169 protein-coding genes, 9 tRNA genes and 1 other RNA gene (1 of these 179 only partly in view) are annotated in these 186,094 nt (G+C 45.9%); 36 read left to right on the forward strand and 143 right to left on the reverse strand.

Going from position 1 to position 186,094, the window contains the following annotated elements:
- Both G9U52_RS21545 and G9U52_RS21550 read right to left on the reverse strand, forming a co-directional pair.
- Window positions 1–1,587, reverse strand: partial view of an ATP-binding protein gene (locus G9U52_RS21545; protein WP_243767482.1) — the 5' portion only. It extends 750 nt beyond the left edge of the window; only the first 1,587 of its 2,337 coding nucleotides appear in the window; its start codon is at window positions 1,585–1,587; its stop codon lies off the left edge, out of view.
- Window positions 1,588–1,762: 175 nt separating this feature from the next.
- Window positions 1,763–2,659 (reverse strand): LysR family transcriptional regulator, encoded by an 897-nt coding sequence (locus tag G9U52_RS21550; protein ID WP_166152718.1) that lies wholly within the window; start codon window positions 2,657–2,659, stop codon window positions 1,763–1,765.
- A 124-nt stretch (window positions 2,660–2,783) separates the two neighbouring features.
- Here G9U52_RS21550 and G9U52_RS21555 point away from each other — a divergent pair, with 124 nt between their 5' ends.
- A complete protein-coding gene (locus tag G9U52_RS21555; RefSeq protein WP_166152719.1) occupies window positions 2,784–3,902 on the forward strand; it encodes a branched-chain amino acid aminotransferase in 1,119 nt (372 codons plus the stop codon).
- Window positions 3,903–4,061: 159 nt separating this feature from the next.
- On the opposite strand, the gene G9U52_RS21560 is transcribed toward G9U52_RS21555, so the two are convergent.
- Genes G9U52_RS21560 through G9U52_RS41735 form a run of 3 tightly spaced genes read right to left on the reverse strand, consistent with a single transcriptional unit; the run spans window position 4,062 to window position 5,003 of the window.
- A complete protein-coding gene (locus tag G9U52_RS21560; RefSeq protein ID WP_166152720.1) occupies window positions 4,062–4,385 on the reverse strand; it encodes a hypothetical protein in 324 nt (107 codons plus the stop codon).
- Between the two features lie 32 nt (window positions 4,386–4,417).
- The gene (locus tag G9U52_RS21565) at window positions 4,418–4,915 is read right to left on the reverse strand and encodes a glycoside hydrolase family protein (protein ID WP_207953114.1); all 498 of its coding nucleotides are present in this window, start codon (window positions 4,913–4,915) and stop codon (window positions 4,418–4,420) included.
- A complete protein-coding gene (locus tag G9U52_RS41735) occupies window positions 4,869–5,003 on the reverse strand; it encodes an RbsD/FucU family protein (RefSeq protein WP_207953115.1) in 135 nt (44 codons plus the stop codon). Before G9U52_RS41735 ends, G9U52_RS21565 begins: the two co-directional genes overlap by 47 nt.
- A gap of 288 nt (window positions 5,004–5,291) precedes the next feature.
- On the opposite strand from G9U52_RS41735, the gene G9U52_RS21575 reads away from it, so the two are divergent.
- The 4 genes from G9U52_RS21575 to G9U52_RS21590 all read left to right on the forward strand — a co-directional run bounded on the left by G9U52_RS21575 (window position 5,292) and on the right by G9U52_RS21590 (window position 7,583).
- On the forward strand, window positions 5,292–5,768 hold the full coding sequence (locus G9U52_RS21575) for a MarR family winged helix-turn-helix transcriptional regulator (protein ID WP_166152723.1): 477 nt from the start codon (window positions 5,292–5,294) through the stop codon (window positions 5,766–5,768).
- A gap of 266 nt (window positions 5,769–6,034) precedes the next feature.
- Entirely contained in the window at window positions 6,035–6,235 is a 201-nt protein-coding gene (cspD, locus tag G9U52_RS21580; RefSeq protein ID WP_166152724.1) for a cold-shock protein CspD, read from the forward strand.
- 114 nt (window positions 6,236–6,349) lie between these two features.
- On the forward strand, window positions 6,350–6,550 hold the full coding sequence (locus G9U52_RS21585; RefSeq protein ID WP_166152725.1) for a cold-shock protein: 201 nt from the start codon (window positions 6,350–6,352) through the stop codon (window positions 6,548–6,550).
- Between the two features lie 226 nt (window positions 6,551–6,776).
- Window positions 6,777–7,583: a YwmB family TATA-box binding protein gene (locus G9U52_RS21590; RefSeq protein ID WP_207953116.1), complete on the forward strand. Its 807-nt coding sequence runs from the start codon at window positions 6,777–6,779 to the stop codon at window positions 7,581–7,583.
- A gap of 26 nt (window positions 7,584–7,609) precedes the next feature.
- On the opposite strand, the gene G9U52_RS21595 is transcribed toward G9U52_RS21590, so the two are convergent.
- A complete protein-coding gene (locus G9U52_RS21595; protein ID WP_166152727.1) occupies window positions 7,610–8,029 on the reverse strand; it encodes an HIT family protein in 420 nt (139 codons plus the stop codon).
- Window positions 8,030–8,198: 169 nt separating this feature from the next.
- Window positions 8,199–8,399 carry a cold-shock protein gene (locus G9U52_RS21600; RefSeq protein WP_040951936.1) on the reverse strand — a complete coding sequence of 67 codons (201 nt, stop codon included), beginning with the start codon at window positions 8,397–8,399 and terminating at the stop codon, window positions 8,199–8,201.
- 407 nt (window positions 8,400–8,806) lie between these two features.
- On the opposite strand from G9U52_RS21600, the gene G9U52_RS21605 reads away from it, so the two are divergent.
- Window positions 8,807–10,282 carry a glycosyl hydrolase gene (locus G9U52_RS21605; RefSeq protein ID WP_166152728.1) on the forward strand — a complete coding sequence of 492 codons (1,476 nt, stop codon included), beginning with the start codon at window positions 8,807–8,809 and terminating at the stop codon, window positions 10,280–10,282.
- Window positions 10,283–10,294: 12 nt separating this feature from the next.
- On the opposite strand, the gene G9U52_RS21610 is transcribed toward G9U52_RS21605, so the two are convergent.
- Complete coding sequence (locus G9U52_RS21610; protein WP_166152729.1) at window positions 10,295–11,479, reverse strand: ROK family transcriptional regulator; 1,185 nt, start codon at window positions 11,477–11,479, stop codon at window positions 10,295–10,297.
- A gap of 182 nt (window positions 11,480–11,661) precedes the next feature.
- Between G9U52_RS21610 and xylA the strand changes: the two genes are divergently transcribed.
- Both xylA and G9U52_RS21620 read left to right on the forward strand, forming a co-directional pair.
- On the forward strand, window positions 11,662–12,978 hold the full coding sequence (gene xylA / locus G9U52_RS21615; RefSeq protein ID WP_166152730.1) for a xylose isomerase: 1,317 nt from the start codon (window positions 11,662–11,664) through the stop codon (window positions 12,976–12,978).
- Between the two features lie 238 nt (window positions 12,979–13,216).
- Window positions 13,217–13,591: a VOC family protein gene (locus G9U52_RS21620; RefSeq protein WP_166152731.1), complete on the forward strand. Its 375-nt coding sequence runs from the start codon at window positions 13,217–13,219 to the stop codon at window positions 13,589–13,591.
- Window positions 13,592–13,649: 58 nt separating this feature from the next.
- On the opposite strand, the gene G9U52_RS21625 is transcribed toward G9U52_RS21620, so the two are convergent.
- From G9U52_RS21625 to corA, 3 genes are all read right to left on the reverse strand, one after another.
- Window positions 13,650–14,459 (reverse strand): NAD-dependent epimerase/dehydratase family protein, encoded by an 810-nt coding sequence (locus tag G9U52_RS21625; protein WP_166152732.1) that lies wholly within the window; start codon window positions 14,457–14,459, stop codon window positions 13,650–13,652.
- Between the two features lie 129 nt (window positions 14,460–14,588).
- Entirely contained in the window at window positions 14,589–15,848 is a 1,260-nt protein-coding gene (locus G9U52_RS40140) for a GIY-YIG nuclease family protein (protein WP_243767483.1), read from the reverse strand.
- Window positions 15,849–15,995: 147 nt separating this feature from the next.
- Complete coding sequence (gene corA / locus G9U52_RS21640; RefSeq protein ID WP_166152733.1) at window positions 15,996–16,946, reverse strand: magnesium/cobalt transporter CorA; 951 nt, start codon at window positions 16,944–16,946, stop codon at window positions 15,996–15,998.
- A 215-nt stretch (window positions 16,947–17,161) separates the two neighbouring features.
- Here corA and G9U52_RS21645 point away from each other — a divergent pair, with 215 nt between their 5' ends.
- The gene (locus G9U52_RS21645; RefSeq protein ID WP_166152734.1) at window positions 17,162–18,028 is read left to right on the forward strand and encodes an ABC transporter ATP-binding protein; all 867 of its coding nucleotides are present in this window, start codon (window positions 17,162–17,164) and stop codon (window positions 18,026–18,028) included.
- 56 nt (window positions 18,029–18,084) lie between these two features.
- On the opposite strand, the gene G9U52_RS21650 is transcribed toward G9U52_RS21645, so the two are convergent.
- The 3 genes from G9U52_RS21650 to G9U52_RS21660 all read right to left on the reverse strand — a co-directional run bounded on the left by G9U52_RS21650 (window position 18,085) and on the right by G9U52_RS21660 (window position 21,112).
- Window positions 18,085–19,542, reverse strand: coding sequence for an HD-GYP domain-containing protein (locus G9U52_RS21650; RefSeq protein WP_166152735.1), 1,458 nt, complete (start codon window positions 19,540–19,542; stop codon window positions 18,085–18,087).
- Window positions 19,543–19,725: 183 nt separating this feature from the next.
- A complete protein-coding gene (locus tag G9U52_RS21655) occupies window positions 19,726–20,115 on the reverse strand; it encodes a YkvA family protein (RefSeq protein ID WP_166152736.1) in 390 nt (129 codons plus the stop codon).
- Between the two features lie 139 nt (window positions 20,116–20,254).
- Window positions 20,255–21,112, reverse strand: a complete 858-nt coding sequence (locus G9U52_RS21660) for an SDR family oxidoreductase (protein ID WP_207953118.1) — start codon at window positions 21,110–21,112, stop codon at window positions 20,255–20,257.
- A 130-nt stretch (window positions 21,113–21,242) separates the two neighbouring features.
- On the opposite strand from G9U52_RS21660, the gene G9U52_RS21665 reads away from it, so the two are divergent.
- The 3 genes from G9U52_RS21665 to G9U52_RS21675 all read left to right on the forward strand — a co-directional run bounded on the left by G9U52_RS21665 (window position 21,243) and on the right by G9U52_RS21675 (window position 22,991).
- Window positions 21,243–21,659 carry a BlaI/MecI/CopY family transcriptional regulator gene (locus G9U52_RS21665; protein WP_166152737.1) on the forward strand — a complete coding sequence of 139 codons (417 nt, stop codon included), beginning with the start codon at window positions 21,243–21,245 and terminating at the stop codon, window positions 21,657–21,659.
- 2 nt (window positions 21,660–21,661) lie between these two features.
- Window positions 21,662–22,510: a M56 family metallopeptidase gene (locus G9U52_RS21670; protein WP_166152738.1), complete on the forward strand. Its 849-nt coding sequence runs from the start codon at window positions 21,662–21,664 to the stop codon at window positions 22,508–22,510.
- A gap of 76 nt (window positions 22,511–22,586) precedes the next feature.
- Window positions 22,587–22,991 (forward strand): DoxX family protein, encoded by a 405-nt coding sequence (locus G9U52_RS21675; protein WP_166152739.1) that lies wholly within the window; start codon window positions 22,587–22,589, stop codon window positions 22,989–22,991.
- A 54-nt stretch (window positions 22,992–23,045) separates the two neighbouring features.
- Here the strand turns inward: G9U52_RS21675 and G9U52_RS21680 are convergent, their stop codons facing one another.
- The 7 genes from G9U52_RS21680 to G9U52_RS21710 all read right to left on the reverse strand — a co-directional run bounded on the left by G9U52_RS21680 (window position 23,046) and on the right by G9U52_RS21710 (window position 32,228).
- Entirely contained in the window at window positions 23,046–23,900 is an 855-nt protein-coding gene (locus G9U52_RS21680) for a carbohydrate ABC transporter permease (RefSeq protein WP_166152740.1), read from the reverse strand.
- 3 nt (window positions 23,901–23,903) lie between these two features.
- Window positions 23,904–24,815 carry a carbohydrate ABC transporter permease gene (locus tag G9U52_RS21685; RefSeq protein WP_243767484.1) on the reverse strand — a complete coding sequence of 304 codons (912 nt, stop codon included), beginning with the start codon at window positions 24,813–24,815 and terminating at the stop codon, window positions 23,904–23,906.
- A gap of 126 nt (window positions 24,816–24,941) precedes the next feature.
- Window positions 24,942–26,291: an ABC transporter substrate-binding protein gene (locus tag G9U52_RS21690; protein WP_166152741.1), complete on the reverse strand. Its 1,350-nt coding sequence runs from the start codon at window positions 26,289–26,291 to the stop codon at window positions 24,942–24,944.
- A 52-nt stretch (window positions 26,292–26,343) separates the two neighbouring features.
- Window positions 26,344–27,531, reverse strand: coding sequence for an acyl-CoA dehydrogenase family protein (locus G9U52_RS21695; protein ID WP_166152742.1), 1,188 nt, complete (start codon window positions 27,529–27,531; stop codon window positions 26,344–26,346).
- A 155-nt stretch (window positions 27,532–27,686) separates the two neighbouring features.
- Entirely contained in the window at window positions 27,687–29,246 is a 1,560-nt protein-coding gene (locus G9U52_RS21700; protein WP_166152743.1) for a response regulator transcription factor, read from the reverse strand.
- Between the two features lie 54 nt (window positions 29,247–29,300).
- Entirely contained in the window at window positions 29,301–31,025 is a 1,725-nt protein-coding gene (locus tag G9U52_RS21705; protein WP_166152744.1) for a sensor histidine kinase, read from the reverse strand.
- 75 nt (window positions 31,026–31,100) lie between these two features.
- Window positions 31,101–32,228 (reverse strand): Gfo/Idh/MocA family protein, encoded by a 1,128-nt coding sequence (locus G9U52_RS21710; RefSeq protein ID WP_166152745.1) that lies wholly within the window; start codon window positions 32,226–32,228, stop codon window positions 31,101–31,103.
- A gap of 208 nt (window positions 32,229–32,436) precedes the next feature.
- Here G9U52_RS21710 and G9U52_RS21715 point away from each other — a divergent pair, with 208 nt between their 5' ends.
- Window positions 32,437–33,351 (forward strand): AraC family transcriptional regulator, encoded by a 915-nt coding sequence (locus G9U52_RS21715; RefSeq protein WP_166152746.1) that lies wholly within the window; start codon window positions 32,437–32,439, stop codon window positions 33,349–33,351.
- Between the two features lie 49 nt (window positions 33,352–33,400).
- On the opposite strand, the gene G9U52_RS21720 is transcribed toward G9U52_RS21715, so the two are convergent.
- Together G9U52_RS21720 and G9U52_RS21725 are read right to left on the reverse strand one after the other, a co-directional pair.
- Window positions 33,401–33,970: a xanthine phosphoribosyltransferase gene (locus tag G9U52_RS21720; protein WP_166152747.1), complete on the reverse strand. Its 570-nt coding sequence runs from the start codon at window positions 33,968–33,970 to the stop codon at window positions 33,401–33,403.
- Window positions 33,971–34,234: 264 nt separating this feature from the next.
- A complete protein-coding gene (locus G9U52_RS21725) occupies window positions 34,235–37,270 on the reverse strand; it encodes a glycoside hydrolase family 2 TIM barrel-domain containing protein (protein ID WP_166152748.1) in 3,036 nt (1,011 codons plus the stop codon).
- A 227-nt stretch (window positions 37,271–37,497) separates the two neighbouring features.
- Between G9U52_RS21725 and G9U52_RS21730 the strand changes: the two genes are divergently transcribed.
- Complete coding sequence (locus tag G9U52_RS21730; protein WP_166152749.1) at window positions 37,498–38,172, forward strand: hypothetical protein; 675 nt, start codon at window positions 37,498–37,500, stop codon at window positions 38,170–38,172.
- Window positions 38,173–38,325: 153 nt separating this feature from the next.
- Here G9U52_RS21730 and G9U52_RS21735 read toward each other — a convergent pair whose 3' ends face one another.
- Window positions 38,326–41,976, reverse strand: coding sequence for an Npt1/Npt2 family nucleotide transporter (locus G9U52_RS21735; RefSeq protein ID WP_166152750.1), 3,651 nt, complete (start codon window positions 41,974–41,976; stop codon window positions 38,326–38,328).
- Window positions 41,977–42,161: 185 nt separating this feature from the next.
- Here G9U52_RS21735 and G9U52_RS21740 point away from each other — a divergent pair, with 185 nt between their 5' ends.
- The gene (locus G9U52_RS21740; RefSeq protein WP_166152751.1) at window positions 42,162–43,247 is read left to right on the forward strand and encodes a hypothetical protein; all 1,086 of its coding nucleotides are present in this window, start codon (window positions 42,162–42,164) and stop codon (window positions 43,245–43,247) included.
- Window positions 43,248–43,461: 214 nt separating this feature from the next.
- On the opposite strand, the gene G9U52_RS21745 is transcribed toward G9U52_RS21740, so the two are convergent.
- The 8 genes from G9U52_RS21745 to G9U52_RS21780 form a co-directional block, all read right to left on the reverse strand.
- On the reverse strand, window positions 43,462–44,169 hold the full coding sequence (locus tag G9U52_RS21745) for a GGDEF domain-containing protein (RefSeq protein WP_166152752.1): 708 nt from the start codon (window positions 44,167–44,169) through the stop codon (window positions 43,462–43,464).
- Window positions 44,170–44,310: 141 nt separating this feature from the next.
- A complete protein-coding gene (locus G9U52_RS21750; protein WP_166152753.1) occupies window positions 44,311–45,165 on the reverse strand; it encodes a DUF3473 domain-containing protein in 855 nt (284 codons plus the stop codon).
- Complete coding sequence (locus tag G9U52_RS21755; protein ID WP_166152754.1) at window positions 45,162–45,824, reverse strand: class I SAM-dependent methyltransferase; 663 nt, start codon at window positions 45,822–45,824, stop codon at window positions 45,162–45,164. Before G9U52_RS21755 ends, G9U52_RS21750 begins: the two co-directional genes overlap by 4 nt.
- Before the next feature lie 236 nt (window positions 45,825–46,060).
- Window positions 46,061–47,104, reverse strand: a complete 1,044-nt coding sequence (locus G9U52_RS21760; protein WP_166152755.1) for a GNAT family N-acetyltransferase — start codon at window positions 47,102–47,104, stop codon at window positions 46,061–46,063.
- A 10-nt stretch (window positions 47,105–47,114) separates the two neighbouring features.
- Window positions 47,115–47,432, reverse strand: coding sequence for a DMT family transporter (locus G9U52_RS21765; protein ID WP_166152756.1), 318 nt, complete (start codon window positions 47,430–47,432; stop codon window positions 47,115–47,117).
- A 20-nt stretch (window positions 47,433–47,452) separates the two neighbouring features.
- Window positions 47,453–47,812 carry a DUF2304 domain-containing protein gene (locus G9U52_RS21770; protein ID WP_166152757.1) on the reverse strand — a complete coding sequence of 120 codons (360 nt, stop codon included), beginning with the start codon at window positions 47,810–47,812 and terminating at the stop codon, window positions 47,453–47,455.
- Window positions 47,813–47,851: 39 nt separating this feature from the next.
- On the reverse strand, window positions 47,852–48,559 hold the full coding sequence (locus G9U52_RS21775) for a glycosyltransferase family 2 protein (protein WP_166152758.1): 708 nt from the start codon (window positions 48,557–48,559) through the stop codon (window positions 47,852–47,854).
- Window positions 48,532–49,623 (reverse strand): glycosyltransferase family 39 protein, encoded by a 1,092-nt coding sequence (locus G9U52_RS21780; protein ID WP_207953119.1) that lies wholly within the window; start codon window positions 49,621–49,623, stop codon window positions 48,532–48,534. Before G9U52_RS21780 ends, G9U52_RS21775 begins: the two co-directional genes overlap by 28 nt.
- 359 nt (window positions 49,624–49,982) lie before the next feature.
- Here G9U52_RS21780 and G9U52_RS21785 point away from each other — a divergent pair, with 359 nt between their 5' ends.
- On the forward strand, window positions 49,983–50,522 hold the full coding sequence (locus G9U52_RS21785; protein WP_166152760.1) for a DinB family protein: 540 nt from the start codon (window positions 49,983–49,985) through the stop codon (window positions 50,520–50,522).
- 95 nt (window positions 50,523–50,617) lie between these two features.
- Here G9U52_RS21785 and G9U52_RS21790 read toward each other — a convergent pair whose 3' ends face one another.
- From G9U52_RS21790 to G9U52_RS21830, 9 genes are all read right to left on the reverse strand, one after another.
- Window positions 50,618–51,571 carry an ABC transporter permease gene (locus G9U52_RS21790; RefSeq protein ID WP_166152761.1) on the reverse strand — a complete coding sequence of 318 codons (954 nt, stop codon included), beginning with the start codon at window positions 51,569–51,571 and terminating at the stop codon, window positions 50,618–50,620.
- A 4-nt stretch (window positions 51,572–51,575) separates the two neighbouring features.
- Entirely contained in the window at window positions 51,576–52,631 is a 1,056-nt protein-coding gene (locus G9U52_RS21795; protein WP_166152762.1) for an ABC transporter permease, read from the reverse strand.
- Complete coding sequence (locus G9U52_RS21800) at window positions 52,628–54,151, reverse strand: ABC transporter ATP-binding protein (RefSeq protein WP_166152763.1); 1,524 nt, start codon at window positions 54,149–54,151, stop codon at window positions 52,628–52,630. Before G9U52_RS21800 ends, G9U52_RS21795 begins: the two co-directional genes overlap by 4 nt.
- A gap of 159 nt (window positions 54,152–54,310) precedes the next feature.
- Complete coding sequence (locus tag G9U52_RS21805; protein ID WP_166152764.1) at window positions 54,311–55,405, reverse strand: BMP family lipoprotein; 1,095 nt, start codon at window positions 55,403–55,405, stop codon at window positions 54,311–54,313.
- Window positions 55,406–55,696: 291 nt separating this feature from the next.
- Complete coding sequence (locus G9U52_RS21810) at window positions 55,697–56,077, reverse strand: GNAT family N-acetyltransferase (protein WP_166152765.1); 381 nt, start codon at window positions 56,075–56,077, stop codon at window positions 55,697–55,699.
- Between the two features lie 210 nt (window positions 56,078–56,287).
- Entirely contained in the window at window positions 56,288–56,716 is a 429-nt protein-coding gene (locus G9U52_RS21815; RefSeq protein WP_166152766.1) for a carboxymuconolactone decarboxylase family protein, read from the reverse strand.
- A gap of 18 nt (window positions 56,717–56,734) precedes the next feature.
- Window positions 56,735–58,357, reverse strand: coding sequence for a thiamine pyrophosphate-binding protein (locus tag G9U52_RS21820; RefSeq protein WP_166152767.1), 1,623 nt, complete (start codon window positions 58,355–58,357; stop codon window positions 56,735–56,737).
- A gap of 30 nt (window positions 58,358–58,387) precedes the next feature.
- Complete coding sequence (locus G9U52_RS21825; protein ID WP_166152768.1) at window positions 58,388–60,631, reverse strand: EAL domain-containing protein; 2,244 nt, start codon at window positions 60,629–60,631, stop codon at window positions 58,388–58,390.
- A 179-nt stretch (window positions 60,632–60,810) separates the two neighbouring features.
- Complete coding sequence (locus G9U52_RS21830) at window positions 60,811–61,485, reverse strand: peptide-methionine (S)-S-oxide reductase MsrA (RefSeq protein ID WP_311764906.1); 675 nt, start codon at window positions 61,483–61,485, stop codon at window positions 60,811–60,813.
- Window positions 61,486–61,669: 184 nt separating this feature from the next.
- On the opposite strand from G9U52_RS21830, the gene G9U52_RS21835 reads away from it, so the two are divergent.
- Complete coding sequence (locus G9U52_RS21835) at window positions 61,670–62,236, forward strand: guanylate kinase (protein ID WP_166152770.1); 567 nt, start codon at window positions 61,670–61,672, stop codon at window positions 62,234–62,236.
- 178 nt (window positions 62,237–62,414) lie between these two features.
- Here the strand turns inward: G9U52_RS21835 and G9U52_RS21840 are convergent, their stop codons facing one another.
- The 3 genes from G9U52_RS21840 to G9U52_RS21850 form a co-directional block, all read right to left on the reverse strand.
- Window positions 62,415–63,839, reverse strand: coding sequence for an FAD/NAD(P)-binding protein (locus G9U52_RS21840; protein WP_166152771.1), 1,425 nt, complete (start codon window positions 63,837–63,839; stop codon window positions 62,415–62,417).
- A 331-nt stretch (window positions 63,840–64,170) separates the two neighbouring features.
- The gene (locus G9U52_RS21845; RefSeq protein WP_166152772.1) at window positions 64,171–64,713 is read right to left on the reverse strand and encodes a guanylate kinase; all 543 of its coding nucleotides are present in this window, start codon (window positions 64,711–64,713) and stop codon (window positions 64,171–64,173) included.
- Between the two features lie 144 nt (window positions 64,714–64,857).
- On the reverse strand, window positions 64,858–66,261 hold the full coding sequence (locus G9U52_RS21850; RefSeq protein ID WP_166152773.1) for an MATE family efflux transporter: 1,404 nt from the start codon (window positions 66,259–66,261) through the stop codon (window positions 64,858–64,860).
- A 388-nt stretch (window positions 66,262–66,649) separates the two neighbouring features.
- Here G9U52_RS21850 and G9U52_RS21855 point away from each other — a divergent pair, with 388 nt between their 5' ends.
- From G9U52_RS21855 to G9U52_RS21865, 3 genes are all read left to right on the forward strand, one after another.
- On the forward strand, window positions 66,650–67,567 hold the full coding sequence (locus G9U52_RS21855; RefSeq protein WP_166152774.1) for an aldo/keto reductase: 918 nt from the start codon (window positions 66,650–66,652) through the stop codon (window positions 67,565–67,567).
- A 93-nt stretch (window positions 67,568–67,660) separates the two neighbouring features.
- Complete coding sequence (locus G9U52_RS21860) at window positions 67,661–67,807, forward strand: hypothetical protein (protein ID WP_166152775.1); 147 nt, start codon at window positions 67,661–67,663, stop codon at window positions 67,805–67,807.
- Between the two features lie 387 nt (window positions 67,808–68,194).
- The gene (locus G9U52_RS21865; RefSeq protein ID WP_311764907.1) at window positions 68,195–69,808 is read left to right on the forward strand and encodes a catalase; all 1,614 of its coding nucleotides are present in this window, start codon (window positions 68,195–68,197) and stop codon (window positions 69,806–69,808) included.
- Window positions 69,809–70,182: 374 nt separating this feature from the next.
- On the opposite strand, the gene G9U52_RS21870 is transcribed toward G9U52_RS21865, so the two are convergent.
- Window positions 70,183–70,944 carry a hypothetical protein gene (locus G9U52_RS21870; RefSeq protein WP_166152776.1) on the reverse strand — a complete coding sequence of 254 codons (762 nt, stop codon included), beginning with the start codon at window positions 70,942–70,944 and terminating at the stop codon, window positions 70,183–70,185.
- A 263-nt stretch (window positions 70,945–71,207) separates the two neighbouring features.
- Between G9U52_RS21870 and G9U52_RS21875 the strand changes: the two genes are divergently transcribed.
- Genes G9U52_RS21875 through G9U52_RS21885 form a run of 3 tightly spaced genes read left to right on the forward strand, consistent with a single transcriptional unit; the run spans window position 71,208 to window position 73,379 of the window.
- Window positions 71,208–71,990, forward strand: a complete 783-nt coding sequence (locus G9U52_RS21875; protein ID WP_166152777.1) for a transporter substrate-binding domain-containing protein — start codon at window positions 71,208–71,210, stop codon at window positions 71,988–71,990.
- A 14-nt stretch (window positions 71,991–72,004) separates the two neighbouring features.
- Window positions 72,005–72,664: an amino acid ABC transporter permease gene (locus G9U52_RS21880; protein WP_166152778.1), complete on the forward strand. Its 660-nt coding sequence runs from the start codon at window positions 72,005–72,007 to the stop codon at window positions 72,662–72,664.
- Window positions 72,657–73,379: an amino acid ABC transporter ATP-binding protein gene (locus G9U52_RS21885; protein WP_166152779.1), complete on the forward strand. Its 723-nt coding sequence runs from the start codon at window positions 72,657–72,659 to the stop codon at window positions 73,377–73,379. Before G9U52_RS21880 ends, G9U52_RS21885 begins: the two co-directional genes overlap by 8 nt.
- 200 nt (window positions 73,380–73,579) lie before the next feature.
- Here G9U52_RS21885 and G9U52_RS21890 read toward each other — a convergent pair whose 3' ends face one another.
- The 20 genes from G9U52_RS21890 to G9U52_RS21985 all read right to left on the reverse strand — a co-directional run bounded on the left by G9U52_RS21890 (window position 73,580) and on the right by G9U52_RS21985 (window position 97,819).
- On the reverse strand, window positions 73,580–74,425 hold the full coding sequence (locus tag G9U52_RS21890) for an ABC transporter permease (protein WP_166152780.1): 846 nt from the start codon (window positions 74,423–74,425) through the stop codon (window positions 73,580–73,582).
- A 3-nt stretch (window positions 74,426–74,428) separates the two neighbouring features.
- The gene (locus G9U52_RS21895) at window positions 74,429–75,205 is read right to left on the reverse strand and encodes an ABC transporter ATP-binding protein (RefSeq protein WP_166152781.1); all 777 of its coding nucleotides are present in this window, start codon (window positions 75,203–75,205) and stop codon (window positions 74,429–74,431) included.
- A 4-nt stretch (window positions 75,206–75,209) separates the two neighbouring features.
- Window positions 75,210–76,271 (reverse strand): ABC transporter substrate-binding protein, encoded by a 1,062-nt coding sequence (locus G9U52_RS21900; protein ID WP_166152782.1) that lies wholly within the window; start codon window positions 76,269–76,271, stop codon window positions 75,210–75,212.
- A gap of 130 nt (window positions 76,272–76,401) precedes the next feature.
- On the reverse strand, window positions 76,402–76,896 hold the full coding sequence (locus G9U52_RS21905; protein WP_166152783.1) for a DinB family protein: 495 nt from the start codon (window positions 76,894–76,896) through the stop codon (window positions 76,402–76,404).
- A 253-nt stretch (window positions 76,897–77,149) separates the two neighbouring features.
- The gene (locus G9U52_RS21910; protein ID WP_166152784.1) at window positions 77,150–77,323 is read right to left on the reverse strand and encodes a hypothetical protein; all 174 of its coding nucleotides are present in this window, start codon (window positions 77,321–77,323) and stop codon (window positions 77,150–77,152) included.
- A 134-nt stretch (window positions 77,324–77,457) separates the two neighbouring features.
- Window positions 77,458–77,598 carry a hypothetical protein gene (locus G9U52_RS21915; RefSeq protein ID WP_166152590.1) on the reverse strand — a complete coding sequence of 47 codons (141 nt, stop codon included), beginning with the start codon at window positions 77,596–77,598 and terminating at the stop codon, window positions 77,458–77,460.
- 272 nt (window positions 77,599–77,870) lie between these two features.
- Window positions 77,871–79,220, reverse strand: coding sequence for a sulfatase-like hydrolase/transferase (locus G9U52_RS21920; RefSeq protein WP_166152785.1), 1,350 nt, complete (start codon window positions 79,218–79,220; stop codon window positions 77,871–77,873).
- Between the two features lie 32 nt (window positions 79,221–79,252).
- On the reverse strand, window positions 79,253–80,767 hold the full coding sequence (locus G9U52_RS21925; RefSeq protein WP_243767485.1) for an extracellular solute-binding protein: 1,515 nt from the start codon (window positions 80,765–80,767) through the stop codon (window positions 79,253–79,255).
- Window positions 80,768–80,798: 31 nt separating this feature from the next.
- Window positions 80,799–81,671, reverse strand: coding sequence for a carbohydrate ABC transporter permease (locus G9U52_RS21930; protein ID WP_166152786.1), 873 nt, complete (start codon window positions 81,669–81,671; stop codon window positions 80,799–80,801).
- 2 nt (window positions 81,672–81,673) lie between these two features.
- On the reverse strand, window positions 81,674–82,570 hold the full coding sequence (locus G9U52_RS21935; protein ID WP_166152787.1) for an ABC transporter permease: 897 nt from the start codon (window positions 82,568–82,570) through the stop codon (window positions 81,674–81,676).
- A gap of 26 nt (window positions 82,571–82,596) precedes the next feature.
- Window positions 82,597–84,951: an AraC family transcriptional regulator gene (locus G9U52_RS21940; protein WP_166152788.1), complete on the reverse strand. Its 2,355-nt coding sequence runs from the start codon at window positions 84,949–84,951 to the stop codon at window positions 82,597–82,599.
- Window positions 84,952–85,447: 496 nt separating this feature from the next.
- Window positions 85,448–88,543: an S-layer homology domain-containing protein gene (locus G9U52_RS21945; protein ID WP_207953121.1), complete on the reverse strand. Its 3,096-nt coding sequence runs from the start codon at window positions 88,541–88,543 to the stop codon at window positions 85,448–85,450.
- Between the two features lie 542 nt (window positions 88,544–89,085).
- Window positions 89,086–89,571: a TM2 domain-containing protein gene (locus G9U52_RS41740; protein ID WP_166152790.1), complete on the reverse strand. Its 486-nt coding sequence runs from the start codon at window positions 89,569–89,571 to the stop codon at window positions 89,086–89,088.
- 24 nt (window positions 89,572–89,595) lie between these two features.
- The gene (locus G9U52_RS21955; RefSeq protein ID WP_166152791.1) at window positions 89,596–90,336 is read right to left on the reverse strand and encodes a hypothetical protein; all 741 of its coding nucleotides are present in this window, start codon (window positions 90,334–90,336) and stop codon (window positions 89,596–89,598) included.
- Between the two features lie 2 nt (window positions 90,337–90,338).
- The gene (locus G9U52_RS21960; protein WP_166152792.1) at window positions 90,339–91,484 is read right to left on the reverse strand and encodes an SPFH domain-containing protein; all 1,146 of its coding nucleotides are present in this window, start codon (window positions 91,482–91,484) and stop codon (window positions 90,339–90,341) included.
- Window positions 91,485–91,741: 257 nt separating this feature from the next.
- Window positions 91,742–92,605 (reverse strand): NAD(P)-dependent oxidoreductase, encoded by an 864-nt coding sequence (locus G9U52_RS21965; protein ID WP_166152793.1) that lies wholly within the window; start codon window positions 92,603–92,605, stop codon window positions 91,742–91,744.
- Between the two features lie 25 nt (window positions 92,606–92,630).
- A complete protein-coding gene (locus tag G9U52_RS21970; RefSeq protein ID WP_166152794.1) occupies window positions 92,631–94,628 on the reverse strand; it encodes an alpha-amylase family protein in 1,998 nt (665 codons plus the stop codon).
- Window positions 94,629–94,652: 24 nt separating this feature from the next.
- Window positions 94,653–95,516 (reverse strand): carbohydrate ABC transporter permease, encoded by an 864-nt coding sequence (locus G9U52_RS21975; RefSeq protein WP_166152795.1) that lies wholly within the window; start codon window positions 95,514–95,516, stop codon window positions 94,653–94,655.
- Window positions 95,509–96,393 carry a carbohydrate ABC transporter permease gene (locus G9U52_RS21980; protein ID WP_166152796.1) on the reverse strand — a complete coding sequence of 295 codons (885 nt, stop codon included), beginning with the start codon at window positions 96,391–96,393 and terminating at the stop codon, window positions 95,509–95,511. Before G9U52_RS21980 ends, G9U52_RS21975 begins: the two co-directional genes overlap by 8 nt.
- Before the next feature lie 70 nt (window positions 96,394–96,463).
- Window positions 96,464–97,819, reverse strand: coding sequence for an ABC transporter substrate-binding protein (locus G9U52_RS21985; protein ID WP_166152797.1), 1,356 nt, complete (start codon window positions 97,817–97,819; stop codon window positions 96,464–96,466).
- Between the two features lie 602 nt (window positions 97,820–98,421).
- Between G9U52_RS21985 and G9U52_RS21990 the strand changes: the two genes are divergently transcribed.
- From G9U52_RS21990 to G9U52_RS22015, 6 genes are all read left to right on the forward strand, one after another.
- The gene (locus G9U52_RS21990) at window positions 98,422–100,758 is read left to right on the forward strand and encodes a helix-turn-helix domain-containing protein (protein ID WP_166152798.1); all 2,337 of its coding nucleotides are present in this window, start codon (window positions 98,422–98,424) and stop codon (window positions 100,756–100,758) included.
- A gap of 250 nt (window positions 100,759–101,008) precedes the next feature.
- On the forward strand, window positions 101,009–102,574 hold the full coding sequence (locus G9U52_RS21995; protein WP_166152799.1) for an extracellular solute-binding protein: 1,566 nt from the start codon (window positions 101,009–101,011) through the stop codon (window positions 102,572–102,574).
- Window positions 102,575–102,607: 33 nt separating this feature from the next.
- Window positions 102,608–103,564: an ABC transporter permease gene (locus G9U52_RS22000; RefSeq protein WP_166152800.1), complete on the forward strand. Its 957-nt coding sequence runs from the start codon at window positions 102,608–102,610 to the stop codon at window positions 103,562–103,564.
- Between the two features lie 14 nt (window positions 103,565–103,578).
- Window positions 103,579–104,451, forward strand: coding sequence for a carbohydrate ABC transporter permease (locus G9U52_RS22005; protein ID WP_166152801.1), 873 nt, complete (start codon window positions 103,579–103,581; stop codon window positions 104,449–104,451).
- A 35-nt stretch (window positions 104,452–104,486) separates the two neighbouring features.
- A complete protein-coding gene (locus G9U52_RS22010; protein ID WP_166152802.1) occupies window positions 104,487–105,497 on the forward strand; it encodes a sialidase family protein in 1,011 nt (336 codons plus the stop codon).
- 138 nt (window positions 105,498–105,635) lie between these two features.
- Window positions 105,636–106,514 (forward strand): NAD(P)-dependent oxidoreductase, encoded by an 879-nt coding sequence (locus tag G9U52_RS22015; protein ID WP_166152803.1) that lies wholly within the window; start codon window positions 105,636–105,638, stop codon window positions 106,512–106,514.
- A gap of 241 nt (window positions 106,515–106,755) precedes the next feature.
- On the opposite strand, the gene G9U52_RS22020 is transcribed toward G9U52_RS22015, so the two are convergent.
- The 11 genes from G9U52_RS22020 to G9U52_RS22065 form a co-directional block, all read right to left on the reverse strand.
- Window positions 106,756–108,918, reverse strand: a complete 2,163-nt coding sequence (locus tag G9U52_RS22020; protein WP_166152804.1) for an AraC family transcriptional regulator — start codon at window positions 108,916–108,918, stop codon at window positions 106,756–106,758.
- A gap of 51 nt (window positions 108,919–108,969) precedes the next feature.
- Window positions 108,970–109,863: an L-serine ammonia-lyase, iron-sulfur-dependent, subunit alpha gene (sdaAA, locus tag G9U52_RS22025; RefSeq protein WP_166152805.1), complete on the reverse strand. Its 894-nt coding sequence runs from the start codon at window positions 109,861–109,863 to the stop codon at window positions 108,970–108,972.
- Window position 109,864: 1 nt separating this feature from the next.
- A complete protein-coding gene (gene sdaAB, locus G9U52_RS22030) occupies window positions 109,865–110,539 on the reverse strand; it encodes an L-serine ammonia-lyase, iron-sulfur-dependent subunit beta (RefSeq protein WP_166152806.1) in 675 nt (224 codons plus the stop codon).
- Between the two features lie 13 nt (window positions 110,540–110,552).
- Entirely contained in the window at window positions 110,553–110,762 is a 210-nt protein-coding gene (locus tag G9U52_RS39300; RefSeq protein ID WP_207953122.1) for a hypothetical protein, read from the reverse strand.
- A 595-nt stretch (window positions 110,763–111,357) separates the two neighbouring features.
- Window positions 111,358–112,113 (reverse strand): ABC transporter ATP-binding protein, encoded by a 756-nt coding sequence (locus tag G9U52_RS22035; protein WP_375790270.1) that lies wholly within the window; start codon window positions 112,111–112,113, stop codon window positions 111,358–111,360.
- 18 nt (window positions 112,114–112,131) lie between these two features.
- On the reverse strand, window positions 112,132–113,787 hold the full coding sequence (locus tag G9U52_RS22040; RefSeq protein ID WP_166152808.1) for an ATP-binding cassette domain-containing protein: 1,656 nt from the start codon (window positions 113,785–113,787) through the stop codon (window positions 112,132–112,134).
- On the reverse strand, window positions 113,784–114,785 hold the full coding sequence (locus G9U52_RS22045) for an ABC transporter permease (RefSeq protein WP_166152809.1): 1,002 nt from the start codon (window positions 114,783–114,785) through the stop codon (window positions 113,784–113,786). The genes G9U52_RS22040 and G9U52_RS22045 overlap by 4 nt, the downstream gene beginning before the upstream one ends.
- Entirely contained in the window at window positions 114,769–116,430 is a 1,662-nt protein-coding gene (locus G9U52_RS22050) for an ABC transporter substrate-binding protein (RefSeq protein ID WP_243767486.1), read from the reverse strand. Before G9U52_RS22050 ends, G9U52_RS22045 begins: the two co-directional genes overlap by 17 nt.
- Before the next feature lie 57 nt (window positions 116,431–116,487).
- On the reverse strand, window positions 116,488–117,093 hold the full coding sequence (locus G9U52_RS22055) for a hypothetical protein (protein WP_166152810.1): 606 nt from the start codon (window positions 117,091–117,093) through the stop codon (window positions 116,488–116,490).
- On the reverse strand, window positions 117,090–117,740 hold the full coding sequence (locus G9U52_RS22060; protein ID WP_166152811.1) for a phosphate starvation-inducible protein PhoH: 651 nt from the start codon (window positions 117,738–117,740) through the stop codon (window positions 117,090–117,092). Before G9U52_RS22060 ends, G9U52_RS22055 begins: the two co-directional genes overlap by 4 nt.
- A complete protein-coding gene (locus G9U52_RS22065) occupies window positions 117,737–118,264 on the reverse strand; it encodes a hypothetical protein (RefSeq protein WP_243767487.1) in 528 nt (175 codons plus the stop codon). Before G9U52_RS22065 ends, G9U52_RS22060 begins: the two co-directional genes overlap by 4 nt.
- Before the next feature lie 407 nt (window positions 118,265–118,671).
- On the opposite strand from G9U52_RS22065, the gene G9U52_RS22070 reads away from it, so the two are divergent.
- Entirely contained in the window at window positions 118,672–118,878 is a 207-nt protein-coding gene (locus G9U52_RS22070; protein WP_207953123.1) for a hypothetical protein, read from the forward strand.
- Window positions 118,879–119,080: 202 nt separating this feature from the next.
- Here the strand turns inward: G9U52_RS22070 and G9U52_RS22075 are convergent, their stop codons facing one another.
- The 19 genes from G9U52_RS22075 to G9U52_RS22165 all read right to left on the reverse strand — a co-directional run bounded on the left by G9U52_RS22075 (window position 119,081) and on the right by G9U52_RS22165 (window position 137,061).
- Window positions 119,081–119,686, reverse strand: a complete 606-nt coding sequence (locus G9U52_RS22075) for a hypothetical protein (protein ID WP_166152813.1) — start codon at window positions 119,684–119,686, stop codon at window positions 119,081–119,083.
- The gene (locus G9U52_RS22080; protein ID WP_166152814.1) at window positions 119,683–120,318 is read right to left on the reverse strand and encodes a phosphate starvation-inducible protein PhoH; all 636 of its coding nucleotides are present in this window, start codon (window positions 120,316–120,318) and stop codon (window positions 119,683–119,685) included. Before G9U52_RS22080 ends, G9U52_RS22075 begins: the two co-directional genes overlap by 4 nt.
- The gene (locus tag G9U52_RS22085; RefSeq protein ID WP_166152815.1) at window positions 120,315–120,923 is read right to left on the reverse strand and encodes a hypothetical protein; all 609 of its coding nucleotides are present in this window, start codon (window positions 120,921–120,923) and stop codon (window positions 120,315–120,317) included. Before G9U52_RS22085 ends, G9U52_RS22080 begins: the two co-directional genes overlap by 4 nt.
- A complete protein-coding gene (locus G9U52_RS22090) occupies window positions 120,920–121,543 on the reverse strand; it encodes a phosphate starvation-inducible protein PhoH (protein ID WP_166152816.1) in 624 nt (207 codons plus the stop codon). The genes G9U52_RS22085 and G9U52_RS22090 overlap by 4 nt, the downstream gene beginning before the upstream one ends.
- Before the next feature lie 31 nt (window positions 121,544–121,574).
- Window positions 121,575–122,552, reverse strand: a complete 978-nt coding sequence (locus G9U52_RS22095) for a hypothetical protein (RefSeq protein WP_166152817.1) — start codon at window positions 122,550–122,552, stop codon at window positions 121,575–121,577.
- The gene (locus G9U52_RS22100) at window positions 122,545–123,414 is read right to left on the reverse strand and encodes a cell division protein FtsX (protein ID WP_166152818.1); all 870 of its coding nucleotides are present in this window, start codon (window positions 123,412–123,414) and stop codon (window positions 122,545–122,547) included. The genes G9U52_RS22095 and G9U52_RS22100 overlap by 8 nt, the downstream gene beginning before the upstream one ends.
- Entirely contained in the window at window positions 123,401–124,057 is a 657-nt protein-coding gene (locus G9U52_RS22105) for a cell division ATP-binding protein FtsE (protein ID WP_166152819.1), read from the reverse strand. The genes G9U52_RS22100 and G9U52_RS22105 overlap by 14 nt, the downstream gene beginning before the upstream one ends.
- A 54-nt stretch (window positions 124,058–124,111) precedes the next feature.
- On the reverse strand, window positions 124,112–124,909 hold the full coding sequence (locus G9U52_RS22110; RefSeq protein WP_166152820.1) for an ABC transporter ATP-binding protein: 798 nt from the start codon (window positions 124,907–124,909) through the stop codon (window positions 124,112–124,114).
- Window positions 124,906–126,666 (reverse strand): dipeptide/oligopeptide/nickel ABC transporter permease/ATP-binding protein, encoded by a 1,761-nt coding sequence (locus tag G9U52_RS22115; protein ID WP_207953124.1) that lies wholly within the window; start codon window positions 126,664–126,666, stop codon window positions 124,906–124,908. The genes G9U52_RS22110 and G9U52_RS22115 overlap by 4 nt, the downstream gene beginning before the upstream one ends.
- On the reverse strand, window positions 126,663–127,694 hold the full coding sequence (locus tag G9U52_RS22120; RefSeq protein ID WP_166152821.1) for an ABC transporter permease: 1,032 nt from the start codon (window positions 127,692–127,694) through the stop codon (window positions 126,663–126,665). The genes G9U52_RS22115 and G9U52_RS22120 overlap by 4 nt, the downstream gene beginning before the upstream one ends.
- 33 nt (window positions 127,695–127,727) lie before the next feature.
- Entirely contained in the window at window positions 127,728–129,374 is a 1,647-nt protein-coding gene (locus G9U52_RS22125) for an ABC transporter substrate-binding protein (RefSeq protein WP_166152822.1), read from the reverse strand.
- A 704-nt stretch (window positions 129,375–130,078) separates the two neighbouring features.
- Window positions 130,079–130,798 carry an amino acid ABC transporter permease gene (locus tag G9U52_RS22130; protein WP_166152823.1) on the reverse strand — a complete coding sequence of 240 codons (720 nt, stop codon included), beginning with the start codon at window positions 130,796–130,798 and terminating at the stop codon, window positions 130,079–130,081.
- A gap of 12 nt (window positions 130,799–130,810) precedes the next feature.
- Entirely contained in the window at window positions 130,811–131,512 is a 702-nt protein-coding gene (locus tag G9U52_RS22135) for an amino acid ABC transporter permease (protein ID WP_166152824.1), read from the reverse strand.
- Window positions 131,513–131,539: 27 nt separating this feature from the next.
- On the reverse strand, window positions 131,540–132,403 hold the full coding sequence (locus G9U52_RS22140; RefSeq protein ID WP_166152825.1) for a transporter substrate-binding domain-containing protein: 864 nt from the start codon (window positions 132,401–132,403) through the stop codon (window positions 131,540–131,542).
- Between the two features lie 28 nt (window positions 132,404–132,431).
- Window positions 132,432–133,184 carry an amino acid ABC transporter ATP-binding protein gene (locus tag G9U52_RS22145; RefSeq protein WP_166152826.1) on the reverse strand — a complete coding sequence of 251 codons (753 nt, stop codon included), beginning with the start codon at window positions 133,182–133,184 and terminating at the stop codon, window positions 132,432–132,434.
- A 51-nt stretch (window positions 133,185–133,235) separates the two neighbouring features.
- Window positions 133,236–134,558 (reverse strand): LLM class flavin-dependent oxidoreductase, encoded by a 1,323-nt coding sequence (locus G9U52_RS22150; RefSeq protein WP_166152827.1) that lies wholly within the window; start codon window positions 134,556–134,558, stop codon window positions 133,236–133,238.
- Between the two features lie 27 nt (window positions 134,559–134,585).
- Window positions 134,586–135,563: an MBL fold metallo-hydrolase gene (locus G9U52_RS22155; protein WP_166152828.1), complete on the reverse strand. Its 978-nt coding sequence runs from the start codon at window positions 135,561–135,563 to the stop codon at window positions 134,586–134,588.
- Between the two features lie 27 nt (window positions 135,564–135,590).
- On the reverse strand, window positions 135,591–136,775 hold the full coding sequence (locus G9U52_RS22160; protein ID WP_166152829.1) for an aminotransferase-like domain-containing protein: 1,185 nt from the start codon (window positions 136,773–136,775) through the stop codon (window positions 135,591–135,593).
- Window positions 136,776–136,788: 13 nt separating this feature from the next.
- Window positions 136,789–137,061: a YciI family protein gene (locus G9U52_RS22165; RefSeq protein ID WP_166152830.1), complete on the reverse strand. Its 273-nt coding sequence runs from the start codon at window positions 137,059–137,061 to the stop codon at window positions 136,789–136,791.
- A gap of 139 nt (window positions 137,062–137,200) precedes the next feature.
- Between G9U52_RS22165 and G9U52_RS39305 the strand changes: the two genes are divergently transcribed.
- Window positions 137,201–137,506: a hypothetical protein gene (locus G9U52_RS39305; RefSeq protein WP_207953125.1), complete on the forward strand. Its 306-nt coding sequence runs from the start codon at window positions 137,201–137,203 to the stop codon at window positions 137,504–137,506.
- A 275-nt stretch (window positions 137,507–137,781) separates the two neighbouring features.
- On the opposite strand, the gene G9U52_RS22170 is transcribed toward G9U52_RS39305, so the two are convergent.
- The 4 genes from G9U52_RS22170 to G9U52_RS22190 form a co-directional block, all read right to left on the reverse strand.
- Complete coding sequence (locus G9U52_RS22170; RefSeq protein ID WP_166152831.1) at window positions 137,782–138,936, reverse strand: YecA family protein; 1,155 nt, start codon at window positions 138,934–138,936, stop codon at window positions 137,782–137,784.
- Between the two features lie 265 nt (window positions 138,937–139,201).
- Entirely contained in the window at window positions 139,202–139,738 is a 537-nt protein-coding gene (locus tag G9U52_RS22175; RefSeq protein WP_207953126.1) for a hypothetical protein, read from the reverse strand.
- Window positions 139,739–140,081: 343 nt separating this feature from the next.
- Window positions 140,082–140,393, reverse strand: a complete 312-nt coding sequence (locus tag G9U52_RS22185; RefSeq protein WP_375790271.1) for a retropepsin-like aspartic protease — start codon at window positions 140,391–140,393, stop codon at window positions 140,082–140,084.
- 67 nt (window positions 140,394–140,460) lie between these two features.
- A complete protein-coding gene (locus tag G9U52_RS22190; protein ID WP_166152833.1) occupies window positions 140,461–140,718 on the reverse strand; it encodes a hypothetical protein in 258 nt (85 codons plus the stop codon).
- A gap of 262 nt (window positions 140,719–140,980) precedes the next feature.
- Here G9U52_RS22190 and G9U52_RS22195 point away from each other — a divergent pair, with 262 nt between their 5' ends.
- Complete coding sequence (locus tag G9U52_RS22195; protein WP_166152834.1) at window positions 140,981–141,625, forward strand: SGNH/GDSL hydrolase family protein; 645 nt, start codon at window positions 140,981–140,983, stop codon at window positions 141,623–141,625.
- 283 nt (window positions 141,626–141,908) lie between these two features.
- On the opposite strand, the gene ssrA is transcribed toward G9U52_RS22195, so the two are convergent.
- The 12 genes from ssrA to G9U52_RS22255 form a co-directional block, all read right to left on the reverse strand.
- Window positions 141,909–142,273, reverse strand: a transfer-messenger RNA (tmRNA) gene (gene ssrA, locus G9U52_RS22200).
- Between the two features lie 235 nt (window positions 142,274–142,508).
- On the reverse strand, window positions 142,509–142,988 hold the full coding sequence (smpB, locus tag G9U52_RS22205) for an SsrA-binding protein SmpB (RefSeq protein WP_166152891.1): 480 nt from the start codon (window positions 142,986–142,988) through the stop codon (window positions 142,509–142,511).
- 93 nt (window positions 142,989–143,081) lie between these two features.
- Window positions 143,082–146,123, reverse strand: a complete 3,042-nt coding sequence (gene rnr / locus G9U52_RS22210; RefSeq protein WP_207953127.1) for a ribonuclease R — start codon at window positions 146,121–146,123, stop codon at window positions 143,082–143,084.
- Window positions 146,124–146,394: 271 nt separating this feature from the next.
- Window positions 146,395–146,634 carry a preprotein translocase subunit SecG gene (gene secG, locus G9U52_RS22215; RefSeq protein ID WP_166152836.1) on the reverse strand — a complete coding sequence of 80 codons (240 nt, stop codon included), beginning with the start codon at window positions 146,632–146,634 and terminating at the stop codon, window positions 146,395–146,397.
- A gap of 147 nt (window positions 146,635–146,781) precedes the next feature.
- Window positions 146,782–148,929, reverse strand: a complete 2,148-nt coding sequence (locus G9U52_RS22220; protein ID WP_166152837.1) for an ATP-binding protein — start codon at window positions 148,927–148,929, stop codon at window positions 146,782–146,784.
- Between the two features lie 492 nt (window positions 148,930–149,421).
- Window positions 149,422–150,126 (reverse strand): M50 family metallopeptidase, encoded by a 705-nt coding sequence (locus G9U52_RS22225; RefSeq protein ID WP_166152838.1) that lies wholly within the window; start codon window positions 150,124–150,126, stop codon window positions 149,422–149,424.
- A 73-nt stretch (window positions 150,127–150,199) separates the two neighbouring features.
- On the reverse strand, window positions 150,200–151,492 hold the full coding sequence (gene eno, locus G9U52_RS22230) for a phosphopyruvate hydratase (protein ID WP_166152839.1): 1,293 nt from the start codon (window positions 151,490–151,492) through the stop codon (window positions 150,200–150,202).
- Between the two features lie 57 nt (window positions 151,493–151,549).
- Complete coding sequence (gene gpmI / locus G9U52_RS22235) at window positions 151,550–153,082, reverse strand: 2,3-bisphosphoglycerate-independent phosphoglycerate mutase (protein ID WP_166152840.1); 1,533 nt, start codon at window positions 153,080–153,082, stop codon at window positions 151,550–151,552.
- 1 nt (window position 153,083) lies between these two features.
- Entirely contained in the window at window positions 153,084–153,836 is a 753-nt protein-coding gene (gene tpiA / locus G9U52_RS22240; protein WP_166152841.1) for a triose-phosphate isomerase, read from the reverse strand.
- 43 nt (window positions 153,837–153,879) lie between these two features.
- Entirely contained in the window at window positions 153,880–155,061 is a 1,182-nt protein-coding gene (locus G9U52_RS22245; protein ID WP_166152892.1) for a phosphoglycerate kinase, read from the reverse strand.
- Window positions 155,062–155,301: 240 nt separating this feature from the next.
- Window positions 155,302–156,306 (reverse strand): type I glyceraldehyde-3-phosphate dehydrogenase, encoded by a 1,005-nt coding sequence (gap, locus tag G9U52_RS22250; RefSeq protein ID WP_166152842.1) that lies wholly within the window; start codon window positions 156,304–156,306, stop codon window positions 155,302–155,304.
- Between the two features lie 39 nt (window positions 156,307–156,345).
- Window positions 156,346–157,392, reverse strand: coding sequence for a sugar-binding transcriptional regulator (locus G9U52_RS22255; RefSeq protein ID WP_166152843.1), 1,047 nt, complete (start codon window positions 157,390–157,392; stop codon window positions 156,346–156,348).
- Between the two features lie 267 nt (window positions 157,393–157,659).
- Between G9U52_RS22255 and G9U52_RS22260 the strand changes: the two genes are divergently transcribed.
- Both G9U52_RS22260 and clpP read left to right on the forward strand, forming a co-directional pair.
- Window positions 157,660–157,734 (forward strand) — tRNA-Arg (locus tag G9U52_RS22260).
- Window positions 157,735–157,945: 211 nt separating this feature from the next.
- Window positions 157,946–158,527 carry an ATP-dependent Clp endopeptidase proteolytic subunit ClpP gene (clpP, locus tag G9U52_RS22265; protein WP_166152844.1) on the forward strand — a complete coding sequence of 194 codons (582 nt, stop codon included), beginning with the start codon at window positions 157,946–157,948 and terminating at the stop codon, window positions 158,525–158,527.
- Between the two features lie 146 nt (window positions 158,528–158,673).
- Here clpP and G9U52_RS22270 read toward each other — a convergent pair whose 3' ends face one another.
- The 17 genes from G9U52_RS22270 to G9U52_RS22350 all read right to left on the reverse strand — a co-directional run bounded on the left by G9U52_RS22270 (window position 158,674) and on the right by G9U52_RS22350 (window position 175,682).
- Window positions 158,674–160,446: a stalk domain-containing protein gene (locus tag G9U52_RS22270; RefSeq protein ID WP_166152845.1), complete on the reverse strand. Its 1,773-nt coding sequence runs from the start codon at window positions 160,444–160,446 to the stop codon at window positions 158,674–158,676.
- Between the two features lie 205 nt (window positions 160,447–160,651).
- A complete protein-coding gene (locus tag G9U52_RS22275) occupies window positions 160,652–160,921 on the reverse strand; it encodes an HPr family phosphocarrier protein (RefSeq protein WP_076230567.1) in 270 nt (89 codons plus the stop codon).
- 153 nt (window positions 160,922–161,074) lie between these two features.
- Window positions 161,075–162,004: a DNA-binding protein WhiA gene (whiA, locus tag G9U52_RS22280; RefSeq protein WP_166152846.1), complete on the reverse strand. Its 930-nt coding sequence runs from the start codon at window positions 162,002–162,004 to the stop codon at window positions 161,075–161,077.
- A 6-nt stretch (window positions 162,005–162,010) separates the two neighbouring features.
- Window positions 162,011–162,997 (reverse strand): gluconeogenesis morphogenetic factor MgfK, encoded by a 987-nt coding sequence (gene mgfK / locus G9U52_RS22285; RefSeq protein WP_166152847.1) that lies wholly within the window; start codon window positions 162,995–162,997, stop codon window positions 162,011–162,013.
- Entirely contained in the window at window positions 162,994–163,893 is a 900-nt protein-coding gene (gene rapZ / locus G9U52_RS22290; RefSeq protein WP_166152848.1) for an RNase adapter RapZ, read from the reverse strand. Before rapZ ends, mgfK begins: the two co-directional genes overlap by 4 nt.
- A gap of 16 nt (window positions 163,894–163,909) precedes the next feature.
- A complete protein-coding gene (locus tag G9U52_RS22295; RefSeq protein WP_166152849.1) occupies window positions 163,910–164,860 on the reverse strand; it encodes an ROK family glucokinase in 951 nt (316 codons plus the stop codon).
- Between the two features lie 140 nt (window positions 164,861–165,000).
- On the reverse strand, window positions 165,001–165,948 hold the full coding sequence (trxB, locus tag G9U52_RS22300) for a thioredoxin-disulfide reductase (RefSeq protein ID WP_166152850.1): 948 nt from the start codon (window positions 165,946–165,948) through the stop codon (window positions 165,001–165,003).
- 49 nt (window positions 165,949–165,997) lie between these two features.
- Window positions 165,998–167,752, reverse strand: a complete 1,755-nt coding sequence (locus tag G9U52_RS22305; protein WP_166152851.1) for a tetratricopeptide repeat protein — start codon at window positions 167,750–167,752, stop codon at window positions 165,998–166,000.
- A 148-nt stretch (window positions 167,753–167,900) separates the two neighbouring features.
- Window positions 167,901–168,851, reverse strand: a complete 951-nt coding sequence (locus tag G9U52_RS22310; RefSeq protein ID WP_166152852.1) for a ribose-phosphate diphosphokinase — start codon at window positions 168,849–168,851, stop codon at window positions 167,901–167,903.
- 136 nt (window positions 168,852–168,987) lie between these two features.
- Window positions 168,988–169,794: a histidinol-phosphatase HisJ gene (hisJ, locus tag G9U52_RS22315; RefSeq protein ID WP_166152853.1), complete on the reverse strand. Its 807-nt coding sequence runs from the start codon at window positions 169,792–169,794 to the stop codon at window positions 168,988–168,990.
- Window positions 169,795–169,810: 16 nt separating this feature from the next.
- Complete coding sequence (gene hisIE / locus G9U52_RS22320; RefSeq protein WP_166152854.1) at window positions 169,811–170,521, reverse strand: bifunctional phosphoribosyl-AMP cyclohydrolase/phosphoribosyl-ATP diphosphatase HisIE; 711 nt, start codon at window positions 170,519–170,521, stop codon at window positions 169,811–169,813.
- The gene (gene hisF, locus G9U52_RS22325) at window positions 170,518–171,276 is read right to left on the reverse strand and encodes an imidazole glycerol phosphate synthase subunit HisF (protein ID WP_166152855.1); all 759 of its coding nucleotides are present in this window, start codon (window positions 171,274–171,276) and stop codon (window positions 170,518–170,520) included. Before hisF ends, hisIE begins: the two co-directional genes overlap by 4 nt.
- The gene (gene hisH / locus G9U52_RS22330) at window positions 171,276–171,896 is read right to left on the reverse strand and encodes an imidazole glycerol phosphate synthase subunit HisH (RefSeq protein WP_166152856.1); all 621 of its coding nucleotides are present in this window, start codon (window positions 171,894–171,896) and stop codon (window positions 171,276–171,278) included. Before hisH ends, hisF begins: the two co-directional genes overlap by 1 nt.
- A gap of 1 nt (window position 171,897) precedes the next feature.
- Complete coding sequence (hisB, locus tag G9U52_RS22335; RefSeq protein WP_166152857.1) at window positions 171,898–172,527, reverse strand: imidazoleglycerol-phosphate dehydratase HisB; 630 nt, start codon at window positions 172,525–172,527, stop codon at window positions 171,898–171,900.
- Window positions 172,520–173,809, reverse strand: coding sequence for a histidinol dehydrogenase (gene hisD / locus G9U52_RS22340; protein ID WP_166152858.1), 1,290 nt, complete (start codon window positions 173,807–173,809; stop codon window positions 172,520–172,522). The genes hisB and hisD overlap by 8 nt, the downstream gene beginning before the upstream one ends.
- A gap of 27 nt (window positions 173,810–173,836) precedes the next feature.
- Complete coding sequence (gene hisG, locus G9U52_RS22345) at window positions 173,837–174,469, reverse strand: ATP phosphoribosyltransferase (RefSeq protein WP_166152859.1); 633 nt, start codon at window positions 174,467–174,469, stop codon at window positions 173,837–173,839.
- Between the two features lie 13 nt (window positions 174,470–174,482).
- Window positions 174,483–175,682: an ATP phosphoribosyltransferase regulatory subunit gene (locus G9U52_RS22350; protein ID WP_166152860.1), complete on the reverse strand. Its 1,200-nt coding sequence runs from the start codon at window positions 175,680–175,682 to the stop codon at window positions 174,483–174,485.
- A gap of 206 nt (window positions 175,683–175,888) precedes the next feature.
- On the opposite strand from G9U52_RS22350, the gene G9U52_RS22355 reads away from it, so the two are divergent.
- On the forward strand, window positions 175,889–177,028 hold the full coding sequence (locus G9U52_RS22355) for an AI-2E family transporter (RefSeq protein ID WP_166152861.1): 1,140 nt from the start codon (window positions 175,889–175,891) through the stop codon (window positions 177,026–177,028).
- A 141-nt stretch (window positions 177,029–177,169) separates the two neighbouring features.
- Here G9U52_RS22355 and G9U52_RS22360 read toward each other — a convergent pair whose 3' ends face one another.
- From G9U52_RS22360 to G9U52_RS40145, 7 genes are all read right to left on the reverse strand, one after another.
- Window positions 177,170–177,661, reverse strand: coding sequence for an acyltransferase (locus G9U52_RS22360; RefSeq protein WP_166152862.1), 492 nt, complete (start codon window positions 177,659–177,661; stop codon window positions 177,170–177,172).
- Window positions 177,645–178,310 carry a pyrophosphatase PpaX gene (ppaX, locus tag G9U52_RS22365; protein ID WP_166152863.1) on the reverse strand — a complete coding sequence of 222 codons (666 nt, stop codon included), beginning with the start codon at window positions 178,308–178,310 and terminating at the stop codon, window positions 177,645–177,647. The genes G9U52_RS22360 and ppaX overlap by 17 nt, the downstream gene beginning before the upstream one ends.
- Before the next feature lie 413 nt (window positions 178,311–178,723).
- Complete coding sequence (gene lgt, locus G9U52_RS22370) at window positions 178,724–179,857, reverse strand: prolipoprotein diacylglyceryl transferase (RefSeq protein ID WP_166152864.1); 1,134 nt, start codon at window positions 179,855–179,857, stop codon at window positions 178,724–178,726.
- A 33-nt stretch (window positions 179,858–179,890) separates the two neighbouring features.
- A complete protein-coding gene (gene hprK / locus G9U52_RS22375; protein ID WP_166152865.1) occupies window positions 179,891–180,832 on the reverse strand; it encodes an HPr(Ser) kinase/phosphatase in 942 nt (313 codons plus the stop codon).
- A 151-nt stretch (window positions 180,833–180,983) separates the two neighbouring features.
- Window positions 180,984–182,105, reverse strand: coding sequence for an ABC transporter ATP-binding protein (locus tag G9U52_RS22380; protein ID WP_166152866.1), 1,122 nt, complete (start codon window positions 182,103–182,105; stop codon window positions 180,984–180,986).
- Window positions 182,106–182,197: 92 nt separating this feature from the next.
- The gene (locus G9U52_RS22385) at window positions 182,198–183,313 is read right to left on the reverse strand and encodes a PucR family transcriptional regulator (protein WP_166152867.1); all 1,116 of its coding nucleotides are present in this window, start codon (window positions 183,311–183,313) and stop codon (window positions 182,198–182,200) included.
- A 149-nt stretch (window positions 183,314–183,462) separates the two neighbouring features.
- Window positions 183,463–184,323 carry a C40 family peptidase gene (locus tag G9U52_RS40145; RefSeq protein ID WP_243767488.1) on the reverse strand — a complete coding sequence of 287 codons (861 nt, stop codon included), beginning with the start codon at window positions 184,321–184,323 and terminating at the stop codon, window positions 183,463–183,465.
- A gap of 247 nt (window positions 184,324–184,570) precedes the next feature.
- Here G9U52_RS40145 and G9U52_RS22395 point away from each other — a divergent pair, with 247 nt between their 5' ends.
- Window positions 184,571–184,879: an MTH1187 family thiamine-binding protein gene (locus tag G9U52_RS22395; RefSeq protein WP_166152868.1), complete on the forward strand. Its 309-nt coding sequence runs from the start codon at window positions 184,571–184,573 to the stop codon at window positions 184,877–184,879.
- A 117-nt stretch (window positions 184,880–184,996) separates the two neighbouring features.
- Here G9U52_RS22395 and G9U52_RS22400 read toward each other — a convergent pair.
- The 8 genes from G9U52_RS22400 to G9U52_RS22435 form a co-directional block, all read right to left on the reverse strand.
- A tRNA-Lys gene (locus G9U52_RS22400) sits at window positions 184,997–185,069 on the reverse strand.
- Window positions 185,070–185,076: 7 nt separating this feature from the next.
- Window positions 185,077–185,161, reverse strand: a tRNA-Tyr gene (locus G9U52_RS22405).
- 38 nt (window positions 185,162–185,199) lie between these two features.
- A tRNA-Phe gene (locus tag G9U52_RS22410) sits at window positions 185,200–185,272 on the reverse strand.
- Window positions 185,273–185,349: 77 nt separating this feature from the next.
- A tRNA-Asp gene (locus tag G9U52_RS22415) sits at window positions 185,350–185,426 on the reverse strand.
- Window positions 185,427–185,445: 19 nt separating this feature from the next.
- Window positions 185,446–185,521: transfer RNA gene (locus tag G9U52_RS22420), tRNA-Thr, on the reverse strand.
- Window positions 185,522–185,589: 68 nt separating this feature from the next.
- A tRNA-Val gene (locus tag G9U52_RS22425) sits at window positions 185,590–185,665 on the reverse strand.
- A gap of 64 nt (window positions 185,666–185,729) precedes the next feature.
- Window positions 185,730–185,806: transfer RNA gene (locus G9U52_RS22430), tRNA-Met, on the reverse strand.
- 18 nt (window positions 185,807–185,824) lie between these two features.
- Window positions 185,825–185,913 (reverse strand) — tRNA-Ser (locus G9U52_RS22435).
- Window positions 185,914–186,094 lie beyond the last annotated feature (181 nt).

Genomic DNA, 186,094 nt, shown 5'->3' on the forward strand with positions numbered 1-186,094 from the left:
GATAGGCAAAATAATATCCTCCCATGCATACTTGGGCTGGATGCGCGCCGCTTTCTTCTCTAAGCCGTGCTGGACCTGCATATAGCAGGCTTTGTAAAGCGCCGCCTCGACGGAGGCGCCCGCCTGCTTATCAGCCCCGGCTTGCTGGATGGCACCACCTGCTTGCTGGGCGGCACCAGCCTGCACGTCAAGGGCGGCAGCCACTTGCCGCTCGGCATCGCCCGAGCCGTTCCAGGCGGCGAAGCCATGCGCCAAGGTCAAGGCCCGGCTGATCTGCCCGGCTGTAAAACGGAATTTGGCGCCGAACACGGCCCAATCCACCGGGTGGCTAAAACCGCTCTCCTCGGCATAGCTCTCCCATAGGATTCGGCGCTGCTCATCGTCTGGAATCGGCAGCTCCATATCAAGCACCAGCCGATCCTTGAGCTCGGCTGAAAGCCGCTGGTGCTTGTGTGCCAGCAGAAATAGCAGCCCGTTGTAGCCGTTCAGGCCGCGGTACACCGTCTGCAGCCGCTGGCGTGCCAGCAGGTCTGGCTCGTCAGGGAATAGCGCCTCGACATTCGTTAAGCATAGCACCGTCTGGTGCAAGATCGCCTCACGCAGCACCTCATCCAGCAGCTCAGCGAACGGCTTATCCTGCAGCAGCATCACTGCTACGTCAGCGAACAACACCGACTTGCCAAAGGCTTTGCAGCAGTGCTGGACCTGCAGCTTTTTGCCGCCTCCAGGCGGTCCCCAGATGTAGAAGGCCAGCCGCCTGCGCACCTTGCGTTCTGGCGCATACATCTCCCTCACGAACGCTTGGAGCCGACCCTGCAGCTCGGTACCGATCCGCAGCACAGGCAACGGCTCATCCAAGCGGGTGCGCTGGGCAACCCGATCGAGCGGTCCGCCGGGCTCTATATCTCCCTCATCAAACAGGAACCGCAGGATACGCCGGTCCAGCCATACAAGCTTGGAGAGCTGCGACCGGACAGCCGTCTCGCTCTCCTCCCTGTAGAACATGTACGTCGCCAGCTTCCCAGATGGTGACAGGGAAACCCGGGCTGCACTCATTTCCCCGAGATCCCGGCAAGCCAGCTGCAGCAGCAGGCTAATATTCGGGTGCTTGCAGGTGAGGTCATCAATCAAGAAGCCAAATATCCGTTCATATTTGCGGTCCAATTCTACCGCCAAGGCGATCATGACACATTGCCGCTCCCAGCCCTGCATGCCGAACACCTTCGCTACGTAAGGGAGTGGTAAAACCACTCCAGCCGCCTCGCTGCTAGCAAGCCTGCGCTTAACCGCCTCTTCCCGCGCTTGCAGCTGGCTTAAGAGCCATGCAGCTTCAGGGTCGGAATCAGCCGGATCACTTCCAAGCGTAATCAGCCCCATAAATTCCTCTTCCGAGACGAACATGCCGTTAAACGGGTCAGCCTGCCACTCAGACATCCGCTTTTTCCGTTTATGGTACAGCCACTGCAGCTTGCAATCCAACAATTGCAGCTCATCGGCATAATGCTCCCAACAGCTCGCATATCCACGTTCATCCCACAGCTTCTCGTCACCTGATGGTATCAGTTCATTGAATCGTCCATTGTTCATAGGTCGCTCCTAAGGTTATGCATGTAGTTTTAACAGACCTAGCCGTATCTGCGATAGTCCGCAAGATGACCCGTTGCTATGTCTGCTTATTCTCGTTATTGATACTTGATCTTATTTTATCAAACAATGTCGGCATAAGGAATGAAAATCGAATTAGGATTCTAAACCGTCTGTTTTACTGGACATCTCGAAAGCTGTCGATGAAATATTGGGCGCTTTTAGACATATACCGATCCTTTAACCACACAATACCAACGCCTGATTGAAAGTCGGCATCTTGAATATCCAGCATCTTAACAACAGTTGTCGGGAAAGAAGACATCACCGATTTAGGAAACACTGTAACGCCAATCCCTTGGGCAATAAGTGCCATAATAATGGCTACACTGGAGCATTCACAAATAATATTCGGCTCAAATCCATGGCGTTTGTATTCGTTCACAACCTGCTCGTGCATCCGAGTGGTTTTATCTGTTTTTAAGGTTATGAATGGAAAGCTGGCTAATTCTCGCATACTGATGCTCTGGTTTTCTGAATTCCCAGTCCACAAGCTGGGGATTACGGCCACAAATGGATCCGATGGCAGCTGCAGAATGGAATATTGCCGGGGCTCTGTTTGCGCCTCAAAAGGCAGTCTTGCTATAACAAGCTCAATCTCTCTTTTCTCCAGCATTTCTCCTAAATAAAAATGGTCACCTTCTGAAATTTTAAATGTAACCTGAGGGTGCTTTTTCCTGAATAGCTCAATGGGCTTCGGTAAGAGTGAGATGCAGGATACAACCGCGCCGATGGACAAGACTCCCCGAACACCTCCTTCTAATTCTTTCACCTCTTTTATCGTTTCGTCTAGTTCATTAATTATCATTTCTGCCTTCTTCATCAGGAGCTCTCCTGCAGCCGTGAGCTTCAAGCGCATTCGATTCCGATCAAACAGCTTCACTCCAAGCTCCTCTTCCATAAGCTTGAGCTGTCGGCTCAGTGGCGGCTGCTCCATATTAAGCAGCCTAGCCGCACGTGTAATTTGACCCTCATGGGCGATCGCCAGAAAATATTTTAACTGCCGCATGTCCAAATTGTTCTCCGCCCTCCGGCATACCCAAAAGGTATGAATAACAAATTAAATAGATGTTTTGAATATATCAAACGAAGTGGTACACTTCAATTACAACAACTAACATTAAGGAGAGATGGTTAGAATGGTTCAACCTTTGGAAATAACAATTGAGCGGAGTGTAAATAAGAAAGAAAAGCCGCCCGAAGACCAGCTCGGTTTCGGCACTTATTTTACTGATCATATGTTTATTATGGATTACGCTATTGAAAAAGGATGGCATCAACCTCGTATTGTGCCTTATCAGCCTATTCTCTTAGACCCTGCGGCCAAAGTATTTCATTATGGGCAAACCATTTTTGAGGGGCTAAAAGCTTACCTGACCGACGATGGACGAACACTTCTATTCAGGCCGCAAAAAAACCTGCAAAGATTAAACCGTTCCAACGAGCGTTTGAGTATTCCTGAAATTGATGAGGCACTCGTTCTTGATGCGTTGAAACAATTGATTGCCGTAGACCAAGATTGGATTCCGACGGAAGCCGGGACTTCTCTGTATATCCGTCCTTTTGTATTTGCTACCCAACCCGCATTAGGTGTATCCCCTTCCACACATTATCAGTTCATGATTATTATGTCGCCGGTTGGCGCCTATTACCCTGAGGGTGTGAATCCGGTTAAAATTTTTGTCGAATCGGAGTATGTTCGTACCGTAATCGGCGGCGTGGGCGAAGCCAAAACAGCTGGAAATTATGCAGCTGGCCTAAAAGCTCAAGAAATAGCCAAAGAGCAAGGTTATTCCCAAGTGTTATGGCTTGATGGCATCCACAGAAAATATATCGAAGAAGTCGGCAGTATGAACGTATTTTTCAAAATCAAAGGAACTGTTTATACGCCTTCTTTGAACGGAAGTATATTGGATGGTATTACAAGAAATTCCATTATTCACCTACTTAAGCATTGGAACATTCCGGTTGTCGAGCAAATCCTTTCTATCGAGGAACTATATGAAGCTGGCAAAGCCGGGTTTCTAGAGGAAGCATTCGGTACGGGCACGGCAGCCGTTATTTCCCCAATAGGCGAACTCAGCTGGTGCGATGAAAAGCTCGTGATCAATCAGGGCCAGACAGGTGATCTCTCGCAGCGGCTTTACGATACTTTATCTGGTATCCAGAGGGGGACGATCTCTGATCCCTTTGATTGGATGCTAGAAGTCGAAGGTTCTGCTCCCGTTGCCGTATCGAGCAAAAACAGCAACTTGTAGCATACCGCCGCTTCGCGGATGAGATAAGGCCAGCTTGCTTCTACCTGCCGTTTCATGGATTCGAATCGTTGTATGGTTCAAAAAAAGGTGTAAAACAAAGACTCTAGGGTCTTTGTTTTACACCGCATATCCATGATCATATTTCCACGAACCGTAGACTTACAACTGTACACTTCGCTCCAACTGCTCGCCACTCACAAGGAATATTTTGGCGACCCATTCCTTGTCCTCAGCATCCATAATCCAAGGCAATTGGATCCAGGTAATATCATTTTGGACCATGAATGGATCACAATACGCCGTATCGACCAAACTGCCATTCTTCCAGACGATCGGTTTGTCCAGCCCCCAGCTCCGAGCAATCTTGATCATATTGTAATATTCTTGGCGCGTTAAATTATTGGCATGAATCAGGATCACGTCACTGGCTTCAGCGACCTCTTGACTCAGCCTCCCTCCAGATAAGCTGGCTCCGACTGGCATCCCACCCGAGTATTCACGTGCCAGATCGATCTTTAATACGACATGCCCTGCGGCTCATAAATTAACGGCAACGACTTAAAGCGGCTAATATCAAATTCATTGGCCACCTCGATAATCACATTCGTGTAATTGCCTTTTTTCAGAAGCTCGCAGGCGGTTTTCACGGCATTGCGAATCGCTTGTCCATCCTTGAACTGAATTGCTTGTGACCAATAAAACAAGCTGACAATCACGACCATGCCAATTTCATCGAATGCCCGGATTAATCGATCCAGCCTTTGCTCATAAGCAGGGTCGAAAGTGAGCCCATCCGCACTGAACGGATTGTTTTGGACACTCGTCCAGTCATCAATCGTAAACACAGGACCGCCTCCCTGTAAGCCAACAGTGAACGCGCGGAGGCCGTGGTCATACCATTCCTGTAAGGAGGCAATTAGGTCATCCGTGTTTTTCTCGGCATGCTTGCTGTTAATAAGAAATTTTTCACCTTGTATCGCAATGCTGATAATTAAAATAGCCTGCCTGCACAATAATATTCGAAAAAACGACGTTTTCCCCAGTTCGAATAAAGCATTTGGAAAGCGCAGCGGTTTTTTTCAAGCTGTCATTGGGAACCACCTCAACCGCAAAACTTTATCCGTTATTTCCGCAAGCTCGAATGCATTACCCCTGGCAAATATCGCGAATTTCACCGCGAGCAGGAATTCAGGAAGAATTCAAAGCCTGAGCATTAGTTCTTCACCTTTTCGGCAGCTTGACGAATAACTATTTTAACGTTACTTTGATAACAGGTACAGCCATTCCATAGCTTAGCTGGTAAAGCGAATAGCAGTTCCCGCAGCCATCAGCCTCTCTATGCAACAGCCGGGAAACGTACTCATTAGCTCATGGAGGTGTTATCTACTATTGAATAACGGGCAATCCCCACAAGAAAACCAAACCGAACGCTTTGAAACAGCTCTTTGGACGATAGTCCGCAGGCTGGGTCCTGAGCTTACCTCACATACCGAACTGAAGCTGACTGGGCAGCAGTTTATTATGCTTCATTTTATTTCCAAAAAAGGACCTTGCAAAGTAACCGACCTCGCAGCGCGAATGGAAGTCAAACCCAGTGCAATTACGGTAATGATTGACAGGCTGATCGCCCAGGAGGTCGTGCGGCGGCGGCATGATGACAAAGACAGACGGGTCGTATTAATTGACATTACCGATCGTGGACATGATGTGCTACAGCAGCTCCAACAGCTTCGCCGCCAAATTATCGGCAATTATTTGAATGAATTGGATGCTGAAAAGCTGGATATTTTCCTGGACATTTTAGAGCAAATCGCTGGAAAAATACCCCGTCCTTCAACTCCGCCTACGGGCAGTGGAGACTTGTGAAAAAAGTGTAATAAAACCAGCAAATGCTGGATATAATAACTTATCGTGAGCCCATTTATTCGGGCTTTATGTCCAAGCTGTAGAGTCAGTAATTTGTTGTTATGCCACACAAATTATGGTATAATCAGTATTATAACTTCGTACTGATTGTGGAATTTACATCTTATAAAGATTATTACAATAAATATTGGGGTAATCTTTCTAATGTGTGAATTTTCTTCTTCATGCAAAATAAGAGTAAACATTTATTGGAGGTTTTTAAGAAGATGGAAACAGGTACAGTGAAATGGTTTAACGCAGAAAAAGGTTTCGGTTTTATCGAAGTTGAAGGCGGCAAAGATGTATTTGTACATTTTAGCGCAATTACAGGGGACGGCTACAAATCCCTTGAAGAAGGACAACGCGTACAATTTAATGTTGTTCAAGGCAATCGTGGACCTCAAGCAGAAAATGTAGTGAAACTGTAAGGTTTCATGAAGAGAGGGAGAACTGCTCGGAACAGGGCAGTTCTTTTTCAGTTAACGGCCATCTGTCATTCTTATGTTAGAATCGCAACCCACAACTGAAGGAGGGGTTCAACCTTGTATTTCTCCAAAAAAAATATGGAACCGGTTCAAGAAGAGGAGACATCTGTGTGGATTTGCAGTAAAGAAGGATGTTCGTGCTGGATGCGAGAGAACTTCTCATTGCAAAAAAGCCCGCTTTGCCCTATTTGCAAATCAGAGATGGTCAAAAACTCCAAAATGCTCCCTTTGCTTAACAATCATCATAAAGTGAATTAATAAAGGGCGGCAACTTCCGCCTCTATATCGAAAGGCACACCTCTTCTGGAGGTAGTGCCTTTTTTTGTTCAGCCATTACGGGCTTCAGGTATATTTCCTCTTAAAATTGTCCATCCTTCTAGTAAAGATTTGCTAGCTTACTAGCAAGGATTACGAGAACCGCGAGGATATGTAGGGAGGGAATTACGTGATACGGAAGCCGCAGGGTTGGACAATGTTAATATTCATGGCTGTCACATTTGTGTTTTCGTTATTAGCTAACTCCCAAGGCTGGACAGCGGCGCAAGGGAGCAAACATCCAGATACCGATTATTTGCTTTCGCTGTCCCAGCCTGTTATGGCTGCCGGCAAGCAAGTCATCATTAAATATACAAGCGCCTCTAAGCCCTACACTGACGAAACCGATTTTCTTCGAGCCGCAGAGGAGCTAAGCCGTGCCTTCCAGCTTCCAGTCCCCTTGACCGTTGGCGAAAGCATGGACCCAAACAGGAACGCGAGCCTCGGCAACCCGAAACATAGCCCGGTTCAGGGCTTGAACCCGCATCAGGCTGTTGTTCAGAACACGGACTTGTATACCGCCAAGTTTACACAGGCTCATTCGGACAACATGATGGCCACGTTGCTATTCGTGGGCTTCGCTGACGGCAGCACACTGCTTAGCTTGAACGCCGAAACCTTGCAGGAAAGCGGGCTGCCCCAGCTGCAAGCCCTGCAGTTGCAGTGGACAGCAGCGCTGCAAGCGGAGTTTGGCATTCAGGCACAGTGGAATGTCATGATCCAGGGCCCGTTGGCTGCCTCCATGCCCGATACACAATCGCTGCTGGCATACCTATCAGCCACGACTCCTGTCGACGAGCTTGCCCGCTACCAGGACTCGGGCAGCTTAAGCGTTTCTTACCATTCGTCTCTACTGGCCTCCGAATGGAATACGGGAAAAGAAAAAATGAACCTCCAAGTGGCGGTTCATCGGGATTCACTTACTCATGAACAACGGATAACGATTGCAACGCCAGCGATTTCGATTCCCTATTAATTATCGGAAAATGAGGTCGGGAACGCTTACAGGGCTGCCTTCAGCTTACCAATCATTTCTTCATATTCACTTTCGGTCAGTTGCTTATTGCCTGCAGGATTCATCTCAAACATTTTACCCCACTCGGCTCCATCTTTATATTTCGGAACGATATGAAAATGCACATGCGGCATCGTATCGCCAAATGCGCCATAGTTAATTTTATCAGGTGCAAACGCTAATTCAATCGCCCGTGCTGCTTGTGCTACATCCCGCATATAAGCGTCTTGCTTGTCTTGGGACAAGTGGAAAAACTCCTGCTCATGCTCGTTGAGCGCTACGATACACCGGCCCTCGTACGTCTGCTCCTTGAACAAAAATAAGGTAGAGACCCGCAATTGCCCGATCTCAATCATTAGCTTATCCATACGTTCGTCCTTGCTACAATAAATACAATTTTGAGACATGGGTTTCTCTCCTGTCTGGGTTAAATTCCATAAGTAGGCAAGCCAATACTGCCAGCCCTCTTACCATACTACTGTCATCGATTTTATTTGTCCATCATAATTGAGTTAGAACGAGAAAATTAGAACGAAAAAAATGCCCTCAACCGAAGTTGAGAGCATCTTATTGGAATTACAGTTTAACAACGTTTTCCGCTTGTGGTCCACGGTTGCCTTGTACCACGTTGAACTCAACGCGTTGGCCTTCGTCTAACGATTTGAAGCCGTCGCCAACGATTGCACTGAAATGTACGAATACGTCGTTTCCGCCTTCAACTTCGATAAAACCGAAACCTTTTTCTGCGTTAAACCATTTAACTGTACCTGTTTGCATGTGTATTACCTCCAAAAAATATTTAACATGTTCTTTTTTTATTCTTTAAAATAAAAATTCACACATTGTAAAAGGTTCCATTATTATAATAATAACCCTTTACAATATCTGAATTAAGGTTACATCTATTCAATATACTCATAATATCATGGCTACTTTTAAAAAGCAAGCGCTTTTTTGAATAATAAACGCCTCCAACAAGCCCTCATTTAACTAGGTAATACAGCGGCTAGAGATTGGCATACAGGAGGCTTAAATCATTGCATTACAGCCTGGTTCAAGGTAAAATAATCATGTCGAAACTTTATTTGAACGGCTGTCCCTCCACCGAGCCTAGCTCCCGCTATAATCATTCGGGGGCTATTCTTATATCCATTAAAATGCGTTGCTAATAGGAGAGATCAGCCTTGAACCCCACATTCGTGTCAGCACAAGTCTATAAAATAGGTTGGATCAGCCTTTTTTTATTATTTTTTGCTTCTAGCCTAGTGCTGGGGGAAGATACTGAGCCTGAAATGGCCGAGCACCTCCCTTATACCTTATATGAGGCAGAAGACGCCCTGCTAATAAACACCATGGTTGCACAAGAAATCCCCGGATTCACAGGCAGCGGTTATGTAACGGGCTTTGAAGAGGCAGGAGACTCTGTGCAATTTCTCGTAACGGTCGATCAGGAAGGCTATTATCCGCTTGGCATTCGTTATGCTTCTCCCTCAGGTGATAAAACAAACAATATTGAAGTCAACGGCAGTACGGCGGGTGAAAAAATGTTCCCTCAAGTGGATGAGTTTACAGATATTGATTTTGGGCAGGTCTTTCTCGATGAGGGAGAAAATGTGATTGAAATTACCACTTATTGGGGCTATTTCGATGTGGATAACATCTGGATTGGGCTATTGCAGGAACGCCCTTCTATCCCTACCCTGCCAGCCACTCTGGTTACCCCAAATCCTTCCAAAGAAGCCCAGGCCTTAATGACTTATTTAACCTCCCAGTACGGAAAAACTATTCTTGCCGGCCAGCAGCGGACCTCTTCCGCAGAAGCCAACTTTATTTATGCGCAGACCGGCAGACTGCCTGCTGTATTAGGCTTTGCAGCTACCGATATCGGCGATAACGTCGTCGAATGGGCTAAATACGGCGGCCTGGCATCATTGGAATGGCACTGGTCGGCTCCAATGGGAGGAAATGAATTCCTGACCTCCAAAACAAGCTTCGATGCCTCCCAGGCTGTCAAATCAGGAACACCGGAGAACACTGCGTTGCTGAAGGATCTTGATCAAATGGCGCAAACGCTGAAACGGTTCCAGGCTGCCGGTATCCCTATTATGTGGCGCCCGCTCCACGAGGCAGAGGGTGGTTGGTTCTGGTGGGGTGCCAAAGGACCTGAGGTGGCCAAACAGCTTTATAGCATCATGTTTGAGCGGTTTACCCAATTCCATGGGCTGAATAACCTGATCTGGATCTGGACAACCTCCGATTCCGTTTACTCGAAGGATTGGTATCCCGGCAACGACTATGTGGATATATTGGGGATTGACCGCTACATCAAAGCCGGCGATTATAGCCCGCTGATGAATGCCTATGATTCGGTTAACGTGATGGGAAATAACCAAAAAATGGTCGCTTATACGGAGAATGGACCGATTCCTGACCCAAGGCTGTTGAAAAGAAATAAGGTCGGCTGGATGTACTTTAATACTTGGCATGAAAAATTTCTGATGGATGGCATTATTAATTCTGAATACCATCTTCGTATGGTGTACAACCATCCTTATGTAACTACGCTGGACAAGCTGCCTTCCGAAAAAATTTACGGCAAACATCCACTGCCATACCCCATGTCCAAGCCTTCGCCCCACGAATTAGGAGCAATCAAATAGGGCTGGATAAGCTTATTCCACAGATACTTTAGTGGAGACAAAAAATTTGGAGATCGCAAATGAACAAGCTCCAAGCACTGCCGACCTGCTGCCAAGCTGGGAAAATTCGACCTGCAGCCGCTCGCGGGGATAGGGCAGGGATCGCCCTTCCATCGATTGAAGCATCGAGGGCCGCAGCCATTTGGCAGCCTCTGCCAGCCTGCCCCCGATAATAATACGCTCGGGATTAAAGCCGTTAATAATATTGACGACCCCTACACCTAAAAAGTGGCCCACCTGGGCAAACAGCTTGATAACCCCCTCATGACCGTCTTCCGCCAGCGAAAGGAGTGTCTCCATCTCCATCTTTCGCCCAGCTTTATCCCCAAGCAGCAAGGCTCTTGCCGATTCATACAGCGCATTCTCCGACGCATACAGCTCCCAGCAGCCCGCATTGCCACAACGGCAGGTTCCACCGTCATGCTGGATCGACATATGCCCAAGCTCTCCTGAGAATCCTGATGAGCCGCGGTACAGCTCGCCTTTAATAATAATGCCCGACCCAATCCCGATACCCACACTAATATAAACGAGATTATCCGCATCCCGCCCTGCTCCGAATTCTTTTTCACCTACAGCACCCGCATTAGCTTCGTTGTCGATAACAACAGCAATACCGAATTCATCCTCGATAATTTGCTGCAACGGCACATTTGCCCACCCTAAATTAGGGGCAAATAATACTTGGCCCAAGCCGTCACTAATCCCCGGAATACCGATTCCAATCCCTATAATCCCATACACACTTTCAGGTGCACGCCTTATCATTTCCCGTATGCATGCTTTAAGCTCGGCTATCGCTAGTTCCACCTTGGCATTATCATGCTGCACCTTATATTCTTCAACACTGACTCCATTCAAATCGGTCAGGACCGCCCTGATATAATGAACCCCAAGATCAATGCCCAGCGCATAGCCTGCTGTACGGTTGAACAATAGCATAACAGGCTTTCGTCCCCCGCTAGACTTGCCCGTGCCAATCTCATGGGCAAGGCTGCTTTCCAGCAGCTCATTGACCAAGCTCGATACCGTCGCCTTGGTTAAGCCCGTTAGCTCGGCTATGCGTGCCCGGGATATAGGTGAATGATTGCGTATATAATGAAGTACGATCGACTTATTAATTTTTTTGACTAGGTTCAAATCGCCGGTTTGTTTCATAAGAGCCCCCATCTGGTAGGTTTGGACTTATTTTAGCATGAAAGCCAGCGCCACGCATTAACTAAGTTTGTTTAATGGATTTACAAACATTCCAGAGGGTGCTATGATGATAATGAAAGCGTTCTAGTGTAGATGTAATAGAACCCTGTAGCATCCAATACCAATTCTCTGGAGGTACAACCATGACTTATTTTGACCATGTAGGAACCGTGAAGTTTGAAGGCAAAGCGTCGACAAATCCACTTGCATTTAAATTTTACAACCCTGAGGAAATCATCCTGGGGAAATCGATGCGTGAGCATCTTCGTTTTGCCGTAGCTTATTGGCATTCCTTTACTGGCGCTGGCGCTGATCCTTTTGGTGTGGGCACTGCCCTTCGCAGCTGGAATTCCCTCTCTGGCATGGAATTGGCCAAAGCGCGTGTAGAAGCTTGCTTCGAGCTGCTGAACATTCTCGATGTCGATTATTTCTGCTTCCATGACCGCGACATCGCACCAGAAGGCGATACCCTGCAGGAAACGAACCAAAATCTCGATGAAATCATCGCCCTCATTAAAACACATATGCAAGCAAGCGGCAAAAAACTGCTGTGGAATACCGCCAATATGTTCACCAACCCACGTTTCGTGCATGGAGCTGCAACGACCTCTAACGCGGATGTTTTTGCTTATGCAGCCGCACAGGTTAAAAAAGCCTTAGACCACGGCAAGGAGCTTGGCGCAGAAAACTATGTTTTCTGGGGTGGTCGTGAGGGCTACGAATCCCTGCTGAATACGGATCTTGGCCTGGAGCTCGACAACCTGGCGCGCTTCCTGCATCTGGCTGTGGACTATGCCAAGGAAATCGGCTTTGATGCGCAGTTCCTGATCGAGCCTAAACCGAAAGAACCGTCCAAGCACCAATATGACTTCGATGCGGCAACTACACTGTCCTTTTTGCAAAAATATGACCTGATGCAGCATTTCAAGCTGAATTTGGAAGCCAACCATGCTACGCTTGCCGGGCATACGTTCGAGCATGAGCTGCGGGTAGCCCGAATCAACGGCGCTCTTGGATCGATCGACGCCAACCAAGGCGACCTGCTGCTGGGCTGGGATACGGATGAATTCCCGACTGACCTGTACTCCTCAACATTGGCTATGTACGAAATTTTGCAAAATGAAGGCGGCATTGGCCGCGGCGGTGTTAACTTCGATGCGAAGGTTCGCCGTACCTCCTTCGAGCCCATCGATGTAGTCTATGCACACATCAATGGGATGGATACATTCGCACGCGGACTGCAGGTAGCCGCCAAGCTGATCGAAGACCGTGCCTTCGAGAGCGTTATCGAAGAGCGTTACGCTTCCTTCACTACCGGCATCGGTGCCGATATCGTCTCCGGCAAAGCCGACTTCCATTCGCTGGAAGCTTATGCGCTGCAAAACAAGCCGATTGCCAACCAATCCGGTCGCGTTGAGCTGCTTCGCTCGGTCCTTAACCAGTACATCATTACGGTGTAAGCACGCAAAAAAAGGCTATCCTGCAGTCATTCATGACTTCTGGGATAGCCTTTTTTGCTGTTGACAGGCTTTGATACAGGCGCAGCCTCTGTGTCATTTTCATATTGGACAAACGTGAGTATTATCCGCAGGCCATATTTTCATATACATATTTATATGGCACCAAATGGTTTTTATTGGTAAAGTATTTATATAATGAAACTTAGTTTTATACATTGAAACAAGAAGGAGTGTTTTTATGGTATTTACATTCACAGGAATTGACCATGTACAATTAGCTGCACCTGAAGGCTGCGAAGAGATAGCACGTAACTTTTTTGCCGATTTATTGGGCTGGGTGGAAATCCCCAAGCCGGACAACCTAAAAAACCGTGGCGGCGTCTGGTTCCAATGTGGTGCCCATCAGGTGCATATTGGGATTCAGCCTCATTTTGTACCCGCCACTAAGGCCCATCCAGCCTTCCAGGTTCTTCATCTGGTGGAATTGCGGCAATTTTTATTAAACCACCAAATCCAAGTTATAGATGATGATGTTAGAAACGATGAAGGCGTGCAACGCTTCTATGTGTTTGACCCATTTGGCAACCGCCTAGAGTTTCTTGAATGGCTATAGCCACAGCTATCCACCTTGGGTGTATTTGATTGCTTGCAAGCAGCCTGCTCAACCCTAATTAATCGAAACGGCTCGGCTGTTCCTTTTCAACAAAGCCCCCGCCTTGGTACTCAGTTTCATCCTGCTTAATAGGCTCATCCCGTTGGTAGGCCTGCTCCATTAGCTTACTCGCGTCATCCTGTGGCTTGTAGCCGATCAGCGGCTCCAAATACTTGATATCATAGTAATTATCGCTATTATCCGAGGTTCCATATAAGCTCAAAAAATCTATCGAGGGATCCGCCTCTATACAGCAGGCTGCCAGTTGCACCATATCGCGGCTGGAGATCCAAATATGCGCCGACCGCTCTGAATGCGGCCTGTCGTCTCCAGGAAAGTTGCCGATCCGGATATTGATCGAGGAGATTCCATACTTGTCGGCATAAAATCGCCCAAGCAGCTCAATATAGCATTTGCTTAAACCATAGAAGCTGTCCGGTCGGTAGGGCTCTTCAGGATCCACAGTCTCCCCTACTCTGTAAAACCCGGTAGCATGGTTGGAGCTGGCGAATATGACCCGCTTTACGCCATTCTCGCGTGCGGCTTCATATACATGATAGGCTCCCGTCACATTGATCGGCAGCACTTTCCCGAGGAAGTCCTCTTCATCCTTCGCCCAGGCAAAATGCAGCACTATGTCGACTCCCTCCGTCAGCTCCAGCAGCCGCTTGGCGTCTGTAACATCAAGCGCTACAACATCCGCATGTGGATCCGGCTTTAAGTCAGCGGCGACGATGTCGTATTCCCCCAGCTCCTTTAAGCCCTCTCTCAGGCTGCTGCCTAGCTTGCCGCCCGCTCCGGTGATCAACAATTTTTTCATCTTATTCATCCTTTCGGTATACGAATAGATTCTATTTCATTATTACCCATTCCCAACACGATTACAGCAACCAGCCAGACTATATAAAAAAGCACCTCGGCTCCACTAAAAAAGTGGATACCGAGGTGCTTTTGCCGATCATTTTGAGAAAGTGAATAAATCCCGTTGCATTCTGTATTCATAATTGTTTTTACACAATTGAAGCAGGTCATACTTAAGCCCGCGCTTAGGCTGGGTGATACGCACCGGCTTGTTTCCCCCTGCACGAAGCGAGGCACGCACCTTGCCGGGATCAGTGATGCGGTTGACGATTAGCTCGTCCGGCCGCTCCACACGGTAATGCGAGATCAAGAAGCTGTCACAAGCTGATGCCGCCGCGGTTTCCTCTATGCCGAGATCAAGCTCCTGCATGTAGAAATCGCGCAGCATCCCCTCTTGCACTTTAGCAATCAACACCTTGCCTTCTCCGAAGTAAAGCACATCCTGGTTGACGATGATCTCGCGATCCACGATTTGCTTGGCCGGCATCCGCTCGAGAATGCGGATATGGCGGAGCATGCTCTCAGCCTTCTCGAATTCAAGCCGCTCGGCGTAAAGCGACATTTTGCTGTACATCGCGGCGATGAGATCCTCGCTGTTGTTCACAAGCAGCTCAGCCGCTTGGTTAGCGGTTTCGCGGTAAGCCTCCTCCGAGATCATACCCTCGCAAACGCCGCTGCATTTCCCTATATGGTAGAGCAGGCACGCGCGCTTGGGCAGCTTCACGCAGGTGCGCAGACGGAAATGGTCGGTGACGAATTCAAGCACGGCGTTACGGAAGCGTGAATTCGGATAGGGGCCAAAGCGCTGCTCCTTAGCGGCATCCGAAGCCACGGAGGGCTTGGCTGGTGCCGAGGCAAGAGCGCGCCCATCCGCCGCTGCGGGGCTTGGGTGGGCGACCGTTGGAGCCGCCAACGGCTTCAGCGCTGCCGCTAGATGGGCCGTGCTGGCAGCGGCTTCAGCGGCGGCACCAGCACCAGCCTGGTGCTCCATTGCCGGCTTCCGCTTGCGGTAAAATACGTCCATCCGCGGGATGGGCTCAGCGGTCAATTGCAAGTAAGCGTATCCGCTATTGTCTTTCTTAAGAGCCCGATTATAATGGGGCTTATGAATTTTGATCAAGTTATTTTCCAGCAGCAGGCTTTCCGGCTCGTTGTTGACAAGCACCACTTCAATGGCGGCTATTTCCTGGACTAGCTGCAAGATCCGTTTACGGTGCTTCCTCTGCTGGAAGTAGGAGCGCAAACGGCTGCGCAAATTTTTCGATTTACCGACATAGATGATCCGCCCTGCAGCATTTTTCATTAAATAACAGCCCGGTGCTTCGGGATATTCTCCGGCATGGAACGCGAATGGCATCGATTAAGTTCCTCCTGTTTGTGTCTCATGATGATTGTGAGGACAAGCTGCGAACACAGGTTCTTTCCCATCCATTGTAGCTCGAACACGCATGCGATGCCAGCATTTTTTACCAATTCCCGCCATTCGTTCGTCCTGCCCGAAGCCTTACTTAAACCAGCCCTTGCTGCGAAACCAGAGGAACATCGCGAAGCCAATCCCAAACATGGCACCCAGAACGGCAAAATACCCCCAATGCCATTCCAATTCAGGCATATAAACAAAATTCATTCCATAAATACCTGCGATAAACGTCAGTGGCATGAAAATGGTTGTAATAACGGTTAACGTCTTCATGATGGTATTCATCCTGTTTGAATTCAGCGAAACATAGCTATCGCGCATATCCGCCGTCATTTCACGGGTCGTCTCGATAATTTCCGACAGCTTCAGCAAATGATCATAGATATCGGTGAAATAAATCAGCTCTTCTTTGATTCCTTCTATCTTATCCGAGCTGACGATTCGATAGAACAAGTCACGCATCGGCACAATCGTTCTGCGCAGCTTTAGCAGCCTGGTCCTAATTTCAAAAATCTCATTCATCAGCAGGTGGGTGGAGGCCGTCCGCCCCCGCATCTCAATATCGTTAAGCTGGTCCTCAATATGGTAGATCGAGGGGAAATACTCGTCAACCAGGTTATCCATAACCGTATAGGCTACATAAGCATGTCCCCTTAGGCGCAAGCCTTCCTGCTGCTCCATCCGGCTCCAAGCTTCATCAATTTCCCATGAGGGCGACAAGTGAAAAGTGACAATGAACCGCTCTCCCCAAAAAATGTCTACCTCCTCCGCTGCCAAGGTTACAGCATTCACGGCATGCACGACGAGAAAGTTAACCTTGTCATAATGGTCAAGCTTGGGGCGCTGCAGCAAATGATAGCAGTCCTCTATAGCCAGCGGGTGAAAATGAAAATGGGAATCCAGAAGCAACGATTCGTCCTCAGAAGGAATATCGAAATCCACCCAATACCACTTCACCTCGGAGCTGTCCAGATCCTTTAGTGTCGCTCCATGAATGCATTCATTATGATGGTCAACAGCCATTACTCGTATCATGATCCTTGCTCCTTATTAAAAATCGACTCGGGTCGCCTTCATATCAACCACATTGTACCATATACATAAAAACACCCGAAATATTAGCAATGTTCTCACTCATCGACTGCCTCCCCACTCAAGCATTGATTATAATTAGGGGTTGATATATACACCCATAGTTCGTTATAATTTAAGTGATAATGAGAATCGGTATCACATGAGGAGCGATGCACGTGGAACGCTTATACACAGAGCAATTGGACATTGCCTATGGAGACGTCAGCATAGTCGACAATTTAAATATTAGCATCCCTTCCGGCCAAATCACCGCACTTGTTGGTGCCAACGGGTCGGGTAAATCGACCATACTTAAAGCCATGGCAAGGATGATGAAGCCTAAGGCTGGAACTGTGTTCCTCGATGGCAAATCCATCCACCGGCAGGCAACGAAGGACGTTGCCAAGCAGCTCGCTATTTTGCCACAGAATCCAATTGCACCGGATGGCTTGACCGTTTCCGAGCTCGTCACCTACGGCCGCTTTCCCCACCAGAAAGGCTTCGGCTCTTTGTCCAAGGAAGATAAAGAAGCCGTTCGCTGGTCGATCGAAATGACCGGAATGAATGAATTTTACGACCGCCCCGTTGACCAGCTATCCGGCGGGCAACGCCAGCGGGCTTGGATTGCCATGGCTTTGGCCCAAGGCACGAATATTTTGTTCTTGGACGAGCCTACTACTTTCTTGGATATGGCACATCAGCTTGAAGTGCTGAAGCTCTTGCAGAAGCTGAACAAGGAAGAGAACCGCACCATCGTTATGGTTGTCCATGACCTTAACCATGCTGCGCGTTATGCCCACCACATGGTCGCTATTAAGAAGGGCACCGTTATTTGCAGTGGAACGCCTGCTGAAGTGATGAAATTAGACGTACTGCGTGAAGTATTCGGGATCGAAGCGGATATTATTCCTGACCCCCGCACAGGCGTACCGCTTTGTCTCCCGTATGAATTAGCTCCTGAGGCGCATAAGTCCGCAGGCGGCAGCGCTCCCGCCGCAAATCAAGCAGCTAAAAGCAATGAGTTGGCCGCTTCGAGCAGGTAATTACATACAAGCAACCCCCTCAGATCCATGGTAATCATGGGCCTGAGGGGGCTTTTTTATATAGCTCCTTTATGGCTAGGAGGCTCCAGAATCGATAGCGGGCTACTAAGGTTCGAAGGCAATTGGTACACTTCAGGGTTCCGGTCACTCACACTTACCCAAGCTTGGACACATTCGGGGTCAAAGTGGCTCCCTTTATGCTCCTTAAGGAATTGCACTGCTTCTTCATGCGACCAAGCCTGACGGTAAGAACGCGTTGAGGTGAGGGCATCGTATACATCCGCTACTGCAACAATTCTCGATAGCAGGGGAATTTGCTCGCCTTGAAGCTGGTCGGGATAGCCGGTTCCATCCCATTTCTCATGGTGGGATCTTATAATGTCCAACTCTTCCTTCATAAAGCCCAAATTCCTGCACATTTCGTAGCCTTGCAACGGATGCAATTCAATGATGGCCCGCTCTTCAGATGTCAACCTTCCCGGCTTATTCAATATGGAATCAGGCACTTTAATTTTACCAACATCGTGTACAATCGTTCCTTGTGACAAAGCGCGGAGCTGCTCCGGCTTTAAGAGCAATTCTTCACCCAGCTTGAGTGCGTACATCGTTACACGGAAATTATGGCCAGCTGTATAAGTATCCTTGACCTCTGTAGCCAGCACCAGTTGCTTTACACTGGGAGATAGGCAGCTCGTAATCCGCTCTACCGGGTCATTCGTGAATAGCGAGCGGATCGCCATCATCATCGAAGAATGATGGGCGGCGTACTGCCGAAGTAAACCATTTACCATCACAAGCATCGAAGCCAACAGCAAGAAATGGTACAACCACCAGCTTGACCGCCAGGTTTCGCCGTTTACAATAATAATCTGGGAAGCTACGAGCCAACAGCAGCTATATACAATCGCAATTTGCAACGGAAACCGTGAATACCGGTACGACTGGTAGTAGCGGTAGCTTGTCATTGCATTAAGAAGAATAATGACCACCGTGGATATCCACCTAAGCAGCCCCCCATCCAAAGGAAACCACTCCATTACATGCGAAAATGTCAGTGCAGACAGGCCCACTATGCCTAAAACTACTGTCCATACAGGCACTAACCACCCTCTCCATTTAGTAAGCCAGACAATTAAGGAGTGATCCGAGGATATCGAAGACATCCACAACCAGAAGGATGCCAACAATATGCTCGCTTGTGCAGCCACACCGGGCAACTGGGAAGCATGAATGAGGAAATTAGGGGTCGACAATCCATGTACGGAGAAGGTTTCTGCCAAGGAAATAAAGGCGAGCGCCAGAAAGTTAACTTTGATATTCCTGATTCGGCCCCCCGATATACCTACTGCAATCGCAATAATGACCGCAAGCATCGCAACTATGCTGACAATATAAAAGTGCCCATGCGGTACCGCGAATTTTATATCAATCAGGGGATTCGCTTTCAAACAAAAGAACACCATTAATGGCAGTACCATTGCTGTGAACGGTCCAATAATTTCTCGGAATCTCATAATAGCTATCCCCTTCTAATTTCCACACATGATTCTTTATGAGTGTATTGTATCATATCCCCAACATCAACTTAAGCTATTATTTGCATAAATGTACCAATGGCAGCTTTACTTTTACACACAAAAAAGCACCTCCTTAACGTTCAGGCCGGCGCTATTCATGAATCATCCATAACCTCACCCTTAGGTGATGTGTGCGTCTACATCAACAACCTCCTGATGACTAACCGCTTCCGCTCCAAAAAATTCGACCAGCTTGTCCTTCGCCTTTTGTTTAACCTCACTGTCTATGTTCATCGCAACAGCACCTACCGCCAGCATCAAGGCTCCCAAGTCATCCATATAGCCAACTACTGGGATCAGATCCGGTATGATGTCCAAAGGCAAAATGAGATAGCCTAGCGCTCCATAAATTTGGATCTTGGCTTTGAGCGGCGTTTTCGGGCTTTGCACGGCGTAGTACAGGATGAGCCCGGCATAAACAACCTTAACTCCAGCCTCTGTGGCAGCTTTCTTCAGCTTCCCCCAAAAGCCAACCTCCGTATAATGCTTTTCATACTTCGTTGGTTCCATTTGGCACCTCCTTAGAGTTTTCGAAGAAAACTTACTTCGTAAGCGTTGCCGAGTTTTCGAAAAAACTATTTCCGCAAGCAATTCACGCTTGTCCATACGCTTTATTACCGATAAAATGCAGAATCGAATCACATTGGCGCTAAAGACCTACTTGCTGCTCGCTCCACTCCCATAGTAGCCGCGCTTGTTGGGCATCTTGGGCTTTCGCTGAGACAGGGGCTATCTTTTTTTTATAAAAATACTCGCCCGATATACCCGCCACCTCTTCGCTCGTTGCCAAATAAAGCGCCGTCTGCGCCCCTTCCTCGGGTGTGAGGAAAAACAGCCCCAGAAAAGCGAGGATCGACTTGCCAAATCCGGTCTTGCGGTTAACACCAAGGCTAGTGCCTACCGCGCCTGGATGGAGGCTATTGACAGTCACACGGGTTCCCTGTAGGCGTCTGGCCAACTCCTTGGTGAACAAAATATTGGCCAGCTTGGATTGGGCGTAGCCTTTCCAGAAGCTGTAGCCTTGTGTAAAAAAAGGGTCATCCCAATAAATCGACCCCACCTTATGCGCTCCTGAGGACACAACCACGACCCGCCCTTGTGGGGCTCGCTGCAGCTCATCCAGCAAAAGTCTTGTTAGCAGAAAATGCCCCAGGTGGTTGACTCCCAGCTGCACCTCGAAGCCATCCTCAGTGGTCTGCCGTTTAATAGCCACTACGCCCGCGTTATTGATTAATCCATCCAAATGGCTATACTTGGCTTTGAAAGCTCGGGCAAATGTGCGAGTGCTCTCAAGCGAGCCCAAGTCGCCATGCATCAGCTCAATATCGCTTGAACCGCTTTGTTTCAGCGCTCCTTGATAAGCAGTCGCGCCGCGCTCCCTGCTCCTGCAAACCATAATCACTTTGCAGCCTTCCTTTGCCAAAGCTATCGTCGTTGCCAAGCCCATGCCCGAATTGGCTCCAGTAACGATCATGATGCGTTGGTGGTTTATACCCGTTGGATCCATTTAGATCTCTCCGTTCTGCAATACGGCCTGATGGATTAATGATACCCTAACGACCCCAATATGAATCTGGATTCAGAAGTTGACATAGCTGCTATAGGTCACTACAATTAGTAGTGTGAGGTGTTATCAGATGGTAAAAATACAAAATTTCAAGTATCACGAAAGGGGTTTAAACCGATTTTTTGGGCCTCTGGAAGCCAAGATCATGAACATATTATGGAATGGCTCCAGTATGACCATTAAAGACGTCCAAGCCAAGCTGGAAGAAGACAAAACTTTGAATTTCAACACGGTAATGACGGTAATGAACCGCTTGGTGGATAAGGATATGCTAACCAAGAAAACTATAGGAAGAACGACCTTGTTCCAGCCCAGCGTTAGCAAAGACCATTTTCTCGAGAACCAATCCAAGGAATTGACCCATGAGCTTATAGAGGAATTCGGGGCACTTGTCGTCAACCATATGCTGGATGCGCTTGAAGAAGTCGATGAAGATTTGCTTGCCAAGCTTGAACAAAAAATTAAGATGCTCAAAAAGGATAATTAACTATGTGGACAAACCGATCAAGAATCATATTTGTTTCATGTCTGCTTATCGCCGGTGCTATTTTGCTGCAAATGGGCATGTATGCCCTGCATGTTTTTTTCGATCGGGAATTAACCTTTAATCTTCTGCAGCTATGTAACAATTGGCTCAAATCGTTGGGCTTTCTACCGATTGGCTATTTTCTGGGTGGGCTGGTCATCTATACCTTCGCTATGTGTATTTGGCTGCTGAGTAAACAGCTGTATATGTCCCATCTTATGTATCGCAAGCTGATGAAAGCCCACCAAGAAACATGCTCTGAAGAAATAAGCAGGTTTGGCATTACTGGTGATAACCATATCCATATTTTTTCTTGCCCGGAGCCAATGGCATTCACGATGGGCTTTCTGAAACCGAAGGTTTTTCTGGCCACAGGCCTGTTAAATTTATTGGACAAGCAAGAAATTAAAGCCGTGATTTACCATGAGCTGCAGCACAAAAAAAGCGCAGACCCGCTGAAAATGTTTATTTTGTCGCTTTGTGCATCCGTATTCTGGTATATCCCGCTGTTAAAATGGATGCTGCACCAGTATAAGATTGCTAGAGAAATTGTAGCTGACCAATATGCGATCGACCAAATGGGCTCCCCTGTCCAATTAGGAAGTGCACTGCTTAAGCTATTAAAAAAAGGCTCCGGTTTCTCGATGCCCTTTACTTACGCATCCTTTGCCGATACTTCCGTAAACTATAGAATCAAGCAAATACTTGATCCGCATACGAAAATATCCTTTAAACCGCCAGTTAGATCCACCTTGGTCTCCCTGCATATTTTATTGGCCATTTCCGTCTTGTATATATTTAATTTATACTAATTTTTTTATATAATTCCACTACATTAAGTAGTGAATCTAGAATCTAGCTAAATCTAGCTAATGGAGGGTTTTCAGGATGAATAGCACCGCGGGCATGGGGGTATTGGTTTCAAGAGTTGTGTTAGGGATTGTTTTTTTCATCCACGGCCTTATGAAGTATCAAGGCGGCATTGAAAACACGATGGGATTTTTTGATTCGTTGGGCATCCCCGGATATATGGCCTATCCTGTAGGCGGGTTGGAAATTATCGGCGGCGTCTGCATGGTGCTTGGCTTGGGCACGCGGATTTTTGCAGCGATTTTCAGCATTATTATGATTACAGCCATTGGCTTCGCCAAGCTTGCCATGGGCTTCGCCGGTTATGAATTAGAGCTTATCCTGCTCGCCATGTCGCTTCATTTACTGCTGGCCGGCAGCCACTTCTGGGCACTCGACCGGGTGTTCTCGAACCAGGCTCCGCCAAGCACTACTTCCCAATAAATACATACAAAAAAACTGCCTACTCTGTCGATTCAGAGTGGCAGTTTTTTTGTATTAGCCCTTTAACCCCGTTGTACTGATGCCCTCAACAATATATTTTTGAAAGCCGATAAAGACAGCAACAATCGGAGCTAATGACAACACGGACATAGCGAACATAGCGCCCCAGTCGGTCTGCGCCGTCGGATCAGACATATTTTTGATAGCTAGCGATACGGTTGCCAGCTTAGGTGAGTTCAAGTAAAGCAGCGGACTGAAAAAGTCGTCCCACGTCCAGTAAAATTTAAAAATCGATACCGTAATAATAGGCGGAACCAGCAACGGTATCAAAATTTGCATAAATATGCGGTACCTGCCACAGCCATCGATGGTAGCCGATTCATCCAGCTCCTTAGGGATGCCGCGCAGAAACTGAATAACTAAGAAAATAAAGAACGCTCCCCCAAAAAAGGAAGGCACAATTAACGGAAAAAAGGTATTAATCCAATCGATCTTTTGGAAAAATATATATTGAGGGATCGTCAGCACCTCTGCCGGCAGCATCATCGTCATCATCATGCAAGCAAACCAGAATCGCGAGCCTTTGAAACGAATTCTCGCGAAACCATACGCTACCATGGTTGAAGAGATAACGGTGCCGATCACGGAAAATACCGTAATGATCAGCGAGTTTTTGAAAAACACAACGAACGAAGTACCCGCGAACCCTTTAAATCCGTTGACATAATTACTGAAATTCAACTTGCTTGGAATCAATTGATGCGCTTGGATGAAAATTTCCGAATTGTCCTTTAAGGAGCTGGATACCATCCACAACAAGGGGTATAGCATAACCACGGCAAATGCGGTTACGATGAGATGCAGGGCTATGCTTCGCAATCGTTTGGTTTGGTGTTGTTGGCCACTCATCACTTAGTCCCCTTTCGACTCGTAATAGACCCATTTTTTGGAGGTCGCGAATAGAATCGCCGTTAAGAAACCGATAGTTAGCAGCAAAACCCATGCCATGGCGGAGCCATAGCCCATTTCATAATAACGAAACGACTTCTCGTATAAGTAGAGTGCATAAAATAAGGTCGTATCTAAGGGCCCGCCGCCGGTAACAATCAGCCCTTCAGTAAACACTTTGAAGCCATTAATGACACCCATCACCAGATTAAAGAAAATAACAGGGGTTAGCAGCGGCAGGGTAATGCTGATGAATTTCTGCCGCCCATTAGCACCGTCAACCGTCGATGCTTCATACAACTCATGGGGAACCTGCTTCAACCCAGCGAGAAAAATTAACATTGACGACCCGAACTGCCACACGGATAAAAGGATCAAGGTTACCATAGCCGTAGAGGGCTGTGTGATCCATGAGACTTTCTCTGCAACGCCGAATACCGCAGCCAGAAACGAGTTAAAGGCTCCCTCAGAGCCAAATAACTGGCGCCACATCACAGCAACGGCTACACTTCCCCCAATTAAGGTAGGCAGGTAATATGCGGCTCGAAAAAAACCTAGCAGCCTAAGCTTTGTATTCAGCAGCATCGCGATCACCAGTGCAAAGCAAAGACGTAACGGTACGGCAACGAATACAAAAATAAGCGTAGCCTTGACCGATTTCCAATAGCGCGGATCGGCTGTGAACATCTCCTTGAAATTATCGAAGCCCACCCATTCGGGGGGAGACAAAATATCATATTTCGTGAAAGCCAAATATAACGAAACCATTATCGGCATAATCGAAAACACAAGAAACCCGAATAACCATGGAGAAATAAATACATAACCCGACCAATCATCGGGAGTCCACCAACGTTTTTTGGGCTCCGCTTTCAAATTGGTGCACCTCGCTTTCTGCTAGCACTAAAGGGATAAGCCACACGCGCTTATCCCTTTAGTTGCCAGATGAGTTTCTTACTGGAGTGCAAGATAGAGATCCAAGCTAGGACCCAAGCTCCCTATTTATTTCTTTTTCAGAAGAATCGCATTGGCTTCTGCTCTGAATTTCTCCGCGCCCTGCTTCGGCGAGATTTTCTCAAAGAAAATTTCATCACTCACATTTTTAAATATTTTCCCTACCTCAACACCAGCTGTCGGATCGGGTGGATCAATCAGGCTGGAATTTTTCTCAACCGTGGTAAGGTATTCCGACACTCTCTTCTGTGTATCAGAGAATGAACTATTCATGCCTTCTAGAACCCTCGGGTGGTACGGCATTCCGAAAAAAGCATTAAGCGACTTCGCAGCATCGATATTGTTCGTGAAAAATTCAATGAATAAGGCCGCTTCCTCCGGGTGTTTAGAGGTTCTCGCAATCGAATGGAAGAAGGATGGCTTAATGTACATCCCTTTGCCGTCTCCGGAGCCTGGATACATCGCCATGCCTACTTTTTTCTTTAACTGGGTTTCCATAATATCTACGTGGTTGCTCCAATAGTTGAAGCTGCCGAAAGCCGCTTGCCCTTTAGGAAATGGACCATCCTCCAGACCCCTGACTTCCAGCTCTACGCCCAGCGGAGAAATCAAGCCTTCCTTCTGCCAGCGAAGCTGTTGGTCGAAGAAATCAGTGAATACTTTATCATCCTCATACCCAATGCCATCTTGAGCAGCGTTATACATTTTCTTGCCATGCTGTCTCAGCCACACTGCAAAATGCTGCTGGCTCATATGAGTGTCTCCGTAGATGCCTAGCTTTTCCTTGATTGTACGGAGGTCCTTCTCGTACTGCTCCCAAGTATAAGTAGGCGTAGGAGGTGTTACTCCAGCTTTCGCTAACAGATCCGCATCATAGAAAGAGACTAAGGAATTATTGCCAATATTGATGCCATACACTTTTCCATTAAATTTGGCACCATCAATATGAATCGGATTAACGCCGTCCATGTTAATCGTTTTCTTAGCCATATAATCGTCCAGTGGCAGCAATAAATTTTTGTTCACATAGTTGGTGATCTTCGAATAATCCATTCTTACCACATCGGGCATACTGCTGGACGCTGCTTGTACATTCAGCTTGTCCCAATACGCGTCACCTGCATAATATTCCGATTCCACCTTGATATGCGGGTAGGCCTTCTGGAATAAGTCAACCACCGCATTGGTTTTATCCACGGTAATTTGCGAGCCTGCCCAGTATGTAATGCGCAAGGTAACTGGATCCTTTTTCGCCGTAGCTGGAGAAGCAGGCGTGCCCGCTGCTGCCGGTTCTGCTGGCTTGACAGCACTATTGGATGGTTGTGAGCAGCCTGTCAAAGCAACCGCTAAGCTCAGCGTGAGCGCAAGATTAACCTTCGTCAATTTCTTCATAGCCATAGATACACGTCCTTCGTCTTAGTATTCGTCTTATTAAATAGGATGGATAAGCTTAGACATCTTCCAATGCGCGAGTAGCCAAGTTACGCAGTACGACGTCATCCATAGGTGGATTGTGCAGCCCAGCACGGACATCGCGGTACATTCTCTCCAGCGGCAGCTTCCGAGACAAGCTTGTGCCGCCGACAATACGCATCGCTTGGTCCACAATCCGCAGGGCATGGTTGGTAGCGATGTACTTGGCCAAGCCAAGCTCCGGCTTGAGTGCAATACGCCCAGCCGGCTGCTGGTCCCAGCGGTCAGCGACCGTATACAATAACGTGCGTGCCGTGATTAAGTCGGCTTCGATCTGCCCGATTTGCTGCCGAATATGCGGCAGCTCCGAGATCGGGCCGGGCAGGCTATTCGGCCGATAATTCCTAGCGAAATCCAAGGCAAAATCACGAGCAGCATAAGCGATGCCAATGTAGCATGCCGGAATATGCAGCAGCCAGCCGTTGCCATCGTCAATCCGCTGCGAATTGGCTCCAGAGCCTGAGCGGCTGATCATTGCCTCGTCGGGCACAAACGCGTTGTGAAGGATGATATCGTGGCTGCCTGTGCCGCGCATCCCGATCGTGTCCCAAGTCTCCTCGATACGGATTCCTGTAGCGGTAACCCTGCGGACGAAGAAATCGCCCACTTCGTCAGTGCCCTCAATAGCGGCCGATAAGGTGAAATGCTTGAGGATCGGGCTTAACGTACTGTAGGTTTTGCAGCCGCTAATTAACCAGCCGCCTTCGGTCTTGACGGCCGTTGTGCCAGGCCTTCCGCCCCGGCTGGGGCTGCCCGTCGCCCGCTCGCTGGCAAAGTGGTTAATCATCGCGCCGTCATTGACTACTTCCTTGCAGAACCCCGCATACAAGGCCTCCGGCCATGGCTTGGTATTGCGGATATGAAGCATCGAACCGATATGCCAACCAACAGCCAAAGCGGTCGAGCCATCCCCTCTAGCCAGCCTTTCCTGTGCCAATACCAATTCATATAAAGAAATTTCATCCCCTCCATATTGCTTTGGAACCGTTAGCTTCAGATAGCCTGCCTGGTGCAAATCGGCAAAATTCTCAAATGGAAAAGACCCCTCTTCATCATGCTTCGGTGCACGTTCGGCGAGCTTAACAGCCAATTGATCGGCGAGCTTAGCAATTCCCGCCTCCCGTTCGTTACGAATAAATGTGTCTTGGGCTTTATGCTCTGTCATCCTGTCTCTACACCTCTTTTTATATTCTCATGGGAATAGTAGGAATTGATTTAATCTTACTCCCTTTGTTCAGGAAAAAATAGGTAATAACCCGACTTTTAATTGTGAAAAACAGTGATGTTATTCACGGATTCACAGGTCGGGTCCTACAGCTTTTAACGTTTTATCGTTTTTTTATATTCCAAAGGCGAGTGCCCCGTATGCTTCTTAAATACATTTCCGAAATATTGCGGATCCCTGCCAAATCCCGATTGCTCGGCGACCTCGTACATCTTAATGTCTGGATGGCTGGCAATTAAAGCCTTGGCACGTTCGATCCTGAGCTTCGTTATATAGGGTGAGAATTTCTCATTCATTTCCTTGCGGAATAATTTACCCAAATAGTCTGCGTTCATAAAAAAGAAGCCTTTTGCCAGCCATTGCAGCGATAGCTGCTCGTCAACTAAATGCTCTTGAATAAGCTGTGTCATCCGTGTCATCAGCATGTTTTTTTTATCGGCATATGCCTCATAATGCTCTCTTGCTGTAGCTAATGAAACCTCTTCTATGTAATGTTGGATTTCTTCTAAGGTGTGCATACTGAGGATCGGGGCTATTTTCTTGAAGGGCTCGTTCATCGATGCGGACAAGGTTTCCCTCACTATTACCGTAATCAGTTCGATACAAAAGCTAATGGCCACATTGATTTCAATGCGGTTTTCATATAAATGGCTAAAGAAGGATTGCAGTTCCTTATGGACGTCATCCGCATTCCCTATTTTTACAGCCATGACAATTGGATCGTAAGTGAAGGCAACCACTTCTGTAGTCAGGAGTGGCTGCTGCTTATCGAATTCGCTCGTTATAATACCGTTCTCACCCAAATAAAACTTATACTGCACATATTTCTGAACCTCTTTATACAGCTTGGCAATGTCCTCAATTCGACCTGCTTCGCTAATAGCCAACGTCAAATTCATGTCGTACAGCCGCTGAAAGGATTGCTGGATCTGACTCGTCAACTGCGTAGCAGCAGGCATGCCCCCCTCCTCGATCAGCAATAAAAATTGGTTGCCAACGATAGTGCTCAACACAATTTTATTATCTGAGCCGAGCTCTTCGGAAATCCTTTTGAGCGTGTAGAGCTCGATGTATTCAAAGCTTTCTTCGAATTGAAATAAAATCAAGCGGACTTTTCCAGCATCCATGTGAAGCATCTGCTTATAGAGCTCCATCTCCTGCTGGACATAGCTGCGGTTTAATACGCAATCCCGGAGAAACTGCTCCCTCACCTTCGGCATAGCCTCTTCCAGCTGCTGCTTCATCGAAGCTACTAGCTCACCTTGGCTTCGCTGCTCCTTCATTTCCTCGATAACCTCATACAGCACTTCGATAATCTCCTGCTCATTGCAGGGCTTCAGCAGATAGTGGCGGACACCATATAACATCGCTTGAGAAGCAAATTCAAACTCCCCATAACCGGAAAGCACAATAAAGTGGACATGTGGCAGCTCTTGCTTGATGCGTTTAATAAGCTCCAGCCCGCTCATCTTCGGCATCTTAATATCAGTAATAACCAAATCCGGACGCAGGCGGATGATTTCATTATAGGCAATCAGCCCATCGGGGGCGGTTCCTAGGAACGTTAGCCCTAATTCCGTCCAAGGAATCAACTGGGCAATTCCTTCTCTGATCATTCTTTCATCATCGGCAAGTACTACTTTGAACCCACTCATACGTTACTTCACCTCCAATATTTAACAGGTGTATTTCGGCTATTAGACAGGTTATTAAACAGGCAGTTCGGCCAAACAAGGAATGGACACACGAATCAGCGTTCCTGGTTCAAGCCCAGCCTCAATTTCAAGTCCATAGCTATCACCAAATAATAGCTGGATGCGTTGGTTGATACTATGCAACCCGATTCCTGTTCCCTCTGCGGAAATTTCATTTTGCTGCAATTTGTCCAAATACTGCGTATCCATCCCAGACCCCGTATCCTTCACAATCAGGATAAGCCGATCCAATACTAGGTGCTTCTGTGCGGTCACCGTTATCACACATCGTTCAGTCGCGGCCTCAATCCCATATTTGATGCAGTTCTCAACAATCGGCTGCAAAATAATATTGGGCATATACAAGGGATGCAGTTGCTCGGGAATGTCCATATGGCAAACCAACCGCTCCTCGAATCGGAATTGTTGGATATGGATATAATTTTTCAGGTTAGCTATTTCTTCCTCTAGGGTGACGAATTCTTTTTGGCTCACCGCGACTCGCATCATATCCCCAAGCGCTTTGACCATCCCGGAAATTTCGGTCTGCCCATTTATTTTGGCAAGCCAATTGATCGATTCCAAAGTGTTATAAAGAAAATGGGGGTTGACCTTGGCTTTGAGCGTTTCATATTCGGCTTCCTTTAACATAATCTGCTTGGTATAGTTTTCGTTAATTAATTTGTCGAGCTTCTCCGTCATTTTGTCGAAATTACGGTTCAATAATCCAATCTCATCCCGGCTTGACGGAAATCCAGCCTTGTCTATAAGGAACTGCCCCTTCTCCACGTTAACCATCTTCTGTGTTAAGGTTTCCAGTGGCTGCGTAATGCTTCTTGAGAACCGCAAGCCACTCCACAGCAGAAGCAATAAAATAACCGCGTACAAGCTAAGCAAAGCTGCTTTCATCATGATCACATTTTGAAAAATCAACCCGTAAGGGATCAAATGGATGATCGTCCAACCGGTGTAAGTAAGGATGAATTGTGCAGCAAGATAGGAGCTGTTATCAATCGTAATTACGCTGTAGCCCTTGGATTTATCTATCGTCAAATCTTTGATATGAAACGAGCTTTGGGCGGGGTAGATGATATCGTCCCCTGACACTATGACTAACGAGGAGTCGTAATCCTGGCTTTCCTTGGGCAAAGCATACATCACTTTATCTGCCTGGATCCGAATAATCAACGTTCCCAGCGATTCCAGCTTTAAATCAGCAACCTCCCTGATATCACGCACTGAAAAAAAAGCATCCTCCTGCAGCTTCCCGCCCATCCATACACTAGCTCCTTCATGCTCATAGGCCAGCTGCCGAATTTCATCCATATTCGCATAGTTCATCCTGTCTACATTAACTCCGACACTATGAGGGTTCGTATTCCTGTCTATGATCACAATCGAGGATACCGAATAATCGTATAAATGGTAGGTTAACAGCTTCTGCTTTAATTTATTGGCAGCATCGAAGGCTTCATAGGTATCGGGAATGGTTTTGATCACTCTCAGGTAATTTTGCACGTCCGAATCTGACATGACAGAAAGCGACAATTTATCGATTTCTTTGAACTTTTCCTCAATTTTTTGCGAAAACAAATAGAATTTGCCGACTGTTTCACGATAAATGAGCTGTTCATACAACGTTTGTGACTGTTGTACAAACAGCCATCCCAGCAAGCTGGTAACGAAGGCTCCTAAGGAGATGAAGATGAAGAGCTTGTGTTTGATTTTTAAATTTCTCATGAGATCACCATGCACATTATATCATAATCACATCCTGTAAGAAGCCTCAGTCTGATAACGCCGCTCTGCTACCTGCTACCCCCACGCTATCGTCTGGAAGGTCTCCGTTATCGCCGACTCGCGTGCCTTTAAGCATTGCAGTGCGCTAAGCAGCCCATCTTCCAAGGTGGCTACCGGTTCAGATGTGCCACGCATCATGCCTATGAAGCTTTCTGCCAGCGTGCGGTCCCCGCCAAAATGGTCTTCGCCGAGCTCAAGCTGGTACGTTTCTACTCGCGGCGTGTGGTGCATGAACACTTGCACTTTACCGGTGACGAAATCGAATTCCACCGTGCCTTTATAGCCAAGAAAACGAGCGCCACGAGTCGCTGCTTGGCGCCGTGCAAAAAAGTTCTGGGAATAAGACATATGCATCCCACTCTCGTAACGCATGAGCGCGCTTCCCGAATCCTCGTTTCCGGTATCCTCGGCAAAACAGCAATGCGGCCATAACTCCCGCTCTGGTGTAAACGCGGTACTTTCCGCGCAAGTCCGATTTTCGGCGCAATCCACGCATTTCAGCCCTGCCGGATAGCTTCCTTTGAATATTTGCTTCGAGACCATCGCACACACGCTTACAGGCCGTTGACCTATAATATCATTGATATAGTCGAAATCATGTGTCGCTTTTTGTAGGAATAAGCCTCCAGTCTCGTTCTCATCGCGATACCAGCTGTGGAAATACACGCCTCCGTATGGGACGTTATTAACGGCTTGCACATGCTCAACCGACCCAATCTTTCCAGAGCCGATGATTTCCTTCACAAGCTGGACAAGCGTGGTGACCCGCAGCGGGAACGAAACGATGGTCCGAGAATGATGCAGCTCATGGGCATGCTTCAAGCGCATTAAATCTTCCATCGTTGTCGCCACCGGCTTTTCCAAATAGAGCGGGATGTTCGAAGGGAGCACTTGAAGCGCCATCTTGGTATGCAAGGAGCAGCGTGTACCGATCAAAACTCCATCCAGCTGCAGGGACTGGAGCATCTCGTCGGGTGTATCAAAACAGGGAATATCCTTTCCACCCTGATTCTCTCCGATGACTTTGCTTCGTGCTTTGTTCGGATCAACAATGCCCGATACCTGGCACTCAGGGTCTGCCTTTTGGATCTGCTTAATCATCCCACCGATGCGATTCCCATAACCAATAACGCCCATTCTCATCAATAAAACCTCCCATAGCCTGCTTATATATATATGGATTTCAACTGTCTCAATCAGTCTCAGTATATAAGGAAAATAGGTTGTGGGCTTTGTCCTCCGGGACGTTTTTCTTGCTACATTAGCCAACCTTACGATTCCGCTTTAAATGGGCTTAAGTAAACGATATGATGGATATAATGACCGCGGTGGTGGATAAGGAAGGGAAGCTATGGACTATCAGAGAACGACGCTGAAGCAAACGTTAGTCGTGGATAAGCTAATCACGATGTATTACTTTGAATTTGCTAAAAACTATATGTTCCACGGAGAACAACATGATTTTTGGGAGTTCGTCTATATCGATAAGGGCGAGGTGGATGTAACCGCTGATAGCAGGCGGCACCTGCTTAAATCGGGGATGATTATTTTCCATAAGCCCAATGAGTTCCATCGATTCCACGCTTGCAACGGAACAGCACCCAATATTGTCGTGATCAGCTTCGAATGCAAATCGCCAGCGATGAAACAATTTGAACAGCAGGTCCTCTCTTTGGAAACCGAGGAACGTAATCTCCTGGCAAGTATGGTGAATGAGGGGATGAATGCCTTCGAGTTCCCCTTTCACCACCCGCTGGTACGAAGGGACGACTCGCCAATCGGCAGCGAGCAACTTGTCCGCGTTTATCTCGAATCTTTCCTGCTACGGCTGCTGCGGAAATTTTCTTTGCCTTTTGGGAAACCAAAAGGCCCTGCTTTAGCCGCTGCCGCTAAGGAGAAAGCGGATTATGAGGTGGTTCAACATGCTCTGCATTTCATGCAGCAAAACATCGATAGCCCGCTGTCCTTATCAGACATCAGCCATTCTCTGCATGTGGCTAGAACGAAGCTGAAGGATTTGTTCAAGGAACAAACGGGCGAGCCGATTATGAGGTATTTCACAAGCTTGAGGATGGAGCATGCCAAAATGCTAATACGTGAGCAAGCGTACAATTTCACGGAAATATCCAGCCAGCTTGGGTTTAGCAGCCCCCATTATTTTTCCAAATCGTTCAAGAAAATAACTGGGATGACCCCATCTGAATATGCCCGCTCGGTCAAAGCAAGAAGCAGTGCCGCGCCGCTTGGCAAGCTTTTTTTAAATTGATGCGCTTATTCATGGCGGCTGGCTGTATGGACAAACCTCACATGTAAGCTTAAAGGAATGTGACCTTCTCTCCGGCCAACGAGCCTATACGAGCAAGCGACTCTACACGGTAGCCCGCATCTTTAAGCTTCAGTGCACCTTCCTGAAATGATTTTTCGATGACAATCCCGATTCCTGACACCGTTGCCCCCGCTGATTCAATAATCCGTGCCATTCCGAAGGTGGCTTCACCATAGGCCAGAAAATCGTCAATGATCAAAACACGCTCCCCTGGGGCTAAAAATTTGCGTGCTATCGTAATTTCATTATGTACCTGCTTGGTAAACGAATAGACGGTTTCTACGTAGAGATCGTCTTGGAGCGTCAGCGATTTATGCTTGCGGGCAAATATTAACGGCACCTGCAGTGTCAAAGCTGTCATGATCGCAGGGGCGATGCCCGAGGATTCTAGTGTCAGTACCTTATCGAAGGTGAGGCCTTCAAACCGTTTCACAAATTCCTGCCCGACCTCCAGCATTAATTGCGGATCGACCATATGGTTCAGGAACGAATCGACCTTTAAAACCTTCTCATTTAATACAATGCCATCTTGCCTGATCTTATCCTGTAAGGCTTTCATCTTTATATGTCCTCCCGTGCGATTACTCATTTTACTCCATTTACTCGAATTTATCCGATTTTCGAGTTATTCGACAAGATCAGGCAAATTCCTCTATTTTATGGCTCCTACCACAACGTAGAAAGCCTGCTTCCACTGATTACAGTGAAAAGCAGGCTCTCTTGTTAAGGGTCTTATCCAGCGCTGTTTTGGTAATATCCACAGCTTATCCACAATCTATTCACAATAAACGCCCTTTATCCACAGAAACGCGGATTATAGACCTTATTCGTCCTCTTTAAACAGAGGAAGAATAGTTAAGCCAAACTCAAATTCCTTCTCATCCAGGCGGTATTGCTCTAGCAGCTCAGGTCCGCAGGAATTAGAGCCTACACCGCTCATTTTATAATCCAGCTGAATAATCGTCTCTTTACGTTTAGAAAGCTCATGTGAATGAAGCGCTGTTGTCAGGTCGGCAGGCGTGTAATGCGCCGCATTGAAGGAAAACTCTCCATCAGGACTGGCGAATTTCAGGCCCATTCCTTGCTCGTTGGACACAATCGCCCATTCCGTGCCATATCTGGAGCCGTTCTCTTGCGGCATGATATAGTTCTGGAACATCTCGTCAACCGTCAGTAAATATTTGCCCTTCCTTACGCTTTGGCGCTTGTCCACATAGCTTTCATGCGGGCCGAAGCCGAAATATTCCACTTCCTCCGCGCCGTGCGGCATAGCCAGCTGTAAGCCGAACCTTGGCAGGAACGACAAGCTCTCCCTTACCTTCACTTTCACCTGCAAAGAAATTTCTCCTGTGCCATCTATGCTCCACTGTGCAGTACCGTGCAGCAATGGCAGCTTCATATAACCACCTAATGAAAAATCAACAGTAACCTCAACCGACGTTTCCGATTGCTTCGTCACCTCGGAACGGTAAACATGCATGGTTGCCCGATCGTAGCCCTGATCCATCCAGTCATGCTTAATTCTGCGGTCATTGTCCGTCGGTGCCCGCCAAATGTTAAAGCCAACTGGCGCTTGAAGCATTTCTACTCCATGCTTGGACACACTCGTGAACGTGCCCGCATATAAATCAAAACGATGGACGAAATCAAAGCCCTCTACAACCAGGTTATGGCCTTGCTGCTCGACCTGTATCGTCCGAATGCGGCTTGGCTGGCTCTGCTTATTCCCGTCTTCACTTGCAGCAACTTCAATTGCAACTGGCAGCTCAAACTGCTCAAAGCTGATCTCATATCCTGCTTCTGACCAGCGCGTATCCTGCTTCGACCTGCACGACAACGTCAGGAAATACCGGCTCTCTGATGCCTGTGGAATCGTATATGGAATGAATGCCATAATCGATTGCTGCGGAGCGGCAACAGCCTGCTTCAGCTCGCCTTGCTCCACGGTTTGTCCGTCCTTCTCTATCTTCCAATACAAAGCAATCTGCGATAGGTCGATAAAATCATAAAGGTTCGTAATTTTGATTACGCCTTTGCTTAAATCCTCAGCTTCGATACGGATCGGAGCGATCACCTTTTTCAATTCGAGCAAGCCTGTATGTGGTTTCCTGTCTGGGCTAACCAGCCCGTCTATGCAGAAATTGCCATCATTAGGCTGATCCCCAAAGTCGCCACCGTAGGCAAAGAAAGGAATGCCTTCTGCTGTTTCGGTCTTGATCCCGTGGTCCGTCCACTCCCAGACGCATCCGCCCATCAGCAATGGATACTTATAAATCACATCCCAGTAATCCTTCAAGTCCCCGGGTCCATTACCCATCGCATGGCTATACTCGCACAGGAACATCGGCTTTGTGCTCGCTTCGTCCAACGCATATTTCTCGATATCCGCTACGGATGTATACATCCGCCCTTCCATATCGATGACCTCTGTATCCTTGCTGCCGTTGTACCTAGGATCGACACCTTCATAATGAACCGGTCTGGACGCATCCCTTGCCTTAGTCCATCTGGCCATCGACATATGGTTTTTGTCATATCCCGATTCATTGCCAAGCGACCAAATAACGATGGATGGCTGGTTTTTGTCCCTTTCCACCATCCGCTCCATCCGATCCAGGAAGGCTTGCTCCCATTCCGGATTTTTGGTCAGCAAGTGGTAATCTCCGATACGATCAACACCGTGGCACTCAAGGTCCGCTTCATCAATGACATAGAAGCCATATTCATTGCAAAGCTCCAAAAACCGCGGGTCATTCGGATAATGCGAGGTTCTGATCGTATTCACATTATGGCGCTTCATCAAGTTGAGGTCTTTGATCATATGGTTAAGCGGAATCGTTTGCCCCAGCTCCGGGTGGGAATCGTGGCGATTGACGCCTTTTAATTTAATGGCTGCCCCATTAATCTTAAACACGCCTTCTGTGATTTCGACTTTACGAAAGCCTACAGGAAACCGCAGCACTTCCCCACCACCATATACATACAGCTGGTACAAGTAAGGGCGCTCGGCATTCCAAAGCTCAGGATTCGCCAAATTCAGCTCTATAGTCCCTTTCCCATCTAAGGAAGTTGCCCCTTCACCTATAAGGCTGCCTTTTGCATCTCTCAGTTCCGCTTTAACCTCTAGTTGCCCCGTTGTTTCCAGCTCGCAACGCAGAACCGCTTTACTGAAGTCCTCCGACAGCTCCTGCCTGTTAAACACATCTCGGATATGGACCGGGTTGCGCGCCAGCAAATAGACATCACGGAAAATACCTGAAAATCTCCATAAATCCTGGTCCTCAATGTAGGTACCGTCACACCACTTCAACACCATCAGCGCGATGCGGTTTTTGCCTCTTTTTAAATAGGGAGCCAAATTGAACTCTGCCGGAACCCTGCTGCCTTGGCTGTAGCCAACGAATTGACCATTCACCCACAAGTAAAAGCAAGAATTGACACCCTCGAACACCACATAGGCATCCTTTTCGTCCCAGGTCTCGGATATATTGAAATCTCTCGCATAGAGCCCAGCCGGATTTTCATTAGGCACATAAGGCGGGTCGCAAGGAATGGGGTAGTTTACATTCGTATAATGGAGCTGGTCATAGCCATTAGTCTGCCAGCAAGAAGGCACCAGCAAGTCATCCCAGCCACTGACATCGGCCGAAGCTGCGTAGAAGCCATCTTCGACATCTTTGACACTCGTATGATATTTAAATTTCCAGCCACCGTTTAAGGTTTGATAAAAGGGAGAGCGGGCTCTTTTATTCGCTAATGCCGTTTGTGCCTCACTATAAGGGATGAAATAAGCCCGTGGCGCCTCCCTATTCACCTGCAGGACGGTCAGGTCTTCCCAATACTTCTCTACTTGGATCAAATGAATCGCTCCTTATACATAATAATCGGTTTATCTAAAGTTATATCCTATTACGGCGTTCAATTCTATCAGAAAATATGAATAACGATGTAACAATATGAAGATGCTGGTACAAAATAAATAATTCGCGCGCCTCTAATTATTCAGTTAGCGTTCAGGCGGCATTAAGTGTGCCTTCAGGTTAGCAGCTTATAATTTGGTTAATTACGGTAGAAGGTGGTAGAGAGATGCATACTAAAAAAGCAATCACAGCATTCGTATTAACTGCTGTTTTGTTAAGTGGCTGCGGCGGTGGCGAAGCCACGCCTAGTGCCGCTAACCAAACAAGCGCAAATTCGGCTCAGGCTCAGGTGCCGGCCAGTCCTTCAGGTACAGCTACGGATCCGACCAAGCAGCAAGGAGCAACTGCCAATCCGAACCAACGTGTAATGATGATGACCTTCCAATCGCTGATTGCGATGGATAAAACGAGTGGATTAACGATCACCAAAGAGCAGGCTGCCCAAATGCTGCCTTTGGTTCAGGACGGCATTACCAAAAATGAATTAAGTGCTGATGCACAAACCAGCCTAATCGCTCCGTTAACTGCGGAGCAGAAAAAATTCATCGAGGACACAGCCGCCAAGGCCAAGGAAAGAGGGAATGGACAAGGCGCAGGCCAGCGGGCGCAAGGCGATGGTGCAGGCGCAGGCGGCGCAGGCCAAGCGGCGCCTAACGCCCAGGCAGCCCCAGGTGGAGCGGGCGGGCAACGCCCGCAAGGCGATGCTGGCGCTGGTGGTCAAGGTGGAGCGAGCCCGCAAACAGGCCAAAACGGCCAGCAACGCCCAGCAGGCGGACAGGGTGGCAGTCCAGGCGTAAACAGCGGGCAGCAGCTAGTTGAATTGCTGCAGGCCAAAAAGTAGACTCCATAAAAGAACCTCCATCCCACTGGAATGTGGTTGGAGGTTCTTTGTCTGCTATACAGCTACAAAAAAAGGAGTGCTGCCAAGCGGCTTCATTACCGACGATAAGATAACCTCGTTATCATACGTGCTTCTCCAAGGATACTTGCTTGCTTAAGCCATCCCCTTAATCCGTTCTGCCAGAACCCGCATCATACTGCGCAGCACATCGATATTCTGGAAGCAAAAAGAGAATACCTGCTCCTGATGGAGCTCAAGCAGTACTGTATCCGTACTGGATGTACAATCGGCCGAGCGGGGGCTGCTGTCGATAACAGCCATTTCCCCGAAGCATTCTCCCGGTCCCAGCATCGCGAAGGTTTCGCCTTCCCTGTGCACGCGGACGTTGCCTTCAATAATTCCGTACATAGTATCGCCAAAGTCACCCACCTTACATATCGCTTCGCCTGGAGCATAACTCACTTCTTCGACGATTTGTGAGAGCTGAATGAAATCATCCTGGCTGAGGTGGGCGAATAGGTTAATTTTTTGCAGCACCAGGATACGCCTTAAAATAACGGCGTTTTGGCTCGAATCGACAGCTCCGGCTCCCCTGCTGGTGCTTGCCGCCGCTTCTTGCATAGCCGGAGCAGGTAGCTGGCTCTGCTCTAATTTGGATCTCAGCCTGCGTGACAGCAGCTTCATCATTTCCAGTGCGATGCTCGTCCGATCAAATATCATGTCATAGAAAGCCTTAGAATCCAGCTCCCATAGCTGGATGTCTTCTTCCGCCCGGATCGTAGCTGTCCTTAACCCTTGGGTCAGAATGGCCATTTCCCCGAAGCACTCTCCTGCCCCCAAACCGCTAATCAACTTTCCATGAATAGATACACTCGCTTTGCCTCGATGAATAATAAATAAGGAGTCGCCAAAGTCGCCTTCTTGGATGATCGTGGCTCCTTGAGCCATATTTACCCTACGCAAGTGCCGCGCAATAACAGACAAATCCCGGCTGGTTAAGCCTTGGAATAAGGAGACATTTTTGAGTAGCCGTACACGCTCTACCTGCTCAGTAAGCTCCTCAGTGAGCGTTACTTCTGCCGTACTCATACCTCCCTGTAAAAGCGCCCCGATTCTACTTACCAGATGCTGTTGCGTTTGTTGCGGTTGCGGTCGGTGTTGCAGCTCTTGAGGCTCCTGCTGCTCCTCGCGTTGGTGCATCACATATTGGATCATTTGACGAAGCCAAGCATCGTCTTGCTGATACAGCCATACCAAATGCTCATCGGCAGTCGGTCCCGCCACATAGGTGCTTGATAGCTTGCGTGGAGCCGACATCATTTTTGCTAATTCGATACGAAGGCTCCCTTGCAGCAGTTGGTCCATTACTTCAGTGGAGTTCGCCTGCTGCCTCGCATCTCCCTCTGACCAGTTCACGAACACCGCCTGCACGGTTGCAGCATCAACCATCAAAGACAATAATTGAAAAATACGGCGGCAAATCGAGAAGCGTATCTGTTCAACGATCTCCACAAGCTCCGCTCCGTCTTCCATGCCTGTAATGCCAGCCATATGTCTAGCAAATTGCCAATACAGCTGTATTTCTCCCATAATAAGCGCTTCAAGCTTTTTCTCGTCGATCTGAAAACCACCCTTATTCATCCGCAGCAGCGCTTCCAGCACCTTATCACGCATTTCGAAATGGGCGGGCTCATAATGCCCGACCAATAGGTCAAACGACCGTTGCGTATGGATCCGTTCGCAAACCTTCGGTAAGTGCAGTGAAGCATTTCGTTCATTAAAATAAGGCTCCAGCAACACTAGAATTTCTTTCTCGTCATAATCAGACAAAGCCTCTATCGCGTATCGCCGGGTTTCGCTGTTTTGGAGCAGCGGCACAATAAAAGGAACCAGCTCGGATACACGAAGAATAGCCGCGGATTGCAACGCGCCGATTCTTACTTGCGCGGAACCATCCTCAAGCAAAGCTACCAAAGGCTTGTAAAAGCTTTTAATTCCGATCTGCCCGAATAACGCGGCCATCGCCGTCCGCTCTTGCTCCTGGCCACTCTCAAGCAAATATTTCAAGGTTCCAACTGATCGGAACATCCCCTCAATGCCGTAATATTTCACTAGCCCCGCGATGGCAGCCGCCCTCATGTCCACATCCTGATCCTCAAGATAAGCTGTAAGCAGCTCCAGATGGTCATCATTGGCATAAGCGGCAAGTGCTAAGATCGCACTCGCACTTACTCGCTGATTGGTGGCAGCCAGCAGCAAGCGCAGCTCCGGCTCGAGCCCTTCTGGCGTCTGCTGCTCTACATAAGCCAATGCCTCTGCACAGACCTCAGGGGCAGGATGCTGCAGCAGTCCATGGAGATATGGAGTAAGATCAAATGCTTCCAGCCCTCGCAATAAGCGCATTGCATATAAGACCTGCTGCTTATCCGGGCTGGACAAAGCATTAACCAGCAGCTGGCGGCTAGCCGGGTCCATCATATTAAGCTCTGCCCTCTCCAGATCATCACCGCTAGCCTGCAGAGTGGAGAGCAAGGTTTTCAAATACGCTCCCTTTACCTTTACGGCAGCAACGATACAAACCGCAAGCAGCACAAGAATGATATAGCTTAGCTGCTCTGGAGCAAGCAGCCGTGAAACAATAAGCAAGCACAAGGCTGCCAGGCCTTTGGCTCCATTGCGGACGATGCCATCCAGAAAGCCCTTGGCCTTCCCCCGCCACTCCGGTGGAATAGGGAACATAATCAATTGGCTGACCGAGGAGTAGATCGTATCCCCAAGCACCTTATCCGAGCCCTTAACCGCTACTGCCATCGCAAGCACCGGCATCAATAGCACACCAAAGCTGCCCATAAACAAGGCAATCGGGAATAGCAGAAGCGCCGTCATCACCCCAAACCGCGTCAAAATTCGGCTCGATATAAACAGCTGGACAAAAAGGGCAAGCAGCCCGGAATATCCATAAAAGCTGCCCATAAATCCAGCCAAGGCTTCATTTTGTAAAGTCCCTTTTAATATTACTTTAAATTGATAATCGATTAACGTAAGCGACAGCACCAAAGCTGCTGACATCATCGCTACATATTTTAAATGGGGCACGTTTTGAAACAAGCCGGACTTGGCTTCCTTTTGCGGCTTCGTTGTATTCGACTTTTTCTTGGCAGGCTGCTGGGTTGAAAAAATTTCCGTTCTATCAGGCAGCATGCGCAATATAGGAATAACTGCCAAGATACATAGCAACTGAAGGCCCATGTAAAAATAAATCAGATTGGCTGTCCCTACAAGCGGTACAAGCGCTTTCAATCCAAAGCCGCTTATAATGCCTCCCGTAATGCCTCCGCTCCCTACCCAACCGATCATGCGTTTCACTTTACGTTGGTCCAACACTGTTGTAGCGAATTGCCAAAAGCAGACGATCATTAGAAAATTAAATACATCATAAACGACATAAATGACCGGAAATACCCAGCGCATTTCAGACCCTACACCAAGCCTCGATATCAGCACAAGCAACGAGATGATAGGAATTAATGCCAGAATTAAGCGGTCTAAGCGAGCCTTACTGCTATAACGCTGGAACAAGAAACCAACGAAGATCATCGCCGCGGCTTGTGGCAAATACATCGTCGACAAATAAGAAGCATCAAAACGGCTTAGAAACAACGTATCGGCGGCTGTTCGCCCAATCGTCGATGCCGAAACCACACAAAACAGGTAACCAAACAGCAGCAAAACCTTGCTGTATTCTTCCCGATCCTCTGCAAGCTTTTCAAGGGTATGTTTTAGCTTTAATTTAGAAGTTAGCACTGTTAGTCGTAACCTCAATTCCTCTATAGTCCATCCATTGTACTATAATTTTCATGCTTTAGAACCATATTCTTCATAATATCTTCATTTATTGCTAAATGTTTTTCGACATTAAAACGGACTTTCTCCCGACTTATTCGGCAGGTATAATCTAGATAAATTTATTTTTAGATGGGGGTACTACTTTGAATTATTCCATGCTTATTCTTCTCGCAATCCTCACTGGTTGCTCCTATGCAAGCCCAACACCGCCGCCACAATCGGTGAGCGGAGCCCCCCAGCCTGCCAGCGGCGCTGCCTCATCGGCTACTCCAGCAACCACACCGACCGCCTCAGCTACCAGCAAAGCTACCCAACAGCCGGCAGCAGCAGCTTCTGCTTCTGGGAATCTACTGCAAGCCAGCTTTACCCAAGGTGTAGCCAAAACAACTAATCCCGAGCTATTCGCCTGCAAGGGAGGACGCGTTACTGGCCTAGGCGAAATTAAATCGGAGGATGGACAAACCTGGGTGGTGCCTTCGAATATCAATACAAAGCTTGTTAACGCTTCTGACATGTCTAATCCCTGCACGAAAGTAGAACACACCCATGTAGCTGCCATTGATCTAAGCAAGGTTCCAGTCGTTGAAATCGATCCTGCGGGCGAGATTATTACGGGCTATATCTTTGCCGATAATTATTTCGAATTATATGTAAATGGCAAAGCCGTTGCCAAGGACGCCGTCCCATTTACGCCGTTTAATTCCCACGTTGTTCGATTTAAGGCCAGCTATCCGATAACTTATGCTTTTAAAGTGGTCGATTGGGAGGAAAATCTCGGGTTGGGCACCGAGGACAATAAAGGCAATAAGTATCATCCTGGCGATGCGGGTATCGTAGCTACTTTTAGCGATGGCACTGTAACGAATGAAAGCTGGAAGGCACAAAGCTTCTACATAGCTCCTTTAATGAGCAAAAACGATCTAGTCGTGGAAGAAAAGAATGGGAAAATGATTCATTCTACACCTAAAGCCTCAGCAACACCTTCCTGCAAAACCGATTGTTATGCAGCACATTTTGCCGTACCGGATCGTTGGTATGCCGTCGATTTCAACGATGCCTCGTGGCCGCAGGCAACAACCTACAAAACAGCAAATGTTGGCGTTGATAATAAGCGCGAGTATACGAGTTTCAGCAATGAATTTGGCAAAGGCAAGTTCGTCTGGACGAACAACCTTGTGCTTGATAACGAAATCTTGCTCCGTTACACAGCCACCAAGCCTTCAAAGTAAGCTCATAAGCTGAACCGGTGCCCAACGGATACCGAGCTTAAAAAGCATGACCATGCCGAAGGGGGCAAGCATGCAAAAATACCGATCATGATCTGATCGGTATTTTTTTCTATGCTCTGGCTACCTGACCACGTTATGCATGGCACGTATTATCATCAGGGTGATCAGCCAATCTAGTAGCTGCTGGTATTAACGTAACGTTACAGTTTGCTATTCAATTATGGCGCTTGTCCGACAGCGGCGGGAATAAGCTCACCTTATTTCGCCCAAGCTCCTTCGACAAATACAAAGCGTCATCGGCACAGACGAGTAAATCCTCACTGCTCATCCCTGGGGCATATTCAACCAAGCCCATGGACACCGTAATGCCTACGGATTCTCCGGCGATTAGCCAGAACTCCTGCTCCTCCACCTTCTGGCGAATATTTTGCGCTATGCCCTCGGCCTGCAGCAGCCCTACATTGTGAAGCAGAATGGAAAATTCCTCGCCACCGCTGCGGCAAACAAAATCCTCGGGACGCGTGTGCTCCTGCAAAATAGTAGCCAGAGTCTTCAATACTTCATCACCAGACAAATGGCCATAGGTATCATTTATTTTCTTGAAATAATCAATGTCGAGCAGCAAAAGCACGAAAGGAATCCCAGCAGCCATCCATGTAGGTATGCTTTCGCCGAGCTTACGTACATTATAGAGGCTCGTCAGGAAATCCGTCTCCGACTGCTGCTTAAGCCTGTGATTCTGGTTTGTCAGGCTCTGCCCTTGAATATCGCTAATTCGTGATAGCTTTAAGGCTGTTCTCAATAGCTTATCGTAATGGTCGATTAACAGGGTATATTTCTCTAGAATGGCCTCTTGGCTAGAAGGCAGCTGGAGTATATCGTTTCGGGCTTCCCTAAGAATCGTAAATTCCCCCGAAAACAATCTCTCGTATGAACGTCGACGATTTGGTTGTATAATACTACCCCCTCTAGTAAACCTATTAATTCCAAAAATTCGACAAAACTCCTGAAAATCCTGCCTGTCCATCCGTATGAAAAAAGCCCACTCAGGGAGCGGGTTTACTTATACTTGAAACTTATGCTTGAGGTGCTCGGAGATCGATGTAAAGCTGTAGCTCTTTAAGATGTCCTCCAGCTTTTTTTGGGTTTTGCCCACATTGTAGTAGTGGATAAAATTTTCCTTAAAAGGAAGCGCAAGCTTCTGCTCATAGGCATCAACCTCACGGGGATGCAGGTACACAATCGAGCTTTTGCCTTGGCGGTTCGCCGATCTAATAGCCCCTTTGATCAGAAACTTAGGAAAAAAGCGGAAGTAAAAGCCCCCTGAGTAACCGATATTCCTTCCAGCAAGCTTCATCACAGACATCGGTACTTCGTACAGATTGATTTCCCTGCCATTCACCAAAGGCTTATGGATCTCGGTTGGAGCTGTAGGAATCCCATACAAAAAGGTTTTAACCGGAAAAATACTAGCATCATATTGCATGCCCATCTCCTCTAGAACCTCCAGGTAATGCAGATTGCTCTCCACGATTGACCAGGAAGGCGCCCGATAGCCCAACACCTTGGTTCCAGTCAAGGCTTCCAGAATATCGACAGATTTTTGTACGTCTGCTCGGAATTCCCCTATCGTCTGTTTATAAGCCAATTCATGGGCATAACCGTGGGAGGCCACATCATGCCCCTCCCGTGCAATTGCCTTAACGACATCCGGATAATCTTCACCTATACAGCCCAGCACAAAAAAAGTAGCCTTGCTATTCGTTTCCCTGCACATTTGTAGCAGAATTTCCATGTGGTTCCGAAAATTCGAGCCTTTGCTTCGGTCAGGAGCCGCAATATCATCGTAATTGGCATGAAACCATTCTTCGATATCAAAGGTAAGCATATTCGTTACATTCGGCGTCTGCTTGGTCAACGTTTCTTTCTCCCTTTTATCGTAAACGAAGTAGCGAAGGTACCTGATAAGGCTCCTTGTCCACTGCTCTTCGTTACAAATTTGAACGGGTGATAAATTTTCATAAATTCGATCTGCTCGAAGCCATTTTCGATGAATACCTTCTTCAGCTCGTTCATTGCATACATCCGGTCAAACTTGTTACTGCGTTCAAACAGCCTTAACAACTTGCGTTGGATAGAACCACTGTTCAAAGTTTGTATAAGCAGTGTCCCACCTGGCTGGGTCACTCGAGCCAGCTCTTTAATCACAGACACGTATTGTTCAATCAATTGGATAACACCAATACATAAGACCAAATCGAACTTGCCATTCTCAAATGGAAGCTTTGTCAAATCCTCCGACATGGTGATAAGTCCCCGCTTAGCAGCAAACTCAAGGCTTTTCTCGGAAAAATCAACTCCATATACCTTGTTCTGTGCAACCAACGGCTCGCTGAAAGCTCCAACGCCGCAGCCTGCATCCAATATTTCCTTGCCTTTTAGCTCCCCGAGCCAGCGAAGGGTATTGTCTCTTTGCATGAAAAAGCTTTCTTCATTAAAATAGTCGGAAGATTTAACAGATGATCCATGAGTCTCGGCCTTTTTGTCAAAGTATTGCTTCCAATTGGAATTGCTCATTATGTTATATCCTCCAAAAATATCAAATAGTAAATGAATGTGAATACGTGCTGCTGCGCGGATGGGATATTCCTCCGATTGCTGTTGTTCAAGGATTTTTTTGATTAGATAAAACATTTAGCTGTAAAAATCCATGACAAAGGCACCGCTTCGCTAACTCCAGAACACCCCAGCCACTCCGCTAACGTAATCTATCTCCAAGACTCCCCATACTCAGCAAGCTACTCACCGCATTTCTAAGGTAATAAATATTTAATTAATCTTTTGCCTATGGTGTTGGTAATAAATGCTGGGGTCACCTTCCAAAGCTCCACGAAAAAACTCAAGCTTTGTTTATCAGGAGGTGCCGCCTTATTAAGTCCGCCATCGTAAACCAGATACTTCAGCTGGACGGGTTTAGCTCCCCATTGCTCCTTGTACTTATACGTTCCTGAACCAGTCTGCGACCTGCCTAGATCCAGATGCTTCAATCCTTGGCGAATGCCGAAACGAACGGCTTCCCAGTACATAAAGTTATTCAGGTATTTATTGTTGTACTCGGATAAATTCGCTCCATAGGGATAATACAACGTCGAATTTGCCGGGCTTGTTAACAGCAGCATACCGCCTACAACCTCGCCAGTTGCGGAGTCCAGTACGGTGAGCAGATGGGCATGCTCGGGCAAATAGACCAAGAAGTTGCGGAAGAAGCTGATATCTTGGGCCGGCGAGCCTAATTGCTTCATCCTTCTTACGTATACCTTATGGAAGCCCTCCAGATGCTGGCTGTCAAAGGAGACGGTAAACCAATTATTTTTATAAACCTTGCGTACATGGTTTCTATTGCTGCCATTAGATAACGCAAGCACCTTATCTTCGTCCTCGTCAAGTGCAAGCACAAAGGTATGGTTATGTAGGTTTAAGCTCCAGCTAGAGTTGTCCAAGCTTTGGTTCTTTAGACGCAACTCTATATAACCCAAACGGTGCTCAGCTTTTAACTGGATAAGGGCATGGATCGCGTAGGAGAAGGCTTCTTCACTATCCGAACAAATGTCGGTGTAATTGACAAAAGGTAAGGAAACAGCGGCTTTTTTCCATCCAAGATTACGGCCAACAATGAGCGGAATCAGTGCACAAATACGATTCTGGCTGTTAACAACGGCATGATATCTGCAAGTATAACCGAATGAGCTGATCAACACCTGCCTAAATGCCGTACTATGAAACACCGTACCTTGGGTTCGAGCCAATCCGTCCCATTCTTCCTTCATCGCTTCGGTATAAGGAACACATCTGAACATCCCGTCTCGTCTATCCTTTCACCCAAAAAAATACACCAACCATAATAAACCCGCAGCCTGTCCATTTCATCATGCTGATCTGCTCATTAAACACCCAGATCGATACAGCCACCAATAAAATGTACTGGACGCTGGATACAAAGGTTACATAGCTAAGGTCAAATTGGGAAAGGCAATAAATCCATAAGAAAGCTCCCAAGGCGTACAGGGCAAACCCTGTTACAATCATGGGAGAACTCATATAACCTAGCAAAATAGCCCAAAGCGAGCCTTCAAAGTTAACGCTTCTGCTTCCGATCTTCAGCACTGTACTGGCAGCTACTGTCATTGATAAGCTTGCAAAAAGAATTAAATATTTGATTGTGATTCGCCGCCGTTCATTTTCTTCTCAAGCTCCTCAAGCCTGAGCTTGGTCAAACCTAATTCCTGGGTAAGGGTCTTATTATGCATCTTCATGCCCGAAATACTGACACTCATATTCAACAGCAGCAAGTAAGCTGAAGCGATTAAAATGGCAAAAAAAGCTGAAGGAGCATAATCGACGCCGATCAGTCCAGAGAACCAGTCCATCAAATTTTTAAATACAGACATGACCAACGTAAACAATCCTATAAGAAACCATACCAACGAATATTTTTCCCTGATCATTCTTGCCCTGACCATTAGAAATACCGAGATAATCATGATTAAACTGAATGCTACACCCATTAATTGAACGCTGTATAAATTCCCGCCCTCCGTAGCCCTTCACCCCCTAGCTCTAATATAGGAAAAGAAGATCGATACGATAACCTTGGTCATATAATAGGGACTTTTGAGTGCAGATATGGAAGAAACGCCATGCTCGCGCTCCCTCATTTCTACGCCTACCTCAGAGATTTGGAGTCCATGCTTTTTCAGAAGAATAATAGCATCTGGCTCTGGATAATCATCTGGATAGTATTTAGCCATTAACGCAATGCCTTGCTTGTTATACATCCGAAAGCCTGAAGTGCTATCGGTAATCTTGGCATGGATCAGCATTCTGAAGATCAGGTAAAATACTTTGATGCCCATCCTTCTAAGCCTTGTGGTTCGGAAGGACTGGATATCCAGAAACCGCGAGCCAATTACCATATCACTGCCATTACGTACCATAGCTTCAAACAGCTTAGTGACCTCTGAAGGAAGATGCTGCCCATCGCCATCGATCTGCACCATGTAATCATAGCCGTGCGCCGTTGCATATTTAAAGCCCGTCTGGACAGCGCCACCAATACCCAGGTTATAAGGAAGGTCAACAACTTTCACGCCCTCGGCTTTTCTTGCATTTGCTGAGGTCTGATCTATTGAACAATCATTAACTACTAGAATATCGGCAGTGGGGATTGTCTGTCTGATGTCCCAGATTACTCTCAGGATATTGTTTTGTTCGTTATAAGCAGGAACTACAATGAGTATTTTCGCTTGTTCCATAATAACTTCCCCACATATTTTTTTGTAACTACAATGATTAATTGAATAATTCGGTCTACCCCATAAGCGACGGTGATAAACATAAAGGGTAATCCTGGAGCTCTATACCTGTACATGCTATCGATAAAAAACACGATACAAAATACACACGAGGCGAGAATCGCCATCCATAAAACGGATGCTTTTTTGGAGAGCCCATTTCTAATGATCTCGATTGTCCCAATCAAGAACATCATGACCGGAAGAGAATACCATCCAAATCTCAACACGCCACGTACGCTGGTGAGGTCGACGGTAAATACCCATCTGCCAACCAGAGCAAGCGCCCTTCTACCGTATAACATCAGAATATTATCCCAATTGTTAATAATGAAGCTAAGGATCAGGCTGTCCATTATATTAATTGTGTAATTCGGCCTATATTTGTGGTCAAAAGCGGATGCCTTATCAAATATCCAGCCCGTTGCATACACGTTATATAATACTTTTTTGGCATTAAACTGCATGGAAGCGATCAACGGGTCCAATTTATTACCTGACAAAACAACCATAGCCACAAGCACACCCGCAAGAAATACACTGCCAATGATATAATTATACTTCTTGAAAAATGCCCATACAGTTGCTCTATCCAGCTTGATTACCACATATAACAGAAGGAAGCTCACGGTTATAATGCCTGCCGGTCTAAATACAAGCATGTATAAAGCAGTCACTATAAATAGGACTTTGTATACATTTTTACCTGAATCATAAAACTTCAACAAGCAATATATGCTTAATAGCAACAGGCTGATAAAAAAGCTGTCCGTCAAGATATACGTAGACCAAAGCGTAATATCCCAAGAATAAGCATATAAAACAGAAGCGATAATAGCCGTCAGCCGGTTGAAGATCAGCATTGAAATCTTATAAACCAATATGACACTGAGCGCTGCCACTACCATCTGTATAAAGATAACCGCTATAGGGTCTTTGAAAATAGCAAGCAATAAGGTTAGCAAAATATTGTATCCAATATATAGGATATCATTCATATCCAGCCCGATCTTATAGTTCACCATTAAAGCGGATGCATAATCGAGATACCATTGTGTATCGTCAGATTGGGGAAAGCCCTTACCCGAATTTAAGAGGTAAAAGAAATAACGCAATCGGATCCAAAGAGATAGCAGGGCGAGGGGAATTATAAAAATAAGATCTTGGCCCTTGTATTTGTGATAGATATGGTGTAGTTGGCCCACTGTTTACATTACTCCCAATTGCAGCATATGATTCTATTATAGTATCCCAATTATGACATAATCATTAGTGGAATCGCAAGATATATATACGAAAAGAATTCAAATCCGTTTCAAATAGTTTCAAAAAAATAACATTTGGGTATATAGTTAAGATATCACAAAATATTGGAGGAACTTTTATGGTGGATGTAGTCTCTTATGCGATTCAGGCGATGGATTCGGATCTCGCCAAGATCAATGCCTCTTTTCAGCGTTTATCGGCTGAAACGGTATGGAAGCGCTTACGAGAATCGACCAATAGCGTAGGCAATCTGTGCTTGCACTTGGCTGGTGCCGAATACCAGCGCATCTCCAGTGCCATCGGCGGCAAGCCGCTCATCCGCGAACGGACGCTGGAATTCACAGCCGATGGCGGATTAACGCCAGCGGAATTATCCGAAAAGCTGCAGCGTGTCAGAGAGGAATCGATTCCCATTCTCCGCCAGCTGACGGAGCAGGATATGGAGAGGGAAATCCCCATGTATTTCCAACCCGATGATTGGAAACGCATGTATCGGGACAATCCCAACTTCGATAAAATCCCTGCTTATAGCTCGCAGTCCATTTCGCTCATTATCCTCGGCCTGGTTGCCCACTATAGCTACCATACCGGACAAATTGTGATGCTAACCAAGGCTGTCCAGGACGGCGATGAGCAGCTCCTGCAATGGAAGCACTGATATTTATTTGATATTGCGCACAAAAAGGGTCGAGCAGGACTAAGGTCCTACTCAACCTTTTTTTATGGGGTAGCCCCTGGGAGGCAAAGTTAAGCCTATCTTTTGCCGGAATCAAAGGGCTCGCCAGCGGCTTTGGGCGCATTCGACGATTTGGAAAACACGACCAGAGCAATCAGTGTAACGACATACGGGAATACCTTCAAAATAATCGGCGGAAATACTGCAAGCGAAGGGATAACCTGTGACACATTGGCAACGGTGCTGGCGAAGCCAAAAAATAAAGTGGCGGCCAAGATGCCAAGTGGCTTCCATTGCCCAAAAATTAATGAGGCAAGCGCCAAGAAACCTAGGCCTGCCACATTGCCTGTGAACTCTCCCGCAAAGGTAACGATCATGATCGCGCCTCCTAGTGCTGAGAAGGCACCCGAAATAATCACGCCCGTATACCTCATAGACTGTACATGGATCCCTGCCGCTTCCGCTGCATGGGGATGCTCCCCGCATGCCCTCAAGCGCAGCCCGAACGGCGTTTTATAAAGCACAAACGTACTTATGGCGACGATCACCAGGATCAGCCAGGTCGAAGCGTACGTATTTGAGAAGAGTAACGGACCTAAGATCGGGATCGATGAAAGCCCTGGAACATCAAAGGGCACAAAGCCGTTAGTGATTCGAATATTGCCGCTGCCGGTAATATTCCGTGCCAGGAAAACCGTCAAGGCGCCGGCAACCAAGTTAATTGCGGTGCCACTAATGATTTGATTGGCGCTCAAGCTGATGCTAGCAAAAGCATGGAGCAGCGAGAATAGTGCTCCAGCCGCCATGGCAGCTATCAAGCCGACCCAAATAATAGCGGGGCTTCCCGGCCATAACGCTTGCAATTTAAAGATGATAAAAGCACCGGTGAAAGAGCCTACAATCATCAGCCCTTCAAGTCCGATATTCACGACCCCGCTTCGCTCACTAAACAAGGCGCCTAATGCGGTTATCAAAAGCGGAATGGTAAACACGATGGCATAAGGAAATATTTGTTGCAACGTTATCCACATTCGCTCATTTCACCTGCTTTCCGTTTGCCGCTCGGCGCTGTTTCACTTTTCTTAACAACCGTTCAATCAGGATGCTGGTAGCTGCAAAATAAATAATAATGGCGATAATGGTATCCGCAATTTCCGGAGGGATTTCCGTCATCGCATTCATAAAGCCTCTACCGGAGTATAAGAGCCCGAAAAACACGGCCGATACGAGTACCCCAATCGGCGTATTCGCTCCAAGCAGTGCAACCGCAATACCGTCAAAGCCTTGCGAGGGCATAATGCCGATTTGGATATTAGCGGCATTGCCTGCATATTGGGCGACCCCGCCAAGGCCGGCGATGCCACCAGATATGAACATCGATAACGTCATGCTCCGCTTAACCGCAATGCCTGCATTCTCTGCGGCATGCCGATTGAAGCCAACGGCCTTCAATTCAAAGCCAAGCGTTGTTTTATCAATAATAAAAGCGACGATAATGACAGTCAGAAAAGCAAGGAATAGACCAAGATTAATGTAGGAGCCCCCAAACCATTCCGTGAGGAAGGGTGTTTTTAATAATGCGGCTTCCGGCAGGTTCCTTGACTCTGTCTCCAAATAGGCACCTTTGAAGTAAGCAGGCACTGCATAATAAACCGTCCAGTAGCTAATCCAGTTCATCATAATGGTCGAAACGACTTCATGCACATTAAACTTGGCTTTCAGGATGCCTGGAACAAAGCCCCATAAGGCACCGCCCAGAAATCCACCAAGGATCATCAGCAATAATAAGAGAGCCCTTGGCAGGTCAAAGCTTAGACCTATCGCTGTCGCACAAAATCCACCAAACAGCATTTGCCCGGCGACACCGATGTTGAATAGGCCCGTTCTAAATGCAAAAGCGACGGATAAACCGGTAAAAATAAGCGGGGTGGCCGTTGCCAGCGTATTCCCAATTCTTTCTGGATTTTTCAAGCCGCCTTCAACCAAATAACCATACCCCAAGAATGGATTATGCCCCGTTACGGCCATTAAGACGGCACCGGCGATCAACCCCAAAAGGACAGCAAGCAAGGAAGTGATTCCAGTCTTCATGCGCCTTCCCCCCTCTTCACGCCTGCCATCATTAATCCGATTTCCTGCTCACCCACCTCGGATGCCCGTACGATGCCGACGAGCTCTCCGTTATTCACAACGGCAATGCGATCCGACAGGTTTAATATTTCTTCAAGCTCCAGCGATATGAGCAACACCGCTTTGCCTTTATCCCGTTGCTCTACCAATCGTTTATGGATGTATTCAATAGAACCGACATCCAAGCCCCGTGTAGGCTGCACGGCGATCAATAAAATAGGATCCTTCTCAATCTCCCGCCCAATGATCGCTTTCTGCTGGTTGCCGCCAGATAATGACCTGGCCACCGATAGGACTCCTTCTCCTGAACGGACATCGAAGCTTTCAATAATGCGTTTCGCATATTGGCGAATCGACGGTTTATTCAATAGCCCCTTTTTGGAAAAGGGAGCATGGTGGTACACTTCCAGAATCATATTTTCTTCCAACGTGTAGTCAAGCACCAAACCACGCTTATGCCGGTCCTCTGGAATATGGGAGATCCCTTGTTCAATTCTATCGCGGATCGACAAGCCAGAAATATCCTTTCCGAGAAATGAAAGGCTGCCCGACTCCAGCTTTCGCAGGCCGGTTATGCTTTCCACTAATTCTGCTTGGCCGTTGCCATCCACCCCAGCGATCCCAACAATCTCTCCAGCGCGGACCTCCAACGAGAACTGGTTCAGGGCAATCAGCTTTTTATTGTTTTTGACTGTGAGTGACTCCAGCTTTAATACGATGTCCCCAGGCACCCGTTCTTGCTTGTCCACTTTAAAAGAAACCTGCCGCCCGACCATCATTTCTGCCATGCTTTCTTCACTGGCATCTGCCACCTCAACCAAACCTATCGTTTTGCCGCGACGTATAACGGTACAACGATGGGCAACTGCCATAATTTCTTTGAGCTTATGGGTAATCAGGATGATCGATTTGCCTTCCAGCACCAGATTGTTCAATATTTTCTCAAAATCCTGGATTTCTTGGGGCGTGAGCACAGCGGTAGGCTCATCAAAGATTAATACCTCGGCATCCCTGTACAGCATTTTCACAATTTCTACCCTTTGCTGCATCCCAACTGAAATATCCTCAATTTTGGCATAAGGGTCGACATTTAAACCATACAGCTTAGATAATTGCTCAATACGCTTCGCAGCTGTCTTGATATCCATCACCAGCCCTTTACGGGGCTCACTGCCAAGAATAATGTTCTCCGTCACCGTGAATTTCTCGACGAGCTTGAAATGCTGGTGCACCATGCCGATTCCCAGCTTATTGGCGACATTAGGGTTCGTAATCCGGGTTTCCTGCCCATTGACTTTAATGGTTCCGCTATCGGCTTGGTACATGCCAAATAAGATGCCCATGAGCGTCGATTTGCCTGCCCCATTCTCGCCAAGCAGGGCATGAATCTCGCCCCTTCGCAGACAAAGCGTTATATCGTCATTGGCTACTATTCCCGAAAATTCCTTGCGGATATTATGCATCTCAATCACATAATCCATCGATTTCTTCCTCCCACACCATAACGATCACCCAGATGTAAAAAAAGACGGAGTACACCCGTCTTTTTTTATTAGTTCCTGTAGCTATATTTCGTTCCTGTAATTAGGCGCCGCCCTTATTAATACCTTGTATAGAAATGCTGCCCATTTTAGGTTTAGTTACTTAATTAAGGTTCCTTGTGCTGCTGCCACTTTAATTTCGCCTGATTTAATTTTGCCGGATACTTCCGTTACTTTCTTCATTGTATCCTCGCTTAAATTAGGATTTTTGGCAGGAATGCCGACTCCGTCATTTTTGGCATCAAAGGTTAACGTTTGTCCGCCTGGGAATTTGCCATCCTTCTCTGCTTTCACCATATCGTAAGCGGCTTGGTCAATCTTCTTCATCGCGGATGTTAGAACCACTGACTTCTCGCCTGAGTATACGCCATCTGCGAATTGGTCGACGTCAACCCCAACAATCCAGGCCGCTTTACCTGCGGAAACACGAGTCTTCGCTTCATTAATAGCACCGACACCAACGCCGCCTGCCGCACAGAAAATAACTTTAACACCGCGGTCGAACATTTGGGCAGCCAATTGGCCTCCAGCCGCTACATTGTCAAATGAGCCTTGGTACAGCACATTTTCCTTCTTCAAGGTAACCTTGGTGCCCAATTTCTCGTTCGCATATTGAATACCTTGTTGGAAGCCCCAATTGTATTTCTGTACCGGTGGAATTTCCATGCCGCCAATAAAGCCGGCTTCGCCTTCCTTAAGTTGGACAGCCGTAGCAACACCAGCAAGAAATCCGGACTCTTGCTCTGCAAAGAAGATCGAGACGGTATTCGGCTTAACTACCGACTTGGAATCACCCGCATGCGGCGAGCCGTCAATTAGTACAAATTTGGCATCTGTATATTTATCTTGGGACTTGAATATCGCGGTTTCAAATTTAAAGCCGGGTGTCACAATGAATTTAAAGCCAGCATCGTACAGATTGCCAATTTCTTTAATATAATCCGCTTCCGTAGTTCCGGTAGGCTTCAAATATTTTTCTGTAAGCTTAAGCTCTGCCGATGCTTTCTTGATGCCTTCCCAAGTGCCTTGGTTAAAGGATTTGTCATCAATTGTCCCTGCATCCGTAACCATCCCGACTTTAAAGGTTGCTGCTGCGCCCCCACTTGCAGGTGCATTCTCAACCTTACTCCCACAACCCGCTAATACTGTACCGACCAATGTCATAATGGTTAATGCAAGCACTGCTTTTTTCACTGGCTAAGCACCCCCTGTTAAATTTTAAATATCTATCAATATAAGGTAATAACCTAACTATATGCGTTATGAGCTTTAATTTCAACCCTTCCTTATGTAATGTTTGTTAACATGCTAAACTGTTATTTTTCATTTTGTCTACTTTTTTTCTTCTCTAGTGTAATGTTTATGGAACCCTAACTAGATTTCCCAAGGGCGATATGCTTTATCCCCTATTTTATAGAAAAAGCAGGCCACGTCATCCGTGAGCCTGCCCTGTAGTGCTTATACAGTTAATAGTTAGTGATGTTCTTAGTTCCTAGGTGTAGTCACACTGCTTGAGCTGTACGTATCCGAAAATTGAGTGTCTGACCTCTCCCAAACATCCGCATACTCGGGGTTTGCCTTAAATTGCTCCAGTGCATAAGAACAAGAAGGAACGATTTTTCTGCCCATCTCTCTCGCTTCATCCACCACTAAATCCAGCAGCCGTTTCCCTATATTGCGGCCGCGGTACTCTGGATCCAGATAGGTATGATCAATCACCCAAGTATCTACATCTGCCAGCTTGTAAGTAATCTCCCCTACGGTACCGCCTATTCCAATAAGCACGAAGCTGTTGCCTTGCTTTTGCACCGATATCTCGTCTTGCAATAATTCATTGGTTCCGTTCGTTTCGTGTGCCCCATTCATGTCGCCATGCACCTCCAGAAAAGTTGTTGTTGCTCGTTGTAGCTATAACTCTTCTTTACCCTAAGGGATGGAAGGTGAAGCAAGCAGAAACAAGTGAACGGATAACCACTCCCGCCAAACAGGCATTGCCAACCCCCTTAAAAGCTATTCATTGGCCAAACCCCTGATGAATATGCCGGGCATGCTTCTTCGGTATGAATGCTATTAAGGCTAAGCTTGTCCGCCTGGCGAAACTACAATATTGCGTTGTTTGAATACTTCCCTGACCACGTTCAGGGCTCCGCATGCTTTGGGAAATCCGGCATATCCGGCGCAATGCAGGACAAGCTCCATAATTTCCTCAGGGCTCAGCCCAACATTTAGCGCCGCATTCAGGTGAAAGGGCAATTGCTCTGTAGCCCCTTGGGTAATCAGCGACGTTAACGTAATCATTTCCCGTTGCTTCAGATCAAGAGCAGGACGCGAATACAGATCGCCAAATCCAAATGCTATTAACGTATGTGCAAAATCAGGGAAGAAGGTGCCGATCTCTTCGATCATCCCGGCTCCTTCCTTCCCTACCATAGTCACTAAGGTTTCAATGCCTTGCTCGTAACGTTCTTTATTCGTCGTCTCTGCCTTCGTTGTCTCTTTGTTCATCTCGATTCTCCTTTGTCATTATCCGCGTTTCATCGTAGGGGGAACCTCTTGGGGATCCACCATCACCTCAATAACATTAACCTGTTTATTCGTTAAGGCTTGGACAAGAGCAGCCCGCAGCTCCTCCTCGGTTGTACACCTAAAGCCTGCGGCACCCATAGCTTCGCCGAATTTGGCAGCCTGCATGGGCACGTGGTAATTCGTGCCTACAGCCCTTCCCAAATGGCGGGCCATCCCTTTTTCCACCATATCCAGGCTGGCATTATTCAGGACAACAAAAATTACAGGAGCCCCATAGTTCACAGCCGTCGACACCTCTGTGCCCGTCATAAACATGCAGCCATCACCTGTAAGGCAGACGACCGTCTTCTCAGGAGCGGCCATCTTGGCTCCCACAGCATAACCTATAGCCCGTCCCATCGAAGCAAAAACCTCTTCAAAGAAAAACGTGCCCGGCTCTTCAATATCGAAATATTTGATGGCATAAAAAGAATGGCTCCCCGCATCCCCAAACACAACCGCATCTCCAGGCAATTCATTGCGCATAATCCGCATGACCAGCTCGGCGGACAAGTAACCGGATGCATGGGCAGTCAAGCATTCTTCCGCCATGATCGGCAAGGAGCGTTCCACTGTAGCGGTACGGGTATGATGGATAATGGCTTGCAGGTTCCTTTTCAAATTACCGAGCACGGGAATCGTTGGCACTGAAAGAGTTTTCCCAATAAAAGTAGACTCATAGTCAAAATGAATGATCAGCTTCGGGTACAACGCAGGAGATAAGCCTGGCACCTCCAAGTCACTAAGCTGGCTACCTATAACAATCATAACATCGACACCTTCACGGATATAATCCTCGGAAGCTTGGCTCCCTCCCAGGCCAAAAGGCCCTAATGAGAGCGGATGCCGCGAAGTAAAGACGCCCTTCCCGCTTGGTGTTGTCATAACCGGCATATTCAGCCTCGTGGCTACCTGCTCTAATTCCTCATAGGCATCATGGGCATGGATGCCGCCACCGACGAATAAAACCGGCCGCTTCGCCTCTAGCATGAGCTGGGCCACCTTATCGATATTAGTAGAAATCACTTGCGGGTATTGGAGAGGCAGCTCCAGCTCAAAAGGTTGGATCCCTTCAACTAGAACATCCAAGGGAATCGAAAGATGCACAGGTCCCCTCACTCCGGTAAAGGCCCGCTCTATGGCATGCTTGAGATACACTTCGAATAAATCGCCACGTTCCACCCGAGCGCTGAACTTGGTCACTTGCTCAAACATCTTGACCAAATCAGTGCCAAACATCGTGCTATCCTGTCCAAGGACCTTGCCGATTTCCTTAATAGGCGGCTGGCCCGTCAGGAATAAGACAGGCGATTGCGTAGCCAAGGCTTGTCCTGCCGCTGTCAGCATATTAGTGCCGCCGGGTCCTGCTGTAACTAGCGCCACCCCTAAGCCCCTGCTCGCTATCGCGTAGCCTGCCGCCTCAAAGCCTGCCCCGCACTCATGCTTACTCAGCACAAAGGTTATGCCTAGCTGATCCAATTCGAGAATTAATGGCGTAATTGGCTTGCCTGGTATTCCAAATACGTGAGTAACCCCCCATTTATTAAGATGGTATGACAAGATCTTAGATACAGTTTCCATAGTTGGGCCCCCAGCGAAATTACGATCTCTTTAATATTTATTAATAAATTCTTCTCGCAGCTTCGTGAAATTTTGCTCAAGCTCACTGGATGGGATCGGCCGGCAGAAATAATAGCCTTGGACCTCATTACATTTTTGGTATTGCAGGAAACGGAGCTGATCCTTTTCCTCCACACCTTCTGCGATCACCTCAAGCCCCAAATTATGGGCCATTGCAATAATGGTCCCGACGATATCTGCGTCGTTCCTGTCACTAATGATGTCCCTCACAAAGGATTGGTCAATTTTCAGCCGGTCAATGGAAAATTTCTTCAAATAATTCAAAGAGCTGTATCCGGTCCCAAAATCGTCAATACTGATTTGCACCCCAAGGTCATGCAGTTGCTTTAGCTTGGGGATGGTATGCTCTACATCCATCGTCATCGTTTCCGTTATTTCCAATTCCAGATACTTGGGGTCCAGCCCGGATTCTTCGAGCGTTTTACTTACGATTTCTACAAGCCGTTCATTGGAGAATTGTTGGGGGGACAAGTTGACCGCCACACGGATCGCCGGCAGGCCCAATGCTTGCCACCTTTTATTATCCCTGACGGCTGTATGCAGCACCCATTCATCAATTTGGAGAATAAGCCCGGTTTCCTCAGCCAACGGAATAAACTCAGCAGGGCTTACAAGCCCTCGTTCTGGATGCTGCCAACGGATCAAAGCCTCAACCCCTTTGATTTCGCCCGTCTTGATGTCTACCTGCGGCTGGTAATAAAGGCGGAATTCTTCATGCTCCAACGCCTTGCGCAATGAGGCCTCCATCGTGATCTTCTCATGCGATTTCGTATTCATTTCCTCCGAATAGAAGGCATAGCGGTTTTTACCCCGTCCTTTAGCCGAATACATTGCCGTATCGGCATGAATCATTAAGGCCTCGATATCCATCCCATCGTCCGGATAAATCGAAATGCCAATGCTCGCGGTAATATGAAATTGGTACCCATTCATATTGATCGGCTGTAGAAATTGATTCAGCAGCCTCTCCGCCAGTTGGATGATCTGACTGGTTTCTGTAACATGGGGCAGGACAAACATAAACTCATCGCCGCTCATTCTTGCAACCAGATCTCCTGGCTCCATGCATTGGAGGAATCGTTCTGTGACCTGAATCAGCAGCAGATCCCCATGCGAATGGCCCAAGGTATCATTGACTAATTTGAAGCGGTCTAAGTCCAAATAAAGGAAGGCCACCTGCTCAGACGGCTTCCTTTTGGCTTGATTCAGGATCGCAATCGCTTGTTTTTTGTAGTATCGCCGATTAGGCAGCTTCGTCAAATCATCATGGTTAGCCAAATAATTGTAGCGTTCTTCCGCTTGGTAACGTTCTGTGATATCACGGAATTGGCCGAATGCCCCGATCAATTCCTTCTTAAAATCATAAAGCGGGAACGCATCAAATAAACATACCAATTTATTTTTTTTGATATTTACCTGAATATCTTCGAATTTTCTCTCATATTGGATTACATCGGCTATGTAAGAGCCAATGGGTTTGAGCAGTTGCACAGGCTTGTTCATAATTTGTTCTTTGGAAAACCCCGTAATCGTTTGCGCGGATTGGTTAAAACCGATAACCTCTCCCTTGGTGTTGGCGAACACGATGCCATTACGAGTGTTGTCCATAATAATCTGGTTTAATAAATCCAAGGTTCGATTTTGCTTGCGCAGCAGCAATTCCCGCTCAATCGAATCTACAGCTGTAGATAACATCGTAATCATCATCGGATTCTGGAACTGGATCGCCGTCATAATAATAATGCTTCCCAACAAATTATTATCTGTATAGTGGAAGGCGATAGCATAACATGCACTCTGGTGCAAATATTCATGGTAATGGTCGTTTCCGATCAATTCAATAGGGCGGGGCGTATGCTTCAGGGAAAGACTCACTACATTGGTGCCCATATCCTCTTCCGTGAATTGGACGCCTACCCTAATGCCCAATTGATTGATGGTGCTTTTGATCATTTCATCGCCCATCATATGGACAATATAACCGTTCTCATCAGCAACCGACAGCAACAGCGGTGTCCCTTGCAAAGATGTTAAAATTTTATCTCCAAAAAAATGAACAACCGAAAGAATTTCTTCATATTCTTTTCGTTTGGTCTCTAAATCTTCAGCAGTCATAATTCTTTTGGGGAAGGGAATCTCTTTAGGATTCATACCAAGACGTGTACAAAGCTGTCTGGATTCTAAAGCGTAATCAAGGTCGTCTATCCGTATCATAATAACTCCCCCGTCAACTTGGATTCCTTCATTATACTACCTTTACTTGTTGTCTTTTTACCTGTATCCGTTTACATTTAATTACTATAATAATTCAGCAACCATCGACGTATTTCCTTTAATCTCCACAAAAAAATTTTCTTAAAGCTATCCTCCGACAATCCTGCTAATGCCCTTGCTTACCATCGAATTTGCGTGGACAGCTCAAGCAGGGTTTGCCGAGTATGAGGGTTGGTTGGCCACTGCTGGATTTCATTTTTGATGCGTTCGAGGTTGGTATACCCCTTTGCCAATCCGTTCAGGCGGGCTGCCAAGGTGGAGTTGAGCAGTTCATCTGGAGAAGGGTAGACGGTACTTAACCTCTCTATTGCATTCGGGTACCTTTTCAAATAATATTTTTGGTGGTTGTCTTCTGCAAGCTGAAACCCGGCATATGGCACAAGCTCGGTTTCAGGCTCTCCCTTTCCCAGCTTCTTGCGTTTCTCTAGAACCTGTTCGATTATTTCTTGCTGGAATCCATCCCGATAAAACAACAGCGATTGATACTGCCTACCTTTATAATCATTAATATTACTGGGCTTATGGCTGTCCCAAAACTTATTTGCGATTTCTTCAAAGGAAAGGATGGTAGGGTCAAAATCAATTTCGAGCGTTTCCGTATGATCACCCATCTGCCGGTAAGTCGGGTGGATCGTGGTTCCGCCTGCATAGCCTACTCTTGTCCTTATGACCCCAGGCAGTTGGCCAAACAAAGCCTCAGGACTCCAAAAACAACCCATACCCAAAGTGGCCGTTTGGGCATTCTGCGAAAACTGGGGTTCGTACCTATTATTGGGTGCGCCCGGATGCTCTATTTGTAATCCCTCCCCTTACGCGCTCTATATATGAATATAATCGATCTTGCATATAATCTCAAAACTGGGTCGCATTCCACAAAAAGTAACCGCATTATTTTATATAATTACTATATATTAACATAATCAATTCCGATATAATGAAGGCAAGCTACATCAAACTCAAGTATTGGGAGGCATCAACATGGATGAAATCAATGACAAAAAGCTGATATTTGTATTTACTGGCCCCGATGGCTCCGGAAGAAAAACCGTTGCTGGACGCGTAGGGGCATTATGTGGGCTACAACGAGTTTTATCCTATACGACCCGACCCAGCCGATTATATGAGAAAGATGGAATCGATTACCACTTTATCACCCGCGAGCAATTTATCGAGGCTGAACAAAATGAAGAGTTTATCGAAACACTGGAAATTGATGGGGTCTATTATGGGATAAAATCCAAAGAAATTGATGCTACCTTCCAGCAGCACCCCTATGTATACCTGATCTTGAACCGCCAAGGCTCGAAGCTGGTGAAGGAGGTCTTCGGCGATAAGGTGATCCAGATTTTGATCTACGCGGATCGTAATAAGGTCATGAGCCGCTTGCTGGAGCGCGGGGATACCACCGAAGTGATTTATAAAAACTTGGAGCGCTACGAACAAGAGATGGGCTATTTAAAAGAATGTGATGTGAATGTTGAAAATTATGAGTTAGATGAAACCGTGGAAGAGGTTACGGCAATCTTGAATACATATATCAAATAACATAGGGTGGCTTGGCGGCTGTTCGCGGCTATCCACGTAAAAAGACGGCTTTTCGGATAAAACGATTAGCCGTCTTTTTACGTGTGTCTTGGTTGAATAGATAAGATTATGAGACCAACAGCGTAGTAGGTGTCGTATCACTGGTTTCCTTGCCAATTGATGCTGCTGTAAGCGATAATTATGGGTTGCCGCCTGCCGGCCATTCTCCCATAAATTCAATTTCCTCATAAGCAAAAAAGTTTTTCAAAATCTCGTCGCGGTCATCGAGGAAAAGCTGGTCTGCCACTGCCGATACCAGCTTAGGTATCGCATACTTCATCCCCGAAAGCGCAGAAGCCGAAAGGCCACAGCTGATCAAAGCCGAATAGTTAAAGGCAAAAAGTCCGTGCAGGCGCTTTTCTCCCTCTACATCTCGGCTTAAGAAAGCAAAGCCTGGGCTAAGGTAGGGATGCGCATCCAGCAGCGGATTCGCCACCGCCTCTGGAGCTTCGTAACGGTCGCCCCAGCGAGCAATATGGCTTTCAATAAGCCTCAGCTCCGGACGCAAAGCGGGATCCGTAAGGAGGCCCGTACTGATGACCAGGAAATCGAAGGTGAATTGGCCCTGGGGTGTAGTGACCACCGCGCCCTCCTCTGTAGCCTCTACATCAAGCCAAGGCGCACCTAAGTGCAGCTGAAAGCCAGGCCATGAGGTTCCACGTGCAAAGGTATCATTGGTCGGTGGCTGATTGTGCTTGAAAAAATGGGCGATTGTCGCATATTTATCCTTATCCGACAGTGTGGGATAACGCTCGATCATGCCGGAAACCTCCATCTGGCGAATCGGATTAATACGAGGAAGCTCCTTGCGGCGGACAAAGATATGAGCCTCAGCCACACCTTCTGATAACGCGTAATTGGCATTGTCAAAGGACGAGGCGCCGCCGCCCAAAATCGCAACCTTCTTGCCCTTAAGCGCATCAAAATCAATAGCTTCCGAAGTATGGGCGTAGCGGTGGCGCGGCACTTTCGTGGCAACCAACGGTGGCACATGCCATTCGCCACCCCCCTGAATTCCCGTGGCCAGCACTACCTTGCGTGCCAGAAATGTGCCGGCAGGCGCTCCCGCCCCTTCGATATGCAGCCTGTGGATGCCTTCTTCTGCAGGCTCGACCAGCATCAGCTTCACCTCATTAATAACAGGAAGGTTCAGCACACCCCGATACCAACGCAAATAATTCATCCAGTCGCCCCGCGGAATCTTATCTACAGCTTCCCAGCCTGCGGAGCCAACTTGTGCTTCCCACCAGGAGCGAAAGGTCAAAGAGGGAATCCCAAGGTCGATGGAGGTCAAATGCTTGGGGGTACGCAACGTTACCATACGGGCGTAGGTTTCCCATGGCCCTTCTGTGCCTTCCTGGTTTTCGTCGATGACGAGAATGTTGGAGACACGTTCACGCAATAAACCAAAGGCTGTGCCTAAACCGCTTTGCCCTCCGCCAACAACTACTACATCATAGACGTGCCCCTCAGGATGATCCAGCGGTCGCACCCAGTTCGTGCCCCCAAAAGCAATATAGGAAAGATCGGTTTTCACTCGTTCGTTCAAGACCTCTAAGCTCATACGATTCATCCCTCTCAGCAATTTCATATTCTTCTTCATTTGAAGTGAAGTTTTATGACATCACTTGTTCACATACCTACATCTTAACTTTTCTACCCTCCCTTTTCAATTTGATTATAGTTTTTTTTGTCATTACAGCTAAATTCCCCGCTACTAATTGTTCACAATCACAAGCAGCATCACCCGCTTCATCCATAACTGAATACTTCTTCGTTGCGTCCAACATGCACACCCTACTTTAAATCGCTCAGGGTAAATAACAAAAAAGCAGTTGCCACAGAGTATACTCTGCGCCAACTGCTTCTGCGAAAAGAAGCTGATAGTCATCCTGTTATCCAAGCCCTTCTCCAAGAAATTTAATAATCAATTCTGCTTTATCATAATTGTCATCGGTATTCCTAAGGACTAGGTCACATTGCGATAATTCTGAAACTTCAGCGTCATAAGTACTCATACGGAGTGAGAGAACCTCTTCAGGGATTTTTCTAGATAAAAGCCTTAATCTGCATTGCTCCTTATCTGCAAAAACCCCGATCAAAAGCACCTTCTCTGGATATAAGGCTTTAATAGCTCTGGCACCCTTTGCATCCATAACAATGGATCGAGGCTGTGCTTCTTCAATTACTTCTTTGATCGAGTCCATTGAAGTACCATAGTAGTGCCCCTGATACTCCGTCATTTCCAGCATTTTACCATTATTAAACAAAAAAAGCATGTGTTCACTATTTACAAAGTAATAATCTCTGCCATCGATTTCACCTATTCTAGGTGCTCTGGATGTCCATGTTATCACTCTAGGCAGTTTTAATTGGGCCTGTAACGTGCTTTTTCCTGATGCGCTAGGACCCTGAAATATTACTAAGGATATAGACATGTAGACCTCCACTTGGTTTAGTCGCGTTGCTGTATGGTCGATACTGGAGATATATCACCGGATGCACGTCTCATTTTATTATTGCACAAAATTTCGCGATCCTCTAACTAACCCGTACGGGAGCCAGAGGATCATCCCAAGGGATTAGTCATCAGAAGCCGGTTCAATCAAACGATGTTTGTACCAGCTTTCTCCGCGAAAACGCCACAAGAAGATAGCGCCTCGCACCCCCCATTCACAATTCATAGCCACCCATACGCCTATAATCCCAAATTGAAGAACAATACCCAAAATGTAACCCAGGATAACCCGAAATAACCACATGGACAGCATGGAAGTGACAGATGTAAATTTCGAGTCGCCCGCGGCCCTAAGCGCCGATGGCATAAGAAAACTGATTGGCCAAAGCGGTATTTGGACGATTGCTGTGATCAGTATAATCACGAAAATATCATTCACAATTTCAGCAGGAGGATGAAACAAACTGACAATCGGCAGGAATAAAGGGATAATGATCAATCCCATCAGTAATAAGGAAAAGGACGACAGCCAGAGAAACGATGTCGTGAATTTTCTGGCATCCTTAACATTTCGCCTCCCCATACATTGGCCTACCACTGTTACCGTAGTCTGGGACAAGGCGATGGAGGGAACCAGGAACAGGGCAGCGAGCGATGAACCGATGGCATTGGTCGCCATCGCGTAAGTGCCAAGGCTGACAATGAACACCTGGGTTAACATTTTCCCACCATTAAAAAACATCTGCTCCGCTGCAAATGGAATCCCGATAAACAGAATCTTTTTGAGCATTGAAAAATTCAAAACAAACATATCCCTAATTCGTAAATACAGGGTGGTATCCATCTTCGCCAAATAGATCAACGCGAAGACTGCAGCCGAATATCTGGATATATTCACAGCGATGGTCATGCCAAGCACACCCATCTCCAAAAAGTTGACAAACAGAATGTTTAAAACAACGTAAGAGAGGTTCATGATTAAGGAAAGAGTTAGCGATGCCCGAGTATTCCCTATCCCTCTCATCGCGCCACAAATCGACTCCACGATGGCAAAACCAATATAGGATATGCTGCTTCCGATCAGATAAGTTTTGGCATGGGCAAAGACATCCGATGTAGCCGTCCCAAACAATAAATTCAAAGTAGGGCTATAAAACACGACCATAAACAAACTGATACAGCATGCCAACATAGAAACCAAGGAAATGGAGCTGGCAGCGGCTTTGGAAACCATATGGTCGTTGCCGCTTCCTTTATATTGTGCTATCACAACTGTTCCCCCGGTCGAAACGGCGACAAATACACTGATCAGAAAAATATTCAGCGTATCGATCATACTTACTGCACTGACCGCTGCTACACCCGATGAACTGATCATGGCTATGTTCAATAAGTTAAGACAAACTAAGAATGCCTGATCGATTAGAATAGGTATAAATAGAGCAATGATTTGACGATAATCGATAGACTCTCCGGAAAAATACTTTTCCAAAAAAAATTGTTTCCTGACCCTAAAATTCAGTTGCATATCGTCACATTCTTTTTTTTGAATTTAAAAAACTCTTCAATGAGAAGAGCTTTGCTTGTTACTTTAAACGGAGTGTGCCGATTGGAATTGAAAGCGCATTACTTCTTTTTGATAGATACTATCACCAAGGATAAAGTCTGTCAATACGCTGGTAACCTGCTCCGCAGAGCCCAGTATACGGTTAACGATATTCGGTTTCGTTGCGATCCGAAGCAGACTTGAAAATCAATGTGCTTGTGTGTCACAATCAATAAGGGAGATACATAATATCCATGTGACGTTTACATAGATCTGGTCAGCTAGCGCGGAAGAAAAGGTCGAACCATTTCTCTGTATGTGACGAACCCATCGCAATAAGTTACCCCATTAGAATGAGGAGGACAAAATCATGAGAACAATGAAGCTTGGAAGCAGCACATTAGAGGTGCCGATCATTGCAGTGGGCTGTATGCGTATTAAATCGCTGGACAAGGTCAAGGCTGAGCACTTTGTCCAAACGGCATTGGAAGAAGGTGTGAATTTCTTCGAGCATGCGGATATTTACGGGGGTGGAACGTGTGAGGAAATATTCTCAGATGCCATCCATATGAACGAAAATATTCGTGAAAAGATCATCCTGCAATCCAAGTGTGGCATTGGGAAGGGGATGTTCGACTTTTCTAAAGAACATATTTTAGAGTCGGTGGACGGCAGCTTGAAGCGGCTAAAAACCGATTATCTGGACATTCTGCTCCTGCACCGCCCGGATGCGCTGGTAGAGCCGGACGAGGTGGCAGAGGCTTTCAATATACTTGAAAGCTCAGGAAAAGTGCGTCATTTCGGCGTTTCCAATCAGAATCCGATGCAAATACAGTTGCTGAAGAAGTCGGTCAAGCAGCCGTTTGTTGCAAACCAACTGCAATTAAGCATCACTAATGCCAACATGATCTCCCAAGGAATTAATGTGAATATGGAAAATGACCACGCGGTGAACCGGGATGGCAGTATACTTGATTATTGCAGACTGAACGATATCACCGTTCAGCCTTGGTCACCTTTCCAATACGGATTCTTTGAAGGCGTTTTCCTCGGAAGCGACAAGTTCCCGGAATTGAATCAGAAGATCGATGAAATCGCGGAGAAATATGAAGTTAGCAACACGACCATCGCTATCGCATGGCTTTTGCGCCATCCCGCACACATGCAACCGATCATCGGTACGATGAATACAGACCGTTTAAAGGATTGCTGTAAAGCAAGCGATATTTATCTGACGCGCGAAGAATGGTATGCCATCTATCGTGCGGCAGGTAATGTGCTTCCGTAAACTCGTGAATGGGATGTTACCTCAGTAAGAACGAGCGCGAATAGTAAGTTTGATTGCTGGGATACTAGATGGGACAGGAGGTGATTTCTTAACATGGATGTTACCAAGCCGAATTCTCCCAAAAGTCCGGATTTTAAGGAAAATAAATTTATTGAAGAAGAGGCTGTGTTGCAAGCTGATAAAGCTGCAAAACGACCACCGAGTATAAATGGAATTCCAAAGCAAAATAATCCGCAATAGTGAATGTAATCTACCAAGGAACACTGATCTATATTCAAAACGTTGATAAAGTGAAGTAAAGGGTAAGAATCTACCCTCTTGGCTAGCCCGAGAATGAGCACAACGTCCCTTTAGTGACTAGCAAGAACTGTTTCGCCTCAGCGGTAATACTGTGTAACGCAAAAAGGAGCCTTGCCATCGAACTTTGATGGCAAGGCTCCTTTCGTTTTTGTGGATTTGCAGTATGGAGACGAACCGGCCCATCTACTAATAATCGATGACATGAGAATATTTCTATGCAAATTGTGGAAATATAAAATATTCCAAAAATTAAAGGAGGCAACAAACTTGCACGAACAAGTAACAAATGGAAACGATAAGCTGGATCCAACTATACTCAGTACGCCTATTCACGATGCGGAAAGCTCGGCCGACCAAGAAGTGGCCTCGGGGAAGGAAGATTCCATACTGACGAATCGTCAGGGGCACCCGATCGACAATAATCAAAGCATGCGTACGGTAGGAAGCCGCGGTCCGACCACTCTCGAAAATTATGACTTTATCGAAAAGATCACGCATTTTGACCGAGAGCGTATACCTGAACGTGTTGTTCATGCACGGGGCGCTGGGGCTCACGGATATTTTGAGACATACGGGAAGGTCGGCGATGAGCCAGTTTCGAAATATACCCGTGCCCGCTTATTTCAAGAGAAGGGCAAGCAAACTCCTGTATTCGTACGTTTCTCAACTGTCATCCACGGTAAAGATTCGCCAGAGACACTGAGGGACCCTAGAGGCTTCGCCGTTAAATTTTATACAGAGGACGGCAACTGGGATCTCGTCGGCAATAACTTGAAGGTTTTTTTCATCCGGGATGCCATCAAGTTTCCAGACTTTATTCACGCTTTCAAGCCTGATCCTGTTACGAACATTCAAGACGGAGAGCGTATTTTCGACTTTATTATGCATACCCCTGAATCTTTATTGACAATCACCTTCCTGTTTTCACCTTGGGGGATTCCTGCCAATTATCGGCAAATGCAGGGCTCTGGAGTCAATACCTACAAATGGGTTAACTCGCAAGGGGAAGCCGTTCTAGTCAAGTATCATTGGGAACCTAAGCAAGGGATCAAAAACTTAACCCAACAGGAAGCCGATCAAATACAAGGGAAAAACTTTAATCATGCCACTCAAGATTTGTACCAAGCCATCGAATCGGGTAATTATCCGGAGTGGGAGCTTTGTATCCAAATGATGAGTGATGATGAACATCCCGAGCTTGATTATGACCCCTTGGATGACACGAAACTATGGCCCCCAGATAAATTCCCTTTTCTCCCAGTAGGACGCATGGTGCTGAATCGGAATCCGGAAAATTATTTTGCAGAGGTGGAGCAAGCATCATTTGGAACTGGAGTGCTTGTTGATGGGCTTGATTTCTCGGATGACAAAATGCTGCAAGGACGAACATTTTCTTATTCAGACACCCAGAGATATCGGGTAGGACCAAATTATTTGCAGCTGCCAATCAATGCTCCGAAGAAGCATGTGGCCACTAACCAGCGCGATGGACAAATGACTTATCAGGTTGGTGGGGCACCAGGGCAGAATCCTCATGTTAATTACGAGCCCTCTTCATTAGGCGGTCTGAAGGAAGCTGCGCGGACGGGTAAAGAGTACACGCCGTGGGTAGAAGGCAACCTGACGCGTCAAACCATCGAACGAACGAACGATTACAAATATGCTGGGGAGCGATACCGGGAATTTGAGGATTGGGAACGCGACGACCTCATTAACAATCTCGTTAATACTTTGCGAACATGCAGTCCACACATTCAACAAACCATGACGGAATTGTTCTCAAAATGCGATCCCGATTACGGCCGCAGGGTTGCTGAGGGTTTGGCATCAGCAGGTCGAGCTAATGCCGACACCGAATTCGGTGGACCCTTGGGTTCAAGCCACACAGCTGAAGCTGTTACTGAAGCAGAACGGACAGGCCATCCGGCCGATCCTTATTAAGGGCCCTAAGAGTCTATAAAAAACAGGATATAAACCAAGCCGCTTTACAGATCCAAACTCGCCCAAAATGCAACAGCCGTGTAAAACCACTTTCCCATCAACGGCTTAAGCCCTTGATGGGAAAGGGATTACGGGCTACTTCCCATGAATACGTCCATAATCGGTAAATTTCACTGCGTTTCCCGGATATCCCAAATCTATATTAAAGTATACACAGCTTATTAGCTGATTAAATGCAAAAAGGAGCCCGCCACCGTACTTCAATGGCAAAGCTCCTTTTCGTTGTTGTGGATTTGCAGTGTAGTAAATCTACAATTCATCGCCGCGTGCTGGTTCGGATGTATGAGGAGGCAGCCAGCATGACGAAAATAAATTCAAGTCAGACCATTCTTTATATTCGGAAAGGACTCATGAAGTTCTATTGTGTCCTTCAATTGCCTATATAGTGCTGGTGCGCTCTCTCGAGTTTTCGTAGGCACTGCATTTGCTGGAAAAGGTACAGCAACATACTTGTTATCCGTTTTGATCATTCTTGTTCCTACAATGTCTCTGGCTGTTGATCCCACAAGTATTATGAGGTCAGGTTTAAGTAGTTTAACCTCTTCTTCGAGTAACTTTCGATTTCTTGTTGTATCTCTATTTCCATTCTTATTACCCATTCGAAAACTATCAACCACGTAAGATTGTTTGGCTATTTCCAGCGTAATGCCAAGTTCACGTTTAATTCGGTGATATGTATCGAGGCGTCCCCAGTATCGCTTCATTTGAGCATCATAATACTTATCATCCTTTATTAACCAAAAACAAGATAATACGGTCATACTAAGAATATTAGCTTTTTGTAGTGAGCCCTCAAAAACAAACATATACTTTGCCTTTCCAGAAGTAACGACATCCGGGCCAATAAAGGGAAGATCAATGCTTCTTGCAGCTCCTTTTAAATCCGCTATTTCAGGAGACGGGCTTTCACATCTACTTAGATAGGCAGATTGATAATGATTAAAAAAATGGGCAAGGTAAGCTAAATCACTTATCTTATTGATATCAGAAATTATATTTCGTTTTGCATTTTGTAATAGCTCCTCTGGATATACACCATAGCTTGAATGAATTTCAGCAAGTTTTTGAGCAAGCATACTTGGATCCCCCAATCAGCATTTCACCTGCGAAGATAAATTAATCTTGGTAATTGTCGCAAGACTTCTTATCATTATATTTATGGTGTATATAAATAATTACGTTATGATGCGAACACGGTTCAGAAAAACGTAATCGTGGCATGGCAAGCCACAATATGGCTAGGAATATATTCCCATTAGATGTTGTTGCTAACATTCGATATATTTAAGAGTATATGTTTTGGAACTAAACAAACTAAATGACAACAGGAGTGAACAAGATGAAGAAACACATTTTGCCCCTTATAGTAATTATGCTAACAGGACTCATTGCGCTAGCAGGGTGCGGCACCAGTAAGAATCCGACTAGTACAGATCCGGCAGTTGCCTCCGGGGGAAACAAAAAGGTACTGATTATGGGCACTTCCCCCGATTATCCGCCATACGAAAGTGTAGATGCCAAGAATAACGGCGAAATCGTTGGCTTTGATATCGATATAGCAAAAGCAGTTTCCGCCAAAATGGGATATGAGTTACAGATTCAAAGCATGGACTTCAATGGCTTGATCGCCGCCCTGCAGTCGAAACGGGTTGATTTTGTCATGTCAGGCATGTCTATAACCGAGGAACGGAAACCAAGTGTAGATTTCTCCGATGTTTATTTTGTAGCGAAAAATACGATTGTATCCAAGAGCGATAAAGAATACAAGACGTTGGATGAAATCAGCAACAAACGAATTGGCGTACAGCTGGGGTCTACGCAAGAGCAGGTCGTTGTGGATTTAAAAGAAGCCCAGATCAAAAAATTAAACCGTATTCCCGAGCTGATCCAGGAATTAAAGTCCAACCGCATTGACGCCGCCATTATTGAAGATGCGGTGGTTCAGGGTTATGCGAAGAGCAATTCCGATCTGAAATTTCAGGTGATTGCCACAGATAAAGAAGAGGGTTATGCCGTAGCTTTTCCAAAAGGATCCACATTGGTCAATGACTTCAATAAAGCACTTAAAGAACTGGAAGATGACGGCAAGAAAGAAGAACTGATCAAGAAATGGTTTGAGTAAGGGATGGTTAAACGATGAATTTAGATTTTAGTGTTCTGAACGGATATATTCCCTATGTAATGAAGGGCACAGCCATTACGCTATTGTTTACGTTGGTATCTGCGCTTTTTGGTTTTATATGGGGAACTATTCTCTCCCTGTTCAAGATTTCCAATATAGGTCCGCTCAGGTGGTTTGCTACCGTATACACTTCGATCTTTCGAGGAACACCGCTGCTGCTTCAACTATTGTTGATTTATTATGCGATACCCCAATTATTTCAATATGATATTTCGCCGCTGATGGCCGCGGGGTTAGCTTTTGGCCTTAACTCAGCCGCTTACTTATCGGAAACGATCCGCGCTGGCATCCAATCCGTTGACCGAGGGCAGCATGAAGCCGCGATGTCCTTAGGGATTCCTTATAAGACCATGATGATCAGCATTATTTTGCCGCAGGCGGTCAAAAATATTTTGCCGGCGCTCGTGAATGAATGCATATCGCTGCTTAAGGAATCTTCACTGGTTTCGGTCATTGGTGTGGAGGATCTGATGCGCCGCGCAAATGTGGTGGGGGCGGATACGTTCAAATATTTCGAACCGTTGGTTTTTGTCGCTGTTATTTATTATGTTTTGGTGCTTATTCTATCGACGGTCGCCCGAGTTCTTGAAAGGAGGCTGCGCCGCAGTGATTAAAGTTAACCATCTGTCCAAGTCCTTCGGGAAGCAGCAGGTTCTTCATGATATTACTACGACTATTACCCAAGGTGAGGTTGTAGCGGTTATCGGTCCTTCCGGCTCAGGTAAATCGACATTTCTTCGATGCTTGAACTTGTTAGAGTCTCCAACAGCAGGCACGATCACGATTAACGGGAAAAATATCACGGAGCCGAAAACCAATATTGCTCAGGTACGACAGGGGATTGGAATGGTATTCCAGCATTTTTATTTGTTCCCTCATATGAGTGTTATGGACAATATATGCTTTGCACCCATGAAAGTAAAGGGTTGGTCCAGGGAGCAGGCAAGGCGTAAAGCTGTGGAGCTTTTGGAGCGTGTCGGGCTTGTGGATAAAGCGGAAGCCTACCCTTCGAAACTTTCAGGTGGACAAAAACAGCGGGTGGCTATCGTGCGAAGTCTTGCGATGGAGCCCGATATTATGCTGTTCGATGAGCCTACCTCAGCGCTCGACCCTGAAATGGTTAAGGAAGTGCTGGATGTCATACGAAGCCTGGCTCAAACGGGAATGACCATGATCATTGTGACTCATGAAATGAGGTTTGCCCAGGAAGCAGCCAATACTATCTACTTTCTGGAAAACGGCCGTCTCGTTGAGAAGGCGAACCCGCAACAATTTTTCAGCGGGCCCCAGAATGAACGTGCCCGGAGGTTTCTGGAAAAGGTGCTTTAAGGAATAAACACGAAAAAAGACTTGTCCCATGCTACAGTGCTCAAAAAACCTAGCGATCCCCCGCTAGGTTTTTCTTCTTGCATTTCAATATCCATATCAAGATACTTTCGTTTATTCTTCATACCCGAAATGATCCCGATACCCTCGAGTGCGCCTTTCATAAACCGGGATGGTCCTATCCGCCGCGGCGAACCTCCCGCTTATTTCCACGGCAGCAGCCTTCGCTCCAACCACTGGAGCCCTCGGTTAAAGAGCAACCCGAACAGAGAGAGCAGTAAAACCCCGACCATAAGCTTGGTCGTGATCATCAGATTGCCGTAGTGCAGAATCATCGAACCCAGCCCCTGCTGGGCGGCAATCATCTCTGAGGAAACAAGCAGCAGTAGGGAGGTGCCTGCGGCAAGCTTAAGCCCAGCAAAAATCATCGGTAGTGACCCCGGAAGAATGACCTTACGGATGACGTTCATATGACTGGAGCCGAACGTAACTGCCGCTTTGATCCAGATCGGATCAACATTCTTCACACCTGAGTATGTGTTAATGACCACGGGAAAAAATACACCAAGGGCAATCATCGTAAATTTTGGCGTTTCCCCGATTCCGAGCCATAAAATAATTAACGGCAATAGCGCAATCTTCGGAATTGGATAAATGGAATACACAATGGGCGTGAGAATTGCGTCCGTCCAGCGCGAAAAGCCTAGCAGCAGCCCGACAACAATACCTAATACCGCACCTATTGCATAGCCGATGGCAATTCTGTAAAGACTCGCAACTACATTTTTTTGCAGCTCGCCACTGATCAGCATATCCCAACCTGCTGAAATGATAGACGTCGGTGCCGGTAGGAACAATGGTGGTACAAGCTCCAATCGGCAGATCGCTTCCCATAGCAACAAAATACCGACAATTCCAAGCACAGATGCGTAGCCGGGTATTTTCTGCTCCAGAAACAACACACGGTTGCGTATGATATGCCGCTGTTCTCCTTGCTCCGAAACTCGGGAAGGCGTTTTGCTTATAACTTCTCTCGAAGATTGATTCATGGCCTAACCCTCCTTCAACGCTTCTTGTGCGTCATGCCGGATCAGCTGCCAAATTTCATTAGTGTACCGCTCAGAAGCAGCCCGGTGTTGCTCCTGATCTCTACCCGTCTTAGGCAGATCGATATGAATCACTTCCTTGATTTGTCCGGGATGGCGTGAGAGGACAATGACTCGGTCAGCTAAATAAACGGCTTCCTGAATATTATGAGTGACGTACAGGGTGCTTAGACGGGTGCGATTCCAGATGGAGAGCAGTTCCTCCTGCATTAGCGTCCGCGTTTGCGCATCCAGTGCCGAGAACGGTTCATCCATCAGCAGCAGATCCGGTTCCACCGCCAGCGCTCGTGCAATCCCTACCCGTTGGCGCATTCCGCCAGACAGCTGTTTTGGGTAAGCTGACTCAAACCCGGTGAGTCCCACCATATCGATGAAGTGCTTACCTTTTTCGCGCTGCACCTGCTTACTTGCTCCTTGCTCCTCCAAGCCGAAAATAACATTTTCATACACGGTACGCCAAGGGAAAAGCGCAATTTCCTGGAAGACGATACCGAGCCGAGGAGGCTTACCGGAGGCTACGCCTTCAAAGTAAACCTCACCGCCAGAGGGCGTAAGTAGACCGCCGACAATATTTAACAGAGTGGACTTTCCGCAGCCGCTGGGGCCTACCAGCACTACGAACTCCTGTTCCTCAATGGTAAAGTTGATGTTTTGGAGAGCGGTGATATCTCGTTTTTTTGCATCCATGAACCGTTTCTCCACGTTATTCACTACGATTCTCATGACGTCATTTCCCCAGCTTCTTTAATGCTTCATCCAGGAGCTCGGTATTCACGATTCCATTGGTGTCAACCACTTTTTCGATCAGCTTCTCTTTGGCATACCAGTCCACCTGCGTCTTAATATCTGTGGCCAATAGCTTGCCGTCGCGATCCATGTAAGGAAGGCCCTGCTTTACATTTTCCTCTGGCTGGTCGGTGTATTTGGCGACAATTTTAACAACCTCGTCATAATTCACGCCAGGCACGACTTTACCATCCTTTTGCGTCAACACAGCATCGTAGTAATAACGCGTTGCCTTGGCATAGGCCTGCAAAAAGCGTACAGCTGCATCCTTATTACCCGCCAGCTTCGGTGAGAAGAACAAACCCGAGGTTTGGTACTCCATCTCGTCGCCTACCTGCGCCACAACTTTTCCGTAGCCTTCCTTCACAACAGCTGTGATGTTCGGCTCGTTAAGCATAACCGCATCGACCTGCTTGCTCTTCAACGATTCCATCAGGCCATTGATACTGTTCAGCGGCACCAGCTCGATATCCTTAAGAGCTAATCCGTGCTTTTCCAGTAGCCTACCCACCATGTAATGATAAGTGGAGCCCGTTTGGGTTATTCCGATCTTTTTGCCTTTTAATTCCTCGATCGACTTGACAGGGGAGTCTTTGGGAACCATCAAGGCTGTTGAAGAATAGCCCTTCTGTTCTCTGCCTTTATCCGCAACGATAAGCAGTTTTTGACCACCAGCCACCATGTTATATAAACTCGCTGTTATCCCGGTTGCACCTACATCGACACTGCCCCCTGCAGTAGCCACAGCAATCGGCTGTGCAGCGTCGAACCATTTGGCTTTTGCATCAATGTTCAGTTCTTTAAAAAAGCCTTTCTCAATCCCGATAAATAATGGCGCCGAACTAGCCAGCTTAAGCATGCCGATATCTACCGAAACCGCTTCAGCCTTAACAGGCTCTGCTGCGTTGCCGGATATTGGTTCCGCTTCCTTTTTTCCACAGCCAGCAAGAACGGTGGTCACGCATAGTATCGCAGTTAATGCGAAAAGTGATGCCTTTTTCATTTTGTTACCCTCCAGTATAGTTCTTGGTTGAAATAAACCCATTTATAATTCGACAAACATAGTCGGATTACCTTCTTTTTTGCAAAATAAAATGAACAACGTTTATTATACGTGAACAAAGATACTTCAATTAATGTCTCCATTTTAATAAATGCGTATTTTCCCCCTGAATTTGTCGAGTGATATGTATAATTTGACCCGTATGATAGGCATAGTGAACCGTCATGTGGTAGAGCAACTCCTGAATTTGTCGGGTGTAGGAAGCGATTCCCGCTTCTGGAGGATAAACAATGTTGACCTCCCTCTGGAGGTCACTCTCGGAAAGTGTGGCGAGCACAACGCGTGACTTTTCCCGAACAGAGGCGAGATGCTCTGAAAGCTCCCTGCATGTATACCCGCCTTCCGCCAAAAATTCTGCCGAGCGCTCACGCTCGTAAGAGTACCCGCCGATACTATTGGCAATATTGTGATATTCGTTGCCAGATAGATGCAGACATAAATTTCCTATGCTGTTCGTTCCCTCACGGAACTTTTTCCACAAAGCTTCGTCGGAAATTCGAAGTAACGCCGATTGAATTTTTTCCAATTCTTTATCAAGTAATTGCAAGGTTAATGTAATGAACACCAGTATTCCTCCCAGTCCGTATAAAATACATCTTAGTCCCGTTGTGAATCAGCTGCCAGGCTGCTGTTGAAATGGTACAAGGTCTATCCGGATTCAGACATACGATGTACCTTCTATTCGTTTCACACTTTATTTATACCTTACGTTCGTTCGGTCAGCGCACGGAAAAGCAAACACCAGAGAAATGCAAAAGACCCGCTCCTGAGAGGGGGTCTTTCAATGGACGAACCGCTGTGTAGCAAACCACAATTCGCTATGATTGCTGTCTTATCTGTCCCCTCAGTTTTACCCCAATTTCAGAAACCACAGCCGCATCAAAAGTAGTTCCAGCTGATCCCGTATCCAAGAGTACATAATTAATGTGAAGTTTTCGTCCGTCAAAAATAAAGTCAATATCAACAATTGGAAAACCATAAAGCAATCTCATGGCCATGCCGCCTGGTAACAACGTTTGTTATTAGTATAACACAAAAAATAAATGGACCGGAAACTGCTTCCCGGTCAAGCTTCTAGTGTTAGTTGTGCCAAGATGCCATCCATGTTCAACCTCTGTCTAGCGCATTAATTAAGTTGTGGTTTTGCATGGACAAAGGTCCAGACTGAGCGTTTTGTGGCATCCACATTTTCCTCGGAACGTGATGCCAATGCTTCGCAGACAACCCATTCATCAGAAAATTGTTCCCTCACTTCTTCCCAGCGCATCTCGACACCTCCAGCAGAATCTGTCCATCTTTTTATATCATAAATAAAACCTATCAGACAACGTCCGACTCAGGTCCATTTTTCTAACAAGCGAGCCGAACCCCTGTCCCCAAAATTGGCTTAAACCAACGCTGGGAAAGGGGTTCCCATTTTCCTAGCCATGCTCTAATTCTAAGCTTAATAGGTCATTAGGTCGAACCTTGTCCGAAGATAACTGAACGTAAGATTCGATGTCTCGTCCTGACGACTCCCTAGTTGTTCTCGTTTTTTGATTAGTTCCACCCCGCTCCACCGAAGCCAAGATCGACCCGTCTTCGTTGAAAATAGACCAAATCCCCCGTATATTTCGGATCATCAATCATGTTGTGCCGCTCCTCAGGATCTCGCTCCAGATCGAACAGAACTTCCGGCATGCGCTCTCCATAATACTGATACTTCAGATGATCCTTCTTGATCATCAAATTCGTCCCGCCAAATTGCGATACAGTCTCATTGTCCCAACCAGACTCAGCATCGCTCTTTATTAAAGGAACAAGACTGCGACTGTCTAATCCCCTAGGTGTTTCGATACCTGTCAGATCGCACAATGTGGCGAACAAATCGCACAAATTCACATTCTCTTGGACGATCCTGCCTCCGGCAAAACCTTTAGGGTAACGAATGATGAGCGGGACGCGTACGCTGCCCTCATAAAACTTTTGCTTTTCCCAGATGCCATGCTCACCCAGCATCTCTCCATGATCAGTCGTGTAAATGATGATCCAATCGTCCAAATTCTGTCCTGCATGCTCCAGCGCATGGATCACTCTGCCGTACTGCTCATCAATGGTCTCAATCATGCCATAGTATACTGCAGTCGCCCGGCGAAGCTCCCTTTCTGTCACATCTACGTCAGGTCGAATCTGCCTCTGACCGAGAAACGGATGCTCGGAGGCTTCTTGTCCCATGAATGGCTCTACCCGATTCAAATAATATGTAAATTTTTCTTCAGATGTTAAATAAGGATAATGGGGCTGAAGCAGACTGACCTTAAGCAGCAGCGGATGTGTCTGCTCACGGTCATAGTAGGGGCTGCTGAAATAGTTCTCGATGAAATTGAGCGCCCCTTCAACCGCATACTCATCATGTGCAACGCAAGGACCACGCCCGACTCCCGCTCGCGTAATCTCTTTAGCGTCATTCCACTTCACTTCAGCGAGTGACCTTCGGCTTGCGCCCGCTCCTTCTCCTAGATAACGAGGGGCTATCTGCATGTCCCCGCTGATCCGGGTCGTCCATCCTTGCATCTGGTCCGTGCCTGTATGATGCAGTTTCCCGCTAACCGCTGTCTCGTATCCGAATTCGGCCAGCCGCCGGGAGTAGGTCATATAACCCGGAGTCAGATCCTCTCCAAACCGTTCGCAGCCGCAGTGTCTTGGGAATTGTCCCGACATGATAGCCTGTCTGCCTGGAACGCAGATCGGTGATGGCGTATAGGCATTTCTAAACACGACTCCGGTGCGAGCCAATTCATCAAGCACCGGAGTGCGAATCACAGAGTTCCCCTCATAACCGGTCACATCAGCCCGGTGCTCATCACTCATCAGAAATAAAATGTTGGGTTGCTTTCGCTCATTTGACATCGTTATCTCCACCCTCCCTTTCCGCATTTTTTTTACTTCGCTTTCTTTTTGTAGGCTTCATTCGTTTCCTGAATGATTTTTTGGTAATCGGCGTTAGTTTTCAAGGCTGCAATAAAATCGTCCCATGCTTGGATAGACTCTCGTCCCATGATGACCTTCGTCTTCATATCCTGAATTTTCTTATCAAATTCCTTACCGACTTTAATCCCTGTTTCGGAGATGAAGCCAATGGCAGGATTAGGAACCGCGTGTGGGGTGCGCTCGTCAATAATTTTGCGGTTGCGATCCATGAAATCTGCTGGAATTCCGCTTTGGTAGCCTCTTTGGTATTTATCAAGATTGGCAAAAAGCCCTCCATAAGCAGCAACCTTATCCTTGATGGCCTGCTCATTGGTCGTCTTCAAGCCGTCTTTTTCCGTGTAATGGATTTCCTTCAAGCCATAGTTCGCCAGTACAGAGCCTTCTTCTGACGCACCGTAGTTCATGAACTCCAGAATACTTTTCACCTTCGCCTCAGGTACCGATTTAGGAATGACATACATTCCATAGGCTCCTGAATCTTTAGGAACATATTTGTCCTGAGGCCCCTCCAAATAAGTAAGCGGCAGCAGATTAGCTTGCGGAGTAGTTTTCCGTAATTGACCCGTTAATAGCCAGGACGGATTCATAGCATCGGAGAACGAACCCGCTTTATTGGTTGTAATCATTTCACGCACCTGAGAATTTTTGAGTGTAGGGAAGTCTGGAGCTATAATTCCCTCGGTAAAGGCCTTATTTAACCACACCAAAGCATCCCGTGTTCCTTGATCAAACGTCACATCTGTCAATTGTCCGTCCTTCAGCTTCCATTTGCCTTGTGTGTTGTTAAAAACATTTTCAACCCATGCGTATTGACCCGGACCATCAGCCGCCACGTAACCGGTAAACCCGATCGTATCCTTTTTCCCATTCCCGTCCGGATCCTGCTCTGTGAATGCTTTAAAAACTTGATACATATCGTCCATCGTCACAGGCTGTTTGAGCCCAATCTGATCCAGCCAGTCCTTGCGAATCAAAGGGAAATTGCCGCCCCCGATTAATGCTCTCAACCGAGGCACCCCGTAGCTTTTGCCATCAATGCTCGTATTGGTCCAGGTATCGGCCTGAAGAGCCTTCAAATTCGGATAATCCTTCACAAACGGCGTTATATCCCAGAAGGCTCCCTGTCTGGCTAACGACAAGACCTGCGGATCGTATGCATCATTAACCATCATCATCTCTGGAATATCTCCTGAGGCCAAGGTCACACTCTGCTTTTCTACAAAATTGTTCGAGGATACCCATGAAATATTGAGCTTTGTGTTCGTTTTCTTCTCTATCTCCTGCTTGACCGAATTGTCATCGGCAGGGGGCTCCGTTAGCGTCAGCTCCATCATAATATTTATATTCGTAGGTCCTGCATCCTTGCTGGATACTGCCTCTTTCGCCGGCTGTGCGCAGCCCGCCAAAACTCCAGTTGTTAGAAGGACAGGTAATACGGCTTTGGTTAGGGTATTCAATTTCATCATGATCTTCCTCTCTTGTTCTACAATGTGTTTTTCATTCTTTGACAGAGCCTACCATGGCACCCTTGGCAAAATGCTTTTGTAAAAAAGGGTAAACCAGTATGATTGGCACTGTAGCTACTACCACAGCAGCCATTTTGATCGTTTCCGACGGAATTTGCATCTCAGCGCTTACCTCAGCGGCGCCTGCACCCGTCGATGTGGTGGATTCAATCAGCATATTTTGAAGGATGACCTGCATGGGCCACCGCTGATGATCATTAATGTACAGAATAGCGTTGAAAAAAGTGTTCCAATAAGCTACGGCAAAAAACAGCCCGAACGCCGCCATTGCAGGCAGGGATAGCGGTAAAATAACTCGAAGCCATACTCCCATATCATTGCATCCGTCGATAGCTGCCGCCTCCTCCAGCTCCGATGGAATGCTGTCGTAGAAGCCCTTCATTAGAAGAACATACCAGCCGCTGGACAAAACGGGTACAATGAGCGACCATACACTGTTTATCATCCCCAGCTCCCGGACAAGCAAATAATTTGGGATAATGCCAGGTTGAAACAAAGTCGTCAGCAATACTAGCAGCAGCAGCCATTTACGCCCCATAAACCGCCTGCGTGACAGCGTATAGGAGAAGCTTGAGGTGACTACCAGGGAAAGCAGCGTACCTACTATTGCCAGAAAGCCGCTTATGCCGATTGCTTTGACGAAGGTATCTGTCGCCAGAATATATCGGTAAGATATAAGGCTCCAATGCTGAGGCAACAGCACAAACCCTTTCGCTAAATATTCATCTGGATGGGTGAAGGAAACGACGAATACGTAATACAGCGGAAATAAGGTAACCAAAGATATCAGTCCCAGCACACCCGCATTTATAATGGTAAACTTTCGATCATTCCAAGATTTCATACTCAGTAAACTCCTTCATCACCGAATCGTTTGGCGAGCTTATTCGCCGTTACGACAAGGACCAGACCTACAACTGACTTGAACAGCCCGACAGCCGTACTATAGCTGAATTGGCCCTGCTTAATACCCACACGGAACACATAAGTATCGAACACGTCCGCCACCTCGGAGACAGCCCCATTCATCATCAGATAGATATGCTCAAAGCCTATATCCATGATGTGGCCGATACGCAATATGAGCAAAATGATGATGACATTCCGAATCCCTGGCAGTGTAATGTGCCACATCTGCCGCAGCCTGCCAGCGCCGTCGATTCGCGCCGCTTCGTACTGCTGCGGGCTAATCCCTGCTATGGCGGCCAGAAACATAATCGTCCCCCAGCCTGCATCCTTCCAAATATTTTGTACCGTGAGCAGCATCCAGAACTTATTCGGATCCGTAAGAAAATCCACCTTAGCGTATCCCATAGCTACTAGAAGTTTGTTTATTATCCCCTCAGACTGCGACAGGAGCAGGAAAGTTATCCCCACAATAATGACCCATGACAAGAAATGGGGTAAATAAACGATAGATTGAACGACTCTTTTATACCTTTCACCTTTCAGCTCATTCATGAGCAGCGATAGAAGGATCGGAAGCGGGAAGAAAAAGACAAGGCTTAATACATTAATCGCCAGTGTATTGCGGAACAGCTTCCAAAAGTCCGGATTGGAGAAAAAACGGCCAAAATGCTCAAAGCCCACCCAAGCACTGTTCATTATTCCTTGATAAGGGGAATAATTTTGAAACGAAATGACAACACCCCACATCGGTACATACTTAAACAGCAGAAAATACAGGATGCCAGGCAGCGCCAGCAGGTACAAATATTTATCTTTGCGCAGCATACGAATCATGATGAACCTACACTCCCTTGTTTCGATTACACGTTCTTGTATTTATCCCGGTACTGGCTTGGCGTCAAGCCCTCATGCCGTTTGAAGAGGCGGTTGAAATACGTAGGCTGATAGCCGACTAATTGGGCAATATCGTTAATCTTGGAATTCGTGTTTGCAAGCAGCCACTTCGACTTGTCGAGACGTATAGCCGTCAAATAATCGATAAAGGTAGTCCCCGTCGCTTTTTTAAACCACTTGCTTAGTGTCAGCGCATGAATACCGTACAGTTCTGCGCACATCTCCAGCGATATTTCGGTATTATACTTTTCTTGAATCAGCACGATGATTTGATCTACGGTATCCTTCAGTTTATTGCTTTGCAACTGGGACGCCTCTCTGATCTCCTGGATATAAGGCCGAATGACGCAGTCACTGAACCATTCTATCACCTCATGAGGCTCCTTCATTTGCGCCAGCTGTTCATACAGCTCCGCAGCAGATTCTTGAAAAGGCGGGGGGAAACCCGCTTTTAGGAAGCCGAACTGTAGATTGCCGAACAATTGCAGCATCCCCTGCTGGAACAAAAACTGCTTACCAGCATGCCGTGCGAGCTCTTGGCAGAAGCTTTCCAGCAGTTCAATCGCTTCTTTCTCTCTTGCAGTACGAACAGCATCAATCAGCTCCGTTTCCAGTGCGAATGGATATCGGATTGGCACGCTTTCCTGACGGGTATAATGATTGGCATCCAGTATTTGATTCGTATCGGTCAAATCCCTGAACTTCAGAACACCCATGGCTTCCTCCAAAACCTGTGGAAGCTGAGCAACATTGAAGGTAACTCTTCCTAATGAAGCTGTAACCTCCAATTGAAAGCTAGAGCTGACTAAGGAGCTGACTTCATCTGCAAGCTGGTACATCTGTTCCTTGATCCACTTTTCCGACTTGAAATCAGGGTACATAAGCAGTATTCCTACGGTTCCGCTCTGTAAATTCATCATTTCAGAATGCTCATGACGCTTCTTCACGAGCTGTGTTACCGCATGTACAACAGCAGAGGCCATAATTTCATGACTACCCTGGGAGTGCAGGTCATTAGTTTTGTTGAAGCCCAACCATTGTATGACCAGAACTGTGAATGACGTATTACGAACTGTCCAGCCTAGCCTTTCCATTCGCTTCAGAAGTACTTCCTCATCTGATGTGTGGAGCCTTTTATGCATAAGTTGGAGAAGATAGCCTTCCCTCAGATGGGGAAGTTGCTCCTGAAGCTGTTCATCAAGCAAGCTGCTTTGCTCCGTGAGAATATTCCACCTATTGGTAATAAACTCAATTTCATCAACCAATTCCGTTCCGGAATCGGTATGCCCATGGTTTCGGAACGTATGCGTCAGCAGACGGATCGGCCTGTACAGACGATTTGACGCGATCATCGAGATTCCAATCCCTGTGACTAGCACTAGCAAGCTGAAGCCATAGATAATGCGTGAGGCCAAAGTAACAGGCGCCGATAAACGTGACAGCGAGGTACCCGTTACATAAATCCATGCGCTCCCTAATCTGTTCATTCGACTATAGGATACCGAATACGTCTCATGCTCCCATGAATGGACGAAGGTTTCTGTTGCCTGCCCGTTAACCGGAATCGCCTGCCGCCACGCCTCTTCCAATTTCGTAGGCTTCGACCTACCTTCAGCCGTTACAATCCAATCCCCTTGACTTTGTATGAGGAAAGATCCCTTCTGGCCGTCAGCTGTAGACTCCCCTATCATTTGGGCCATACGTGATTTGTTTATATAGACAATTAGTGCGGCAAAGGGGTGACCCGAGCCTACAGGCAGTTTATATATAAGTACTGGCATCTCTTCCCCGTCTTTCGCTCCCGTAGTAACAAAGGACGGCAGCCAATAAGCAGTTCGCGGCTGCTCGAGCAGAACGCGAAACCGATCCTTCTCCCCCTCCGTGCGGATAGCGTTAACCCCACTCTCCCCTGAATAGATCGTTTCAGACCCAACAAGGTACAAGTTAACCTGATCAATGAGCGGATTGGAACCCTTGAGAGCTAACAGGGAATTGAATATATCACGTATATATTCATAATCGTAGGTAGCCTCCAGCGCCCGGAGTCTTATTCCATATTCCGGATTGGATGCGTATTGAGTAACAGTCTTTTCTAAATGAGACAAATAATCATCGATACGCTTGGCAGATAGTGCCACCTCATTCTGGCGGGAAGCTACAATCGTCTTTTCTATTTGGTAAGTTCCAATCAAATCTGCACCAAATCCTATAGTTATAGTCGGAATACAAGTAATAACAAGAACCCAAATGAGGCTTTTCCGATAGAATCGCCCTTTAGGCCATGACAATAATATTTTATTCAAATAAACTAACCATTTCATTAACGGATAGGCCTTCCTTCCATTTCACCGGTTCAGCTGAATAAATAAACCATACCTTATATTAACTTTCATAGCAATAACACTTTTTTCCCAGCAGTTTACTTGGTTATAATACATTTCTCCAACTTATCTTTTTTATGTTTTGGCCGATCTGGACGCCGCTACTTCCCAAGTCCTTCGACTTGAATAGGGTGGGCGAGTTTGGTGGAGATCAGAAGAAACCAGGTATTGTTGGCCTGTAGACACGACCAACCACGAGGATTTCGCCACGTCCGTCCGTAGTCAAGCAAGAGCTGTTTCGCCTCAGCGGCGACGCTGTGTAACGCAAAAAGGAGCTTGCCACCGTACTTACAGTGGCAGACTCCTTTTCGTTGTTGTGGATTTGCAGTTTGGAGACGATCCGTTGTGTGGCAAATCCACAATTCTCCGCAGCGTAATACTAAAGATCCTTGAGGGGGCCACTTAAGGCTCCCTCAAGGACAATGGAATCGAATGATTACTTGTCGTTTGCCTTTTGCTCGGAAGCATGATCGATTGATGCTTCCTGAATTTGTCCAAATGCCCAGTGATCATTCGGAACATCCGACCATTTAGCGGCCATAGTAGTTAATGGCCCTCGAACTAGCAACTTATTGACCATCACAACCACCTCAGCACGCTTCATTGGCTGCTCAGGACGGAACATACCGTCCGCATAACCGCTGATAATGCCAGTCACCTTCAATTGCTCAATGGCTGACTGGGCCCAATGCCCTTTTACATCTGGGAAGCTTTCGCCGCTGCTTGGAGTGTTGCTCAGCAATCGGGATAAGATCACGGCAACTTCAGCGCGGGTAATCATCTGCTCCGCTTTGAAACTTCCATCCGCATAACCTTCCATTAAGCCCATTTTCGTCACTTGCTCGATAGCCACTTGGGCCCAGTGATTCGAAGCGATATCCGTGTAAGTGAAGTGGGCTTTATTGGCTGCTTTCTCGGATGTTCTGAACAGCAGGGTTGCCATTTCAGCGCGGGTAATGCTTTTTTCCGGACCGAATGTACCGTCTGGATAACCGGAGATATACGCTTTATGCTGCTTCTCCACCTCTGGCTTCACGTCTTCCATTTCCACTTTGATGGGTTCTTTGACTGTGATCGGTTCACTTTGCTGATAACTGTCGCTTCCTCCGGAAGAAGACGACTCCTGCAACGACTCCTGCAATTTCAATTCGATGGAGGCGGTAATTGCTGTCACCGTCTCGTTGCCTGCTGCATCCTTGAGCTTCATGTGCACAGTTTTGGTACCGTTACCCGCTAATAATGTCCATGGCTTCGTTCCGGCAACCGGCTCCCATGCGCTCCAAGTCACCTCGTCGTTGGAGAACGACATCTGGACATTGCCTGTTCCCGGGACCGATGGAGGGAGCGAAATTGCCAGCTTCATGGAAGCAGCCAGCTCCCGCAGGATCAAATCGTTACTTGACGCAAGCCATATCGGCTGCTTTTCTGCTTTTGTCAAGATAAGCGCTCCTATCCCATCGGGATCTTCGCCTGTCACGGTCAGAGTAACCGATACCGAGTTGGTCGCCGCCGCTCCGCCGTTAATGCTCAATGTTCCTGCTGGAGATGTTTTGTCGAAATTCACACTCTTACCACTGCTGTCCGTTGTCGTATCCACTGTTTTACTTGTACCGGGAGCACTTGCAGAGATGTAAATGCGCATATCCCCTTCGCTGTCACTAGCCGTGAACGTACGCGCTGCGCTGTACACGTTGCCGCTAACGCTCGTGGCGGTTATTGCAGTTCCAAAATTACCGATATATACGTCCGGAAGAGCGCTAAGCTCCCTATTAGATGTAAACGTCACGGTCACGGTGTCGCCTACTTTGGCCACTCCGGCCGTCGGATTGCTGCTCGATATGCTGTTCAACGTCATCTCCAGAGGAAGCGCTCCCTTGGTTAAGGTTACCGTGACGGCATGTGCTGCGTCTTTGGTAGATTCGATTCCGTTATCGGTTGCGGTGATAACAAATTTATAAGTTCCGGCGGTTAAATCGCCGATGTTGGCCGCGGCCACCGATCCGTCCGCAGCGCTCGTTCCAAGAGAGATGGCCGGTCCTAATTCTCCGGCATCAACTGAGCTATTGGTATTGCTATCCGTCCATAAATAAGCTGTTACCGGCAAATTTGCTCCTACTGCATTCACAACGCTTTGGAGCTTATCCTGCGTTCCCGTGTAGTTATCTACAACGGCAAATTTAGAAGCATCGACATCGGTTTGGAGCGTTATTGAATAGCTTATTGGATAACCGGGAGTATTGTAGACCCAAACACCGTCTGGAGGAGAAGAATTGAAATTTGTATAAATGAAAATTTTATATTCGCCTCCGGCCATTGGCATTTTCGTGCTGTCCAGAGTATCGGTGGGAGAGCCTGTCCAATTCCATCCCTCAGCCTCATCCTTATTAATCCCGTAAGGGATAGGAGATTTATTGATAGGCTTATCGCTAGCAAGATCAGGAATCCGCGTCAATATTGATGGCAACATATAAATATCATACGTATATCTATCTTTATCCGAATCAAGGCTAAGGTGCCAAAACTCCCATGTAACGGAAATATCTCTTCCGTCTATACCCACCTTAGTCTGATCATTGTCTGTTGCATTACCAGCGGCGGCCGTCCCATAGGCTGCAAAGCCCAGTTGAAGTTCGGTTTGATCCGCCGCAATTTCTAGGTTGGTTAAAGGAATTTGGTACTCGTATACTTTATGCTGATAGGATACCTTGTCTGAATACGTAAAAAATTGTTGGCCCCAGGTCGTTTCGGGAACGGATACCTTAAATTCCTTGACACCGGAGCTCGTTTTAACATAAACTTTCGTATAATCCGCGTCCCCGTCAAATGTATTGTCAGGAGTAAAATCAATGGCGACATACAAATTTTCATCGTCATTCCATACCCATCCATACGTTACACCATCCGGATGACCGGAATCCGGTACGGTATACTGCTGAAAGAACGGCGCTTGCAAAGAGATTTCATTTAATTGCCCGTCCATTACGAGATTTCCCCGAGAAGAGTTAATTGGATAGGTATAATACTCGGAGTTGAGATCAAAGTCCTTATATAAATTGCTGGTTGGATAATGAAAAGGAATGGTGCTAATGACTTCCGGTTCAACACGTGCATCTACTTTCAATATACTGCTGGGATTCCCGTTAGCAAACTTCAAGATCATGCCGGATGCTTCGACATTGATTAAATCTTGGTCTGCAGTAGCCAGCTTGCGAACAGCTGTAGCTGTATCCCCGTTTACCTCGATTGGAGATTGAGTTCCAAGTAAAACGGAATCAAGATGTGATTTTCCGCCTCCTTGCTGCAGCACCCTGATTACCGCGGGCTCGTCTGCCTGGGTGCCGCTCAGTTGAAGCGATTTTTCAGATACAAACCGACCGTAAGGCAGCGAGCCTTGCTCGATCCATTCTCCTTCTACTAGAACCGAAACTACCAATTCTCCGTAATCTACATCAAGATCGGCATGTGCCGATCTGCTCCAAAAAGGTAGTATACATAGTAGGGCAGTAACAAGCAGCAACAAACTTTTTTTCATACTTATATAGACCATATTTCCCCCCTGTAACCCTTATTGATGTCGTGTCTCTGAAAACGTGGATTTCCCATTATTCCCTTCTCCTCCTCTAAGTAAAAAAATCTCCACAATTCCAGTTCCCGCTTCATCCGATTGAACCGCATAAGTGGCTCCACGATGCAAATGGTGGATTAACAGTGATTTGAGCACAGTTTTCTAGATGGCGGTCACTGAATTGGTTTCAATACTTGGTAGTATAACAGGGCACAATGAAAGAATTCTGAAAGATCATTACCCTTGCATCTGACTTTTAATCCGATGCCGTGTAACGCAAAAAGGAGCCTGCCACCGTATTTCAGTGGCAAAGCTCCTTTCGTTGTTGTCGATTTGCAGTATGGAGACGAACCGATGTGTAGCAAATCCATAATCCGCCGCGTGTTGATTAGGATTTTTTGGGGGAGGCTACTTAACTTCAACCTCTAATACAAAAAACCTATCCCTTGTATCAACGATAGGCTGGCATATCTTATTTCGAGTAACTCTTAGTTATTCCTGTTATGTAATTAAAAGGGCTTAATTTTTCTGTATTTCCTGTTAAATGACTGCTCACTCGATGCAAGGTAAATAACCCCTTCAATCAAAGCGATGATACCCGGGATTCCTGTCCAACAAAAAAGTAAATAGACGATTCCCAATCCAATATTCTCCAAATAAAAGTGGTGTACCCCCAAACTCCCAAGTAAAATGGCAAGTATGCCGGCAGTTGTCTTGCTTTTATTAGAAGTATATATATTGTTCATGTTGTTCATGTTGTTATTCATATTATTCATATTGATGGCAGACGACACGGTTTCCATGATTTCTTTGACATCGATGGTAGAGTTCGAATTAGACGTAGTATAAGTCGTCGTTTGAAAGAAGGAATTTGGAGATTGCTGCTGATTTGAAAATTGAGGTTGGCTAACAGAGATGTTTTCTCCGCAATATTTACACTCTGTTACATTGGGTCCGACCGGAGCTCCACATGCTTGGCAGTTATTTGTGCTCATAATAACATCTCCTCGCTATTTATACTATCTTACATTTAATACTTCCCTATTGACAATAAGTGCTCGGGTTTCATCAATCAGTTTCTGAATATCAACCATATTTTTATCTAATGTGTTAGTACGCGTATATAATTGCAAGTAATCCAAATTGCTCCGGATTGTATTTTCGAGTTCAAAAACTACGCTATTTCCAGTAATTCTTCCAAAAGGAGTCGAAGCATGAATTCGCTCTTTTAACGCTTTGAAGGAATGAATAATGGGCAAGATTCCCTCGATATTTTGTTCTGCAGTAAGCGAGGCTTCAATAAACATTAGCTGCATATGGATGGATGTCTTATTCGACTGCTCTAATTCAACCTGGTACTCATTCTCTGTCTCACGCTTTGAAAAGAATAAAAAAACGGAAAGTACACCGATTAAACCCGCAAAAGCAAGCAATTCCCAACCTATGTACCACACCGTACTTCCTACAATAAAGAATACAGAAATGAGATTAGCAAGAGCCAAATAAATGATGGATACGATAATAGTAGCTATTGGATAAACAACGCCGTATCCCCTCGACAATAATCTTGGAAAAATAACAGAAACACTGAAAAAAAATAGCCCTGTAAGCAAAACCATAGACATTAAAGCTAATTTTACAGGTGCAAGAATAAACAAACTGGAGAACATACTAATAAAGATCATAATAACGGCAATGTCAAAAACCAGAACTCCCAACAATTTAAGCGATCTGGCTATTGAAAAATTGTAATTACTCATCTTCACTCCTCCAATTTAGTTCCGCAATCTGAACAGAACTTGGTTCCAGGCTTATTCTCTGTGTGGCATCCAGGACAAGTTTTATTTAACATGGATTTGCCGCAGTTTGAACAAAACTTGGCATTCTCATCCACTGTTGTGCTGCATGAGTAGCATTCAATTTGGGCAGTTGCAATCTTTTCTCCACAGCTGCAGCAAAATTTAGCTCCTGCCTCATTCATTTCCCCGCACTTTTTGCATGATAGTCCTTTAACCGGATTATTCATCACTCTACCTGCCGTGTTGGAAAATAAGTTACCCATCGCCAGACCCGCTCCAGCACCAAGACCTAAACCCATACCAGCCGATGCTATACTTCCTCCACCTTCATTGCCAGCTGCAGCTTCCATGACATCAAATGAGCGTTTAACCTGATAACGATTATCTCCTATAATGTCGAAAGCGGCCTTTTCACCAAGTATTTTATTAATCGTTTCAAAATCCTCATCGGGAAAATTAATCGATGACAAATTGAAATTGACAATTTGTATGCCAAAGCGCTCAAACTCACCGGAAAGGCTTTCCTGAGATGTCTCTGATAAATCCTCCAGCAGTGGGGCTATTTCAAGCACAGAAATTTTTTTATTAATAATGGTATCTGCAATAATGGTTTTAACCTTAGTTACAGTAACACCTTTAAAGAAATTCAATACTGCATCATATTTAACGATCTGATCATCGCCAACAGCACCTATGATCTCTGTTAAAAACACACGGTAGTCCGTAATTCTAATTCCAAATTGCCCGAACGCGCGCACTCGCATCCTAACCAAATATTTAGGGTCGATTAAACTGATCGGATCACTCGTTCCCCATAAGACATCAAGTTTCACGGTTTTGTTTATAAAGAACACTTCTGCAGTGAAAGGGGTCCTGCCACCAAAAGGAATATTAATTAAGGATTGCAAAATGGGGATATTTGGGGCGTTAAGCGTATAGGTACCTGCAGAAAAAAAGTCTAGCGCTTTGCCACCTTTAACAAAAACAGCTATTTGACCTTCACCGACAATAAGTTGTGTACCATAAACAAAACTTTCCCCAGGATACCGATAAACCAACCAGTTACGGTTGGCTATTCCATTAAATTTTATGACATCAATAATTGCCAAAATTATCTCACTCCCACTTTGCCGCTTCCAAACTTTGTCTCCTAATTGTATTACACCTTATCTCTTTAAATCAATTATTAATTTCAATAAATGTCAGATGATAGCATTGTGATCAGGAGCCATCCTACACAAATATTCCCATAGCGGTATCCGCAAAAAATGGCGCAGTCCGGGGACCCTATCAAACTCCCCGTTCAGCGCCATAACTATATCGTTATACTTAGGCAATGCGTCACGCAGTTCTGTTGCAGCATTGTCTATTCATCGAAATATTTAACAAGTGCCTGAGTGCCAAGATCGCCCATTCCACGTTCTTCAAGAGCTTTATACATAGCTAAAACATTATTCAAGACTCTAAGGTCTAGATTCGTATTTGAAGCTTCATCAGCTGCTATCAACAAGTCTTTTACATAATGTTTAATAAAGAAGCCGGGATTATAATTGCCTTTAAGTATGTTTTGTCCGTTATTTGTCATCTGCCAACTACCCGCTGCACCTTTGCTAATACTTTCAAGCATGGTCCCAACATCAAGGCCAACCTTTTGGGCGTAAATTATAGCTTCACTTGTGCCGGCAATCGCTCCTGCTAAAGCAATCTGATTTGCCATTTTGGTATGCTGACCGTAGCCTGCGCCGCCTTCATAAATAACATTTGTGCCCATAGCTGCAAAAATATCTTTACAGCTTTTAAAAGCCTCCTCATCTCCACCGACCATTATGGATAATGTGCCTGCTTTAGCACCAGCGTCTCCTCCGGATACAGGAGCATCCAAGGTGAAAATGCCACGTTGTTTCGCCTCAGCATATATCTTTTTCGATTGTACTGGACTTGTAGTTGTCATGTCGATCACATATGCACCTCTTTTGACATTTTCAATAATGCCATCTGAGCCAAAATATACCTCATCTACATCTTTTGGATAGCCCACAATAGTAATGACAGCATCTTTGTTCTCTACGCAAGATTTAATACTGTCACACCAGATTGCCCCTTCATCAATCACATCTAAAATTTTGCTTTTGGTACGGGTATAAACGGATACATTAAAACCATTTTTAATTAAATTGCGTACCATTGATTTCCCCATAATACCTACACCAATAAATCCAATATTTTTCATTGCCTAACATTCCTCTCATAATTAATTATTTAATAATTTCAAAGCATTCCCATGTATCGAGTTGGTCTACTGTAAAGTGATAGCCGTCATCTTTCTTAACAAATGGTATGTCCTTATTTACAATTAATCCTTTTACCGAGCTGATACTTGTAATGTTTAGGGTTACGTCAATATTAAATAGTGGCGTGACATTCAATAATGGTCGTTTGCCAGCACCATTTGTCAGATGTACAACCATTGCATTCTCATCTTCAAACATTGTGATATATAAGCCCTGCATAGAGGTAGTTTTAATTGTAGGTGCGCCTATTAAGTTATAAATCAAATTTCTAAGCACAACCAGATGGTCTACAATTTGGTAGTCGGCATAAAGCTTTGCTATATCAAAAGTAATCGTAGCTACCCGCCCATCCCCGTATTGGTTCATCAGGCATATTGGAATATGGGTATGGCTTGTAAGCATACTCGCCCGTTCTGGAGGAGTAAATGCTTCACTTGCTGGAACATGAGGAGGGACAAGGGTGGCAAGCAGCTCCGCGCTTTCCGGCGTACAGTAGAATACCTCACCACGGAGTGCACTAAACACGGTGTTTTCAAGCCCATTTTCACTTAAAAACTCTCCAGCAGGCTCCATCCTGAAATAGGAAGCATCTAAATAACTACTTCTAACACCATAAGGCTTGATGCCGCACATTGGATACATTTCTAAAAACTCATCTTCTATGCTGCCTTCATAAATTAATTTACCTCCTGAGGATACGTATTCTTTGAGGCTATCAAGAACTTTTGCTGTCATTTTATATCCATTTGGTTTGACAATAAGCTTAAATTCTGACATCTTTTCAAATACGGCATCTTTTTCGATTAAAACGGAATAAGGCATTTGAATATCCAATAAGACATTCATCCAGGTTAACTCATCATTGGAATTGGATTGGGGATCAATCTCGTTATATAGAACAGCAATATCGGAAACTGCGACTTTACCCTTCATAGCGGGATAAGTAAGTTTTGCACATTGGTTGGCCCAGGTTACATTGTCAATAATCCGCTTATCTAGTATGGTGTCGGGAATACCGGTTAATGAATGGATTAATGTTGCACCATTAGCAGGAATCTGGCTGAGCCAGAAAGCGTACTCAACCGGTGGAAGCCCGACATGACGCCAATCAAGTCCGGGAGCTGAATGGACGAAACCCCATGAAGGATTACCTTTTGAAAAAATATCGCACAGCTTCATGCGCACAGCTGGCTGCCACACCTGAGTCAGACCTTCAGACAAAGAGTTCCTTGCCTCAGCGCATATAATATCAGCAACAAAGCAATCCTCGGTAACATTTTCAAACATATAGTATAAAATTAATGGAATGTCTTTATTTACCTTTTTAATTACATCGTAATACTTCGATATATTCTCTTTATACTGGATAGTATTCCACCCTGAATTAAACTCTCGCGGATTATCCGGCATATTCTCGTTAAAAAGCTTCAAATATTTCCTTCTGCAGTTGTCGCACCAACAATTTCTTGGGTGAGGTCCATTGATAAAAACCCCATCTATCTTGTATTTGGTGAGAGCTTCACGCATCACAGGCACGCCAACAGCTTCGTTACGATAGGGCGCGTTGATGCAGGTCTGATAAAGAAGCTGCCAGCCACCAGGGCGATGAGCTCCAATTATGTTTGGCTCGCGATTTGTTTTTTGGACAAACCATTCTGGGTGATCATCATAAATGTAATCAACCGCAGTTCCAAAATCAAAACGGGCGATAAATTTCATCCCCTTTTTGTGACACTCATCGATGACCTCCTCAAGAAGTGTAGGGTATTCAGCTAAAAAATCTCCATGATTATGATATTTTATTTCACTGGGGTACCATGCATAGATGCCGCCCACATTAAAAATCAGCGCGTCAGCTCCCATATTGTATACCTGCTCAGCCAATTCCTTCGGTTTAATTTTAACTGCATCCTTTATTTGCAAATTCGTCTGTACAACCGTTATAAGCTCATTCCACCACATCCATATTAGCTCCTCTATTAATTATTATCCTTTGAGCGCACCGGAAGCGATACCCTTTACAATGTTCTTCTGCAGAAATAGATAAAGGATAATCACAGGAAGCATAGCGAGTATGTATGCTGAAAACGCCAGCTGCCATTGAGTACCAAAGGACCCGTGAAAATGGTATTGAGAGAGAGGTAAAGTCTGTTTATTTGCATCTGAAATAGTAAGCAGAGGCAATAGAAAATCATTCCACAAATCTAGTGAATTTAATATGACTACTGTCGTCGTAATTGGTTTCAGTAAAGGGAACACAATATTCCAAAAGGTTCGGAATTCTCCGGCACCATCTAACTTTGCCGCATCAATGATTTCACTCGGAGTGCCTCTGATGAAGCCTACATAAAGAAAGATAGAAAACGAAATGTCTCTGCCCCAATAAACCAGTATTAGCCCGAGGCGTGAGTTCATGAAACCCAAATCAGCAATAAGCTTCATTAGGGGTACCAGTGTCATATGAAAAGGAATCATAATTCCGCAGACAAATAATAAATAGATGATCCCATAAGCCCTCCCCCTTGCTTTTGCCAGGGGATACGCCGCAAACGCAGAGATTAAGACAATGCCTAATACGCCAAGTCCTGTGATAAATAAGCTGTTCATAAAGACTGTTGGGAATTTCATTGTGTTGAAAGCCTCGGCAAAGTTTTCAAGGTGAAAACTTATGGGGAAACCGGACGGGTCCATAAGTGCCTGCCTTGCGGATTTAACAGAAACAGACACAACTATATAAAATGGATACATAAATAGTAGAACGATCATAATCATCACTAATTCAACTAAGACAAGGTAAACCCGGTTAGCATTAAGCGGCTTTTTATGTTTTACAGTATTTTTATCAAACACTGGCTTTATCCTCCGCTTTTCTAAATATTGATATTTGAATTAGCGAAAAAACTACAATAATGGCAAACAGCAATACGCCTACTGCCGATCCATAGCCTGCATGGAAGCTGTTAAAGGATTCTTTGTAAATGACAAGAGAAACAACCTCGCTTGCATTCCCAGGCCCGCCATTTGTCATGGCAAAAATAAGATCGAACTGTTTGAATGTACGCAGGAGTGCGATAACCAAATTCACAGTAAACGCTGGAACCATAGACGGCACCGTTATGTATATGAATTTTTGCCAGCGGGAGGCGCCATCTACCATTGCGGACTCATATAGGTTTTGGTCTATAGTTTGTAATCCTGCCAGATATATGACCATATACCAGCCGGCAGTTTGCCAGATTGTAACAAATGAAACTGCAAAAAGCGATGCCTTTGAGCCTAAAATGTTATTGGAAAGCAGTTCAATACCCAGCTGTTTGCCCAAATGGGCAACCGGTTCTGTGAAAATAAAACTCCAAACATAGCCAACAATAAGAGAGCTAAGTATGCAAGGAATATAAATGAGTACTCTTAGGATATTTTTTGATTTTATCTCGCTATCCAAGCCAACAGCAATAAAAAGAGCCATAATGTTTACAACAACAGTTGTAAGAAATGCGTAGATAAAAGTGTTTTTAAGGGGCACCAATACCCGTGGGTCTGTGAAAATTGATTGATAGTTGTCTAGACCAATAAACTTATAATTTGCGTCCATTCCTGTCCAATTCGTGAGGCTATAATACATACCGCCAAACATAGGATAGATGACAAAAATAAGATATAACACAACAGCCGGTACCAGCATCAGCATAAACACAGTATGATTCTTTAAAAGCTTTTGTATGATCATAGCGGCACCTTCACGTTCAGAATACGGACAACGAAGCGGAGTTTGTGCTCCGTTGTCCGGTAGACTTTAATCAATGTCTGGGATTATCATGCAAGAAATCTTTAACATACTCGGCATTGATCTGCATTAAACGCTTATGCTCTTTCTCAATGAAGTCTAAGGCAGTAGTCTTATCTAATCCGCCAAGCCAATCCTGTACTGACTTTTTCATAACATCTTGAACGCCCGGCACCCATTGGCGGGAATAAAAACCAACAGATTTTTTATTATCGATATAATTCTTAAAGACGTATGTCAACGCAGGATCTAAATCAACCTTTGCGCCCAATACGGATGGGAAGGTTTTTGTTGCGTTGTTAAAAATGGCTGCACCCTCTTTTGATGTAAGGAAATCTACAAACGCCAAACTTTCTACTGGATATTTGGTTGAAGATGATATTGAAATAGCATTGTCGTAGTCGGAATTCGCCAAAGTGTCAGTGCCTTCCATTGTCCATGGCGGCGGAATAACCATATAATTACCATCTGGGTTTGCTGCTCTTAGACCGACAAGTCCGGACGCATTATTTATAAGGTATGCGCCCTCCCCAAGGGCTAGCCTTCTAATAGCCCCATTAAGGTCAAGGCCAAGAGTATCTTTGTTTATGTACTGCTTAAACGATGCATAGCCGTCAATAATTCGCTGCATTTCAGGGCCGTTCCAGCTATTTTTGCCTTCTAATACGTCTATATACCAATTCGGATTTTTCCCATAGATGTTCAAATAAATCGATTGATACACATATTGAGAAGCTGGGGAAAGCTCTTTGCCGCCTACAATAACAGGGCTCTCAAGTCCAGCCTTCTTAAATTTTTCGCATATCTCGATAAACTCTTTAAGTGTTTTCGGGATCTCGGTAACACCATATTTTTTCATGACATCTGTATTTACAATAATACCCGCAACGCCCAGAACAAGCGGGACGGAAAACACTCTGCTTTTGTATGAATAACGGCTTTTGTCACCTGCTGATATTCTATCAATAAAGCCTGTGTCAGTGAGGTCTGTTATGATCCCTTGAGATGCATACAGAGCGGTAACTGCACCTGCTTGATAAAGAAGCAGGTCAGGAACATCCTTTGCAGCAATTTTAGCTGCCATAATTGAATTATATTGGTCAGGCGTTGAAGCAATAATGGACTCAATGGAGACATTTGGATAAGTCTCATTAAACTTTTTCAAAAGTTGGGGCATCGCTTTTGCTTCATCAGCTGTGCTAAGGAGTTTGAGAGTCACAGGAGTCTGGGCTTTAGGTGGTTTTGTAGCAGCAGCCGGTGTTGTCTTTGAGTCTGATCCCGGAGCAGGCAATACAGTCGTCTGGGTACAGCCAGCAAATAACGTAAGTGCCATCATACATACAATGAATAAGCAAAGCAGCTTTTTCACATTAATCCCCCCCATAAAAATTTTTTAAGCATTGCTTTTCTTCAAACTCCCATTATGAAATTTGTAAATTTAAATCAATCTGCCTTCCCGACTAAGGTGCACTCTTAATCAAAGTAGGCCTAAGAACTGTTGCTATGTTCAACATACAGCGCTTTTAACAAATTTAATAGTATCAGTTTTTGTATTCATGTGGCATTTGTTGATTTTCAGGCCTTTTATTCGAAGTATTTAATAAAAGGGCCCGTTTTGTCAAAAAGCCATTTTAATAGGACATACACATTGTCTTTCAAGGCGAATGACAAACGATTGGCCGTCTTGCACATAGCGATCCAACCGCTCCATCTTGCCGTAAGCACGGTCTTCCACAAGAATGTAGCGGTCATCGGCTATTGAGTCGAGATGCGATTCTAGTTCGCTTTGATATCATTTGAACGTGCTAAAGTAGAGAGTTGAAGCATGGTAGGAAAAATGAAGCATTAAACATGGATATATGAAACGGCTCCATGGAAATAGTTAATCATCTTCACCCTGACATCGATTATAATTCGATTAGAGAAGTTGTTTTAAATATCCACTTTTAGATCAATGGCAAGGAGGATACTATGAATATTAACAATCGGATTAAGGCGATGCGAAAGAATAAGCTATTTTTAAAAATTCTCATGTACTTCCTCTGTTTGTTGCTTCCAATTTTGGTAATAGGCTTTATTGCTTATTTCAATTTGCTTCAATGGTTGGGGCAGGATGTATCGACCAAGCTGGTTAACAACCTAACGGCAAGCTCTAAAAAAATAGACGATAACCTGGAAATGGCGCAGTATACCCAAATGAATCTGCTGTTCAATGGCGCTGTGCAGCAAAATCTGCACCCTTATCAGGAACTTATATCACAAAATAAAAGCAGTCTGCCTCAGCTGATTGCGGCGATTGCCTACAGTCGGAGCATTGTGAGCTCGATAGTGGATACTATGTATTTATATATCGATAATAAAAGGATTTATCGCAGTGACGGTGCAGATGATTTCAACTTTTTTTTCGATAGTGTGCGCCGTTATGAGAAATATGGGGCATCATTTTGGCAAAATAAACTGCTTAACAATCATAATTTTGAAGTGTTAGAAGCAAGCGATGTAAGTACATTGGGATCTGATACAAAGAAGAAGGTCATACCGATTCTGTCCGCTCAATATATAGAGGGGCATATGACGGTGCTGGTATCGGATTTATCCGTTCATGCGATGTCTAAGCTGATGGTGGACAACTCACTCTTTCCCGATACCCGGTTTTTTATTATGGACCAACAGGGTCGTTTAATTGTAGATACAGAATCCTTTAGCGAAGCGGAAATTAACGAAATAACCGCGGGATTCTATTCAGACCAGAGCCCAACACTAAAGATGAAGTTGCAAGGACAGCCTTCACTCGTAGCCCGTGTGTCTTCCGAAACTATCGGATGGTCGTATTATTCCATAACACCAGAAACGGCATATAATTATCAGGCCTCCAGCATGCTAAGCTTTATTTTTTGGGTATGCTTGATTCTGATCGTGTTCGGTGTAATCCTCTCCTTAATATTCAGCATCAATTTATATAATCCGATTCGCAATATGCGCGACGTGCTGATTCAAAGTGAAACGACGAAATCCTGGGATGATGAGATGGGGGGCAACGAGCTGGCGGCGATAGACAGAGGTATCCGGAAATTGCTGGAGACGAACGAGATCGCTAACCGGAGGTTCAGCTTGTTTTCAAGCGAGTTTCTGGATAATGCTTTTACCTCGCTGATACGAGGCGTTCCGCTTGTTCATCAGGAATCATTTTATCGGATGCTGAAAGAGGTTGGTTTTGAAAATGGTCGTTATTTATGCTGCTGTATCTTGTTCCGTTTCCGGGATGCCTTTTATGATGAGATTCAGGATACGGAACGATTCATCATATTGGAGAAGCTTAAAAAGGTGATTTGGGGGGTGTTGCAGCAGCACGTGATCTGCTATTTGATCGAGTATGAGCAGAATACGTATGTGAGCATCGTTAAACTGGACCCGAATAGCGATAAAAGCAAGCTGATGAAAGGCCTCGAAAATATTAAACAAACCTTCGGCTACGATGTCAAATATTGCGATATGGTTATCGGTGTAGGCAAGGACTATCAAGACATTCAGGACATCGTGAAGTCCTACTATGAAGCCATTACAGCGATTGGCAATAAACCGGATCATGGCGATATGGTTATCATGGATGCCACCCATTTACAAATCGAACACAGCTATTACTATTCCTTTCTGGATGAAAATAAAATCATCAACGGTTTGAAATTCGGAGACCTTGAGTTTCTCGAAAGAAGCGTAGATGAATTGTTCAAAATGAATAAAAACCGTGGGGCCTCGCATCAATATTTAGATGCTTTGCTCTCGGAGTTGTTCAGTACCGGAAATCGGTTTTTGGCTGGAAAGAAACTCGATCTGCATTCTTTTCTGTCCGAGAAGGAACACCTATCATTTTCCAGTAAAGGGCTGCTGCCGCATGAGTTTCATGCGAGAACCAAGCTGTTGCTAACGTTTTACCAGCGGATTATCGGTCAAACAGCAACGAAGCCGAAACGCAAAACGAATCAAGTGGTTCCCCTAATCGTGGCCTATATTAACGAGCATTACTCGGAAAACCTGTATCTCGAGATGATCGCCGATGAGATGGGGATGTCGCCCAAATATATTTCCCGTATATTCAAAGAGACAACAGGACAAAACCTCACAGATTATATCAGTTTGATCCGCATTAACAAGGCAAAGCAATATTTGTCCGAGACAAGTCTGTTGATCAGCGATATTTCAACGAAGGTTGGGATTCACAGCCGCTCAACCTTTTTACGACTATTCAAAAAGTATGAAGGCATTACCCCGATGGATTATCGAATCGCCTTTGAACGCGAGAGTCCCTAATTGATAGATCAGGTTCGTTACAGAGAGCTTGATGGATAAGGCAATACAGAAAATTGAACACAGTGGACAAATGACACATCGGCGTGAACCCGGAAATTTAGCACATCGATGTGTTTCTTTGCCTCTTTATCTATAGCGACCATAAGGTTTACAGTAAAGCTACTCCGAACAAAGATAGGCGCATTAGCATCGAGAGGAGGCTTCGGTAACAAGCAATAGAATAACAACAGCCATACGAGGAGGAGTCTACATGTTAAAGAGCACCAACAAAACGATTGCCGTTCTCTTGTCTTCTATTCTCGCTACAGGAACTTTAGCCGCCTGTTCCATCACGAAGGAGCCGGACAATAAAGCTGCTGGCGATAATAAGGAAGCTGCCACAACGATTACCATTAAGTGGATGAGAGCTGAAAATCCCGCACAGCCAATTATTAAGGATTCTGCAGTGATTAAGCAGCTTGAAGTAAAAACAGGAGTCAAGATTGATCTGGAAGCGGTACCGGGAAGCAATTTTGATGATAAGAAAAAGACATTATTCGCGACCAATAACATTCCAGATGTTATGAAGGTCTCCCAGACGGATGTTTCGAACTTTGCCGATACAGGTATACTGCTGCCGCTTAACGATTACATCGATAAATATGCACCCAATTTCAAAAAAATTATGGAGACGACTCCGGAGATCAAAAAATTGATGATCAATGGTAAGCTATATGGCTTCCCCTATCTTCACAGATGGCAGATTGATTATGGCCAACTGCCGATGATTCGTGTTGATTTACTAGAAAAAAATAATATCAAACCGCCTGCCACCTTCGATGAGATGTATCAAGTGTTAAAAAAGCTAAAAGAAATATACCCTGATTCATACCCCATGACAACCCGCAACGGCGCGAAAAACTTGCTGGAGATTCTATCTTTCAGCTTTGGCGGCGGCTATAACATTTACTATGACCCTCAAAAAAAGAAGTATCAGTTCGGAGCCCTAACACCTGAATTCAAGGATACGCTAGAATATTTGCATAAGCTTTATAAGGATCAGCTATTGGACCCTGATTATGCAGTCAATACCGCGCAAACGTGGCAGGAAAAGCTGAGCTCGGGAAAATCATTTTATTTCCATGATAATATTACGTTTGCGACCAACTTTACGAAATCACTGCAAAGTAAGGAACCGCAGGCTAATTTCGATTTGTTACCAGTGTTAAGTACAGCTAAAGGTGTCAAGAGAAACTTAATGTACCCATCCGGTCATTTAACCGATGTTCAAGTCATTAGTGCCAAAACTAAAGACCCGGTTGCAATAGTCAAGCTTATGGACTACATGTACAGTGAAGAGGGCGCCGATTTGACTAACTTTGGGATCGAAGGCCAGCATTATACGAAAAAAGGTAGTGAGTTTGTGATCAATGATAGCTTTCTGAACCAGTTTAAAGATAAGCAGGACCCTTTCCGTGCTATGCAATCCACGATAGGAACCGGTTTTTTGAGTTTAGCGCTACTTGCTGACGATCGCCCGCAAGCCGTTGTTTCACCACCGGAGCTGTTGAAGTGGGATAAAACGGTGAAAGCAGCTCAGGTCAGAGGCGAGCTGTTTGCCCCACCATTGGACCCTCAATTTACAGAAACAGAACGTGAGAAGCTAAAGAAGCTCCGGTCTCAAGTAGATACACTTCTGGAACAAAGTGTGAATAAGTTCATCATGGATGATGGAGCGTTTAACGAGTATGACAGTTTTATCCAGCAACTGAAGGATAAAGGCGCTATAGAAATTGAGGGAATTTATAATGATGCCAACTCCCGTGTAGGAAAGTAATTGGTTTGGAGTTTTAAGGAAGGAGATGGCCCGATGCAAAACGCATTACAGGCAGCAAAGCTTGACGTGCAAGTAAGCGAGGGAAGGCTTAAGTACGCTGGAAAACAGATTCATAAAAATTTGGTGCTTTACGCAATGTTTCTACTTCCGGCACTTTATTTTATCATCTTTCACTATATTCCAATGTTCGGAAATCTAATGGCTTTCGAGGATTATAATGCATTCAAGGGATTTTTCGGGAGTAAATGGGTGGGCACCAAGCATTTTGAAGCTTTTTTATGGGATCCCTATTTTTGGAAGCTAGTCCGCAATACGCTGCTGTTGAATGTATATTCGCTGATTTTTTATTTCCCGGCGCCGATTCTGTTTTCGCTGCTGTTGAATGAGCTTCGGCATCGGCTGTTCCAACGCTTTGTGCAAACCATTACTTATATCCCGCATTTTCTGTCCACCGTTGTGGTCGTTGGGATTGTTGTGAACCTGTTGTCGTATGACGGTCTGATCAATCAGATGCTGGCCTTTTTCGGTGGGGAAAAAATATCGTTTTTGATGAAACCCGATTGGTTCCGTTTTATTTACGTAAGTTCTGAGATCTGGCAGGGGGTCGGGTGGGGGACAATTATTTATCTGGCTGCATTGGCTGGTGTTGACCCTCAGCTTTACGAAGCAGCTACACTGGACGGAGCCGGGCGCTGGAGGCAGATACAACACGTTACGCTGCCTGGCATCCAGCCTATCATTACCATCATGTTTTTACTGACGCTCGGCCAGATTCTATCTGTCGGCTTCGAAAAAATTCTGCTGCTGTATAACGGCTCCACCTATGAAACGGGAGATGTCATCCAAACGTTTATTTACCGACGTGGTCTGCTTGACAGTGATTTCAGTTTCGCATCGGCTGTCGGTATTGTCCAATCACTGCTAGTGTTTACGTTGATCGTCACCGCTAATAAAATTTCCAGAAAGTTCAGTGAAACGAGTCTTTGGTAGGGAGGAGGCAGACCATGAGAACAAAAAGATTCGGTATGTTCGATGCCTTTAACTTGCTTGTCATGCTGGGCATGCTTTTCGTGACGCTTTATCCGCTCTATTACATGTTTATTGTGTCCATTAGCTCAGGGACTGCCGTTTCCAGAGGTGATGTCATTTGGACACCTATCGATATCAGTTGGCAAGCCTATAGGATCGTGTTTAATGATCCTTCTATTATGAGAGCTTACGGCAATACGTTTCTATATACCTCTCTTGGTGTAGTGATTAATCTTTGCATGACCTCTCTTTGTGCGTATCCGTTGTCGCGAAAGGGCTTTTGGGGACGAAGTGTATTTTCGCTGCTGATTGCTTTTACGATGTTTTTTGATGGTGGACTGATTCCGCGCTTTATGGTCGTCAACGAGCTTGGGATGATCAATACGATGTGGGCACTCCTGCTACCGACGGCGATTAATGTATGGTATATGATTTTGATGCGCACATTTTTTCAGGGCATACCGGATTCTCTTCATGAATCGGCTAATATAGATGGAGCAGGCGAGCTGCGCATTTTTCTCCGCATTGTGCTTCCGTTATCTACGCCGGTTATTGCCACAATGATTTTGTTTTACGCTGTCGGGCATTGGAATGCATTCTTCGCAGCATTAATCTATTTGAATGATAAGGACTTATTTCCTTTGCAAATAATTTTGCGAAATATTGTTATTCAGGGTGATATGTCAAGTCAGGGGCTTGATATGGGCGGGATCATGGGATCTTTGGTTATTGCTCAAAACATTAAGTACGCAGTTGTTTTTGTAGCTATTGCTCCTATTCTTGCCGTGTATCCGTTTGTTCAGAAATATTTTGTGCAAGGTGTTATGGTCGGTTCGGTTAAGGGCTAAGGCAGTTCTACTACAAATTATAGGAGGATTATAGAATGAATATTACATCTCAAAAGCAATATATATTTGAAGATGACCGCCCTTTTCCAAGCTGTCATGCTTCCACGTTAGTTATACTGCCGAACGGAGACGTGCTTGCTGCATGGTTCGGTGGACTTCATGAAAAAGCAAGCGATGTAGCAATTTGGATGTCGCGTAAGACCGGCGAAGTATGGTCAGCTCCTTATAAAGCAGCGGATGAAGAAGGCATTGCCCATTGGAATCCGGTTCTTTTTGACGATGGCCACAAGCTGACTCTTTATTATAAGGTCGGCCATGAAATCACCGAATGGTTTACACGGGCTATCCATTCCTTTGATGGTGGACAGACGTGGACGGAGCCGAAGGAGCTCGTTGAAGGCGATATCGGCGGACGGGGGCCGGTTCGCAACAAACCGATTTCCTTAAGCGATGGTACGATATTGGCTCCTGCTTCAGTGGAAAGAAAGGATCCGGATGTGCCGGGCAAGGAAATTTGGGAAGCGTTTGTTGATATTTCACACGATTCGGGTTCTACCTGGAAGCAGAGCGGCCTTGTGCCCATGGAAGTCTCCAAGCTTGTAGGGACACAGTATTCGCGTGCCAAAGGTTTTATTCAGCCAACATTATGGACGTCGGGCAGCACGAATGTCCATATGCTGCTGCGCAGCACAGAAGGTTTTATTTATCGCAGCGATTCAGAGGATAGCGGAGAAACTTGGTGTATGGCCTATCCAATAGACCTGCCTAACAACAACAGTGGGATTGATGTTGTGCAGATGGATAGCGGGGTACTAGCACTTATTTTTAATCCGGTGACCGGATATACCACACGCAGTCCCCGTACACCAATAGTCATCTGCCTTTCTTCAGACAACGGATTGACCTGGATGGATGAGATCAAGCTCGAAACTGAGCCTGGAGAGTATTCATACCCGGCCATTGTTGCCAAAGATAATGAGCTTTACGTGACTTATACATGGAAGCGGGAACGAATCGCTTTTTGGCAGCTAACTTTGCAGCCGTAAGTGGTGAAAGAGCCGAGGAGCTGAATTTGAAGTTCGATTAGTTGAACTGTGGAACTAGGCAGAAAACGATAGAAGGTTACAGTAAGTTCGAAGGTTGCAACACTTTGCTGAAGCAGATAACTCAGGAGGAGTAACATTATGAATTCAATCAAACAAGCTGCCGCTATCGGATTTATCGGTACGGGAGTTATGGGAAAAAGCATGGTTAAAAATTTGATTAAAGCAGGCTACAAGCTGCACGTCTACAGCCGCACCAAATCCAAGGCTGATGAACTGCTTGAAATAGGTGCGGTCTGGCACGATACACCGGCTGAGCTGGCGCGCGAGGTCGATGCCGTTATAACGATGGTCGGTTATCCGAGCGATGTGGAAGAGATATATTTGGGAGAAAAGGGAATTGTTCGCAACGCCAAGCCGCAAACCTTCCTTATTGATATGACGACATCAAGTCCGTCGCTGGCTAAGAAGATCGAACAGAAAGCGAAGCTTTATCAATGCTGCACTCTGGATGCCCCTGTATCCGGAGGCGATGTAGGTGCGCGTGAAGCAAGACTCTCCATTATGGTAGGCGGCGAGCAGGATGTGTTTGATGCCTTCAAGTCCGTTTTTGAAGCGCTTGGCCGCAATATTGTTTATCAAGGACAAGCGGGCGCAGGACAGCATACAAAAATGTGCAATCAAATTGCGATTGCTTCGAATATGATGGGTGTTTGCGAAGCGTTGATTTATGCGAAAAAGGCCGGACTGGATCAGTCAGTTGTGCTCAAGAGCATAGAGTCGGGGGCGGCGGGCAGTTGGTCCTTAAGTAACTTGGCGCCAAGAATCATCAACGGAGACTTTGAGCCAGGCTTCTTCATTAAGCATTTCATCAAGGATATGGGTATCGCCATTCAGGCCGCGGATGAGATGGGGATTGAAACGCACGGTCTGAAGCTGGCTAAATCGCTGTATGATCAGCTGCAGGAAGCGGGCTATGGAAACAAAGGCACGCAAGCGCTGTATCATATTTACAAGTAAAGCATATTCCTATTCAATATATTTAATCCGGAGGTTGCACATGGACACATCCTGCTTGCAATACAGCTTAACTGACGAAGAACGCCGGAGTCCATGATTCAAGGGATACCCAGTTCGTCCAAACTAAAAACCGACCACTCCCGCAAGGGAAACGGTCGGTTTTTTTGCGTAAATGATGGCTAGGCACCACACGTAGTGATCCACAACCGCCGTATCTCTTGACAAAGCTTGGCTTTCCATGCTAACTGTCTTCAAATTGAGATAGTGTTTTATGAGCAGCCTCTTTTACTCCAAAACTGCTGCGATAATTAGATGGTGTCATTTTTTCGCTTTGCCTGAACTGTCTTAAAAAAGTCGAAATATGAACATATCCGCACTCCTGCGATATTTTCTGCAATGTCAATTTAGTGGTGCGCAGAAGAAATTTTGCTCTATCAACACGCAATTTAAGGACAAAGTCAGATACATTTTCTCCTGTTTGCTTTTTAAAGTAATGGCTTAAATTAGAAATTGACATCTTATAATTGTCAGCTAAAGAATTTATTGAAAAATCACTTTTAATGCAATTTTCTTCAATGTGTTTTTTCATCTGGTTTATAAGCAGACTATGCTTCGAACTTTCAGGAACCTCATCTTGCTCATAACCCTCAGAAGAAAAGGTCGCAATAATCTCCTCTATAAGCAAGTTGAGTACATTTTTAACATCATCAATAGACTTGAATCCATCGCGATTATATATATCGGTATTTTTAAAATTTGAAAGTGAATAATTAAGTTCTCGCATTGCCTTAAGTGATGTATTAACAATGTCGTAAGCGAGACAAGTGCCGAAAAAAAGGCTGTTGTTTCGAGATATATGTTCAATTAACGTTGTCAGCACAAGATTTATTTTCTCTTCCTCGCGTTGCAAAATCACATTGTAAAAGAGTTCTATCGTCTCAGATGGATATATGAGTTTGGAAGAATTTTGTTTATTTATATTTTCAAAATATATGATTGCGTTTTCCCCTTTTACAAAACGGTATTTATTCGCAATCCGTGCTTGCTCTGCCGATGTGCCAATATTATCAATGGTGCTGGCCGAGCCTACTCCAATTGACAAAAAAACTTGAAATAGGCTTTCAATTTTGGGCTTCATCTCGCAAAGCGCATCTATAAGCGATGCGAAAATATCTTTTTGACCTGAAAAAACAACATAAATCAAGTCATCGCTACTGCAAGTTAAAACTTTACTTTGTGGATGGATGGGAAGCTCTTTTTCAATAAGCCGCGATATTTCTTGGTAAATTATCAGTTGGTTCTGAATTGGATATTTAGCTGTTAACATAGCAGTTGCCACTTGAAAATGCGGGCCCAATCTTTCAAGACCTGCTGTTCTAATGTCATCTTGCAGCGCTTGCTGATTCCCGTAATTTGATTGAACCAGCTTTAAGGCTATCTGCTCAAGCATGGCAGCACGATTTTTCCTTGAGGCCTTTAGTAAAGCGGCAATTACAAATATTGAAATCAGTGCAACCACTACCATAAGGATTGCAAAAAATAGTATACTCGCATTCATGGACTTCAACATAACCGCTGTAGGAATAATAAGTGCGTAGGTTATTGGAGTTTCTGTTGAGGGTTTTGTTAAAACTAGATATTGTTTTTTGTTGTAGTCCATGTATTTAGGTTCAAGGCTATCCGTATTAATTGAAATCAGACTTTTTTGTATATCTTGTGATAACTCACCTAACGTCGAATATAAAATACTATTATTGTTGTCTAAAACTAACATTTCCGCTTGAGAATTTGGTAAAAATCCATCAAACAACTCATCTAGCTTTTCAGTACCTATATGGACAACTAAGGCATTGCTTGGGTAATTATGCTCCCCATTGTACGTAACTACATAGGTTAACACTTGCTCTCCGTTGGCCCCTGCATTTTGAGCAGGAATCCAAAAACGCAATATATTCTTGAGAAAGAACTGTGCATATGTATCCTTAGTAATATTATACCCATCATTAAACAAATAAAAATCTTCATATGTATACGGTTTCCCCAAAGTGTACACCGTTTTCAGGTCATTATTGATATAAAAGACATTGTTAATCATTTTGCTATAACTTACATAGCTTGAAAGTCTTCGGGATATTCCAAGGAAGCTCCCATATTTAGTTGTTATTTTACTTGTCGAAAAATCGGCAGAGTCAAGCATCTCTGTTGCATTTAAATTCATATCCGATACCACAACATCAAATGCTTTTTGCATGCCTATAAGAGAATCGGTGGAATTTTTTATAAAATTATTCTTATTTTCATAATAAAATAGTCCAAATGTCATTACAATTAACAATATTATTATTGGGAAAATGATTATCATATATGACAAATACGAATATTTTGCTATTCTTTTAAGTATCATAAGCATTCCCCCAAATCAATACATCTTATGCGTTCAGCGTTAAATCATGAATCAAATCTTCCGTCCGTTTCTTTGTTGATGAAGCTGGTCCATAATTTTTTTACCCGTCGGCGTTTGTGCCAACCCACCTTTTGCTGTTTCGCGATGCTTTTCCGGCATGGCGCTGCCAACCTCCAGCATGACATGCACCACCTCATCCGATGGAATCACGCTTCTTACGCCGGCCAACGCCATGTCCGCTGCTGCAAGCGCAGTAACAGCACCGAACCCGTTGCGCACAATACAAGGGATTTCAACCAAGCCGCCTACAGGATCGCAAATTAAGCCTAATGAATTCTTCAAGGCAAGACCCACCGCATGGATCGCCTGCGCCGGAGTTCCTCCCCTCAGCTCGACCATGGCTCCCGCCGCCATGGCGATAGCTGAACCAACCTCTGCCTGACAGCCGCCCTCAGCTCCGGAGATAAACGAATTGTTTGCAATCACAAAGCCGATCGCTCCGGCACTGAAAAGTCCCATAACCATATGCTCGTCACTCCATTGAAACCGCTGCTGCGAACGTACAAAAACACCTGGAATAATCCCGCACGATCCTGCTGTCGGAGTTGCTATGATCCGGCCCATAGAGGCATTTACCTCTGAAACCGCTAAAGCGTAAGCCATCGTCTCGCATGCCTCTACACCCAAGCAAGACTCCTGTTCAGAAAGATAGCTCATTACCCGTTGGGCATCCTTGCCTGTCAAACCACTGCGTGAGGTTGTATCCTCGGTTAATCCCTTCTCAACCGCTTGCTTCATGATCTGATAATATTCATGCATTTTCTGAAATTCATGCTGTGCACTGCGACCTGTTTCTGCGGCCTGCTCCTCGAGCATCACTTCAGAGATGCGCAGCTGCCTTTCTTCGCAAAGCTCAGTTAACTGGGCCAGTGTACTAAACTTCATCTTAATGCACCTCCGTCAAATCGACTCTCTTCACTTTTCTTACGCCTGAAATGCTGCCAATCTCTATGATAAGCGACTTCGAAATCGAGCTATCCACTTCAATAACCGTTAAAGCTTCGCCGCTCCTGCCTTTACGATCTACATCCATATAACCAATATTCATATTCTCACGCAGAAGCATTTGGGATAGCTCCACAATCATGCCCGGTCGGTCTTGGTGATAAATAATCAATGTCGGATAGCTCCCGCTAAACCGGATATCAAAATCATCGATATGATTGACTTCAATCGTGCCCCCGCCAATCGAGGAACCGATGACCTTTACCTGATTGGTTTCCGTGAATAATTCCAATTGAACCGTGTTAGGATGAGCATACAGGCCCTTACCCTGGATAAAAGTAAATTCCATGCCCGATTCCCTCGCCGTTTCCATCGAAGAAGCGACCTGCTGATCATAGGTTTCATAATCCAGCAAGCCGCCAATAATCGCATAGTCTGTTCCATGCCCTTGATAAGTTTCCGCAAAGGAGCCATAAAACGTAATAGCTGCTTTTTGCGGTGTTTCTCCTAATATCTGGCGGGCTGTCCTCCCTAACCGAACTGCTCCCGCTGTATGTGAGCTTGAGGGTCCTATCATCGCTGGTCCAATAATCGAGAAAACATCCTTGAATCTCATATTTGCCTCCTGCCTAGGTTAACCAATCCTCCAGATATTGAGTAATATAAGCATCGTCATTCAAACTTGGATAATCCCAATATATCCGATCAATTTCTTCCTTTTGTCCCGAAGAAAGCACTTCGTGCGGATCCAAACACCCTAACACTTCAAGCAAGCCTTGACGCCGGAGGACCTCGTGGATCCCCGGAATGTGATGGATCGATACAAGCGACCTTACCATCTGTGACTTCAATATTCCACATTAGCCACTAATTCAATCGTATCTGCATTACGAGCTAACTTGATTTTGCTCCAGTAGTGCTACCACAGCCCAATGGCCCAGCAGTCCGCCAACCATTGCTTTCTTAACCATTGTATCATCGATATTAAAACAATAGCTAGCCAGTAAATCAATATATTATCAACATTTCCTTGTGTATAAAGCCATATCATCACGACGCTCCGAGGCACAGACTGGCCGCCCCACATCAAGCGATTGATACCGATTGAATGGCGCCATCTTGATCGCTATAACACCGGTAATATTGGCAAATTGTTCCGTAAATCATAGCTCAATTACGGGAGCAATGAAAAGCACGGTATCTGGGTAAGTCAGTAAGGCTCTACGAGAATGCAAGACATCCCCATCTATAGTAGGGAAAGAAAAAGCAGCCATCACAGAGGAATCTCTGCAACAACTGCTTTCTCAGTTCGGAACCCCTATCGTCGTGATCTTCCTCAATCAATAAAAAGGGAACTTTTGGGAGCCCATCGTTATCCCACTGAGAGGGCTTGATTCGAGGTACGGTCGGCCAAACGAGGTTCTCTATATACGGCTATTTATAAGCTGCAGCGTTCAGCAACGCTTTCGTATATTCCGACTTTGGCTCAGTAAGAACAGTTCTTGTGTCGCCCAGCTCTTGAATAACTCCGTCTTTCATCACAGCAACCTGATCCGCGAATCCTGAAATCGTTTCAAGTCGATGTGTAATATATAGGATAGACATTCCTTCAGATCGCTTCAAGGATAGCAGGAGCTGCAGCATCTCATCTTCTATGGTCGGATCTAATGCCGATGTAATTTCATCGGCAACTAGCAAAAGTGGCGACATGGACAGCGCTCTTGCTACCGCGATCCGCTGCTTTTGTCCCCCTGAGCATTCCGCAGGGTAACGCTCCAAAAAATCAGCAGACAGCTTCACCTTGGCAAGCAGCTCTTCAGCATGAACATATGCTTTTTTCTTGGGATATCTGCTCAAGCGTAGCGGCTCCGTAATAATATCCTTCACACGCCAATAGGGATTCATTGAACGGTCAGGATTTTGGAAAACAAGCTGAATACGTGAAGTTGGCCTATCCTTCTTGGGTGCTTGAAGGTTATTCGCCCAAGTGATCAAACCGCTTGTCGGCTGCTGCAAGCCAACTATCAACTCAGCCAATGTTGACTTGCCTGAACCGCTTTCTCCAATCAGTGCAAATATTTCATTGGGATGTAACGTTAAAGAAACTTTATCCACTGCTTTGGTGATTTGCCCTTTTTCGCTGCCTGCATAATGTTTGGAAACCTCTTCTACACGTAACAACGCGTTCACTCCCAGCTGAACTTCCCGTTATCCAAATTGATGATAAAGCTGATTACCTTTTTCTAAATAATGCTGCTTCTGTTCACCCTGTATCTGCACGCCATCCTGAAGTACGATAATGTTATCGGAGATATGCAGCGCTGCAGGAATATCATGTGTGATTAATAGAAGCGTCATATGATACTCCTTCACTTTACTGACAAGCAGGTCGAACACTTCTCTTTTAACAATCGGATCCAATGCTCCTGTAGGTTCATCAGCAATTAACACCTTAGGTTTGTTCACAAGCGCCAACGCTATCAACGCTCTGCTTAACATGCCGCCGCTTAATTGATGAGGATATAAAGACATGACATGGGCGCCTAGCTGTACCTCTACCAATGCAGCCACTGCCGCAGCTTGTTTCTGTTCCTTGCTGGTTTGCAGGCGCATCGTTTCATAAAACTGCTGGCCAATCGTCATAATCGGATTAAAGCTGTTCCTGGGATCCTGGAAAATATAAGCGGCATCCACCCATCTCTGCATCGTACATGGCTCGCCGTTCATGTAAATATGGTGGCCGTCAATCATAACGGTGCCGTCCACCGATTCATCCGGCACAAGTCCGTAAATGGTGCGGGCCATTGTCGTTTTGCCTGATCCTGATTCTCCGACCAAGGATGTGATGCTTCCCTGCTTCACCTCAAATGAAATCGGATAAATAATGCTCTTCACGCCATACGTTACTTTTAAATCGCGAACGACAATTGCTGATGGCTGTTCACCAGCCGCCGCCAAATGACAGCCAAGGGATACCCCTTCAACACAAGGTTCTTCACAGCCTGTTTTATGCTCCATTTCTTTCTCAGGTACAACACGGCTCTCTTTACGATTCAACCTAGCTGCAAAAGGATTTCCTGTCATCTTGCTCTCTCCGATAAGCGCAAGAGCAATGGTGACAAATAGAATGGCAACTGCAGGTGGCACGATCATCCAAAGCCATGCATCCGTAATAAATGTTTGTGTACGCGAGAACGCATCCTGAAGCATTTTCCCCCATGAAACTGTGCTTGGATTACCAACACCGAGAAAAGACAAGCTTGCTTCCATCGCTACGGCAGAGCGAAACGAAAGAATAAACTTTGTTCGCACAAGCGGCCTAATAAACGGAAGCAGATGATGAACCAATATATAACCTGTCTTCCCGTTATATAGCTGGGCTGCTCTGACAAATTCCCTTTCCTTCAGTGAAAGCACAGATGCTCGAATAAGCTTCATATATCCCGGCCAGGTTAGCAAGCCCAGCGTTAAAATTAATTGCCACGTACCGCCTCCTGTAAACGAAGCAACAATTAAAATGAGCAGTAAAGAAGGAAGAACCAACAGCATATTGGCTAAGCCGTTTAACAGCGGATCCAGCCTTTTGGAGTAGCCGGCAAGCAGTCCCAAGCTCGCACTTAAGAACGTGCTGATTAACGTTACCATCAAACCAATATATAGTGTAGTTCTAGCACCATGCACAAGCTGGCTGAAATTGTCTTGGCCAATAGCATTCGTACCTAGCCAATATTGTTTGGACGGAGGCAATAACCGGTCTGCATCTATCGTAAAAGGCGAGGAAGTGACAAGCGGCCCAAATAAGGCAACCAAAACAAAAATACCAAATAACAATAATCCAACACGCTGAGACCAGGTTAGCTTCATCCTTGCATACCTCTTTTCGCAGCGGTACGAATCCGCGGATCCAGATAAGGATAAATCATATCGGCGATAAAATTAAGAAGAAGTACAAATAACGTCATCAATAAAAACAAACCGTGCAATAACGGGTAGTCCCGGCCAAGAATCGCCTCTTGGAGCAGCTTGCCGACACCCGGGTAAGCAAACACGGACTCCACAAGTATAGAACCGGCCATCAGCGCCCCCATGCGAATAATAATCATCGTTACAAGCGGCAGCGCAGCGTTGCGGGCAATATGTTTGAATACAATTCCTTGCGAACCGATTCCCTTTGCCGAAGCAAATTCAACATACGGTTCATTGCGAACACGGATAGCCTCATTACGCATAAGCAAATAAATCCCCGCAAGACTTCCTATTGTAAGCGTAAGCGCAGGCAGTACAGCATGGCGAGCTATATCTGTCGCGTGGTCCATCCATAAATCAGAGCGTAAAAATGCTGTTTTAGCGCCGCTCAGTGGAAACCATTTAAGCTTTACTGACATTGAAATTAAAAAAACCATGCCAATTACAAACTCAGGAATCGTACTCAAGCTGAGCATGGACAAAAACAAGCCGCGATCCGTTTTACCAGGATATCGCCACGCAGAATAAAGCCCCGCAAGCAAACCGATAATAATCGAAAATATGCTCGCAATTCCTACAATAAACATCGTCCAAGGTAAGCGCTCTATAATAATAGAGTTCACCGGCGCTTTATGATTGATGGATAAGCCGAAATCCAATGTGAAAATGCCCTTCAAATATTTCATAAACTGTTGACCAACAGAATCATCCAAATGATAATATTCCAACATTGCCGCCTTCTGTGCTTCCGTCAAAAACACAACGCCCTCTTCGCCGCCACCCGTAATATATTCAACGGGCCCCCCCGGCAGAAGCCGAGGAAGCCAGAAGTTCAATAATAATACGAATACCAAAACGAGCAGGTAAGAACCGTATTTATTATTTTTTAAGATCAATTAGGAACACCTTGTTTTCCCATAGCGGCATACCATCAGCTATCCCGCCGTAAGTATTCTTCCACCGATCAAATGTTGCAGCTTTATGAATGTCATAGAATGGACGATGATAAAGCACTAGAGTAGGCAGCTCTTCGGCAAGAATATCTTGCATTTGGTTTACAATTTCACGGCGTTTTCCTTCATCAAGCTCTTGCATTTGCTGTTCAGCAAGCTTATGGAACTCATCAAGCTTCAAGCTTTTGCCGCGTGAGGACCACATATTGGCAGCTTGACCTGAAAACCATAGACGCAAATAATCCGGGTCCCCGCTGGCTCCAACATGGCCTGTCAATGCAATATCATAATTGTTTTCGCCTAATGCCACAGCAAAAGCAGCAGAATCAAGCTGTACAAGGTTTAATTCAATACCCACCTTTTTCAGCATTTCTTTCATCATGGTTGCATCCTGCATGGTTGAAGAGGTCATCAAATTTAATTTTAAATTTTCACGCATACCATCTGCATTTTTCTTATAGCCAAGCTCATCTAATATTTTTTCAGCTTGAGCAACGTCATAGGCGTATTGCTTAACATTTTTGTTATACCAAGGTGAATCCGTCGGAATAACACCGGCATTACCTACCATCGGTTGGCCGCCTGTTATTTTAGCTGAAATTTCTTCACGGTTCAGCGCATACGCAATGGCTTGACGTAAACGTTTGTCTCCAAGCTTAGCATGCTCCAAATTAAACGAAATGCGCACTACGCTGCCAGCCGGTTCACTTTTAATCGTTTTTAAGCCTGCTTTTTCAGCGGTTTGAACATCAGCATAGCTTGAAGTATACGTTTGATCGATTTCGCCGTTTTGCAAAGCGAGCAATTTATTAGATGCCGACACAAAGGCTAATTCATTTACCAGCACTTGGCCTTTAAAGAATTTATCATTAGCTGCATACAAATATTGCCCCGATGCAGATTCATATTTCTTCAGCTTATACGGACCTGTTCCAACCAAAGCAGCATCATCGCGGAACTCTATAGGCTTGGTCACCTTTTCCCAGACATGCTTAGGAATGATCGGCACGATACCTACCAAATCACTAAGGAAGGGTGCATATTTATTATTTAGATTGAACGCTACAGTCAAATCATTGATTTTTTCTACACTTTTAATTTGGCTGATGTCTCCATTCCAATTAAACGGGTAGGTTTTGTAATAGTTAAAGCTGAATACAACATCTTCTGCGGTAAATGCTTTACCGTCATGCCATTCTACATTCTCTTCAAGCTTGAACGTATAGGTGAGTCCGTTATTGGTTACTTCCCATGATTTGGCGAGCCATGGAATCACACCTTTATCATCTTTCCAAGTCAGCGTATCGAAAATAAGTGAATTTCTCAAATATCCGAAAGGACCCGATGAACTAAAGGCAAATGGAGACGGATAGCCATTATTGCTACCTGCAATTTTCAAAATATCTACTTTGGGAGTTGTTGTCGCCGCAGGGGCAGGAGCCTTATCAGCAGCTTCCTGTGAGCTTTTAGGCTGGGCATCCGTTGCAGTAGAGCTACCCGTCTCGTTCCCTCCAAGGCATCCTGTAAGGAGTATACCAAAGCTTAACATCATTAACGTCATTGACTTTTGCATCTTCATTGCAAACATTTCTTCTATTCTCCCCTGCTTATGATTATCATTCTCAATATTAGGTGTACATGGACATTAAATATGGCCTTTTGCCAACCATGGCAGAAAACCGTCTAAAAACCGTTCTGTCGCTGGCATAAAATAAGAACCATAATGATACTCAGGATCAAGCGTTGTTAAGATCAGCGTGCCCTTTGTACTTTTCTTGTCCACATAGAGAATCGAACCGTCATTCTCAATCTCAATAAGTGACTCCACTTCCTGTTCAGGGAAAAATACACCATGATAATGCCATGTTGCATCTTCAAGCTGAATATAACGGAATAAATCATGTTCCGGCTTTGCCAACACTAGGCCGCTACTAGCACCTGGTTCAAGCCACCACCAAAAATTTGTAGGACGGGTCTCCCAACGATGGCCCGGAAACCAGCTTTGGTGCTGGGCACCTAAAGCAACGACTGTTTTTCCACTATTCAGAAAAGCATGAATTTGATCCATATGACGCGTAACCTGTTCCTGGTGAAGCTGTGAAGAGACAATCAAAACATCAAACTGATTTAAATCTATTTCAGCAAGCTTAGGCAAATACAACAATTCAGCTATATATTGTTTATATTTGGGTTCCGTAAAAGAACGGTGCTGATGCGAGCTGCCTGAATAGAGAGCCGCTATCTTTCTCATACTTGTGCCCCCCTCGTCTGCTGCAGCGCCTGATGCTCTGCATAGAGAAATCGATAAAACTGCTCTCCGATCCGTCCTGCACTATTATTTCCGTGACGATATTTCAAAAGATTGCGGCCTGCATGTACAACAATTGTTCCCTGGCTGCTTAGACGATCGATATACGTGATCGGCTCTTCTCCTGCGAGCCTTAACAACACTTCTGCCCCTTCGGGTATCGGATGATGACCTCGGCTAAAAAAACCAGATACCCCTTTGTTGTATGTAATATCATCTGACAGTACACCTTCAAAGATCGGATGATCGAGCACTGTCACTTTATAATCAAGATGACTGTGAATGGTTTTGGGAACAAATAAAGACGCGCCAGGAATCCAGTAACGGAATAAATGTCCGCCAAAAAACAATACATGGCCCTGATCCAAAAAATTCCGAATGCGATCTTTTTGTTCGAACATTAATTCTTGATCAATGAATTCGTCAATAACTAAAAACTTATGACCCGCTTCAAGAAAATCATATGAAGCGAAGTCATACTGATCAAGCACCTTCGTATTCGGATCAATTTGTCCGTCGCGAACGGTTTGCTCACTAAAACTTGCACCTGAATCTAATAGAAGGAAATCAGCTACTGCAGTCTGGCTCATGAAAGTCTTTTAACCTCCAGCAGCTCGGATTGCGGAAGTGAAAGTGCCTTTTTACACAAATCAGCCTTAAGCTGCGTATTTGCTGCTTTATCCTCTTCTGTCATCGTACCTTCTCTGCCTTTTTTCAAATACTCATAAAATACTGCCGGTAAAAAATTCGGCTTCAATGAAACTTCCACCGATGCCCCTTGTAAATCCGAAATAACGTATGCATAGGACTGAGGACGGTACGGGTCATATTGGGCAGCGGGATAATTCACATCAACCGTATAAGCTTCGCGTGTCACAGCCCGAGTTATATATTCGAACGCGTCACGAAAGCCTGGTCCTGCATGACCGGAACGTACGGACAAACTGCTGCGTTCGGGAGCTTCCTCGTTATACAGCTCAGCTAATGCCGCCTGAACGACACGGAAACCTACACCGATTGCCATCAAAGCTAAATTCCCATGATAGTTGCGAAGCTCAGAGAACTGCAAGGTTAAAAGTTCCCCGCGATCTTTTATTTTAATAACTGACATCATGCACACCCCATTCTAATTGATAACCATTCTTGATGATAATCATTCTTGATGACAATCTTACTATGAATGATAATGATTTTCAATATCTAAGCTCTTATTATAAATGTTTGTATGTCTGTTTAGTGAAGGAAAAATCTAGGATGTTATCTTCTAGAGAATCATTTTTAATCATAGAGTTTCTTTAATATGACAGCATTTCATCCATATCAATAACAAGCTTGTCTGCTCGCAAGCGATCTATTTTCCATAAGAAAAACCTAGCCTGCGGCTAGGCCCTTGTCTAAAACCATACGTATGAGCATGGGGGAGAAAATTGGGTATGGGTTTGCAGCTTTACTCATCATATTACCTCAATTTATGGCTTTGCAGTGCCAAGTATATGTTGCTTTAATTGTATAAGTTCTATATTGGCATTACCAATAACCTGCTGTGGCGCTGCGCCTGGACGAGGTGTATATTCCAAAGGACTCACACCTTTGAGGTTAATTCTGACAAAGTCCTTTACGATGCGAATTTTATCCGCTGGCGTCGCTATTGACGGTACGAACCATGAGGATTTCTCCGTGTCTGTAGACAAGCAAGAGCTGTTTCGCCTCAGCGACGATGCCGTGTAACGCAAAAAGGAGCCTGCCACCGTACTTCAGTGGCAAAGCTCCTTTTTGATTTGCAGTATGGAGACGAGGCTTGGCTGGGCAAAAACCACAATTCGACGGAGTGCTACTAGAGCACTGTTCCCCAAATGTTCTAGAGGAGCAGTGCTCGTTAATACTGTTATAGTTGATTCTTCATTAGGTGGCTAATCCACTGTACCAATTTTTAAAGCTTACCCTCAGCAAGCCATGGCAAAAATCCATCTAGATATCGTTCGGTTGCCGGCATGAAATAGGAGCCAAAATGGTGTTCAGGGTCCAAGGTTGTGACTATTAATGTCCCCGGTGTACTCACTTTGTCTACATATAGAATGGCTCCATGATCTTCGGTAGCAATTAAAACGTCCACGCCATCCGGCGGGTAGTAAACCCCATGCTGGTGCCAGGTTGCATCTTCCAGCGTTATATATGTAAATAAATCATGCTCAGGCTGAGTAAGCACCAGTCCACTTGATTGTTCCTTATCCAACCACCACCAGAAGTTGGTCGGCCTATGCTCCCATTTCTGCCCGGCAAACCAGCTTGTAGGCTGCGGTCCATGGATAACAATCGTACCTCCCCGCTCCAGAAAGGCATCGATCTTGGCTTTGGATTGAACAACTAAACCTTGATGAAGCTGCGAAGGAAAAAACAGTACATCGAACTCATCAAGTGATTGCTTAGCAAAATCCGGCAGATAGATGATCTCATCTAGATAACGACGGTATTTGGGCTCGTTCAAGCAACGGTAATGCTGCGAGTTTCCGCTGTATAATGCAGCAATTTTCCTCATGAATGAACACCCCTCTCCACAATCCGACTATGTTCCTCACGGATCCAGTCGATCAATTGAGCGCCTATCCGGCTAGTCGTCGTCGACAGATCGTTATATGCCAGCAGATCATTGCCCGAATGAACAATAATCGTCCCCCTTGTGCTCTGACGATCGATATAAGTGATCAGTTCTCCACCCGGAAGAGACAGCAGCCCTTCCGCTCCAGATGGAAGCGGATGATGGCCGCGAGCGAAGAAGCCAGAAACACCTTTCCTAAATGTCATATCCTCTGTTAACACACCCTCGAATATAGGATGGGGCTGCGCAATGGATACAACATAATCTTTATGGCTGTGAATACTCTTCGGAATGAATGCCTTGGCGCCAGGCAACCATTCACGGAATAAGTGTCCGCTAAATAACAGCACCTTACCTTGATCAAGAAATTGGCGGATAATCTCCTTCTCCCGGTACAGAAATTCCTGATCGGTCAACCCATTGACTACCATACAGATATGTTCTGAAGAATCATAACTTGGCAGGTCGTACGCATCAAGAAAGGTATAGTCCTCTTTAAACTGAAGGTTTCTTATATGATCCTGAGCAAAGCTGCTATCTGAATGCAGCATCAGAAAGTCTTTGTTGCTCATGCGATTTCCCCCTCAGCCAGCCAAGGGAAGAAGCCATCTAGAAACCGTTCCGTTGCCGGCATAAAGTACGACCCGAAATGGAATTCGGGATCAAGTGTGGTAACCACCCATGTTCCTGCTGAACTCACCTTGTCTATATATAGAATGGCTCCATTATCTTCCGTCGTAATAAGCACCTCTGCACCCGCAGGAGGCCAGAATACACCATGATAATGCCAGGTTGCATCCTCCAGCGTTAAATACTTGAATAGGTTGTGCTCAGGCTGTTGTAATTCAAGTCCGCTCTTCGCATCCTTATCCAGCCACCACCAGAAATTCGTCGGTCTGTTCTCCCAATTTTGCAAGGGAACACAGTCCGCACTCTGCGGCCAGAATAATACGACTGTACCTCCATTATCGGCAAACCTTTGAATCCATGGCGTAATACGCTCCATTAAGCCCGCATGCAGTCGTGAAGGAACAATAATGGCATCAAATTCATCAAACGATGTTTCTGTTAGCTCAGGCACATATAGAATGTCCGACAAATATTGTTTGTATTTCGGTTCATTCCAGCTGCGATATTGATAAGATACCCCTGCGTATAAAGCTGCGATTTTCCTCATTGTGCTACACTCCTTTGTTGAAGATGAACATATTCGCTACGAATCCAGTCGATCAAGCGTTTGGTAATCTGTCCGGTGGATTCGGTTGGATCTTGGTAACCAAGCAAGGCATTACCCGAACTCACGAATAAGGTCCCCTCTGTACTGACACGATCAATATACAAAGTAGGCTCACCGTCAGGCAAGGTCAGTACCACCTCTGCTCCTGCCGGAAGTGGATGATGCCCCCGTGCAAAGAAGCCAGCTACACCCTTCCTATAAGACAATTCATTAGGGTCAACACCTTCAAAGATCGGATGAGCTTGATGAAAGTTGACCTCATAATCCTGATGACCACGAATCTCCTTAGGGATAAATGAAGCAGCGCCCGGCAGCCAAGGAAGAAAGAGGTGTCCTCCGAAAACTAGCACCTTGCCGCTATCGACAAACTTGCGGATTTTCTCCTTATGCTTTAACAAGAGCTCCTGATCAATAGAGCCTTGAATAATTAGAGCGATATATGGCTCCAAATTTGCTTGGGGAAAATCATAAACATCCAGCATAGCAAAGGTATGTTCAAGAGAAACCTCACCCATACCTACACTTTGTGCATTTAGTAATAAAATATCTTTATTCTCCATCGTTTCCACCCTCTCCTTAGTCTACCTCTCATCATGGAGTCGAAAGCAAAAGCAGCTTGCCGCTCGACTGCTGTAAGTAGGAAGCTTTTGTTGCGCCCTGTAACATTTTTAACTCCTCATAAGGAAGCCGAAAGCCTTTGAGCTCTTCTAACAAAACAGCCGGCATCAGAAATCCGTTGTAAAACCCCGATTCGAATTGAAGCTCAGCATGGTTCTGGTCATTGTTAAGCACCTGTCCGATTAGAATTACATTTGCACCCGGCTGCTCAAACACGGTATAGATGTGATCGGAACGAAAGTAATAGTGTAAACTACTTCGCTCATTAAGCCACTCTTCATTCATTTCATAAGCGGCATCATTGGGGACGGACATTCTAGAGCGAGGAGCTACCCATTCCCTCCATCCTCCGATCACCAGCTGTTTATCCTTGTCAAGCGCGGCTACGAGCTTATCCTCTACTTCACTGTCCCAGTCGATATCCAAGAAATTGGATTTCTCCTCCAACGAATAATCCTTCACGCTGTCAAGATATGGCTGTCTCAGCGCTAAATTTCTCCCGATCGTATCCAGCAGCTCTCGGTAGCGGGACAGTGTATCCTTTGTCAGAACAAGCTGTGAGTAGTCCGTGTGCAGCTGTTCAAGCTCATGCAAGTAGGCATTCAGATTACGCTCCATCAGCCACTGATTGCCCAGCAGATCGACGACATCACTCGATTGTTGAAGCATGCTGGCCCACATATCCAAACCCTGCTCATTGTAGAACAGTAATTTATCGACTGCGACTGTCTGCTTCAGCTTGTATTCCTTTTCCTTCGTATTCATACGTGGAATTAATTCGCCGATTTCTGCTTCAATCGAATCCACTTCTTGCTTTAGCTTATTAGTCGTTGACTCATCGTGAACGGAAGCCAAATACTCGGCGAAGGCGCCCGTCAAATGTGCATACACATTCGTTGCGCCAACCCATAAAAGCACCAACAGTAACCCTATAATCAACCGCTTATACATGGTTGATTATCCTTCGAGTAGATAAATAACTGGCAAACAAAGCAAGGAAGGAGCCCGAGAGCAGCATACAGAGCATCATTCCATTAAGCGATGTTGAGATAAAATGGAAAATAAATGGGAATTGACGTTCCAACGCCACAAACATATATCCGCTCATTACATATAAAACAATTGCTGCCATTGTGCTGCCAATAAACCCGATCAGCAGTCCCTCGAACATGAATTGGCCCCTGACATGCATCGGCTTCGCTCCTAGCAGCAGCTTCACGCGAATTTCCTTTAATCTCTGGTATAATGCCAATCTCACAGCTAAGAACACCGTCAGAAAAGCAATAATGACAAAAAAGAGCAGCAGCATGACTCCGAATTTATTCAATTGATTGGACCAATAGACAACCTGTTTGGCAAGCTTCTGAGGGTAAATCACTTCCGTTATTCCGGGTATTGGGCGCAGCATCTCTGCTATTTGTTCGACAAGATCATAATCTACTAGCTCTAATCGAACAGCATTGGGGAGATCACTGTCCTTAAAGGTCTGAAGCAAGAGCTCCCTCCCTTGGAAGAATCCACTCAAGCTTGCAAGCAGCTGTTCCCGCGTCTCGACGCTGACCGATTTCACGAAATTTTTACTCTCCATAATTTTTGCAAGTTCCTGTACATCAACTGCGGAATCCACATAAACCTTCACGCCAATTTGCGATTGCATGTAGCCCATCACACCCACAAGTCCTGAACGAAGCACAAGCAAGCTGCCCAGCAGCAGCATAGCCATGAATACCAGCGCTGCTGCTGCAAGCGCAGCACCTATATTTCGTGCTATCCCTTCCCTTGCGTCCCGAAGATAGTACTTAAATAAGCTCATTTGCAGTTACCCTTCCCTCAATCATCTTCCATGCTTTGGAGGGAAATTCAGCTACAAGCCGATCGGAATGGGTAACGACCAGCATTGCAAGCTGTGATTCCGCTTGGAGCTCCAGGAGCAAGCGGATAATGTCAGAAGCGGTTTCCGAATCGAGGTTACCGGTTGGCTCATCCGCCAAAATAAGCGCAGGGCGATTCAATAAGGCCCGTACGATGGCTACACGCTGCAGCTCTCCTCCTGAGAGCTGGTCGGGAAAAGCCTCTTCCCTTCCCTGCAATCCGACTCGAAGCAGCAGGCGATTGATTTCATCCACCATATCGCTATGGGAAACACCAACAACCTCTCCTGCCAAAGCTATATTCTCAAACACAGTTTTTCGCTCAAGCAGCTCAAAGGACTGAAAGATGACGCCAATCTTTCGTCTTAGCTCATACTTCGGAATGCTTTCAATGGGCTTACCTGCAATTTCGATTTGTCCTGAGAAATCACCGATGTCTCGATAGAGCAGCTTGAGCAGCGTACTCTTGCCCGATCCCGAACGCCCTTGAAGAAAGGCGAATTCACCCGGGGCCAAATGCATATTCAAATCCTGAAGCACGGAACGCTCACCGTACCTTTTGTTAAGCGATTGGATGCGAATCATGTTCGTAAATTCCTCCTCGCTGTGCACCTATCCTGATGATCTAATCTAATCTGATTAGAGGTGATTCAGCTCCATGAGTGCTGAAATTAAGCTTTGAGTAAAAGGATGCTGCGGGTTGTCGATCACCTGCTTTGGACTACCTGACTCCACAATGACACCCCGATCAAGCACGATTAGACGATCACAGAAATGATAGGTCAGAGCAAGGTCATGGGTAATAAAAATGGTTGACGTGTTATGTCTCTTACGCAGTTGGTCCATGAGATCGAGTAGCTCCAGCCTAAGGGATGAATCCAACATCGAGGTCGGTTCATCGGCAATGATGAGTCTGGGATTGCATACGAATGCACGTGCCAAGCCTACTCTTTGCCGTTCACCCCCTGATAGCTCATGCGGATAACGATTCATATAACGCTCGGGTGATAGGCTCACCTCCGATAAGGCATTGCTAACGAGCTTCCAAAGCTGCTCGTTATTGTTCTTGTATGTATTCTGAATCACCAGCGGCTCCGCCACCAGCTGGCCAATGGTCATACGCGGCGACAAAGACTCGTAGGGATCTTGAAAAATCATCTGTATCGAGCTTGTCACTGCTTTCCTGCGGGCACCCTTTAGGCGCAATATATCTTGGCCTTCGTAATAAATCGATCCACGATCCGCACTTTCCAGACCTGCAATGATCCGTCCAATTGTACTTTTTCCTGCGCCACTTACACCAACAAGACCGATAGTTTCATTATGTGAAACCCCAAAATCTATCCCATTCAAAACCGCTACATTTTTCAACGAATGGCTTGAATCGCCATAGCTCTTACTTAAGCCACGAACATCAAGCAGCAGCTCATTTGTCATATCGTTCCCCCCAACACCAGTTCAGCTTGCTGAGCACCCTGGTCAGAAGGGGTGTTGCGTTTCTTCAACCGTGGTATGGAATCGATCAGTCGACGGGTATATACATGATTGGATTCATGAGCAATCTGGTCTGTTGCTCCCTCATCTACAATTTCCCCCTGCTTCAAGATGATAATCCGGTCAGCAAGCCTCAGCACGACCGGCAAGTCATGGGAGATGAATATCATCGACAGTCCAAGCTGCTTCTGCAGGCTTCTCAGCAAGTTAATAATCTCAACCTGAACCTTAACATCAAGACCCGTTGTTGGCTCATCGGCAATAACGAACTCGGGTTCGTTAATTAAAGCCATAGCGATAACGACTCTTTGACGCATCCCACCGCTTAATTCATGGGGATAAGCCGAACCCCAACGGGCAGCCATGCCAACCTGTTCAAGCAATTGGTCGATCCGCCTATTTAAGCTCTCTTTGTTCATTCTACGATGGCAAAGAACTGCCTCAGCCAATTGCGTACGAATCGTTAATACAGGATTAAGTGCATTCATAGCAGCTTGTGGGATCAACGCAATCTTACTGCCCCTAGCTTTGCGCAGCTCCTCGCTCGAAAGCGATGCAAGATCGCAGCCATACAAGCGGATGCTGCCCTGTTGGATCTCTCCCGGGGGCTTCAATAATTGCATAATAGCCGCAGCAATCGTTGATTTCCCACTGCCAGACTCGCCGACAATACCAACAACCTCGCCTTTTCCAACATTAAAGCTGACCTCGCTCAATGCTGTTACCATTCCTTGATCCTTCGGATAGACGACAGTCAGCTTATCCACCTCTATAATTGAGCTCAAGCTTTCATCCAACATGAGCTTTTCACTGCGAGCCTGCTTATTCTTGTTGGAGGCGATGCGATACATAGTCCGTAGTCGAGGGCTTACCCGTTCTTCCAGCCAGTAGCCAATAAAGGAGAAAGCCAGTACGGTGATGACGATACCTAAGCCTGCTGGTAATACCCACCATAACCAAGCATCCGTCAGAAACGCGCCACGGGCATTGGCGTAATACAACATACTGCCCCAGCTTTTCGTTAAGGGATCACCCAAACCAAGGAAGCTTAAACTGGATTCCATCATAATCGCCACGTTTACCGTCTGTACGAATTGCGGGATAATTAAAGGAACAACTCCGGGAAAAATATGTTTACGCAATAAGTAAAAATCACCCGCGCCCATTGAACGAGCAGCTAATACAGGCCCCCGTGTGCGGAGAGATAAAATCTGTGAACGCGTTTCCCGTGCTACCTTAGACCACATGACCAAGGCAATTACCATGATCTGCGTCGTCCAGCTCGGTCCCAGGAATACCCCGATGACAATCATAAGCGGCAAGAAAGGCAATGTCATACTGATATCGATAATTCTCATAAATATGGCGTCGATTCTCCCACCCCAATAACCGGCCACAAGTCCAATTATTGTACCAATGACCAATACGGCTAGAGCACCTAGCAGTCCGACAGACAATGACACCCGTGCCCCAACAACGAGCTCCGCCAAGATGTCCTGCCCCATATCATTCGTACCCAGCCAATGGCTGTTTGCCGGAGCAGATAGCGGTGTACCTGATCTCTCCTTAGCATCGTACTTCACCAGAAACGGACCTATTAAAGCCAACAGCAGCATAAAGAGCAGCATGCTAAAACCTAACAAGCCCATCTTTCCAGACATACCTGTTAAACCTAGTTTATTATATAATCTACCACTCATACGGATCCCTCCACTGGTTTACGAATACGAGCACGAGGGTCAACGAGTGGATAGGTTAAATCAGCCAATAGATTAGCTAGTATTACACCGATGGTAATCATTAAGAAGACTCCCTGCATTAACGCATAATCGCGCGCGATCACACTCTCAAACAATAAGCTCCCGATACCCGGATAGGAGAATACCGTTTCTACAACAACAGCTCCGCTGACTAATATCCCCAGACTCATCGTGACATGGGTATACACAGGCAGCAACGCATTGCGCAAAGCATGCTTGTATATGATGCCGCTCTTTCGTACACCCTTGGCTTCCGCCATCATCATATAATCCTGTCCCAATGTATCGAGCATCGAGGAGCGAGTCAGCAGGAAGTTGGTGCCAGCCGAAGCAATGGTAATCGTAGCAACCGGAAGTATCAAATGACGTATAACATCCATCACATACGACCAATTATCCGTCTTAAACATAGGAGCAGCCCCGAAGGTCGGAAGCCATCCAAGCGTAACTCCGAATACGGCAATGAGGATCATCCCGACCCAGAATGCGGGCATCGACTCGAGGGTTAAAATAGCAGCCAACAAACCGACATCTCTTTTCTTCCCTCTGTTCCATGCCGCATAGGCACCAAGGATGATCCCTATCAACGGACTTAAGACCAATGCAGGTAGAACAACAATCAAGGTCCAAGGCATGCGTTCTCCTAGCACACTTGTGACTGGCTTGCCGAACTTAGTGGAGATGCCCAGATCAAACTGAACAGCTCCACCCATGAACCTGCCATATTGCTCGAGTACTGTGCCATCCAAACCGAGCTCCTTCTCAATCCGCTGACGTTTCTCAGGAGTGAGCTCGTTCGCTGTCTCAGAACCGATAACGAATGACAAAGGGTCACCTGGTGCAAGACGAGGTAAAGAGAAATTAATAGTAAGGGCTACAATAATAACAAATGCATACTGCACAAACTTACGACCAAGCCTCAGGAGGAAGACCCTTCTTCCTGAGGTTTGTAATTGTTTTTCATTCATAGAAGAGTCCCTTCTCCCTTTCTTGCAAGCCTTCTATTTTGTACCTGTAGCTATCTTTCTTCCCGCTTCATTTAATAACGAATATTTATGGAAGATACCAAAGCCAGGGGATTGAATCCATGAATCGAATCTATCCGAGCGATACGCCCAGTTTTGCTCTGGATAGAATAGCACTAGACTTGTTGGTTGACGGTTAAACAGCTTTTGCATATCGAACGATATCAGCTTACGGCCTTCAATCGTCGGCTCAGCTTTCCACTTCTCGAATAGAGTATCCCATTCTGGATAAGCAAGACCCTTCTTCCACAAATAATCAGCGCGATGGGACATAATGAATTGATCGGGATCAGCTACACCATGTGCTCCAATATTGCCGATAGTAAGATCGAAATTTCGTTCCGAAGATATCCCCGCAAGAGTTCCTGCATCCATAACCTCCACCTTGAGGTTAACGCCAACTTTCAAGAATTGCTCCTTCAACAGCTCAGCGGTACGGATAAAGGTAGGCTCAGCGGAAGAAACAGCCAGCCTTATATCAAGCTTCTTACCGTCCTCTGATTCACGAATACCATCACCATCACGATCAATAAGCTTCAGACTGTCCAGAATGCTCTGAGATTGCTTGGCATCATACGGCGTGCTCAGATCGGGATTGGTCCAAGGTGAATCTGGATGTGGATATCCTTTGAAAGCAGGACGCGCATGTTTCAGTAATACAATATCAGTAATCGCCTGACGATCAATCGCTAACGAGAGTGCATTACGGAACTCATGGATATTGAGCGGGAATCTCTGATAATTGGTCCTGAGCTCAGCGATCGTAAGCTCTGGTGTTGTCGTTACCTTAATATTAGCCGCACCTTTGAAGGTATCTAGCAATTCCGGCGGTACGCTCTTCGCCGCAGCATCGATCTCTCCGGATCGAAGCGAATTGAACATCGCAGTCTGATCCTTGATAATTGGCATATACAACGTTTTAACAGCCGGTTTGCCCATGAAGAAATCCTGATTGGCTTCAAGCTTATAATATTGATCAGGCACATATTCAACCAGTTTGTAAGGTCCTGTTCCAACGGCCAGTTCTGTGTATTTACGCGGATTTTCTACTTTGCTCCAAATATGCTTTGCAAGGATCGGCAAGTCTGCGAGGGTTACTGTCTTCAAAGACGGGCAGGCATATGCACAAGTAAACTTAACCGTGGATTCATCAAGCAATGTTATTGTACTGATCTGTGGCACATCACTAACATGGTGCGAGTGTCTATTCTGCGGACCATCGCGGTAATACTCATAAGTAAATTTCACATCTTCTGCTGTGAATGGTGTTCCATCGTGCCATTTGACACCGCTGCGCACCTTGACTACCCAATTAAGGCTGTCTACTTGCTCTGCGGATTCAGCTAGCCATGGCTGTGGCTCAGCAACATAGGGTGAAGGGCCAAACAATTTATCAAATACCAGCTCCGTCATGAAATCAACACTAGTGTTATAAATATTGAGCGGTCCAGCGTCAGTAGGGACGGCGATTTTCAGTTGTTCGATTTGTTGAACGGCTGCTGCCGGAGTATTCGTTGCTGTATTCGCAGCTGTATTCTCTGTTTTATTCGTGCAGGCTGTAAGCATTAATGTCGCAATTAACACACAACTTATGTAAAACCTCTTACTTCTAACAAACAACATGCTTGCATCCCCCAACAGTTTATATTTGCTTACCAAAAACTACTTTCATACCAATATGTAGAATCTCTTTGTGTGGTGCAGTGCACGTTCACACAGTATGGGACTAAGCTCGGCTAACTGTACGATTCCCTCCTTGCTCTCCGAGATAAATGATCGTCATTACGCTAAAGATAAATATAATACAAGTGATAACGATTATCAATATCATCGAATGACTTCCGCATTGAAATACTGAGTCTGGGCTAGTAAAAATCCATCCTTATTAAATTTTTGAATACATCTATTTATTTATTTGATACCACACGTTTTTAACTACAAAAAAGCCGCCCAGTGCCTTTCACTATGTTGGAAAGATAGCACCCCTGCGGTCGGATATGCCAGCCTAGCGGGACACATCCACAATCCACCGCAGCCTGATGATCCGGACATTTGGGGAGAACGTTTGCCTAACTCTTCAATGTCTTTGGACCTTGACTAATTGACCTTAAGTAGCACGATGGGTCTCAAGTATTTCGCCGCGTCCGTAGACAAGCAACATCGGTTTCGCATCAGCAGCGACGCTGTGTAACGCAAAAAGGAGCCTGCCACCGTATTCAGTGGCAAAGCTCCTTTTCGTTGTTGTGGATTTGCAGTATGGATACGATCCGCTGTGTGGCAAATCCACAATTCGTCGCCGTTTGATGTCACCTTTTACAATGTGGCCATTACCCCTTGGAAACAGCGCTAAGTTTTTTATGATTTGAGAAATATTTTTCTAAATATGCGAATAATTGTTCAAATGCTAATATCAAAACCCAATAGACAATGGCAATGAGCACATACATCTCCAAGTAACGGTAAGTAGAACCAGCCTCCATCTTTGCAACTGCCATAATATCAATTACTTTTATCGTAAAAGCAAGTGACGTTTGCTTAAATAAAGCAATAAACAAGTTTGCAAAATTCGGAATGGCACTTACTAATGCTTGAGGAATAAAAATACGAATCATCGCTTGTGGTAATGTCATTCCAACCGATAAAGCAGCTTCCATTTGATTATAGTCCACTGCACGAAGGGCAGCATACCAAACCTCTGCCTGATAGGCTGCTGTATACAGTGAAAAAATGAGAAGTGCAATAAATGTCTTGTTAAACTCGACAGGAAAGAATGTAACGGCAAAAGCCTCATTTAAATGCACAAATACCTCTGGTAATCCAAAATAAACAAGGTACATTTGAACAAGTAAGGGGACCCCACGGAAAATGGAAATGTACGCTGTTGCTATTTGTGAACATACAGGTATTTGATAAGAACGAACTATAGATAGTAAAAAGCCAAGAATAAATCCAATGGCTGCCGATACCAAAACCAACAGCAACGTTCTTGGTATGGCATCAATAATTAAAGGCAGCTTGCTCAACATATAATCCCAATCTAGTAACATGTTAAATCACCCCTACGCCCTTCTAGCCATAATCTTATATTTCCGTTCCGTACGATTTTGATAAAAGGCAAGCAAACGACCAAATAACATCGAACAGAACCAATATATAAACGATACAGCTAGATATGTTTCAATCAGGGTTATCCCATAATTACGTTGGGTTAATATTTGGGCTTGACCCATGATATCAACAACACCGACTGTAAAAACCAAAGACGATTCTTTAAAAATCGTAATTGCATTATTTCCAACAACCGGAATTGAAATGCGTAGCATTTGTGGAATAATGATGCGTCGCAACGATTGGAAATATGACATTCCGACTGCACTCGCTGCCTCATGCTGTGATTTCGGTATGGCTAAATAGGAAGAACGAATCACTTCCGACATAACAGCTCCACAATGCAATCCAAAGGCGATCACTGCAAACGTAAAATTACTCCATGAGTTAATTTGGATGCCAACTTGAAGCAATAGCTTGGGTACTCCGTAAAAAATTAAAAATAATTGTACGATACCAGGTGTACAACGCATAAAAGAAATATACACAATAATCAATTGGGAAAGCACTGGGATTCGAAAAATTCGAATCAGCGCTAATACGAATCCCAGTAAGGTGCCCCCGACTAATGCCAATACCGTAAAGGATAACGTAAGGGGCAGTTTAGGCAGCAGCTTCCAAAACGCATCTATGACTTCTGCAAAATTAATCAAAAGGTTGCCCCTCCGTTCAAAAAAATATTAGTTCAACTTTACGTCTTCAAGAGGCTTGAACATGTTCACCTTAAAATATTTTTCAGAAAGTGCTGGCAATGTACCGTCTTCCACCAATGCTTTTGTTACTTCATCAAAACGTGCTGCTAGATCTTTTTTCTCTTTGTTAAATAATACCCAAATCGGTTCTTTTGTTATATAAGCTGCAATTTTCAAAGGTAATTTCAATTGCGCATTTACGTTGTCAAATACGGTTGTGTTTGTTAAAAATGCGTCATATTTACCGCTAGCTACCCATTGTACGGACTCTGCATCTGTAACCGCATCGATATCCTCTGCAATAATTGGATTACCAGCATTTTTCTTATTGTAATCGACGACTACTGTACGTAATCCGGTGGATGGGCTCATCGGAGTTAATTTCTTCCCTCTCATATCATCCAATCTATGAATATCATTACGATCATTTTTCACGATCAAAGAGTTCAAAGAATAACCGTATTCTACATTACTGAACAAATATTTAGCTTCGCGCTCTGGGTTACGGTAGTAGAAGTTTGCTGCGAAATCATATTTACCAGACTCAACACCAACAAGCATAGCTTCACGAGCGATTTGTTCATATTCGAACTTATATTCTGGTAGACGCTCATCCAACAATTTCAAATACTCAACCGTGTATCCTTCCATTTCATTCTTGTCATTCGAATAACTGAATGGAGGATTGGGTACTGCATTACGTGCTACCTTAAGTACAGTTACCTTTGCAGCAGCAGTTTCGCCGCCGCCTGTTGAAGGCGCTCCGCTATTGTCTTTGCTTGGGCTAGAGCCACATGCAGTTAAAGCCATAACCGATGCTAAAATAATTGCTACTAAAGAAATCTTTTTCATATTCAATACTCCCCTTTTTACTATCTACTTAGATATCATATGACCATTCTGATAGGTGACTACTAATAAACTCTTTGGTTCGCTGCTGCTGAGGGTTAGAGAAAAACTCCTTCGGATCAGCTTGTTCTACGACGTTCCCTTTTTCCATAAAAACTACACGTGTGGAAATATCCCGGGCAAAACTCAATTCGTGCGTAACGATAATCATCGTTACACCTTCTTGAGCTATTTTTCGAATGACATTCAGCACTTCTCCAACCAATTCTGGGTCTAATGCAGACGTTGGTTCATCAAATAAAATAACTTCTGGATCTAAAGCGAGTGCTCTCGCGATACCGACACGTTGTTGTTGCCCACCAGATAATTGAGATGGATAATGATCTGCTTTGTTTGCCAATCCAACCTTTTCAAGTAAAGCCAAGCTTTTTGCTTTCGCTTCCGCTCTTTTCATTTTCTTTACAACAAGCAAACCTTCCATCACATTTTCCAATGTATTTTTGTTGGCAAATAAATTATACGATTGAAATACCATCGCTGTTTTTCTACGTAGCTGCAAAATATCTTTGCGGGATAATTTCTCGGTATTGACCGATAAGTCACCGATTGTAATCGTTCCCTGATTAGGTCTCTCCAACAAATTAATGCATCTTAAAAGTGTTGTTTTCCCTGATCCACTTGGACCGAGAATCGAAATGACATCACCGCGATTGACCTGTAGTGAAATTCCTTTCAACACTTCTTCCGAACCAAACTTTTTATGGATATTTTCTAACTGAAGCATTTCTTTTCCACCCCCAATTCTCTCGATGCTCAATCGATATCAGTGACCCTATCAAGATTTAGCATACCGATTTGGAACGAAATCCAGTCCCAGGTTTCCACGCAATGTTGTAGATTCATACTCTTCTCTAAACAATCCCCGTTCACGCAAGATCGGTAATACAAGGTCAATGAACTCACGCGTTCCTTCACTATATGGAGGCCATACGAAGAAACCGTCACATGCTCTACCTTCAAACCATTTTTGCATACGATCTGCAATTTGTTCAGGAGTTCCTACAAACTCGGATTTTGGTGTGCCATAACGGAATGCAGCTTCTCGAAGTGTTAAGCCTAATTCTTTTGCTGCTTTTTTAATACGATTTGCCATATAGCTATAGCCTTCATTACCTTCATCCTGCAAATCAGGGAACGGTGCATCTGGATCGAATTTAAACAAATCCACATTTTTAAAGAACAACTTTATTTCTGTTAACGCCTCTTCATAGGTGATATAAGAAAGAACCTCTTCAAATTTTGCCTTTGCTTCTTCTTCTGTTCTACCAATTACCGGATTCAAGCCAGCAAAGATTAGAATATCATCTTCATCACGACCCACTTTTACAACACGGGCTTTTAAATCTTCAAAAAACGTATTTGCTTCTTCATACGAAATTGGAGTTGTATATACACCTTCCGCGTACTCTGCCGCAAATTTTTTACCTGCTTCAGATTGACCTGCTTGAAAAATAACGGGTTGTCCTTGAGGAGAACGATTGATGTTTAACGGACCCCGAACTTTGAAAAACTCACCTTCATATTTCAAAGTATGTAATTTATCTTTATCGTAAAAGAGATTGTTTTCTTTGTCATATACGAAAGCATCATCTTCCCATGAATCCCATAAACCTTGTACAACATCCAAATGTTCTTGGGCACGTTGATAGCGTTCCGCATGACCGAAGTGTACATCACGGCTGAAATTTAAAGATGCTCCACTTAACGCTGTAGACACAACGTTCCAACCTGCACGTCCACCACTAATTTTATCGATTGACATAAATTGACGAGCAACGTTAAATGGCTCTGAGTAGGAAGTCGAAACTGTAGCGACTAGACCAATATTTTTGGTAATGGAAGCTAGTGCAGCAAGCAAAGTTAATGGCTCAAATTGATTCACTGACTTTGGAGCACTGTGCTCATCAAAGTACAAGCGGTCAGAGAAAAATACGAAATCAAATTTGGCTGCTTCTGCTTCTTGAACTTGAAGAATATGCTCTGCAAAATTCACATTACCGTCCGACGGTACGTTGGGATGGCGCCAAGATGTACGATAATGTCCAATACCGAATACACGAGCACCTAATTTCATTTGTCTATTACGTTTGTTAGCCATGCTGTATCCTCCATCCTTACATCACAATTATAATTTTCTATATTTAGCAATTCCATTTTGTTCCGTTTGTTCAATTAATCCTTCAGACAAAGCATAACGAACTCGAGATATGGTTTCTGTAAAATGGAATCGTTTTTGCATCAAAGCAGATACAGGTTCAAATACGCCGTAATATACTTCGTAAGCGGTTTTCCATTCATCCGTTGTAAATTGATCTACCACTTTTTGTTGACGGTCAGCATTTAACTGCTTAAGCTGCACTAATCGCTCACTAAAATGTGCAAATGGTTGATGATGACCAGGGTACGCGAATTGTACGGAATACGGCTTTAATTTATCTAACGATTGGATAAAACTATGAACGGGACTAGGATCAAACTCGTCTGACACATAACATGTATCTGGCAAGCTATCCGGCATCACTTGATCACCTACAAAGATCACTTCTAAATCTTTACTATAAAATGCACTATGACCAGCAGCATGACCCGGAATACTCAATACCTCGAACGTTGCGTCTCCGATTTGAATCGTTTCACCATCATCTAATGTGGTCAGTATCGCCTGTGGAAGTACTTGCTGCATATTGTTTTTCAATTGTTCTTCCAACTGCGTAAATAAATCTTCTGGAAGGCCGTTCTTTTGATAGGTTTCTAGGAAAAAAGAAACAAGAGGTCTACCTTCTCCCCATAACCCTTCAATTTGTTTTTTCGCAATGGTAGATACATAAACAGGTGCATGGGATTGTTGTTGAAACCAACCCGCAAGACCATAATGATCTGGATGATGATGCGTTACTAAGATTTTACGAATCTGATCAAATGTAAATCCGATTTCTTTACTCAGTTCATGCCATAAAGCAATAATGGCTTCTGTATTAAATCCAGGATCGATTAATGTGTATCCATCCCCGTCTGGTAACAAATAACTGTTCATCCAAGGAGGGTTGCCCATCGGGAGACGAATTTGATAAATCCCATGAGTATGCAACGTATAATGACTCATAATATCCTCCACCTCAACTATTAGTAACTACTTTAATTGTTGGTACGCCTCAAATAAGCGTTGGATTCCCACCACAATTCTTTCCTTTGAAGAATAAGTGAAACACAATCGAATTGTGTTTCTTCCTTCGCGATTTGCGTAAAAAGCACTACCATTTAACACACTTACACCCTGTTGTTCAGCAAGCTGAGTCAGCTGAATGACATCCGTCGGTTGTGTAAAACGAACACTCAAGAAAAATCCACCCTGTGGTACTTCGACTTCTATAAGATCTCCAAATGTGTTTACAAGCGCATGCACCATCGTATCTCTTTGATCCTTATAATGTGCATTAACACCATCCAAATACGATTGAAAATCGTTGTTCTGCAAATATGTGGATACGATCTCTTGCATGTATGGATTCGTTTCCGAACCACTCATAAATTGCTGCACAAATTTCAATAATGCTGGAGGAACGACTGCCCACCCTAAACGAACACCAGGACCGACAATTTTAGAGAACGTTCCAATATGAATCACATGATCTGGAGCAAATGTATGAATGGCAGGAAGATATTCGTTTGTATAGTTCAACTCCAGATACGCATCGTCTTCCAATATATAAAATCCATAGGTTTTCGCCAATGCAGCCAATTGTTTTCTGCGTTCAACAGACAAAGAAACTCCCGTTGGATTCTGATAGTTCGGCATCACATACAACAATTTGGGCAATGCCTCACCTGCCTGCGCTCTTCTCTCCAACTCCACTTGCAAAGGTTCGACCAAAATACCGTTCGAATCGATTTCAAAGGGTCGAATTGTAGTGGCACCCGCAAGACTAAACATACGAATGGCACCAAAAAAACTGGGGTTTTCAACCCAAACTTCATCGTCTACGTTACATAGAATACGTGCCATGATTTCAATCGCTTGCGCAGCACCAATCGTAATTTTGATTTGTTCCACTGGCACTTGGATCCCGATTTTTTCAAGGCGTCCACCTACCCAGCTTGGCAAATATGAAATTGCCGGGCCACCGAAATAATGAAGTGCGCTTTTTCCTTGCTCGAAAGTAGCTTGTTTGGCTGCCTCGGCGAGCTCTTGAATCGGAAACAAATCTGAATAGGGATACCCAAATGATAAATGGACTTGGTCCGGATTATCATTTTTCGTGCCTCCCATGGTTCTAGTACTTTGTAAAAAACGATTATATGTAAAAGATTCGATCATCTTTATCACTCTCCTAAATTTCAGATCCCCATTTAGCTACCCATTCATGAACTTTAAATTCACGTACACCATGTATTGCGAAAGGAGAACGAGATAAAATGTCTTCAACCTCAGCTTGAGACTCACCACGGAATATAATCAATCCTAAGGAACCATCCGCGAATTTGCCGTTTGCGATAACTGTTCCTTGATCGCGTAAATCATCCAAATATTTCATATGGTCCGCAAAATATTGATCTTTTTTGGAATTGTCCAATTCAGTTACAAATACTGCAAAGTATGCCATTTGTTATCTCTCCTGTATATAAAATTAATTCGATAGTTTTACTCGGAATAAGTTCCATTATAGTATAGGCCACTCAATTTTGCAATATATTATTCGGGAAAATTCGACACTGTTTTTATCTTTCATTTAAGGAAAAGAAATGGGCGATAGATTCCACCACGGAAGTAATGTTATTATCGGGCTGATAGGCTTAGAAGGAGTATCGATGTCGGTAGAAATCGTTGCCTTACTTACTTATCGGCCTTTTCCGGGTAAATGCAACTTGAATGGCAGATGGCAATGCATTTGGGCAATACTGTCACATCTCATCTATTCTTTCAGCACCATCAATATTAAGCACTCCATATATGTAGAGACTGATGGCGATTTTATTGTAGACATCTCGTCAACAAGCAAAAAACCCGCTCTGGGGGCGGGCTTGCAATGGGGACGAACAACTGTGTGACAAATCCACAATTCACCGTCGCATGATACTGAGATTGTTTGGAAAGGTGGCTTAATTTCCTTGTGAGTATCTAATGCTGTGGATATGTTTATATCTTCACATAAAGTTATGCACAGTAAGGCTTTGGTGCTTGTGTGCATTGTGAATAACCCTGTGTATAGTTATTGATTGTCGTAAATTATACAGTCATACAATACAGGAACCTATCTTATGCATCCTCCTTGGTCTAGCTCTCAACAAAAAAGCTCCAGTACTGTCAAAAGCGTCGACACGCCTCACTGACCACAGCATTTCTTATACTTCTTCCCGCCCCCACACGGGCAGGGCTCATTCCTCCCCACTTTAACTGACGCTACTTGCTGGTCAATATATATAACATTGTTATTATTTGTTTTCTGACTGGAGATTGAACCTAACTCGGCAGGTGTGTGCCCACGATTGGACCAAATCCTAGTGTGATTATAGACATGTGCAATCAATGGTATAATCGACTGCAGTTGCTCCTTTTTATTGAAACGAATATTTCTTCGCTCAAATTCATTCATGACAGCGGCTAACGGCTCTTCCATAGAGCAAACAAGTTGAATATCATCCACAAGCGAGTCTACAAGCCATTTATCCTTGCATAGGTGCTGTGAAATATATGTATGCAAACTAGCCAACTGAGGAGTTTTTTCGAAATAATCCGACTCTGCGTACTTTAAAAACTCCTGCTTGTCTGGAATAAAGTAAGGTTTATCTTTAACTCCCTCAAGAAGTGCATCTGTATCCTCTTTGTTATCGCAATCAAAATACTCATCGATGACATCGCCACTTTTTAAGTACCACGTTTGAGCCCTGCTTGAAATCTTTACGTAAGCATCATAAAACTCGGACTCAGTCAATTGACTCTTATTTTGTGAATTGAAAATTTCGATGACCTTGACCTGTGGACAGATCCCATATAAATTAGCCGATGCATTGATATACTGTAAAATTAACTGTGAGCGGTCACGGTCTTCAAGAAGAGCCTTCAGAGGTATGCTACGATATACTTCCTTAATCTCCTCAGGAATTAAGAAGTACATCTTCTCCTCTTTATAAAAAGAATAAAGCAGACCTTTCCCCATCAAAAACAAATACATCCCTGGATACAGTGTATCATCATGGACATAAGGAACTTCTAGAAGCCTATTTATTAATTTCCATTCCTCTGTTTTCGCAATTAACAAGACATCTCTCAATACATTGACATCCATAATGTGCTGATAAAGCGCATCTGCAAGGTCCTGCTTCTTCATCTTGGATCGACCTGGAAGCGCGTAACTGGAAGCAAGTAAACTTAATTTCTCCTTTGTACGGACTTGAAGAATATCCTTCAGCTTTGTTGTGACTTCACCTTTTATCGCATATTGGATGTTCAACTCTACTAGCTTTTTTTCAAAATCCATTCTCATTTCCCTTCTTCTATCCATTTGATATGGTTATATTGTATCTTATCGCATTGAAAATATAAAATTTAATTAACGCCCCTGACTCCTACGGCAACATATGGATCATGGCGCTCACCGTAACCTCCTATGCAAAAAAACTAAAAGAATCCCTATCCGCCTGCTTGGATGAGAGTCAAATACTCCATCCTGAGCAGGATTTTCTCATTCGTATGGTGCTGCGGACAACCACCCTTCTATGTAGACGGCACGCACAACCTTTTGCCTAGCCAGGAAAGCGGCACAGAGAATATTGAGATTCTAATGGAGGATGCGGTATTCTCCGACAGAAACTGCCCGGGCTGGAGGAAGACAAGGCACTGCTGGAAGTCCGCATGCTGGAACTACAGACTGGCCAGAACAGCCTCCCGCCATCACAGAGGACACCGTGTGAGAGCTTTTCGCTAGATTCAGAGAATACGTTTCTACCAAAAACGTTCCCGAGATTAAGAAACTCATAGCCAGCAACGTTGAAAAATTCATCATCTATAACGATCATGTGGAAGTCATTTTGAAAATGGATGCTGCCGCTGGCGTCGCTATTGACGGTACAAATCACAAGAATTTCGCCGCATTCGTAGACAAACAAGACCTGTTTCGCCTCAGCCGCGATGCCGTGTAACACAAAAAGGAGCCTGCCACCGTACTTCAGTGGCAAAGCTCCTTTTCGTTGTTGTGGATTTGCAGTATGGAGACGAACCGCTGTGTGGTAAATCCACATTTTGCTGCCGCTTGATGCTGAGGATTTTTGGCGAAGTGGCATAGATCTTCAACAAGCTTGGCCGTTCTCTCATCGAAACAATGCCTATGCCTCATCCTGCTGGCCATGAAGCTAAACATTCAACACTCGTACTCGATAGCTCAAAAAAGCACCTCCATACTAGATCGGATTATAGTCGCCGCTGAAATGATATTGATAACAGTTGTCTATACGAATATAGCCGAGAACACGATGCTTTCTATCCCTGTGAAAAATGCTAGAGTAATTTTCATTATCCCTGCCCTGTTACCCTCTGCTACTAAAATTTCTTTCTCTATGCAAGCAAGACAATCCGCCGCCGCCGCGTAATGGTCAGGATTTTTGGTGAAACCGCGTAGCACAATTATCACTTTGAGGAATATACCAACATTTTATCCGTATCGATAACTAGCTTGGCTGCTCTTAAAAAATCAAAACCGATTATACCTTGAATATCGATGCCGTAATCCATCACACCAATTTCAATTTTACAAGATTTCACAAACCAATCACCTAAGGATACAGAATCAAACCATTTCGTAAAAACGATTTCAGCCCCACCAACCCCATGAATGATTGCTGTCTTATCTGTCCCCTCAGGTTTTACCCCAATTTCAGAAACCACATCCGCATCAAGAATAGTTCCAACTGATCCCGTATCTAAAAGTACATTCTTAATATGAAGTTTCGTCCGTCAAAAATGACGTCAATATCAACAATTGGAAGACCGTATAATAAGCTCAGTTTTACCGCCATCTTTTAAATCCGACCCATTTCTCCTCCATCTTCAAATCAGGACGTGAAGTGTGAATAAAATAGATTTCTTTGGCTGGCTGGCTCCTGTGCAATTCCTTATATCGTTTCATAGCATCCGCCGAGTCCTCGTATCGATCAATGACAGTAACCGAATCAATACAGCGAAATCCGTCCTCGGAATAAGCTTCTGCAGCTTCAAATACAACCCATTCATCGGGAAACTTTTCTCGCACTTCTTCCCATTGCATCTCGCCACCCCCTGTCCGAAAACATCGCACCATGTGATTCTACGGGTGTAGCTACAGTTTTGTTGTCACCCTAGCATCTTTCCCAATTTTAATAACCGCTCCTAAAGTTGTTAACGTCCACACAACTTGTGCATGATTACATACCATACCCATAAGATACATTTGAGAAAATACACAAGCAAGCAATAAGTCGATTTTCCCTATTGTCCAATAGGATATTGCGTTGTAGGTATGATTAAAAGTTGGAGTTGGTGATATTCCTATGATCTATACAGCTCTTGGAGATTCCATTACATTTGGAGAACATGCTTCCTCTTTTGCAAAGGCTTATCCTCATTTAACTGTGTCTACATTAAATTCAAGCTCGTGTAAGGTTCGTGGGTTGGTATTGGCTCGGCCTGGTTGGAGCAGCTATGATCTATTGGATGCAGTGATATGGCAGGGATCCTCCATAATCAGTCGTTCTGCTGTTGTTTCAGTATGGATCGGAGGCGTGGATTTAGCTACCGCGGCACTATTTTCATTTAGAACAAAGCAACCACCAGTTGCAAAACACATTGTAACCAACTATAGGCGTAATTTAAGTACCATTTTTACTCGAATAAAAAAAGGAAGCTGTGCCCGGATCATTTGCTGCACGCAATACAATCCATTTCCAAACAGCCCTCTTTCGGTCGAGTGGGTAGATCGATTAAATCGTACGATCAACGAGCTCGCCCATAGTTACGATGTAACTGTAGCTCCCGCTCATACGTGGTTTGAAGGAAAACAGGCAGATCTTTTGTATGGATATCGAACAGGAAAGATTGAAGACGCGTTGAGCGGATTTTTGCCCATCCATCCCAATGATCGGGGGCATCGAATTATTGCAATGAAATTGGTCCCATATCTGATCCCCCGAAAATAGTCACCGACTCCAGGGGGATGGACATAAGAGATCAAACCTACGCAGATGCTTTCTCGGCGATGACTTTCTTAGCGGTACATGTTCCATGCCGTACTCACTTAATTGACATATCCGATGCCCATTCGATGATGGTTGACGACGACCCTAGCCGTAGACTTCTATGCCGTGCTCCCTGCCATTTGCTACGGTCCACGCGAACTGAACACCTTAGCGGGGATCTCCTCCCCTCGAGTTCTCCATAATGCAAGAAAGCACCGACCGAATGGTCAGTGCTTTCTGCATTTAATGGAGACGAGGGGAGTCGAACCCCTGTCCGGAAATATCGCAACATGAGATTCTACGGGTGTAGCTACAGTTTTGATGTCACCCTAGAAGCGCCCCGTAACCGGCTCTCCTTCAGGTCAGCCTGATTATCTTATTCCGTACGACCGCAGGCGGAGATCGGACAGCGTAGCCCACTAAAGTTGAGCCCCTAGCCTAGCACATGGGTGATGCGAGGTAGAAGCACGCTCACAGTTTCTTAGGCTGCGAAAGCGTAGTTTTGTTGTTGTTTGCCATTTAATAGGCTTTAGCGTTGATAAAGCGGACGCGTCCCCACTACCCGCTACCCATGCCCAAACTATCCCCGTCGAATCCAAGAACGTCCCCGCATAATGTAGCCATTTGTACAATTTGATGCTTTTGGCATCTAACTTATTTGTTGGTACTTAGTTATTATATAGTGTCCAAAATCTAAAGTAAAGTTACTTCCAGCATCTTACCTATTCACCCAGCTGGAATTGCGTGACCTGAATTCTACAAATCCGCTTTAAATCCTCGTATGCTGAATCAAACCTCTTACATAAAAATAAGGAAAAACACGAAAACCCAACATCCATAGCTGTTACCGAATAACTTTCTGGTTTTCACGAAGTGCTCGTTGAATATCTCGTTGAGCGTCGCGTTTGGCGTCTGTGGCGCGTTTGTCATATTGTTTTTTACCTTTGCCCAGACCAATCAGCAGCTTAGCGAAGCCGTTTCGTATATATATTTTCAGAGGCACCAGCGCGTATCCATCTTGTTTGGCTAGACCAAACAATTTACGTATCTCTAGTTTTTTGAGCAATAGTTTACGGGTTCTTGTAGGGTCAGTGGGATTAAAGCGATTTCCTTGTTCGAATGCACTAATATGAATATTATGAATGAAAGCTTCACCATTGCGAATGGTAGCAAAAGCATCGCCAATGTTGGCACGGCCCAAACGGAGGGATTTGATTTCTGTTCCAGTCAGTACCAGTCCGCATTCGTATGTATCCTCAATAAAATAATCGTGGGAAGCTTTCTTATTTTGTGCCAGCACCTTGCCATCAGATCTATTAGCCATCATAGCTGTTCACTCCTTCTTACTGCCCGCACTTTACTAAAAAGGGGATTGAAGTTATTTTACCAACTCCATTCCCCCGAAGCAAGCCGCGTATTACTTCTTGGTGGGCTTCTTTCGCTTCCGGCCGCCTTCGGCGCCGCCCTTCGCTACCGCGTTCAGTGCGCGCGCCTTCGCGGCGTCTACACCGGTGCCCTTCGGGCCACCGCCTCCGACCGCCGCTCCGCCGCTTGCGCGTCCGCTCTTGCCACCGCGCCGCTTGCCGCCTGCTGAGCCCAAGCCTGCTGCCGCGCCCGCTTCACGCTTGCTGCTGCGCCAGCCATCGCTCACAAAGCCTTCGCCGCCTTCGGCTCCAGCTCTTGCACGGCTCTCGCCTTCCGCTACGCCGCGACCCTCGCGGGCTCCTTCGGCCCCAGCTCCACCTTCGCTGCCAGCTGCCGTTACACCCCGACCGCTACGCCAAGAGCTCGCTGCTATGCCTTTACCACCGCCTGATGCTGCTCCACCTTTGCCACCGCGACGCTCGCCGGCTTCGAGCCTGGCATAGCCTTCGCCTGCCACCGCACCTGCGCCCCCTTTGCCGCTCCTCCAGCCGCCTGCTCCGTCTTCGCCTGCCGCCGCACCTGCGCCCGCTCCGCCTTTGCCGCTCCTCCAGCCGCCTACTCCGCCTTCGCCTGCCGCCGCACCTGCGCCCGCTCCGCCTTTGCCGCTCCTCCAGCCGCCTACTCCGCCTTCGCCTGTCGCCACGCTTGCGCCGGCCGCGCCTTTGCCGCCACGCCAGCTACCGCTAGGCGGGCCTTTCTTGCCCGCGCCAGCACCGCCAGCGCTCGCTCCGCCCTTGCTACGCTTGCCGCCGCTAGCACCGCCACGGGCACCATTCGCGCCTGCGCCGCCGCGCCCGCCAGGGGCTCCGCTGCCGACGCCTTCACCGCGGCGTCCACCGCGCTTGTCGCCACGGCGCACAGCCTTCAATGCATCCGTCAGGCTCACTCTGTTGCTCTGGCGGGGCAACATACCAACAAATTCGAAATCAATCGTATGTTCCTCCGTGCTGACACGCGCTACACGTACCTGCACTTCATCGCCAAGCCGGTAAATCTTAGAGGTGCGCTCCCCAATCAGTGAATGCTGCGCTTCATGGTAATGGTAATAATCATCATGCATATCACTTAAACGGATTAATCCCTCAACGGTATTATCCAGCTCCACAAAAATCCCGAAGCTTGTCACACTGCTGATCATGCCGTCAAATTGCTCGCCGACTTTATCCATCATAAATTCAGCTTTTTTCAGCGCCTCGGTTTCCCGCTCTGCATCCACAGCAACACGCTCACGCTCTGAGGATTGCTTCGCAATATCATCCATACGGCTCGCCAAATATTCATGGCGCTTATCGCTCATATCGCCTTGCTCTAGCACCTCACGAATGACGCGATGGATGATCAAGTCCGGATAACGACGGATCGGTGAAGTAAAGTGCGAATAAAATTCCGCGGCCAAGCCAAAATGCCCTGTGCTTTGTGCATCGTATTTAGCCTGCTTCATGGAACGCAGCATGACTGTACTGATAACCCGTTCTTCTTTGCTGCCTTTAATTTCCCCAAGCACTGCCTGTAAAGCCTGTGGATGGATCTTGTTTCCTACGCCACGAACCGTGTAGCCAAAGGTCGTAACAAACTCGACGAAATGCTGGAGCTTTTCTGTATCCGGGTCTTCATGGATCCGGTACAAGAAAGGAACCTTCAGCCAATGGAAATGCTCCGCCACAGTTTCGTTGGCCGCCAGCATAAACTCCTCGATAATTTGCTCGGCTACCGAGCGCTCTCTTTTGACAATATCGGTTGGTTTTCCTTGCTCGTCGACCAATATTTTCGATTCCTCGAAGTCAAAATCAATAGCGCCGCGCTTCATCCTACGATTACGTAGCTTGCCAGCCAGCTCTTCCATCAGCTTGAAATCATCCATCAAATAGGCATAACGCTCCAGCAATTCAGGCTCAGGCTCATCAGAGAGCAGCTTTTTCACATTCGAATAGGTCATCCGTTCACTTGTTTTAATTACGCTTGTAAATACATCATGCCGCACGACTTTAGCATTCTCGTCGAATTCCATTTCGCAGGACATGGTAAGCCTGTCCACCTGCGGATTCAACGAGCATATCCCGTTCGACAGCCTATGCGGCAGCATCGGAATAACGCGATCGACCAAATAGACGCTACAGCCCCGATTATAAGCCTCCCGATCCAGCGGAGCCCCTTCACGCACATAATAACTTACGTCGGCAATATGCACACCTAGTACATAATTCCCGTTTTCCAGCCGCTCCACATTTACCGCATCATCCAGATCCTTGGCATCCTCGCCATCAATCGTGACAATCCGCTTTCCACGTAAATCGCGCCGCCCAACCAGATCGGACTCAGCAATAACCTCAGGAACCTCAGTGGCTTCCTCAAGCACTTCCTCAGGGAACGATTCGGGCAGCTTATGCTTACGAATGATCGAAATAATATCGACACCGGGATCATTTTTATGCCCGAGAATTTCGACAACCTCACCCTCGGCGGCAGCGCGCCCCTCAGGGTAAGTAAGGATATTCACCACTACTTTATGCCCGTCCATGGCTCCATTAAAGGCTTCCTTAGGGATGAAAATATCCCTTGCCATCCGCTTGTCATCCGGCAATACAAAAGCGTAGCCCTCATTCATCTGGAATAAGCCGACGATTTGCGTATTTGCCCTCGTAACGACCTTGGCTACCTCCCCTTCGAGCTTGCCTCCCGATGATCCACGGGTGGTCACACGAACCAATATAATATCCCCATTCATGGCACCGCCCATATCGTTGGCATGGATATACACATCGGGATGCTCCTTGTCCTCAGGTATAAGGAATCCGAAGCCCTTGGCATGAGCCTGCAGCTTGCCCCGCAATAAATCCATCCGTTCGGGCAACCCATAACGTTCCGTCCGCGATCTTACGATCAGGCCCTCGTTTTCCAATTCATTCAACAGCTTGAGAAATTTCTTGAAATCCTGGGCGCCGCTAATCTGAAAATGCTTTTCCAATTCTTGATATGTTAACGGTTTATATGCCGTATCCTTTAAATAATCCAATATTTCATCACGTTGAACCAATAAAATCATCCTCCTTCTTTTTCCTGCTATCTATATGAAGCCTTATTATTAGCTTTACCCATTTTTCGATAATGAACCCTCATATCAGCCTTGTAGCTGTTACCAGTTTACGCAAATGAAAGGCTTTATGAAGCGGCTTTGAAGCAATCAAGCCATTTATTAGGCCTTGTCTCAGATATATCCAGGTTTTTACCACTCTTAAAGGGAAACACCGTTCTAATTCCACAAAAAAACAGCAGGAGTATGGCCTCCTGCTGCACAAGCTTTTCGATTACAACTGCTTAACAAAATAAGCTACAATAACAGATAGGACGAAGAACGCAACTGCTAGCCCCATCGTTAAACGAGATAAAAACAGCTCCAGACCACGAGCCTTTTGTTTACCAAATAAATGCTCCGCACCTCCGGAGATGGCACCGGATAAACCTGCGCTTTTCCCTTGCTGAAGCAGCACCGCTGCAATCAAGCCGAGGGATGCGATAACCAGTATAATTTTCAAAACAATTTCCATGTTTCCACCTCCTGCGAACCACTTTCAGCTAAATAGTGTTAAACCACGAATGAAACTCTAAAATTAGACAGTATTAAAATTATATCATAGCTTTAATGGACTAGCAAACAAATCGCCAAAACAAGCCCTCAACAAAAGCACTCCCAACTACATGCTGTTCTGCTCCATGCCTTGCTGCTTGGTTACGCTTCCTTCGTCAAGTAATTTCCTAAAAGCTTCACATGTCCGCGAGTACAGCTCGTCCACTTCTCCAAGCAAGCTTGTACCCACTTCCTGATGCATGCCCTTTCTCGCCTTAAACTCAATCTCCGCAAACAGCTTCGAAAGTGAATCCATGCCAAGGCTTAGGCTCGAGGATTTCAAGTCATGGGCTATCAGCCTTGCAGCATCTATATCCTCGCGCTCAACTGCCTTCTGGAGCAGTTCAATTTTATGTGGCGTATCTTGGCAATACAGCTCGTATAACGCCCTGAGCATCGAATTATCCTGTTGCTCGTCCAATTCAACAATCTCCTGGATGACGTTCATATTCAGCATTGCCTCGTCCCAGTTCCCCCTGCCTGAGCTTTCGTCTTGCCCGTGGCTGCTTTCCAATTCAGGAAGCCAATCTCCGAAGATCTCTTTCATCCTCATCAAATTAACAGGCTTGGTCATATAATCGTCCATTCCGGCTGCCAAGCATTTCTCGCGGTCGCCCTGCATCGCATTGGCTGTCATCGCAATAATAGGAAGCCTTCCACTCGGTCCATGCCCGGATTCCCAGACATTTTCCGACTCCCACTTACGAATCTCCACGGTAGCTTCAAAGCCATTCATTACAGGCATCTGGTTATCCATCAGCACCAACGCAAACTGGCGTTCCTTGAGAGCCTCCACAGCCTCAGCACCATTAGCAACGACCACCACATTAGGTATCCCCAATTTTTTAAGTTGCATCAAGGCTACCTGCTGGTTGATCAGATTGTCTTCAGCAAGCAGAATGGGCAGGCTTAAGTCCTTGTTCATAAACATCGGCCTGCTGCTATCAACATGCCCGGCAGACGATGTCATGCTTTCAGGAATCAGCTTATCTGATGAACGCTCAAGATCAATCTCGAACCAAAAGGTTGAGCCTACGCCCAGGCTGCTTTCCAAACCAATTTTACCCTTCATGATTTCGAGCAGCCTTTTGGAAATGGACAGCCCAAGGCCTGTTGAGCTGAATTTATGGGTAAACGAGGAATCTGCCTGGTAGAAGGGCTCGAACAGCTTTTTGCGATTTTCGTCGGAAATGCCAATGCCTGTGTCCTTGACTTCAAATAACAGCTTTTGCCTTTTCTCGGAAAAAGACCGTAGCTTCACGCTTACCTCAATCGTTCCCTGCTCTGTAAATTTGATCGCATTACTGACCAGGTTAAGCAGGATCTGGCGAATCCGGTCAGGGTCACCCTTTAATCTTTTGGCTATCTCGGGCCCAATATGCAGGTTTATCCGGTTTTCTCTTTTTTGCGCCCGGGGGATCATCAATTGAACGACATGGTCAAGCAGAACCCGAAGGTCAAAGTCGACTTCCTCTAGCCGCATTTGGCCCGCCTCTATTTTGGAAAGGTCGAGAATGTCATTTATAATCGTCAGTAATAAATTAGAGGAATCCAGGATAATCGCTATCGATTTTTTATGGGCATCCGATAAATCTGAATAAGAGAGCAACTCGGCCATCGCAATAATCCCATTCATCGGCGTGCGGATTTCGTGGCTCATCGTGGCCAGAAAGGTGCTTTTTGTTTGGTTCGCCTGTTCCGCATTTTCCTTGGAGAGCTTAAGGTCGATATTGCTTTTGGCAAGCTGTCTTTGCACGGCTACCAGCTCATTGTTAAGCGCCGAAAATTCTTCGAACGCCTTCTGCTCCTGTTCCAGCTTCAGAAACATTTTCTGCGATAGCTTTTTGATCGTTTCCCTCAGAGCCACAAGCTGTTGGTTATTGATTTTCATCAGCTCATCATAAAAATAAGAGTAGATCGAATTATATTTGGAGCCCACGACCAGTACACTATCCTCGAACAGGCCGCCGTTAAAGTAAAAAAGCTCCGTCCGATCACCGATATTGAGATTTAATTCCCAGTTGAATAGGGCTTTATTCCTTTTGACTTCCTTTAGAAATTGACGAAATTTCATTGTATTCATTTCATCCAATATTGAATATACACCTCGGGTATTATCCAAGGTATCGGATATGCTTAGGTCGTCCCGAATGATCGATACAATCCGTCCATCAGGGTCACACAATAAAGATATAACAATCTGTTGCTCTTTCATTTTGAACTCCCCCTAGTTGGAAAAAAGGATGATGGTACCACCGCTTTAGGTCACGGCAATCAATCCATACGCTTGGGAAATGGCATCCTTAGCATTGTAGGCATGTCCGTCAACCCCCACATTTTTCCACAGACTTGCGTCAACATTAAAAGGAAGCTCACCTACTATGAATTTAGTATCCCTGCATTTTTCATGATTTCAAATATCTTTGATGAGTTCCAGTTGAGAAAATATACAGATATAGCTGCGACATGATCATCTGCGTAGCCGCGGTACCGTAGTGCTCATGAGCCACAATAATCTGGTTGGTCTGCTAGAGGCGCCCGATTTCGTATTGTGATTTTCTCCATAGGATCTACCTCCAATGTAAGTTATTAAACATAATTTCGGAACTAAAATCATGAAAAGCTGAAATAATTACGTGAAAATGCAAACAAAAAAAGACTACTGTAAGCAGCCTTTTTCCATTCGTATACATGCAAAAAAATTCGTTTAACGTGGGTAAACCGTGCTTTCTGGAGGTGCAGGCCTTGCCCTTTTACTACGCAAAAAGGTACCAATCGCGCTCTTCGCACACCACAGCGAAAACAAGGTAAAGAGAAGCGCCCAGACAATTGCAGGAACCAGAGTCATCCTGCCCAAATTGGTAGCATCTCCAGCCGAAGCCGGATCGTTCCAAGCATATAAGATCAAGGAGATGGGGCCCATCACCGATTCTTCCAAAGTTAAAAATGCCATAAACATATAGTAGCCATCCCGCAGCCAACGCGGCACCACGAACAGCATCACCACATTAAGGATAATAAAACCGATTAACCAGACCATCCCATAACCATTTCGCACGAAAACTAGCAAAGAAATAATCGCCAGCACGGTAATAACCTGTAGCCCAAGGCTCTGCTTGCCGATCGCTTGCATTTTGAATAGAAAAACAGCAAATAAGGAAGCCAGCATATAACCCGCCAGCGCAATAGGGATCACACTCCAGCTATTCGTTACCGAAGAAAGTGTAACTCCACTGTGGTCAGCATTGAGCTCAATATAATTGACCTTGCCAGAGAAGGCTAAGGTTACAAGGGCATGCCCGAATTCGTGGATCATCGTATCGAGACTGCGAAAAAATGAAGAAAAGGGAATCCAACGTGTAAGCAGGACCGACCCTATTAAAAAACATACAGTCTTTAGCCAGCTGCTCATCGCGGATTCCCCCTAATTTATAAGGATTGGAGCTGTGTCATTAGATCACTGCCCCTAAACCATTGCTATTCGTTTATTTAAAGCTTTTAAGATTGTAGAACGCTTTTTTGCCAGCATAGATCGCAGTGTCGCGCAATTGGTCTTCGATACGAAGCAATTGGTTGTATTTAGCCACACGGTCTGTACGGGAAGGAGCACCGGTTTTGATTTGTCCGGCATTGGTAGCAACCGCGATATCAGCAATCGTGCTGTCTTCGCTTTCGCCGGAGCGGTGGGAAATAACTGCTGTGTAGCCAGCACGTTTGGCCATTTCAATGGCATCAAACGTTTCGGTCAATGTACCGATTTGGTTAACCTTAACCAGGATGGAGTTACCGATATTTTCGTCGATCCCTCTGCCCAAACGCTCAGTGTTCGTTACGAACAAATCGTCGCCAACCAGTTGCACTTTGCCGCCAAGCTTCTCAGTTAACAGCTTCCAGCCTTCCCAATCGTCCTCGGAGCAGCCATCTTCAATGGAAATAATTGGGTATCTATCTGCCCAATCTGCCAAAAAGTCTACGAACTCAGCGGAAGTGTAGGATTTGCCTTCGCCTTCAAGATGGTATTTGCCGTCTTTATAAAATTCGGTGGACGCTACGTCCATACCCAAGAATACATCAACGCCAGCTTTGTAGCCTGCAAGCTCGATAGCTGTCAAGATCGTTGTAATGGCTTCTTCATTGGAAGCAAAGTTAGGAGCGAAGCCGCCTTCGTCGCCAACTGCGGTGTTCAAGCCTTTATCTTTCAGAACGGTTTTCAAGGCATGGAAAATTTCTGCACCTGTGCGCAACGCTTCTTTGAAGGTAGGAGCGCCAACAGGGATAACCATGAACTCTTGTACGTCCACATTGTTATCGGCATGTGCGCCGCCGTTGATGATGTTCATCATCGGAACAGGAAGCTGCTTCGCGTTAAATCCGCCTAAGTATACATACAAAGGAATATCCAGAGCATCGGAGCTAGCACGGGCAACAGCCATGGAAACAGCAAGAATCGCGTTAGCGCCCAATTTGGCTTTGTTTGGCGTGCCGTCAAGCTCGATCATTTTTTGGTCAATGCCGACTTGGTCCAAAGCGTCCATGCCGATCAACTCAGGAGCGATAATATCATTGACATTATCTACTGCTTTGATAACGCCTTTACCCAAATAACGGGATTTGTCGCCATCACGAAGCTCAACCGCTTCATAGGCACCTGTGGATGCACCGGATGGAACGATAGCACGGCCTCTTGCACCGGACTCCAAATATACTTCTACTTCTACTGTCGGATTACCGCGGGAATCCAATACTTCACGAGCATACACATTGCCAATCGTTGTCATAACTACGAAACACTCCTTCAAATAGGTTATTTAGGGCAAAAGGGAAAGCGAGCTTTCTTAAACCAATGTCGTCCCCGTCATTTCAACAGGCTGCTGTACTTGTAGCAGCTTGAGGATCGTCGGGGCAATATCTGCCAATATCCCGTCATGTCTTAGTGTAACATGATTGGACGTTACAATAAAAGGCACCGGGTTGGTCGTATGTGCCGTGTTCCGGCTACCGTCGGCGTTCGTAACCACGTCCGCATTGCCATGGTCAGCCGTGATAAGGGCGATGCCGCCTTGGGCAAGCACCGCTTCCACCACTCTGCCCATGCAGGTGTCAGCAGCTTCTACCGCCTTGATCGTTGGCTCCAGCAGCCCGGAATGCCCAACCATATCAGGGTTGGCGAAGTTCATAATAATGACGTCCTGGCGACCAGCCTCAATTTCTCGAACCGCTGCTTCCGCCAGCTCGAACGCGCTCATTTCCGGTTGTAGGTCATAGGTTGCGACCTTCGGGGAATTGACGAGAATCCGTGTTTCTCCCGGCAGTTCATGGTCACGCCCGCCACTGAAAAAGAAAGTGACATGCGGATATTTCTCGGTCTCGGCAATCCTTAGCTGGGTCAATTTATGCTGCACAAGCACTTCACCCAGCGTATTGTCAAGATTTTTCGGACCATAAGCCACGTAACCAACGACCGTGTCGCTGTACGTTGTCAGGCAGACAAAGTACAAACCGAAGGGGTAATGCGGTCCCCGGTCAAAGCCAAGAAATTCGGCATTCGTAAGTACGTTTGATAGCTGGATGGAACGGTCTGGACGGAAATTAAAGCAGATAACCGAGTCCCCCGATTCCACGAGGCCTGCCGGTGAACCATCTGCATTAACGATGACCGTTGGCAGGATGAACTCGTCATATACCGAGCTTGAGTAAGAGTCGATAATCGCTTGCAAAGGATCAGTATTGTGCGGACCCTCGCCATAAACCATGGCACGGTACGATTTCTCGGTACGTTCCCAGCGCTTGTCGCGATCCATTGCATAATAGCGGCCCTGTACGGTTGCCAGCTTCCCTACGCCCACTTCGGCGATTTTGGAAAGCAGCTGCTCCATATACATCTTCGCACTATCCGGCGCAACATCACGGCCATCCAGGAAGGCATGGATATAAACGTTATGGAAATCTTCCTTCTTGCACACTTCAAGCAAAGCGAATAAATGCGCGATATGGCTATGGACGCCACCATCGGACAACAGGCCCAGCAGGTGCAGCTTTTTGTTATTCAGCTTAGCTTGGCGGACGGCGCCCAGGATGGTTTCGTTCTCGAAAAAGTCGCCGTCACGGATCGACTTGGAAATTCGCGTCAAATCCTGATACACGATGCGACCGGCTCCGATGTTCAGATGGCCAACCTCGGAGTTGCCCATCTGCCCTTCGGGAAGGCCCACAGCTTCGCCGCAGGCCGTTAATGTTGTATGCGGATATTCCGCCCAATACCGGTCGTAGTTCGGTTTAATTGCTTGCGCTACGGCGTTGCCCATCACGTCACCGCGGAGGCCGAAGCCATCCAATATAATTAAAGCCACCGGTTTTGGTCTGGACATCTTACTTAGCCCCCTGAACAAGCTGTGTATAGGAAGCAGGCTCCAAGCTGGCTCCACCTACAAGCGCGCCATCAATATCGGATTCCTGCATATATTCGCCAATGTTAGTCGGCTTTACGCTGCCACCGTATTGAATGCGAACCGCATCCGCTACGGATTGGCTGTACAACCCAGCAATCAGCTCACGAATATAGCTGATGACTTCGTTTGCATCAGCCGCTGTCGAGGATTTGCCTGTGCCAATCGCCCAGATAGGCTCGTAAGCAACGACGACTTGTTCAGCCTGCTCAGCACTAAGACCGGCAAAAGCCGCTTCCGTTTGCACCTTGCATACGCTTTTGGTTTCGCCGCCTTCACGCTCTTCCAGCTTTTCGCCTACGCATACAATCGGGGTTATACCATGCTTGAACGAAGCATGTACCTTCTTGTTAACGGTCTCGTCCGTATCCGCAAAATAAGCACGGCGCTCGGAATGACCAATAATCACATAATCCACACCAAGATCCTTCAGCATAACGCCGCTGATTTCACCTGTATAGGCACCATTATCTTCCCAGTGAAGATTTTGTGCGCCTACTTTTAAGGTTGTGCCTTTTACGGCTTCAACAAGTGCAGGCAAGCTAATGAACGGCGCGCAAATTACGCTGTCCACACCCTCAACCTCAGCTTGTCCTTTAATTTCGTTGATGAAAGCCGTTGCTTCACTTACCGTTTTGAACATTTTCCAGTTGCCGGCAATGATCGGTTTACGCAAAGTATTCACTCCTTATATAGTATTTTCATACGCTATATTTAGTCTATTTATCGTTTAGTGCAACAACGCCCGGAAGCGCCTTGCCTTCCATAAATTCAAGGGAGGCTCCGCCGCCTGTAGAAATATGGTCCATCTTATCCGCCAAATGGAATTTCTCAACCGCTGCCGCTGAATCGCCGCCGCCGATGATGGTATAACCAGCTGTTGCTGCACAAGCTTCTGCAACCGCACGTGTTCCATGGGAGAAAGGCTCGATTTCAAATACGCCCATCGGTCCGTTCCAAACGACCAGCTTGGATTCAGCAATTGTCTTGGCAAATTTCACACGGGATTTGGGTCCGATATCAATGCCTTCCCAATCGGCAGGAATTTCACTGATCGAAACCTCGCGTGTGTTTGCTTTGGCACTGAAATCATCGGTTACAATAATATCCTCAGGCAATAGGAAATTAACGCCTTTTTCCTTAGCTGTTTCAATAAATCCAAGCGCTAGCTCCAGCTTATCATTATCAACTAACGATTTACCAATCTCATGGCCTTGGGCTTTGAAGAAGGTGTAGGACAAGCCGCCGCCAATAATAATATTGTCTGCAATATTTAACAGGTTGCTGATTACACTAATTTTATCCTTAACCTTGGATCCACCAACAATCGCGGTGAACGGACGCTCTGGGTTATGTAGAGCTTTGCCTAGCACTTCCAACTCTTTCTCCATCAACAGTCCTGATACAGCCGGCAGGTGGTGGGCAATGCCTTCTGTGGAAGCATGGGCACGGTGGGCTGCGCCAAAGGCGTCATTGACATACAAATCCGCCAGCTCAGCAAAAGCCTTAGCTAGCTCAGCATCGTTTTTCTCTTCACCTGGGTAGAAACGTACATTTTCCAGCAATAGCACATCGCCGTTTTGAAGTGCAGCCACTTGCGTTTTCACCGTTTCGCCTACAGCCTCATCCGCTTTGGCTACCGTTTTGCCAAGCAGCTCGGACAAACGTGCTGCAACCGGAGTTAAACGCAGCTCTTCCACTACAGCACCCTTAGGGCGGCCCAAATGGCTCGCAAGGATGACCTTTGCGCCTTTATCGATCAAATATTGGATCGTTGGGAGCGTTTCGCGGATACGTGTATCATCCGTGATTGCGCCATTTTCCAAAGGGACATTGAAATCGACACGCACAAACACTTTTTTGCCGTTTACTTCTACGTCACGAACGCTTTTTTTATTCACACTCATTCGGCACACCTCCTGATTATCTACGTGCAATACCAATACCAATCTATATACGAATTTACCTGCATACAAAAATTGTGGGTATGCCCTTATTGTATCCATCTAGCTGCCGCAAACATGCCGGGGCGTACATGAGATTGTCCACAAGCACGGAGCTCGGGCAAATCCGTTGTACCTCCCCTAAACAAGACGGTGAAGCATGAATACAAACTTTAGGTCATAACCACAATGATTCTCTTACAAGCCTTTTTTAGCAATAAAAGAAGCTAAGTCAACAACACGGTTGGAGTAGCCCCACTCGTTGTCATACCAGGAAACGACTTTCACCATGTTGTCGCCCACTACCATTGTGCATAGGGAATCGATCGTGGAGGAAGCAGGGTCGCCATTATAGTCGCTGGATACAAGCGGCTCGTCGGAGTAGAACAAGATGCCTTTCAAAGGACCGTCAGCTGCCTCTTTCAAAGCTGCGTTCACTTCGTCAACAGTTACGTTCACTTTCAATTCAGCAACCAGATCCGTAACCGATACATTCGGAGTAGGTACACGGAAGGACATGCCGTTCAATAAGCCTTTCAGCTCAGGCAATACCAACGATACCGCTTTAGCAGCGCCTGTTGTGGAAGGGATAATGTTCTCAGCAGCAGCACGTGCACGGCGAAGGTCTTTGTGTGGAAGATCCAGCACGGATTGGTCATTTGTATAGGAATGGATCGTAGTCATCATACCTTTTACGATACCAAATTTGTCATTCAATACTTTGGCAAAAGGCGCCAGACAGTTCGTTGTGCAAGAAGCGTTGGAAATAATATGGTGGGAGGCTGCATCGTATTTATCTTCGTTTACGCCAAGAACGATCGTAATATCCTCGTCAGTAGCTGGAGCGGAAATAATAACTTTTTTAGCGCCGCCTTTAATGTGCAGGGAAGCTTTTTCTTTGGAAGTGAAGATACCTGTGGATTCAACAACGATTTCAACGCCGTTAGCACCCCAAGGCAGGTTTTCTGGATTGCGCTCAGCAAATACTTTAATCGATTTACCATTAACGATCAAAGCGCCTTCGGCTGCTTCAACTGTTGCATTGATTCTGCCATGAGTTGTATCATATTTCAACAAATGAGCCAGCGTGTTAACGTCTGTCAAATCATTGATAGCTACGATCTCTACCTCAGGGTTGCCTAGAGCGGCACGGAATACGTTACGACCGATACGTCCAAAACCATTAATACCTACTTTTACCATTGAGAAGGCCTCCTAGTATTTCTTTATTTTGTATATATGTCAAGACAGGCTGTGCCTGCCAAGATGTAGATTTTGTACCATTTCGATTGCGGCTGCTTCATCGGTTACAAGAATATCCTCATGACCGAACTGCAGCACGGCGGCGATGGCTTCACCTTTACTTTTGCCTCCTGCGACACCTATTACACAGTCCATTTCCTGAATATCTTCGATACGTAAGCCAACAGTTGGCATCTTATGAAGAATAATACCCCTGCGGTCAAAATAGTAACCAAACGCTTCCGCCAAAGCGCCATCCTGCTGTAGAATCGCTGTTGTTGCCGCATCAACCCTGCGCCTGCGCGCCATCAGCATAGCTTCTCCCATGCCATGGATAACGATTCGGGCATTACGGATGAACGCGATAATTTCCAGAATCGAGCCGTCCTGCAACAACGACTGGTAAGCTTCCTCACCAAGCTGGTCTGGCACATGGAACAGCCGGTAACGGGCTCCGGTCTTCTTGGCCATTGTCGAGGCAATCGTGTTCGCTTGAAGCTCTACGCTCTCTCCCAGCCCGCCTCGTGCCGGCACGAAAATGCAGCCTTTAAGCGCTGTAGAGGGGGATAGGTGGTTGGCAACCTCAGCCATTGTGGACCCTCCGGTCACAGCAATAACTTCGTCCTGTGTAATATGCTTGCGTAAAATCGAAGCACCCACAAGCCCTAGCTCTTTCTTGGTGTGTGCCGAAACATCGGAGTCGCCAGGCACCACCACGACCTGTTTCAAATTATAATGCAGCCGAAGCTGCTCTTGAAGCTCAGTAAGACCGAATAGGTCTTTGACCAGCGGTTCGATTTGCTCAAGCAGCAGCCTGCCGGTTTCGCTGATCCGGATACCGGAAGCCTCAACCTCAAGCAGCCCTTGCTCTTTCAAAAAATCGACCTCGCCACGCATAATACGCTCCGTTGTATTCAACGAACCAGCCAGCGTCCTTCTGCCTACAAGCCCAGATACGCGAATATAGTGCAGAATCGTATAACGTTTCTTCATCGTTTCCAACAGGTCTGGCAAAAGCTGCTTTTGAATACCGAGAATATCTCTCATACTTTACACTCCCGTTAAAAAGCGATGGACGTTAATTGTCCCAGTACTACATTTTTCGTCCCACATCTTCCAAAAAAATAGCTAAGCTTTCCTTAGCCACTCTATTATATAAAATATTCCCGTTAATTTCAACACATATTCACAATTTAGCCAAAAATAACGTTCAACCAGCAAATAGAGAGTGTTTAACCAAAACAAAGTTGCATTTTGCCCCGGCTTATCATATAATAACCCTTGCTTGTTTCGTTTTGTCCGGTTTATAAATATGCGCCCATGGTCCAATGGATATGACGTAGGCCTCCGGAGCCTGAGATTAAGGTTCGATTCCTTATGGGCGCGCCACTAATTTTTGTTTCCTTTCAAACGCGTTTCACATAACCTTCCCATAGTTTCATTCAGAACCTCTGCTGCGGCTTCCTATCTAGAACCCGCAGCAGAGGTTTTTTAATCTAGGTCGTTTGACCTTTCTTGACCTTTGTTTGTTTTTCCGCTATGATGGTTATAGTGTTATCAATATATCAAACATTCATGTACTATTAGGAGGCTGCAGCTTATGAGTTTCATTCCCATGGTAGTTGAACCAGACGGCAGAGGAGAACGCGCTTATGATATCTACTCCCGTCTGCTGAAGGACCGCATTATTTTTCTAGGAAGCGCCATTAACGACCAGGTAGCAAACGCGATTATTGCGCAATTGCTGTTCTTAGCTGCACAGGATCCGGATAAGGACATTAGTGTCTATATTAACAGTCCAGGCGGCTCGATCACATCCGGTATGGCGATCTTCGATACGATGCAATTTATCAAGCCCGATGTTTCCACAATCTGCGTAGGCATGGCCGCTTCCATGGGCGCATTTTTGCTTGCAGCAGGTGCCAAAGGCAAACGCTTTGCCTTGCCGAACAGCGAGGTTATGATTCACCAGCCATTAGGCGGTGCCGAGGGCCAAGCGAGCGATATCGCAATTCGCGCCAATCGCATTATTAAATTGCGCGATAAGCTGAACACCATCCTTGCCGAACGCACAGGACAAACCTTCGAACGCATTGAGAAGGATACCGACCGCGATAACTTCATGTATGCCGAAGAAGCGCGTGAATATGGTTTGATCGACAAGGTTATTACCAAAGTATAATCGAAAGCTCTATATACAAAAAGCCCATCGTAGCTTCCCCTGCGATGGGCTTTTTGCTGCGTGCTACAGCTCGCAGCACCTTAAAATAATAGCCCTAACTTGGATGAAAAAAGCCTCCAGCCACAAGAAGTGGTTGGAGGCTTGAATTATTCTTTATCATCCAATGGATAGAAGATCAGGTCAATCGGGAACGCCGAGCCCGCCGGGGGCGTGAATTCAATATCCAGCGATTCCTCAAAGCCCGTCGTCCTGGCTAAAATCTGCATGCCATCGAAGGCTGTAATCACACCCGATTGCGGCACAAGGCTAATTTCACCGTTGATTTTGATCGGTCCTTTAAATACACCGCCGTAAGCCAGCAGCATAATCGCCATTTTTCTAGGCTTGTCCGCGTGGATTTTATAGACCACTCCGTAGTTGCCCTCATTCAGTACATTTTGCTTGCGCATCGGGTCATAGCCCGGCTGGAAAGGATCTGTGACCCCATCCCCGATGATCAACCGGTTAGGCTTCGTAAAGGAGCTTGCATCCACCTGCCAGTGGACCTCCGATACCGGAAATGTGCCTCGGACATGCCCATTAAAGGCTAACATCGGCAATGTATTCAGCGTGCTCTGTGACACTTGGCTGGTAGCAACGAAAGAGAATTGAATGTCTCCGGTCGTTTCCACATCATAGAACAGGTTAACGCCTTGGCCCGGATAAAATTCCGGCATCTGCGAATAAATAAAGGTTTGCCCCGCTGGCACTTCCATAGAATCGCTGCGCGGATCGTTCATCAAAAAGTCCACAGACGCTTCATTACCAATCAGGTTGGCGTATACAGAAGGCCACACTTCGCCTTTATTGGTCGTTTTGATCGTGACTGGCTTGTTAGTCAGGTTCTTGGCCAGAATCGCCAGAGTGACCTTTTCCTTCGTCCCATTGATGTGATCGGCGTAAAGCCGGCCTTTACCCTTGACACTATCTTGGTAAAGGATGCCCTTTTCCGTAAATTCCTCCGGGCTATCACTCACAAGCAGCTTGCGGCTATCGTCGGTTGTGGCCTGCTTCGGAAGCTGTGGCAGGTTCCAGAAGCTACCCCACAAAACACTCCAATCCGTCTTTATAAAGCTGCCTGCCGGCTTGTAATAAATCGGATATTCGATTTCGCTAAGAAACGGTTTATTCTCAACCGTCAAATTACGCAGGTAGGTTTCACTTTTATTGCCATGTGCATCCCATACTGTCAATGTGATCGGGTATGTACCTGGTGTAAAGAATACTTCCTGGTTGCCGCCCCATTCATATTTAACCAGCCCTTCCGCATCCGGGTCATAACTCAAGTCGATGTACTTGATGGGCTCTCCCGTTTTATAAGTCGCTTTGGCAAAGTTAAATTTGGCTACCGGATTGGAATTACCTGTATTCGGGATGTAGATGCCCGGTGGTGTTTGGGTATGAATAATTTCAACGCGCCGCAGCTCATCATTATAAATATAACGCGCTCCCATATAATCGGCTAGCCAAGTGAGCTTGATCAAGAGCTTGCCTTCTTTACTAATTGAGGCTACCGAATCAAAGGGATAACGGACTCCGTTGATCCAGACGACCTTGTGGTCGCTATCGAGCACAATGTTAAAGCCCGGCGTAGTCATTTCGATTTGGCGCGTGGCATCATTCCATTGCACCTTGAGACCCATGGCATCGCCAAGCACTTTGGCAGGCACGAACATTTTATCTTCAATGATTGTCGCTGGTGATTCCAATATAATTTGTTGCCCATTAAAAAACGCTTCCACTTTATCGACGTAAAGAAGCATATAAGTTGTTGAAGTCGAAGACGTGGACTGTGCCGCGGATGCCACGGATGTAACCATAATACTGAACAGCAAGCTTATCACAATCAACAAAGATAACTCTTTTTTCATTTGTTTCATTTCCCTACTCCTTTTGCTTGTTTGGACGGTATGTTAGGCGGACAGCAAAAAAAACCTTTCCTCAGAAGACTCGTCATAATAGACGCTTCGCTTCAGAAAAGGTTGCGAACTTCTACCTATCTTAACCTGGTTATTGTCAGTTAGTGTTGAAATGTGTCATACCTTTGTCACTAAAAGCTTCCTTGACGGAAGCCTGCGACGATCCTTATTGGTTTTCCAGCTCTTCTTTACTGACTAAAGTTACTAAAGCGTTTACAGCCTGTTCTGCGTCCGAGCCTTCGGCACTGATATAAACCTCAGTCCCTGTACTGATGGCCAAACTCATAATACCCATAATACTTTTGGCGTTGACTTTCTTTTCGTCCTTCTCAACAAAAATCTCGGAAGAAAACTTATTTGCTTCCTGAACAAAAAGTGCTGCTGGTCTGGCATGAAGGCCTGTTTTTAACTTCACGACTACTGGGCGTTTCGACATTCCAACCAATACCCCCTAAATCTTAAATTGCAAATGATCATTCTATAAACGACCATGAAAAAGCGATTTTTCAATTATTATATCATTTTTAAATCCGATACACTAGAACAACCTGAAAATTTACATAAAATATCTGCAATTAATCAAATATGCTTAAGCTTTTCGAATTTTCTCAGCCATTTCATCAATTTTGCGGAGCCGGTGGTTAACTCCGGACTTGCTAACGCTTCCCTTCAGCAATTCCCCAACCTCCGTTAGATTGATGTCTGGGTTTAGTAGCCTGACTTCCGCAACCTCGCGCAATTTTTCAGGCAAACTCTCCAAGCCCATTTCCTTTTGGATCAAGCGAATATTTTCAATCTGGCGGATGGCAGCCCCGATCGTTTTGTTCAAATTCGCCGTATCGCAATTGACTAAGCGATTGACGGAGTTCCGCATATCCTTCATAATCCGGACATCCTCAAAGCGCAATAATGCTTGGTGGGCGCCAATGATGCTTAGAAAGTCAATAATTTTCTCGCCTTCCTTGATGTAGAACACAAAACCTTTTTTTCTTTCGATACACCGTGCATTTAATTCAAATTGGTTAGCCAAGTGGCATAATGAGTGGCAATGCTCTTCGTACATGGACGAAATCTCCAAATGGTAGGAAGACCCTTCCGGATTATTAACAGATCCGCCTGCCAAAAATGCACCCCGTAAATAAGCGCGTTTGCAGCACTCATCTGGAATCATTTCCTCGTCAATCCCTGGGGTAAATACAAAGCCCTCGGACACGATCCGCAGCTCCGACAAAATATCCTGGACCTGATTAGGAATACGAACAATGTACACATTGTTTTTTTTCAAGCGCATCTTTTTGCGAACCAGCAATTCGATATGGACTTGAAATTTCTTTTTCAACAGCGAATAAATACGCCTTGCAATAGCTGCGTTTTCCGTACTGATGTCGAGTACGATTCGTTGGTTCGTTAGCTGTACAGAACCGTTCATTCGAATGAGGGCAGAAAGCTCAGCCTTTTCACAGCAAGTATCAGACTGAATTAACGTTAATTCTTTTTTTGTTTGTGCGGCGAAGGACACGGGGTTTCACCTCTTCTTGTGCATCCAGCTCTCCACCAGCTGATAAATATGCTGGCTAAGCTTCTCCGCATCGTGGCGCAAGTAGGTTCGGAACAATACCAAGTGATCGGCAATGATTTTATAACCCTGCTGGGATACTTTGTCCAGATCAAGGTGAACCACCTTGGCACCCTTTTCAGCGTACCTGCTTTGAACCTGGGGTGGAATCTCCCCATTGTTAACAATAACATAATCGAACAAATCTTGCTCAACATGATCATGAAGTGCTTTAATGTGGTCGCTGACACTATATCCATCCGTCTCGCCCGGCTGTGTCATCACATTGCAGATAAAAATTTTAAGTGCTTTAGATCCAACAATCGTCCGTGCAATTTCCGGTACGAGCAAATTGGGCAATATGCTCGTATACAGGCTACCTGGGCCGATTACAATCGCGTCGGCTTGCTCCAGCGCCTCAATTGCCTCAGGTAATGGCAATACATCAGCCGGCTCGATAAACACTCGCTTAATGACCTTGCCCGCCTTCGGAATTTTCGACTCGCCCACCACGATGCTGCCATCGGCCATTTCCGCCTTTAGCACAATTGCATGGTTAGCTGCCGGTAAGACCCGTCCACGGACCGCAAAGACACGACTGAGCTCTCGTACACCGGTAACAAAGTCACCAGTAATATCACACATCGCAGCCAAAATCAAGTTGCCCAAGCTGTGGCCAGCCAGCCCTTGGCCCTTCTGGAAGCGATACTCCAGCATTTTACCAAGCAATGGCTCTACATCCGCCAAAGCCGTCAGCACGTTACGGATATCGCCTGGAGGTACCATCTCAAGCTCCGAGCGCAGGATACCGGAGCTGCCTCCATCATCCGCCACCGTTACGATGGCCGTAATATCCAGCGGCTTTTCCTTGAGTCCGCGCAACATCACGGACAGGCCGGTTCCACCACCGATTACCACGATACGAGGCCGATCATTGCCCCCGTAATCAAAAGTCATTTCTTCACCTCGACCCGATCCCGCTCGGAGTCACGGTGGCTGACCCTTACGATTTCCGTTTCGCTATTGCCCATCACCTTGCCTAAATACTCCGCGATTGCGACAGAACGATGCTTCCCGCCCGTACAGCCAATCCCTACTACAATCTGGCTTTTGCCTTCCTTCTTGTACTTGGGCACCAAAAATTGGAGCATATCCACCAGCTTGACTAAGAATTCCTGGGTTTCACTCCATTTCATCACATAGTCATACACATCGGGATTCTGGCCCGTGTTGGGCCGCAATTCTTCGATATAATGAGGGTTCGGCAAAAACCTTACATCAAAGATCAAGTCGGCATCAATAGGAATCCCATATTTAAAGCCAAAGGAGATCACATTGATCGAAATTCCATCCTTTTGGTGATTCGTAAACCGGGCAACGATTTTTTCTTTCAGCTCCGCAGGCTTAATACTGCTGGTGTCAATGGATTGCGTAGCCATGCCTTTAAGCTCCTCAAGCAGCTTGCGTTCTTGGAGTATCCCTTCGAGCGGTGCACCTGCTGGAGCCAAAGGATGCTTGCGGCGACTTTCCTTATAGCGCTGGACCAGCACCGAATCGGTTGCGTCCAAGAACAAGATTTCATACTTTAAAGATTGGTTTTCCTTGATGAAGCTAAGGGATTCCGATAAAGATGTAAAGAATTCCCTGCCCCGCAAATCGATAACCAAAGCCACCTTGCCAATTCGCCCTTTGGATTGCTCAATCAATTCCGCGAATTTGGGAATCAGCACCGGAGGCAGGTTATCTACACAAAAATAACCCAAGTCCTCCAAGCTCTGCACCGCAATCGTTTTGCCTGCTCCGGACATACCGGTAATGATGACCAGCTTGCCTAGGGTATGCAATTCCTCCATGCGTGTTTCCTCCTAATCAAGAATGCAGATTTAAACCTGCAGCTCCGACGATCCCGGCATCGTTACCAAGGCTAGCCGCCACGATATCCACGCCCTCTTTTGCTGATTCTTGGGTGAACTCCTGATAATACTTACGGATCGCCGTGAACAAAAATTCACCAGCTTTCGAAACGCCACCACCAATGATGAAACGCTGCGGGTTCAGGATCACAGAAACAGCAGCCATTGATTTACCCAAATACAGCGCGGCACGATTAACGATTCGCAAGGAAACCTCATCGCCGGATTTAGCTGCGTCACATACGTCCTTGGCCGTCAAATCAGATAATAATGCCAATGAGGTATGCTCGCCACGCTCCACGGCTTCTTTACCCATACGAATAATGCCCGTAGCCGAGGAAACGGTTTCCAGACAGCCCTTCATTCCACAGCCACAACGGACGGCTTCAAGGTCTGGCACTACCGTGATATGGCCGAGCTCGCCAGCCATTCCTTTAAAGCCTTGATAAATCTTTCCATTTATAATAATTCCACCACCGACTCCGGTGCCGAGCGTATAGCATACCACATTAGGGATACCTGCGCCCGCGCCGCTCCAAGCTTCACCCAGCGCCGCTACGTTCGCATCGTTGTCGATCTTGACGGTTTTCCCTAGCTTTTCTTCCAGGATTTTCTTTACAGGAACGTTGCGCCAACCCAAGTTGGGGGATAACTTAATGAAGCCCTCTGGAATATCCATAAATCCGGCAATCCCTGCTCCAATTCCTGCAACCTGCTCCCATTCGTGTGAAGAATCCGCAACCAGCTTGCGTGTATACTGCGCAATGTTCTCCAAGACTACATCCGAGCCATGCTCGGTTCCGGTTGGTCCTTCATACGTATGCAACAACCTGCCAAACTCATCGCAAAGGCCTACCTTGATCGTGGTTCCTCCTAAGTCGACTCCAACATAAACGTTCTTTCCCATCACTTTGGTCACCTCATAAGCTAAGATTACAACTATCTTTATAACCAACTATAAGCCAAGCCTAGTTACAGGTCAAGGCAAAAGGTCAATGAAGATCAGACTAAAAAACGTGGAGCTTAAGCGTCCACGTTTTGCAGGAACTATAAGGATTGGCTCCAATCATGGACCATATGGCCATCCAAAAACTTCTCGCAATCCAGTGCTGCCATACAGCCACTGCCCGCAGCCGTAATGGCTTGGCGGTATTTGCTGTCTTGCACATCACCACAAGCGAACACACCCTCAACATTCGTAAGCGTAGTTCCCGGCTTCACTAGAATATATCCTGTTTCATCGGTTTGGATCTGCCCAGCAAGGAACCCCGTATTGGGTGTATGCCCGATCGCTACGAAAATACCGTCCGTCTCGATTACTTCTTCGGCGCCTGTTTCATTGTCCAGTACCTTAAGCCCGGTTACGCCTCTATCGCCGGAAATAACGGCTATTGGCGTTTTGTTCAAGCCCCAGGAAACCTTTGCGTTCTCACGCGCACGATCCTGCATAATTTTCGAGGCACGCAGGTCGCTGCGGCGGTGTACAAGACGTACATCAGTAGCGAAGCGTGTCAGGAAGTTGGCTTCCTCCATTGCGGAATCGCCGCCACCGACAACAATGATTTTTTTGCCACGGAAGAAAAAGCCATCACAGGTTGCGCAAGTGCTTACGCCATGCCCGATGCTTTCTTTTTCATTCTCGATACCCAGTAGCTTCGCAGAAGCCCCTGTAGAAATAATGACACTTTCTGCCTCAATATCGCCCAAACCTTCCACGGAAAGCTTAAATGGACGCTGGGATAAATCGATCGTATTGACCCAGCCTGTCTTGAACTCGGCACCAAAGCGTTCGGCTTGCTTACGCATATTGTCCATCAATTCAGGACCCATAATACCCTCAGGAAATCCGGGAAAGTTCTCCACTTCGGTCGTAGTCGTTAGCTGCCCTCCAGGCTCTGGTCCCTCAATAACTAGAGGATTCAGGTTAGCACGTGCCAAATAAATAGCAGCTGTCAGGCCTGCTGGCCCTGTACCTATAATGATCGATCTGTACATGGTTATGTCCTCCTTAGAGTTTTACAACGTAAAACTTACTTCGTAAGCATTATTTTATTTTATGGTCAAAGGTCGAAAATTTCGAGAAAATCGCTTCCATCTTCTCCCTTAATCCGCAAGCTTCGTCGATAATTTTCACATTTTTGCTAATCGTTGCGACCGACACACCGTAACGCTGGGACAGCTCGTGATAAGAAATCGCGCGCCGATGCATTTTTGCTGTCAAATATTCCAAAGCCGCTGCCCAGCCTTCGATTTTCGATATTTTGGGCGTACGATCCGGGGAAACACGGGACAAAAATTCGACCCACAGGGTTTGCAAATCATATTGCTGCACCATATCATAGCGGCGGTTCATTTGCAGTAAAGCCATATCCATAATTTGCTGCCATTTGGTTTCCCACACAGGCAAATTCGGCGAGAACGGTGACGCAGGCACGATCAGCTTCCGACCGTCCAGCACAGCATTAACCGGCTCGTGGATACCAATACTACGCAACACGAAAATGGCTACCTTTTTCAAATAGTCATCCTCGCCCGGCTCTTGCACGAATTCCATCAAAGCATCCTTCACTTCATTGTCCGCGATCAGCCCAAACGCTTGAATGACTTGAAGCTTGGTTTCTGTATCACCATGGCGCAGTGCCCAGAAAAAGGAGGAACGTACCAGTGGATCCCGCTTTAAATGGTCAGGCAAGCCGTCTGTGGATTTCTCCAAGCCACGGAATTGCTCTTCAAATGGAAGGTGGTAATGGTAGCTCACCGATGGCTTGACCTCTTCATTTCGCGATTTATCGAGCAGGCTCAAATAAAACTTCGGGATCTCCGAGGTAGGATCGAATTTATCCGCCTGCCGCCATTGACGCTCTGCCTCGACATACCGTTTCGTGTTATAGGCCGCAACCGCTGTATAGTGGAACAAACAAGGATCCAAACCAGCTTCACCCGTCTTCAACAGACGTTTAAACAAATGATAAGCCTTTTCGTGCTGGTTTAATATGCCCATCGTAGTAGCCAGCTTAAACACATGGTCTTGATGGAACGGGTAGGTTTTACGCAAAACGCTGAGCAACTCGCCCAGCTTCTCCCAATCACCAAAATGCTGGTAAAATATAGCCAAGTTACACAACGCATGCAAATTGCCATGGTCTAAATCCAGAACTTGGTGGATCATATCTATCGACTTGTCGAAATGCCCCATATAATAATAGGCTAACGCCAGATTGTTGCGTGCAGCCATAAAATCAGAATGCTTTTCAGTGATTTTTTCTAAAATACGTACGGCTTCAGCAAACTTGCCTTCTTCTAGCAGGGCACGGGCGCGGTCGTGCTCGAACATACCTTCGCGGCTTTTGATCCCCGCCAGCTGTGTTGGACGCTCCAGCTCGTAGCTCAGCAGCTCGATCATTTCCTCGGACTCCTCCAGAAACTGCCCGGATTCATCATGCTCTAAATAGTGTATGATTGCTTTCTCAGCCGATTCATAGTTTTCCATATTCGCAAAATTATTAGCCATATAGAAGTAGCATTCCGTCATCGTCGGGTCCACTTGGTCTATTACCTGCTGCAAAATAACATTTGATTCCTCGTAATTCCCCATCTCCGAGAGAAGTCCCGCCAAATTGCAATGGTTCACCGGATTTTCCGGTTCATATTCGGCAGCACGACGAAAATACTTCAATGCCTTATCATAATGATATCGGTCCAAAGACTGAACAGCTCTTTCGAAAAAGAAGGTGGCATCCAATTTGATCGGAATCACTTTATTAGGCTTGGTTCTGGCAGCACGTTTTTTCTTCTCCATTAGTAAGGCACCTCCGGTTCCGTCTGGAATTCGCAAAAGAATCCAGCGTTAATCTACAAAAAGTATAGCATACAACCTGACAAATACATAAGGACTAAAGAACATCTATTCAATATTTATCCATAAGTCAGGTGATTTTTAACCGATATTAGATGCCGCCGTATTTGAACAAGGAGCTGATCGAGCCGCCATCTTTAATAATACGAATCGCATTAGACAACAAGCCCGCTACAGATAAAACGGTAAAACGCGGCGAATGAATTTCTGGTATGGCAATGGAATCCGTAATAATAACTTCCCTAATATTAGGATGATCCAGCCTCTGCAAGGCGGGTCCCGAGAACACAGGATGGGTCGCACAGATGAACACATCATTGGCTCCGCGCTCTTTCAAACCTTCAACTACATTCACAATCGTTTTGCCCGTATCAATCAAATCCTCCATGATGATAGGTGTTTTTCCCTCAACATCGCCAACGACATGGGTAACCGTAGCTTCATTGTGGGCGTAACGTTTCTTGAACATCATCGCAATCGGCGCTTCCAGTACATTGGCCAAGTTCTCGGCTCTTGTTACACCGCCGGCATCCGGGGATACCACGATCAGATCTTCGATTTTTTTGTCTTTAATGTAGCTGCTTAAAATGTCGAGCGCTGTTAAATGGTCAACCGGTATGTTGAAAAATCCTTGGATCGCTGGTGCATGCAGATCAATCGTGATCACACGGTCTGCTCCTGCCGTATTCAGTAAATCAGCTACCAGCTTGGCAGTAATCGGTTCACGCGGAGCCGCTTTACGCTCTTGACGGGAATAACCGTAATACGGAACAACCAAATTAATCGTCCTGGCCGACGCACGCTTGGCGGCATCCATCATGACCAGTAGCTCCATGAAATGCTCATTGATCGGATGGGAAAAGGTCTGTACCAAGAATACATCACAATTGCGGATCGTTTCCTCGTAAAGACAGTAGATTTCTCCGCATTTAAATTTAGAAAGCTTGATTTGGCCAAGCGGAAGATCCAATTCTTTACAGATACTTGCAGCCAGCTTCGGATTGGACGATCCCGAAAAAATTTTTAATTGGTCGCTAAACATGGTTACCTCCCTGGAGATCGTATACAATTTACATTAAATAAATATAATCCAACAAAATACAACAAATTCTTAACTTTATTATACATCAAAATAAAACATTTAGAAAAAGTCATTTAGGTGAATTCCAAAATTTACATTAAAAGCGGACCATCGTTCTTTGCCGCTGCTTGAATGTAGCCAATTCGGTAAAGCCAACCTGCTTAAGCAGGACCACCGCCTGGTCCAAATATTGCGTAAGCCGCTCGGGCTGATGCGCATCGGAACCAATCGTCAGCGGAATCCCCAGCTCGCAGCAGTATTCCAGCATCCGCCGGCTGGGAAACATTTCACCGACAGGCATCCGTAATCCAGAGGCGTTCAGCTCAATAGCCATTCCCGCAGAATGAACTGCATCCAGCGCTTCATTCTCCAGATGTACAACGCTTTGCTCGGGCTTATAACCAAATCGTTTGATCACATCAATATGCCCTATATAGTCGTACAATCCAGTACGGACTGCTTTACCTACAGCTTCATAATACTTAACATATACGTCATAAGGGTCGCGTCCGTTCCATCCATCCAACTGACGATAATCGGAAATGTCCCATTCCCCTAGAAAGTGGACAGAGCCAATGACATAATCCCAAGGGTAAGCGCGAATAATGCTTTCAATTTCCCGTTCATAGCCCTCTATATAATCCCCTTCAAGACCAACGCGGATATCAATCTGTCCCTTGTATTGCTGCTGCAGGCGGAAAGCTTCCTGGACATAGTTCGGCAATTCCTCCATCGGCATCGCCATCCCTGGTAAATAGGTAGCCGGATCGACATGGAGCAAGGGCATGTGGTCGGACAGCCCTAATTGCACCAGTCCAAGCTCAATGCCCTTCTTTACATATTCCTCTAACTCTCCGGATGCATGGCCACAACGGACATGGTGGGTATGGTAATCGATCAGCATCGGAATCTCTCCTACCTTATTTATTGGAATGATGGCGGCGGTCTAACTCCTGCATCAGGTCATCCAGCGGAAGCTTTGCTTCACGCAATAACACCATTAGATGAAAGAGCAGGTCACTTGCTTCGTAACGAAGCTCGTCGTTATCGCGGTTTTTGGCGGCAATGATGACCTCTGCCGTTTCTTCACCGACTTTTTTGAGGATCTTGTCGATTCCCTTTTCAAATAAGTAGGTCGTATAAGCTCCCTCTGGACGCTCTGCATCCCGCTTAGCAATAACACCCTCCAGAGAAGATAAAATAGAGAACCGGTCTTTGCCTGCTGCAGCACCAGACGGTTGAAGGGCTTGTCCTTTTACCTCCACGTTGTTGGAGAAGCAGCTATAAGCGCCAGTATGACAAGCAGGTCCGGTTTGGTCAACAAGCACCAGTAAGGTATCGCCGTCACAATCGTATTTTAGTGCTTTAACCTTCTGGATATGTCCCGAGGTAGCCCCTTTATGCCATAGCTCACTACGAGAACGGCTCCAAAACCAGGTTTCTCCCGACTCTACAGTCAGCTTTAAAGATTCTTGGTTCATGTAAGCCATCATTAATACTTCCTTGCTTGCCGCATCCTGGACAATCGCAGGCACCAAGCCCTTATCGTCCCACTTAATCGCAGCATTCAACTGCTCCCCTGATAATGCCGGTTCTTGCTTAGCTGTACCTTGCTCTTGATTGTTACTCACCTAACTTCCACTCCTCTTTGTTTAAGGTTCTCTTTAACCTCTTCAATTGTCAGCTCTTTATAATGAAAAATCGTTGCGGCAAGTCCTGCATCCGCTTTGCCTTCAGCAAATACGTCATAGAAATGCTCTTTGGTTCCCGCACCGCCTGAAGCAATCACAGGAATGCCTACAAGCTCAGACACCGCTCGCGTAAGGGGTAGGTCAAAGCCGTCCTTCGTGCCATCTGCATCCATGCTCGTTAATAGAAGCTCGCCGGCACCCAGCTGTTCGACCGTCTTCGCCCACTCCAACGCCCGAATGCCTGTGCTATTGCGGCCGCCATGCGTGAATACTTCCCATTCTCCCCACTCTTTATTAAAGCGGGCATCAATCGCGACTACGATACATTGCGAGCCAAACCGCTTGGCGCCGTCTGACACCAACTGCGGGTTTCGCACGGCAGCTGTATTGATCCCAATCTTGTCAGCACCTGCGCGCAGCAGCCGCTTCATGTCATCCACACTGGAGATACCGCCGCCTACCGTGAAGGGGATCGTAATCTCCCCTGCGGTTTTTTTCACAACCTCAATCATGGTCGCGCGGCCTTCTATAGAAGCGGAAATATCAAGAAATACAAGCTCATCGGCGCCTTCCTTGTCATAAATCGCAGCCAGCTCAACCGGATCTCCGGCATCACGGAGGTTCACGAAGTTAACGCCCTTCACGACTCGGCCGTCCTTCACGTCGAGGCATGGAATAATTCGTTTTGCCAGCATTAGTTGCCCTCCTCTTTTCCTTTGCACAAACCAAGGAAATTGCCCAGCAGCTGCATGCCAATACTGCCGCTTTTCTCGGGATGAAACTGCATGCCATACACATTACCGCGGCCAACAACTGCGCTCACCTGCTGGTGGTAATCGGTGACAGCCAATAAATCCGACGCTTGCTCCGGTATCACCCGATAGGAATGGACAAAATACACATGCCCCTCCTCTATGCCCTCCAGCAGCGGACTTGGCTGCATAAATTGCAGCCGGTTCCAGCCCATATGAGGAATCTTGTAGCTGCCTTGGAAACGGACTACCTTGCCTGGCAGCAGGTTCAGTCCTTCATAGGAGCCGTGCTCCTCACTGCTCGTGAACAGCAGCTGCATGCCCAAGCATATGCCAAGCAACGGCTTGCCGGTTTGCGCATAACGTGCCGCCACACCTTCCAAGCGAGCATTACGGAGATGCTCCATCGCATCTCCGAATGCCCCTACGCCGGGTAGGATTGCGCCGTCTGCCGCCAGAATTTGGCTCTCATCGGAAGTCACTACCGCTTCATAACCCAAGCGCTCGACCGCTTTGCTGACACTGTGCAAATTACCCATTCCATAGTCGATAATGGCGATCATGCTACAGCACTCCCTTCGTCGATGGCACACCTTTCACGCGCGGGTCAATGCTCGTCGCTTCGTCTAAGGCACGCGCTAATGCTTTGAAAATCGCCTCAATCATATGATGCGTATTATGCCCGTAATGAACGATCACGTGCAGGGTAATCCGTGCCTCCAAAGCGAATTTCCACAGAAATTCATGCACAAGCTCGGTAGTAAAGCTGCCTACCTGTGCGGAAGGATACTGCGCTCGGTACTCAAAATGCGGGCGGTTGCTAATATCGATAATAACTTGGGCAAGCGCCTCATCCATTGGAATAAACACGCTGGCATAACGTTTGATCCCTCTTTTATCCCCTAAAGCTTCACGAAGAGTGCTGCCGAGGCAAATCCCGATATCCTCAACCGTGTGGTGGTCATCAACATCAATATCGCCATTGGCTGTAACCTTCAAATCAAATTGGCCATGCTTCGTAAATAAATCCAGCATATGGTTCAAGAAGGGTACATCGGTTTCGATTTCGGAAATGCCGGAGCCATCTACATTAAAGCTGAGCTGAATATTTGTTTCATTCGTCTTGCGGTCAATCTTGGCGGAACGTACAGCCTGTTGTTCGCCGGTTGATGTACCATTTAATGCGTCAGCCATTGGAATTCCCCTCTTTCTCTAGTCGTATTTGGATAGCCCGGGCATGGGCTTCGAGCCCTTCGTGCTGGGCTAACGCAATGATTTTTTGCCCGTCACGCAGCAAGGCCTCCCTACTATAATAGATCACACTCGATTTTTTCATAAAATCGTCCAGATTCAGCGGAGAAGAAAACCGTGCTGTGCCATTAGTCGGAAGTACATGGTTGGGTCCCGCAAAATAGTCGCCCACCGGCTCCGAGCTGTAGGGGCCCAGAAAAATAGCCCCTGCGTTTTCAATCTTGCTTAAATATTGAAACGGCTCTGCCGTAATAATTTCAAGATGCTCAGGCGCAAGCTGGTTGACAGCGTCCACGCCTTCTTCCAGGCTTGCCACGGTCAAGATCGCGCCATTATCACGGATCGACTGTGCCGCAATCTCCCGCTTCGGCAGTGTCGCCAATTGCCGGGCGACCTCGGCTTGCACCGCCTCCGCTAACACTTGGGAGGGCGTAATCAGGATCGCCGACGCCATCTCGTCATGCTCCGCCTGCGAGAGCAGGTCTGCCGCTACGTAACCAGCGTCTGCCGTATCGTCCGCTAAGACGACAATTTCGCTTGGGCCCGCAATGCTGTCAATATCGACGATGCCGAATACATAACGCTTCGCCAGCGCGACGTAAATATTGCCCGGTCCGACGATTTTGTCGACCGCCGGGATCGATTCCGTGCCGTAGGCCAGCGCCGCAATTGCCTGCGCTCCGCCTACACGGTAGATCTCGCTCACCCCTGCCTCCGCCGCCGCAACGAGAATATGTGGATCAATGCCGTCCACGCCAGCGGTTGCCGGTGGCGTCACCATCACGATCTCCGGCACGCCAGCAACCATGGCCGGTATCGCATTCATCAGCACCGAGGATGGATAGGCCGCCTTGCCGCCGGGCACATACAGGCCGACCCGCCGCAGCGGCCGGACGATTTGCCCCAGGATGCTGCCGTCTGCCTGCAGATCCATCCAGGACGTCCGCTTCTGCTTCTCATGGAAGCTGCGGATGCGGACCGCCGCCTCACGTAGCGCTTGGAGAAAGCTCTCGTCCACCAACGCATACGCGGCCTCGATTTCCTCCTTGCTGACGCGCAGCTCCGCAACGCTCACGCCGTCGAACTGCTCGGCGAAGCGGCGGAGCGCAGCATCGCCATCGCGGCGCACCTCCTCGATGATGCGCTTAACCGCTTCATTCTGCTCCTCTGAGCCATATTCAAGCTCACGGCGCAGCGAAAACTCGCTTGCTGGCACAATTTTCATGGCTTATGCCTCCTTTTTCTATTAAGCTTAGCGAACCGAAGCAATCATAAGCTGCAGTTTGTCGCATAGCGCTTGGATCGTCGCATTTTTCATTCGGTAGCTGACACGGTTAGCAATCAGCCTGGTCGTAATCGCGAAGATTTCCTCTTGCTCTACGAGCCCATTATCACGAAGGGTTTGCCCCGTTTCAACCATATCAACAATCCGGTCGGCAAGGCCAATCAACGGTGCCAGCTCTATCGAGCCGTTCAGCTTGATCACCTCTACCTGCTGCCCGCGCTCACGAAAATATTGCGAAGCTACATTCGGATATTTGGTCGCTACCCGCGGATTCAGCACAGGCTGCCAATCCGGCAGTCCAATAACGGACATCCGGCAGCGTGCGATACCGAGGTCAAGCAGCTCGTAGACGTCACGGTCTTCTTCCATTAATACATCCTTGCCTACTACACCTATATCAGCCACTCCATATTCGACATACGTTGGCACATCGACGGGCTTAGCCATAATAAATTCCATTCCTGCTTCAGGTACGGGAATGATCAACCTGCGCGAATCATCCATGTCCTCGGGAATCATGAGCCCTGCTTCGCGAAACAATCTTGATGCCTGCTTATAGATACGCCCTTTGGGCATGGCTACCTTTAATATGTCCTGCATGCTACCCACTCCCTTATCCAAACTCAATTACATCTCCATAGGCAATGCCATTCACAAGGAAGGTCCCATTGTCCAACCGTTCCGCAGCCAATTCCCCACTATCATCAGCCAGCAACCGCGTCTCTACCTTCGTGCCTTCTTGTGAACGCAGCTCCTGCGCTTTGAGGAACGCTTGTTTACGCTGGGCTGCCTTATAAGCAACCAAGATGCGGAAGCTGGATTCCGAAGGCTGCTTGCTGATCACTTCGAGGATCCGGTTTGTTTTTAACGCAAATCCTGTAGCTGGCGCTGGACGCCCGAATTGGGTCAGCAGGTTGTCATACCTGCCACCGCTGCATACGGGGAAGCCCAAGTCTGCCGCATAGCCCTCAAAGGTCATTCCTGTATAATAAGAGAAATCCCCAATCATCGTCAGATCAATCAGCACATGCTCGCTTACACCATACGCCTTCAGCACATCCCATACTTGGCATAGATGGGCTATCGACTGCTGGGCCACCGGATCCTTCGTAACCTGCCTAGCCTGTGCACATATTTCCTCACCGCCGCGCAAGCGTAAAATGCCTTCCAGCTCTTTTTGTAAGGCATCACTTAGTCCAAGTGCTTTAATTCGCTCCCGATAACCAACATAATCGCGGTTCAGCAAGCATTCCTTCAAGCTTTGCTGCTCGTCTTTACGCTCCTGCAGCGTTTCATTAAAGAGCCCTGTCAAAAAGCCTACGTGACCGAGGGCTATCTTGAACTCTTTAACCCCTGCTGCCTGTAAGCTGGCAATGGCAAGTGCAATTACCTCTGCATCTGATTCCGAGGAAGCATCGCCCACAAGCTCCACACCCGTCTGGAAAAATTCCGCATCCCGGCCAGCTTCCGCTTCAATGGCCCGAAAAATATTCGCATGATACGACAAACGTATCGGAAATGGCTGTTCTTTCAATAAAGACGACACCACCCTCGCGATCGGTGCCGTCATATCAGAACGCATAACCAGCGTAGTCCCTTTACGGTCAAGCAGCTTAAATAGCTTGCGGTCCTCCGTAGAGCTCGCAACCCCTACCGTGTCATAAAATTCCAAGGTCGGCGTTATAATCTCCGAATATCCCCAACGCTCCATACAGTTCAGTACACTCGTTTCAATAGAGCGTAATTTGGTTACAGCTTCGGGCAAATAATCCTTTACACCCGTTGGTTTTTCAAACACCTTTGGTTTCGACACCAAACCTCACCACCTATAGTTTTACTTAGTTATTTCCGAATTTACTTTAACGCGATAATGTGCTACCATATTACCAAGATAAAGGATATAAACGTTAGTTTACCATCCAACGTTTACAACGTCAATAAAAACTATTATAATTAATTAGTTATGGGATTGTTAATAATTGGGAATCCTATACCTACATTAAGTAAGGGGGCACGAGCATGCAAATTCCCGAAATCAAGCCGGACCGCTTCAAAAAATTGTTTTTAGATAACAAGTTTGTGTTATTCCTATTGACGTTGCTATTGATCGGCTTAAACATTTTTGTACTAAATAAAATCCCCTTTGTTTTCAAACCTTTTATCGTCCTAGTCAAAACCGTCATACTCCCTCTCATACTTACAGGGGTTGTTTACTACTTATTAAATCCGATTGTCGATCTGCTTGAGAAAAGAAAAATGAAACGGGTTTATTCCATTATTACCTTATACATATTGATTATTGCCGTAGTTACGCTTCTGATTCTAGCTGTCATCCCTGTTATTAACGTACAAGTTATGGAGCTAGTGAAAAATTTCCCAACTTATAGCCAGCAAGTACAGCTTAATTTTGAATCCTGGATCGGTGGCTCTTTGTTCAATCAGATTCAACAGACTACAGGCTTCAATTCAACCGATTGGAACAATACGATTACGGAACGCCTGTCTTCATTTATAAGCCTTGCGGGGGCGAGTATAGGCAGCTTTCTAGGGGTTGTAACGGAGACCTTGCTCGCCATAGCCGTAGTACCGTTCATCCTGTTCTATCTACTTAAAGAAGGCCATAGATTGCCGAATTTCATTCTGGAATTTCTTCCCCCATCCTTTCGGAGCCAAACCTATGAAGTGATGTCCGAGATGAACCACCAAATTAGCTCTTACATTCGTGGGCAAATCATTGTTAGCTTTTGCATAGGGTTTCTGTTGTATATCGGTTATTTAATTATTGGGCTGAAGTATTCCCTGATCCTTGCTATTATCGCGGCCTTTACCAGTATTGTCCCGTATTTAGGTCCTGTTATTGCGATTACGCCCGCTTTGATTGTTGCCGCTGTAACTTCTCCGGTCATGCTGCTCAAAATGATAGTAATCTGGACCATTGTCCAATTGATCGAAGGCAAGTTCATTTCTCCGCAAATTATGGGAAAATCCTTAAAAATCCATCCCATCACCATCATTTTTGTTATTTTAACCGCTGGTAATTTGTTCGGCTTAACCGGTATCATTCTCGCTGTTCCTGGATATGCCGTGCTGAAGGTGATTGTATCCCATATTTATCATTGGTTTAGAAAACGTTCGGGTTTTTATAATACATTTCAATAGCAGTTTTTCCTGTAGAGGGCTCTGCTGTCTAAAATTTAGCCCATAGGCAAAAGAGCAGTTCAAGTCGTTATTGACTTGAACTGCTCTTTTGCCTGACCATCTTATGATCCCTATAGGTTGAACGTCTACTCCAGCATCCTCTTAAATCCGTATATCCGCGCGAATTACCTGCAGCGGGTTACCAGCTACAAAGCTATAGGCTGCTACATCCTTATGAACTACCGAGCCAGCCCCTACCACTGCATGATCACCGATGGTTACACCTGGAAGAACCGTCGTATTGGCTCCAATCATCACATGAGAGCCGATACGGACTGTTCCAATCCGGTATTCCTTGATTAAATATTCATGGGTTAAAATCGTAGAATTGTAACCGATTATCGTATTCTCGCCTATCTCAATGCGCTCCGGAAAAAACACATCCACCATGACCATCAAAGCAAAGGATGTCTGCGCCCCTACCTTCATCCCCAACAGCTGGCGATAAATCCATCGTTTCATAGGAAGAGAAGGTGTATACCTTGAAATCTGAATACAGACGAAATTACGTACTGCCTTCCAGCGACTAACGGTACGGTACATTTGCCAGAGTGAGTTGGGTCCTTCGACCGGAAATTTATCCGTTTGTCTCAATTGAACTCTCCTCAACGCCTGTAATGGTTAACAACTCCCTAATATCATGGATAATATAGGTAGGATTGTACTGCTCTAAATAAGGAATCCCCTTTAGCGACCAAGCAACAGCCACTGACGGGATTCCTGCATTATGGGCAGCCTCCACATCGTAATGGCTGTCTCCCACCATGACTGCGCCTTGTGCTTCCGAGCCTAGCTCCTTTAACGCTTTGCGTATGCCCTCTGGATCGGGTTTGGGCCATTTTACATCCTGGACACATACGATAGAATCAAAATAATCGTACAACCCACAGAGCCTGAGCCCCATCTCTGAAGTAATTCGCACCTTGCTTGTGACGATTCCTAGCTTGATACCAGCCGCGTGCAGCTTGCTGATAGTCTCCCGCACACCCGGAAACTCCGTTACGAGGGAGTCGTGCTTGTCTATATTGAATGCGCGGTATTTATGAACCAGGTCCCCTACATTGTCCCTGCCGGAAAACAACTGCATTTGCTCGATTAAGGGACGCCCCATATTGGGGATAATATGCTCTCTGGTGATGGGCTCGCCAAGTGCATTTTCAAACGTATGCAAAAACGACTGGATGATTAGCTCGTTCGTATCGATAATAGTGCCGTCGAGGTCAAATAAAACGGTGTGGATCATGAGTAGGCTCCTCTTTACCCTCCCACACCCTCCCTATAGGGAGGGCTCCAAGGGCTCTGCCCTCTGGACACCCGTGGTGGGGGAGTGACTGTGTTGTTCTCGGGTCGCTTTCGTCCCTTCGGGACACGCTTGACTTGAGTACTATGTATGGGTTGCATGATTGCGTGTTCTCGGGTCGCTTCCGTCCCTTCGGGACACGCTTGACTTGGGTGCTATGTATGGGATGCATGACTGCGTGTTCTCGGGTCGCTTCCGTCCCTGCGGGACACGCTTGGCTTGAGTGCGCACGCATCCTTCCGGCGTTACTGGCCCATGGCACACTCTGCTGTCCTAGCATCGCATTGTCCTTTCAGGACTCGCTCACTTGGGTGCGTAAACATCTTCTGTCGTCGGGCAGATTTCTTTTCTAAGCATTACTTTTCATGATTTTTATCAGGATCTTGAACGGATTCTTTTTTCAACTCGTCGGTTTGCTTAGGAAGCTCACGATCTTCAGCATGCTCAGCAACAACAATTTCCGGTGGCGTTGGAACCACTACAGGAATGCCTGTTAAAACAGGCACGGCAGACAGCTCAGCGGCCTCAGCAGAAGCCTCGGCACCACTGGTTGCCAGCGTAGCTGGATGCTCACCAGCAGCAGCCAGCGGGAGGATCGGGTCGGAATAACGTTCGGCCGAAGCGCCGGTTTTTCTGCGATAAATAATTAAAGCTATCGCCAACACAATAATTAACACGGCCAACAACTGTGAGATACGAATATTGCCGCCGTAAGTCATGGTGCCAGGACTAAAGCCAAGCCATTGCATCGGTGCCCACAATCCATTCATCAAGGATGCAAGCCACATAGGTCCAGTGAAGTCCAGGCTATCTGTCCTCAGCCCCTCAACGAAAAAGCGACCGATCGAATATCCGATAAAGTAGCTTAAGAATAACTCCCCCGCGCGCAGAAATGACTGCCTGCGCAATACAAACAAAAGCAACAACACAATAAAATTACATATCGATTCATATAAAAAAGTTGGATGGTAATAGGCTCCATTTATTAACATCTGGTTCACAATAAAATCCGGCAAGTGCAAGGAGCTCCTTAGAAACCCTTCGGTTATAGGTCCGCCATGTGCCTCTTGGTTAATAAAATTGCCCCAGCGTCCTATAGCCTGGCCAATAATCAAGCCAGGTGCGCACACATCCGCAATACGCCAGAAGCTATAGCCTTTACGGCGGGTATAAATAACTGCGCAGATGACAGCTCCGATCAATGCACCATAAATGGCAATACCACCATGCCAGATCATGAAGATCTCAAGTAAATTATCCTGATAATCCTCCCACTTGAACGCTACATAATATATACGTGCGCCAATAATGGCTGAAGGTACACCCAACAGTACCAAATCCATATAAAAGTCTGGATTCATTCCAAATCGTTTGCCTTCTTGAATAGCGAGCAGCAGCCCAATTAATGCCGCTGTCCCGAGAATAATACCATACCAATGCACCTGCAGTGCCCCGATACCAAAGGCGATCGGATTAATTGCTAACCACATGCCGTTCCTCCTTCTGAATGCTTAAACCTTCTTTTATTCCATATCATCCATATCTTCGGCTAGCGTTTCGGTCAGCTTGTTCGTAAACTGGAGTGCTGCATTGTAGCCCATCCGTTTCAACCGGTAATTCATCGCAGCAACCTCCACGATGACCGCCAGGTTTCGCCCTGGACGAACTGGAATCGTAACTAAGGGAATATCCGTATCAATAATCTTGGTTGTTTCTTCATCAAGACCTAAACGGTCATACTGCTTATCCTGCTGCCAAGTTTCCAGCTTGATCACGACCGAGATTTTCTTTACATTACGGATAGCACCTGCTCCGAATAAAGTCATCATATTGATGATGCCGACTCCACGGATTTCTAGCAAATGGCGAATGAGTTCAGGCGCATTACCGACCAAGACATGATCGGCTGTTTGGCGAATTTCAACAGCATCATCGGCAATAAGCCTATGGCCCCTTTTGACAAGCTCCAGCGCTGTTTCACTTTTCCCGATCCCGCTCGTACCTGAAATCAAAATACCGATCCCGTACACATCAACGAGAACGCCATGGATCGTCGTGGATGGAGCCAATTTATTTTCTAAAAAGCCGGTAATCCGGCTTGCCAAAATCGTCGTTGATGCAGGCGTGCGAAGCACAGGTATCTGCTTTTCGTTAGCTGCTGCCAGCAGTTCAATCGGTACATCCAATCCGCGGCTAATAAGGATACATGGTGTCTCCTCAGATATACATAGACGTGTCATCCGATCCATCCGTTCATCCGATGAAAGTCCATGGAAAAAAGTTAGCTCCGTCTTGCCCAAAATCTGTACGCGTTCTGTAGGATGAAACTCAAAATACCCTGCCATCTCCAAACCAGGGCGGTATAAGTCAGCTACCGTGATCGGCCTTTTCAGTCCTCCCTCACCACAAATGACTTCCAAATGAAATTCCGCCACAAGGTCAGATACTTTTACTTTTTTAGGCATCGCTCTTCCGTCTCCTTCATTTTCCCGATACTCTCATGGTATATAAAATAGCTCGATAAATCAACTAATCTTAGATTTTCTTGTCCTATTCCAACAAAAACTCCAACAAAAAAAGCCAGTCGTAATGACTGGCCTTTTACTTATGGTCAAATTAAGAAGTGAAGATGGACAATGTTGTTTCCAGATCGAAGAAATGGACTTTGTTCATATCAACAGCTAATTTTACGTTTGTGTTTTCTTTGAATCCAGCACGTCCATCAACACGGGCAACAATGCTGTTTTTGCCAACGCCAGTCAAGTACAAGAACATTTCATGACCCAAGTTCTCAGCTACTTCAATGTGGGCATTAACAACGGAATTTGGTGAAGCTTCCAGGAATACAGGCTCTTCATGAAGATCCTCAGGACGGATGCCCATAACAACATCTTTACCTAGGTAGCCTTTCTCACGCAGGAATTTCGCTTTGCCTTCTGGCACTTCTACATTCACGCCATCAGCTTTAAAGTATACACTATTGTTAGCATCCGTGAAACTACCCGTAATAAAGTTCATCGAAGGAGATCCGATAAAGCTTGCTACGAACATGTTTTTCGGGAAGTTATAAATTTCTTCTGGAGTATCAGCTTGTTGAATAATCCCTTTTTCCATAACAACGATACGGTCGCCCATTGTCATTGCTTCGGTTTGGTCATGCGTTACATAAATAGTTGTAACTTCAAGACGTTTGGACAATTTGCTGATTTCCGCGCGCATTTGTACACGAAGTTTCGCATCCAAGTTGGAAAGTGGCTCATCCATTAAGAAAACTTGTGGCTCACGAACAATCGCGCGTCCCAAGGCAACACGTTGGCGTTGACCACCGGAAAGAGCTTTTGGCTTACGGTCAAGCAAATGGGTAATATCAAGAATTTTAGCCGCGTCGCGAACACGAGCATCGATATCGGCTTTTTTGAATTTACGAAGCTTAAGACCAAACGCCATATTTTGATAAACACTCATATGTGGATACAAGGCATAAGATTGGAACACCATCGCGATATCACGATCTTTAGGTGCTACGTCATTCACCAAACGGTCGCCGATGTAAAGTTCGCCTTCAGTGATTTCTTCTAAGCCAGCAATCATACGAAGAGTAGTGGACTTACCGCAACCGGAAGCGCCTACAAGTACCACGAACTCTTTATCTTTGACTTCAAGATGGAAATCTTTAACTGTTGCTTCATCTGAACCCGCATATTTCTTAACGATATGGTTTAAACGTACACCTGCCATGATTCAATTCCCCCTACATATTTATGATCAATTTATATACTTATCTTACCTCACCTCCCTGCCTATGACTATGCACAATCTTCACAAAAAAATCACTTTCTTTTCGTTACTTTGTACAATAGCAAAGCAATCTTCACTAAAACAGCATCATTAAAGGTACGAACATCGAGACCTGTCTCTTGCTTAAACTTGTCCAGCCGGTATAATAGCGTATTTCGATGGATATAAAGCTTTTTCGCGGTTTCACTGACATTGCAATCAATTCGAAAAAAATGCTCCAAGGTCGTCATCGTTTCCGGATCCAGCGCCACATCCAGCCGTTTCAGCACGCGCTCCAAAAAACTCGCTTTATCCCCTTCAGGGATCAAATGGATCAGCTTCTCCAACTGCAGCATCCACGGCAAATGCATATTGCTTCCTACATGGTAGGTGCGGCCTAGCATCATGGTCTCGCGAAGCTGCAGTACACTCGCATATAGCGACTTGGCAGGCATCATAGGATAGTGGATCGCAAGATGGCATTCCCCTACCCATTCGTTTTCGAGCATCGCATGAAGACCAAAACCAATCGCTGCCAGCGTGTCCTCCAAGCTTTCTTCATCACCGTTGTCACGGTCGTCCGTTGTATCGATCGACAGCATTTTTTCAGAACCAAGAATAAGCCACTCCTTGTCCATCAAAGGTACAAGGATCATCTCTGTATCAAAAAAAGATTCCAGCAGCTTCTTCAGCTCCTGGTAGCTGACACGTTGCGATTGGGAATAGTCACCATAAAGCAACAACGGAATTTTCGTCGAATATAACGATAATTGCGATACAAGCGTATCCGGCATTTCGGCTTGGACTAGCCCCATCTCCTGCTGCTGCCGGAACCATTCCCTTACCATCGATGCTTTACGCTCCTCTTCACTAGTTGAGGATGTGTTTTTCTTATCTTGAATTTTCCGTGTTTCCAGCATCAACTCCACAAGCTGACGCTCAGCGACAGTAATGCCTTCTGCAGCGACTGATAACAGTAGCGCATCCTGCAGCTCTTTATGAACAAAGAATAACAGTTGACCATTTTGGATGATGCTTTTGGACGGAGTTCCTTTATCATTATTGTCAGAATCAACCTGCAGGAGCCATTGCTCCCAAGACCATCGCGATAAGCGCACAGGTGCTTTGAAAATTTGTTCTAGCTGTTGCCTCAATGGCTCCCATTCCATACCCGAGCTCCCAACCTATTTATATTTATACAAGCAGAACGTGAGTCCTAGACCCATCATAGCAAAATAGTAATTAACAACCAAGTGCTAAACAAAGAAACCATCTGTATGCAGGCTGCATAAGATAGTTTCTCTATAGGGAAATGCGATTAATCGATAACTCTGCGGGCTGTTACATAATGCTCGTCCCACCAGCCACTCTCAATAGTGCTATATTTAACACCGCCTTCCCCGTAAGTATGTATCATCATGCCATTGCCGACATACATGCCGACATGGCCAATTTCCCCTTTAGAATCTGTCGTTGTGAAAAATACGAGGTCACCTGTATCCAAGTTGCTTTTGCTAACATATTTGCCTTCTTTGGCTTGGTTTCTGGAAATCCGCGGTAGCTCAATATCATATTTATCAAAAATCCATTTCATAAACGACGAGCAATCGAAGGTCTTGGTCTGTCCATATTTGGCTCCAAAATCATAGGGAGTACCCAAATACTTTCGGGCGGTCAGCACCAGCTTTATACGTTTTTGGTCATTTGCACTAAGTATACGGCGGGCTCCAATAAATTGGCTGCGATAGGTGTCCACATCATACGTAGTTACTACATCCTTCGACTTAGATGCCATGATGATTTTATCATTACCGATATAAATGGCGGAGAAGCTCGGGTTATTGCCTTTACCGAAAAACAAAACATCGCCTTCCGTCACATTGGACAATGATTTAATCAGCGGCTTATCCATCTTAAACTGATCATCCAGTGCCCGCGGCATCTTATAGTCGAGCATTTTATACACATAATAATTCATGCCTGAGGTATCAAAGCCGTTGCTTATGGACTCCCCACCAAGCGTATATTCCTTACCGACCAGTTTTTCACTTAAGGATACTGCATCCATATCATCATAAGCCGCCAATGTGGGTGCAGCAAAGGCACCTACTAGAACAATCGTCATAACGAGCGTTAATCCCGCCGTTCGTGCTGTGCGAATCGTGGTGTTTTTTATCATAAACAATTTCCTCCAGTTCATGACTGATTATCCATCTTGGGTAATCTCTGTACCCGTATCAACACATTACCATGGGAAAAAAATCTTATCATTACGCAAATGTTACCTTTGTTCTGAAACTGGTGGAATACAGCCCACAAACAGGAAACTGGGTTTGATCTATAAAGCACATTCCGCTACAATAGGTCATATAAAGCCATAAACCGCTGCTACTGGCAAAACAGAAATATGGGAGGCTTCGCTTCGTATGGCCATTGTTGAATTAACGATTATTCCGGTCCGTACGGCTTCGACCAGCCTGAGCCCCTTTGTAGCTGATATTCAAGAGGTGCTTGCACAAGCCAAAGAGCCCATCAAGTATCAAATGACACCAATGAGCACGATTATCGAGGGTGAGCTAAGTGACTTGCTTCAGATTGTACGCCGCTTACATGAACTGCCTTTTCAAAAAGGAGCGGAGCGTGTATCGACTTCGATCAAAATCGATGACCGGCGAGACCAAACCAGCTCCATGGAGCAAAAAATGAAATCTGTCGAGCTCAAGCTAAGCAAGTAGGCAATTCAAAAGGGAAAAATGCTAATATAAGAACCTACTGTAATATTGAGCTACTCTTTGCACGAAGCACCGTTAAATACAAAAAAGAGACCTATGCAGGTCTCTTTTTCTTATGGATGAGACATGTAGGATTCGAACCTACGACACCCTGATTAAAAGTCAGGTGCTCTACCAACTGAGCTAATGTCTCAAATACATGGTGGAGGATGATGGATTCGAACCACCGAACTCAGAGAGAGCAGATTTACAGTCTGCCGTGTTTAGCCACTTCACTAATCCTCCATAAATCGATCATTCTGCAAAAGCAGAAAAAACAAAAGTGGCTCGGGACGGAATCGAACCGCCGACACGAGGATTTTCAGTCCTCTGCTCTACCGACTGAGCTACCGAGCCATATGTAAGTTATGTGCTTCTTGCGACCATTCCTATAAAAAGGGATGCTTGTCCTCTTATAAACGATGGTAATAAAATGGCGGAGCCGACGGGATTCGAACCCGCGATCTCCTGCGTGACAGGCAGGCATGTTGGGCCACTACACCACGGCTCCGCATTTAACAATAAGTACATGGTGCCGTCGAGAGGACTTGAACCCCCAACCTACTGATTACAAGTCAGTTGCTCTACCAGTTGAGCTACAACGGCATAATTGGATAACACCTAGTTAAGTATGTGAAGAAGTCCGTAAACTTATCCTTCACTAAAAAGTGAAATGGTGGAGGCTGACGGGATCGAACCGCCGACCCTCTGCTTGTAAGGCAGATGCTCTCCCAGCTGAGCTAAGCCTCCGTAATGGGATGACACAAATGAAATCATAACATATTTGCTCACTTAAAATCAATAAAAAATTGAATGGTAGCGGCGAAGGGAATCGAACCCCCGACCTCACGGGTATGAACCGTACGCTCTAGCCAGCTGAGCTACACCGCCATGCTTACAAAAATACTACGGAGAGAAAGGGATTCGAACCCTTGCACCACTTACGCAGTCTAACCCCTTAGCAGAGGGTCCCCTTATAGCCACTTGGGTATCTCTCCATGATCATCAGTAGAAGCAATAGTTTATTGTTCCCTGAAAACTAGATCCGAACCAACAATTTCTGCGTCGAGCAACGCACCCCCTTTAGCTTGCACTTCAGGGGGGACTTCCTTTGGATAAGCCCTCGACCGATTAGTATCCGTCAGCTCCATGCCTTGCGGCACTTCCACCCCGGACCTA

The organism is Paenibacillus agricola, from assembly GCF_011440305.1.
GTDB lineage: Bacteria > Bacillota > Bacilli > Paenibacillales > NBRC-103111 > Paenibacillus_S > Paenibacillus_S agricola.

Excerpts from the sequence above, each read along its gene's own strand:
- G9U52_RS21555 (WP_166152719.1), top strand. The coding sequence starts at position 2,784 with ATGGTTCAACCTTTGGAAATAACAATTGAGCGGAGTGTAAATAAGAAA.
- G9U52_RS21560 (WP_166152720.1), bottom strand. The coding sequence starts at position 4,385 with ATGCCAGTCGGAGCCAGCTTATCTGGAGGGAGGCTGAGTCAAGAGGTC.
- cspD (WP_166152724.1), top strand. The coding sequence starts at position 6,035 with ATGGAAACAGGTACAGTGAAATGGTTTAACGCAGAAAAAGGTTTCGGT.
- G9U52_RS21590 (WP_207953116.1), top strand. The coding sequence starts at position 6,777 with ATGGCTGTCACATTTGTGTTTTCGTTATTAGCTAACTCCCAAGGCTGG.
- G9U52_RS21595 (WP_166152727.1), bottom strand. The coding sequence starts at position 8,029 with ATGTCTCAAAATTGTATTTATTGTAGCAAGGACGAACGTATGGATAAG.
- G9U52_RS21600 (WP_040951936.1), bottom strand. The coding sequence starts at position 8,399 with ATGCAAACAGGTACAGTTAAATGGTTTAACGCAGAAAAAGGTTTCGGT.
- G9U52_RS21610 (WP_166152729.1), bottom strand. The coding sequence starts at position 11,479 with ATGAAACAAACCGGCGATTTGAACCTAGTCAAAAAAATTAATAAGTCG.
- xylA (WP_166152730.1), top strand. The coding sequence starts at position 11,662 with ATGACTTATTTTGACCATGTAGGAACCGTGAAGTTTGAAGGCAAAGCG.
- G9U52_RS21620 (WP_166152731.1), top strand. The coding sequence starts at position 13,217 with ATGGTATTTACATTCACAGGAATTGACCATGTACAATTAGCTGCACCT.
- G9U52_RS21625 (WP_166152732.1), bottom strand. The coding sequence starts at position 14,459 with ATGAATAAGATGAAAAAATTGTTGATCACCGGAGCGGGCGGCAAGCTA.
- G9U52_RS40140 (WP_243767483.1), bottom strand. The coding sequence starts at position 15,848 with ATGCCATTCGCGTTCCATGCCGGAGAATATCCCGAAGCACCGGGCTGT.
- corA (WP_166152733.1), bottom strand. The coding sequence starts at position 16,946 with ATGATACGAGTAATGGCTGTTGACCATCATAATGAATGCATTCATGGA.
- G9U52_RS21650 (WP_166152735.1), bottom strand. The coding sequence starts at position 19,542 with ATGAGATTCCGAGAAATTATTGGACCGTTCACAGCAATGGTACTGCCA.
- G9U52_RS21655 (WP_166152736.1), bottom strand. The coding sequence starts at position 20,115 with ATGGAACCAACGAAGTATGAAAAGCATTATACGGAGGTTGGCTTTTGG.
- G9U52_RS21660 (WP_207953118.1), bottom strand. The coding sequence starts at position 21,112 with ATGGATCCAACGGGTATAAACCACCAACGCATCATGATCGTTACTGGA.
- G9U52_RS21665 (WP_166152737.1), top strand. The coding sequence starts at position 21,243 with ATGGTAAAAATACAAAATTTCAAGTATCACGAAAGGGGTTTAAACCGA.
- G9U52_RS21670 (WP_166152738.1), top strand. The coding sequence starts at position 21,662 with ATGTGGACAAACCGATCAAGAATCATATTTGTTTCATGTCTGCTTATC.
- G9U52_RS21675 (WP_166152739.1), top strand. The coding sequence starts at position 22,587 with ATGAATAGCACCGCGGGCATGGGGGTATTGGTTTCAAGAGTTGTGTTA.
- G9U52_RS21680 (WP_166152740.1), bottom strand. The coding sequence starts at position 23,900 with ATGAGTGGCCAACAACACCAAACCAAACGATTGCGAAGCATAGCCCTG.
- G9U52_RS21690 (WP_166152741.1), bottom strand. The coding sequence starts at position 26,291 with ATGGCTATGAAGAAATTGACGAAGGTTAATCTTGCGCTCACGCTGAGC.
- G9U52_RS21695 (WP_166152742.1), bottom strand. The coding sequence starts at position 27,531 with ATGACAGAGCATAAAGCCCAAGACACATTTATTCGTAACGAACGGGAG.
- G9U52_RS21700 (WP_166152743.1), bottom strand. The coding sequence starts at position 29,246 with ATGAGTGGGTTCAAAGTAGTACTTGCCGATGATGAAAGAATGATCAGA.
- G9U52_RS21705 (WP_166152744.1), bottom strand. The coding sequence starts at position 31,025 with ATGAGAAATTTAAAAATCAAACACAAGCTCTTCATCTTCATCTCCTTA.
- G9U52_RS21710 (WP_166152745.1), bottom strand. The coding sequence starts at position 32,228 with ATGAGAATGGGCGTTATTGGTTATGGGAATCGCATCGGTGGGATGATT.
- G9U52_RS21715 (WP_166152746.1), top strand. The coding sequence starts at position 32,437 with ATGGACTATCAGAGAACGACGCTGAAGCAAACGTTAGTCGTGGATAAG.
- G9U52_RS21720 (WP_166152747.1), bottom strand. The coding sequence starts at position 33,970 with ATGAAAGCCTTACAGGATAAGATCAGGCAAGATGGCATTGTATTAAAT.
- G9U52_RS21730 (WP_166152749.1), top strand. The coding sequence starts at position 37,498 with ATGCATACTAAAAAAGCAATCACAGCATTCGTATTAACTGCTGTTTTG.
- G9U52_RS21755 (WP_166152754.1), bottom strand. The coding sequence starts at position 45,824 with ATGAGCAATTCCAATTGGAAGCAATACTTTGACAAAAAGGCCGAGACT.
- G9U52_RS21760 (WP_166152755.1), bottom strand. The coding sequence starts at position 47,104 with ATGTTCAGATGTGTTCCTTATACCGAAGCGATGAAGGAAGAATGGGAC.
- G9U52_RS21765 (WP_166152756.1), bottom strand. The coding sequence starts at position 47,432 with ATGACAGTAGCTGCCAGTACAGTGCTGAAGATCGGAAGCAGAAGCGTT.
- G9U52_RS21770 (WP_166152757.1), bottom strand. The coding sequence starts at position 47,812 with ATGGGTGTAGCATTCAGTTTAATCATGATTATCTCGGTATTTCTAATG.
- G9U52_RS21775 (WP_166152758.1), bottom strand. The coding sequence starts at position 48,559 with ATGGAACAAGCGAAAATACTCATTGTAGTTCCTGCTTATAACGAACAA.
- G9U52_RS21780 (WP_207953119.1), bottom strand. The coding sequence starts at position 49,623 with ATGGTGAACTATAAGATCGGGCTGGATATGAATGATATCCTATATATT.
- G9U52_RS21785 (WP_166152760.1), top strand. The coding sequence starts at position 49,983 with ATGGTGGATGTAGTCTCTTATGCGATTCAGGCGATGGATTCGGATCTC.
- G9U52_RS21790 (WP_166152761.1), bottom strand. The coding sequence starts at position 51,571 with ATGTGGATAACGTTGCAACAAATATTTCCTTATGCCATCGTGTTTACC.
- G9U52_RS21795 (WP_166152762.1), bottom strand. The coding sequence starts at position 52,631 with ATGAAGACTGGAATCACTTCCTTGCTTGCTGTCCTTTTGGGGTTGATC.
- G9U52_RS21800 (WP_166152763.1), bottom strand. The coding sequence starts at position 54,151 with ATGGATTATGTGATTGAGATGCATAATATCCGCAAGGAATTTTCGGGA.
- G9U52_RS21810 (WP_166152765.1), bottom strand. The coding sequence starts at position 56,077 with ATGAATGGGGCACACGAAACGAACGGAACCAATGAATTATTGCAAGAC.
- G9U52_RS21815 (WP_166152766.1), bottom strand. The coding sequence starts at position 56,716 with ATGAACAAAGAGACAACGAAGGCAGAGACGACGAATAAAGAACGTTAC.
- G9U52_RS21820 (WP_166152767.1), bottom strand. The coding sequence starts at position 58,357 with ATGGAAACTGTATCTAAGATCTTGTCATACCATCTTAATAAATGGGGG.
- G9U52_RS21825 (WP_166152768.1), bottom strand. The coding sequence starts at position 60,631 with ATGATACGGATAGACGACCTTGATTACGCTTTAGAATCCAGACAGCTT.
- G9U52_RS21835 (WP_166152770.1), top strand. The coding sequence starts at position 61,670 with ATGGATGAAATCAATGACAAAAAGCTGATATTTGTATTTACTGGCCCC.
- G9U52_RS21840 (WP_166152771.1), bottom strand. The coding sequence starts at position 63,839 with ATGAGCTTAGAGGTCTTGAACGAACGAGTGAAAACCGATCTTTCCTAT.
- G9U52_RS21845 (WP_166152772.1), bottom strand. The coding sequence starts at position 64,713 with ATGTCTATATCCTTAGTAATATTTCAGGGTCCTAGCGCATCAGGAAAA.
- G9U52_RS21850 (WP_166152773.1), bottom strand. The coding sequence starts at position 66,261 with ATGCAACTGAATTTTAGGGTCAGGAAACAATTTTTTTTGGAAAAGTAT.
- G9U52_RS21855 (WP_166152774.1), top strand. The coding sequence starts at position 66,650 with ATGAGAACAATGAAGCTTGGAAGCAGCACATTAGAGGTGCCGATCATT.
- G9U52_RS21860 (WP_166152775.1), top strand. The coding sequence starts at position 67,661 with ATGGATGTTACCAAGCCGAATTCTCCCAAAAGTCCGGATTTTAAGGAA.
- G9U52_RS21870 (WP_166152776.1), bottom strand. The coding sequence starts at position 70,944 with ATGCTTGCTCAAAAACTTGCTGAAATTCATTCAAGCTATGGTGTATAT.
- G9U52_RS21875 (WP_166152777.1), top strand. The coding sequence starts at position 71,208 with ATGAAGAAACACATTTTGCCCCTTATAGTAATTATGCTAACAGGACTC.
- G9U52_RS21880 (WP_166152778.1), top strand. The coding sequence starts at position 72,005 with ATGAATTTAGATTTTAGTGTTCTGAACGGATATATTCCCTATGTAATG.
- G9U52_RS21890 (WP_166152780.1), bottom strand. The coding sequence starts at position 74,425 with ATGAATCAATCTTCGAGAGAAGTTATAAGCAAAACGCCTTCCCGAGTT.
- G9U52_RS21895 (WP_166152781.1), bottom strand. The coding sequence starts at position 75,205 with ATGAGAATCGTAGTGAATAACGTGGAGAAACGGTTCATGGATGCAAAA.
- G9U52_RS21900 (WP_166152782.1), bottom strand. The coding sequence starts at position 76,271 with ATGAAAAAGGCATCACTTTTCGCATTAACTGCGATACTATGCGTGACC.
- G9U52_RS21910 (WP_166152784.1), bottom strand. The coding sequence starts at position 77,323 with ATGAGATTGCTTTATGGTTTTCCAATTGTTGATATTGACTTTATTTTT.
- G9U52_RS21915 (WP_166152590.1), bottom strand. The coding sequence starts at position 77,598 with ATGCGCTGGGAAGAAGTGAGGGAACAATTTTCTGATGAATGGGTTGTC.
- G9U52_RS21920 (WP_166152785.1), bottom strand. The coding sequence starts at position 79,220 with ATGTCAAATGAGCGAAAGCAACCCAACATTTTATTTCTGATGAGTGAT.
- G9U52_RS21925 (WP_243767485.1), bottom strand. The coding sequence starts at position 80,767 with ATGATGAAATTGAATACCCTAACCAAAGCCGTATTACCTGTCCTTCTA.
- G9U52_RS21930 (WP_166152786.1), bottom strand. The coding sequence starts at position 81,671 with ATGAAATCTTGGAATGATCGAAAGTTTACCATTATAAATGCGGGTGTG.
- G9U52_RS21935 (WP_166152787.1), bottom strand. The coding sequence starts at position 82,570 with ATGATTCGTATGCTGCGCAAAGATAAATATTTGTACCTGCTGGCGCTG.
- G9U52_RS21940 (WP_166152788.1), bottom strand. The coding sequence starts at position 84,951 with ATGAAATGGTTAGTTTATTTGAATAAAATATTATTGTCATGGCCTAAA.
- G9U52_RS21945 (WP_207953121.1), bottom strand. The coding sequence starts at position 88,543 with ATGAAAAAAAGTTTGTTGCTGCTTGTTACTGCCCTACTATGTATACTA.
- G9U52_RS41740 (WP_166152790.1), bottom strand. The coding sequence starts at position 89,571 with ATGAGCACAAATAACTGCCAAGCATGTGGAGCTCCGGTCGGACCCAAT.
- G9U52_RS21955 (WP_166152791.1), bottom strand. The coding sequence starts at position 90,336 with ATGAGTAATTACAATTTTTCAATAGCCAGATCGCTTAAATTGTTGGGA.
- G9U52_RS21965 (WP_166152793.1), bottom strand. The coding sequence starts at position 92,605 with ATGAAAAATATTGGATTTATTGGTGTAGGTATTATGGGGAAATCAATG.
- G9U52_RS21970 (WP_166152794.1), bottom strand. The coding sequence starts at position 94,628 with ATGTGGTGGAATGAGCTTATAACGGTTGTACAGACGAATTTGCAAATA.
- G9U52_RS21980 (WP_166152796.1), bottom strand. The coding sequence starts at position 96,393 with ATGATCATACAAAAGCTTTTAAAGAATCATACTGTGTTTATGCTGATG.
- G9U52_RS21990 (WP_166152798.1), top strand. The coding sequence starts at position 98,422 with ATGAATATTAACAATCGGATTAAGGCGATGCGAAAGAATAAGCTATTT.
- G9U52_RS21995 (WP_166152799.1), top strand. The coding sequence starts at position 101,009 with ATGTTAAAGAGCACCAACAAAACGATTGCCGTTCTCTTGTCTTCTATT.
- G9U52_RS22000 (WP_166152800.1), top strand. The coding sequence starts at position 102,608 with ATGCAAAACGCATTACAGGCAGCAAAGCTTGACGTGCAAGTAAGCGAG.
- G9U52_RS22005 (WP_166152801.1), top strand. The coding sequence starts at position 103,579 with ATGAGAACAAAAAGATTCGGTATGTTCGATGCCTTTAACTTGCTTGTC.
- G9U52_RS22010 (WP_166152802.1), top strand. The coding sequence starts at position 104,487 with ATGAATATTACATCTCAAAAGCAATATATATTTGAAGATGACCGCCCT.
- G9U52_RS22015 (WP_166152803.1), top strand. The coding sequence starts at position 105,636 with ATGAATTCAATCAAACAAGCTGCCGCTATCGGATTTATCGGTACGGGA.
- G9U52_RS22020 (WP_166152804.1), bottom strand. The coding sequence starts at position 108,918 with ATGATACTTAAAAGAATAGCAAAATATTCGTATTTGTCATATATGATA.
- sdaAA (WP_166152805.1), bottom strand. The coding sequence starts at position 109,863 with ATGAAGTTTAGTACACTGGCCCAGTTAACTGAGCTTTGCGAAGAAAGG.
- sdaAB (WP_166152806.1), bottom strand. The coding sequence starts at position 110,539 with ATGAGATTCAAGGATGTTTTCTCGATTATTGGACCAGCGATGATAGGA.
- G9U52_RS39300 (WP_207953122.1), bottom strand. The coding sequence starts at position 110,762 with ATGGTAAGGTCGCTTGTATCGATCCATCACATTCCGGGGATCCACGAG.
- G9U52_RS22040 (WP_166152808.1), bottom strand. The coding sequence starts at position 113,787 with ATGAAGCTAACCTGGTCTCAGCGTGTTGGATTATTGTTATTTGGTATT.
- G9U52_RS22050 (WP_243767486.1), bottom strand. The coding sequence starts at position 116,430 with ATGTTTGCAATGAAGATGCAAAAGTCAATGACGTTAATGATGTTAAGC.
- G9U52_RS22055 (WP_166152810.1), bottom strand. The coding sequence starts at position 117,093 with ATGAGAAAGATAGCGGCTCTCTATTCAGGCAGCTCGCATCAGCACCGT.
- G9U52_RS22060 (WP_166152811.1), bottom strand. The coding sequence starts at position 117,740 with ATGAGCCAGACTGCAGTAGCTGATTTCCTTCTATTAGATTCAGGTGCA.
- G9U52_RS22065 (WP_243767487.1), bottom strand. The coding sequence starts at position 118,264 with ATGATGTCAGTTATTAAAATAAAAGATCGCGGGGAACTTTTAACCTTG.
- G9U52_RS22075 (WP_166152813.1), bottom strand. The coding sequence starts at position 119,686 with ATGAGGAAAATTGCTGCATTATACAGCGGAAACTCGCAGCATTACCGT.
- G9U52_RS22080 (WP_166152814.1), bottom strand. The coding sequence starts at position 120,318 with ATGAGCAACAAAGACTTTCTGATGCTGCATTCAGATAGCAGCTTTGCT.
- G9U52_RS22085 (WP_166152815.1), bottom strand. The coding sequence starts at position 120,923 with ATGAGGAAAATCGCAGCTTTATACGCAGGGGTATCTTATCAATATCGC.
- G9U52_RS22090 (WP_166152816.1), bottom strand. The coding sequence starts at position 121,543 with ATGGAGAATAAAGATATTTTATTACTAAATGCACAAAGTGTAGGTATG.
- G9U52_RS22095 (WP_166152817.1), bottom strand. The coding sequence starts at position 122,552 with ATGTATAAGCGGTTGATTATAGGGTTACTGTTGGTGCTTTTATGGGTT.
- G9U52_RS22100 (WP_166152818.1), bottom strand. The coding sequence starts at position 123,414 with ATGAGCTTATTTAAGTACTATCTTCGGGACGCAAGGGAAGGGATAGCA.
- G9U52_RS22105 (WP_166152819.1), bottom strand. The coding sequence starts at position 124,057 with ATGATTCGCATCCAATCGCTTAACAAAAGGTACGGTGAGCGTTCCGTG.
- G9U52_RS22110 (WP_166152820.1), bottom strand. The coding sequence starts at position 124,909 with ATGACAAATGAGCTGCTGCTTGATGTTCGTGGCTTAAGTAAGAGCTAT.
- G9U52_RS22115 (WP_207953124.1), bottom strand. The coding sequence starts at position 126,666 with ATGAGTGGTAGATTATATAATAAACTAGGTTTAACAGGTATGTCTGGA.
- G9U52_RS22120 (WP_166152821.1), bottom strand. The coding sequence starts at position 127,694 with ATGAATGAAAAACAATTACAAACCTCAGGAAGAAGGGTCTTCCTCCTG.
- G9U52_RS22125 (WP_166152822.1), bottom strand. The coding sequence starts at position 129,374 with ATGTTGTTTGTTAGAAGTAAGAGGTTTTACATAAGTTGTGTGTTAATT.
- G9U52_RS22130 (WP_166152823.1), bottom strand. The coding sequence starts at position 130,798 with ATGTTACTAGATTGGGATTATATGTTGAGCAAGCTGCCTTTAATTATT.
- G9U52_RS22140 (WP_166152825.1), bottom strand. The coding sequence starts at position 132,403 with ATGAAAAAGATTTCTTTAGTAGCAATTATTTTAGCATCGGTTATGGCT.
- G9U52_RS22145 (WP_166152826.1), bottom strand. The coding sequence starts at position 133,184 with ATGCTTCAGTTAGAAAATATCCATAAAAAGTTTGGTTCGGAAGAAGTG.
- G9U52_RS22150 (WP_166152827.1), bottom strand. The coding sequence starts at position 134,558 with ATGGCTAACAAACGTAATAGACAAATGAAATTAGGTGCTCGTGTATTC.
- G9U52_RS22155 (WP_166152828.1), bottom strand. The coding sequence starts at position 135,563 with ATGAGTCATTATACGTTGCATACTCATGGGATTTATCAAATTCGTCTC.
- G9U52_RS22160 (WP_166152829.1), bottom strand. The coding sequence starts at position 136,775 with ATGATCGAATCTTTTACATATAATCGTTTTTTACAAAGTACTAGAACC.
- G9U52_RS22165 (WP_166152830.1), bottom strand. The coding sequence starts at position 137,061 with ATGGCATACTTTGCAGTATTTGTAACTGAATTGGACAATTCCAAAAAA.
- G9U52_RS39305 (WP_207953125.1), top strand. The coding sequence starts at position 137,201 with ATGGGCGATAGATTCCACCACGGAAGTAATGTTATTATCGGGCTGATA.
- G9U52_RS22170 (WP_166152831.1), bottom strand. The coding sequence starts at position 138,936 with ATGGATTTTGAAAAAAAGCTAGTAGAGTTGAACATCCAATATGCGATA.
- G9U52_RS22175 (WP_207953126.1), bottom strand. The coding sequence starts at position 139,738 with ATGCCACTTCGCCAAAAATCCTCAGCATCAAGCGGCAGCAAAATGTGG.
- G9U52_RS22190 (WP_166152833.1), bottom strand. The coding sequence starts at position 140,718 with ATGCAATGGGAAGAAGTGCGAGAAAAGTTTCCCGATGAATGGGTTGTA.
- G9U52_RS22195 (WP_166152834.1), top strand. The coding sequence starts at position 140,981 with ATGATCTATACAGCTCTTGGAGATTCCATTACATTTGGAGAACATGCT.
- smpB (WP_166152891.1), bottom strand. The coding sequence starts at position 142,988 with ATGGCTAATAGATCTGATGGCAAGGTGCTGGCACAAAATAAGAAAGCT.
- secG (WP_166152836.1), bottom strand. The coding sequence starts at position 146,634 with ATGGAAATTGTTTTGAAAATTATACTGGTTATCGCATCCCTCGGCTTG.
- G9U52_RS22220 (WP_166152837.1), bottom strand. The coding sequence starts at position 148,929 with ATGAAAGAGCAACAGATTGTTATATCTTTATTGTGTGACCCTGATGGA.
- G9U52_RS22225 (WP_166152838.1), bottom strand. The coding sequence starts at position 150,126 with ATGAGCAGCTGGCTAAAGACTGTATGTTTTTTAATAGGGTCGGTCCTG.
- eno (WP_166152839.1), bottom strand. The coding sequence starts at position 151,492 with ATGACAACGATTGGCAATGTGTATGCTCGTGAAGTATTGGATTCCCGC.
- gpmI (WP_166152840.1), bottom strand. The coding sequence starts at position 153,082 with ATGTCCAGACCAAAACCGGTGGCTTTAATTATATTGGATGGCTTCGGC.
- gap (WP_166152842.1), bottom strand. The coding sequence starts at position 156,306 with ATGGTAAAAGTAGGTATTAATGGTTTTGGACGTATCGGTCGTAACGTA.
- G9U52_RS22255 (WP_166152843.1), bottom strand. The coding sequence starts at position 157,392 with ATGAGAGATATTCTCGGTATTCAAAAGCAGCTTTTGCCAGACCTGTTG.
- clpP (WP_166152844.1), top strand. The coding sequence starts at position 157,946 with ATGAGTTTCATTCCCATGGTAGTTGAACCAGACGGCAGAGGAGAACGC.
- G9U52_RS22270 (WP_166152845.1), bottom strand. The coding sequence starts at position 160,446 with ATGAAACAAATGAAAAAAGAGTTATCTTTGTTGATTGTGATAAGCTTG.
- G9U52_RS22275 (WP_076230567.1), bottom strand. The coding sequence starts at position 160,921 with ATGTCGAAACGCCCAGTAGTCGTGAAGTTAAAAACAGGCCTTCATGCC.
- mgfK (WP_166152847.1), bottom strand. The coding sequence starts at position 162,997 with ATGACTTTTGATTACGGGGGCAATGATCGGCCTCGTATCGTGGTAATC.
- rapZ (WP_166152848.1), bottom strand. The coding sequence starts at position 163,893 with ATGGAGGAATTGCATACCCTAGGCAAGCTGGTCATCATTACCGGTATG.
- G9U52_RS22295 (WP_166152849.1), bottom strand. The coding sequence starts at position 164,860 with ATGGGAAAGAACGTTTATGTTGGAGTCGACTTAGGAGGAACCACGATC.
- trxB (WP_166152850.1), bottom strand. The coding sequence starts at position 165,948 with ATGTACAGATCGATCATTATAGGTACAGGGCCAGCAGGCCTGACAGCT.
- G9U52_RS22305 (WP_166152851.1), bottom strand. The coding sequence starts at position 167,752 with ATGGAGAAGAAAAAACGTGCTGCCAGAACCAAGCCTAATAAAGTGATT.
- G9U52_RS22310 (WP_166152852.1), bottom strand. The coding sequence starts at position 168,851 with ATGTTTAGCGACCAATTAAAAATTTTTTCGGGATCGTCCAATCCGAAG.
- hisJ (WP_166152853.1), bottom strand. The coding sequence starts at position 169,794 with ATGCTGATCGATTACCATACCCACCATGTCCGTTGTGGCCATGCATCC.
- hisF (WP_166152855.1), bottom strand. The coding sequence starts at position 171,276 with ATGCTGGCAAAACGAATTATTCCATGCCTCGACGTGAAGGACGGCCGA.
- hisH (WP_166152856.1), bottom strand. The coding sequence starts at position 171,896 with ATGATCGCCATTATCGACTATGGAATGGGTAATTTGCACAGTGTCAGC.
- hisB (WP_166152857.1), bottom strand. The coding sequence starts at position 172,527 with ATGGCTGACGCATTAAATGGTACATCAACCGGCGAACAACAGGCTGTA.
- hisD (WP_166152858.1), bottom strand. The coding sequence starts at position 173,809 with ATGAAAATTGTGCCAGCAAGCGAGTTTTCGCTGCGCCGTGAGCTTGAA.
- hisG (WP_166152859.1), bottom strand. The coding sequence starts at position 174,469 with ATGCAGGACATATTAAAGGTAGCCATGCCCAAAGGGCGTATCTATAAG.
- G9U52_RS22355 (WP_166152861.1), top strand. The coding sequence starts at position 175,889 with ATGCAAATTCCCGAAATCAAGCCGGACCGCTTCAAAAAATTGTTTTTA.
- ppaX (WP_166152863.1), bottom strand. The coding sequence starts at position 178,310 with ATGATCCACACCGTTTTATTTGACCTCGACGGCACTATTATCGATACG.
- lgt (WP_166152864.1), bottom strand. The coding sequence starts at position 179,857 with ATGTGGTTAGCAATTAATCCGATCGCCTTTGGTATCGGGGCACTGCAG.
- hprK (WP_166152865.1), bottom strand. The coding sequence starts at position 180,832 with ATGCCTAAAAAAGTAAAAGTATCTGACCTTGTGGCGGAATTTCATTTG.
- G9U52_RS22380 (WP_166152866.1), bottom strand. The coding sequence starts at position 182,105 with ATGGCAGGTGTACGTTTAAACCATATCGTTAAGAAATATGCGGGTTCA.
- G9U52_RS22385 (WP_166152867.1), bottom strand. The coding sequence starts at position 183,313 with ATGGAATGGGAGCCATTGAGGCAACAGCTAGAACAAATTTTCAAAGCA.
- G9U52_RS40145 (WP_243767488.1), bottom strand. The coding sequence starts at position 184,323 with ATGATAAAAAACACCACGATTCGCACAGCACGAACGGCGGGATTAACG.
- G9U52_RS22395 (WP_166152868.1), top strand. The coding sequence starts at position 184,571 with ATGGCCATTGTTGAATTAACGATTATTCCGGTCCGTACGGCTTCGACC.